The organism is Aureimonas sp. SA4125, from assembly GCF_019973775.1.
GTDB lineage: Bacteria > Pseudomonadota > Alphaproteobacteria > Rhizobiales > Rhizobiaceae > Plantimonas.
The window spans coordinates 110533-336136 of sequence record NZ_AP025032.1; the positions used below are offsets into that span (position 1 = coordinate 110533).

The following is a 225604-nucleotide window of genomic DNA, read 5'->3' on the forward strand; positions in this document are numbered from 1 at the left end:
GAGAAGTTCAATGCCAGCGTCGCCGAGCTGGAAGCCGCCATCGGCGGCGTCGCCGGGGGCGTGGCGACGCTGCGCACCGGTCTTGCCGAAATCTCCGTCGCCTCCAACGACCTCGCCCAGCGCACCGAGCAGCAGGCGGCGAGCCTCGAGGAGACGGTCGCGGCGCTGTCGGAAGTGACGACGGGCGTCAACCAGACGGCGGAGGGCGCAGCCCAGGCCCAGGTCGGCGCGACGGCGGCGCAGAAGAATGCCGAGAAGGGCGGCGAGATCGTCGCCAAGGCGGTCGCGGCGATGAGCCAGATCGAGCATTCCTCGGAGGAAATCGGCAAGATCATCGGCGTCATCGACGAGATCGCCTTCCAGACCAACCTTCTGGCCCTCAACGCCGGCGTCGAGGCGGCGCGGGCGGGCGAGGCGGGCCGCGGCTTTGCCGTCGTCGCGCAGGAAGTGCGCGGGCTCGCCCAGCGCTCGGCGGAAGCGGCCAAGGAGATCAAGGCGCTGATCTCGACCTCGTCGAAACAGGTCGGCGAGGGCGTCGAGCTGGTGACGGCGTCGGGCAAGTCGCTGGATGCCATCGTCACGCAGGTCGCGGAGATGTCGGCGGTGGTCGCCGAGATCGCCCGCAGCGCCAAGGAACAGGCGATCTCGCTGCGCGAGGTCTCGGGCGCGGCCGACCAGATGGACAAGGTCACGCAGCAGAACGCCGCAATGGTCGAGGAGGCGACGGCCGCGGCGCAGACGCTGTCGGACGAGACCGACGAGCTCGCCGCCATGGTCGAGCGCTTCACCACCCGGACCGGCCACGGCGGCAAGGCCGCCCCGGCGCGCAGCCAGCCGTCCCGGCCGGCCGCCGCCCGCCCGTCCGCCCGTCCGGTGACGCAGATGCGCACCACCGGCCAAGGCGGCGCCGCCCCGGCGGCCGAGGGCTGGGAGGAGTTCTGATCTCCTCGTTGCTCGCAAAGGGACGGCCGGCCGACACGCCGGCCGTCCCACCGATCCTTCAGGCTTGCCCGATCCCGCCTGCCAATCCCGCCAGGTCCTTCCCGCCAGACCGGCGGCTTGCCGCCGACCGCCTTCCCGAACGATAGTGCGCAGCGCCCCGCGCCATCCGGCGCTGCCATGATTTCCAGGACTTCGGGACACACGCCATGAAACTACAGGACAATGTCGCCGTCATCACCGGCGCCGGCTCCGGCATCGGCCGCGAGATCGCGCTGGCCTTCTGCCGCGAGGGCGCCAAGGTCGCGGTCTGCGACATCAACATGGACGGCGCGAACGCCACTGTGGCCGAGATCGAGGCGGCGGGCGGCGCGGCGATGGCCATCGCCATGGATGTCACCGACGAGGCGGCGGTCGATGCCGGCGTCGACAAGGCCTTCGCCCGTTTCGGGCGGATCGACACGATGATCTCGAACGCCGGGATCCAGATCGTCCATCCGATCGAAAAATTCCCCTATGCCGATTTCCGCAAGGTCATGGACATCCATGTCGGTGGCGGCTTTCTCCTGACCAAGGCCTGCGTCCGGTACATGTACCCGCAGAAATCCGGCGCGCTGATCTACATGGGCTCGGCCCACAGCCACGAGGCCTCGCCGCTGAAGAGCGCCTATGTCGCGGCCAAGCATGCGCTGCTCGGGCTCGGTCGCGTGATGGCCAAGGAGGGCGCCCGGCACGGCGTGCGCTCCAATCTGATCTGTCCCGGTTTCGTCAAGACGCCGCTGGTCGAGAAGCAGATCCCGGAACAAGCCAGGAGCCTTGGCATTTCCGAGGACGAGGTCGTCTCCCGGATCATGCTGGGCGATACCGTCGACCAGGAGTTCACCACCATCAAGGACGTCGCCGACGTGGCGGTGTTCCTCGCCGGCTTCGGCTCCAATGCCCTCACCGGACAGTCGATCCTCGTCAGCCACGGCTGGCATATGGCGTAACCCGCCCCTCAGGAGTTCTTCCATGGAAATCATTACCATCCAGCCGATCGTGGCCCTGATCGCCGGCATTCTGATCCTGGTGATGCCACGGCTTCTCAATATCGTCGTCGCGATCTACCTCATCTTCATCGGCATCACCGGCCTGATGGGATCGGACTTCCTGAACACGATCGGCTAGGACAGACCGAGATCGGAGCGCGTTTGGAGGGCAGACCATGGCGGCGACCCGGATCGTCATTCTCGGCGGCGGGGCCGGCGGGCTCGAACTCGCCAGCGCGCTGTCGAGCCGGCCGGAACTCGACGTCACCCTCGTCGACCGGGTCGGCGCCCATATCTGGAAACCGCGGCTGCACGAATTCGCCGCGGGCACCGTCACATCGACGCTCTCGGAAATCAGCTTCTACATGCTGGCGCAAATGCGCGGCTTCCGCTTCGAGCAGGGAAGTGTCGTCGGCATCGACCGGGCCGCAAGCGAGGTGCGCCTGGCGGCGCCCGACCTTCCCGGCACGGTCGGCTCCGAGCGGCGGATCGGCTATGACCGATGCGTCGTCGCCCTCGGCGGCATCACGGCCGACTTCGGCATTCCGGGCGTGCGCGAGCATGCCATCCGCCTCGATGCCAAGCTCGACGCCGACGCTTTTCGCGACCGTTTCGTCGCCCTCCTGATCAATGCCCGGCAGACGCGCGTTCCGGCCCGCGTCGTGATCGTCGGCTCCGGCGCCACAGGCACGGAACTCGCCGCGCATCTGCGTCTTGCCGAGACGGCGTTCTTCGACCGGCCGGAGACGACCGAGCAGCCGCGGCTTCTCGATCTCACCCTTTTGGAGGCGGCCCCGGAGGTGATGCCGGGGGCCGATGCCGAGTTGCGCGCCGGCGTCGTGCAGCGGCTCGCCGAGCTCGGCGTCACCGTGGTCACCAGCGCCAGGATCACCGCTGTCGAGCCGGGCGCCGTGCGGGCGGCATCGGGCGGGCATTGGCCCGCCGACCTGACGGTCTGGGCAGCGGGGCTTGTCGGCCTCCCCGTGCTGTCGATGCTCGCCGATTTCGAGATGGATCGCAAAGGGCGCATCGTCGTCGACGCCTTCCTGCGCAGTACGGTCGACCCGGCGGTCTATGCCCTTGGCGATGCCGCCAGCCTGACGCCGGATGGCGCGGCGCAACCGCTGCCGCCCACCGCCCAGATCGCCAGCCAGCAGGCGGCCTATCTCGCCTCCAGTCTCGCCGACCCCGTCGCCGCAAAGCCTTTTCGCTTCAAGGACAAGGGCAAGCTCGTCTCGCTCGGCGGAGCCGGGACCGTCGGGCTCGTCGGCTTCCACCGCAATGATTTCTTCGTCGACGGCCAGTTCGCCAAGGCCGCCTATCACGCCTTGCAGCGTCGTCATCAATGGCAGGTGCTGGGGCCGCTGCGTGGCTCCGTCGCCATCCTTGCCGACGTGATCTCGCCGACCAGGGGCCCGGCCCTGAAGCTGCACGGCTGAGCTCGGCCGCGACACGGCCGGCCGCATCGCACGAAAAAGGGCGGCGGGATGTCCCCACCGCCCTTTCTGGCGATCAGCTTAGATGGCCAGCACTCAGGCGGCCTGCTTCTTCTCCGCCCAGCCGGCCAGGACCTTGTCCAGCGTCATCGGATAGTCGCGCAGGCGCACGCCGGTGGCGTTGTAGATGGCATTGCTGATCGCCGCGCCGACGCCCGACAAGGCGAGCTCGCCGATGCCCTTGGAGGCGAGCGGGCTCGCCGCGAGATCGCGCTCCGGCAGGAAGACGACTTCGAGCTGCGGCACGTCGGCATTCACCGGTACGTGGTACTCCGCCAGGTCATGGTTGACGATGAGGCCGCTCCTCGGGTCGATCACCAATTCCTCGGTCAGAGCCGAGCCGATGCCGAAGATCTGGCCACCATAGCACTGTGACATCGCCGTCTTCTCGTTGAGGATGCGGCCCGCCGCCGCGACCGTCAGCAGGCGCCTGATGCGGGTCTCGCCCGTCACCGCATTGACCGCGACCTCGCAGAAATGTGCCCCGTAGCTTGCCTGGTGCGTCTCCTCGAAGGCCTTGCCCGGCTTGAAGTTGCCGATCACCTCGATCGGCTCCCCCGCGAGGAGGTCGACCAGCGACGTCTGACGATTGTCGCCGATGGCGGTACCGTCCTTCAGCGTCAAATGCTGGGCCTGGACGCCCATTTTCTCGGCGAGCGTGCCGATGATGCCCTCGCAGGCGGCGTAGACCGAGGAGCCCGAAGAACTGGCACCCCAGGAGCCACCCGAACCCGGCGCCGGCGGAAGGCTGGAGTCGCCGAGCCTGACGCTGACCCTGGCCAGCGGCAGGCCGAGCATTTCCGCGGCGATCTGCTGCAGGATCGTATAGGTGCCAGTGCCGATATCGGTCATGTCCGTTTCGACGAGCGCGCTGCCGTCGGCGGCCAGCGTGACGCGGGCGGAAGCCTTCTGCAGGAGGTTCTTGCGCGACGCCGCCGACATGCCCATGCCGATCAGCCATTCGCCCTCGCGGCGCGATCCCGGCACGCTCGAGCGGTCGGCCCAGGCGAAACGGCGGGCGCCCTCGTCCATGCATTCGACCAGCATGCGCGAGGAGAAGGGCAGTCCTTCCTGGGGATCGATCTGGGGTTCGTTGCGCTTGCGCAGCTCGATCGGATCGATGTCGAGCTTCTCCGCAAGCTCGTCCATGGCGTTCTCCAGCGCCAGCATGCCGACCGCCTCGCCCGGTGCCCGCATCGACGAGGACAGGACGATGTTGACGTCCGCGATGCGGTGGGTGATCAGCCGGTTTTCGCCGCCATAGAGGAAGACCGTGGAAATGCCGGCCGGTTCGAACACCTTGTCGCCCGGGGTGTTGCCGCCGAGGGTGTCGTGCGCGATGGCGGAGATGACGCCGTTCTCGTCGGCGCCGATCTGGATGCGCTGGATGGTGTCGGTGCGCCGCGACGTCGCCTGGTAGACCTGCTGGCGGGTCAGGGCGATCTTCACGGCGCGGCCGGTTTCCTTCGCGCCGAGCGCGGCGTAGACGGCCTCCGGGCCGATGCCGAGCTTGCCGCCGAAACCGCCGCCGATATAGGGATTCAGCATGCGGATGCGGGCCTTGTCGATGCCGAGGGCGGCGGCGAGCTGGCCGACATTCGTCTGCACCAGCTGATAGCAGCCATAGAGCGTCAGGTCGTCGCCGTCCCAGACCGCGACCGCGGCGTGCGGCTCCATCGCCGAATGGCTCTGGCTCGGCGTCGTATAGGTCAAATCGAGCTTGACCGGCGCCTTCGCGAACGCCCCGGCGAAGTCGCCCTTCTTGACGATCGAGGGCATCGTGCCCTCGCCCGGATCGTAGGGCGTCGCCTTGTCGCTCTCCAGCGAATAGACGCCTTCCGTCGGCGCGTATTCGACCTCGACGAGCTTCGCCGCAGCGCGGGCGATCTCGTAGCTTTCGGCGACGACCAGCGCGATCGGCTGGCCGAAATGGGTGACCTCGCCCTTGATCGAGGCCGGCTTCTTGTCGCCGGGATCGGCGGCGGCGCGCGGGCCGGTGTCGTCGGTGATGACCGTCAGGACCCCGGCCATCCCGAGCGCCTTCATCGTCTCGATGCGGGAGATCTTGCCTGCGCCGATGCCCGACGTCACGACATAGCCATAGGCCACGTCCTTGCCGTGCAGGTTCTCGTAGGCATAGGTCGCGCGGCCGGAGACCTTCAGCGGCCCCTCCATGCGGTCGACGCCCTTGCCGATGACCGCCTGGACGTTGCGGTCGAGCCGGGTCTCGCCGATCGGCGTGTCCATCTGGATGGTGTGTTCGGATCTCATGCCTGTGCTCCCGTCGCTTCGGCAAGAACCGCCGGCAAAGTGCGGCGCATCAGCTCGATCTTGAAATCGTTCTGGCCCTGACCGCGGGCGTCCGCGAGCAGCGTGTCGGCGGCCCGCGCGAAAAGCGCGTCGGACGGCGCCTGGCCGATCAGGAGGTTCTCGACCGCCGGGTCGCGCCACGGCATGTGCGCGACGCCGCCGAAGGCAAGGTTTGCCGCGGCGATCCTGCCGTCCTGCATCGTCACCACGGCGGCGACGGAAATCAGCGCGAAAGCGTAGGACGCGCGGTCGCGGACCTTGCGGTAGACATGCCTGCCGCCCGCCGGCTTCGGCAGATGCACCGCGACGATCAACTCGCCCGCCTCGAGATTGGTCTCGACATCCGGCGTATCGCCCGGCAGGCGGTAGAGATCGGCAAGGCCAAGCCGGCGCGAGGAACCGTCGGCCTTCACCGTCTCGACTTCGGCGCCGAGAGCGCGCATGGCCACCGCCATGTCGGACGGGTGCGTCGCGATGCAGTGCTCGCTGGCGCCCAGAATGGCGTGGATGCGGTTGAAGCCGCCGATGGCGTCGCAGCCCGAGCCGGGCTCGCGCTTGTTGCAGGCGGCGTTCGTCTCGTAGAAATAGCCGCAGCGCGTGCGCTGGAGAAAATTGCCGCCGGTGGTCGCCTTGTTGCGCAGCTGTCCGCTGGCACCGGCGAGCAGCGCGCGGCTGAGCACGGCATAGTCGCGGCGGATGGTGGCGTCGGCGGCAAGATCGCTGTTCGTCACCATGGCGCCGATGCGCAGGCCCGTCTCGGTCGGCGTGATGTCGCGAAGGTCGAGCCGGCTGATGTCGACGAGCTTTTGCGGCGTCTCGATCTGCAGCTTCATCAGGTCGAGGAGGTTGGTGCCACCGGCGATGAACTTTGTCCCGGCGATCGCGGCGGCCGCGGCCGCTGCCTGCGGCTCGCTGGCGCGGGCGTAGTCGAAGGATCTCATGCCGCGTCCTTTGTGGTGTTCTGCTGGCCGACCTCGCGAATGGCGTCGACGATGTTGGGATAGGCGGAGCAGCGGCAGATGTTCCCGCTCATCCGCTCGGAAATCTCGGCATCCGACAGGGCGGCGCCGCCCTCGAGGTCCGCCGTGACGTTGCTCGGCCAGTTGTCACCGACTTCGCCGAGCATGCCGACCGCCGACATGATCTGTCCGGGCGTGCAGTAGCCGCACTGGAAGCCGTCATGGGCGAGAAAGCTCTGCTGCATCGGATGCAGGTTGCCGGGCTCCCCGAGACCCTCGATCGTCGTGATCTCGTCGCCCTCGTGCATCACCGCCAGCGTCAGGCAGGAATTCACCCGGCGCCCGTTGACGAGAACGGTGCAGGCGCCGCACTGGCCGTGGTCGCAGCCCTTCTTCGTCCCGTTCATCGCCAGATGCTCGCGCAGGGCGTCCAGCAGCGACGTGCGCACGTCAAGATCGAGATCGTGTTCTTTTCCGTTGATCGTCAGTCTCGGCAAGACCGGTCTCCTTTGAACTGTTCCAGATTGCGAGAACGCAGGTGCAGCACGAAGGGTTCAACGGAAAAGCGCATCTGGGTCTGCAAAGCATGACGCGGGGCGTGTGGCGTGGCGGTCGCCGGGGGGCGCGACCCCGGGGGTGCTGCCGGGGCGAGTGTCTCCGCCGCCTCCCTCTCTTTACGGGCACCCAGACAACAGCTTCGTCATCCCTGGCTTGAACCCGGGATCCGTTCCAAACCGTTGAAGGATGAGGACCGATGCTGTCGTCCTGAACCGATCTGGCCGAAAATGGCGCCTCGGCATGGATCCCCGGGGCCAAGGCCCGGAGGATGACGATGATCTGGCGAGGCATCCCGCGTCCGTTGGTGCCGCCTGAAACCGCCGCATTCTCGTAAGGCTCGTCCTTCTCGGCCGCAGGCCGGGAACCCATGCCGAGACGCCGTCGCGGTCAAATCGGTGCATGGCGGGACGGTCCACCGCCCTCGATCGCGTTAGGCGATTTGGAATGGGCTCCGGGTCAAGCCCGTGATGACGAAGCTCTGAAGATACAGCCAGGCCGAGGCTGCTGTCGGTCGCAGTGCCGTTGCCCCGACCTCACCTTCCCCGCGCCGCGGCCGGCGACGCTTCAGAATTCGATCCCGCGCTGCGCCTTCACGCCGGAGCGGAACGGGTGCTTGATGGCTTCCATCTCGGTGACGAGATCGGCGAAGTCGATCAGCTCGTCCTTGGCGTTGCGACCGGTGATGACGACATGCTTCATCGCCGGCTTTTGCTTCAGGACCGCGATGATGTCGGCGACGTCGAGATAGTCGTAGCGCAGGACGATGTTGAGCTCGTCGAGGAGGACGAGATCGTGCTCCTCGTCGAGGATCAGCGCCGTGGCGCGTTCCCAGGCGGCCTTGGCGGCGGCGATGTCGCGCTGACGGTCCTGCGTCTCCCAGGTGAAGCCGTCCCCCATGGCCGACATCGAGACCTGGTCGGGAAAATGCTCGAGGATCTTGCGCTCCCCGGTCTCCCATTTGCCCTTCACGAACTGCACGACGCCGACCTTCATGCCGTTGCCGAGGGCCCGGAAGACGAGGCCGAAGGCGGCGGTCGACTTGCCCTTGCCCTTGCCGGTGTGGACGATGACGAGGCCTTTGACCTCGGTCTTGGTCGCCAGGATCTTGTCGCGCGCGGCCTTCTTCTTCTTCATCTTGTCGGCGTGGCGGGCGTCGAGTTCGGCCTCGGTGAGGCCGGTCAGCGCGGCGGATTTTTCGGCCATCAGGCGGGTGTCCTTTCCAAAGCGACGTCGAGGGCGATTCTCGCCGAATTCGAGCGCGGCGACCACAGGCCGCGCGTCACCGCCTCGGCGAGCTTGTCCTGCATCTCGCCGAAGGCGGCAGGATTGTTTTCCGCCATGAAGGCGCTGACCGCCGCATCGGCGACGAAGGCCTGGTAGACCGCGTCGAAATGATGGTCGCGCACCGCCCCGGTGGTGGCAGCGAAGGCGAAGAGATAGTCGACCGTGGCGGCGATCTCGAAGCCGCCCTTGTAGCCGTGGCGCATGACGCCGGCGATCCATTTCGGGTTGACGACGCGGGCCCGGACGACCCGGCCGATCTCCTCCTCGAGGGTGCGGATCACCGGCCGCTCGGGGCGCGAATGGTCGTTGTGGTAGACCGCGGGACGCACACCCGAGAGATGCTCCGCCGCCGCCGTCATGCCGCCCTCGAACTGGTAGTAGTCGTCGCTGTCGAGGAGATCGTGCTCGCGGTTGTCCTGATTCTGCACCACGGCCTCGATGCCGGACAGACGGGTTTCGAGGCCCGGCCGGTCGGCCTCGCCTTCCACATCGGCGCCATAGGCATAGGCGCCCCAGACGAGAAAGGCCTCGGCGAGATCGGCGCGCTCGGCCCAGCCCTTTTCGTCGATCAGCGCCTGCAGGCCGGCCCCGTAGGCACCGGGCTTCGAGCCGAAGATGCGAAAGCCAGCGCGCCGTGAAGCGTCCGCCGGGCTGGTGCCAGCCGCAAGGAGAGCGGCTTCCTCCGACCGCATCCGCGCCGCGATCGGATTGTCGTCTTCGTCCTCGTCGAGCGCCCCCACGGCGCGGATGGCGCGGTCGAACAGCGCGATCTGGTCGGGGAAGGCGTCGCGGAAGAAGCCGGAAATGCGCAAGGTGACGTCGACCCGGGGACGGCCGAGGAGGGCGGTGGACATGATCTCGAAGCCGGTGACGCGGGCGACGTCCCAGGTGGGCCTGACGCCGATCAGCGCGAGCGCCTGCGCGATGTCGTCGCCGCCGGTGCGCATGTTGGCGGTGCCCCAGGCGGTGAGGCCGATCGCGCCAGGCCAGTCGCCATGATCCTGCAGGTGGCGCAGCACCAGAAGCTCGGCTGATTTCTGCCCGAGCGTCCAGGCCGCCGGGGTCGGCACGGCGCGCGTGTCGACGGAAAAGAAGTTGCGCCCCGTCGGCAGCACTTCCGGCCGCCCGCGCGTCGGCGCACCGGAGGGACCGGGCGCGACGAAGCGGCCGTCCAGTCCAGCAAGGAGACCAGTCAGTTCCGACGCACCGCAGGCTTCGACCGACGGCCGCAGCCGCGCGTCGATCTCGGCCAGCACCGGGGCTGTGGACAACCAGTGGATATCTCCCTGCATCGCCCCCGAAACGAGCCCGGTGGCGAGGAGCTCCAGCCGCTCGACGGTGTCGCCGGTACTGCGCCAGGGATCCGAGGACAGGCTGTGGAGAAGCTGTGGACGCGGGCCGATCCAGGGCAAAGACATGTCGCAGTCGAGGGGGTCGAAGGGGTGGATGTCCGGCTGTGACGCCTTCGCAGCTCGAACACCGCCCAGCGAAGACCTGCCCGCCAACCCCAGATCCGCCGCGAGCGCCCGGTGCAGCGAAGCGTCGCGCGGCGCCATCCCGCGCGGCAGCCGCGCCAGCGCCACGACGAGATCGGTCAGCAGCCGCCCCTCGGGCGCGACGCCAAAGACGTGCAGCCCGTCTCGGATCTGCATTTCCTTGAGGTCGCAGAGATAGGCGTCGAGCTTTTCCAGGGCCGTGTCGTCTCCCTCGCCGGGCGAAATCCCGGCATCGGCGTCGAGGCCGATATCGGCCATGAGGTCGAGAATCTCACGCGTCAGCAGCGCCACCCGGCGCGGGTCGCTGCCGGCGGCCTGGTAGTATTCGTCGACGAGGGCTTCGAGATCGCGCAAGGGGCCGTAGGTCTCGGCGCGTGTCAGCGGCGGCGTCAGATGATCGATGATGACGGCGCTCGCCCGGCGCTTGGCCTGGCTGCCCTCGCCGGGATCGTTGACGATAAAGGGGTAGAGATGCGGCACCGGCCCAAGTACGGCCTCGGGAAAACATTCCTCCGACAGCGCCAGCGCCTTGCCCGGCAGCCATTCGAGGTTGCCGTGCTTGCCCATGTGGATCACCGCCTGCATGCCGAACTCCCGGCGCAGGAAGGCGTAGAGTGCGAGATAGTTGTGCGGCGGCACGAGGTCGGGGGAGTGGTAGGTCTCCTTCGGATCGATGTTGTAGCCGCGCGCCGGCTGCACGCCGACGACGAGATGGCCGAAGCGCATGACCGGCAAGGCGAAGCCATAAGCGGGGTCGACGAAGGGGTCGTCTTCGGGCGCGCCCCAGCGGTCGGTCACGGCGGCCTGGACTGCGGCGGGCAGGCCGGCGAAAAAGGCGCGGTAGGCTGTCAGCGACAGCGTCTCCCGGATTTTTCGGGCGCGCGTGCCGGCATTCGTCGGGCCGGCCATCAGGTGCTCGATCAGCGCATTGCCGTCCTCGGGAATGGCGTCGACGCGGTAACCGGCGGCAAGCATCGCGCGCATCACCTCGATCGTGCCGGCCGGGGTGTCCAGGCCGACGCCGTTGCCGAGGCGGCCGTCGCGGTTGGGATAGTTGGCGAGCAGCAGCGCCACGCGGCGTTCCGGCGCGGGGGTCGCCCGCAGCGTGGCCCAGGCGGCGGCGAGGTCCGCCACGAACCGGACCCGGTCCGGCACGGCGCGGTGCGCCACGATGTCGATTTCGCATGCCGCGTCCCACTCGCCCGCCGCCTTGAAGGCGATGGCGCGCGACAGCACCCGGCCGTCGACTTCCGGCAGCGCCACCTGCATCGCGAGGTCGCGCCCGGACAAGCCCTGGCTCGAGATCTCCCAGGCCTCCCGTCGTCCGCTCGACAGGATCGCCTGCAGCACCACGGCGCCGTGCTCCTCCAGCACCGTCGGCTTGCGGGCGCCGGTCGGGGACGAGACAGCAAAGCCGGTGAGGTTGATCACCACCGCCGGCTGCCGCCGCGCGAAGACCGCCCGGACGGTCTCGATCGAGACGGGATCCTTGAGGCTGGAGACGTAGACGGGGAGGGCGTCGAGCCCGGCCTTCTCCAGCGCCTCGCACAGAGCCTCGACAGGTTCCGTCTGGCCGCTCTGGACGAGGGCGCGGTAGAAGACGACGGCGGCGAGGGGGCGGGCGTGAGCCTCGGGAAAGGGCGAGGCCATACCCCCTTCTGGCTTGCCAGCCATCTCCCCCTCAAGGGGGGAGATCGGCCAGCCGCTGCCGTTCGTCCCCCTCGATCTCCCCCCTTGAGGAGGAGATGCCCGGCAGGGCGGAGGGGGGTGCGCATCCGAGCAGCCCGACCGATCCAACATCCCCGCCTTCAGCAGCGGCTGTGCCTCCGCCGGCCAGTTCCCCGCGCCGATCGCCGCCGCGCAGCCGCCGAGAAACTTTCCCGCATTTTCCGCGCCGCCTTCGACGAGGCAGCGCCAGAGAAACGCCCGCGCCTCCGCAGCGATCGTCGAGAAGCGGTCGAGACTGGAATCCGGGCGGTCATCGCCGGGCAGGGCGCAGATCTCGATCCCCTTGGTCTGTGCCAGCGCCAGCAGCGCCTCCAGCCCATAGGTCCAATAGGCCGCGCCGCCGAGGAGGCGGACGACGACGAGCTTCGCCCGGGCCAGCGTCTTTTCCGCGTAGAGATCGACCGACATCGGGTGGGCGAGTTGCAGCACGTTGGCGAGGCGCAAGGTCGGGGCATCCGCGCCCTGCCGACCTCTCGCCGCGGCCAGCGCCGCCAGCTCGGTATCGGCCGAGGAGAGAAAGACGATGTCGCCCGGCGACTGGCCGAGATCGATCGCTTCGCCGGCTTCCGCCACCGTCCCGCGCTGGGCGACGAGAAGATGCATCAGGCCGCCGCCGTCTCCGGCTTGAGCGTCAGCGCGGCGATCTCGCGGGCGATTGCCACCTCGTCGAGGCCGTCATGCAGGCCGATGACGACAAGGCGGGTCGCCCGCGCCTCGCTCTCGCGCCAGGGGCGGTCGAAATAGGTCTCGACGCGTCCGCCGACGGCCTGCACGACAAGCCGCATCGGCTTTCCCGGAACCGCGGCAAAGCCCTTGAGGCGCAGGATGTCGTGCCGCCCGATCAGCGTCTTCAGCGCTTCGGCGAAGGCCAGGGGATCGGCGACGGCGCCGCCGTCCGCGACAAAGCTCTCGAAGTCGTCGTGATCGTGCATCTCGCCGCCTTCATGCTCGATCTCGTGATGCGAGCGGCGCGCGGCGATGTGATCCTCGGTCGCCGAACCGAGGCCGAGCAGCACGTCGGCGGGCAGCTTGCCGCCCGAGGCCAGGATCGCTTTCACCGGCCGGTCGCCCGCCGCCGCCGCCACCGCGGCGCGCACCGCCTCCATCGCCTGGGCGTCGACGAGGTCGGACTTGTTGAGGACGACGAGGTCGGCGGCGCGGATCTGGTCCTCGAACAGCTCTTCCAGCGGATTGTCGTGGTCGAGGCTTTCGTCGGCGGCGCGCTGCGCGGCGATTCCGGCCTCGTCGTCGGCAAAGCGCCCGGCGGCTACCGCCGCCGCGTCGATCACGGTGATGACGCCGTCGACGGTGACGCGCGCCTTCACCTCGGGCCAGTTGAACGCGGCGACGAGCGGCTGCGGCAGTGCCAAGCCCGAGGTCTCGATGACGATATGGTCGAGTTTTCCGGGCCGCGCGAGAAGTTTGGCCATGGCGGGAAGAAAGTCGTCGGCGACGGTGCAGCAGATGCAGCCATTGGTCAGCTCGACGACGTCGTCCTCGCTGCAGGTCTCGATGCCGCAACCCTTCAGGAGATCGCCGTCGACGCCGAGGTCGCCGAACTCGTTGATGATGAGGGCGATGCGGCGCCCCCCGGCGTTTTCGAGAAGGTTGCGGATCAGCGTCGTCTTGCCGGCGCCGAGGAAGCCGGTGATGACGGTGGCGGGTATCTTGGAAGCGATCATGTCTATCCCTTGAGGGTCAGTGGCAGGCCGGCAGCGACGAAGGAGACGCGCGTGGCGACGGCCGCGATGGACTGGTGCAGCCGGCCGGCATGGTCGCGAAACGCCCGCGCCATGGCATTGTCCGGCACGATGCCGAGGCCGACTTCATTGGAAACGAGAACCACCGGACAGGGCAGGGGCCCGGCGAGAAGGGTGGCAAGGTCGTCCGACGCGGCAGGAATGTCGGCCCCGGCCAGCATCAGATTGGTGACCCAGAGGGTCAGGCAGTCGACGAGGATCGCACCGCCTTCGCGTGCGTGCTGCGAGATCGCCGCGCCGAGCGCGAGCGGCGCGTCGACCGTCGTCCAGATGTCTTGGCGGCGGTCACGGTGTTCCGCGATCCGCCGGCGCATCTCGCCGTCATGCGCCTCGGCCGTGGCGATATAGAAAGCCGGCCGGCCGGAGGCCTCGATCAGCCCTTCGGCGAACCGGCTCTTGCCCGAACGAGCCCCGCCGAGGACGAGGGTCACGCCGTCGGCAAGGGTTGTGCCGGCGATCATGCGGGGCGCGGATCGGCGAGGCTGGTGCGCCGCATGCGGTCGAAGGCATGGCCGGAGAACTGGCCGAGGAGGAGCCAGAAACCGGCCGTCGTGACGAGCGAGGCCACGGCGAATTCGGCCGCGAGCGTCGGCGGAACCGGGCTGGCGAGGTCCGCCGGATGCGGCGCGCCGACGAAATGCGGCAGCACCAGCGCGGCGATGCCCAGCGCCTGCATCCACGCCTCCCGGCGAAGGATCAAGGCATAGGCGGCGAAGGCGGCGAGGACGGCGGTGACGATCCACCAGAGCTGCCGTGCACCGAGATCGGCGACGGGCATGGCCGGCAGTTCCGGCGCAAGGCCGATCGCCGGGGCGAGGTGGATGACGGCAAAGCCGATGAGTCCCCAGAGTGCACCGGTCGCCGCCGTGATCGGCCGGTCGAGGACGAGGCTGGCGGCGGCCAGGATCAGCGCGAACCCTGCACCGGTCACGAGGTTGGCGAGGACGGTGCCGAGGAGCCGGCTTTCGACGAGGGGCCCGCCTTCGCCGGCGTCCCCCGCCGCGGTTGCGTGCGTGTGGACGAGGCGCACGGTCGCACCATCGTCCGGGGAAAGCGTCGCCGCCTCGGCCGGGGTGGTGAAACTGAGGCTGGCTGCGTGGTCATGCGCCGGGGCGCCGCCCCCCTCGAAGGTCTCGGCATGGAGGATGAGGGGAATGACCCGGGCATATTGCACCGGCGTGATCAGAAGACCGGCGAAAAGGCCGGCGGCCAGTGCGGCCAGAAACATGCGAACGATCATGGGACACCTTCATGGCTTCCGCGCGCCGCGTCGCATCGGGACAAACGGCGGCAACCGGCATGGGGCCGGCGGGAGAGCGATTGACTTCACCAGGGCAGAACGGTCGCCGCGAGGCTTGCCGTCAGGCCCGTTGCTTCAGACACTTCCGCCGCCCGATCCCGGAGGCGAGCGGTCGAAAGGCGTCAGTGGCAGGGAAATCCGAAGGCGTGGCGCATGTCGTGTGCGGTATCGTGCAGCGTCTGCGCATTGGCAAAGCCAGCGCCCCAGACGAAGAAGGCGCCGAGCACCAGCGCGAACAGGCCGGCACCGAGACGCGTGGCGGCGGGTATCGCGACGGGCGCGACGACAGAAGACGTATGCATGGACTCAACCTCCGTGAAGACCGCGAAATGCAGTCTTTTCTCAAGGGATGGCAGGTCTCCTGGCTCACGGGTCATCGGTCTTTTCCTGCCTTCCCAAGGCCCAGGGCCTCAGTGGCGTTTCCCTTCCGGCGTGCCGCCGGCAAAAGGTGGAAAGACCTCGCCGCTCTACAGTCGCGGGGTCGGCTGCGATACGGATCCCCTGATTGGGTCGGTCCTTCGCATTCCCTCTTAGCCCGAGGCGCAGCGCGCACCTCGTGACCATCCGCCGCGAAGGATAGACGGGTGCGGCGTCCTGTCAATCGAAATGCCGGCGATGCGGGCGGACAGGCGCACGACCGGAAGGCCGCCGACCCCTTCCGTCGCCCTTGATTCTGCCGGGCGAAAAGGTTCGACTTCACGGCGGCGGCGTCTATGTCACGAGCAAGATTCCTGGAGGCCCCCATGACGCATTCCCTTCTCGTCCCCGGCAACACCGCCCTCATCACCGGCGGCGCCGCCGGCATCGGCCTTGCCACAGCCACGCGCCTCGTCGCACTCGGGCTGAAGGTCTGCCTCGTCGACCGTGACGAGGCAAAGCTGGCGGACGCTGCCGCCACGCTGAAGGCGCTCTCCGGGGCGCAGGAGGACGGCGTGATCGCGGTGGCCGCCGACGTCGCCGACCGGGCGGCCATGGAGGCCGTCGCTGACATGATCTTCGAGCGCTGGGGGACGATCCACGTCCTGATGAACAATGCCGGCATTCAGCCCGGCAGCGGCATTCTCGGCCCCCGCGAGGCCTGGGACACGGTGCTTCAGGTCAATCTCGGCGGCGTCGTCAACGGCGTCCAGGTCTTCGTGCCCCGGATGATCGCGCGCGGAGAGGGCGGCGTGGTCATCAACACCGGCTCCAAGCAGGGCATCACGACGCCGCCGGGCGATCCGGCCTACAACGTCGCCAAGGCCGGGGTGAAGGTGTTGACGGAGGCGCTGCAGCACGAGTTCCGCAACATGGATGGCGGCCTTCTCTCGGCCCATCTCCTCATTCCCGGCTTCGTCTTCACCGGCCTCACCGCCGGCGACCGCACCGAAAAACCCGCGGGCGCCTGGACGCCGGAACAGACCGCCGACTTCATGCTGGAGAAGCTCGAGGCCGGCGATTTCTACATCCTCTGCCCGGACGGCGAGGTGACGCGCGCCATGGACGAAAAGCGCATCGCCTGGGCCGCCGGCGACATCACCGAAAACCGCCCGCCGCTGTCGCGCTGGCACACGGACTGGGCGGACAAGTTCAAGGCGTGGGCGAGGGGCTAGCGGGCGGCGATAGCCAGCAGCCTTTCCACATCCACCACCCGCTCCAGATCCGCAGCAATCTGGTCCAGCGCCGCCTCGATCTCCCCGCGGTCGTCGCGCAGCGCGCTCCGGTGACCGAGCCGCGCCAGAAAATTGTGGCGAAAGGCGTCGGCACCGAAGAAACCGTGCAGATAGGTGCCGAGCACTCTTCCATCGGCGCTGGTCGCGCCCGAGGCAAGGCCGTCGACGAGGACGACGGGCCTTGCGCAATCGGGCCCGAAGGTCTCGCCGAGATGGATCTCGTAGCCCTCGAGCGCCTCGCCGTCCGGAGTGGTCGCGGTGACGGCGCGCAGCACCTTTTCCGGCGCCATGACGGTCTCGACGTCGAGAAGGCCGAGACCTTCGGCCTCGCGCGCCTCGCCTTCGAGACCGAGCGGATCGCTGACGCGGCGCCCGAGCATCTGGTAGCCGCCGCACAGGCCGACGACATGCCCGCCCCGCGCCACGTGGCGCTGGAGATCGGCGTCCCAGCCATGGGCGCGAAAGCCTGCGAGATCGGCGATGGTCGACTTGGAGCCGGGGATCACGACGAGGGCGGCGTCGTCCGGCAGGCGCTCTCCCGGCCCGGCGAAGACGACGTCGAGGCCGGGCTCGGCCCGGAGCGGATCGAGGTCGTCGAAATTGGCGATGCGGCCGAGCACCGGCACGGCCACGACGAGCCGACCACTGCGCTCCTGGGAACCAGCTTGCGGCCGTGCGAGGCGCTCCAGCGCGACCGAATCTTCCGCCGGCAGCCGGGCGGCGGCGGCAAGATGGGGAATGACGCCGAGCGAGGGCCAGCCGGTGAACCGCGTCACGGCGGCGAGCCCCTCGTCGAACAGCGAGACGTCGCCGCGGAACTTGTTGATGACAAAGCCCGCGATCATCGCCCGGTCCTCTGGCGACAGGACGGCGTGGGTGCCGACCAGCGAGGCGATGACGCCGCCGCGGTCGATGTCGCCGACGAGGATCACCGGAACGTTCGCGGCGGTGGCAAAGCCCATATTGGCGATGTCGCCGGCTCTGAGGTTGATCTCGGCCGGCGAGCCCGCGCCCTCGACGATGACGAGGTCGGCGCCCTCGCCGACATGGGCAAAGCTCTCCAGCACGCGGGCGAGGAGCTGCGGCTTCAGCCGCTGGTAGTCGCGCCCCTTGGCCTCGCCGAAAACGCGGCCCTGGACGACAATCTGGCTGCCGGTCTCCGACTGCGGCTTCAGGAGGACCGGGTTCATGTGAACCGTCGGCGCGACGCCGCAGGCCAGCGCCTGCAGCCATTGCGCCCGGCCGATCTCACCCATGGAATCGCTGCCGGGGATTGCCGCGACGGCGGCGTTGTTCGACATGTTCTGCGGCTTGAAGGGCCGCACCTTGAGGCCGCGCCGGGTGAACAGGCGGCAGAGGCCGGCGACGAGCACGGTCTTGCCGACGTCCGAGCCCGTGCCCTGGAGCATGATGGCGGCGGGCATCGTCAGGAGAGCAGCAGCTTGGCGGCGAGCGCGAGGCACACGACGACGAGGAGCGGGCGGATCAGTCTGGCGCCGAAGCGCATGGCGAACATCGCGCCGAGGCGCGCCCCGGCGAACTGCGCGGCGCCCATGGCGAGGCCGAGCTTCCAGACGATCGCGCCGGAAAAGGCGAAGACGACGAAGCCGCCGACATTCGAGGCGAAGTTGAGGAGTTTCGTATGCGCCGTCGCCTTGAGGATGCCGTAGCCGGCCAGCGTGACGAAGGCGAGCATGAAGAAGGAGCCGGTGCCCGGTCCGAACAGCCCGTCATAGGCGCCGATCAGCGGTACCAGGAAACAGGCAAAGACCACGGGCGAAATCCGGCGCTCGGCGTCCCGGTCGGAAAGGCCGGGCTTCAGCGCGAAATAGAGCGCGATGGCGATGAGGAGGAAGGGCAGCAGCGTCTGCAGAACCCCGGTCGGCAGCACCATGGCGCCGAGCGCGCCGAGCACCGCGCCGGCAAAGGACAGAAGCGCCGTCGGCGCCAGTTTCCTCAGGTAGACATGGCCCTTGGCGGCATAGCTGATCGACGCCGAGCCCGAGCCGAACAGCGATTGCAGCTTGTTCGTGCCGAGCGCCGCCAGCGGATCGACCCCGCCGAGGAGAAGCGCCGGAATGGTGATCAACCCGCCGCCACCGGCAATGGCGTCGACGAAGCCGGCAGCGAAGGCGGCGAGCACGAGAAGGGCGAAGGTGGAGGCGAGCATTGCGGGCTTTCGGGGAAGCGATTCGCGGGAGGTGAAGCTATCGGCGGGACGCCGTTCGCAGCGCCACCTCTTGCACCGTCCTTTCCAATTAGTCATCCCGGGCTTGACCCGGGACCCATTCCACTTCGCCGAACATGATCGAAGGCGGAGGACATTCCCGATCCTGATCCGAGTTGGCGGTGACGGCGCTTGGGCCCGGGTCAAGCCCAGGATGAATAGTCTCATAGGCTTGAGGAGGTGTCACAGCCTGCTGAGCGCAAAGCACCGTCCTTTCCGATTCCTCGGGGCTTTGTCCCCGGGGACCCATTCCAAACCGCCGAACGCGATCGAGGGCGGTGGACCTTCCCGTCCTGATCCGATTTGGCAGTGACAGCGCCTCGGCATGGGTTCCGGGTCAAGCCCGGAATGACGAACCTGAGAGGATCGAGCATCGTGTCCAGCGTTTGGGTTGGGCGTCTCAGATTGTTATCGCCGCATTTGACCAAATCGCCGCCGTGCTGTTTACCTCGCCCAAACTGACGGTGCCCGCACGAGCGGGCTGAAAGCGATACCGGTGCGGCCGACCCAGAAGGGGGCCAAGACGGTGCTGTCGGAACGGCACGCCCCGGGCTTTCGTCCTGGCGTCTCCTCCGGCGTGCGACAAACGGAGGACGACATGCAGGCTCTGATGATGTGCGGCCATGGCAGCCGCGATGCCGGCGCGATGGAAGAATTCTCCGGCCTCGCCGCCAAGATGCGCGTCCGCCTGCCGGACTGGGCGATAGAATACGGCTATCTCGAATTTGCCAAGCCGATCATCCGCGAGGGGCTCGATGCGCTGCGCGCGCGGGGCGCGACCCAGGTGCTGGCGCTGCCGGGCATGCTGTTTGCGGCGGGCCACGCCAAGAACGACATCCCCTCCGTCCTCAACACCTATGCCGCCGCCAATGGTCTCGACATCACCTACGGGCGCGAGCTCGGCATCGATCCGAAGATGATCCGCGCCGCCGGCGCACGCATCCGCGAGGCATTGCGGACCACGGGCTGGCGCGACGGCGAGCCGCTGCACGACACGATGCTCGTCGTCGTCGGCCGCGGCGCCTCCGACCCGGACGCCAATTCCAACGTCTCCAAGGTCATGCGCATGCTCTGGGAGGGCCTCGGCTTCGGCTGGGGCGAGACGGCCTATTCCGGCGTCACCTTTCCGCTGGTCGAGCCCGGCCTCGAGCACGCCGCCAAGCTCGGCTACAAGAAGATCGTCGTCTTCCCGTATTTTCTCTTCACCGGCGTTTTGGTGCGGCGGATCTACGACCAGACGGACGCCGTCGCCGCCCGCCATCCCGAGATCGCCTTTCTCAAGGCTTCCTATCTCGGCGCCCACGACCTCGTCGTCGAAACCTTCGTCGACCGCCTGACGGAGATCCTCGAGGGCACGAACAACATGAACTGCCAGATGTGCAAGTACCGCGAGCAGGTGCTGGGCTTCGAGGCGGAAGTCGGCCTGCCGCAGGAAAGCCACCATCACCATGTCGAGGGCGTCGGCTCCTCGGCCGACTGCGCGCTCTGCGACACGGTCTGCACCGGCGCCTGCCGGGCCGTGAAGGTGGCGCCGACGTCAGTCCGCGCGCCGCAGCAATCCCAGGCCGTCCGCCCCGTGGAGGCGGCGCACGATCACGGCCACGATCACGGGCATTCCCATGATCATGACCACGCGCATCTGCACGACCATGAGCATGGTCACGCCCATTCGCACGATCACGCCCATGGACAGGCGGGCGGGCACGACGGTCATGGGGATGATAGTCATGGGCATGACCATGGAGACCCTTCCCATTCGGGCCACGGGCATTCCCACGACCATGCCGGCCACAGCCACGCCCATGGCGACCACGTGCACCATCCCTATCCCCATGCCGACCATCCGCTAGGCCCCCAGTCGATGGTGAAACCGATGGTAAGACCATGAGCCTGTTCGAACGCTATGCCATGGTCGAGTGGTCGGCCTCCAATTCGCCGGTCTCCGGCAAGGATTCGATCTGGATCGGCTGCGCCGAGCGCGATGGCGAGACCATCACCCTCCTCGAGAGCGTCAATCCGCGCACCCGCGACGAGGCGATGCACATCGTCGAGGGCCTGATCCGGGCGTCGATCGAGGAGGGCAAGCGGCTTCTCATCGGCTTCGACTTTCCCTTCGGCTACCCCCGCGGCGCGGCCGCCGCGATCGGCGGCAGAGCTGACTGGCAGGCGCTGTGGGCGGCGATTTCGGGGCTCGTTCGCGACCGGCCGGACAATGCTTCCAACCGTTTCGAGGTCGGCGGCAAGCTGAACCGCGAGGCGCTGGCGGACAACCCGATGTTCTGGGGACGACCGCCGCATCTCGTCATCGCGGGCCTCTCCGACAAGAAGCCCGATCCCTATCCGACAGCCCTGCCGGAAAAGCGCCTCTGCGAGAAACGGCTGCCGAAATCGCAGCCGGTGTGGAAGCTCGCCTTCGCCGGCAGCGTGGGCAGCCAGTCGCTGCTCGGCTTTTCCCGCCTGGAGGCGCTGCGCGGCGACGAGTCGCTCTCCGGCAAGATCGCCGTCTGGCCGTTCGAGACCGGCTTTGCCGACGATCTCTCCGCTCCTTGCGTCATCGCCGAGATCTACCCCTCGCTCTTCCCGGTCATGCTCGGCGATCGCACCTGCCTCGACCAGGCGCAGGTCGAGACGCTGGCCGAAGGTTTTGCCACCGCGGATGCGGAGGGAACGCTCGGCGCTTTTCTCGCCGGGCCCGAGGACCTCACGGCGGACGAGCGCGAGACAGTTCTGACCGAAGAAGGCTGGATCCTCGGCCTCGGCGGCCCGCAGGCCCCCTCGCCGGAGCTGCCGATGCCGGCGGTAGCGCGGCTGCCCGGCCTCGATTATCTCCGCGATCCCGCCGCCATCTATGCCGCGAGCTTTGCCGCCATCCAGGCCGAGGCGGACTTTTCCGCCATCGCCAAGGAAGCGCGCGATCTGGCCATCAGGCTGATCCACGCCTGCGGCATGACCGACCTTGCCGCCGACCTCGTCGTCTCTCCCGGCGCCGTCGCCGCCGGCCGGCGCGCCCTGCAGCAAGGCGCCAGAATCCTGTGTGATTCCGAAATGGTGGCGCATGGCATCATCCGGCGCACCCTGCCGGCGACGAACGAGATCATCTGCCGGCTGAACGATCCCGCCGTGGCGCCGCTCGCCGAGCGGCAGCGGACGACGCGCTCGGCCGCCCAGGTCGATCTCTGGGACGCGGACCTGCGCGGTGCCGTCGTCGCCATCGGCAACGCCCCGACGGCGCTGTTCCGCCTCCTGGAGCGGATCGATGCCGGCGCGCCAAAACCGGCGCTGATCATCGGCATGCCGGTCGGCTTCGTCGGCGCCGCCGAATCCAAGGCCGAGCTCGTCCGCGATTCGCGCGGCATCCCCTTCATCACCGTCACCGGACGGCGCGGCGGCAGCGCGCTCGCGGCCGCCGCCGTCAATGCCGTGGCCGCGGGCCTCGGCACCGGGTCATGACACCCTTCCTGACGGTCATCGGCGTCGGCGATGGCGGGCTCGCCACGCTGGCGCCCGAAGCGCGCAGGGCGCTGGAGGCGGCCGAGGTGATATTCGGCGGCGCGCGGCATCTGGCGATGCTGGCCGACTCCGATGAAGTGCCCTCCCGCAGCTCAGGAAACCCGGCCGGGCCGGGTGACGCCACAGGCGGCGATGCGACCGCGGTTCGGCGCCTTATCGCCTGGAAGAGCCCGTTTCGCGACTCGCTCGCGGATATCGCGGCCGAGCGCGCCCGGCGGGTCGCCATCCTTGCCAGCGGCGACCCGTCCTGGTTCGGCGTCGCCGGCACGCTATCGGCGAGCTACGGGCCGGACGAAATGCGCGTTCTGCCGTCGCCCTCGTCGTTCCAGCTCGCCGCCGCCCGCCTCGGCTGGCCGCTGGAATCCGTCGAATGCCTGACCGTGCACGGACGGCCTCTGGCCGCCGTGCAGCCCTTCATCCAGCCAGGCGCGCGGCTGCTGGTCTTGTCGGAAGGGGCGGCGACACCCGCGGCGCTCGCCGCGCTGTTGACCGATCGCGGTTATGCCGAAAGCCGAACGACCGTGCTCGAGCATCTCGGCGGTGCGGCCGAGCGCGTTCGGGCGACCACCGCCGGGAGCTTCGATCTCCACGACATCGCCGCGCTGAATCTCGTCGCCATCGACTGCGTCGCATCGCCGGGCGCCAGGCTGCTGCCGACCGTCCCCGGCCTTCCGGACGAGGCTTTTGCCCACGACGGCAAGATGACGAAGCGCGTCGCCCGGGCGCTGGCCATCGCCGCGCTCGCGCCTTTTCCCGGCGCCGTCCTCTGGGATGTCGGCGCCGGCAGCGGTTCGGTCGCGGTCGAGTTCATGCGCGCCGCGCATGGAACCCGGTCCGTCGCCTTCGAGCCGCTGGCCGAACGCCGCGCGCTGATCGCGATCAACGCCGAGACGCTCGGCACGCCGGGTCTCCAGATCGTCGAAGGCCGTGCGCCGGAAAGCCTCGACGCCGTTCCGGGCGCGCCGGATGCCGTCTTTATCGGCGGCGGCCTGTCGGAGGACGTGTTCGCGCCGGCGCTCGCCCGGCTGAAACCCGGCGGGCGCCTCGTCGCCCATGCGGTGACGCTGGAATCGGAGCGCCTGCTGATCGACCTGCATGCCGCCCATGGCGGCGAACTCCTGCGTCTTTCCGTCGACCGGGCCGAGAAGGTCGGGCCGTTCCGCGGCTGGCGGCCGGCCATGCCCGTGGTGCATTTCGCGATGACAAAGCCCCATGCTGTGACCGGTGGGCCCGGAGACGCGCCATGACCGGCACGCTGTATGGGCTCGGCGTCGGCCCCGGCGATCCCGAGCTGATCACGCTGAAGGCTTGGCGCATCCTGCGCGCCGCGCCGGTGATCGCCTTTCCCGCACCCGATACCGGTCCGAGCTTTGCCCGGGCGATCGTCGCCGGCCATCTGCCCGGCGGGCAGGAGGAGATCGCGATCGTCATCCCGATGCGGGTCGAGCGCTTTCCCGGCCAGGCGATCTACGACGACGCGGCTGCAAAGATCGCCGCGCGCCTCGATGCCGGCCAGGACGTCGTGGTGCTGTGCGAGGGAGATCCCTTTTTCTACGGCTCCTTCATGTATCTGTTCGAGCGCCTGTCGCCACTCTATCCCACCGAGATTGTCCCCGGCATCGCCTCGGTGACGGCCGCCGCAGCCGCGCTCGGCCGGCCGCTCGCCGCCCGCAACGACGTCCTGACGATTATTCCCGGACCGCTCGACGACGCTGCCATCGCCGCGCGCATCGCCGGCGCGGAAGGCTTTGCGATCATGAAGCTCGGCCGGCATTTTGCGCGCGTGAGGGCGCTCCTGGAAACGCTGGGGCTGACGGACGCCTGCGCCTATTGCGAACGCGTCTCGCTACCCGAACAGCGCGTCCTGCCATTGGCCGAAGCCGGCGGAGAGGCGCCGTACTTTTCCATGATCCTCGGCTATCGCGGCGCGGAGGCGGCGATCCGTGGCCGCTCAGTCGCGAGCCGGTCGGTCCCCTTTCCGGAAAGCTCCGCATGACCCCGGCGATCATCATCCTCTCGCCAGCCGCCTTGCCGCTGGCCGAGCGTATCCGCGACGCTCTCGGCGGCGAGATCCATGGGGCGAGCGCGAGGGTCGCGGCCGCAGACCTGCGCTTCGCCGAGGCCGGCCCGCATCTCAGGGCGCTCTTCACCGAGGGCCGGCCGGTCGTCGCGGTAATGGCGGCAGGCGCGGTGATCCGTCTTCTGGCACCGGTTCTCTCCGACAAATCAGCCGAACCGCCGGTGCTCGCCGTCGCGGACGACGGCTCGGTCGTCGTGCCGCTGCTCGGCGGCCATCACGGCGCCAACGATCTCGCCCGCCGGCTTGCCGGAGCGCTTGGCGCCGTGGCGGCGGTGACGACGGCCGGCGACCTGCGCTTCGGCGTCGCGCTGGACGCGCCGCCGCCGGGCTGGCGCCTCGACCCCGCTTGCGATGCCAAGGCGGTGATGGCTGAGCTCGTCGCTGGCGCCTCCGCGCGGCTCGACGGCCGGGCAGAGTGGCTTGAAACGTCGCGCCTGCCGCTGCCTTCGGCCGGTACGGACGCCGGGTCGGGCGCCGGCGATGACTCCGCTGCGACCGCCGTAACGCTGACCGTGACCGACCTCGCGCGGGCGCCCGAAAGCCTCGAACTCCTCTATCGCCCGGCGACGCTGGCGCTCGGCCTCGGCGCCGAGCGCCACGCACCCGCCGAAGAGGCGATTGCGCTGGCGACGAGCGTTCTGGCGGAAGCCGGCGTCTCGCCGCTCTCGCTCGCTGGCGTCTTCTCGCTCGACCTCAAGGCGGACGAGCCGGCCGTCCACGCCGTTGCCGCGCATTTCGGCGTACCGGCGCGCTTCTTCGATGCCGCTCGGCTGGAGGCTGAAGCGCCGCGCCTGAAGAACCCGTCGGACGTGGTCTTTGCCGAAACCGGCTGTCATGGCGTCGCGGAAGGCGCAGCCCTTGCCGCCACCGGGCCTTCGGGCGAACTCCTCGTCGCCAAGCGCAAGGGCGCCCGCACCACCGCGGCGCTGGCGCGGGCGCCGGTGCCGATCGGCATAACGGCCAAGGGCAGGGCGCGCGGCACGCTCTACGTCGTCGGCATCGGGCCGGGCGGGGCGGAGTGGCGCTCGCCGGAGGTCAGCCGGATGATCGCCGAGTCCACCGACCTCGTCGGCTATTCGCTTTATCTCGACCTCCTGGGGCCCCTCGCCGAGGGCAAGGCGCGGCACGATTTCGACCTCGGCGCCGAGGAAAAGCGGGTGCGCCACGCGATGGAACTGGCCGGCGAGGGCCGGACAGTTGCCCTCGTCTGTTCCGGCGACGCCGGCATCTACGCCATGGCGACGCTGGTCTTCGAACTCCTGGATTCGGACGGCATCGGCCCCGCGGCGCGGCGCATCGAGATCGCCGTCTCCCCCGGCATTTCGGCCCTCCAGGCCGCCGCTGCCCGCGCCGGCGCGCCGCTCGGCCACGATTTCTGCACCATCTCGCTGTCCGACCTTCTGACTCCCTGGCCCGACATCCAGCGCCGCATCACGGCAGCCGCGGAGGGCGACTTCGTCATCGCCTTCTACAACCCCGTGTCGAAACGCCGCCGGACCCAGCTCGCTTTCGCCAGGGACCGCCTGCTCGAACACCGCCCAGCCGACACGCCGGTGATCCTCGCCACCAATCTCGGCCGCGCCGGCGAGACGGTGCGCATCGTCGAGCTCGCCGCGCTCGACGTGGATGACGTCGACATGCTGACCGTGGTGATCGTCGGCTCGTCCGAGACGCGGGTTGTAACGACCGGCGACGGGCGACGCTGGGCGTTCACGCCGCGCGGCTATTCCGGCAAAGCGGGGACGGGGATGCGGCAGACTTCTTGATGGCAACACCGCCATATGCTATTTTTGACATATGGCAGCGTTGCTTTTGATCAATCGCAAGATCGTCCGCACCGACGGATCCATCATTCAGGTCCGGGTCTGGCAGCTGCCACAGCCATCGACGGAGCGGCCGCATGGGCTGAAGTATTCGTTGTTTTACGGTCGCGCGGGCCAGCGCCTGGTCGGGTACGACAACGAAACGGGGAAGGGCGATCACCGGCACTATGGTGACCGCGAGGAGGCTTATGTGTTCACGTCCCTGGAACGGCTGATCGATGATTTCGAGGTCGATGTGGAGAAGGAGTTGACGAAATGAGCGAAATTACCTTGCACGTCACCGATCGACACAGATTTTTCTCCGAGGTGCGGGAATTGGCGGCCGCGCTCGATCGCGGCGAGAGGACGCCCGCCGTGCCGCAGCTGCATTTCGAGCGGGCGGAAACCTTGTTGAGAGTGTTGACGCCCAACCGCTGGGTTCTGCTGCGCCAGTTGCGCAGATCCGGCCCCGGGTCGATCCGGGCTCTGGCCGCCAGCCTTGGGCGCGACTATCGCGGCGTCCATGCCGACGTGACCGCACTGCTGGACCTCGGCCTGATCCTGCGCGATGCCGCCGGCAAGGTCAGCGTGCCCTGGTCGCGCATCACTGCCGAGTTGACATTGGAAGATGCCGCATGACAGTCCACTTCATCGGCGCCGGCCCCGGCGCACCCGATCTCATCACCGTGCGCGGCCTCCGGCTGATCGAGGCCTGCCCGGTCTGTCTCTATGCCGGTTCGCTGGTGCCCGAAGCGGTGGTCGCCGCCGCCCCGGAGGGCGCGCGCGTGCTCGACACCGCGCCGATGACGCTCGACGAGATCATCGCCGAGATGGCGGCGGCGCATGACAAGGGCCTCGATGTCGCGCGCGTGCATTCCGGCGATCCCTCGCTCTATGGCGCGACGGCCGAGCAGATGCGAAGGCTCAAAGCCCTCGGCATTCCCTACGACGTGACGCCCGGCGTTCCGGCCTTCGCGGCGGCCGCGGCGGCGCTCGCGACCGAGCTGACCGTGCCGGAACTCTGCCAGACGGTGATCCTCACGCGCACGGCGATGAAGTCGTCGTCCATGCCCGCCGGCGAGGAACTCTCGACGCTCGGCCAGAGCGGCGCGACGCTCGCCATCCATCTGTCGATCCGCAACATTCCGCACATTCAGCGCGAACTGGAGCCGCTCGATAAATATGGACCGGACTGCCCTGCCATCATCGCCTACCGCGTCGGCTGGCCGGACGAGGCCTTCATTCACGGCACGCTCGCCGATATCCATGGCAAGGCACGCGCCGCCAAGCTGACGCGGACGGCGCTGATCTTCGTCGGCCGGGCGCTGGGGGCGACCGACTTCATCGATTCCAAACTCTACGATGCCGCGCAGGTGCACCTTCTCCGGCCGAAGCGGAAGGCCGGGGCGTGACCCGCTACGCGGCGAGCCAGTCCATCACCGCTGCGACATCTCCGACGATCGGCGGCGCGGGCGGCACGGCGCGCTGGATCATCACCACGGGCAGGCCGAGCCGCCGCGCCGCCTCGACCTTGGCATATGACGCGGCCCCGCCGGAGTTGCGGCAGACGAGATGGGTGACGCCGAGCCGGGTCAGGAGGGCCGCCTCGACCTGCCAGTCGGAATCCGGCTTACCAAGGATAACCTCGGCCGGAAAAGGCAGATCGTCCGACGCGTCGACCATGCGAAGGACGGGCGCAAGGTCTGGCCGGGCGGCAAAGGGCGCCAGATGCTGCCGCCCGAGCGCAAGGAACGGCCGCGCGCCCGCGGGAAGCGCGTCGCGGGCGGCGGCGAGGCAGTCCGCGGCGATCCAGCGGTCGCCCTCAATCGCCTCCCAGGCCGGACGGACCAGCGCGATCCGCGGCACGCCCGTCAGCGCGGCGGCTTTTTCCGCGTTCCTCGACATGCCGACGGCGAAGGGATGCGTCGCGTCGACAAGCCGCGTGACGCTTTCGGCGCAGACATATTCCGCCAGCCCCATCGACCCGCCAAAACCGCCGATGCGGCTTTCCCCGGGCGATGGCGCCAGCGCTTTCGTGCGCCCGGCGAGCGAAACGATGAGGCGGTCGGCGGGCCGCTCGAGCGCGATGCGCCGGGCGAGTGCGGCAGCTTCGGCGGTGCCGCCGAGGACCAGGATGGTCTCAGCCGGCACGGGCGATCACGCTCCCGGCGCGGTCGACGACGATCACCTCGGCGGCGATGTCGGCCCCCCGCAGCGTTGCCGTGATGGTTGCCAGCGCGGTTCGTGCGACCGCGTCGGCGAGATCGATGCCGCCGGCGGCGCAGAGGTCGAGCACGGCCTTCGCCGTATTGGCGCCGAGGATTTCAGGTCCGAGCGTCCTGGCGCGATCCGGGTCGAGGCTGGCGGCGAGGCCGTGCAGGAAGGCGAAATCCACCTGGCTGCGGCCGGAATGCAGGTCGAGCGAGCCGGCGGCGAGCTTCGTCAGCTTGGCAAAGCCGCCGGCAATGGTCAGCCGTGGCACCGGATGGACGCGCAGGTATTTGAGCAGGCCGCCGGCGAAGTCGCCCATGTCGAGGAAGGCGATCTCCGGCAGGCCGGGATAGAGTGCCCGCGCCGCGTCCTCGCTACTGGAGCCCGTGGCACCGACGACATGGCCGAGCGAGGCGCCGCGCGCGACGTCGATGCCGCGGTGGATCGAATGGATCCAGGCCGCGCAGGAGAAGGGGTGGACGATCCCCGTCGTGCCGAGGATCGACAGGCCGCCGACGATGCCGAGCCGCGGATTCCAGGTCTTCTGCGCCAGCGCTTCGCCTCCGGTCACGCCGATCTCGATCTCGATATCGGCGGAGCGGTCATGGGTAGCGCAGAGCGCCTCGACGACGGCGCGCATCAGGGCGCGCGGCACCGGATTGATCGCCGGCTCGCCGGGCGGGATCGGCAGGCCGACGAGGGTGACCATGCCCACCCCCTGACCGGCCTGGAAACGAATGCCGGAATCCGGCTTACCAAATCGGACCGTCGCGACGATCTCGGCGAGATGGGTGACGTCGGGATCGTCGCCGGCGTCCTTGATGATCGAGGCCATCGCCGTCTCGAGGCCGAGCGACTGACGGGCCAGGGCGAAGGCCGGCGTCTCGCCCTTCGGCAGGGTGATTTCGACGGGATCGGGAAAGTCGCCGGTGAGGAGCGCCGTCAGCGCCGCCTTCGTCGCGGCGGTGGCGCAGGCGCCCGTCGTCCAGCCGCGGCGCAGCGCCAGGGCGGGCGCGGCGCTGTCGTCTTTCGTCGGGCGGCGGTCGGATTCCATGCCTCGTCTATAGGGCGGCACCGCCCCGCGCGAAAGCCGGGGCGGTGCGCGATGGCGCCGCGCAGGGCGACAAGGGCGAGGGCGTCACGAACGCCGACGGCGCCGGCGCGGGCAGCACGCCTCCCGCGCCGGGAGGCGGCGGCGCGAAGGCCGCTGCCCCGGCGGGCGGCGGCAGAGCTTCGGCCGGCCGTTCCGGCGGGGCCTCCTGCGCCGATTGTAGGATGCAGGCGCGCATGGGCCTCTTGATCGCTGCGCCGTCCTCGGGGGCCGGCAAGACCAGCGTGACCCTCGGCCTGCTCCGGGCCTTTCGCCGTCGCGGCGTCGCCATGGCCTCGGCCAAGGCCGGCCCCGACTATATCGACCCGGCCTTCCACGCCGCGGCCGGGGGCCGGGCTTGCGTCAATCTCGACCCCTTCGCGATGCGGCCGGACCTGCTGCGGTCCCTGGCGGCGGCGGCGGTCGCTCCCGACGGCAGCGCGGACGACGGGGCGGCCTGCGGCGCAGCCGGCGCGGTGGCCGGTGCGGAGGGTCTGGTGGTCGAGGGCATGATGGGCCTCTTCGATGGCGCCGCCGACGGCACCGGATCCTCGGCCGATCTCGCCGCGCTTCTCGGGCTTTCCGTCGTGCTCGTGGTCGACTGCGCCAAGCAGTCGCATTCCGTCGCCGCCTTGCTGCGCGGCTTTCGCGATCATCGCGCCGACATGGCGCTCGCCGGCGTGATCTTGAACCGCGTCGGCAGCGCCCGGCACGCGGGCATGCTGGAGCAGGCGATCGCGCCGCTCGGCCTTCCCGTACTCGGCGTACTGCCGGCCGATCCGGGCCTCAGCCTGCCCGAGCGCCATCTCGGCCTCGTCCAGGCGATGGAACACGCCGATCTCGAGGGCTTTCTCGGCCGTGCCGCCGACTGGGTTTCGGCGGGTCTCGATCTCTCGGCGATCCGCGCTCTCGCCCGTCTCCGCGCGGCGGACGCGGCGGGCCCGTCGGTGCCGGTGCTCGCGCCTTTCGGCCAGCGCATCGCCATCGCGCGCGACGCGGCCTTCGCCTTCGCCTATCCGCATCTCGTTGGGGGATGGCGCGAGGCCGGGGCGTCGCTCTCCTTCTTCTCGCCGCTGGCCGACGAGGCCCCGGACGCCGATGCCGATGCGGTCTACCTGCCGGGCGGCTATCCCGAACTGCATGCCGGCAGGCTCGCCAGCGCGACGCGCTTTACCGCGGGCATCCGCGCCGCCGCCGTTCGTGGCGCCGCGGTCTATGGCGAGTGCGGCGGCTACATGGTTCTGGGCGAGGCGCTGGAGGACGCGCATGGGACGCGCCATGCCATGCTGGGCCTGCTGCCGCTGACGACGAGCTTTGCCACGCGCAGGCGCCATCTCGGCTACCGCCGGGCCGAGATGGCCGGCTTTCCCTGGGAGGGGGCGATCACGGCGCACGAGTTCCACTATGCCAGCATCGTCGGCGAAGGCGCTGCCGAACCGCTGCTGCGCGCCAGGGATGCCGCCGGCACGGATCTCGGCCTGATGGGGCTTCGGGTCGGCCGCGTCGGCGGCTCCTTCCTGCACGTGATCGACCGGGCATGAACGGTTTCGCGATGTCGGTAACGTTCCGATCTCCCTCCTTGAGGGGGAGATGGCCGGCAGGCCAGAGGGGGGTGAGCCAGCGCCAGGGTGGGCAGGCTGCCCCGGAGATGCAGCCCTCGCGCTCTGGAGGATTGGCGAGAGACAGCTGCAACGGCGCAGGAATCGGCAGATGCGGACGCCGCACCCCCCTCTGCCCTGCCGGGCATCTCCCCCTCAAGGAGGGAGATCGGCTGGATGGCGGCCGTCGTTCGTCGTTGGCGGTGCGGGATGCGGATCGCCTTGCGTGCCGAGAGACGTCGCCATGACCACCCATTTTCTCGCCCTTCTCCTCGGCACGCTCCTCGACCGGATCGTCGGCGATCCCGACTGGCTCTGGCGGCGCTTTCCGCATCCTGTCGTGTGGATCGGCCAGGCGATCGGCTGGATGGACCGGCGGTTCAACCGCGAAGACCTCTCCTTCGCCGCGCGGCGCCGCAACGGCATCGTTGCGATGCTGGTGCTGCTCGCCGGCGCGGTAGTGGCCGGCCTCGTGCTGCATGCCCTCTTCACCCGCCTTGGCGTGGCGGGAACAGTGCTCGAGGCCGTCGTCGTCGGCATCCTTCTGGCACAGAAGAGCATGGCCGAGCATGTCCGCCGGGTGGTCGAGGCGCTGTCGTCCGGCGGGCTCGCGGCGGGCCGCTCCGCGGTCTCGATGATCGTCGGACGCGATCCCGACCAGCTGGACGAGGCCGGCGTCTGCCGGGCGGCGATCGAGAGCCTTGCCGAAAACGCTTCCGACGGCATCGTCGCGCCCTGGCTATTCTATCTCGTCTTCGGCCTGCCGGGCCTTCTCGCCTACAAGGTGCTGAACACGGCGGACTCGATGATCGGCCATATGAGCGAGCGGCACCGCGCCTTCGGCCGGGCGGCGGCGCGGCTCGACGACCTGGCCAACCTCGTACCGGCACGGCTGAACGCTTTCGCCTTTGCGGCACTCGCCCCGACGCTGCCGGGTTCGCGTGGCTTCGCCTACGCCTGGGCCATCGCCCGCCGCGATGCCGGGCTGCACCGCTCGCCGAATGCAGGCTGGCCGGAGGCGGCGGCGGCGGCCGCGCTCGGCCTCGCCTTCGGTGGCCCGCGGCGCTACGGCGCGCTGGTGGTGGACGCGCCGCTGCTGCATGGCGAAGGACGCCTCGAGGCGACGCCCGCCGACATCGTCCGTTCGATCACGCTCCTGCGGCGACTGTCGAACCTCCTGATCGCCGTGGCGCTGCTGCTCTTCCTCCTCAGCCTGGCGTCCTGATTCCCCCGACCTTTCCGCGAAGGGGCATCGCAGGCTCCTCAACCGAGGGCGAGGGCGAGCCCGAGGAGCGCGGCGATCTCGGTGATCTGCTGCGCGGCGCCGACACAGTCGCCGGTCTGGCCGCCGAGCCGGCGGACGAGAAATTTCCGGAACTGGCCAAGGACGAGGAGCCCCGCGAGAAGCGGCAGCACGGCGCCCGCAAGCCCAGCGATGATCGCGCCGGCAATGACGAGCAGGGTGGCGCCGATGAAGGCGGCGATCCGGCCGGACCGGGCACTGGGCTGTCCGACGCGGGCGGCGACGCCGCTGTCCCTTGCACTGGGCAGGCTCGACCACAGCCAGGCCATGGCACCGCGGCTTGCGGCAGCGGCCGCCAGGAGCGCCAGCGCCGCCTGCCCCGTGCCGGTGGCGACGATATCGGCGAGAAGCGATGCGCGCAGCATGAGCGACAGGACGAGGGCCAGCGCGCCATAGGCGCCGATGCGGCTGTCCTTCATGATCTCCAGCGCTCGGTCCTTGGGATGATGCCCGCCAAGTCCGTCGGCGACGTCGGACAGGCCATCCTCGTGCAGCCCGCCGGTGACGGCGACGAGAAGCGCGATGGCGAGGATGGCGATGGTCGATGGCGACAGCCCGAACGCACCGAAAAGAAGCACGGCGAGAGCCGATGGCAAGGCCGCGACGAGGCCCGCCAAGGGAAAGGCGTGCGCGTCGCTCCCGAGCGGGTGAACGCCGGAAAAGGCGCGCGAGACCGGCGGCAGCCGGGTGAGGAAGGCGAGCGAGCGGAGCGTGGCGGCAAGGATGTCGGGCATGAGCCTGTGATAGCCCGCCGCCGGCCCATCGTCACGCGCGCCAATGCTCGCTGTCTCCCGCCGACGCATCGCAATGCCCCTGCGGCGATGCGTCGGCGGGCGAACTGTACAGGAGCGCACGCGCTCTCTAGAGAAAGGCCTTGTCCGCCAACCCGGCCCGTCCCGGGCGAAAGAGATCCCGATGTCCGCTACCGGCCTTCCCTTCGACGATATCCGCGCCCTCGTCCGGCAGATGCCGGGGCCCGACGTCGCCGCCGTGCGCGCCAAGCGCGAGCGCGAGGCGCAGCTGACCAAGCCCGCCGGCTCGCTCGGCCGGCTCGAGGAGATCTCCGAATGGCTGGCCGCCTGGCAGGGGCGCGCCCCGGCGGTGACGCGGCCGCTGGTGGCGATCTTCGCCGGCAATCACGGCGTGGCACAGAAGGGCGTCTCGGCCTTTCCGCCCGAGGTGACGATGCAGATGGTGACGAACTTCGCCGCCGGCGGGGCCGCGATCAACCAGATCTGCGCGGCCTACGATCTCGGCCTGAAGATCTTCGACCTGGCGCTGGAAGTGCCGACGGAGGATTTCTCGGAAACGGCGGCGATGGACGAGCGCACCTGCGCGGCGACCATGGCCTTCGGCATGGAATGCCTGATGGGCGAGCCCGACCTCCTGTGCATCGGCGAGATGGGCATCGGCAACACCACGGTCGCCGCCGCGATCTTCGCCGCCTTGTTCAAGGGCGAGACGGCCGACTGGGTCGGCCCCGGCACCGGCCACGGGCCGGAGGGCATGGCGCTGAAGACGCGGATCATCGACCAGGGCCTTGCGCTGCACGCCGCCCATCTCGGCGATCCGCTGGAGGTGCTGCGCCGGCTCGGCGGCCGCGAGATCGCGGCGATGGCCGGGGCGATCCTTGCCGCCCGCCTGCAGCGCGTACCGGTGATCGTCGACGGCTATGTCGCCACCGCCGCCGCCGCCATCCTCTGGTCGATCGACGCGCGGGCGCTCGACCATTGCCTCTTCGGCCATGTCTCGGCCGAGCCCGGCCATCTCGCCGCGCTTGAAGCCATGGACAAGGTGCCGCTTTTGGCGCTGGGCATGCGGCTCGGCGAAGGCACCGGCGCGGCGCTGGCCGCGGGCATCGTCAAGGCTGCGGCAGCCTGCCATTCGGATATGGCGACCTTCGCCGCGGCCGGCGTGTCCGACAGGCATTGAGGTGTCAAGCGTTTCGGGCGATTCTCCGAATTCGCCTGAAAACCCTCGGCCCTGGTTGACCGCCGGATAGCACGAGGAATCCGGACCCCATTTTTCGTCGGCGCCCCAGGCCCTCCGTCGTCCCGTCGGTCGGCAGATGGGCTCGGGATAGGCGGGCGGCAACCGTCCTCGTGCCGGGGGCGCAGGGCAAAGCCTTGAAAATGGGGTCGCATTTCGACCACTGGCGGCCGTTTCTCTCGATCCTGAGCGATCTTCGGCACAGTTTCTTCAGATTGTTGACGATAAATGGAGCGTCTGACAGCGGAAGGTCGAGTCCATGGCTAGCAGTTTCTCCAGACGGCGCGTCCTTTCGCTCGTCGCCGGTGCAACAGTGCTTACCGCTTCCATCAGGGCAGAGGCCGCACTGACGACCCCGAAGGCCGCGCCCGTGTTGAGGATCGGTGGCCACATCACCGAGCACAACGAAGGCGACGAGGCCGTCTTCGACATGGCCGGCCTCGAGGCCCTGGGGACGCGGAGCTTTGCCACTTCGACCCCCTGGACGGACGGCGTGGCGACCTGGGAGGGCGTTCTCCTCGCCGACCTGATGGATGCTGTCGGCGCGTCCGGCACGACGATCCGCGCCACAGCCCTCAACGACTACGTCGCCGACGTGCCGATGCGGGGCCTGCGCGAAGAGGGTGCCATCCTTGCGATGCGGCGCGACGGGCGGCCGATGCCCATCAGCAACAAGGGACCTCTCTTCATCCTCTATCCCTTCGACGACAATCGGGACCTGCAGCAGCAGTCCGTCTACATGCGCTGTGCCTGGCAAATCGCGCGGCTCGATATCCTGTGATGGACCGGGTGCGGGCGCTGGCGCGCACGGCAAGACGCGAATACCGCTGGGAACCGCTTCTCCTCGGAACGACGGCTGTCCTCGGCCTGTCCGCAGCGGCGCTGCTCTTCTTCAGCGCCCAGTACATGAAGCGCATCTCGATGTCCCCGGAGAACAACGTCATCTATGAGGTGATGACGACCTATCCGGAACTGACGCGTCTGCAGGCGACGGTCGCCACCCGCTTCCTACCCGGCAGCACCGTTTCCGACCAGGATGTGGCATTGCGTTTTGCCATCGTCGAGAATCGCATGCAGGTCCTCGGCACGGAGTCCTCGCGCCGGCTGCGCCAGGACGGCGCCGAGGCGTCGGTGCTGATCGAGCGGATGCGCAGCGCCGTCGCGTCCGTGGCCCCGCAGATGGCGGCGTTGCGGGACCCGGCCGATGCTGTGGCCGTCCTGAAGGTCTTCGAGCCCCTGAACGTCCATGCGACACGGCTGGCGGCGCTCACCACGTCGGCCGCGGCGACGCGGATCGCCGACAGCGAGCAGAAACTCATCGACATCTACTGGCTGTTGCTGGCGGAAATCCTCGGTCTTCTGACCTGCGGCGTCATCCTCATCGTACTCCTGCAGCGCACGCGCAAGAAGGCAGAGGACAGTGCCGCCAGCGATTTCCTGACAGGCCTGCCGAACCGGATGAGCTTCAACACGGTGCTGTCGGCCGAGTTCGACAAAGGTGAGCCGAAGGACACGCTGGCCGTGGTCATGTTCGACCTCGACCTCTTCAAGAACGTCAACGACACGCTGGGCCATGCGGCCGGTGACAGCCTGCTGCGTCTGGTCGCCGAGCGGCTGTCTCCGCTCCTGACGGATGCGTGCCTGTTTGCCCGCCTCAGCGGCGACGAGTTCGCCGCGATCTTCCGCTCGCCACAGGCCGAGGTGCTCTCCCAGGTCGCGGCACGCCAGCTTCGCCTTGCCTTTGCAGCGCCCTTCCAGATCGCCGAGACCCGCGTCCAGTGCTCGGCCAGCATCGGCATCGCCGTCTGCGGCGAAGACGACGTCACGCCCGAGGACCTCCTGAAGAACGCCGATCTGGCGCTCTATGCCGTCAAGGACGACCGCCGCGGCGACATCCGGATGTACCATCCCCAGATGAAGGAAGCCTACCTCGCGCGGCAGAACCTCTCCAAGGACCTGGAGATGGCGCTCTTCAAGGACGAATTCGAGCTGAACTTCCAGCCAGTCGTCTCGCTGGCGACCGGTCTCACCTGCAGTCTCGAGGCCCTCATCCGCTGGCGCCATCCGGTGCGGGGAATGGTATCGCCGGCAGACTTCATCCCGATCGCCGAGGAGTCGGCGATGATCCTGCCGATCGGTCGCTGGGTCATCGGCGAGGCCTGTGCGGCGGCATCCGGGTGGCCCGAGACCATCGGCATCGGCGTCAACCTCTCGGCCCGCCAGTTCGTCGATCCGGAGCTCGGCCCGTCGATCGTCGATGCCCTGAGCCGGCATGGCCTGGAGCCGAGCCGGCTGACGCTGGAGATCACCGAGACCGCGCTGATCCAGAACGACCACACGGTCGTCGGGATCCTGAATGCGCTGCGCGAGATCGGCGTCAAGATTTCACTCGACGATTTCGGCACGGGCTATGCCTCGCTGAGCTACCTCACGCGGTTTCCGTTCGACACGATCAAGATCGATCAGTCCTTCGTCCGGGGCTCGCCTCAGCATGGGAACAGCGGGACGATCGTCGAGGCGATCTGCGACCTGGCCGACAAGCTCGGCATGTCGACCGTTGCCGAGGGCATCGAGACAGAGCAGCAACTGGCCATGGTCCGCGCCGCCGGCTGCCGCTATGGCCAGGGCTATCTGTTTGCTCGCCCGATGACGGCGGCCCAATGCGCCGCGCGACTTTGCGCCGAGAGGCTGCGACACGTCTCGTCGGGCAAGACGCCCGGCAACGAGGGCCACGCCGCTCCCGGACTCTGCCGGTAACCCTGACATCGGGAAGGGGGTGGCGGCAGTCCCGTCGCGGCAATCGTGTCCGCCGGGGCCACGACACTGCTACCGGCGCGGCGCAGTTCAGATTTCGGGTTCGCGCGGCTGCTTGGGATAGGTGATGAAGAACGTCCACAGCGAGTAGATGAAGACGGCAAGGGTCAGAATCACCCAGAGCTGATCGCCGTGCCACAATTCCACACCGCACCAGATGCCTGTCACGACGACGATCGCGATGCGGCGCCAGAGCGGTCGGAAGAACGGGTGATCCTGGTTGCTGGTCATCGCGCGCCTTCTTTCTGTGTTGTCGGGAATTTATCTAAAGCCTCGATGGCCGGCGGGCCAGCCTGTCCCCGCGACAGGCGAAACGTCTCTCCAGCGTCGACCAAGCGCAGTCGCCGCACGCCAAGCCTTTGCCGGAGGCGGAGCGCTCCCTTCCTGAAGCGGGCTCTTCCCTTGATTTCGTGTCCGTTTCCCTGACAGTGCGGCGGGATATTCGAATGGGAGAGTGACATGGACGAGATCGGGCACTTCATCGACGGCGTGCGGGTGGCGGGAACCACCAGCCGCACCGCCGACATCTTCAATCCGGCGACCGGTCAGGTGACGGCGAAGCTCGCGCTGGCCGACGCGTCGCAACTGCAGCGGGCCGTCGATGCCGCCAAGGCGGCGCAGCCGGCCTGGGCCGCGACCAATCCGCAGCGGCGTGCGCGCGTCTTCATGAAGTTTGTCGCGCTCCTCAACGAGAACATGCAGGAACTGGCCGAAATGCTCTCGGCCGAGCATGGCAAGACGGTCGAGGATTCCAAAGGTGACATCGTCCGCGGTCTGGAGGTCTGCGAGTTCGTCATCGGCATCCCGCATCTGATGAAAAGCGAGTTCACCGAGGGCGCCGGCCCCGGCATCGACATGTATTCGATCCGCCAGCCGGTCGGCATCGGCGCCGGCATCACGCCGTTCAACTTTCCGGCGATGATCCCGATGTGGATGTTCGCCCCCGCGGTCGCCTGCGGCAACGCCTTCATCCTGAAGCCGTCGGAGCGAGACCCTTCGGTGCCGATGCGGCTGGCCGAACTGATGATGGAGGCGGGGCTGCCGAAGGGCATCCTGCAGGTCGTCAACGGCGACAAGGAGACCGTCGACAACATCCTGCAGCATCCGGACATCTCGGCGATCTCCTTCGTCGGTTCGACGCCGATCGCGGCGTACGTCTATGCCGAGGCGACGAAGAACGGCAAGCGCGCCCAGACCTTTGGCGGCGCCAAGAACCACATGATCATCATGCCCGACGCCGATCTCGACCAGGCCGTCGACGCCTTGATCGGCGCTGGCTACGGCTCGGCCGGCGAGCGCTGCATGGCGATCTCGGTGGCGGTGCCGGTCGGTGAAGAGACCGCCGACGCGCTGATCGCCAAGCTCATCCCGAAAGTCGAATCGCTGAAGATCGGTCCGGCGACGGATCTTTCGGCCGACTACGGCCCTGTTGTCACCAAGGCGGCGCAGCAGAAGATCCTCGGCCTGATCGAAAAGGGCGTCGAGGAAGGCGCCGAGTTGAAGGTCGATGGCCGCGGTTTCTCGATGCAGGGCTATGAAGACGGCTTCTTCGTCGGCTCCTGCCTGTTCGACCACGTCACCCCCGACATGGAGATCTACCGCCAAGAAATCTTCGGCCCGGTGCTCTCGGTCGTGCGCGCGAAAAACTACGAGGAGGCGATCGACCTGCCGATGCGCCATGAATACGGCAATGGCGTCGCCATCTACACCCGAGACGGCGATGCCGCGCGCGACTTTGCCAGCCGCATCAACATCGGCATGATCGGCATCAACGTGCCGATCCCGACGCCGCTCGCCTATCACTCCTTCGGCGGCTGGAAGCGCTCTTCCTTCGGCGACCTCAACCAGCACGGCCCGGACTCGATCAGGTTCTGGACGCGGGTGAAGACGGTGACCAGCCGTTGGCCTTCCGGCATCAAGGCCGGTGCGGAATTCTCGATGCCGGTGATGAAGTAGCCCGTCCCATGCCGGAAGTGAAAACGGGCGCCCGCGAGGGCGCCCGTTTTCACCCACAAGGTGGTTTGCCGCCCTTCGAGGGCAAGTCCAAGCCCTGAGCGTCGCGCGCCGTCGGGCCGATCGTCACCATCGCGCGGCGCGGCCTACACGTCGGACCGCACCGTCTGTGGGGGCAGGGCAGGTGATCTCTCGCCGCGCGCCGTGGAAAGCACCCCTGCAGCCGGTGACGTCCTTTGGACGGCGGCCTTGCGCCACCAGTCCAGGGCGTTGCCGAGCGCGAACAGGATCGCCAGACCCAGAGCGAGCAGCAAAGTGTCGAACCACGGCGACGGATCCCGGCCGATTCGGATGATCTGGCAGGCCAGCGAAAGCACAGTGCCGACGGCGAAGATCGGCAGCGAATGCCGTCCGATCACCGCCAGCGGGTTTTTCGGCGATATGGTGCTCAGCGGCGAAGAGCGGGGAGCCTGCGCGAACACGTAGACGACCGCCAGGAGATGCATGAGGCGGGGTAGGGTGACATAGGTCTTGTCGAAATCGCCTATCAGGAAGGGCAGGCCAAGCGGCTGGTCGAACCCCCAGAACTCGAATCGGACGCAGGCGAACGACACGAGGAGATAGAACAGGGCCGCTCCGTAGATCCACGGATTGTAGGCCACCGCATAGCCCCGCTGCCACTTCGCCAGCCCACAGTAGAGCCCGGCCGCGAACAGCACCTGCCAGGCGAGCGGGTTGAAGAACCAGCCACCCTCCTGCGGGTAGGTCGGTAGATCGAGACGCAGGACGCCTGTGACGATCCAGAAGGCGACCGAGAGCCCGAGCATCGCGCCGCGACCGAAAAGAGCCGCAACGAGCAGCATCACCGGCATCATCAGCAGGATCACCGAATACATCGGCAGGATGTTCACGTAGCCGATCTGGAGGCCGAGCGTGGCGATGCCGAGAAGTGCCTGGATCGGATTCGACATCAGCATCTCGATGCCGAGTTGCTGCATTAGGTTGCCATGACCGAAGGCGAGTGTTGCCCAGGCGAAGATGCCGATGGCGGCCATCGTCAGGGTGATGTGGACGAGATAGAGGACGCCCGCCCGGCGCACCGACTTCAGGCTGGCGACGAGCCGGCCGCCGGCCAGGAAGGGCTTTCCGTAGGCGAAGGCCGAGGCAAAGCCCGCCAGGAACACGAAGAGCTCGGCCGCGTCGGAGAAGCCGAAGTTACGGCTGGTGAAATTTTCCCAGAGGGTCCCCGGGACGTGGTTGACGAAGATCATCGCCAACGCGATTCCGCGATAGAAGTCGACGCGGTGATCGCGTCCGCCAGCGGAAATTTGGGTTGTTTGCAGGCTCATCGGTCGGTTTACCGGAATAAAGGGTCAGGCCGTCGGCGCGGCGAGGCTCGTGCTGTGCACCTGTACGGTGTCCGGAGCGTGGCCGACGAGGATGGGCTCCAGCCGACGCCGCCAGGCTTCCGATGCCTTGATGACAGGTTCCGGCGCCAGCTCGAAAGGCGTCGCGAACAGACCGTACTGCCGCGCGACGTCGCCGAGTTTCGGATGCCCTGAGAGGCTGATCAGGATCGGCGAGAGCATCAGCGGCACGGCGATCGGGCAGACCCAGAGAAAGAGGTTCGGCGAGTAGACGAAGGTCGAGACGAGGAGCGCTGTCCCCGCGATGACCATGTACCAGCTCGATTGGAACGCCTCGGAGAGCGGCAGGCTGCCGTCCTCGCGCTCGGTGGCGGGCCAGCCGCTGTCGGCGCCGACGAGGATTTCGGCGACGGCCTTCGACTGGAACATCATCATGATCGGCGCAAGGATGCTCGTCATGGCAAGTTCCGCCGTGGCGCCTGCCAGGACCTGGAGGGCGCCGCCGAACGAGCGGCGCCGACGCCCGAAGGCCGTGGAAAACGCGATCAGCGTCTTTGGCAGGAGAAGCAGCAGGAAGATGCCGAGGAGGAGGAGGAGCGCCTTGCCCGTTTCCGGCGTCGGGAAGACCGGGAAGAGGGAGTCGGCCGGAAAATAGTTCGGGTCGGCCGCAATGATCGGATCGAGCAGGCTGACGATCAGGAACATCAGCCAGATTGGCGAAGCCACATAAGCCATGATTCCGCAGACGAGCGCGATGCGGCTCCAGAGGTTCAGCTGCGGCGCCGCGATCAGACGACCGTGCTGAAGGTTGCCCTGACACCAGCGCCGGTCGCGCTTGGCATATTCGATGAGGTTCGAGGGCGCCTCCTCGTAGGAGCCCTCGAGATCCGGATCGAGGCGCACGCGATAGCCGCCCCGCGCGAGAAGCGCCGCCTCGACGAAGTCGTGGCTGAGGATATGGCCGCCGAAAGGTGCCTTGCCCGGCAGGGACGGAAGGCCGCAGCACGCGGCGAAGGCGCGGACGCGGATGATCGCGTTGTGTCCCCAGAACGGCCCCTCGCGGCCCTGAAGCGCGGCAATGCCGCGCGAGAAGACGGGTGAATAGATCGCGGCGGAAAACTGCAGCGCGCGGCCGAACAGGGTGCGGCGGCCGATGATGAGGGGCTGGGTCTGCAGGAGGCCGAGCTCGGGATCCGCGTCCATGCGGGCGACCATCTCAAGAATGGTCTGCGGCCGCATGAGGCTGTCGGCGTCGAGCACGAGCATGTAATCGTAGGCGCCACCGCTGGTGGTGACGAAGTCCGCCACGTTGCCGGCCTTGCGGCCGATATTCTTCGTGCGGTTGCGATAGTAGAGATGGCCGGCCACTTCGAGCTCGGCCGCCAGGACAAAGGTCGCCCGGCGTTCCGCCTCGACGAATTCGGCTTTGGTAGAGTCGCTGAGGATATGGAAGTCGAATGTTTCGAACCGATCGATGGCGCGCAACCCCTCCATCATTGCCGCGACTCGGGCAAAGACGGCTTGAGGATCCTCGTTGTAGACGGGGATGAGGATGGCTGTCCGCGACGCGCTCTGTGGCAGCAGGGTTATCGGCTTCGGCCGCTCCGAGCGTCCGGCGAGAATTCCGGTGACGGCGGTGTTGAAGCCCCAAGCGAGCCAGAGGCAGCAGATCGTCAAGAGGCTGACCTGCAGGACCTGAAGGCGGCTGGTTCCGCTGGCGGTTACGATGATCGCAAACAGAGCTCCCGCCAGAAGCGCCAGAAGCAGGGCGGCAAGGCTGAAGACGATGCGTTTGAGTCCGACCAATCAGATAACCCGCCTGAACATCATCGACCGCCCCGGGCCCATTCCCTCGGTCGTCTCAATCTGCAATCTGCACGAAACGCTCCGGTCCGCCCGGGAAAGGGCGGACTAGAGCGCCGCAACGTCAACCAAATCGATTCGTATCACCGTCCGAAAGAAACGAAGCGCAACCAGGACGAACTGCCTTGCACATCATTCGCGGGCGCCTCACGAAGAATAGCCTGTATCGGCATCGTCAGCGGCACTCTCGGGGCCGGCAGGACGAGACGCCGCATGAAGGCGACGGCCACGCGCCGCCCGTCCAGCGCAGCCTTCAGCACACCCGGCGCATGCTCGGGATTTCTGCCCTCGAAGCGCAGCCGCTCCGCAATGGCTTCAACCATGGCCTTGCTGCCGAGATCCGGCCGGCCGACAAGCATTCCGGGCGTGCTCGGCGATACGGTCGTCCGTGGGAGCGCCGTGATGGCGTCATCCGCAGAAAGACCGGGGCGTTCGCCCATTCGAATGGCCTCGCTCATCATATCGTACCCGTCCACTGATAGAGCCACGTTTCGCTTACAATGCGCTGCAGCATGGAAAGTTTCGCCCGAAGTTCCGCCGGGGCAGAATTCGTCTTCTCCAGTTCCATGGACAATCGCCAGCCGCCATCCGGCAAACGGTCGAGGGCGCTGTGGATCAGCCTGGCATTGTCAGGAACCTCGATGATGGAATCGAGCTGGGCACCGGCAGGCAGGTTGTTGATGGTTCCGCCGCTGAAATTGATGGCAAACCGCCGGGACGAGGCTGGCGCTTCGTCCGCCGGATTGCCGCCGACGCCGGTGAATGTGTCTTCCACCCAGGCGAGACCGCTCGGCGATTCCACGGACTGGCCCCAGCGCATGCGGTAGCGGAACTCGTACTGGCTTCCCGCCGCTGGCTGCATTTCGGGGACCCAGAAGGCGACGATGTTGTCGTTCGTCTCCGACCGGGTCGGGATCTCGACCAGTTCGATCATGCCGTTGCCCCAGTCTCCGAGCGGCTCGATCATCAGCGATGGGCGCAGCTCGAAGCGCGACTCGACATCCTCGTAGTGCGAGAAGTCGCGATCGCGCTGAAGCAGGCCAAAGGCCGTCGGCGAGACTTCCTTGAAGTAGGAGAGGGCGAGTTCCTCGGGATTGCGCAGGGGACGCCAGAGTCTCTCGCCGTTCTTGCGGTGGATCGCCAACCCGTCATTGTCGTGCACCTCCGGACGAAAATCGTCGCGGCCGCGCCGGTCGTTCTCGCCGAAGGTGAACATCGAGGTCAGCGGCGCGACGCCCAGCCGTTCGACGCTATTGCGGAAGGACAGCCGCGCCGTGACCTCGATCAGCGTCTGGGGACCCGGGGTCACCGTGAAGGCGTAGGCGCCGGTAAGGCTCGGGCTGTCGAGTTCGGCGAACAGGCGGATGGTGCCGCTGCCGGGCGTCGGCCGAACGATGTAGAAGGCACTGAAGCGCGGAAACTCCTCGGCGGTGGCGGTCGCCGTGTTGATCGCGAGGCCGCGTGCCGACAGACCGTAACGGTTGCCGGTTCCAAGCGCCCGGAAATAGCTGGCGCCGAGGAAGGTGACGAGTTCGTCGAAGACATCCGGTCGTTCGAGCGGGTAGTGCAGGCGAAAGCCCGCGACGCCGGAAAGCTCGATCCCCTGGAAGGCTGTCGGATCGAGCGGCGGTCGGTACTCGAAATCGGCGCCGGTGAAACCCTTCAGCTCGAAGCGCTTGCCGTCGCCGATGAAGATGCGCGTGGTCTCCCGCACCAGCCCGCCGGGATAGAAGGCCTGCAGCTGGAAATCGGAGGGATCGCCGGCAAAGAGCGCGCGATCGGGCCGGAAGCGGATGGCGCGATACTCGTCGTAGCTGAGATTGGCGAGGGCCTCGGGTAACTGCACCGCGCTGTCGTTGTAGGGCGTCGCGGCGCGATCGCGCATCATCTTCGAAAACGTCTCGAAATCGAAGTTCTCGACGACGCCGGGAACCGTTTCGGGCGCGACGGGCGCCGCAGGTTCGGAAGGGGGTGTCTGCGCGGCCGCGGGCCATCCAGCCGATGCCACGGCCATGGCAGCGGCACCGAGTTTCAGAGCAGCGCGTCGGGAATGCAGGAGTCTCTGTGTCACGTCTCAGGTTCTTCGCGTTGTGCGGCTGCTCACTGCCTTAGCATATGCACAATTGCATATACTGCATAGCAGCGTCAGGTGATTTGTCCCGCTTCCAGATGTCATGATCGAGCCTCATGACCAAAGCGTTGACAACGACGAACGGGATGCCGCTTTCTCACCTCAACCCGCTGTTTGAAGCCATAATATGGCCGGCTGCAGCGGTCGGGCGCGGCCTAGATCCGCGTGAACCGGTAGTGGCTGTCATGCCGGTAGGTCTCGCCGGGGCGAAGGCGCGTGGCGGGAAAGTTCGGTTGGTTCGGCGCGTCCGGCCAGCCCTGCGGCTCCAAAGCGATGGCGCCGTGGCGGCCGATGCCGCGACCATCGAGGCCGGGGATCGTGGCGTCGAATTTCGCGCCGTCATAGACCTGCAGCCCGGCCTCGCCGCTGGAAATCTCGAGCGCGACGCCGGCCTCCTCGCAAGACAGGCGGGCAATGGGGCGCGGCACTGTCTGTCGCCCTCCGTCGAGGCAGAAATTGTGATCCAGCATGGACGGGCCGTCGGCCAGCCTGCGGCCCATGCGGAAGTCGAACGGGGTGCCGGCGACCGCGGCGATCTCGCCGGTCGGGATCAATCCTGCATCGACGGGCAGGTAGGACGCGGCGGCGACGGTGAGATGGTGATCCTGCGTCGTCGGTTTGCCCGAGAGGTTGAAGTAGAGATGGGCGGTGAGGTTCATGACGCTCTCGCGCGAGACGCTGCCCTCATAGGCGATCTCGAGGATGCCGCCGTCCGCGAGGGCGAACGTCGCGGTGACATCGGCCCGTCCGGGATAGCCGTCCTCCCCCTCTGCGGCGGAAAGGGAAAGCACCGCTCGCGTCTCGGTCGCCTCGACCACCGACCAGTCGCGCGACCAGAAGCCCCCGACGCCGCCGTGGAGATGGTGTGGCGGCTCGTTGATGGAAAGGTCGTGGACCTCGTCCGCAACGATCAGGCGCCCGCTGGCGATCCGGTTGGCATGGCGGCCGATCGTGGCGCCGAGAAAGGGACGGTTGGCCGCACCGTAGACCGCCCGATCTTCGGCGCCGACGACGAGCGAATGGGGTACCCCCGGAATATGGAGGGAGCGGACGGAAGCGCCGGCGGTGAGGATTTCGACCGAGATCGAGTCCGACCGGAGCGTGATGATCTGGGGTTCGCTGTGCATAGCCGTGCTCCGTGCCGTCGCAGATGGGAGCACCTAGGCGATCCAGCGGCGCCGAGTCAAAACATCATGGACACGCCAAGGCATCCCCCGCCATCTCCTTACCGAAGCCGGCGCAGTTTGGTGGTCAGGAGTGCGTCGACCTGGATCAGGGCCCGCGTCAGCGAATCCGACTCGCGGGTGCTGAGCGCCGAGACGAGGTCGGCCTCGAGACGGCCCCAGATGCGCTTGACCTGGGCCTTCACCTCATCGCCGGTGGGGGTGAGCACGACCATCGTGCGTCGCCCGTCCTGGCGGTGGGCGCTGCGCTCGACCAGCCGCTTCTCGACGAGCCGATCCAGCATCTTCGACACCGTCGAGGGGCGAACGGCCAGAAGGTCGGCGAGCGCGGAGACGCTGACGGGAACGCCGAGCTCCAGGCGGTGCAGCAACTGGTCCTGCCCGGGATGCAGGTCGATCTCGGTCAGCATCAGCGTCAGGAAGGCGCGGGTCGACTTGGCGATCGACAGAAGGGTCGGCACCATCCGATCCCCGACGTCCCCGGAAAGAGTGAGCAGTCCGCCGCTGCCTGGCGTGTCCGAATGGCTTTGTCGATCAATCATCCCGAGCTTATCTCTCAGGCAATGACATCGTTTCCATTAACTAGGTTAAGGCAGCTAAGTTTCCCTGCCTGTCTTGTCGACATCGGCGCCGCGGCATCCCGGCCTGACCGTAAATTCTGCCACGGACGGCGGCGAGCGTAGCGTCTATGCGTCCTAGCCGGTAAGGAGTCCTGGACGCGATGCGGGCCTGGATGGAGAGACGGCGATGGCGGACATACGGGTGATCTGCGCAATCGGGCAGAGCGGCCAGCTCGGGCTGGACGGGGTCCTGCCCTGGGAGGGAAACCCGGAGCGGCCTTTCGTCGAGGATGTCGAGCGCTTTTTCGACGTGTCGCGCGGCCACGTCCTCATTGCCGGCCCGCGCACCGTCGCCTCGTTTCCCGCCTTCGTCGCCAGGGATCGCACGATCGTCGAGATCCGCTCGCACGAGGATCCGGAAGAGGTGCTCTCCCGCTTTGCCGATCGCGTCGTCTTCGTCGGCGGCGGGCCGAGGGTGTGGGATGTCTACGCGCCCTATGTCCGGCACTGGGACATCAACCGCATGCCCTATGACGGGCCGGCCGATACCTGGTTCGATCCGGCCTGGCTGCTGGCCGGCGGCGCCGGACGCCGCTGAGCGGGTCCGATCAGTCGAGGAGGAGGCGGGCGCCGAGGTCGCGCGGATCGGTGCCGCAGGCAGAACCGATCGCCTCGCACAGACCTTCCATCAGTCGCCGCACGGTTTCGGGCCTGTCGGCGGCTGCGGCCTTGCCGGAAAGGGTCGCCGGCGAGATCAGCCGCAGGCTGTTCGTCAGGAACAGGCCGTCGACCGCATCGAGTTTCTTGGAACTGATCGACTGTTCGAGCGGGCGCAGGCCGAAATTCTCGGCATTGTCGATGATCCAGCCGCGGATGATGCCGGGCAGGACGCCGTCCTTCAGGGGCGGGGTCAGGAGTTCGAAGCCGTCGACGACGAAGAGGTTGGCGAGCGCCGAGCAGGCCGCCATGCCCCTGGCGTTGAGGAACAGCACGTCGTCCGCGCCTTCTTCCTTCGCCTTCTGAAGCGCCAGAACCGCGTCGAGGTAGCCGAGCGCCTTCAGGCGCGACAGCGGCGAGGTCTCGTTGCGGCGCACGGTGCTCACCGCGCAGCGCAACGGCGAGAACATCAGCGCCGGCGCGAGCGGCGCGCTCGTGCCGAGCAGCATCGGTTTCGGTTCGGGCGGCAGGCCGAGACCCCGCGGCCCCGTCCCGCGCGTCACCGTCAGCCGGATCGACCCGGTCTGCTGGCGCTCCGCGAGGGCGGTCATCGCCGTCTCGATGGCCGAGCGGTCGAGCGGGATCTGCAGGACGGCGAGCGCCGCCACGAGCCGGTCGACATGCTTTTCGCCGAGGAACACGGTGCCGCCGACGACGAGCGCCGTGTCGAAGACGCCGTCGCCGAGGAGGAGGCCGCGATCGCCCGCGTCGACGGCGGCCGCCGCGTCGCGAAAGTCGCCGTCAAGCCAGACGGTCTGCATGCCAGCGCTCCGCAAGATCGAGAAAATTCCTGAACAGCGGCAGGCCGTGTTCGGTCAGCACCGATTCCGGGTGGAACTGGATGCCGTAGGTCGGATGCCGCTTATGACGCAGTGCCATGACCTCGCCCTCTTCCGAGCGGGCGTCGACGACGAGGTCCGCGGCCATCGCCGCCGTCTCGGTGACGATCAGCGAGTGGTAGCGCCCCGCCTGCATCGGGTTCGGCAGGCCGGCAAACAGCGCTAGGCCGTCATGTTCGAGGGTCGAGGCGCGGCCGTGCAAGGGCCGGAGTGCCCGCTCGACGGTTCCGCCGAACACCTCGCCGATGCACTGATGCCCGAGGCAGACGCCGAGCAGCGGTACCGTCCCGGACAGCCTTTCGACCACGTCGAGCGAGATCCCGGCCTCACCAGGCGTGCAGGGGCCGGGCGAGACGACGATGGCGTCCGGCCCGAGCGCCGCGATGCCGGCCAGATCGATCTCGTCGTTGCGCACGACATGGGTGCGCCCGCCGGCGCGTTCGAGATAGCGCGCGACGTTGAAGACGAAGGAATCGTAGTTGTCGATGACGAGAATCACGGCGTGTCCTCGAAGGCGGCGAAGACGCGCGACGCCTTGGCGAAGGTTTCCGCATATTCGGCCGCGGGCTCCGACAGGATGGTGATGCCGCCGCCGGCCTGGAGCGTCGCACGGCCGTTCTGCAGCGTCACGGTGCGGATGGCGATGTTGAGGTCGAGCGACCCGTCGAAGCCGAGATAGCCGATCGACCCGCAATAGACGCCGCGGGCGCGGTCCTCGATCTCGGTGATGATGTCCATGGCCCGAAGTTTTGGCGCGCCGGTGATCGAGCCGCCGGGAAAGGCGGCGGCGATGAGGTCGAGCCCGTCCATGCCCTCGCGAAGGGTCGCCGTCACCACCGAGACCAGGTGATGCACCGAGGCATAGGTTTCGAGGCCGCAGAGGACGGGCACCTCGACCGAATCGGGGGTTGCGACGCGGGCGAGATCGTTGCGCAGGAGATCGACGATCATGACGTTCTCGGCCCGGTCCTTCTCCGAGGCGAGAAGGGCGCCGGCCAGTGCGCGGTCCTCGTCCGGATCGGCCGAGCGCGGCGCCGTACCCTTGATCGGCCGCGTCTCGACGGCGGCCCCCGCGAGTTTCAGGAAGCGTTCGGGCGACGACGAGGCGACAGTAAGGCCGGGAAATTCGAGGTAGGCGGCAAAGGGCGCGGGATTGGCGGCGCGCAGCCGCTCGTAGAAGGCAAAGGCGTCGAAATTCTCGGGCAGCGATGCGGTGAACTGCTGGGCGATATTCGCCTGGTAGATGTCGCCGGCCAATATGTACTCGCGCACGCGCCCGATCGCCGCCTCGTAACCTTCGGCTGTGAAGTTCGAGGACCAGTCGAGGCGGGTCGCGGGGATGGTGATGCCCGTATCCTCCCGCGGCTTTGCGAGGGCGGCGAGAAAGGCCTCGGTCTGCCGTTCGGCGCGTTCTCGCCTTGCCTCGGTGCCGGTTTCAGGATGCCCCGACGACAGAATCATGGCCGTCTTCTCGGCGAGATCGACGGCAAGGATCGTGTCGTAGAAGTTCAGCCGCAATGACGGCTCGGCCGGATCGAAATCGCTGGGCCGTGCCAGGCGCTCCAGATGATGGGCGAAGTCATAGCCGACGACGCCGATGGCTCCGCCCTGGAACGGCGGCAAGCCTGCCGAGGGCACCAGGGGGAAGCGCGCCATGACGGCGCGCAGCGCATCCAAGGGCGGGCCGGCGAGGCGTTCGCCGGCAAAGCGGGCGCCTTCGGCATCGACGGTGAAGTCGGCAAAGGGCGCCGCCGCCACATAGGCATAGCGCCCAAGCCCGGAATGCGGCAAGGCGCTGTCGAGGAAGGCGAGGCCGCCAAGGCTCAAAAGCCGCCCTGCCGCTTCCGCCGGCTCGATGAAATCGATGCGTCTGTGCCCCATGGCCGGGATGTGAAGCATGTCTGATGCGCTCCGTCAAAATCGTCCTGCCGCCTCATCCGGGTGCGAGGCGACCTGTCGATCCGTGGCTTGTCTTTCCCATATGGGGTGGGCCGCCGGCATATCCCGGCCGATTGGGAAAGGCGACCATCATGACGCATGCCCATGTCCAGCGCCTCGCCGCTTGGATCGCCCGGCAGGGCCTTGCCGGTGCCAGCGAGACGGAACTCCTGGACGGTTTCTGCGCCGAGTGCACGGCGGCCGGCTTGCCCCTGTCGCGCGCCATGCTCGTCATCGACACGCTGCATCCGATCTACGAAGGCCGGGTCTTTCGCTGGCGCAACGACGGTGTCGCCGAGGAGCCGATGGTCGAATACGGCCGAACCGACACGGGCGCCGCCGCCGCCGACTGGCAGTCCAGCATCTTCTACCAGATGCTGGCATCGGGCGATGAAGAGCGGCGGGTGCGCATCGCGACGCAGGATCCCCATCCCTGGAAGCACCTCGCCGAGCTGAAGGAAGCCGGTCACGCCGATTACGTCGCCTTCGTCCACCGCTTTTCCGCCGAATCCAGCATCGGCGAAATGGACTGCCTCTATTCCTATTGGGTGACCCGCGATCCCGACGGCTTTGGCGAGGAGGGGCTAGCCGCCTTGCGCGCGCTTTTGCCGCCGCTGGCCCTCGCCGTCAAATGCGCCTCGCTCGCGCGGATCGCCGAGACCTTGGTCGAGGTCTATCTCGGCCGCGATGCCGGACGCCTCGTCCTCAAGGGCCGTATCGCGCGCGGTATCACCGAGACGATCCAGGCGGTGCTGTGGTTCTCGGACCTTCGCGACTTCACCACCATCGCCGACGCGGCCGAGCCCGGCGAGATCATTCCGCTCCTCAACGACTATGCCGACGCGGCGATCTCGGCGGTGCATGCGGCCGGCGGCGACGTGATGAAGCTCATCGGCGATGGGGTGCTGGCGATCTTCAAGGCCGAGGATCCGGCCGAGGCCTGCCGCTCGGCGCTGCGGGCCGAGGCGGACCTGCGCGGGCGCGTCGCGGCGCTCAACGCGCGGCGGACGGCGGAAGGGCGGCCGGTGACGACCGTCACCCTCGGCCTCCACATCGGTCCGGTCTCCTACGGCAATATCGGCAGCGACGACCGGCTCGACTTCACCGTCGTCGGCCCGGCCGTCAACGAGGTCAGCCGCATTTCCTCGATGTGCCGATCGGTCGACCGCGGCATCCTCGTCTCCTCCGACTTTCGCGCCGCCACCCCGGCCCCGGAAAGCGAAAACCTCGTCTCCGTCGGCCGCTATGCCCTGCGCGGCGTGGGCCGGGCGCAGGAACTCTTCACCCTCGACCCGGCGCACCTCTGACCGCAGCGGGCAACCCTGCCGAAAGACCGACGGTTTGACGCAAACTTCGTGGTCTATTGCTGCCGTCCTGTTGTATTGTTGCGCTGCACCCTGTCGCGTGACCGCCCGTTCCATTCGAAAGGCCGCTCTCCCCCATGGCAGACTACGATCTGATCGTCATCGGCAGCGGCCCCGCCGGCCGCCGTGCCGCGATCCAGGCGGCCAAGCTTGGCAAGGCCGTTCTCGTGGCGGAAAAGCACCGGCAGGTCGGCGGCGTCTCCGTACACACCGGCACGATCCCGTCGAAGACGATGCGCGAGACCGTCTTGAACCTCACCGGTTGGCGCGAGCGCGGCTTCTACGGCCGGTCTTACCGCGTCAAGAAGGACATCTCCGCCGCCGACCTCTTGAACCGCGGCGCCAAGACGCTGGAATACGAGGTCGACGTGCTTGAACACCAGTTCAGCCGCAACCACGTCCAGATCGTCTCGGGCGAGGCGAGTTTCCTCGGGCCGCACGACATCCAGATCCGCCGCGACGACGGCGACGTCGATCGGCACCGGGCCGCGCATGTCGTCATCGCCTGCGGCACGCGCCCTTTCCGGCCGGACTACATCCCGTTCAATGACAGGAATGTCTTCGACAGCGACGAGATCCTCGCCATCGAGACGCTGCCGCGCAGCCTGACGGTGATCGGCGCCGGGGTCATCGGCGTCGAATATGCCACGATCTTCTCGGCCCTCGACGTCGCCGTGACCCTCGTCGAGCCGCGCGCGACCTTTCTCGACTTCGTCGACAAGGAGTTGATCGAGGAGTTCGTGCACGAATTGCGCGACCACAACGTCTCGATCCGACTTGGATCGGAGGTCGTCTCGGTCAAGCTCGACGCGGCAGGCCGTCCGGTCTGCGAGATCGCCAGCGGCCGCAGCGTGACGAGCGACGTTCTCCTCTTCGCCGCCGGCCGGGTCGGCGAAACCGAAAAGCTGAACCTTGCCGCCGTCGGCATCACCTGCGACCACCGCGGCCGCATCCCGGTCAATGCCAAGACGCTGCAGACCGTCGTTCCGCACATCTACGCCGCCGGCGACGTCATCGGCTTCCCGAGCCTTGCCTCGACGTCGATGGAGCAGGGGCGGCTCGCCGCCTGCCACGCCTTTGGCCTCGAGCCGCCGGCGCCGCCGGAATTCTTTCCCTATGGCATCTACTCGGTACCGGAAATCTCGACCGTCGGCATGACCGAGGAGGAGGTCCTGAAGCGCGGCATCCCCTACGAATGCGGCATCGCGCGTTTCCGCGAGACCTCGCGCGGCCATATCATGGGGCTGAAGTCCGGGATGATGAAGATGATCTTCTCGAAGAAGACGCGGCGACTGCTCGGCGTCCACATCGTCGGCGAGGGCGCGACGGAACTCATCCACATCGGCCAGGCCGTGCTGAACCTGAAGGGCACCATCGACTACTTCATGGACAATACGTTCAACTATCCGACGCTGGCCGAGGCCTACAAGATCGCCAGCCTCGACGCGTGGAATCGCGCCTTCGCGCCGGTCGCAGCGCCGCCGCCGGTTCCGGTGCAGGCGGCGGCATCGTAAGCCCGTTCCGGGCGCTGCCGACGCACGGCGTGGGCAGCTGCGCGCCCTACTTGCCGGTGGGCGCCTTGATCTCGGGATAGGTCTTGCGCTTGCGCAGCGCCTCCTCGATCTCGTCCTGCTGGACCTGCTGCGAGCCTTGGTCCTGCAGGCGGTCCTCGTTGTCGGCCTGGTCCTGCTGGTTGTCGAATTCGTCCGTGGGAATGCGGCTCATCTTGGTTCTCCTGTTGCCTTTCCAGGAGATAGTGCGCGCGCCGCGCCGCGCCATCCCGTGACTTCCGCGCGCACCGCTCCATCTCCGCTGACAGGACGGATGGGCGCACCGGTTTCGTGAATGCGACATGAACGAAGCGCTCCGGGTTCATTCACGAAAGCAGGGCTAGATCTGCCCGTCGCATGGACCGGTGGCGTCGCTTGCACCCGGCAGGCGGGCACATGGCCATCGTCGCGGCGCGTCGTGCCGGCCCATCGCATGGAGATCTCGATGTTGAACCGACGCGCGCTGATGATGGTCCTCGGGGCCGCAGCGCTGCCACTGCGCCCGGCGCAGGCTGATCTCGCCAGGGCCAATCGCGGTGGCGCGCCGATGGCGTTTGGCGAGCCGCAGTCCTTCTCCTGGGAGGCACTCGTGGCGATGGCCGCGGCGGCCCATGCAGCGCCCTATGCACCGCGGCCCGATCCTGCGCCCGAAGCCCTTGCGCGCATCGGCTATTCGCAGCACGGAAGGATCCACCAGCCGGTTTCGGCCGGGCTGTTCGCAGGCGCCGGACGCGATGGCGTGGTGACCATGTTCCACCTCGGCGAGTTGTTCCGCCGACCGGTGCGGATCCACATGGTCGAGGGCGGCGAGGCCCGCGAGATCCTCTATCGCCGCGACTATTTCGCTTTCCCCGAAGGCAGCCCCGCCGCCGCCGTGCCGGACGACGTCGGCTTCGGCGGTTTTCGCGTGCACGAGCCGGAGCGCCGCCCGGGCCAGCCGGGCGACTGGCTGGCCTTTCTCGGCGCCTCCTATTTCCGCTCCTCCGGCGACCTGAAGCAGTACGGCATCTCCGCCCGGGGCCTTGCGCTGGAGACCGGCGCTTTCGACGGTGCCGACGAGGAATTCCCCGACTTCACCGATTTCTGGATCGAGGAGATGCGCGGCGGCGTGATGCGCATCCATGCGCTGCTGCAGGGACCGAGCGTCACCGGCGCCTACCGCTTCGACGTCACGCATTTTCCCGAGACCGTCATGGGCGTCACGTGCCGGCTCTTCCTGCGCCGCGACATCCAGCGCCTCGGCATCGCGCCGATGACCTCGATGTACTGGTATTCGCAGGAGACGCGCTGGGCCCAGGGCGATTTCAGGCCCGAGGTGCACGATTCCGACGGCCTCCTCATCCACGACCGCCGCGGCGGCGCGATCTGGCGCCCGCTGACCAATCCGCCAAAGCTCAGCTTCGCCTCCTTCCTCACCGAGCGCCCGACGGGCTTCGGCCTGATGCAGCGCGACCGCGACTATGGCAGCTACGAGGACGCCGTCGGCTTCGAGCGCCGGCCGAACCTCTGGGTCGTGCCGATCGAAGGCTTCGGCAAGGGCTCGGTGCAGCTCGTCGAGTTTCCGACGCAGTCCGAATATGCAGACAATGTCGTCGCCTTCTATGTTCCCGAAGCGCCGGCGCGCGCGGGCGACACGCTCGACTTCCGCTACCGGCTGCACTGGAGCGGCGCCGAGCCGCCCCGGCGACTGGCGAAGCTCGTCGCCCATCGCCTGGGACGCCCGCACCGCCACTTTCCCCCCGGCGTCAACCCGCAGCCGGACCGGCTGGAGCGCAAGATCGTCCTCGACTATTCCGGCCCGGAACTGGCGGGTCTCCGGCTGGCGCGCGACAATGTCGCGATCACGCTCAGCCACGGCACGGTGCACGAGATCAGGGTCGAGCGTGCGGTCGACGACGCGCTGGGCTGGCGGGTGGTCTTCGACGCCTTCACGACCACGCCCGATGTCTGCGAGGCGATCGTCAAGCTGACCGTGCATGGCGCGCCGCTCGCCGAGACTGTCGTCTTCCGCTTCGCCCCCGAGGACGGCCTCCCGTCGCTCTGACGATCGGGCGCCGACGGCTCGGCAGCGGCGACGCATCCTGCTATCTCTTGCGGTGATCGATGCCTTGGGAGAGACACGCCATGCTGAAGACAATCCATCCGCTGATCGGAAGCGAGCTTCTCGCCATCCTCGCCGAAATGGGCCATGGCGACGATCTCGTCATCGCCGACCGCAATTTTCCCGCCGAATCGGTCGCGGCGGCGACGGTCACCGGCCAGTGCGTGCATCTTGCCGGCGTCGACACGACGGAAGCCGCCCGCGCCATCCTCACCCTCCTGCCGCTCGACAGTTTCGTCGACGCTCCGGTGCGCCGCATGGCCGTCGTCGGCGAGCCGGAGTCGGTACTCGATGTTCACAGCGCGATGCAGGCGGTCGTCGACGCGGCCGAGGGCAAGGCCGTCACCATCGAGCCGGTCGAGCGCTTCGCCTTCTACGACGCCGCCCGCGACGCCTATGCCGTGGTGCAGACCAGCGAGGCCCGGCCCTATGGCTGCTTCATCTTCAAGAAGGGCGTGATCTTCGACTGAGGGGACCCGTGGGGCTCCAGTTCAGGCGACCGCGACAATCGTTGAATAGGGCGCACTTGTCATGGCATGATCACTCCATGAGCTGGGACAGCGATATCTCTCCGGAACTACGTGCCCGCGTTGACGCGATCGCCGCGCGTTCGGCACGATCCTTTGCCGAAGTCATCGAAGACGCGCTGCAGAACGGTCATTCGCTCCAATGGCAGGGGCATTTCCTCGACAAGGTGGCCGAAGGAATAGCGGCGGCTGACCGTGGCGACTTCGCCAGCCCCGACGAGGTGCAGAGGGTGCTGAACAAATTCCGGCCAGCATGATCGAGGTGGTCTGGACGACCGCGGCCGTCGAGCAAATTGACCAAATCCAAGGCTTCATCGCGCTCGACAGTCCCTGCAGCAGCTTACAGACTCGCGACCGCGGTTGTTCAGCGGTCCAGCGGGATGCTGTCACAAAATCCCTATAGTGGCCGGGTCGGCCGGACTCCCGGGACCCGTGAACTACCGGTAACGGGAACGCCTTACGTCGTGGTCTACCGGGTGGCTGAACGCGTGGAGATCCTGGCCGTTGTCCATGGCGCGCATACGTGGCCCGAAAGTTTTGGCGGCGCGTGATCCTCGGCGCCAGCAGCCACCCCGACGCCTATACCAGGCCCCAGACGAACTGCAGCGCCACCGCCATCAGGAACAGGCCGAAGCAGAGTTCGAGCTGGCGCTTCGTCAGCCGGTGCGCGAGCCGGGCGCCGAAAGGGGCGGCGAGGAGCGAGGAGGGGGCGCAGGCGAGCGCCGCCGTCAGGCTGATATAGCCGAGGCTGAAGGGCGGCAGGCGCGGATCGCCCCAGCCGACGACGGTGTAGGCGATCAGGCCGGGGATGGCGATGAGGACGCCGACGCCGGACGAGGTCGCCACCGCCTGGTGCATGGAGCGGCCATAGGCGCTCATGAAGGTGTTGTTGAGCACGCCGCCGCCGATCCCCATCAGCGAGGACAGGATGCCGATGACGAGCCCGGCGACGGAGCGACCGAACAGGCCGGGAAGATCGGTGCCGAGATGCAGCTGCAGCTTGCCGACGAGCATCTTCACGCCGAGGAGAAAGGCGATGCCGGCAAAGATCACCTTCAACTCGCTGGCCGAGGCGGCGGCGGCGATGAGCGCCCCGACGACGACGCCCGCCGGCACCGCGATCACCCATTCGCGCAGGAGCTTCATGTCGACGGCATCGTGCAGGCGGTGGGCGGCGAGCGAGCGCAGCGAGGTCGGCACGATGATGGCGAGCGAGGTGCCGATCGACAGGTGCATGGCGATCGCCGGGTCGACCTTCAGGCCGACGAAGGTGTGGTAGAGCACCGGCACGAAGATCGCCCCGCCGCCGACGCCGAAGAGGCCGGCAAGGAGGCCCGCCAGCCCTCCGGTGGCGACAAGGGTCAGCACGACCGGCGCCCAGGGGCTGAAATCGGGATAGGACATGTCCGCTCATAAATCATGGGCTCGGCCCCCGGCAAGCCCGGCCCGATTCGGAAGTTAAGCCTGCCTTGCGATCGGCGCCGGTTCCAGCAATGCCTGGGTGCCTCGTGGGAGACGGACAAGCGCAGAGCGCGGCCCGAGGCCGCGGTTCCCTGCCGCCAGAGCGAGGACGGCTGCCGCATCATCCGCTGGCCATGCAGCAAGTGACGCCGGGCACACCCGGCCGGAGAGGGCGGGAGCCCTGCGCCGCCATCGAACTGCGACGCAGGACCGCCGACGCCTCCGTTGGCCGGGTGGCGGTCCGGCTAGAAGTGCAGATGCACCTTGATTGCGCGACGGCGGTCGATGGCGAGCGAAAACGCTTCCTCCAGCCTGGAGACCGGCATGTCGGCCGACATCACCGGGCCGACGTCGATCCGGTCGTTGACGAGGAGATCGACGGCGAGGGAGAACTCGCCGGCGAAGCGGAAGGCGCCGACGAAGTCGATCTCGCGCGCCATCAGAAGGTTCACCGGGATCGGCACCTCGCCCGGCGGCAGCATGCCGAGCTGCACGATGCGGCCGCCCGGGCGGACCACGCGGATCAGCCCCGACAGGGCCTGCGCTGAGCCGGTCGCTTCGATGCCGATGTCGAAATGCCCCTTGTTCGCCTCAAACGCCGTCAGCCGCTCCGGCTCGGTTGCGACATTGATGGCGGTGTCGACGCCCGCTGCCAGGGCCAGCGCCAGCGGCTCGTCGACGAGGTCGGTGATGGTGATGGTCGCAGCGCCCGCATGCCGGGCGGCGATGGCGCAGAGCATGCCGATCGGTCCGGCGCCGGTGATCAGCACATGCTTGCCGAGCATCTCACCGGCCCGGCGCACCGCGTGCAGCGACACCGCCAGCGGCTCGGCCAGGGCGATCTTGCGCAAGGAGACTGTGTCCGGGACCTTGTGGCACTGGTCGGCGCGGCAGACGAAGGTTTCGGAGAAGGCGCCCTGCACATGCGGGAACACCGAGGCCGAGCCGAAGAAGCGCATGCTGCGGCAGAGATGGCTGCGGCCGCTGCGGCAATAGTCGCAGGAAAGGCACGGCCGGCTCGGATCGATGGCGACGCGGTCGCCCGGCGCGACGTTCGTCACGCCCGGCGTCACGCGTTCGACCGTGCCGGAAATCTCGTGGCCGAGCACCATCGGCTCGCGAACGGCGAAATCGCCGACGCGGCCCTTCGTCCAGTAGCTCATGTCAGAGCCGCAGATTCCCCCGGCACCGAAGCGCACCAGCACCTCGCCCGGGCCCGGCTCGCCCGCCGGGCGGTCCTCCAGCCGGAGGTCCTTGGCGCCGTAGATCATCACCGCCTGCATTTCTTCCACCCTGACTTGTTCGTGTGATGGGCTCTCGCCGGGAGCCCTTGCGCCGCGCCTCCGTCTGGCGGGCGCAGGTCTTGCTTCGCCATCGATAACTTGAAAGGGATGGTTTGCAAGCATGACCGCCCGGCGCTTCGTGTCGGCGGCGAACGGCAGCATCGGATTTCTGGGCCCGGCTCGCGTCCGGGCGATATCCAAAGGGGGAAATTTAGCATGGGCCTGAAACTCTTCGATCTCGGCGGCAAGATCGCGCTCGTCACGGGTTCCGGCCAGGGCATCGGCTTCTCTCTCGCCGAGGGCCTTGCCGCCGCCGGGGCGCATGTCGTCCTCAACGGCCGTGACGAAGCCAAGCTTGAGCGCGCGGCGGCGACATTGTCGGAGCGGGGCTTCGAGGTCTCCACCGCCGTCTTCGACGTCACCGATCCCGAGGCCGTCAATGCCGCCGTCGCCGGCATCGAGACGGGCGTCGGGCCGATCGACATCCTCGTCAACAATGCCGGCATCCAGCGCCGCGCGCCGCTTGAGGATTTTGCCGTCGAGACCTGGCGCGAGGTCATGCGAACGAATGTCGATTCGGTGTTCTTCGTCGGCCAGGCCGTCGCCCGCCACATGATCGCGCGCCGTCACGGCAAGATCATCAACATTGCAAGCCTCCAGAGCGAAGCGGCGCGGTATTCGATCGCGCCGTACACGGCCAGCAAGGGCGCGGTGAAGAACCTCACCAAGGGCATGTGCACCGACTGGGCGCGCCATGGCCTCCAGATCAACGCCATCGCCCCCGGCTATTTCGAGACGCCGCTGAACCAGGCGCTGATCGACGATCCCGCCTTCGACGCTTGGCTGAAGACCCGTACGCCCGCCGGTCGCTGGGGCAAGGTCGAGGAACTCCAGGGCGCCGCCATCTTCCTCGCCTCGAACGCCTCGAGCTTCGTCAACGGGCAGATCCTCTATGTCGACGGCGGCGTCCTTGCCACGCTCTGAGGCGGGAGACCGCGGCGAAGCGAGCGTGGCTTCGGGGACGGACAGGGCCGACAGGGCCGGCGACGCGGAAGGCGAGACAGGACAGGCCGGCAGGGCGGCAAATGCCGCCGGCGCGCGCCCGCCGCCGCCGCTGGTGCTGATGGGCGTTTCCGGCAGCGGCAAGACGACGCTCGGCGAGGCGCTGCGCGACCATCTCGGCTTCCGCTTCTTCGATGCCGACGGTTTTCACCCGCAAGAGAACGTCGCCAAGATGGCGGCCGGCATAGCGCTGGATGATGCCGACCGGGCGCCCTGGCTGGCGCGCCTCGCCGATCTCCTCGCCGAGGAGACGGCGAAAGGCGAGGCGGTGGCGCTCGCCTGCTCGGCGCTGCGCCGGCGCTACCGCGACCGGCTGCGGCAGGGCGCGCCGGACCTCGTCACCGTGCTGCTGGAGATCGACCGCGCCACCATCGAGGGACGGCTTGCCGGCCGCAAGGGCCACTACATGCCGCCGAGCCTCCTCGACAGCCAGCTGGCGACGCTGGAACAGCCGGACGCCGACGAGCGGGTCATCCGGGTGGATGCGCACCTGCCGGTGGAGGAGATGGTGGCGGTGATCGTCGGGGCGCTGGGGCTCGAAGCGCGGACCTGACCGAAACTGGCTCGTCTTTAGCCCTTGATGTCAGGTCGACTGTTCGTCGAGTTGATCAAGCCAGTGCTGGCAAATGGCGTTGGCTTCCACATATGCAGTCGCGGTGTTGTACGCACGCGCCGCAATCTCGTGCGATACCTACCGGGCGAATCCAAGGAGGGAGAACTCATGACTCGGAATTTTGAAGCCATGCTGGAAGCAGCGAAGAAGGTCGAGACCAGCCCACAGGATCGTGAGCAACAGCGCCGTAGTTTCGCCTACGGAAACACCGCCTACGAGAATGGCAACATCACGCGCGAGATGGTGGACCGTCAGGCGGAAGAGATGGCCGAGCGTCAGCGTGGCTGACGAGAATCGTCCTGAAAGGCACAGTCAGGCACTCGAACCGGAAATCATCAGAGATCCGATCAAGAAGGCGGAAGCGGAGGCCAGAAATGGCCTTCTCCAGTATGACTATGCTGTACAGGCGATCCATGAAGCGCTTGAGCGCGGCTCCTTCAAATTGCGGGTCTCCCTCATATTAAATCTTCAGCGAGAGGCGCTACAGGGCATAAGTGCCTATGCCGGCAATTTCAGGCCAGGAGCCGTAGAGATACGTGGGAGCAAGCACGAGCCTGCTGGGGCACATCTCGTCCCGGAGCTCGTCGAAGAAATGTGCGATTATGTAAACGATCATTGGAATGATGATCGAAATGCCCTTCACTTGGCTGCGTACGTCATGTGGCGTTTGAACTGGATTCATCCGTTTGCCGATGGAAATGGTCGGACGTCTCGTGTGTTGGCTTTTGTCCTTCTATGTAATCGCATAGGATTTGTGCTTCCCGGCGTGCCAACTTTCCCGGACCTGATTGTAGATCATCGAAGTGATTACGAAGACGCGCTGGATGCAGCGGATGCCGCATACAGGGACGGTAGCATTGACGTATCGAAAATGGAGACGCTGCTGGAAAGCTTAGTGGCCAAGCAGCTTGGAGACGTATTTGAGAAGGCGGGCGGAAAAATCTAGTTTTCGCATACTGCTCGAGGCGTAGGTTGAGACTGTGGCTTGTTCGCAGGGTCCTGTTCCAGGCGAGCGAATCATTTTGCTCGAGCTTACCCGCAATTCTCCCGCCCGCTCCTCACAAACTCGCCGCCGTCCGCGCCGCCTGATCGTAGTGCCCCGACAGCACCCGCAGCAGATGCGCGACGTTCGACATCGCGTCCGGCGAAACGCCGAGCTCGCGCGTGCCGGCGACGAGGATGGCTTCGCGCAGATCCCGGTAACGCTTGCACACCGCTTCGCCCTCGGGGGTGACCTGGATCAGCCGTTCCTTGCCCGACTTCTCGCGCTCGACGAGGCCCTTCGCCTCCAGCTTCCTGATGGCGTAGGTGGCCAGATGCGTGTCCTCGATGCCGAGGACGAGGCAGATGTCGGCAAGGCGTTTCGGCTTGCCGCGATGGGTGACGGTATGCAGGACCATGATCTCCGTCGGCGTCAGCCCGGCCTCGCCGGCGGCGGTCATGCAGCGCACCATCCAGCGCGCGAAGGCGTGGCTGGCGAGGATCATGCCGAACTCGACCTCCGACAGCGCCGGCACCGCCCCGTCGGCCAGATGCGCCGAGGAGACGATCGGCCCGAGGGGCGACGGGGTCGGCATCTGGCTGTTGTCTGTCGTCATCCTGTCCTCCGGAAGCATTCCTGCCAGCGCGTCAGGTCGGCAGGGCGCGGCCGCCTCGGCGACACCGCTCCCCGGCCCGGCGGAAAACCACCGGAGGATCGCGTGTCCGTCTCGCGCGCAGCACCGGGCGAAGACTCCCATGGAATTTGCACCGGGTCAAATACGCTGATAATCTGCGGGTAAATCATCGACGAAAAATCGAAGAGCGGAGTTCCAACCATGCAGCCAGCAGCGACAGGCGAGACATCCGGTGGGACCAACATGACGGCAGGGGCAATGCCCGGCCAGTGGGACTTCTGGATCGATCGCGGCGGCACCTTCACCGACATCATCGGCCGCTCGCCCGACGGCACGCTGACGCCGATGAAGCTGCTGTCGGAAAACCCCGGCGTCTACGACGACGCGGCGCTGCAGGGCATCCGCGAACTGCTCGGCCTTGAGGCCGGCGAGGCCTTCCCGCCCGGCCGCATCGGCACGGTGCGCATGGGCACGACGGTGGCGACGAACGCGCTCCTCGAGCGCAAGGGCGACCGGACGCTGCTTCTGATCACGCGGGGATTTCGCGATGCGCTGAAGATCGCCTACCAGGCCCGTCCCGACATCTTTGCCAAGGAGATCATCCTTCCCGAGCAGCTCTACGAGCGCGTCGCGGAGGCCAGCGAGCGGGTGCTGGCCGACGGCACGGTGGAGCTTGCCCTCGACGACAACGGCGTGCGCGAGGCGCTGGCCGCAGCAAGAGCCGACGGCATCGATTCCATCGCCATCGTCTTCATGCACGCCTGGCACTACCCGGCGCACGAACAGCGCGCCAAACGCCTCGCCGAGGTCGCCGGCTTCAGGCAGATTTCCGTCAGCCACGAGGTCTCGCCGCTGGTCAAGCTCGTCGGCCGCGGCGACACGACCGTGGTCGACGCCTATCTCACGCCGATTCTCTCGCGCTACGTCTCGCGCGTCGCCAAGGCCCTCGGCGCCAATGCCGGCGAGACGGACGCCCCCGCGCTGCAGTTCATGATGTCGTCGGGCGGCCTTACCGCCGCCGATCTCTTCCAGGGCAAGGACGCGATCCTGTCCGGTCCGGCCGGCGGCGTCGTCGGCATGGCCGAAACGGCCAAGCTCGCCGGCCACGCAAAGGTCATCGGCTTCGACATGGGCGGCACCTCGACCGACGTCACCCACTATGCCGGCGCCTATGAGCGGGTGCTGGATTCGGAAGTCGCGGGCGTGCGCATTCGAGCCCCGATGATGCGCATCCACACGGTCGCCGCCGGCGGCGGCTCGATCCTGCATCTCGACCAGGGACGCTTTCAGGTCGGCCCGGACTCGGCCGGCGCCAACCCCGGCCCCGCCGCCTACGGCAAGGGCGGTCCGCTCACCGTCACCGACGCCAATGTCATGGTCGGCAAGCTGAGGCCGGGCCTCTTTCCGGCCGTTTTCGGACCTGGGCGCGACCAGAGGCTCGACGCTGCCGTGGTCGAGGAGAAATTCGCAGCGCTGGCCGCCGAGATCGGCGATGGCCGCGACGGCCGGGAGGTGGCCGAGGGCTTCCTCACCATCGCCGTCGAGAACATGGCCAACGCCATCAAGAAGATCTCGGTGCAGCGCGGCTACGACGTCTCGCGCTATCTGCTGAACTCCTTCGGCGGCGCAGGCGGCCAGCATGCCTGCATGGTCGCCGACGCGCTGGCGATGGAGAGCGTGCTGATCCACCCGATGTCCGGCCTCCTGTCGGCCTACGGCATCGGTCTGTCCTCGCTGTTCTCGACGCGCAGCCAGGCGCTCGTCGCCCCGCTGGACGAGGTTTCCCGCGGCGCGATCGAAGGGCTGGCGGCCGACCTGTCGGCCGGCGTCACCGCGGAACTCGTCTCCCAGGGCGTCGCGGCGGAAAACCTCGCCTGCGACGTCATCCTGCAGCTGCGCTATGACGGCACCGACACGACGCTTCCGGTGCCCTTCGTCGGCGATCTCGGCGAGGCCAGGCGGCTGTTCGAGACCGGTCACAAGGCGCAGTTCGGCTTCGTCTACGAAAACCGCCCGATCGTCGTCGAAAACGTCTCGGTCGAGGCGGCCGAGCACCGCGCCGCGCCAACCGGCGCCGCCGAAACCGCCGTCGAACCCTATGATACTGTCAGCGAGAATGTCGTCTCGATCTTCACCGGCGGCGAGGCGCGCGACGCTGCCGTCTTCCACCGCGAGAACCTGGCCCTCGGCGCCCGCATCGCCGGGCCGGCGCTGATCGTCGAGCCGAACCAGACGATCGTCGTCGAACCCGGCTGGTCGGCCGCGATCACCGCGCTGAACGACGTCCTCCTCACCCGCACCGAGAAGAAGCTGCGGCATTCCGCGCTCGGCACCGGCAAGGCCGGCACGGGCGAGGGCGGCGCCGATCCGGTGCTGCTGGAGGTCTTCAACAACCTGTTCATGTCGATCGCCGAGCAGATGGGCGTGACGCTGCAGAACACCGCGTCCTCGGTGAACATCAAGGAACGGCTCGACTTCTCCTGCGCCGTCTTCGACGCGACCGGGGCGCTCGTCGCCAACGCGCCGCACATGCCGGTGCATCTGGGCTCTATGGACCGCTCGGTCGAGACGATCATCGCGCAGAACGAGGGCCGGATCCGCCCCGGCGACGTCTTCGCCCTCAACGCTCCCTATAATGGCGGCACGCACCTGCCCGACATCACCGTCGTCACCCCGGTGTTCGACGCGGCCGGCGAGGACCTCCTCTTCTACGTCGCCTCGCGCGGTCACCATGCCGATGTCGGCGGCATCGCGCCGGGCTCGATGACGCCGAGGGCGACGAAGGTCGACGAGGAGGGCGTCCTCATCGACAATCTGAAGCTCGTCGACGACGGCGTCTTCCAGGAGGCGGAACTGCGCCGCGTCCTCACCGAGCACCCCTATCCCGCGCGCAATCCCGAGCAGAACATCGCCGACCTCAAGGCGCAGATCGCCGCCAACGAGAAGGGCGTGGCCGAACTCGCCGCCATGGTCGGGTCCTTCGGCCTCGACACGGCGAGGGCCTATATGGGTTTTGTCCAGGACAATGCCGCCGAGGCCGTGCGCCTGCTCATCGACGGGCTGGAGGACTGTTCCTACGAATACCCGACCGATACCGGTCAGGTGATCAAGGTGGCGATCACCGTCGACCGGGCGAGACGCGAGGCGACGGTCGACTTCACCGGCACGTCGGCGATGATGGAGAACAACTTCAACGCCCCCGAGCCGGTGACGCGGGCGGCCGTCCTCTACGTCTTCCGCGTCATGGTGGAAAAGCCGATTCCGATGAATGCCGGCTGCCTCAGGCCGATCAAGATCGTCGTGCCCGAGGGCTCGATGCTGAAGCCGCGCTATCCCGCCGCCGTCGTCGCCGGCAATGTCGAGACCTCCCAGCACGTCACCAACGCCCTGTTCGGGGCCTTCGGTGCGCTGGCGAACGCGCAGGGGACGATGAACAACCTTACCTTCGGCAACAATCGCCATCAGTATTACGAGACGATCTGCTCCGGCTCGCCCGCAGGGCGCATGAACGACGGCCGCAGCTTTGCCGGCACTTCCGGCGTCCACGTGCACATGACGAATTCCCGGCTGACGGATCCCGAAATCCTTGAAATGCGCTATCCCGTCGTGCTCGAGGATTTCCACATCCGGACAGACACCGGCGGCGAGGGCGAACAGCGCGGCGGCGACGGCACCCGCCGCACCATCCGTTTCCTGGAGGAGATGGACTGCGCCATCCTCTCCTCCCACCGCACGCTGGCGCCCCGCGGCATCCACGGTGGCGGCGACGGCGCCATGGGCCGCACCGAGGTCCGCCGCAACGACGGCACGCTCGAACGCCTGGAGGCCTGCGACCAGACGGTCCTCCACTCCGGCGAGGCCGTGATCGTGACGACGCCGACATCGGGCGGCTTCGGCAGCGCGGAAGAGGGCGCGTGAGGGCGGGCGATTGTCATCGTCCGGCGACGCCGTGACATATTCGCTGGCTCAGGCTTCACGCGAACAAACAATACGGGATTGCCGGGCTTCGCACAGACCCGGCAAGAACGCCGATACAGCTGTCGCGCACATGCCTCGCCGGCACAAAGTGATCTTCACGGCTATCAAGCGATCGATGTCGGAATGGCGGAGAGAGCGGGATTCGAACCCGCGTTACGCTTTCACGTAAACACACTTTCCAGGCGTGCGCCTTCAACCACTCGGCCACCTCTCCATCCGGCGGCCCGATGGGACTGAACCCGTCGAGCAAGCGGCCTCGCCGGCTATCGAAGCCCAGACGAGTCGGTCGGCGCGGACCATAGTCAGAACCTGGCTGCGGTCAAGCGGCAAACAGGTGCGTGGCTGGGCGGAGTGTGGCGTTGAGCCCCAGCGCGGCGGCGGGCCTCCCGGCTCGCCGCGAAGGGGGGCTGCCGCAAGCCGGGAGTTTGGCCGCGGATCGGATGTCAAAGACGCCTGCCGAGCATCAGGCTCATCCAGGAGGGCCATCCGGATCACGCGGGAACAGCATCCGGACGGAAAGATCGGTACCGGGCCCCGCAATCTCCCTGCGTTCGCCGATCCAGAGTGCCGGTGCGCTTGTCGGCGGTGCCCGCCGATGCCATCTAGCGGCGACAGGGCGCGCGGTGCGCCGGACAGAGAAACGACGACGGGAAAGTGATGATCCGCTTTGTGTTGCGCGGCCTCGGTGCCATTCTTCTTGCTGCAGCGCTGGTCTATGCGGTGGCCGACATCGCACGCTCATTGGCCGACGAAGCGGTGGTGCTGACGCCGCTCTCGCAGGCGCTCACGGGCTTCGGCCTGCCGGCCGCCGTGCCGGAGGGGCCATCCCCGGTCGCGACCGATCTGATCGCGCGGGTTCTCGGCTGGCCCGTGTCGGTCATCTCCGGCGTGCTCGCTTTGCTGCTGCTGGCCGTCGGGCGCCCGGCACGGCGGCGTGCCGGGAAACTGTCGTCGTGATGCGGTCCCGGGGAGCAATCCGGTCCTCAGTCTGATCGCCCGGCGACGGCCCACCCATCCACGAGGACGATCGATGTATATTCTCGACATGTTCAACCGGAAGATGAAGCTGCCGTCCTCGGCCGAGACACTGCCGGGCCGTGACCAGCCGATGGCGACGGCGGATCGCCATTTCGTCAGCGGCCATTCGCTGAAGGGGCCGTTTCCCCAGGGGAGCGCCACAGCGCTCTTCGGGCTCGGCTGTTTCTGGGGCGCCGAGCGCCTGTTCTGGAGGACGAAAGGCGTCACCGTCACCGCGGCCGGCTATGCCGGCGGGACGACGCCGAACCCGACCTACCAGGAGGTCTGCACCGGCCAGACCGGCCATGCCGAGGTGGTGTTCGTCGCCTATGATCCCTTGGTGATCAGCTATGCCGCGCTTCTGAAGCTTTTTTTCGAGAGCCACGATCCGACGCAGGGCATGCGCCAGGGCGACGACATGGGCACGCAATACCGCTCCTGGCTGGGTGTCGCGGGCCCTTCCGAGCGTGCCGTGGCCGAAGCCGTCCGATCCGCCTATCAGGCCGCGCTGACGGCCGCGGGGCACCGCGGGAGGATCACGACCGAGATTGCCGACAACGCGCCCTTCTACTACGCCGATGCCGACCAGCAGCAGTATCTGGCGAAACACCCCGGCGGTCACTGCGGATCGGGCGGCACCGGCATCGCCTGCCCGCTCACTCTTGTGACCGCATCCTGAGCGCGAAAGCGGCAGGAGAGCGCGGCGACCGCAATCTGTGCAGGGCCACAGATTCCAGGTGCGGATTCAAGTGCGCCGTGCCAGTCTTTGCCGGCGTGGCCGGTCTGTCGGCCGACAAACCCCGGCGAGGCAGCGCGCGACCAGCGGGCGCCGGCCGCCGACGACCAAGGAGCCGAGACTGATGAAAGCCTTTGCGACGACCTTTCTGGCCGCGACCTTCCTGACCGGCCTTGCCGCATCCGCCGCCGAAATCAGCCCGGCGGTCGTCTACGATCTCGGCGGCAAGTTCGACAAGTCCTTCAACGAGAGCGCCTATGATGGCGCCGAGCGATACAAGAAGGATGCGGGCGCCGAATACCGCGACTTCGAGATCCAGAACGATTCGCAGCGCGAACAGGCGCTTCGCCGCTTCGCCCAGCGCGGCGCCTCGCCGATCGTCGGCGTCGGCTTCAGCCAGGCGGAGGCGATCAAGAAGGTCGCCACCGAATTCCCCGAGACCAAGTTCGTCATCATCGACGCCGTGGTCGATCTGCCGAACGTGCGCTCGGTGCTGTTCTCGGCCGAACAGGGCTCCTATCTCGTCGGCGTGCTCGCGGCGATGAAGTCCGGCACCGGCACGGTCGGCTTCGTCGGCGGCATGGACATCCCGCTCATTCGCACCTTTGCCTGCGGCTATGCCGGCGGCGTCAAGTCGGTGAAGCCCGACGCCAAGATCGTGGAGAATATGACCGGCACGACGGGCGCCGCCTGGAATGATCCGGTGCGCGGCGGCGAACTGGCCAAGGCGCAGATCGACCAGGGCGCGGACGTCATCTTCCACGCCGCGGGCGGCACCGGCATCGGCGTTCTGCAGGCGGCGGCCGACGCCGGCAAGTTCGGCATCGGCGTCGATTCCAACCAGAACGCCCTCCATCCCGGTCACGTCCTGACCTCGATGGTCAAGCGCGTCGACAACGCCGTCTACAAGGCCTTCGACGACGCGGCCAAGGACAAGTTCACCGCCGGCGCCGAGACGCTGGGCCTCGCCGAGGACGGTGTCGGCTACGCCGCCGACGCCAACAACGAGGCGCTGATCACGCCCGAGATGAAGGCCGCTGTCGAGAAGGCCAAGGCCGATATCGTCGCGGGCACCGTGAAGGTGCACGACTACAATTCGGATAGCGCCTGCCCCTACTGAGTTGGAGGCGAAGCGTGACGCCGACGCTGCTTCTTCTCCCCGGCGGGGAGAAGGTCGCGGCAGCGGAATGAGGGGCGGCGCAGCCGGGTTGCGGGTGAGGAAGACCTCTTGCTGAGGAGCGCGTTTTCCGGAGAGGGTGTTCGCCTTCGGCGCCCCTCATCGCCCTGCCGGGCGCTTCTCCCCGGTGGGGAGAAGAAGCACGTAGCCTCATCTTCAACGCATCGCGCCAGGGCGCTGCGTTCGTTCCACGCGCGCGTCAGTAATGCGGCGGCTTCGTCACCTCGGGAGCGGCGCCGTCGCCGGAAGCCTCGGCGCGGTCGAGCATCTGGCGCACCGCCTTCTGCAGGCGGTCGATCGCCAGCCATTGCTCGCGCACCATGTCGGAGAGCTCCTCGATGCTGCGCCCCTGGTGGGCGATCGTGCTTTCCAGCTGGTCGAGCCGATGGGCGTCGCTCATGGAAGGTCTCCTTCATTGTCCGTTCCGGCCGAACGGCCCGACGGCGGCGGCTCCGGCCGCCCGAGACGCCGCTGAAACCATGAAGCGCCAAGGTTTGTCGAGGGCGATCTCGCGCCGGTGCCCTGCAAGGGCACTGGTCATCGCCGAGGTGGCTGACTAAGGTCCGGCCGGGCAGGCAGCGTTGAGAGCATTGATGGCGGCGATCGAACTGATCGGGATCTCGAAGAGTTTCGGCGCGGTCCGGGCCAACCACGACATCCGACTGACGGTCGAGAAGGGCACGATCCACGGCATTGTCGGGGAGAACGGCGCCGGCAAGTCGACGCTGATGTCGATCCTCTACGGCTTCTACCAGGCCGATGCCGGCGAGATCCGCGTCGACGGAAAGAGGGTCGAGATCACCGACACCAATGCCGCGATCGCCGCCGGCATCGGCATGGTGCACCAGCACTTCATGCTCATCGACAATTTCACCGTGGTCGAAAACGTCATGCTCGGCGCCGAGCAGTCGGGCTTCCTCTCCGCCGGCATCGGCCGGGTGCGCAAGGAGCTGAAGCGGCTCGAGACCGAGCACGGGCTCGACGTCGATCCCGATGCCATCGTCGGCGAACTGCCGGTCGGCCTGCAGCAGCGCGTCGAGATCCTGAAGAGCCTCTACCGCCGTGCCGACATTCTCATCCTGGACGAGCCGACGGGCGTGCTCACCCCGGCCGAGGCGGACCAGCTGTTTTCCGTGCTGCGGCAGCTGCGCGACGAGGGGCGCACGATCATCCTCATCACCCACAAGCTGCGCGAGATCATGGCGGTCACCGACAGCGTCTCGGTCATGCGGCGCGGCGAGATCGTCGCCACGCGCCCCACCGCCGAGACGAGTGTCGGGGAACTGGCCGAGCTGATGGTTGGTCGCCGCGTCCTCCTCTCGGTCGATCGCCCCCCGGCCGCGCCCGGCGCCGCGCGCCTGGCGGTGCGCGACCTCACCGTGCGCGACGGCCGCGGCGTGGCGATGGCGAAGAACGTCTCCTTCGAGGTGAGGGCGGGCGAGATCGTCGGCATCGCCGGTGTCGCCGGCAATGGCCAGTCGGAGCTTCTGGAAGCCATATCCGGCATTCGCCGTGCCGAAAGCGGCCGCATAGATGTCGCCGGCCACCGGCTGGATCCGGCGAGCGGCGAGGGCGACCCGGCCTTCATGCGCCGCATTGGCCTTGCCCACGTCCCGGAAGACCGCCACCATATGGGGCTCGTGCTGGCGTTCGAGGAGTGCGAGAACGCCATGCTCGGCTACCATGGCGTCCGACGCTATGCCCGGGGCGGCCTGCTCGACATCGGCACGATGAGGCGCGACGCGCGACGCGGGATCGAGGCCTACGACATCCGCCCGCCCGACTGCCGGCTGAAGACGGCGAATTTTTCCGGCGGCAACCAGCAGAAGATCGTTCTGGCGCGCGAGATGGAGCGTGATCCGGCTGTGCTGCTGATCGGCCAGCCGACGCGCGGCGTCGACGTCGGGGCGATCGAGTTCATCCACCGCCGCATCGTCGCCATGCGCGATGCCGGCAAGGCAATTCTTCTTGTCTCGGTCGAGCTCGACGAGATCCGCGCGCTGTCGGACCGGATCCTCGTCATGTTCGACGGCCGCATCGTCGGCGAGCGGCCGAGCGGCGCCGACGAGGCCGAGCTCGGCCTGCTGATGGCGGGGGTCGAAAGCCATGCGAAAGCGGAGGTGGCATGAAGGACGCGCGAATTTCCCTGGTGACGCTCGCCGTCGACGATCTCGAGCGCGCCGCCGCCTTCTATGTCGCGCTCGGCTGGCAACGCACCAATGCCGGCAATGCGAACATCGTTTTCCTGCAGGGCGAGCGGATGGCGCTGTCGCTCTTCGGCCGCAAGGATCTGGCCAAGGATGTCGGGGTCTCGCTGGAGGGCAATGCGCCCTATCCGAACATCACCCTGGCGATCAACATGCCGAGTGAAACGGCCGTCGACCGCCTGTACGATATGGCCATGGAGGCCGGCGGGCGGGAGATCAAGCGGCCGGAGCCGGCCTTCTGGGGCGGCTATTCCGGCTATTTCGCCGATCCCGACGGCCACCTCTGGGAGCTCGCCTACAACCCCTTCGTCAAAATGACGAAGCGGGGCCATCTCGATCTCCTGCGCTCCGCGGCCAAGGACGGCGCGGCATGAGCCGTCCCTACGCCAAGCTGCCGCCTATCGTCGACTACGGCCTGATCCCGCTTCTCAACGTCCTCCTCGCCTTTGCGGTGGCCGGCATTGTCGTCGCCATCGTCGGGGAGTCGCCCGTGGAAGCCGCGACGCTCATGCTGCGCGGAGCCTTCGGCTATGGCGAAGGGATCGGCTTCACGCTCTACTATGCCACCAACTTCATCCTGACCGGTCTTGCCGTCGCCGTTGCCTTCCATGCCGGGCTGTTCAACATCGGCGGCGAGGGGCAGGCCTATCTCGGCGGCCTCGGGGTCGCGATCGTCGCGCTATCGCTCGGCGACGTCGCGCCCTGGTGGGTGACCTTGCCGGTGGCGGTCGTCTCGGCTGCCGCCTTCGGCGCGCTCTGGGCCTTCCTTCCGGCGATCCTGCAGGCGCGGCGCGGCGCCCACATCGTCATCACCACCATCATGTTCAACTTTATCGCCGCCAGCCTGATGAACTATCTGCTGGTCGGGCCGCTGAAGCTTGAGGGGTCGATGCAGCCGGCGACCCGCACCTTTGCCGAAGGCGGGCAGGCGCCGAAACTCGGTTCCCTGTTCGAAGCGCTCGGCCTCGACCTCGGCGGCGCGCCGCTGAACGTCACCTTCTTCGTCGCCCTTCTCGCCGCCGTCGGAGTCTGGGTGCTGATCTGGCGCACCCGCCTCGGCTACGAGCTGCGCACGCTCGGGCACTCGCCGCGGGCGGCGCGCTATGCCGGAATGAACGAGGTCCGGCTGATCGTCGTCGCCATGGCGATCTCCGGGGCGCTCGCCGGCATGATGGCGCTGAACCCTGTCATGGGCGACCAGGCCCGCCTGCAGATCGACTTTCCCGAGGGCGCCGGCTTCGTCGGCATCGCCGTCGCCCTGATGGGGCGCGGCCATCCCGCCGGCATCATCCCCGCCGCGCTCCTGTTCGGCGTGCTCTACCAGGGCGGGGCGGAACTTGCCTTCGACATGCCCGGCATCTCGCGTGACATGATCGTCATCATCCAGGGCCTCGTCATCCTCTTTGCCGGGGCGATGGAGAACATGATCCGGCCGGGCGTCGGCGCCTTCTACCACCGCATCGCGCTCAGGCCCGCCGCGCTGCCGGCTGCCAGGGAGACGCCGTGATGGATCTTTCCATGGCCATCAATATCGCCGATTCGGCGATCCGGCTGTCGACGCCGCTGCTTTTCGCCGCGCTCGCCGGCCTTTATTCCGAGCGTGCCGGCATCTTCGACATCGGGCTCGAGGGAAAGATGCTGATCTCGGCCTTCTTCTCGGCCGTCGGCGCCAGCATCACAGGCTCGGCGGTCCTCGGGCTCGGCTGCGGCATCCTCGCCGCCGTCTTCTTCTCGCTGGTGCACGGTCTTGCCTCCATCACCTATCGCGGCAACCAGATCGTCTCCGGCGTCGCGCTGAACTTCGTCGCCGCCGGTCTCACCGTGCTGCTCGGGCAGAACTGGTACGGCCAGGGCGGCCGCACGCCGGCCTTGACGGGCGCGGAGCGTTTCGGCGACGTGACGCTGCCGGGCGCATCGGCACTCGGCGAGGTGCTTTTCGTCGGACCGATCCTGCGCGACCTCGTCTCCGGCCAGAACGTCCTCGTCTATGTCGCCTTCCTGATGGTGCCGGTGACCTGGTTCGTGCTCTTCCGCACCCGCTTCGGCTTGCGCATGCGCGCCGTCGGCGAGAACCCGGCGGCGGTCGACACCGCCGGCATCTCCGTCGCCTGGCTGCGCTATCGCGCGGTGATCATCTGCGGCGTTCTCACCGGTTTTGCCGGCACCTATCTGGCGCTGGCGCAATCGGCCGGCTTCAACCGGGACATGAGCGCCGGCAAGGGCTATATCGCGCTCGCCGCGCTGATCTTCGCCAAGTGGCGGCCGGTGCCCTTGATGGGCGCCTGCCTCCTCTTCGGCTTCCTCGACACCGTGTCGATCCGCATCCAGGGCGTCCAACTGCCCTTCGTCGGCACGGTCTCGGTGCAGTTCGTCCAGGCGCTGCCCTATATCCTGACCGTGGTGCTCCTTGCCGGCTTCGTCGGCAAGGCGGTGCCGCCCAAGGCCGGCGGCGTGCCCTATGTGAAAGAACGATGAGCGTGCGCGTCGAGGGACTGCGCGCCGGCAAGGAAACTTCCCATGGCTGACGACCTTTTCGCGCTGGCGCGCTCGGCGATGCGCAAGGCGCATGCGCCCTATTCGAAATTTCCGGTGGGCGCGGCGATCCGCACCCATGACGGACGGATCTATGCCGGCTGCAATATCGAGGTTGTGAGCTTTCCCGAGGGCTGGTGCGCCGAGACGACGGCGATCGGCCACATGGTGATGGACGGTGGCGGCCGCATCGCCGAGGTCGCGGTGCTGGCCGAGAAGCTCGCGCTCTGCACGCCCTGCGGCGGCTGCCGACAGCGCATCGCCGAATTCGGCTCGCCCGAGACGAAGGTGCATCTGTGCGACGAGACCGGCGTGCGCGAGACGCTGCGCCTCGGCGACCTGTTTCCGCGTGGCTTTGCGGCGGAAAATCTCGGATGAGCGTCGATCTGAATCTTCTGAAAGATCGGCTCGGTGGCCGCAGCGCCCGCATCGCGATGATCCTCGGCTCCGGCCTCGGCGGTCTCGTCGACGAGGTCGAGGATGCCCTTCGCATTCCCTATGGCGATATCCCCGGCTTTCCCCGCAGCGGCGTCAGCGGGCATTCGGGCGAGTTCGTGTCGGGCCGGCTCGCCGGCGTCCCGGTCATCATCCTCTCCGGCCGCATCCACTTTTACGAACAGGGCGACGCCGCGGCGATGCGCCCGGCGCTGGAGGCGCTGAAGGCGCTCGGCGTGGAAATCCTCGTCCTGACCAATGCCGCGGGATCGACCCGGCAGAACCTTTCGCCGGGCTCGGTCTTGCTGATCGACGACCACATCAACTATTCCGGCCTGAATCCCCTGATCGGCGAGACCTCGGACGCGCGCTTCACCGGCATGACCGAAGCTTATGACGCGGGGCTGCGCGCCCATATGCGCGCGGCAGCTGAGCAAGCGGACGTGCCTCTGCCGGGCGGCGTCTACATGTGGTTCTCCGGCCCGTCCTTCGAGACGCCGGCCGAGGTGCGCATGGCGCGGCTTCTCGGCGCCGACGCCCTGGGCATGTCCACCGTGCCGGAGACGATCCTGGCCCGCTTTCTCGGCCTGAAGGTGGTGGCGGCCTCGGTGGTGACGAATTACGGTGCGGGAATGACCGGGGCGGAACTCTCGCATGCCGAGACCAAGGACGTCGCGCCCCAAGGTGGGGCGATCCTCGCCCGTATCCTGAAGGCGGCGCTGCCGCGCTTCTGAGCCAGTCCTGGCGCGGCTGCCTCCCGAGCCCGCCTACCGTTGTTGAAAGTGCTGAGATGACCGACCCTAGAGACGCCGCGCGTGCGCTGATCGCCTGCCTCGACCTGACCGACCTGAACGCGGACTGCACCGAGGCCGATGTCGCGGCCCTTTGCGAGCGCGCCGACACGCCGGCGGGACCCGTCGCGGCGATCTGCATCTGGCCGCGATTCGTCGCCGGCGCCCGTGCCGGCATCGCGCCCGGCATCCGCATCGCCACGGTCGTGAACTTTCCGCAGGGGTCGGACGATCCGGCACGGACCGCGCGCGATGCGGCTGCGGCGTTGGCGGGCGGCGCCGACGAGATCGACATGGTGATCGACTATCGCAGGCTTGCCGACGATCCAGCCTATGTCGAGAGACAGGTGCGCGCGGTGAAGGTGGCCGTCGGCCCGGCCGTCCTGAAGGCGATCCTGGAGACCGGCGAACTCCAGCAAGCTGACCTCATCGCCGAGGCGTCGCGGGCGGCACTGGCCGGCGGCGCGGATTTTCTGAAGACCTCGACCGGCAAGACCGCCCGGCACGCCAGCCTCGACGCGGCAAGGATCATGCTGGAGGCGATTGAAGCCGGCGGCGGCAGCGCCGGCTTCAAGGCCTCGGGCGGTATCAAGACCTTCGAGGACGCTCTCGCCTACCACGACCTCGCCGAAGAGATCTGCGGCGCCGGCTGGGCGACGCCCAACCGTTTCCGCATCGGCGCCTCGGGCGTTCTGGCCGATCTCCTGGCGGTCGCCGCCGGCACGCCCCGCGCCACCGCAAGGGGCGCCTACTGATGCTGCCGCAGGAATTCATCCGCGCCAAGCGCGACGGCGGCACGCTGGCCGCCGAGGACATCAAGGCCTTCATCGCCGGATTCGAGGGGGAGCGCGTCACCGAGGGTCAGGTGGCCGCCTTCGCCATGGCGGTGTTCTTCAACGGCATGGCGCCGGCCGAAACGGTGGCGCTGACCGAGGCGATGCGCGATTCCGGCGACACGCTCGACTGGTCCGGCCTCGATCGCCCGATCCTCGACAAGCACTCGACCGGCGGCGTCGGCGACAATGTCTCGCTGATGCTGGCCCCGATCGTCGCCGCCTGTGGCGGGGCGGTGCCGATGATCTCCGGCCGGGGTCTCGGCCATACCGGCGGCACGCTCGACAAGATGGAATCCATCCCCGGCTATTCCGTCACGCCCGACAACGCCTTGTTCCGAAAGACTGTCGCCGAGGTCGGCTGCGCAGTGATCGGCCAGACCGGTCGCCTCGCCCCGGCCGACGCGCGCTTCTACGGCATCCGCGACGTCACCGCGACGGTGGAGTCGATCCCGCTGATCACCGCCTCGATCCTGTCGAAGAAGCTCGCCGCCGGTCTCGGCGGCCTCGTGCTCGACGTCAAGGCCGGCTCTGGCGCCTTCATGGCGCGCGAGGAGGACGCCCGGGCGCTGGCAGCAAGCCTCGTCGCCGTCGCCAATGGGGCGGGGTTGAAGACCACGGCTCTCTTGACGGGAATGGACGAGCCGCTGGCGTCCGACGCCGGCAATGCGGTCGAGGTGCGCAATGCCGTCGATTTTCTTACAGGCACGCGGCGCGACGCGCGGCTCGCCGACGTCACCCTGGCGCTGGCCGCCGAGATGCTGGCGCTGGGCGGTCTCGCCACCGATGCCGCTGACGGACTGAGACAGGCCCACGCCGCCCTCGACGACGGCCGGGCGGCGGAAATCTTCGGCCGCATGGTTGCCGCCCTTGGTGGCCCCACGGATTTCGTCGCGCGCATGGATCACTATCTGCCGGCGGCAGACGTCGTGCGTCCTGTCCTGGCCGGCGAGGGCGGGTTCGTCACCGCCATCGACACCCGCCGCATCGGCCTTGCCGTCGTCGCCCTCGGCGGCGGGCGGACACGGCCGCAGGATCCTGTCGACCATGCCGTCGGCCTCACCGGGCTTGCCGGCCTCGGGCGGGCGATGGCACAGGGCGAGCCGCTCTGCTTCGTTCACGCCCGATCGGCGCAATCTGCGGAGATGGCGGCGGAGATGGTTCGCGCGGCCTACACCTTCGGCGAGACGGCACCGCAGACACGGCCAGCCGTCATCGATCGCTTCGGAAGAGGCTGAGCGACCCTATTCGACGAGGCTCAGGCGTCCGTCCTCGACATCGAAGCGTTTCAGCTTGGACAGAAAGCTCATGCCGAGAAGGGTCGTCGGCATGACATCGCCCTTGGTGACCAGCGCCTCGACATCGCGGACATCGACCTGGCCGATGGTCACGCGGTCGAGCGTCGCCAGTGCCACGGCGGTTTCGCCATTGGCCGTCTGAGCCTTGAAGCGGAAGGCGTCGGAACGGATCTGCAGGCCGAGCCGACGGGCCGTCGTCTCGCTCATCGACACATAAGTGGCTCCGGTATCGACGAGCACGGCGATCGGGCGGCCGTTCAGCCGGGCTTCCGTGCGAAAATGGCCGTCGCTGTCAGCCTGCAGTTGCGCCACGCGGCCGGCATAGGTCGGCGTCGTTGCCGCCTTGACCACGGCGGGCGCGGGATCCACTGCCTCGGCGTTCTGCGCGCTCGCCACCCTGTCCCGGTACTCCTGGAAGGCCGAGGGAAAGGCGAAGGCGATCGCCGAGGCACCGGCGGCCAGGATCAGGAATTTTTGGATCAAGGACCGCCCTCCGCGTTGGCAGATCCACCGGCGCGCGCGATGGACCTCGTGTCGGCGCAGCCTCGCATGCCAGCCTTAACGCGGGTCCGTCGACGCGCCGAAAGCCGGGGCCAATCGATCGGGACGGTTGATGCGGGGTTAAGCTATTTCGTCCCGTACATCCGGTCGCCCGCGTCGCCGAGGCCGGGAACGATATAGCCCTTCTCGTTCAGATGGCTGTCGATCGAGGCGGTGAAGATCGGGATGTCGGGATGGGCGGCGCGAAAGCGCTCGATGCCTTCGGGCGCGGCGAGAAGGCAGAGGAAGCGGATATTGGACGCACCGCGCTTCTTGAGCTGGTCCATCGCCGCGATGGCCGAATTGCCGGTCGCCAGCATCGGGTCGACGACGATCACCAGCCGGTTGACGAGATCCTCCGGCGCCTTGAAGTAGTATTCGACCGGCATCAGCGTCTCGTGATCGCGGTAGACGCCGATATGGGCGACGCGGGCGGCGGGCACGAGGTCGAGCATGCCCTCGAGGAGGCCGTTGCCGGCCCGCAAAATCGAGGCGAAGACGAGCTTCTTGCCCTCGAGAACAGGCGAATCCATTTCCACCAGCGGCGTCTCGATGCGCATGGTGGTGAGGTCGAGATTGCGCGTCACCTCATAGCAGAGGAGGGTTGAAATCTCCCGGAGAAGGCGGCGAAAGCTCGCCGTCGAGGTCTCCTTGTTGCGCATGATGGTCAGCTTGTGCTGGACCAGCGGGTGATCGATGACGGTGACGCCGTCCATGCGCAGAACCTTTCGCTCGAATCGTTGCCGACCCTAGATCGTGTCGGCCGGGAGGCCAAGAAGGGCAGCGGCGGCGAAGGCCGCCCGGGAGAAGAGTCCCCGTTTTTCTCTGCCGGCCGTATCAGGCACTTGAACGTGGGATCGGCGCGAGAAGGTCTAGAGGAAGCTCGTGCCGTGCTTTCCCGAGGGCAGGCCGAGATGGGCGGCGACGCTCTCGCCGATGTCGGCAAAGGTCTCGCGATGGCCGATGCCACGCGCAGCGATACCCGGTCCAAAGCCCAGCACCGGCACGTTCTCGCGGGTATGGTCGGTGCCCGGCCAGGTCGGATCGCAACCATGGTCGGCGGTGATGAGCGCGAGATCGCCCGGCCTCAGGGCCGCGAAGAGTTCGGGCAGGCGCCGGTCGAAGGCTTCGAGCGCCGCGGCATAGCCGGCGACGTCGCGGCGATGGCCGAAAGACGAATCGAAGTCGACGAAATTGGCGAAGACGAGATCACCGTCGCCGGCATCCCGGATCGCGCCGAGCATGGCGTCGAACAGCGCCATGTTGCCGTCGCCTTTCCGCACCTCGGAAATACCCTGGTGCGCAAAGATGTCGCCGATCTTTCCGATGGCGATGACCCTCCGCCCGGCCGCAACGGCGCGGTCGAGAAGGGTCGCCTCCGGCGGCAGGACGGAGTAGTCGCGCCGGTTGGCGGTACGCCTGAAGGACCCGGCGCTCTCGCCGAGAAAGGGCCGGGCGATGACGCGGCCGATGTTCAGCGGGTCGACATGCCGGCGCGCCGTCTCGCACAGGGCATAGAGCCGCTCCAGCCCGAAATGCGTCTCGTGCGCGGCGATCTGCAGCACGCTGTCGCCCGAGGTGTAGAAGATCGGTCTGCCCGAACGGATGCTCTCTTCGCCCAGATCGGCGATGATTTCGGTGCCCGAGGCGTGGCGGTCGCCGAGAATGCCCGGAATCTGGCTGTCGTCCATGATCCCGGCGATCAGGCTGGCGGGGAAGGTCGGGACGGTCTCGGGGAAGTATCCCCACTCGAAGCGCACCGGCACGCCGGCGATTTCCCAATGCCCGGACGGCGTATCCTTGCCCCGCGATACCTCGCCGGCCGAGCCCCAGAGCCCTGTCGGCTCTGCCGCGGCGCCAGCCTTGCCCGCGGCAGAGCCGAGGCCGAGCGCCTCCAGATGGGGAAGCGCAAGCCGTCCCTGGCGGCCGATATCGGCCTTGCCCGCCGCGCAGGCCGCCGCGATGTGGCCATAGGTGTCGGCGCTGGTGTCGCCAAACGCTGCCGCGTCGACGGCGCCGCCGATGCCGAACGAATCCATGACGATCAAGATGGCGCGGCGCATACTCTGTCCCCCCGTGCGTGCCGCGCGACGCGGGCCCCTCGTGGCCACATCTCAGGCGGCGCATCGAGGCTCGCAGATGGGGCGCTGGCAGAGATTTTCAAAGCGTCAGGGTGGAACAGCCGTTCGTGGGCGATGTGACGCTGGCGCCGATGCGCGGATCGAGATAGCTCGTCCCACCCATCTCCGTCAGGCTGGAGAGGCCATAGGCCGTCAGCGGAGTGTAGGGAAAGCGCGTCTCCGCCACGATGATGTAGCGGTCGCGCAGCGCCGCAAATTGCCCCGGAAGGGTGAAGGAGGCATTGGCTGCAAGCTTGGCCATACCGGTCGTCGGACAGGACCAGTGCACCTTGGCGACGCCCTGGTTGTCGATGTGAACGGAGGTCACGCGGATCATGAGACCGGTAGAGCTGTACGGCGCCAGCAGGGATTTCGCGATGTCATAGATGCCCTCGAAGTCGGTCTGGCTCAGCGTCTGGGCCTGGGCGACGAGGTCGTTGATGGTGCTCGCGGTATGCTCGACCTTGCGGTTGATGGTCACCGCCATCGAGATTTCCGATCCGCCGAGATAAAGGGCGAACAGGAAGGGGGCGATCAGCGCGAATTCCACCGCCCCGATGCCGGCCTGGCAGCGCCGGAGATCGCCCATTCGCGAGCGGAGCATGCGGACGCGCGCGACCAAGGCCATCAGAAGGGCTCCGTCCGGAAGGCTGCCATGGAATAGAGGAGGTGCGATCCGTCCGCCATGTCGGAGAGGTAGGCGCGCATCATGTCGGTGTGGATCGGCCACTTGTAGTAGACGCGCAGGGCGTTGATCGTCTCCGGCCCGCCGAGCTGGTACCCGAACCCGCTGGGATCGATGTCGCCGTTCTTGACCGGCGTCGGCTGGTTCAGCGCGCCGAAGTCCGGATAGACCTTGATGTCGACGTTGAGCTTGCTGCAGTCGAGGAGGAATTCGACGCCCTTGCAGATTTCCTTCTTGAAATCCTCCGCCGTCATGTTCGCCTTCTGCAACTCGCCGGTCCTGACCTTGCGCGCCACGCGGTCCACGGACTGGTCGAGCGTCAACTCGGCCAGGAACACGATGGAGGTCTCGATGATGGCGAAGATCGTCAGGAAGAAAGGGACGGCGAGGATGGCGAATTCGACGGCGGCCGACCCACGACGATCGCCGGCAAGCCGGAAAATCCGGCCGCGCCGATGCCCGCCGGACGGGCGTATGCCGCCGTCTTCGGTCGTGCTGTCGAAGCGAGGCATGCCGCCGGTCCTCCACGGTCGATGATCCAATCTCGAACCATGGAGAACATTCGTTGACAATTCGTTGCGTGGCCGCGGAACGCTATTTTTCCGGACCTGCCGAGATGGTCTGGCGGGTGTTGAACTGGCCGGCGGCATTGGCGAAGGCTTCCGACGTGTCGCCGATCGTCACGGTCGGCTCGCAGGTCGGAAGACAGGCGAAGGTGGTGCGCTCGGCCTGGCGGTAAATCCGGACGGTGCTTTTTTCGAAAGCGTGGACGGCGACTTCCTCGTCGAGGATGGAGGCCCCGTCGCCATCGAGAACGACGAGGTTGGTGATGCCGTAGGACCGGCCGGTCAGGACCAGCGTGCGGGAATCATGCACCGTGATGTCGACGATCGACGGATTGCCGATGATCACGCTCGCGGCCGGGCGATCGATCTTCAGGATGCGTGCATGGTCGACCGAGACCTGCAGACGCTCGTTGGCGAGGGCGCTTCCGCAGGCTGCGGCGGTGAGGATCGTTGCGATGATGGCGCGGTGTCTGAACATCGGGGAACGATCCGTCGTGGGATTTCTGCAAGGTCGAAACTAAGGCCGTTTCGGTGAATGAATCCTTAACCGACGCCATGTTTTTCACTAATCGTTCACTGCGTTGCTCGGACGTTCGGATGTGAACATTTTAACGGTGTTTCTTAAGCCGGTCGAAACAGGGTTCGGGTAGCTTCTGGACATCCGACCGACGGGGATTGCGTCGTCGGGATGTTTCCTCCTCTCTCGGATCTCAAGGAGTTCTCCATGACCAAGACCCTCAAGCGCTTCATCAACAACGAGTCCGGCGCGACCGCGATCGAATACGCTCTCATCGCCGGCATCATGGCCACCGCCCTGATCGCCGCCTTCACCGTCCTGTCGCCTGCCCTGCTCGATGCCTTCACGTCCATCGGCGAGACGATGCAGGTTCAGTAACTCTGAACTAAAGAGGGCGTTCGGTCAGTCCGACGCCCTCTTTTTTCTGTATGTGCAAACTGCTTAACGCCGTCTCTGGCGGGACAGTGCTGTTTTCCGGGCGATGTCATCAATCGCGTCGGTCCGGCGGCTATCCCTCGTTCCGGCGCCTTCTCGATCGTTCGACGACGCCGGCTCGGACGGCGATCGAGACCTAGTCTTGTCCGCCTCTTGCAGGGCTGCCCCATGATACCTGCCGTCATCCTCGTGGTTTTCCCTTTCGCGATGGCCTATGCGGCCTTCTCCGACCTCGTGTCGATGACGATCGCTAACCGCGTCTCGGTGGTTCTCGTCTTGGCCTTTACAGCCGTCGCCCTCGCGATCGGCATGCCGCTCGCCGATATCGCGCAGCATTTCGGCGTTGCCGCGATCTGTCTCGTCGTGACCTTCGGCTGCTTCGCCCTCGGCTGGATGGGCGGCGGCGACGCCAAGCTCATCGCGGCGACGGCTCTCTGGTTTGGTCCGACGACAGCTCTCGTTGAATATTTCCTCTGGGGTTCGGTTTTCGGAGGTATCCTGACCCTCGGACTTCTGGCCGTGCGCGGAACCATGGCGCCGGTCACCGGGGTCGATTTCTTCGACCACCTGCTCCAAAGCGATACCGGCATTCCCTATGGCATCGGTCTCGGGGCTGCCGGACTGTTTGTCTACAGTTCGTCCGACTGGGTCGCTCTGGCGGTCCGGGGCGTCGTCTGAAGCGCCGACCGTAACGACCAGGGAAGACCGTGGACCCGTCGAGCTTTGCCGACTGCCTGAAAAAGGGTTCCAACCCCGTAAGGAAAAGACGATGCGGCCTGTCCTCACGCGCTTTCGAAACGATCGCTTCGGTGCCACAGCCATAGAATACAGTCTGGTCGCGGCACTTGTCGCCACAGCACTGATCGCGGCCTTGGCGCTTCTGACTCCGGAGTTGAACGCGAGCATCACGAGTATCGCCGAATTGATCGGTGCCGTCTGAAGCTGCCGTTCCGTCCGATGTGTGATCGGACAGGTCACTCACGCAAAACCCCTTATCTCCCTTGCGCCTGTCTCTGCCCCGGAGCCCGATAGTTGTTCGCGACGCGAAAACGTCTCGTCGCGGTCGGCCGTGTGATCAGAGCCTGCTGTTGGAGAGCAGACGAACGCTACAAGCTGCCCGGGCGATGCTTGCGTCGCGGGGCTCGTCGGACCGCAAGACGAACGCCCCAGCGAAACTCAATGGAATACGACCAATTCGGACGCCGAGTAGGGGTTCGTTAACCATGCATTGACGATTCATCCTTCATAAAGCTTCAAGCCGGTCCGCGATCGCGGGCACTGTTTGAGGGTTGGAGATGAAGATAGCTCGCCTGGCCGTTCTCGGCGTCGCAGTCCTGGCCGCAGGCGGCGCCGGCTTTATCGCCCTGCTGATATCGGCGGAGAAGCCTGCCGAGCCGGTCATCATCACCGCCACGCCGGCCGAGCCGCCGATCAAGCTGACCGAAGTGCTCGTCACCGACAAGGACATCGGGATGGGAACTTCGGTCGATGGCGCCCTGTCCTGGCAAAAATGGCCGGAGGACGGCGTCAGCGACACGTTGATCCTGAAATCCGCCCGTCCCGATGCCATCGAGGCTCTGAAAGGATCGGTCGCCCGGCAGTCCTTCTTCGCCGGCGAACCGGTGCGCGACAGCAAGCTCATCAAGACCGATCGCGGCTTCATGTCGGCGATCCTGCCGGCCGGAAAACGCGCGCTCGCTCTGCAGATCTCGGCGGAGACCTCGGCCGGCGGCTTCATCCTGCCCAACGATCACGTCGACGTCATCATGACGCGCCGCAAGCAGAACGGCGAGCAGGCGACCGAGTTCGACACCGAGACGATCCTGCGCAACCTGCGTGTCCTGGCCATCGACCAGACGATCGAGGAGCAGAACGGTGCCAAGGTGGTTGTCGGCTCCACCGCCACGCTCGAGGTCGATCCCTCACAGGCCGAGGCGCTGACGGCGGCGCAACCCATGGCCGAACGCCTGGTCCTGTCCCTGCGCTCGCTGGAGGACTCCGTGCCCGGCTCGCCCGGTTACGCTGCGTTCCTTCTCGCCGGCGAGAAGTCCCCCACCAAGATCCGCATCGTCCGCTACGGCAAGACGAGCGACATCACGACCAAGAAGTGACGCGCGCCATGGCGATCCAGCTCCCTTCGCTCCCCAAAATCTTCGCCGCGCGGACCGCGCACTCGGTCGTCGCCTCGTGGCTCGCCGTGACGACGGCCATGGCGCCGCTGCTGGCGGCCCTGCCGGCGGAGGCAGCCTCCTCCTCCATCGTCCAGGTCAGCCGGGTCAACCAGGCGATCAGCCTCGGTCTCGACAAGTCCAAGGTGATCGACCTTCCTGTGGATGCGCATGACATCCTCGTCGCCAATCCGGCCGTCGCCGATGCCGTGACGCGCACCGCGCGCCGCATCTACATCTTCGGCAAGCAGGTCGGCCAGACGAACATCTTCGTCTTCGACGCCAGCGGCCGCGAGATCGCCGTCCTCGACCTGCGCATCGAGCGCGACGTCGCCGGCCTCGAAGGCTCGATCCGCAAATATATCAAGGATGCCGACGTCAAGGTCGAGATCCTCAACGACAACATCGTCCTGACCGGAACGGTGCAGACGCCGCAGGACGCCTCTCGCGCCGTGCAGCTGGCCAATATCTACCTGAGCGGCGGCGAGGCGACGACCGGCGCCTACATCAAGAGCGCCACCAGCGGGTCGGGCCCCCAGGGCGGCGACGTCAGCCAGGCCCAGGAAGACCGGCGCCAGAGCCAGATCGTCAACCTCCTGCAGATCCAGGGCGAAGACCAGGTGATGCTGAAGGTGACCGTCGCCGAGGTGCAGCGTTCGGTGATCAAGCAGCTGGGCTTCAACGGCACCGGCTCGTCTGTCATCGACGGCATCAGCGTCGGTTCGCTCGGAGACAATCCCTTCGCATTCGGCAAGGCAGTTTCGCAGTCGGCGATCGGCTTGGCGGGCTCGATTGGCAATGGCAGCATCGATGCGCAGCTCAATGCCATGGAGCAGGCTGGCGTGATGAAGACGCTAGCCGAGCCGAGCCTGACGGCGATCTCCGGCGAAAGCGCCAGCTTCAAGGTGGGCGGCGAGTTCACGGCGCCAGAGGGTCAGCAATACACTGCCGGCGAGCCGGCGCGGACCGAATTCAAGGGTTTTGATGGCAGTGGTCAGCCCGTCTACGAGACCATCCCCGCCACGCCGAGTTCCCGGCAGATCCAGACCAAGACCATAGACTACGGTATCGGGCTCGACTTCACGCCGGTCGTCTTGTCTCCCGGACGCATCAGCCTGAAGGTGCGGACGGCTGTTTCCGAGCCGACCTTCGAGACGCCTTTCCATGTTTCCGGCGGCAGAGATGGCGGCGTCGGCTCCGTCAGCATCCGCAAGCGCCTCGCCGACACCACCGTCGAGCTCCCTTCCGGCGGCTCCATGGTCATCGCGGGCCTCGTGCGCGACGAAACGCGCCAGGTCATCTCCGGCTATCCCGGCATCTCGAAGATCCCGATCCTCGGCACGCTGTTCCGCAGCCGCGATTTTCAACGCTACGAGACCGAGCTCGTCATCATCGTCACGCCCTATCTGGTGCGCCCGGTGGCCCGCAACGCACTGGCGCGGCCGGACGACGGGCTGAACTTCTCGGCCGATGGCGCCGCCAACTTCCTCGGCCGCGTCAACCGCGTCTATGGCGCGATGGACACCGATCTTCCTCCCGGCCGGTACCACGGCGTCGTCGGATACATCTACAAATGAGCGCTTCGAGGAGAGAACCCGTGTCCAGCCTTTCCCGGCGCGCGCCTGCGCCGCGAGCCGGCCGCCGTGCCGCCCTTGCCCTCGTCGCCTCGCTCGCCATCCTCGGCGGCTGCGCCGACCGTCACTCGATCGAGGTCGGCTCGATCCCCGACGACTACCGCACGCGCCACCCGATCGTCGTCGGCGAGGACGAGGAGGTGCTGGAAATTCCGGTCGTCTCCTCGGAAGTCCGCCTGCCGCCGGCCTCGCGCGACCGCGTCACCACCTTTGCCCAGCGCTTCCGGCGCTCCGGCTCGGCCGCCATCCGCGTGCTGTTGCCATCGGGCTCCGACAATTCCGCCGCCGCCGAGCTCGCCTCGCGCGACGTGGTCAAGGCCCTGCACAAGGAGGGCATCCGGTCCGACCGGATCCTGGTGCAGCCTTACCGCGCCCGCGGTTCCCGGGGGCCGGCGCCGATCCGCCTCTCCTTCGCCACCCTGACGGCCAAGACCGCTCCCTGCGGCCGCTGGCCCGAGGATCTCGGCGACACCCACGAGAACAAGAACTATTTCAACTTCGGCTGTGCCAGCCAGCAGAATCTCGCGGCCCAGATCGCCGATCCGCGCGACCTTCTGGGTCCCCGCGGCATCGACCCGATCGACGCCGAGCGCCGCACCACCATGCTCGGCGACTATCGCGAAGGCAACCGGACGAGCTCTCAGGCGCCCGTCACCGAATCAACCTACGACTGGTAGCCGGAGACAGGGTGATGAGCAGACTGTCCAGTGACTCCGAAAATGCCCAAATGAGCTTTGCCGGCGAACAATCCGCCGCGATGGACGCCGTCCGGCCCGTTCCGCGGATCTCGATCCAGGCATTCTGCGAGACCGACGGCGTCGCCAAGCCGATCGAGCGCGCAGCCGAGGACCGGCGGATGGCGAAGGCCCATGTCCGGGTCCACATGGGCGGCATCCGTGCCGCGACCGAGCACTATGCCAGCGCGCCGACGCCCAACCTCGTCATCCTGGAATCCAAGGCCCCGCCCGGCGAGCTGGTCGGCGAACTCGATGGTCTTGCCGAGGTCTGCGATCCCGGTTCCAAGGTGGTCGTCGTCGGCCACTACAACGATGTCGCGCTCTACCGCGAGCTGATCGGTCGCGGCATCTCGGAATACCTCGTCGCCCCGATCGCCATGTCCGACCTGATGGCGGTCATCGGACGCCTGTACATGGCCGACGATGCGCCGCCGATCGGTCGCACGCTCGCTTTCGTCGGCGCCAAGGGCGGCGTCGGTTCCTCGACGCTCGCCCACAACGTCGCCTGGTCGATCTCGCAGCTGTTTTCCAGCGACGTCGTCCTTGCCGATCTCGACCTTCCCTTCGGAACCGCCAACATCAACTTCGACCAGGATCCGGCCCAGGGGATCGCCGAGGCGATCTTCTCGGCCGACCGGCTGGACAGCGTCTTTCTCGACCGCCTCCTGTCGAAATGCGCCGACCACCTGTCGCTGCTCGCCGCCCCGTCGATCCTCGACCGGACCTACGACTTCGACATCGACGCCTTCACGGCCCTCATCGAGACGGCGCAGCGATCGACGCCGGTGGTGGCGCTGGACATACCGCACGGCTGGAGCGACTGGACGAAAAGCGTCCTCTCGCGCGCCGACGAGATCGTCATCTGCGCTACGCCGGACCTCGCCAACCTGCGCAATGCCAAGAACCTCGTCGATACGCTGACGCGGGCGCGGCCGAACGACAAGCCGCCGCATCTGGTGCTGAACCAGCTCAACATCCCCAAGCGCCCCGAGATCAGCCCGGAGGAATTCGCCGAGCCGCTCGGTCTCGATCCGATCGCCCTGATCGGCTTCGATCCCGCGGCCTTCGGAACGGCGGCCAACAACGGACGGATGATCGCCGAGGGCGACGTGAAGCACCCGGCCGTCGAGGCTTTCCAGCACATCGCCCATGTCCTGACGGGGCGGGGGGAAGCGAAGAAGGCGAAGCGGTCAGGCCTGTTCAGCCTGTTGAAGCGCAAGTGACGCCGTGGACCCGCCGTCAAGGCCGCCCCCGGCCTCGACAGGCGGAACGCGCCGCTCGGAAGAACTAGAGAGAGTTGGCCATGTTCGGAAAGCGCGCAAACGAGAGGGAGGTTCCGGCAAGGGTCGCCGAGCGCCCGCAGCCGACGCCGGCACCTGCGCCGGCCATCCGGTCGGAGATCCCGGAGCCCCGTGCCGCCGTCGTCGAGGCGCCGCCTTCGCCCCGCGTGCCGCGCGAGCGGACAGCCTCCTACTACGAGACGAAGACGCAGGTCTTCGCCGCGCTGATCGACACCATCGACCTGTCGCAACTCGCCCGCCTCGACGTCGAGAGCGCGCGCGAGGAAATCCGCGACATCGTCAACGACATCATCTCGATCAAGAATTTCGCGATGACCATCGCCGAGCAGGAGGATCTCCTCGGCGACATCTGCAACGACGTCCTCGGCTACGGCCCGCTCGAGCCGCTCCTGATGCGCGACGACATCGCCGACATCATGGTCAACGGTCCCCACCACACCTTCATCGAGGTCGCCGGCAAGGTGACCGAGACGAACGTCCGCTTCCGCGACAACCAGCAGCTTCTCAATATCTGCCAGCGCATCGTCAGCCAGGTCGGCCGGCGCGTCGACGAATCCTCGCCGATCTGCGACGCGCGCCTGCCTGACGGCAGCCGCGTCAACGTCATCGCGCCGCCGCTCGCCATCGACGGCGCCGTCCTGACCATCCGAAAATTCAAGAAGGACAAGCTGACCCTCGACCAGCTGGTGAAATTCGGCGCGATCTCGCCGGAGGGCGCGACGATCCTCCAGATCATCGGCCGCGTGCGCTGCAACGTCATCATCTCCGGCGGTACCGGTTCGGGCAAGACGACGCTCCTGAACTGCCTGACGCGCTATATCGACGAGGACGAGCGTATCATCACCTGCGAGGACACGGCGGAACTGCAGCTGCAACAGCCGCACGTCGTGCGTCTCGAAACCCGGCCGCCCAACATCGAGGGCGAGGGCGAGATCACGATGCGCGACCTGGTGAAGAACTGCCTGCGCATGCGGCCCGAACGCATCATCGTCGGCGAAGTCCGCGGACCGGAGGTCTTCGATCTCCTGCAGGCGATGAACACCGGCCATGACGGCTCGATGGGCACGATCCACTCCAACAGCCCGCGCGAATGCCTGAACCGCATGGAGTCGATGATCGCCATGGGCGGCTTCTCGCTGCCGGCAAAGACGGTGAAGGAGATCATCGTCGGCTCCGTCGACGTCATCGTCCAGGCGGCGCGCCTGCGCGACGGCTCGCGCCGGATCACGCACATCACCGAGGTGGTCGGCATGGAGGGCGACGTCATCACCACCCAGGACCTCTTCGTCTACGACATCATGGGCGAGGACGCGTCCGGCAAGCTTGTCGGCAAGCACCGCTCGACCGGCATCGGCCGGCCGGTGTTCTGGGACCGCGCCCGCTACTACAACGAGGAGCAGCGGCTGGCCCGGGCGCTCGACAGCTCCGAAGTCAAGAGCGTCTGAGGCGAATCCGATGTCGATCCTCGCGCTCACCCTCTTCGTCCTTCTCTCCACCGTGGCCGCCTCCGCGGTGGCCTACGCGTTCCTGCAGCCGCGCATTGCCGCGGAGAAGAACGCCGAGGCACGGCTGAACCAGTTCAAGAGAGCCGAGACTGACAGCACGTCGAAGCGGGTCGCACGCGACCGAATCCAGGAAGTCGCCAAACGCCGCAAGACCATCCAGAACTCGCTGCAGCAGATCGAGGACAAGCAGAAGGAGCGGTCCCAGCAGAACGCCAAGCCGAGCCTGCAGCGCCGGCTCGAACAAGCCGGACTGAAGATCTCGGAACGGCAGTACCTCATCATGAGCGTCTGCGCCGGACTCGTGCTGGGCCTTCTGGGTCTCCTTCTCCAGCCCTCGCTGATCGCGGCGCTCGGCATTGCCATCGTCGGCGGCCTCGGCCTGCCGCGCTGGACCCTCAATTATCTCCGCGGTCGCCGACAGAAGAAGTTCATCGCGGAGTTTCCCAATGCGGTCGATCTGATCGTGCGCGGTGTCAAGTCCGGCCTGCCTTTGAACGACACCTTCCGCATGATCGCCAGCGAGGCGGCCGAACCCGTACGCTCGGAGTTCCAGAAGATCGTCGAGGCCCAGCAGATGGGCATGACCGTCTCGGAATCGGTCGAGCGGCTGTACCAGAGCATTCCCTTGGCCGAGACCAACTTCTTCGCCATCGTCATCATGATCCAGAGCCAGGCGGGCGGAAACCTGTCCGAGGCTCTCGGCAACTTGTCGAGGGTCCTGCGTGACCGCAAGAAGATGAAGGCCAAGATTCAGGCGATGGCCATGGAGGCCAAGGCGTCGGGCGGCATCATCGGCGCGCTGCCGTTCATCGTCGCCGCGCTCGTCTATCTCACGACGCCCGATTACATCAGCCTCCTCTTCACCAACACGATCGGCAACATCATCCTCATCGTCGCCGGGTTCTGGATGACCATCGGCATCGTGGTGATGAAGAAGATGATCAACTTCGACTTCTAGGCTTGGCCGAAACGCGATTGGTCGCCCGACGCGGGGGCAGCCCCGGAACAACAACGGAACAGCGTCATGGACTCCATCCTCGCCGTCGTCGGCCTTTCCAGTTCGCAGGCGCTCGCCATCTTCGTCACCGTCGCGGTGTTCACGACGATGGTGACCGTCGCCATGCCGCTGCTGTCGGGCAACAATCTGAAGACGCGCATGAAGGCCGTGGCGCTCGAGCGCGAGGAGGTTCGCGCGCGAGAGCGGGCACGCCTGTCGATCGAGAAGGAGCGCGGGCGCAAGGGCTCCGTCCGGCAGGCGGATAACTCGGGTCTTGCCGCCGCCGTCGTCGAGAAATTCAATCTTCGCAAGGCGCTCGTCGACGACAACACGGTCGGCAAGCTGCGCATCGCCGGCTTTCGCGGCCAGCGGCCGCTGACTTTGTTCCTGTTCGCGCGCGTCACGCTGCCGCTGGTGATGCTGACGTTCGCGGTGATCTACATCTTCGGCATCGGCCTCATGGCCGAGCAGCCCATGATGCTGCGCGTCTGCATCTGCCTGATGATCGCCTATGTCGGCTTCTACATGCCGAACATCTACATTTCCAACAAGGCGGCGAACCGCAAGCAGTCGATCGGCCGGGCCTGGCCCGATGCCCTCGACCTCCTCCTCATCTGCGTGGAATCAGGCCTGTCGATCGAGGGCGCGTTCCGCCGCGTGTCGGACGAGATCGGCATCCAGTCGGTGCCGCTGGCCGAGGAACTGGTACTGGTCTGCGCCGAACTCTCCTATCTGACCGACCGCAAGACGGCCTACCAGAACCTGGCGTCGCGCACGGGGATCGAGGATGTCCGCGCCGTCTCGACCGCCCTCATCCAGGCAGAGAAATACGGCACGCCGCTCGGCCAGGCGCTGCGGACCCTCTCGCAGGAAAGCCGCGACATGCGCATGAACGCCGCGGAGAAGAAGGCGGCCGCCCTGCCGCCAAAGCTGACCGTGCCGATGATCGTGTTCTTCCTGCCGGTGCTGTTCGCCGTCATCATCGGCCCCGCCGTCATCCAGATCATGGCGGCGACGTAGAGCGCCGGGAAAAAGTGGCTCCGGTTTTTCACAATACCCGGCGCGGCAAGCTGAAACGCTAGGCTGAATTCAGCTCGAAGCGCCGCAAGCCCGCGCTGGCGGGGCCCTCAAGGTTCGGCCCGACTGGGGAAAGCCCCAAGGAAAGACGGCCGGAACCACGAGGGTCCGGCCGCCTAATGGAAGACCTTATCGTCGCCGCGACGCAGGCGGCGTCAGCCCTTCCTTTCGTCCTTGTCCTTCAGCATCGACCAGGTGTTCTGCTGCGCCAGCATGCCGCGGAGAAAGGCGACGTTCGCCTTGGCATCTTCCGGCGACAGCTCGGCGCTGGCGATCGTCTCGGCTTCCTGAAACCGTCCCTGCAGCCCGACGACCAGCGCGAGGTTCTGCCGGATGCGGCTGTCGGCACCCGGCCGGCCGGCCGCCTGGCGCAGGTAGCTTTCGGCAGACTTCAGGTCGTTGGCCAGAACGTAGGACATGCCGAGATTGGAGAGGATGGACGGCTCGCCCGGCTGGATCTCCAGCGCCTTGCGGTAGAGCGTGCGGGCCGCATCCGACTGGCCCATCTGGTCGAGGATCGCGCCCTCCGCCGAATAGAGCCGCCAGTCCGGCGAGTCGGGCGTCTGGGCGCGGCGCACGGTCTCCAGCGCCTTCGGCAGGTCGCCGGCGGCGGCCAGCGCCTTGCCGTAGGCGGCCAGCACGTCGCGGTCCTTCGGGTGGGCGATGGCCATCTGCTGCATGACGGCGAGCGACTGATCGTTGCGGCCGGCCATCTGCAGCGCCGAGGCATAGCCGAGGCCGACGGCCTTCACTTTCGGGTTCTTGTCGTAGGCCATGCCGTAAGTGGCGACGGCACCGTTCAGCTCGACCGCGGACATCCGGTCGAGGGGTTTTGCCATGCGCGGGGCGCCGATCGAGCCGGTCGTCATCTTCGATGTCGAGGCGCAGCCACCGACGCCGACCAGAAGCGCGATCGCCGCGGCAGCGAAGGCCTTGCGATAGATCGGCTGGCGGCCATTATGCGCTTGAACCATGCTGTCCCCTGTCTCATCTTGCCGCCGCCATCGCTGCGGCGGCCGGGTCGTCAGGGCAGGTTATTTTGTCAACCCTTCCCCGAGCTTGCCGGGAAAGGTCCGCATGAGGATTCCCCGACATGAGCACTCTTCTCTCCAGCGCCGGCGCCGGCTCCCGACCCGTGTGGGCAGCCAGCGCGGACAGCCTCGACGCACTGCCGCCGGAAGCGGCGCGCTGGGCCGCCGGCGTCCGTTTCAAGGCCGGTGCCGGCGAGGTGCTGCTCGTGCCCGGCGATGGCGGTACGATCGCCGGCGCAATCCTCGGGCTCGGCGCGGCTGTCCCGGCAGCGGACCGGGATCGGCTGTCGCTTCTGGCCGGAGCGCTGGCGTCGAGCCTTCCCGACGGCGACTGGCATCTCGCCGAAGGGCATGGCCTCGACGCTGACGCGGCGGGACTCGCCTTCCTCCTCGGCGGCTATCGGTTCGATCGATACCGCTCCAAGCCGGCGCCGTCGGCCGCGGTCCGGCTCTCGCCCGGCGAGGGCATCGACACGGGCTCGGCGGAAGCCATCGGCGCCGGGGCTTTTCTCGCCCGCGATCTCATCAACACCCCGGCCAACGACATGGGCCCCGACGCGATCGAGCGGGCGGCCCGGGTGCTCGCCGAGCGTTTCGGCGCCAGCATCGAGGTCGTCGCGGGCGACGACCTCCTCGCCCGCAATTTCCCGATGATCCACGCCGTCGGCAGGGCCAGCGCCATCGCGCCGCGGCTGATCGACCTGACGCATGGGCGCAGCGACGCGCCGAAGGTGACCCTCGTCGGCAAGGGCGTTTCCTTCGACACCGGTGGCCTCGACATCAAACCGGCCTCCGGCATGCTGCTGATGAAGAAGGACATGGGCGGGGCCGCGAACGTTCTCGGCCTGGCGCAGATCCTGATGACGCTGAAGCTCGATATCCGCCTGCGGGTGCTCGTGCCGGCCGTCGAGAACGCGATCTCGGGCTCTTCCTTCCGCCCGAGCGACATCCTGAGGAGCCGCAAGGGCAAGACGGTCGAGATCGGCAATACCGACGCGGAGGGGCGCCTGGTGCTTGCCGATGCGCTGGCGCTCGCCGACGAGGAGGCGCCGGAGATCCTGATCGACATGGCGACGCTGACGGGCGCCGCCCGCGTCGCCCTCGGCCCGGATCTGCCACCCTTCTTCACCGCCGACGAGACGCTCGCGGCAGAGCTCGCCGCGGCCTCGCTCGCCGTCTCCGATCCGATCTGGCGCCTGCCGCTGTGGCAACCCTATGCGAAGACGCTCTCGTCAAAGGTCGCCGACATCAACAACGTCACCCCCGACGGCTTTGCCGGCGCGATCACCGCCGCGCTCTTCCTTCAGGGCTTTGTCGAGAAGGCCAAGGCCTGGGCGCATTTCGACATCTATGGCTGGCGCCCGCAGTCTGGGCCGACCGGGCCTGTCGGCGGCGAGGCGCAGGCCATTCGCGCCATCCATCACGTGCTGAAGGGACGCTACCCCCACTTTGACGGGGCGGTCTAGCCCGACATGCGGGTATGCGCCAGCAGAGCCCGATCGCAGGACCGGAGATCGGGCTCTGCCGGCCGGTCGCGCCGCCTGCGCGCGAGCGAAACGGATCCGAAACGAAGTGCTGCTAGCGTCGCGCCATGGGCATCGATATCCGACCCGCACAGGCGCTCCGGCTGCTGCATCAGACGGCCCTCGAGGAGGCGCGCGCCGACGCGCCGGATCTGACCTTGCGCCAGACCGCAATCCTCCTCACCATCTATCTCGAGCCGCCGCCGCACACGGTGCGCGGCCTTGCCGCGCGATTGAACGTCACCAAGCCCGTCATCACGCGGGCGCTCGACACCATGGGCGGCTATGGTCTCGTCGAACGCCGGCGCGATCCCGCCGACAGGCGCAACGTCCTGATCAAGCGCACGGTCGCGGGCAGCCTGCATGTCTCGAAAATGGCCGACCGGCTGGTCGAAAAGGCCGGAGAACTCGCCCCATGACCCTCGACCCCCGCGTCAACGCCTTCCGCCCCGACCTTGCCGACCGCCGGCTCGAAGGAAAGGTCGAGTCCCGCCATTTCGTCGACGGTCGGCCGGAGCGCGTGACGGTGTCGGCGGCCGCCCTCCGGCGCGAACCACGCCCGGACGCAGCGCAGGAGACCGAAGCGCTCTTCGGCGAAAGCGTGCTGGTGTTCGAGACGACGGAGGAGGGCTGGGCCTGGGTGCAGCTCGATGCCGACGGCTATGTCGGCTGGATGGCGTCGGCGGCCCTCGGGCAGGCTGATTCCCCGACGCACCGCGTCGCGGTGCCGCGCACGCTGCTCTTCCCCGGTCCCGACATCAAGCTGCCGCCGCTGATGGGCCTGCCCATGGGGGCGCTGCTGACGGTGAGCGGCGAGGCCGAGGATCGCAATGCCCGCTATGACCTCACGACGCCCACCGGCGCCGTGGTGGCGCAGCATCTCGGCGCTCCCGGCGAACATGCGCCGGACTTCGTCGCTGTCGCCGAGCGCTTTCTCGGCGTCCCCTACCTCTGGGGCGGCAAGACGACGCTCGGCATCGACTGCTCGGGCCTCGTGCAGATGGCCCTCGCGATGGCCGGCATCGATGCGCCGCGCGACACCGACATGCAGGAGCGCGCGCTCGGCACCCGCCTTGCCGGCATCGAGCCTCTCCGGCGCGGCGACCTCGTCTTCTGGAAGGGGCATGTCGGCATCATGCTGGACGGGCAGATGCTGCTGCACGCCAATGCCCATCACATGATGACCGCGAGCGAGCCGCTCGCCGAAGCGATCGCCCGCACCGCCGCACGGGGCTCCGCCGTCACGAGCATTCGGCGTCTGGGGTCGTAGGCCGGCCTTGAACGACCGGCCGGTATTCGGAACGGCTCAGTAGCCGGCCTTCCGGTCGACGAGGTGCTGCAGAGGCTCGCCGCGCTCGAAGGCGTCGATCTGTGAGAGGATCTGCGGCACCAGCGCATCGGCGTTCGAGGTGGCGGCGGCATGCGGCGTGACGAAGACGCGCGGATGCTTCCACAGCCGGCTGGAGGCAGGCAGCGGCTCGGTCTCGAACACGTCGAGCGACGCCTCCATCAGCGTCTCGTCGTCGAGCGCCTTGAGGATCGCCGTCTCGACCTGCAGGCCGCCGCGTCCGGCATTGATCAGCACCGGACCGCCGATCGGCGTGCGCTGCTTCAGCCGCGAGAACAGGCCGGTGTCGAGAATCCCATGCGTTTCCGGCGTGATCGGCAGCAGGACGACGAGGATGTCGGTGCGGGCGAGGAAGGGATCGAGTCCCGAGGCCCCGTGAAAGCTGTCGACACCGGCGATGGTCTTTTGCGTTCGGGACCAGCCGACAATTCTAAAGCCCAGCATTCCGAGTTTCTCGGCGGCGTCGCGGCCAAGCTCGCCGAGGCCCATGATTCCGACCGTCAGCTCGCGCGCCGCCGGCTGCACGCGGTCGTGCCAGATTCCGGCCGCCTGCTGGGTACGATAGGCCATGCCACGGCGAAAATGGTCGAGCACCCGCCATACCACGTATTCGCTCATCCGCCCCGTCAGGTCGTCGGCCACGATCCGCACGATCGGGACGTCCGGCAGGTGCGTGTCGCGCAAGATGTGGTCGACGCCGGCGCCGATCGAGAAGATCGCCTTCAGGTTCGGCAGGCCGGCGAGGATGCCCGGCCTCTGCTTCCAGACGATGGCATAGTCCACCGAAGGATCGCTTCCACTGTTCGGCTCGAGGATCACCGGACGCCGCGGCGCCAGCCTGTGCAAGGCGTTGATCCAGTCGGTCGGCTGGAAGCCGGTGACGGAGAGGAGAATCGTCACGCTGTCGTTCCTTATGCGGCGGAGAAGCTCCGTTCGGCAGGGGATGGTCGCCCGCCGGGTTGCGGGAGCGCGGCGGGGTCAGGCCGGCACGCCATCCTTGTCCGCATTTTCTACGGCGATCGCAAGCGCCGTCGCTCGCGCGCGGCCCTTGCGGGCGAACCAGTGCGTGCAGGCGATGAGAAAGCCGTTCTCCACCCGGCCCTCGTCCACTGCCGCGATCAGCGCGTCGACGGGCGCGGCGATCGGCCTGATGTCTTCGTGCTCGGCGGCCAGGCCGGCGCTCGAAGCCAGTGCCGCGCTGTCGACGATGGCGAGGAAGACAAAGGCATATTCGTCGGTGAGGCCGGGCGAGGGCAGCATGCTAAAGCAGCGCTCGACGGCCCGCGCTGAAAGGCCCGTCTCCTCGGCCAGTTCGCGCATGGCGGCCGCTTCCGGCGTCTCGCCGTCGTCGACGAGCCCGGCCGGCAGTTCGAGCGCGGCCGCGTTTGCCGTCTTCAGCGCGGCACCGATGCGGAACTGCCGGATCACCACGATCTTGTCGAGGACGGGGTCGTAGGGGATGACGACGACCACCGACCCCGTGCTGATCAGCTCGCGCCGCATCGGCCCCACCTGCGTCTCGCCGTCGAGCGAGGCATGCGTCAGCGTCACCGCCTCGAACGGCCGAAAACCGTCGCAGAGTCGCTCGCGCCGCGTCAGCATGACATCGAGGGGCTGGTCGGCGAGGACGTCGCGGTAATGGTTGCCGGTCATGGCTGGATAATGTCCGTCGGAGCCGCGGCGATGTCGAAGGCGGCGGCCATCAGCGCCTTCGTGTAGTCGGTCTGCGGCCGCTCGAAGATCTCCACGGCGGGCCCGCGCTCCATGACAACGCCGTTGCGCATGACGATCACCTCGTTGGCCAGCGCCCTGACGACCTTCAGGTCGTGGCTGATGAAGAGATAGGCGAGGTCGTGCTTCTTCTGCAGGTCGCGCAGGAGGTCGACGACCTGCGCCTGCACGCTCATGTCGAGCGCCGAGGTCGGCTCGTCGAGCATCACGAAGCGCGGATTGAGCACCATGGCGCGGGCGATGGCGACGCGCTGGCGCTGGCCGCCGGAGAACTCGTGCGGGTAGCGAAAGCGCGTCGCGGGATCCAGCCCGACCTCGTTCAGCGCCGCCACGACGCGCGCGTCGCGCTCCTCGGCTCGCAGTGTCGGCTCGTGCACGGCGAGCCCCTCGGCGATGATGTCGGCGATGGTCATGCGCGGCGACAGCGAGCCGAACGGGTCCTGGAAGACGATCTGGATCTTTCGGCGCAGCGGCCGCATGGCGGCAAAGGATCGGGTGTCGATCGGCTCACCGTCGAAGCGGATGGCGCCCTTGGATGAGATCATGCGGGCGAGCGCGAGGCCGAGCGTGGTCTTGCCCGAGCCGGACTCGCCGACGACCCCGACGGTCTGGCCGGCGCGCAGCGTGATGTCGATGCCGTCCACTGCCTTGATGTAGTCGGTGGTGCGCCTGAGGAAGCCCGTCCGCACCGGAAACCACACCTTCAGGTTCTCCGCCTCCATCACCACCGGTGCGTTGAGATTGGCCGGCGGCGGCGATCCCTTCGGCTCGGCCGCCAGGAGATGGCGGGTGTAATGGTGCTGCGGGTTGGCGAAGATCTCCTCGGTCGGGCCGGTCTCGACGATCTTGCCGCGATACATCACGCAGACCCGGTCGGCGATCTTCCTGACGATGCCGAGGTCGTGGGTGATGAACAGCATCGCCATCTGGCGCTTCTGCTGCTGTACCTTCAGGAGTTCGAGGATCTGTGCCTGCACGGTGACGTCGAGCGCCGTCGTCGGCTCGTCGGCGATGAGGAGGTCCGGCTCGTTCGCGAGCGCCATGGCGATCATCACGCGTTGCCGCTGGCCGCCGGAGAGCTGATGCGGATAGGCGCCGAGGCGCTTTTCCGGATCGCGGATGCCGACTTGGTGGAGAAGCTCGAGCGTGCGCCGGTTCGCCTCCTTGTCGGAGACGCCGCGGTGGATCTTCAGGACCTCGCCGACCTGACGCTCGATCGTGTGCAGCGGATTCAGCGAGGACATCGGCTCCTGGAAGATCATCGAGATCTTGTTGCCGCGAACCTTTCGAAGGTCCGCCTCGTCGTCGTCGATAAGGTTCTCGCCGCGATAGTAGACCGCGCCACCGGGGTGGCTGGCGGTCGGATAGGGCAGGAGCTTCAGGATCGACAGCGCCGAGACCGACTTGCCCGAGCCGCTTTCGCCGACGAGCGCCAGCGTCTCGCCTTTGTCGATGTGGAAGGAGACGTCGTCGACGGCAAGGCTCGTGCGCCCATTCTGGTGGAAGGCGACCTTCAGGCCCTGCACGGAGAGGAGTGCCCCCTCCGCCAGTTCAGGGCGGGCCGGCGGCACGGGGCGGGCGGCGGCGACGGCCGGGGCCGGGGCGGCGGGCGGCGCGGATCGGCTCATGCTGTGGCTCCCAGCGGTCGGCTTGGATGGTCGTGACGGACGACCGGGCGATCGGCGACCGAGACGCCGGTCGCCGCATGCTCGGCCTTCCCACCATGATCATGACCGTGATCGCTATCATGGTCGTGACGGGGGTCGGAGGTGCCGTCTCCCGCGGCGTCGGCGCAGGCGTCATGCTCGATCTCGACGGTCACATGCGCGATGCCAAAACGCGCCGCCATTTCGCGCTTGATCGCGCGAATCGTGCCGGCGGCCTCGGTGCCATCCGCGATCCGGGCATGCAGAGTCGCGGCGCAGCGTTTGGGCGTGATCGCCCAGACATGCACATGGTGGATGTCGACGAGACCGGGGATGGACGCCCTCAGATGCGGCCCGACATCGGCGCTGTCGATGCCTTTCGGCGTGCCCTCGAGGAGGATGTGGCCGGAGTCGCGCACGAGGCCATAGGCGTTGCCGAGGATCAGAACGGCGACCAGAACCGACAGGATCGGATCGATCGGCATCCAGCCGGTGAAGAGGATCACCAGCGAGGCGGCGATGGCCGCGAGCGAGCCGAGGAGGTCGCCGGCGACGTGCAGCAGGGCGCCGCGCATGTTCATGTCGTCCTTGTCGCCGCCGTGGAGGACGAAGAAGGCCGCGACGTTGACGAAAAGCCCGCCGACCGCCACCGCCAGCATCGGCCCGCCGAGGATCTCGACCGGCTCGGATAGCCGTCGCCACGCCTCGAATCCGATGAACAGCGCGATGCCGAAGAGGACGAGCCCGTTGGAATAGGCGACGAGAATCTGGAACCGGTCGTAGCCATAGCTGCGCCTGGCATCCGCCGGCCGCCGCGCCAGGCGCATGGCGAACAGAGCGAGCGACAGGCCGGCGAAGTCGACGAACATGTGCCCGGCATCGGCGAGCAGCGCCAGCGAGCCCGAGATCAGGCCGCCGGCGATCTCCGCCAGCATGAACCCGCCGGTCAAAGCGGCGGCCCAGATCAGGCGCTTCTCGCTGGCATGGCCGGCGTGGTCGTGATCGGCGTGGGAAGAGCCGGGGGCATGGGAGTGGTCGGCATGGGGCACCTTGCGGTCAAACATGCGGCCAGCCCTCCAGCTTGTCGATATTCGGGTCATCGACCGAAATGCACCGAAGCCCCGGCGGAACTCGCAAGCGCTTGTCCGATGAAATCAAGACGCTGCACTTCTCCGAGAGTGCCGTCGCCACATGGATGCTGTCAGGAAGTTTGCCGTTCAGGGCAACGCGCAACTTTGCGCTTTCGCGAAGAATCGGCATATCGATTGGCCGGACGTCCAGGAGGCGATCTTCGTGCAAGAGTTCTTCGTAGAGCGCGATGAGCCAGTCCTGCTTCTCCTTCATGGGGCGGACCAGCACCTCTGCCAGAGTGATCTGGCTTGTGACGAGATGGCACATTCCCTTCTCCGACATCTCGAAGATGGAGCGGAGACTCTTATGCTGCTCCTCGACAAAGGCGATGATTGCGTTGGTATCGAGGTAGACACGGGGCGGCCTCAATCCCACTCGTCCCTGAGCGCACGGATGCGGGCCACTGCCTCTTCGGTCGTCGTTCCCAGGTGGCTCGCCGCGCCCCAATAGCGCAGATATCGCGGCTTTCTGTCGGCGGGTATCTCCTCGACGGTCACGCGCACGAGATCGTCTGCCCCGAAGGCGCCCCGCAGTCGCTCCGGCAATTCTCCGGCGGCGACGTCGTCGACAATGAACTTTCTCGCTTCGTTCATCCCACCCTCACCGAAAACTCTTCCTCGGATCGAACGCGTCGCGCACCGCCTCGCCGACGAAGACGAGCAGCGACAGCATCAGGGAGAGTACCACGAAACCGGAGATGCCGAGCCAGGGTGCCTGCAGGTTGTTCTTGCCCTGGGCGAGGAGTTCGCCGAGCGAGGGCGAGCCGGGGGGGAGGCCGAAGCCGAGGAAGTCGAGCGAGGTGAGGGTGGTGATCGAGCCGTTGAGGATGAAGGGCAGGAAGGTCAGCGTCGCCACCGTCGCATTCGGCAGCAAATGGCGGACCATGATCGTCCAGTCGCCGACTCCGAGCGCCCGCGCCGCCGTCACATATTCGAAGTTGCGCGCCCGCAAAAACTCCGCCCGGACGACGCCGACGAAGGCGACCCAGGAGAACAGGAGCATGATGCCGAGGAGAATCCAGAAGCCGGGTGGCAGGATCGCGGCGATGATGAGCAGCAGATAGAGCACCGGGATCGAGGTCCAGATCTCGATGAAGCGCTGGAACAAGAGGTCGACCCAGCCGCCGAAATAGCCCTGTACCGCGCCCGCCGCGACGCCGATGACGGCCGACAGGCCCGTCAGGATCAGTCCGAACAGCACGGAGATGCGAAAGCCGTAGATGAGGCGCGAGAGCACGTCGCGCGCCTGGTCGTCGGTGCCGAGCCAGTTCATGTTGCCGAAGGTGCAATTCGGGTCGTTCACCCCTTGCGGGTACTGCGCGCAGCGCTCTTCCTTCGAGAATGTCCAGGACGGGGCGGAGGGGGCCGGCGTCGGGATCTCGTTGTTGACGGTGCGATAGGAGTAGCGGATCGGCGGCCAGATCATCCAGCCATTGCCGCGGATCTCCTCCTGCACGAAGGGGTCGCGGTAGTCGGTCACCGGCAGGAAGCCACCGAAGACTTCCTCGGGATAGTCCTTGAAGATCGGGGCGTAGTACTCGCCCTTGTATTCGACCAGCAGCGGCTTGTCGTTGGCGACGAACTCGGCCCCGAGCGTGCCGAAGAACAGGAAGAGAAAGATCCAGAACGACCAGACGCCGCGGCGGTTGGCGCGGAAATTCTGCAGCCGGCGCTGGTTCAGCGGCGAAAGGCGGCTGCGCACGACCTGCGCGGAAGGCGCCATCTGCGCGGTGCCGGCGCTGTCGATCGCGGCGTCCTCGCGCGCCTCGACGGCCGAGGGGATGGACGAGGCGGCGCGCTCTTCGCGTGCATCGGCGGGCGGCTGGTTGTTGCGGGGCGTATCCATCTCAGACCTCCCGCTTCTCGAAATCGATGCGCGGATCGATCCAGGTGTAGGTGAGATCGGAGATCAGCGCGGTGACGAGGCCGATCAGCGAGAAGATGTAGAGCGTCGCAAACACCACGGGATAGTCGCGCTTGTAGATGGATTCAAAGCCCAGCAGCCCGAGCCCGTCGAGCGAGAAGATCGTCTCGATCAGAAGCGAGCCGGCGAAGAAGGCCGAGATGAAGGCGCCGGGAAAGCCGGCGACGATGATCAGCATGGCGTTGCGAAAGACGTGGCCGTAGAGGATCTTGTTTTCCGTCAGGCCCTTGGCCCGCGCCGTCGTCACATACTGCTTGCGGATCTCCTCCAGGAACGAGTTCTTGGTCAAGAGCGTCGTCGTGGCGAAGGCCGAGAGCGACAGCGCGATCAAAGGCAGCGTCAGATGCCAGAAATAGTCGGCGATCTTTTCCGGCCAGGACATCTGCGCCCAGTTGTCTGAAGTGAGACCGCGCAGCGGGAACAGGTCCCAGAACGAGCCGCCGGCGAACAGGACGATGAGGAGGATGGCGAAGAGGAAGCCGGGAATGGCGTAGGCGACGATGATGACGCCGGAGGTCCAGACGTCGAAGCTCGACCCGTCCTTCAGCGCCTTGCGGATGCCGAGCGGGATCGAGATGCCGTAGGACAGGAGCGTGATCCAGAGGCCGAGCGAGATCGACACCGGCATCTTCTCGACGATCAGGTCGAGCACCGAGACGGAGCGGAAATAGCTCTCGCCGAACTGGAAACGGCTGTAGTCCCAGATCATCTTGCCGAACCGCTCGAGCGGCGGCTTGTCGAAGCCGAACTGCTGTTCGAGCTTGGCGATAAAGGCGGGGTCGAGGCCCTGTGCACCGCGATAGCCGGAATTCTCCGAGCTGCTCTGCCCGCCGAAATCGCTCGTGCCGCCGCCGATGCGGTCGGCGCCGTTGCTGCCCTGGCCCTGCAGGTTGGCGATCACCTGCTCCACCGGCCCGCCGGGCGCGAACTGGATGACGGCAAAGGAAATCGCCATGATGCCGAGCAGCGTCGGGATCATCAGCAAGAGCCGTCGAAGGATGTAGGCGCCCATGAAAACTCGTCACCCTGGTTTGGCATCGGCGAAGGCGCAGATGCCATACGTCTATGCGCCGGCGATGGCCCTGGGACCAGAACGGCGTTCTAGGCCCGGCCGATGGCCTTTGCCCTGTCCACATCGAACCACCAGAGCGATTCGACGGGAAAGCCGTAGTCCGGCTTCTCCTTGAATCCGAACATGTCCCAGTATGCAACACGGCGCGCCCCGCCGTTGATGTTGGGAAGCCAGTCGAGACGCGCCCGGAGCACCCGGTCGAGGCAGCGCATGGCCGTCGTCATGTCGGCGCGTGTCGTCGCGGCTCCCACCTTGTCGATGAGGGCGTCGACACCCTTATCCGCCATTCCGGGAAAGTTGTAGGATCCGGGACTGTCGCGCGAGGAGCTGCCGAAGAAGAGGTCGAGGCCGGACTTCGTCTGTGTCGCGGTAAAGCCGAAAGCGGCGAGGATCATGTCGTAGTCGAAGTTCGACTGGCGGTCCTGGTACTGCGCCTCGTCGACCAGACGGAAGCTCGCATCGATCCCGAGCCGGCGCAGCGTGTCGAAGAATTTCCCGTAGACTCGGGACTGCTCCTGGCCGTTGATCATGAACTCCAGCCGGAAGACTTCGCCCTTCCCGTTCACGAGCCCGCCCGGACCCTGTTTCCAGCCCGCGGCGGCAAAAAGCTGCGAGGCCTCGCGCAGAAGCTTCCGGTCGCTGCCGCTGCCGTCGCTCACGGGCTGAACCCAGACCGGGCCGAACACCTCGTCCGGGATGCTGCCGCGCAAGGGCCCGAGGATCGCCAGCTCCTCGGGGGAGGGCGTGCCGGTCGCCTTGAAGTCGGAGCCCTCGAAGCAGGAGTCGGAATGGGTTCTGAGGCCAAAGAGAAGATTGGCGTTCGTCCATTCGAAGTCGAAGCAGAGGTTGATCGCTCGCCTGACCCGCACGTCCCGGAAGCGTTCGCGCCGCTGGTTCAGGGCCCAGCACTGGAAGCGCGGCAGCTTGTCCAGCGCGAACTCGGTCTTGACGACGCGCTTATCCTTGACGGCGGGAAAATCGTATTCGGTCGCCCAGCTGCGGGTCGTGAACTCCTCGCGAAAGTCGATCTCCCCCTTCTTGAAGGCTTCCAGCGCCGGCTGCCGATCGCGGAAGAAGTCGATGCGGATGGTCTGGAAATGATTGAGGCCGCGGGCGAAGGGCATGTCCTTCGCCCAGTAGTCCGCGCGCCTTTCGTATTCGATGAAGCGGCCGACGGAGAAGCGGCCGACGCTGTACAGCCCGCTGCCGGGAATCTCGGTGAGATCGGTGGTGTCGAAAACGCGGCCGTCGAAGAAGGCTTTCGGCACGATCGGGATGCCGAGCGCCCCGAGCGCGTCCTGCGGCGTCTGGCGGCCGGTGAAGACCAGCTTCACGGTAGCGGCATCCACCGCCACCACGTCGGCCACCGTTCGCAGCAGCGCCACCAGGGAGGGATGCCCCTTGTCCTTGATGGTCAGGTAGGAGAAGGCGACGTCCTCGGCGGTCACCGCGGCGCCAGTGGAGAAACGCGCTTCCGGCCGCAGGCGGAAGGTATAGGTGTTGCGGTCGTCCGAGATCGACAGGCTTTCGGCCAGCGCGCAGTAGAGGCTGTCCGGCTCGTCCAGCGACGAGGTCATCAGCGAGTCGTAGAGCTTTTCGATGCGCGGTGGGGCGTTGCCCCTGAGAACGAAGGTATTCAGCGTATCGAAGGTCTGTACCGACTGGTTGAAGAACCAGCTCGGCACGGAATAGCGGATCCGGCCGCCGTCCGGCGCATCGGGACTGGCATAGTCGAAGCCGGCATAATCCGGTCCGTATTTCAGCTCGCCGAAGGCGGAAAGGCCATGCAGGGGCGTTTGCGTCGGCACCGCGGCGAAGCTTGCGCGCGGCAGCATGGCGGCCACGCCGCTGCCGAGGACCAGTTGGCCGAAGCGGCGGCGGGAGAAGGCAGAGAGGGCGGTGCTCATTGGACCGTCGGCGCGGCCGCCGTCGGGGCGGTGCTGGCCGGCTTGATCCACCACGAGAAAACATCGAGACCGGTATAGGCTGGCTGCCGCTCGGGCATGCCGAACTTGTTCCAGTAGGCCAGCCAGTTGCCCTTCAGATGATATTGCGGAACCGCGTAGAAATTCCACAGGAGAACGCGGTCGAGGGCCCGTGTCGCCGCCACCAGCGTCTCGCGATCCCCGGCATAGATGATCTTGTCGATCAGGGCGTCGACGGCCGGGTTCTCGATGCCGGGCGAGTTCCGGCTGCCCGACCGCGTCGCGGCTTCCGAGCCCCAGAAATCGCGCTGCTCGTTACCGGGCGACAGCGACTGGGAAAAGACGTCGGTCGTCACGTCGAAATCGAAGCTTTCCGTCAGCGCGACATACTGGCTGGGGTCCACCACACGGATGTTCGTCTTGATGCCGAGGCGTCTCAACTGGATCGCGAAGGGCTCGATGACCCGGGTCGAGATGGGGTCGGGGGCCAGAAATTCGATCGAGAAGGGCTGCCCGGACTTGGGTTCGAGGAGGCTGGTCCCGCGAAGCTCGTATCCCGCCTCCTTCAAGAGGCCGAGGGACTGGCGCAGATAGGTTCTGTCGGCATTGGGCTGGCTGTAGTCCGGCAGGACGAAGGGTTCGGTGAAGACTTCCGGCGGAAGCTGATCCTTCAGGGGATTCAGCAGCGCCAGTTCCTCGGGGCTCGGAAGTCCCGTCGCGGCCAGCTCGCTGTTGCCGTAATAGGATGTCGTCCGCTCATAGAGACCGTAAAACAGCGTCCGGTTCATCTCGGAGAAATTATAGGCGAGCGTCAGCGCCTGGCGGACGCGGCGATCGCTGAATTTTTCCCGGCGGGTGTTGAGAACGAAGCCTTGAAAGGCCTGCACGCCGCCGTCCTCATAGGTCATCTTCACGACGTCCCCGCGGTCGACGGCCGGAAAGTTGTAGCCCTCGGACCATTTCTGCGCCCTGTTCTCCGCGCGATAGTCGTCGAGCCCGCCTTTCTTGAAGGCTTCCCAGGCGGAATCCTGATCGCGGAAATAGGTGTAGCGGAGGCGGTCGAAATTGTTGCGCCCGATGCGCAGCGGATGATTTTCGGCCCAGTAATCCTTGACCCGCGCCCAGACGATATTGTTGCCCGGAGCAAAGCTCTCGACCTTGTAAGGCCCCGACCCCAGCGGGGGTTCAAGGGTCGACTGGGTGATGTCGCGCGGCTTGCCGCTGGCATCCTTGTCCAACCAGAAATGCTTCGGCAGGACCGTGAGATCGCCCATGATGTTGGGGAGCTCGCGGTTGCCGACCTGGTCGAAGGTGAAGGTGACCTCCCGTTCGCCCGTCTTCTCCGCTTTCGTCACATTGCGGTAGTAGGCCGACCATTGCGGGTGAAGCTCCGTGAGGGTCTCGTAGCTCCACACCACGTCCTCCGGCGTGATCGGCACGCCGTCATGCCATCTGGCGGCCGGGTTCAGCCGGAAGGAGACGGAGGAGAAGTCGCTGGGAAACCGTATCGCCTCGGCGATCAGGCCGTGGCTGACGCCGGGCTCGTCCGTCGACTGCTCCATCAGCGTGTCGTAGTTGAGCCCGCCGCCGAAGTTGGCGAAACCGGCCGCCGGCGTCCCCGTGACCGTGAAGGGGTTGAAGCTGTCGAAAGTGCCGGGCGCGACCTTGTTGAGGTCGCCACCCTTCGGGGCCGCAGGGTTGACGTAGTCGTAGTGGGCAAACCCCGAGGGGTAGCGGGAGGGTTGAATGATGCCGGACGATGTCATCCAGTCGCCCTGAACCACGGCTGCAGGTGCGGCGGCGGTCGCTGCGGCCGCCGGTGCGGTGCCTGTCGCTGGAGATGCTCCCTGTTGCTGGTTCGCGGTCGCTGCCGGAACTGCTTCCTGTGTCCACGCCGGGAAGGTGGCGATCGGCGTGACAAGGCAGGCCAGAAGCAGGGCGTATCGCGGGGTCAACGGCAAGGGGATCTCCGGTCTGAGGGGCCAAGGGACGTTTGCGACCCTTTGTGGCCTTCGTTCGGCGCATTTGCGAGCATGACGAAAGTTTCATCGTCACGCCAGCCGTTGCACCCATACTGGCCGGCCGTTCCACGGACAGGCAAGGCCCACAGCCAGACAACAGCCAGACATCAGCGGCGCAGCGTCAGCCGACGCCTCGAACCCCGCCATAGAAAAAGGGCCCCGACGCGAATCGGGACCCTCGATCGATGCCGCGGTGACGGCGATGCTACTTGGTCGCGCCGGTCTCGTCGAAACTGGCGAGATAGGCGATGACGTTGGCGAGTTCCTCGGGCTTCTTCAGGCCGGGGAAGGCCATCTTGGTGCCGGGAACGAGGCCCTTCGGATTGGTCAGCCACTCCGTCATCAGTGCTTCGGTCCAGACCGGATTGGCACCGGCGAAGGCCTTCAGCGCGGGCGAGAAGTTGTAGCCTTCGACCCCCGCGACCGCCTCGCCGATGATGCCGTTCAGCTCGGGGCCGACCTTGTTGGCGGCGTTCGGGCCAACGGCGTGGCAGGCCTGGCACCGCTTGAAGACCGCGGCGCCCGCCTTGGCATCGCCCGCCGAAGCGGTCTGCACGGCGGCCGGCGCGGCCGGCGCGACAGCTGCGCCGTCTGCCGGTGCTGCGGCCGGTGCAGCCGCGGGGGCTGGTGCGGCAGGGGCCGCGGGTGCTGCCGGGGCGGCCGCAGCAGGTGCAGCCGGCGCCGCGGCAGGGGCAGCCGGAGCGGGCGCCGCGGCGGGAGCGGGGGCTGCCGGTGCTGGAGTAGCAGGTGCTGCCGCAGGAGCGGGCGCTGCAGAAGCTGCCTCGGCCGGAGCGGCGGCGGCAGCTTCTGCAGCCGGTGCTTCAGCCGGCGTCGCGGCAGCGGCTGCAGGATCGGCAGGCGCTGGCGGCGCTGCCGGATCGGCTGGCGGCGGCACGGCATCCGCGGTCGGCGCAGTGCCATCGGCGTCCGGTGCGGCTGCGGCGTCGGCAGGCGCGGCCGCAGCCGGGTCGGGCAGCGCGGCCGGGGTGGCGGCGAGCGTGCGCAGATAGGCGATGAGATCGGCGCGGCCCTGCGGATTCTTCAGGCCGGCATAGCCCATCGCGGTGCCCGGAACGTACTGCTTGGGCGCCTTGATGAAGTGATCGAGGTGGTCGTAGTCCCAGTTCACCGACCCGCCCTGCGAAAATTCCTTCATGGCGGCGGAGTAGGAGAAGTCGCCAACGGCGGCGATCGGGCGGTTCACGACGTCCCAGAGATGCGGGCCGACCTTGTTCGGGCCGCCTTCTTCGCCGCTGTGGCAGGCCTGGCACTTCTTGAACTCGGCCGCGCCCTTCTCGGGGTCGGCGGCGGCGAGCAGGGTCGCGACTGGCGGATCCTCGGCGGCCGCGGCAGGGGCCTCGCCGGCGGCGGGCGCCTCGGCGGCGACGATCGCATAGCCCGGCGTCTCCGGCACTTCGGAATGATAGATGCTGCTGGCCAGCAGGCTGCCACCGAAGACGACGAAGATCGTCCCCAGAATGGCGCCGAAGATCTTATTGGCCTCGAACGAATCCATGGACAGGACGGCTCCCGGGTCTGATGGGCCAGCATGTCGCGGCCGCTGTGGCACTTGCAGAAGCCGCGCGGAAACTGGGCTTTTGCGGATTGATGGCAACACCTATAGAAGGCGCGCGCAGGGCCACCTTTTGACACTGTGGTGGCGATCATTCAATCCGCTCCTTAGCAGGTTTCCAAGTTTCGCAGGACCCGATGTCGAACCTCATCCTGATCCCGGCCCGAATGGCCTCGACGCGCCTGCCCGGAAAGCCGCTCGCCGACATCGGCGGACTGCCGATGATCGTGCGCGTCGCCGAGCGCGCGACGGCCACCGGGCTCGGCCGCGTGGTCGTGGCGACCGACACCGGGGAGATCCTCGAATGCCTGCGTTCGCACGGTTTCGAGGCGGTGATGACGCGCGCCGAGCACCCCTCCGGCTCCGACCGGATCTTCGAAGCCCTGCAGACACTTGACCCGGACGGCGGCGTCGAGACGGTGATCAACCTGCAGGGCGACCTGCCGACGATCGAGCCCGAACTCGTCCGCCAGGTTCTGGCGCCCTTCGAGGATCCTCGCTGCGACATCGCGACGCTTGCCGCCGAGATCACCGAGGAAGACGAGCGAATCAACCCCAATGTCGTGAAGCTGGTCGGCTCGCCCCTCGGCCCGACACGGCTGCGGGCGCTCTACTTCACCCGGGCCACCGCGCCCTGGGGGGAGGGGCCGCTGTTCCACCATATCGGGCTCTACGCCTATCGGCGTACAGCGCTCGAACGTTTCGTGACGCTCCCGCCCTCGCCGCTGGAAAAGCGCGAAAAGCTCGAGCAGCTCAGGGCGCTGGAGGCGGGCATGCGCATCGACGCCGAGATCGTGACGGGGGTGCCGCTCGGGGTCGACGCGCCCGACGATCTGGAGAGGGCGCGGGCGATGTTCGGCACAGCCTCCGGGCAGGCGGTTCGATGAGCATGGCAGAACAGACAGAAGAGACGATGCAGATGAAGACCGCGGCGCCCTCGACCAACTGCATTTCCTTCCAGGGCGAAGCGGGTGCCAATTCCGATACCGCCTGCCGCAACATGTTCCCGGCCATGCAGCCGCTGCCATGCCCCTCCTTCGAGGACGCCTTTGCCGCCGTCACCCACGGCGAGGCGGATCTGGCCATGATCCCGATCGAGAACTCGATCGCCGGGCGCGTCGCAGACATTCACCATCTCCTGCCGATCTCGGGCCTGAAGATCGTCGGCGAGTATTTCCTGCCGATCCGTTTCCAGCTGATGGCACTGCCGGGCGTCGCGCTGTCGGAAATCAAGAGCGTCCACAGCCATATCCATGCGCTCGGCCAATGCCGCGCGATCATCCGGTCGAATGGCTGGAAGCCGGTCGTCGCCGGGGATACGGCGGGCGCGGCACGGATCGTGTCGGAGGCCGGCGACCGCTCCATGGCGGCGCTGGCGCCCCGCCTTGCCGCCGAACTCTACGGCCTCGACATCCTGAAGGAGAACGTCGAGGACGCCGAGGACAACATGACGCGCTTCGTCGTCCTGTCGCGTCATGGCGCGGGCGACGAGGCCCTCTGGGCGGAGCGCTCGGCCGACGCCGAGGCGGTCAGCCGGGACATGGTGACGACCTTCGTCTTCCGCGTGCGCAACATCCCCGCCGCGCTCTACAAGGCACTTGGCGGCTTTGCCACCAATGGCGTCAACATGACCAAGCTCGAGAGCTACCAGGTCGGCGGCAGCTTTTCGGCAACGCAGTTCTATGCCGACATCGAGGGCCACCCGCACGATCCCGCCGCCGCGCGCGCGCTGCACGAACTGAAGTTCTTCTCGGCGGCGATGGAGATTCTCGGCGTCTACAAGGGGGCCTCGGACCGCCAGCGGTTTCTGACGCCGGCGGAATAGCCGCCGACGGCCGCGAAGATCGTTACGGCAGTGTCTCGACAAAAGCCCTGACGAGATGATGGGCGATGGCAAAACTCTTCGGCGCCGTCAGGCCATCCGGATGCGTTTCGTCGAGCATCGCCTGCACCTCGTCGCGCTCGAACCACCGGCAGGCCTCCAGCTCCACCGTGTCGAAGACGATCTCCGTGCTCGTCGCCAGCGCCAGGCAACCGATCATCAGCGAGCCTGGAAACGGCCAGGGCTGCGAGGCGAAGTAGTCGACCGGCCCGACGCTGACGCCTGCCTCTTCCAGCGTCTCCCGGCGCACGGCGTCCTCCAGCGTTTCGCCGGGCTCGATGAAGCCGGCAAGGCACGACCACATCTTGTCGGGGAAGCGGGCGGAGCGGCCGAGGATGCAGCGGCCCTTGCCGTCGTGGATCAGCATGATCGAGACCGGGTCGGTCCGCGGAAAATGCACGTCGCCGCAGTTCGGACAGCGACGCCGATAGCCCGCCGCTTCCGCGAGCGTCACCGTTCCGCACCTGCCGCAAAAACGCGACCGCCGGTGCCAGGCGAGAAAATGCTCGGCCTGGCCGAGCTGCCCCTCGGTGTCTGAGTCGAGGAGCCCGCTCGTCGCCAGGGGACGCAAGGCAAGGCTGCGGACGCCTTCGGGGAGGGTTGCCGCGCGCATTGCCAGACGCGCGCTGCCGTCCGGCGTGTGACCGAGAAGCACGCTGTCGCCGTCGGCCTCGGCGTGCGCCAGCGCCGTCGCCACGTCGAAACCGGGATCGGCCATGCCATCGGCATCGCGAAACAGCCATTCGCCGTCGAGCGTCAGGTAGACCTTGGCGGCGGCGGCGGCGAGGGCTGTCGCCAGCGTCTCCTCGGTCCGGTTCTCGCCGTCGCGCGTCAGGAGATTGCCGGCAAATCCCATGGCAAGATCCTGCGGGCGCGGCAGGATCGGGTCGATGCGTGTCATTGGGCCAGGATCTTCTCGCGAAACAGGTCGACGAGACGCATGGCCTCGTCATCGGGATAGGGCTGCGCGGTGCCGACGCCCCAGGCCGGCCCTGGCCAGTTGGTGTCGCCCGGTTGGCGCGCAATGATATGGAGATGCAGCATCGGGACGACGTTGCCAAGCATGCCGATGTTCAGCTTCGCAGCCTTCAGCATGATTTTCATGCAGCCGGCAACGAGCGAAGTCTCGAAGGTCAGCATCGCCTGGTCGAGCGGCGTGAGGTCATGCATTTCGGTGATACCCGGTCGCTTCGGCACGAGGATCAGCCAGGGCCAGCGGCTGTCGTTCATGAGCCTGAGGTCGCAAAGGCCGAGCGCCATCACCGGTAGCGTGTCGCGTGCCAGTCGGGGATCGAGTGCGAAACCACGCATCGAAGAGATTTCCGTCAGAGAGATCGCCATCAAATCAAACTAGGCCGGCGCTTGCATTTTACAGGGGGGCAGGCGATATCACGATCGGGAGGTTGGTGGTGGACGAGTCACTCGCCAACCGGGTCAGGTCCGGAAGGAAGCAGCCCCAACGAGCCAGGCACGGGTCGCCGTGCCAGCCTCCCAACTTTTCCTCGCCGCGCGATCTTCGTCCAGGTCCCAATCCTGGCCTGACGAGTGCGGGCAGCGCCCTCATGCAGGGCGGAAAAGAATCGGCGCACCTCTGCTTTTTCTCATTGCCGCGCGCTTGGTTTCGCCACATGCCCCATCCGCCCCGTGCCGGTCGTTGTCGTGACACTCTCCGGGCCGATGCCGTCGTGCCGGAAGAACGCATGGCTTTTGCCACCGCGCGGACGCTTCAAAACCAGGGCGGCTTGTTCTAAGGTCGGCGTTGAACTCCGATCAACGCCGTTCCACATGCGCTTGCGGTACTCGAAGGGACGACGGCCGCCGATGAGCGATCAGGAAAACGTGATGAGCGGCGTCGGGCCGGGGCCGGCGGGCGAAGCCTATCGCGTCCTGGCGCGCAAATACCGGCCCGCGAGCTTTGACGATCTCATCGGCCAGGAGCCGATGGTGCGCACGCTCACCAATGCCTTCGAGACCGGCCGCATCGCCCAGGCCTGGATGCTGACGGGCGTGCGCGGCGTCGGCAAGACGACCACGGCCCGCATTCTTGCCCGCGCCCTGAATTACGAGACGGCCGAAATCCACGAGCCGACCATCCACATGCGCGCCCCCGGCATCCACGATCAGGCGATCATGGAGGGAAGGCATGTCGACGTCGTCGAGATGGATGCGGCCTCTCACACCGGCATCGACGACATCCGCGAAATCATCGCCCAGGTGCGCTACCGTCCGGTTTCGGCGCGCTACAAGGTGTACATCATCGACGAGGTGCACATGCTCTCCAACCAGGCCTTCAACGGCCTGTTGAAGACGCTGGAAGAGCCGCCGGAGCACGTCAAGTTCGTCTTCGCCACGACCGAGATCCGCAAAGTCCCGATCACCGTCCTGTCGCGCTGCCAGCGTTTCGACCTGCGCCGCGTCGACGCGGCGACGCTGATCCGCCATCTCGCCAAGGTCGCCGCGGCCGAAAACGTCGAGATCGACGAGGAAGCGCTGCGCCTTCTCGCCCGCGCTGCCGAGGGCTCGGTGCGTGACGCCCTGTCCCTGACCGACCAGGCGATCTCGCATGGCGCTGGCCGCGTGGAATCCGCGGCGGTGCGCGACATGCTGGGCCTTGCCGATCGCGGCCGGGTGATCGACCTTTTCGAGCATCTGATGCGCGGCGACGCCACCGCGGCTCTCGGCGAACTGCGCGACCAGTACAATGGCGGCGCCGACCCCCTCGTCGTCCTGTCGGATCTCGCCGATTTCACCCATCTCGTGACCTCGCTGCGCTTCGTGCCCGATTCGGCCGACGATGCGGCGCTGTCGCCGGCCGAATCGGCGCGTGGGCTCGAATTCTCGCAAAAGCTCTCGGTTCGGACGCTGTCGCAGGTCTGGCAGCTCTTGCTGAAGGCGATCGAGGAGACGCGCGCGGCCTCGACCCCCCGCCAGGCGGCGGAGATGGCGCTGATCCGCATCGCCTATGCCGCCGATCTCCCCGCCCCGTCCGATCTCGCCCGCCTGATCGTCGACGGCGGCGACGTTCCGCGCCTGGCACCGTCCTCGGCTCTGGCCGAGGGAACGGCGCGGGACGGCCAGGCCGCTGGCGTGACGCGCCAGCTTGCCGCGTCTTCCGCCCCGGATGTCGCCGCTCCGGCAGGCGCTCCTTTGACGGCGGCCATGCCGGCAATGCCCGCGGCGTCGGCGGCAACACTGGTGTCCAGAGAGCAGGCGTCCGCCCTGTCGGACGGTTCGGCGAGAGGCGGCATGGCGGCGCCCCAGCGCCTCGCCATCGCCGCCCGCGGCGATGCGCGAACCGCCCCACCCGCGGCGACGCCGCCGGCGGCCATGCCCGAGATCCGGACATTGGAGGGTCTCGTGGCGCTGGCCGAGGAAAAGCGCGATTCGCTGATGCAGGTCTCGCTTCGCCGCTATATACGACCCGTGAAGATCGAGCCGGGACGCATCGAGGTCGCCTTGACCGATGGCGCGCCCCGCACGCTCCCGGGCGATCTGCAGCGACGGCTCCTGGAATGGACGGGTCGGCGCTGGACGGTGACGATCTCCAGCGCCGAAGGCGGCCGCACGATCGAGGAGACGGTCGCGGCGCGTCGCGACGCCCTCGTCTCGGACGCCATCGCCGACCCCGAGGTCGCCGCGATCCTGCAGCAGTTTCCCGGCGCCAAGGTGATCGACGTCCGTCTGCGCGGCGAGGCGCTGGCGGCGGAGGCGGCGACGCTCACCCTTTCGCCGGCTGCGGGCGAAACCGATATCGTCGACGATGTACCCATCGAAACCGATGATGACGACGACGACCTCTAGGGAGAATACAAAGTCATGAAAGACATCATGGGCATGATGAAGCAGGCCAAGGCCATGCAGGAAAAGATGCAGGGTCTGCAGCAGGAGATCGCCGAGATCACCGCCACCGGCCAGTCCGGCGGGGGGCTTGTCGCGGTGACGCTGAACGGGCGCGGCGAGATGTCGGTCCTCAAGATCGATCCCTCGCTCGCCAAGCCCGACGAGGCCGAGATCCTGGAAGACCTCGTGATCGCCGCCCACAACGACGCCAAGTCGAAGCTGGAGGCGATCATCCAGGAAAAGACTCAGGAGCTGACCTCCGGCCTGCAGCTTCCCGCCGGCCTGAAACTGCCCTTCTGACCTCCGCCCGAAACGACTGAACCATGGCAAAACCCATCGCCGGTCCGGAGATCGAGCGGCTGATCCAGCTGCTCGCGAAGCTTCCGGGCCTCGGGCCGCGCTCGGCCCGGCGCGCCACGCTGCACCTCGTCAAGCGCAAGGAGCAGCTTCTCGGGCCGCTGGCGCAGGCGATGACGCAGGCGCTGGAGCGCGTGCTCATCTGCTCGGTCTGCGGCAATATCGATACGAGCGATCCCTGCACCGTCTGCTGCGATCCTTCGCGCGACCAGTCGCTCGTCGTCGTCGTCGAGGATGTCTCCGACCTCTGGGCGCTGGAGCGGGCGAAGGCGCTCAATGCCGGCTACCATGTGCTGGGCGGCGTCCTGTCGCCGCTCGACGGGGTCGGCCCGGACGATCTGACGATCCGGCAGCTGGTCGAGCGGGTCGCCAGGGGCGCGGTGCGCGAGGTGATCATCGCCGTCAACGCCACGGTCGAGGGGCAGACGACCGCGCATTACCTGACCGACCAGCTCGCCGAATTCGACGTCAGGATCACCCGCCTCGCCCACGGTGTTCCCGTCGGCGGCGAGCTCGACTATCTCGACGAGGGCACGCTGTCGGCCGCGATGCGGGCGCGCACCGCGTTCTGAGACGGCCTGCCTTCGGCTTGCCGTCTTCCCTGCACAGGTTTGCTGCCTCGGGGCGGCGATTTTCTGGCCCCAGCCCAATAAGCGACCAACCGGAGACGATGCCCGATGACCCTTGCTGCCCGGCTGGCCGCCTTCCTGACCCTTCTCCTGCTGGCCTTTCCGGCCGCGGCGCAGACCGGCGACATCGCCAAGGGGTTCCAGCGCTTTCTCGAAACCGACATCTGGCCAGCCGCCAAGTCGCGGGGCGTGCCGCGGCCAATCTTCGACGCTGCCTTCAAGGGCGTGAAGCCCAATCTGAAGCTCCCAGACCTGCAGCTTCCTGGCGACGCCGCGAAGGTCGAGGAGAACAACTACCAGGCCGAGTTCCAGAGCCCGTCGGCCTATTTCGGCGAATCGGCCGTCGCCAATCTTGCCGCCCGGGGCCGCGGTCTGCTGGCGACGCACCGCGCCGTTCTTTCCCGGATCGAGAAGGAGACGGGCGTTCCCGCCGCGATCATCGTCGCGATCTGGGGGCGCGAATCGGGCTTTGGTGCCGCCAAGATCCCGCACAACGCCTTCGAGGTGCTGGCCACCAAGGCTTATCTCGCGCGTCGCAAGGAGATGTTCCGGGGCGAGCTTCTGGCGGCCCTCGAGATCGTCGCCGACGGCCATCTGAAGGTGTCCGAGATGCGCTCGTCCTGGGCCGGTGCGCTCGGCCAGCCGCAGTTCATGCCGTCGAAATTCCTGGCCTATGCGGTCGACGCGGACGGCGACGGCCGCCGCGACATCTGGAATTCGGTGCCCGATACGCTCGCCTCGATCGGCCACTATCTGCAGAAGGCCGGCTGGGTCGCCGGCCGCGACTGGGGTTTCGAGGCGAATGTGCCGGACGCCATCTCCTGCGCCGTCGAAGGCCCCGACAAGGGCCGGCCGATCCGGGACTTCGTCGACGCCGGCGTGACTCGCGTCTCCGGCCGGGCCTTCCCGCCGGGAGAGCTGCGCGCCCCCGGCCATCTCCTGATGCCGGCCGGGCGCAACGGGCCCGCCTTTATCGCGACGCCGAATTTCTACACGCTGAAAGTCTACAACAATTCCGACCTTTACGCCCTCTTCATCGGCCATGTCGCCGACCGGATGGCCGGCGGCGGCGCTTTCAATGGGGATTGGGTGCGGGTCGATGGCATGACCCGCGGCGACGTCGCGCGGATGCAGGAAAAACTGGTGGTGCGCGGCTACGATGTCGGCGGCGCCGACGGCCTGCCAGGCTTCAAGACGCGGCGGTCGATCGGGGCCTTCGAAGCGAGTGCCGGCCTGCCGCCGACCTGCTGGCCGAGCCAGAGCCTGGCCGCCCGTCTGAAATGACGGCCGGACAGAACCAGGATCGCGCCGCCATCTCCGGTGTCAGCCGCCGAGGCAGAGGATCGGGAGCACCGACGCCGCGGCATCTGCAGTGGTGTCGGCAACGCTGGCGAAGTGCGTCGGCGCTGGCGCAGAGGCGAATGAGACGCCATTGGCTGCAAGAAAGCCTGTCACCGCATCGGGACGGATGGCGAAATTGATCGACTGCGGGATGTCTCCGGTGGCATCGGCGATCGCGACCGCATCGAGCTTGGCGGTGACGACGCCGACGACGCGGCCGGAGAGGTCGACGAGGGGGCCGCCGGAATTGCCGGGCTGGACGGCCGCGGAAATCTGCAGGTAGCGGGAGTCATTGGCGAGTCCGAGGAGGGACGAGACATTGCCGCGCGTTACGTTCAGGCTGTCGGCCAGGATGGAGCGCAGGGGAAAGCCGAGGGCAAGCACATCCTCGCCGAGCCGGGGCATTCCGGCGGCGATCGGCAGAGGCGAGCCCAGCTGCGCATCGATATGGAGCAATGCCAGATCGTTTTCCTTGTCGAGGATCACCGCATCGGCCGGACCGTAGTGACCGACCAGAACCTGGGCGCATGACCCTGCCACATGGGCATTTGTCAGGACCCAACCGTCGCGCGAGACCACAAATCCGGAGCCGGACGAGTCCATGTCACCGTCTCGCGGCGCATCGGTGCCGGCGGAAGAGGGCGCGGTGATATCGAAGAGGGCGGCGAAAGGATCCCTGCCGAACTCGCCGGAGGCATGCCCGGCAGCCTCCGTCATCGGCACCTCATCCACGCCGGCGACGAGGTGGCCGTAACCGGCTTCGTCAAATGGATCGAAGAGCTGCAGCGCGACGACCGTATAGGGCGTCATGGAAGCAGCGGCACGATCGTCGAAGGAGATGGCGATGCCGCGCAGGTCGGCACCGCGGCCGACAAAACGCAGGCTGTAGTGTCGTCCGCCATCATGGCCCGTGATGAGAAAGGATTCGTCCGACAATTCTGCAGTTGTGATGCTTCGTTCGCCGCCCGGACGCTTCAACACGTCGTAGAGCGCCGAGAGGCTGCCGCCCGCCTCGTCCATCCGAACGGCTTCGATCTCGATCGCGCGGTCAGGCGAGCGCCAGACACGACCGACCTCGGTCGGTCCTCCATCGCGAACCAATGCCAGTGGCAGACCGAGCCGCATGCCCGTCGTGCGGTCTTCCACCATCTGGTAGCCCGCCGCGGCCTGGGCCGAATCGCTTTCCGACACCAGGCGCTTCAGGAGTTGCTCGTCGATGACGCCGCTCGCCTCGAGGCCGTGCCGAGCCTGGAAGTACCGGATCGCCCTCAGACCGCCGGCATCAATGCTTCCGGTGAATGGCCCAGCGTAATCCCCGGTCCAGCCGAGACGAATCTGCATGCCCCGGCGAAAATCGACGTCGGTCTCTTCGTTGTACACCTGAGCGAGAGAAGCCGTATCCGCGACAGCGGTCGTCGCCACCGCGGCGGTCGCTCCGGGCGCCTCTTGGGCCGCCCATGACATCGAAATATGGCTTGCCGTTGAAACGGCCAGGGCAATCGAGAGTGCCCAGTATGCGCGGCGCATGACACTCTCCAAGGACGAGGTTCCGGCATCAAACGGACAGAATGCCTGATTCGATCCGCGCTTTATTCAGATTTCGGTAACGTCTCCGTGTCGTTGGCGACGGCCCTTCCAGAAAATGACCTTTTCAGCTCTGGATATTACTCCGCGACCTTACCAAAGGTCATCGAAGGCGATAGCGAACCTGGCGACGCATGGTGGTCGCCAAGCTCCACAGCCTCGATCCGTTCGCCGCGCTTCAGGAGCTTTTCGGTCGAGACAAGGATCTGGTCGACATCGCGGCCGGCCTGGGAAAAGTGGGTCTTCAACGCCGCGACCCGGGCGTCGAGGCGCCCGAGATCCTCGGTCAGGAGCCGCACCTCCTTCTGGATTTCGCCGGCTTCCTGGCGCATCCGCGTATCGCGCAGGATGGCCTGCACAACCTGGATCGAGAGCATCAGCAGTGACGGCGAGACGATCACCACGCGCGCGCGGTGTGCCTTCTGCACGATGTCGGCGAAATGCTCGTGCAACTCGCCGAAGATCGATTCCGATGGCACGAACAGAAAGGCGGTATCCTGCGTCTCGCCGGGCAGGAGATACTTTTCCGCGATCGCCTTCACATGGACATCCATGTCCCGGCGCAGGCGCTGCGCCGAAAACAGCCGGTGCGCCTCGTCCTCGGCTTCGCGGAAGGCGCTCCAGGACTCGAGCGGAAATTTCGCGTCGATGGCCAGCGATGGCGCGCCATTCGGCATGGTGATGAGGCAGTCCGGTCGCTTGCCGTTCGACAGCGTCGCCTGGAAGGAATAGGCGCCGGTGGGCAGCCCATCCATCACGATCGCCTCCATCCGCCCCTGGCCGAAGGCGCCGCGGGTCTGCTTGTTGGAGAGGATGTCCTGCAGCCGCACGACTTCGCCGGCGAGGTCGACGATCCGTCCCTGCGCCCGGTCGATCACGGCCAGCCGCTCGGCCAGACCCGACAAGCTTTCCTGCGTTTCCTTCGTCGTCGCGGCGATAGACTGGCCGACGCGCGACGACATGCCGTCGAGCCTTTCGGCGAGCGTGCGCGTCATGTCGCCCTGCCGGGCCGCGAAGATCTCCGCCATGCTCTGCATCCGGCCGTTGACCTCGGCCTGCGCCTGCAGGATCGCGTCCAGCCTTTCGGCCTCGTGGCCGGACCCGCGCCCGCGCCAGACAAGGCCCAGCGCCACCACCAACGCACCGGCTAGAAGCGTCGTGCCGAGGCCGACTGAGCGGCCGGCGACGGTGAAGAGGGGGACGTCCAAGAGAGTGAGGAGGGAGTCGAGGCTCATCTCGAGATGTTAGCGCGACCGGGTTCGAAAAGGAAGATCAAAACAAGAACAGTTGTGATGCCGGCACAGCGAGATTGACCGTCGCGCCCGCAGGCATTACGTCACGACGATGACGATCAAGCCGCTTATCATCCTGCCCGACCTGCTGCTGCGCAAGGTCTCCGCCCCCGTGGCGACGGTCGACGCCGCCGTCCGGCAACTTGCCGACGACATGCTGGAGACGATGTACGATGCGCCGGGCATCGGCCTTGCGGCGATCCAGGTCGGCGAGCCACTGCGCATGCTGACGATCGACCTTTCCGGCGAGGACGACGAGAAGGCGCCGCGCGTCTTCCTGAACCCGGAAATCCTCACCCGTTCCGACGCGCGGTCGGTCTACGAAGAGGGATGCCTGTCGATCCCGGACTACTATGCCGAGGTCGAGCGCCCGGCGACGGTGACGGTGCGTTTTCTCGGTCTCGACGGGAAAATTCACGAGGAAGAGGCGAGCGGGCTGCTGGCGACCTGCCTGCAGCACGAGATCGACCATCTCGACGGTGTCCTGTTCATCGACCACATCTCCAAGCTGAAGCGGGAGATGGTGGTGAAGAAGTTCACCAAGATCGCCCGCAGAGCCTGAGCGCGGGAGCGCGGCCATGGCGCTGAAAATCGTCTTCATGGGCACGCCGGCCTTTTCGGTGCCGACCCTTTCCGCCGTCGTCGCCGCAGGCCACCAAGTCGTGTGCGTCTATACCCAGCCGCCGCGCGCCGCCGGTCGCCGCGGCCTGACGCTGACGCCTTCGCCGGTGCAGGCCGAGGCCGAGCGCCTGGGCCTCGAGATCCGCTCGCCGCTGTCGCTGAGAGACCCGGCGGCGATCGATGCTCTGCGGGCGCTCGATGCCGATGTCGCGGTCGTCGTCGCCTATGGCCTATTGTTGCCGCAGGCAGCGCTCGACACTCCCCGGCATTTCTGTCTCAACGGTCACGCCTCGCTGCTGCCGCGCTGGCGCGGCGCTGCCCCGATCCAGCGGGCGATCGAGGCGGGGGATGCGACCACCGGCATGATGGTCATGCGTATGGAAGCCGGGCTCGACACCGGGCCGGTGGCGATCACGAGGGAAGTCGCGATCGGCGCGTCGGAGACGGCCGGCGAGTTGCAGGATCGTCTGTCGCAGATCTCGGCAAGCGCCATGGTGGAGGCGCTGGCGCAGCTTGAGGCCGGGAAGCTTGCCTTCGAGGACCAGGCGGACCTTGCCACCCGCACCGGCCGCACACCGATCTATGCGAAAAAGATCGACAAGGCCGAAGCGCACATCGACTTCGGCGGCGACGGTGCCGCGATCGCGCGCCGGATCAACGCCTTTTCGCCCTTCCCCGGCGCCTGGACGATGGTCGACTTCGGCACCGGCCCGGAGCGCGTGAAAATTCTGCGCGCCGTGGCGGCCGAGGGCAGGGGCGGGGCGGTTCCGGGCGAACTCCTCGACGACGCGTTCACCGTCGCTGCCGGCACGGGCGCGCTCAAGCTCCTCGACCTGCAGCGCGCCGGCGGCAAGCCGATGACGGCCGAGACGCTGCTGCGCGGTGCGCCGCTAGCCGCAGGCGCTGTAGTGAACGGCTTAAGGTGAAATGCCTGCTGCAGGATGGAAACTAGATTTTCAGCCCCTTGGCGATCAAGCTGAATGGACTGGCTAAGCTTGCCCGGATTTTCGCGATCGGCTCTGCCATACGAGTTGATCTGAACGAATACGCGTCCATCGCGCTCAAACGTTGTATAGCTCGCCTCAATCTCCGAATGGAGAGAATTCCGTTCCATTGGCAAGTGTCGAAAAGTTTTCACTAAAGCCACAGCAGCCTCCCTTGGAAAATGCCCCGATATAAACTGACGATTGAATATGACGGCAAGCGCTATGTCGGCTGGCAGCGCCAGAAGAACGGCTATTCCGTGCAGGAAGCCATCGAGACGGCGCTGAAGGGTTTCATCGGCGAGGACGTCACGATCTTCGGCGCCGGACGCACGGATGCGGGCGTTCACGCCGCCGGCCAGGTCGCGCATGTCGATTTCGCCAGGGAATGGGACACCGACACCGTGCGCGACGCGATGAACGCCTTCCTGCGCCAGGAGACGGTATCCATCCTCGCCGTCGAGCGCGTGGCGGAAGGGTTCGACGCGCGCTTTTCCGCCCGCAAGCGGCACTATCTCTACCGCATCTTCAACCGGCGGCCGCCGCCGGCGCTGCTCGCCGGCCAGGTCTGGTGGGTGTGGAAGCCGCTCGACATAAAGGCGATGAACGAATCCGCCCAGAGCCTCATCGGCACGCATGATTTCACCACCTTCCGTTCCACGCACTGCCAGGCGAAGAACCCGGTGCGCACGCTGGATCGGCTCGTCGTCTTCAAGGGACCCGGCCACGAGGTGCATATCGAGGCGTCGGCCCAGTCCTTCCTGCACAACCAGATCCGCTCGCTCGCCGGCTCGCTGAAGCTGATCGGCGAAAACCGCTGGACCACCGACGATCTCGTCGGGGCGCTGGAATCGCGCGACCGCAAGCGCTGCGGCCCCGTCGCCCCGCCGGACGGGCTGTCGCTGATGCAGGTCGACTACGCCGGCTGATCCCGGAGCCGGCCAGATCCCCTTCGGCGACACCCGCCTGGCCATCCCGAAATGCCGGGGCAGCCATGCGTAAACGCCGGCTTGGCTTCGTCGCGATCGGAGGCTACCCGTAGGCTCTTGTTCTGTGCGGTGCAGCAAGAGTGCAAGCGCCTGCACTTCTGCGGCCGCGCGGGGAAACGGCACCCGCGGTGTCGGCTGGCGCGACGCCGGCGAGCGGGCAGAGGATGCGCCAGTGACCCAGCTTCCGATCGACGACTGCGGGGCTCTTCTTGCCGCGGATGCCGACGCCCCGGCGCGCGCATGTCCCTCGAGCGGCCTCGTCGAACTGGCACTGGCCGTCGGCGGCTTTGCCATCGGCACCGGCGAGTTCGCCATCATGGGCCTGCTGCCAAACGTCGCCGCGGGGCTCGGCGTCACGACTCCGGTGGCCGGCCATGTCATCTCGGCCTATGCGCTCGGCGTCGTGGTCGGGGCGCCGGCCATCGCCATTCTCGCGGCCAAGATGACCCGGCGCTTTCTCCTGATCGGCCTGATGGCGCTCTTTGCGCTCGGCAATGCCGCGAGCGCGCTGGCGCCCGATTACGCCAGCCTGATGCTTTTCCGATTCCTGTCGGGCGTGCCGCACGGCGCCTATTTCGGTGTCGCGGCGCTGGTCGCGGCGTCCATGGTGCCGCACCACAAGCGCACCCAGGCGGTCGGCCGGGTGATGCTCGGCCTCACCGTCGCGACGCTCATCGGCACGCCGTTCGCCACCTTCGTCGGCCAGCATTTCGGGTGGCGCTCGCTGTTTGCCATCGTCGGCACGATCGGCGTCGTCACGGCCCTGCTCATCGCCGCCCTGCTGCCGCAGGACAGGGTGAAGGATGGCGCGAGCGCCCTGCGCGAACTCGGCGCCCTTCGCCGCCGCCAGGTCTGGCTGACCCTCGGCATCGCCGCCATCGGCTTCGGCGGCATGTTCTCGGTGTTCAGCTACATCGTCGCGACCGCCATGGATGTCGCCGGCATGGCCGAATCCTCCGCGCCGCTGATCATGGCTTGCTTCGGCACCGGCATGGTCGCCGGAAATCTCGTCGGCGCCTGGCTCGCGGATCGCTCGCTGATGGGGACGATCGGCGGCATGCTGGGGCTCAATACCGGGGTGCTCGTCGTCTTCGCGCTGACGGCGTCGAGCCCGTTCATGCTCTGCGCCTGCGTCTTCCTGATCGGCTGCGGCGTCGCCGTCGGGCCGGCGCTGCAGACGCGGCTGATGGACGTTGCCGGCGAAGCGCAGACGCTCGCCGCCGCCCTCAACCACTCCGCCTTCAACGTCGCCAATGCGCTCGGCGCCTGGTTCGGCGGCATGGCCATCGCCGCCGGCTACGGTTTCGCCTCGACCGGCTGGGTCGGCGCGGCGATGTCGGTCGGCGGCCTCGCCGTCTTCGCCCTGTCCTTTGCGGCCGAGCGGCGTACCGCGGCGGCCGCTGCATGAGCTTTCAGACGAGGCGGACGCCGGTCAGTTCCATGACGAGGCCGTAGGCGAAGTCGCCCGTGAAGAACGCCCATCAGGCGGTTTCGGGCTGAAGGTTTTGGCCTGTCGAGGCGATGAGAGTTGACCAGAGAATGGCCAGCCAAAGCGAGAGCCAGGCGAGGATCCGTCTGAAGTTGTAGCCGACGGCGGCGAGGACGGCGTTGGCGGCGTCGCCGATTGTGTGGGCGAGGTGGTTGCGGCCCATGCGGTGGTCTTCTTTCAGATGGCCGATGACGGGCTCGACGGCCGAGCGGCGGCGCATCTCGCGGCGGATCTGGTCGGTCATGCCGCGCTTCTGGCCCGCGGTGTAGACCTTGAAGCGGTGGCTCTGCGGGGCGTTGTGGCCCTTGTAGCCGGCGTCGGCGATGATCCGCGTCAGCGTCGCGCCGATCTGCGCCTCGATGGCGGGGATGACCGCGGCCAGCGTATGCCCGTCATAGGGCTTGCCCGGCAGGGCCGCGACGTGGGTGACGAACTGGCCGCCCTTGGAGCGCGTGAGCGTGGTGGCGACCGAGACCTTGACGCCGAACTCGTAAGGCCGGTGGGCTTTGCCCTTGCCGATGCATTCGACCTCGGGCGCATGCAGGCTGAACACCCTGAGGTCGGCATCCCTCGGCATGCCCCTGACGCGGTTGAGGTTCCGGTTGCCGGCATGGACCCGCCGAGCGAGCATGAGTTCCTGCGCGGTGGCCGCCTCGAGCTCGGCGTCGCCCTTGGCCTTGCGCACGATGTCGCGGATGACGCGGCCGAGATAGGTCCGCAAGGTCCGCAACGCCTTGCCAGCCCGCTTGAACTGCTTGGCATGGGCATAGCGCTGCTGCCGGATCAAGGCGATCTTGCCGAGCCGGGCGTAGGACTGGCGCAGATCGAGCCCCAGCGTCTTGGCCAGCCGCACCAGGCGCTCGCGGGCGCGGTGCATCAGCCTGGCATCGGTCGGATGCGCCACGGCTTTGGGCTGCACCGTCGTGTCGACCACCGCCTTGGTGAAGTCCGCGGGCTTGGCAGCGCCGGTGCGCAACGCCGTGGCGAGGCTCTCCTGCACCAGGGCGTTCAGCCTCTCCTCGCCCATCCGCTGGCGCCAGCGCGTCATCGACGAGCGGTCGAAGGGCAGCGCGTGGCGGAAGAATTCCTCGCCGCAGAAGAGCTGGAAGTAAGGGTTCTCCACCCAGCGATCGCACAGCGCCTCGTCGGAGAGATCGTGCATCGACTTCAGGATCGCCAGGCCCGCCATCAGCCGCGTCGGCAGAGGCGGCTGGCCCGGCCCATCCGAATAGACCGTGCCGAAGCGCTCCTCCAGAAACCGCCAGTCGATCACCCGGCCGAGCCTGGCCAGCGGGTGCCTCATGTCGACGATCTGGTCGAGCCGGGCTCGGAAAAGATCGCTCTGACCGCTGTCCCGACGCTCCCTCGGCCGCATCCCCTGGCTCCGTTTCCAGTTGCTCCAAAGCCATGGAATCACGCCTTCACGCCGCGCGCAATTTGCAAGTTTCCGCGCTCCACAGAGACAGAAACTGGCAAAAACGAGATCTTCCCGAAATCAAGAAATACTCGAAGATCAACGGGTTAGGGATACTTCACGGGCGACAGGCGAAGAGCGACAGCACCAGCATCAACAGCACGATCGCGACCGCCGCGAGAATGTCCCGGCCGAGCGCGCTGGAGGTCAGGCGTATGGTCAGCGCGATCGAGCCTAAGCCGGCGACGAGGCCGAGCCCCGCCATAATCTCCCCGTCGCCGGCCATGAGCCCGATCAGCCAGTAGGGCACGAGCGCCCAGGCGATCAGCGCCCCGCCCCAGTTCGTCGCGACGACGAGCGGCACGATCTTGCGCGAATAGCCGATGGGTCGGGCGACCAGCATCAGCACCACGACCGGCAGGATCCAGGCGAGGAAATCGGCCAGCGCATGGGCCGAATAAGCCAGCGCGGGCGAGGGCACGAGAAGCGCCACCGGACGCGGCAGTCTCTCGAACTGCACCCAGGACAGCGCCATTGGCGGCAGCGCCACCGGTATCGCGAAGAACGACCGCCAGAACCCGTCGGCCGACAGATCCAGTCGCCGCAGACCCTCGGCCCGGCCGAGCATCAGCTCCGCGGCACCCGTGAAGTAACGCAGGACTTCGTCCAGCGTCGGCGTTGCGTCAGGCGTGGGCGGCGAACCAACGGGCGATGAAGGCGTCATAGATTTCCGTCAGGGTCTCGAGATCGGAAAGGGCCACCCGCTCATTGGACATGTGCATGGTCTTGCCGACAAGCCCAAACTCGACCACCGGGCAATGATCCTTGAGGAAGCGGGCGTCGGAGGTGCCGCCGGAGGTCGACAGCGCCGGCACCCGCCCGGTGACCGACTGCACGGCTTCCGACAGCGCCTTGGTCAGCGCATCGTCGCGGGTCAGAAAGGCGTCGGACGGGTTTCCACGCCAGACCATCTCGAAGGCGAGCGGCGTGTCCCGCTCGCCGCGCCAGCGGCGGTTCTCGGCGGCGAGCGCCAGCCGCCGCTCGATCTCCGCGGAAAGGCTTGCGGCCGTCCATTCGTCGTTGAAGCGGATGTTGAAGGAAGCGCTCGCCCGGCCCGGAATGACGTTGGCGGAGAGATTGCCAAAAGTGTCGAGCGCGGTGATCTCGAGGTTCGAGGCCTGGAAGCGCGCATTGCCAGCGTCGAGCGGCTCGGCGAGCAGCGCATCCATCAGCGCCATGAGCCCGCGCACCGGATTGTCGGCGAGATGGGGATAGGCGACATGGCCCTGCACGCCGCGCACCGTGACGGTGCCAGAGAGCGAGCCGCGCCGGCCGATCTTGATCATGTCGCCGAGCGCCTGGGGATTGGTCGGCTCGCCGACGACACAGGCGTCGAAACGTTCGCCGCGCTCGGCTGCCCAGGCGAGGAGCTTTGCCGTGCCGTTGATCGCCGGACCCTCCTCGTCGCCGGTGATCAGCAGCGAGACCTGGCCCCACGGCAGGCCGCCGCGCGCCGTGTGGCGGCCGAGGGCGGCGACGAAGCAGGCGATGCCGCCCTTCATGTCCACCGCGCCGCGGCCGTAGAGCTCGCCATCCGCGATGACGCCGGCGAAGGGCGGATGCTTCCAGTCGCTCTCGTCGCCGGGAGGCACGACGTCCGTGTGGCCCGCGAAGACGAGATGCGGCCCGGTGGAGCCCGTCCTTGCGAAGAGATTCTCGATGTCCGCCGTACCGTCCTCGGCGAAGACGGGACGCGCGACGGCAAAGCCGAGCGGAACCAGCAGGGCCTCCAGAGTCGCCAGCGCCCCGGCGTCGGCGGGTGTGACCGAGGGGTAGCGGACGAGGCGCTGCAGGATGGCGGTGGGGTCGGTGAGGTCGGGGATGTCGTTCAGCATGATTTGGCTTTATCGCAAAAGCCTGGGGACTGCCACGCATGCAATAGTTGCCAAAAGGTTTCACTGGCGCACGGAACGTGATCTGTGTGGGGGAATGTGGCGGGTCGCCTTCCCGCTGCCATGTTTGCCGCCGAACGGAATGGACGATCTTTAATGTTCTCGGAGAAACTCATGCGATCAGCATCGGAAATGGTTTGGCAGGCGCTTCGCCGCGCACCCGCCACCCTTCGTCCCGTCGCCCTGATCGCTCTGGCCGCCCCGTTTGCCCTTTCCGCCTGCGTGTCGAACCAGCAGGGCACCAAGTCCGCCTCGCTGACGAACCCCGCGTCCCCCTCGTCGACTCCCGCCACCGACGCCTATGGATACGCGCCCGTGCGCATCTCGGCCTTTGCCGATGGCACGCGCGTTCCCGAACCGTCGCAGAAGCCCGATGCCGCCAGGCTCGCAGCGCTCGCCAATGGGACGGCGCCAGGAAAGACAGGTGCCGTTGCGCCGAGCGCGCCGCCCGCCGATGCGGTCGCAGCGCTGGCCGCGGACGTTGCCGAGCGCAAGGCGAGCACTGTCGCGCCCCAGCCTGCCGTGGTGACGAGCGAGGCCGTCACCCCTGAGGCCGTTGCGGTCAAGGCGGCAGGCTATGCCGCGGTCGAAAAGCCCTCCGCTGGTGCCCGCATCGCCGCCGCGGCCACCGCGCTCAATCCCGTGACGGCCGTTCCCGCCACCATCGCTGCCGTCGCCGACACCGCCGCCGCCGTGACGGTCGCCGCGGTCGAAACCACGACGAAGGCCGTGGATGTCGTGAGCCACCGCATCAACGATACCTTCAAAGGCACCGACACCATTACCGGCGACGCCGCGATCGACCGGATGATCGAGCGTGCCGCCGCCGACAACGGCATTCCGAGCGAACTCGCCTATGCCGTCGTGCGCGTCGAAAGCCACTACAATCCCAAGGCCAAGGGCAGCGGCGTCTACGGCCTTTCGCAGATCCAGCCGGCGACGGCGCGCGGCCTCGGCTTCGCCGGCAAGCCGAGTGATCTTTTCGATCCCCAGACGAATCTGCGCTATGGCATGAAATATCTTGCCGGCGCCTGGCAGAAGAGCGGCCACGACGTCTGCGGCGCGGCGATGAAATACAAGGGCGGCCACCGCACCACGAAGATGAGCCGCTCGGCCGCCGTCTACTGCGCCAACGTCAAGCGCCACATGGCGGCCATCGAGCGCCGCCGCGGATCGGCCAACCGCGGAACCCTCGTCGCCGCCGCCCAGCGTGATCAGCAGATCGCTCTCGCCTCCACCGCTCCGGTGGCCAAGACCGTCGCAGCGTCCGCCATTCCCGGCGTTTCGACCGCGCCGCTGGCTGTCGGCATGACCGTCGCGGCCGGCAATGCCGATCGCAGCCGCCGTGTCATCCAGCGCACGACGCCCGTCGCCGCCTCGCTCGGCCTGACCGACTGATCGGCCACGTCTTTCAAAAGCCGGTCTCGGTTGACGGCAGGAGAGGCGACCGAACGCCAACGGCTCCTGCGACCCGTCGAATCGCCGGTGACGGCGTGCCGCCGGCCCATCCTCAATGAGTTTTTCGCCTCAGCTGCGCAGCAGCTCGTTGATCGAGGTCTTCGACCGCGTGCGCTCGTCGACGCGCTTCACGATGACCGCGCAATAGAGGCCCGGGCCGGGCTCGTTGCCGATTGGCTTGCCGGGCATCGAGCCCGCCACCACCACGGAGTAGGGCGGCACTTCGCCGTAGAACACCTCGCCGGTGGCGCGATCGACGATCTTCGTCGACTGTCCGAGATAGACGCCCATGCCGAGCACCGAGCCCTCGCGCACGATGCAGCCTTCGACGACTTCCGAGCGCGCACCGATGAAGCAGTTGTCCTCGATGATCGTCGGCCCCGCCTGCATCGGCTCCAGCACGCCGCCGATGCCGACACCGCCCGACAGGTGGACATGCTTGCCGATCTGGGCGCAGGAGCCGACGCTCGCCCAGGTATCGACCATCGTGCCCTCGCCGACATAGGCGCCGAGATTGACGAAGGACGGCATCAGGACGACGTCGCGGGCGATAAAGGCGGAGCGGCGCGCGATGGCGCCGGGTACCGCACGAAAGCCCGCGGCCTTGAACTCGGCCTCGCCCCAGCCGGCCCATTTCGCCGGCACCTTGTCGAACCAGTGGGCGCCGTCGGGCCCGCCCGAGACCGGCGCCATCGGGTTCAGCCGGAAGGAAAGGAGCACCGCCTTCTTCAGCCACTGATGCACCGTCCAGGCCCCGTCCTCGCCGCGCGTGGCGACGCGTGCCTCGCCGCGGTCGAGGAGCGTCAGCGCGGTGTCGACGGCCTCGCGAACGGCGCCCGTGGTCTCGGTGGAGATCCCGTCGCGCGCCTCGAAGGCGGCTTCGATGGTACGCGCGAGGTCGTCATGGGCGGTCATCGGGCATGGCTCCGGTTGGCGGCAGTTCAACTTGTCGCTTCCGTCTAGTAGAAGGGCGAAAGAGGGTCAATTCACCCCGGCGGCGCGCGGCCCGGTCCGGCGGACGAGCCACGCAGGAAGGCCCGGGCGATATCGGGCCCCAGCGCCGGGGAACGGGCCATTGGAGTGAGCAGGCCGGAAATCGACGCGGCTACGGAGGCCGGGGTCTTCGGCAAGACAGGAATGGACATGACGGACGATACCGATCGGCGCGGCACCTGGGATCCCTTTCCGAGTTCGCGCCTCGACCAGGAACGGCAGGACGAGGTGCCGTCGACAGAGCAGACGCGCTCGCAGACCTATCGCCTCGCCTTCGACGACGAGGAATTCCTGACCAGCGCCTCGACGCGGGGCGTGCGCCTGCAACTCGAGCTGATGAAGGCCGAGAACGGCCTCGACGAGGCCGGCATCCTGTCGACCGTCGTCCTCTTCGGCGGGGCGCGCATCCCCGAGCCGGGCAAGGCGGCATGGGCCGGGCGCACGCCCGAGCAGAAGGCGCGGCTCGAAGCCAATTCGCACTATTACGAAACGGCCCGGCGCTTCGCGCGGCTCGCCTCGCTGCATTCGGCCGCCTCGCATGGCGGCAAGGAGTTCGTCATCGTCACCGGCGGCGGACCGGGCGTCATGGAAGCCGGCAATCGCGGGGCGGCCGATGTCGGCGGCGTGTCCGTCGCGCTGAACATCGTCCTGCCGCACGAGCAGGCGCCGAACCCCTACGCCACGCCCGAGCTCTGCTTCCGCTTCCACTACTTCGCCATTCGCAAGATGCATTTCCTGCTGCGGGCAAAAGCGATGGCGATCTTTCCCGGCGGCTTCGGCACGCTGGACGAACTGTTCGAGGCACTGACGCTCATCCAGACCCGGCGCATGGCGAGGATCCCCGTGGTTCTCTTCGGCAAGGAGTTCTGGAACCGGGTGCTGCACCTCGACGTGCTGGCCGGAGAGGGGCTGATCGCGCCGGACGATCTGAACCTCATCCAGTTCGCCGACACGGCGGAAGAGGGCTGGGAGATCATCCGCGGATTCTACGGATTCTAGATCTCCCCCGGGGCCCGCCGATCGCGAAACCCGTGCCTCGCCCGCTCGCCCGGCCCTTCCGCCTCGCCCCGCCGCGGAACTTCGGCGACGGCGCCGAGTTGGGCGCTAAAGCGGGATGGCTTTTCTTCGAATCGCCGTCCCGCTTGAGTTCTTTGTTTCCGCATGATCTCCGAAAGCCGGAAGCCACCTTTCGGGATCATGCGCTAAAGCAGCCCAGCGAAAGGCCGATCCGATGTCCGACACCGATTCCGATATGATGCGCCACCAGCAGGATCTCGACACGCCCCAGCACATCGACGAGCACGATGAGACGGCAGCGACTGACAAAGCGGACAGCGATCCCGCCAGCGCGGCGGCACGGGCGTCAGCCCTCGCCAACAAGACGCCGCATCAGGGCGGCGGCCAGGACGACGTTCTCGGACAGAACAAGCGGTCCAGCTACACCCAGGAAAACGAGGTCTTCGAGGACGGGCGAACCGACGCGAAGCCCTCGTCGGAAAAAACGCCGCCGCTGGCCTCCAAGGGCCGTTCGCTCCTCGGGAACTGACCTATCCGATCCGTGCCAGAAACGCCGCGAGATCGTCGGTGACGAAGTCGATATGGGCGCCCTCGCGGCCCTCGTGCTCCCAGGCGTCGCCGACGAGCTCCTCCATCGCCGGCGGCACGATCAGCACCGTGCGCATGCCGAGAAGCTTTGGAACTTCGAGATTGCGGGCGAGGTCCTCGAACATCGCCGCGCGCCGTCCGTCGATCTTGAACAGGCCGACGAACTTGTCATAGCTCGCCTGCGCCGGCTTCGGGTTGAGCCCGGCGGCGACGATGTCGAAGATGTCCTCGAAATCGTCGAGAATGCCGAGCTGGCGCGCCGTGCGCTCGGCATGACCGCGGTCGCCATTGGTGAAGATGAATTTTCGGCCGGGAAGGCGGCGGATTTCGGCGCCGAGCGCCGGGTCGGGGGCGACGCCGGAATAGTCGATGTCGTGGACGAATTCGAGAAAGGCGTCGGGGTCGACGGCGTGCTCGGTCATCAGCCCGCGCAATGTCGTGCCGTGATGGCGGTAGAGCCCTTTCTGGACGACGCGCGCCTCCTCCGCCGGCAGCCGCAGGAAATCCGACACGAAGGCCGTCATCCGCGCGTCGATCTGCGCGAAGAGGTTGGTGCGGCGGGGATATAGCGTGTTGTCGAGGTCGAACACCCAGTCGCGCACGTCGGCGAAATCGCCGGGCGTGGCGTCGGCGGTGTGGCGAAGGGAGGTGTCAGCGGTCATGGCATCCGGGGCATGTTCGAGAAACGCCCGGCGCTGCGGGTCCATCGCCCGGTATAGGCGTCCTGCCTCGGCCGGGCCTTGCGTGAAGGCCTTCGCCCTCCACGCTTCCTTAGCATCGCCGTCGCGGCCCTGCCAAATTGGGGCGGCGTCGCGGCGGCGGTGAACCTTGCTCGGACGAGGGCGGGCCGTGTCGCCGCGGGATCTCGAAGCCGCGCCTTACGGCACGATCAGCGTTCCCGCGCCGTGCTCCGTCAGGAGTTCGAGCAGGACGGCGTGGCGTGTCTTGCCGTTGAGGATGACGACGCCCTCGACGCCGCGGTCGAGCGCCTGGATGCAGGTCTCGACTTTCGGGATCATGCCGCCGGTGACCGTGCCGTCGCGGATGAGCGTCTTCGCCTCGGCGACGGAGAGCTCGCGGATCAGGGTGCCGGTCTTGTCGAGGACGCCCGGCACGTCGGTGAGGAAGAGGAGACGCGAGGCCTGCAGCGCGCCGGCGATGGCGCCGGCAAAAGTGTCGGCATTGATGTTGTAGGTGTGGCCGTCGCGGCCGGGGGCGACGGGGGCCAGCACCGGGATCATTTCCGAGCGGGCGAGGAGGTCGAGGAGCGTCCGGTCGACCTCGACCGGCTCGCCGACGAAGCCGAGATCGAGAACCCGCTCGATGTTGCTGTCGGGATCCATCACGGTCTTCTTGGCCTTTTCGGCGAAGACCATGTTGCCGTCCTTGCCGCAGAGGCCGATCGCCCACTCGCCCTCGGCATTGATGAGGGCGACGATCTCCTTGTTGATCGAACCGGCCAATACCATCTCGACGATCTCGACGGTGCGCTGGTCGGTGACGCGCAGGCCGTGCTCGAAACGCGACTCGATGCCCATCTTGGACAGCATCGCGCCGATCTGCGGGCCGCCGCCATGGACGACGATCGGGTTGATGCCGGACTGCTTCAGGAGCGCGATGTCGCGGGCGAACGTCTTGCCGAGGGCGACATTGCCCATGGCATGGCCGCCGTATTTCACCACCACCGTCTTGTTCTCGTAGGCCTGCATGAAGGGCAGGGCCTCGGCCAGAAGTGCCGCCTGCTGTTCGCCGTTGGTGGAATGGGCGTCCATGGCGGTGTCCTCGATCTCGGGGTAAACGGTTTCGCGACGAGCCTTTAGCGGTATTCGCCGGGGGCGGCAATCGCGCATGCAGCGGGGAATCGGCCCGAACTGGCGCAAGCGTGATCGGACAAAGGCCCGATGTGCGATCCTGCCGATGGCGGGTGAACGCCGCGGGCGGCATGATCGGACGCGCTCGCGCGTGCCGACGAAACTGGATGGAGATCCCCCATGCCTCGCTGTCCTCTTCCCGCTGCCAGCGCCTTACTTGCCGCGACGCTTGTCGCGGTCGCACCCGTCGCGGCCGACGAAGCGGGCTGGGCGGCACTGCAGGCCCCGGGAACCCATGCGCTGATCCGCCATGCAGCCGCGCCCGGTACGGGCGATCCCGCCGGCTTCCGGATCGGCGACTGCACGACGCAGCGCAATCTCGACGCGGCGGGCCGGGCGCAGGCGACGCGCATCGGCGCAGCCATTCGGGAACGGAGTGTCACAGTCGGCGCCGTCATCTCCAGCCAATGGTGCCGCGCCCGCGACACCGCCGACCTGCTCAACCTCGGGCCCGTCGAGACCGGGCCGTCGCTGAACTCCTTCTTCGACGATCGGGGCAAGGCCGATGCCGCGAGCCGCGAGACGATGCAGCACCTGTCGGCTCTCGGCGACCGCAAGGCCGTGCTCGTCACCCACCAGGTGAACATCACCGCGCTGACCGGAATCTATCCTTCATCGGGCGAGATCATCGTGGTCGCGCGCGGCTCCGACGGCGGCCTTGCCGTGCGTGGACGCATTCAGGCGGACTGAGGGAGGGGGACCGCGTCCATCGCCGTGGCAGCGCCGCCTGTCAGGCGGCAAGCGCCTGGACGTCCGCCAGCCGCGGACCAAAGTCGCCGGCCGGCAACACTGTGACACGCTCGAGCCCGAGCCAATCGGCCATCGACCGGAGTTCGGCAAGAAGGCTTGCCGCCGTCTCCGGCGGGGCATGCGGTTCGGCATGGGCCGAGAGGACGATCAGCGTGCCCGCCTTTCGGTCGGCCTTGAGATCGACCCGCGCGACCAGTCGGTCGCCGAGGAGGAAGGGCAGGACATAATAGCCGTGCACGCGCCTGTCCGCCGGCGTGTAGATCTCGATGCGATAGCGAAACCCGAACAGCCGCTCGGCCCGGGCGCGCTCGAACACCAGCGGATCGAAAGGCGACAAAAGCGCCTGCGCCGCGATCCGCCGCGGCCGGCGTGCCTCCGGGTCGAGGAAGGCCGGCTGCGACCAGCCCTCGACCGTCACCGGCAGAAGCGCGCCGGCTTCCACGAGATCGGCGAGGAGCGGTGGCGTCTCGCTGGCGGAAAGGCGGAAATAGTCGCGCAGGTCCGCGGTGGTGGCGACGCCCAGCGCCTTGGCCGAGGCAAGCAGCAGCGCGCGCTGCGCGTCGGCGGGGGAGGGCGTCGGCAACGCCATGATCGCCGGCGGGATCACCCGCTCCGTCAGGTCGTAGACGCGGGCGAAACTGCGCCGTGTCGCCGTGGTGATGCGGCCGGACCAGAATAGGAATTCGAGCGCCCGCTTGGTGTCGCTCCAGCCCCACCAGCCGCCGGCGCCGCGTGGCGCCTCGAAATCGCCGGAGGAGAGCGGTCCCTCCGCCGCGATCCGCTCCAGCACCGCTGCGATGGCCGGCGCCTGTTCGCGGCCAAAGATCGCAAGACCCTTGTAGATGCCCTCGCCCGCCGCCGCCCGCGCCATGCGCCAGCGCAGCAAGGGCTGGGTTTCGAGCGGCAGCAGCGACGCCTCGTGCGCCCAGTACTCGAACAGCTTTCGCGGCTTGCCCCAGGCCGCCCGCTCCAGCGCCTCCCGCGGATAAGGCCCGAGCCGCGAGAACAGCGGCATGTAGTGCGCCCGCGCCGACACGCTGACCGAATCGATCTGCAGGAGCCCCAGCCGGTTGATCGCCCGGTTCATCCGCCGCCAGTCGGCGACCTCGGGCCGCGCCTCGCCGAACCCTTGCGCGGCCAGCGCGATGCGCCGGGCCATGGCTGCGGAGATGTTTTCTGCTGTCACGCGGTCACGGCCCGAATCCTCTCCCTGATGCCAGCACCATGCGGCGACCCATCGAACGGATCAAGAACGGCCGCGCCGATGGCGGGCCGCTTGCCGGCTTTTCCCCATCCCTGCAGAGACCGTCAGCCCCGCCCCAGCGCCCGCTCGATCTCGTCGAGCGCCCCGGCATCTTCGATGGTCGCGGGCAGGTCGAAGGCATCCCGGTCGACGATCTTCTTCATGGTGCCGCGCAGGATCTTTCCCGAGCGCGTCTTCGGCAGGCGGTCGACGACGATCACCCGGCGGAAGGCGGCGACCGGACCGATGCGCTCGCGCACGAGGGCGACGACTTCGTCCTGGATGGCTTCGGCGGAGAGGCGGTTGGAGTTCTTGAGGACGACGAAGCCGCAGGGAAGTTCGCCCTTCAGCTCGTCGCGCATGCCGATGACGGCGCATTCGGCGACGGCCGGATGGGTCGAGACCGCCTCCTCCATCTCGCCCGTCGACAGCCGGTGCCCGGCGACGTTGATGACGTCGTCGGTGCGGCCCATGACGCAGAGGTAGCCGTCCTCGTCGATCAGGCCGGCGTCGGCGGTGGCGTAGTATCCGGGGAAGGTTTCGAGATAGGCCGCGCGGAAGCGATCGTCAGCGTTCCAGAGCGTCGGCAGTGCGCCGGGCGGCAGCGGCAGCCGGATGGCGATCGCGCCCATCGCGCCCCGCCCGAGCGGGATGCCGTCCTCGTCGAGGATCTGGATGTCGTAACCCGGCACCGCGACGCCGGGGCTGCCGTATTTCACGGGGAGAAGACCGAGGCCGGCCGGGTTGATGGCGATCGGCCAGCCGCTCTCGGTCTGCCACCAGTGGTCGATCACCGGCACGCCGAGGGCCCGCTCCGCCCAGCGGATGGTCTCGGTGTCGGCCCGCTCGCCGGCGAGAAACAGCGTGCGGAAGGCCGAGAGGTCGTGGCGCCCGGGCAGTTCGCCCTCGGGGTCCTCCTTGCGGATGCCACGGATCGCCGTCGGGGCGGTGAAGAGAGCCGCCACCTTGTGCTCGGCGATCAGCCGCCAGAATGTGCCGGCATCGGGCGTGCCGATCGGCTTGCCCTCGAAGAGCACGGCCGTGCATCCCTTCAGGAGCGGGCCGTAGACGATGTAGGAGTGGCCGACCACCCAGCCGACGTCCGAGGCCGCCCACCAGACCTCGCCGGCGCTCACGCCGAACAGCGCCTCCATCGACCAGAACAGCGCGACCATGTGGCCGCCATTGTCGCGCACGACGCCCTTGGGCTGGCCTGTCGTGCCGGAGGTATAGAGGATGTAGAGCGGATCGGTCGCCTTCACGGGCGTGCAGGGTACCGCACGCCCGGCCGCGATCTCGGCCATCGCCTTGTCGCGCAGTGCCGCCCAGTCGTGGTCGCGGCCCTCGGTCATGGCCGCCTCAAGCTGCGGCCGCTGCAGGATGATCGTCGCCTCCGGCTTGTGGCTAGCCAGCTCGATCGCCTTGTCGAGCAGCGGCTTGTAGGCGACGGTACGTCCCGGCTCGATGCCGCAGGAAGCCGATAGCACCGCCTTCGGCCGGCAGTCGTCGATGCGGGTGGCCAATTCGCGCGCGGCAAAGCCGCCGAAGACGACCGAATGGACGGCGCCGAGCCGCGCGCAGGCGAGCATGGCGATGGCGGCTTCGGGCACCATCGGCATGTAGATGATGACGCGGTCGCCCTTCTCGACGCCGAGATCCCCAAGGCTCGATGCCAGCGCCATGACCTCGCCGAGAAGCTCGCGGTAGCTCAGCCTGCGCTGGGTGCCGGTGACGGGCGAATCGTGGATGATCGCGGTCTGGTCGCCGCGTCCCGACGCCACGTGCCGGTCGAGGGCGTTGAAGCAGGTGTTGCAACTGGCGTCCGGAAACCAGCGGCCGTAGACGCCCGCATCCGCGTCGAAGGCTTTCGTCGGCGCATCGAGCCAGTCGATCGCCTTCGCCTGCGCCAGCCAGAAGCCTTCGGGATCGGCCTGCCACTCGGCATAGACGGCGTGGTAGCGGCTTTCCATGATGTCCCTCCCGACGGTCGCGGCCCCGGCCTCCCCACCGGTGGGACGCCCGGCGCCTGCGGCCGGTGCGTCCCTCGCGCGAACTTACGGGGGCCAATCTATTCGGCGGCGCCGGTCAAGGGAATGGCCTCTGGGCCGTGTCGTGCCACCGCTGGCTCGGGCTCGATGCGCCGGGATCACAGCGGCATTGCCCGTGTGCTGGTGGCCGATCAGGGCGTCTCGCCGTCAAAAGCAGTTACAAGAGCTTGACGGGAATCATTTTCCCGCGACCAGAGATTCGTCCCGGGCTTTTTCGGCGCGCGATTGCCCGCAGAAATGGCTTGCCGTTCAATTGTCCTTGGTTTCCGCCGGGGGACGGACATGGTCTGCAAGGGGGTGTCGCTTGTGCTCGCCATGCTGGTAGCGGCGATGCTGCCGGCAAAGGCCGTGGCCGGTGCCTGGACCCTGCCTGAAGGCTTTGGCCAGGTGATCGTCAGCGGCTACTGGGGCGAGGCGATGGAGGCTTACGGCAGCGACGGCGAGGCCGAAGCGATCCCGCTCTTCCAGAAGGCCGAGATCAACCTTTACGCCGAATACGGCGTGACGGACCGGCTGACCGCCATCCTGCGCAGCGAGGCCAAGACCTATGCCAGCGAGGAGGCGCCCTCCCTCGATGCCGCGCGCTTCGGACTTACGGGCGGCGGCGCCCGGCTCCTCGTCTGGGAGGGGGAAAGCGTCGTTCTCTCGGCCGAGATCGTCGGGCGTGTCGCGACGCCCTTCGATCGACGCGCCCGGGCCGAGGAGCGGGGCGGCGAGGTCGATCTTCGGCTGATGGCCGGCCAGAATTTCCAGATCGGCAGCTGGTCCGCCTATGCCGACATCCAGGGCGCCTACCGGATCGGCATCGAGGGTCGCGCGGACGCCTTCGTCATGGACCTTTCGCTCGGAGTCCGGCCGCAGCCGCGGCTGCTTCTCCTGGCGCAAAGCTTCAACGCGCTGGCGCTTTCGCGGGAAGGCGCACCCGTCGCCGAGCCGACCGAGCACAAGCTGCAACTGAGCGCCGTCTACGACATCAGCCCGCGCCTGTCGCTGCAGGCCGGCGGCGTCGCCACCGTGGCCGGTCGCGACGCGCTTCGGGAAACGGCCCTCCTGACCGCCGTCTGGCTGCGCTTCTGATCGCAGCCGGCTAGCGGAAAGCGGGGCCGCCGTGCGGATCGCGGTGTGCGTGCCGAACTCGATGGCGAATGCCGCGCCGACCGGCGATCGGGCCTGTCGAGGGGTCTGCTGCTGCCGGACGCCGCAGCGTTCAGAAGAAGATGTCCGCGTCGCCACTGTCCTGGCGCTCTTCCTCCGCCGGCACGTCCTTGAGGCGGTCGCGCAGGTCGCTGAGGCTGATCAGCGAGAGTGCCTGCGCGTCGTCCAGCACCATCTCCTCGGGAGCGGCCATGGCAAGACAGCCGGTGTAGTCCGAAAGGTTCGCCAGGATCTGCTGCATCAGATCGATGCCCTGGGTCGCCTTGACGTAGTCGGCATTGGCCAGATTGCTCGTGCCATCGTCGGCGAAGGCGAGGTGATGGAACTCGTCGGCGGCGTCCGCGAGTGCGTGCAGCTCGTAGGAAAGGCGCGTCAGGATGGCATTCACGGTGGGGCTGGACATCGGCGCTTCCGGGAGGCGAGTCGGTTCGGCGAGATCGTAGGACGGATCTGCGGCAAGGGATCTGAGGGAGTTGGACATCAAAAAAGCTCCAGATCGCCGACGGATTTCTGCTGGCGGGCGGGGGGAGGGGGCGGCAATACCGCCGACTTGTCGAGGAAGACCTGCCGGGCACGGCCGGAATGCGGCCAGTACTCGATCCGCCTTCCCTTGTCGCCGCCGACATCGCCCCGCGCTTCCTGGATGCCTTCGTTGCGCAGGAAGTTCCGCGCGAAGGCAGCGTTCTTCGCGCCGATATCGGAGAGGCCCTGGACGGTGCGTGCGCCTCCAAAGAGCTTCGCCTCGATCCGCTCGCGGCGGGCGCCGTTCTTCAAGAGACCGTTGATCAGAAGCTCCATCAGATAGAGCCCGTAGCTCTCGGCCCGGCTTTGTCCTTCGCCGCCGCCGGGCAGCAGGAAGTGGTTCATGCCGCCGACCCCCGCGACAGGGTCGCGCATGCAGGCGGCGACACAGGAGCCGAGGAGGGTGGTCAGGACGAGATCCTCGCCCGTGCCCCACTTGGCTTCGCCCTGGATGATGTTGAGGCGCCGACGCGCGATCGTTTCGCTCATGACTATTGCAGCTTTCCGACGACGGCTTCGATGGTCTTTTGCAGGACCGGGACGGAGACGGGTTTGACGAGGAAGTTGTTGACGCCGAGGGCGGCGGCTTTCTGGACCAGCTCGCGGTCGCCGCGGCCGGTGAGGATGATGAAGGGGGTCTTCTTGGTCGGCGGATAGGAGCGCACCGCCTTCAGGAGCTGCAGCCCGTCGAGCTTGGGCATGTTGAAGTCGGAGATGATGATGTGGCTCGGCGCGCTCATCAGCATTTTCAACGCCTCCTCGCCGTCGACGGCCATCGTGATCTGCGAAATCCCCAGCTGGTCGAGCGCATCGCGGATCAGCATCCGACTCGTGCGCTGATCGTCGACGATCAGGACTTTCAGTTGCGACTTGAAGGCCATACCTTCGTTCCTTCTCATATTCTCGAAGACCGGTTGCAGAGAGCAACCGGCCATATGCGGGGGTGCGCCAGTTCGCGGCGGACAGCGCTCACAGCCTCCCGTGACGTAATGGACCTGCCTTGCCCTCGCTGCTCGAAGGCGGCTGGCTTAACTAATCCGCGCTATTCAACACGAACTGGATTAACAAAATGTCTGCCATCGGCCTGGGAATTTTGCTATTACAGTATGTCGACAGTGGATCTGGCGTCAGCTGTAGAATACTAGTTTGTTCTAGTGAGAAATGAGCAGTGCAGATTCAGTCTTCTTGCAAAGACCACGTTCGGTTATCCGGTGGTGGCGCGGATGGGCACGGCCTGACGTCATGAAAAAATTTCGCGGGTGATGCCGTGGATCGGCACGCGCCGTTCCGCGCCGCCGAGTTCGTAGGCGACGCGCGGCATTCCGTAGACGAGGGAGGTCGCCTCGTCCTGGGCCATGGTCCTCGCGCCCTTCTCCCGCATTTCCAAGAGGCCCTGTGCCCCGTCCCGCCCCATGCCGGTGAGGATGGCGCCGGTCATGCGACCCGTGAAGTTCTGGGCAAGCGAGGAGAACAGCATGTCGACCGATGGTCGGTGGCCGTTGACCGGATCTTCCTGCGTGAGCTTCAGCCGCAGGCCTGCCTTGGTCGCGAGCGACATGTGCTGGGCGCCGGGCGCGATGTAGACCGTGCCGCGCTGGATCTCGACGCCGTTCTGGCCCTCGACCACCCTTGCCTTGCAGATCTTGTTGAGCCGCGCCGAGAACGACGACGTGAAGGCCGCGGGCAGATGCTGGACGATGAGGGTCGGCGGACAATCGGCGGGAAAGTCCGACAGGACCGTCATCAGCGCCTCGACGCCACCGGTGGAAGAGCCGATGCCGATGACGTCTGGCCAATTCGCGTTGCGAACGAGCGCCGCGCCGTTCGCCGTGGGCTGGGCCACTGCCGTCTGGCGCCGTCCGGATGCCATTCCGGCCTTGGCCTTGGCGGCTTCCTTGACCAGAGCGGGCAGGTGGTCAAGCGTATTGCCGGTGAGGCCACCCGGCTTGGAGACGCAGTCGAAGGCACCGGTCTCCAGCGCCTGCAGTGTCGCCGCGGCACCGGGCTGGGTGAGATTCGAGACCATGATCACCGGTGTCGGACGCAACCGCATGATCTTTTCGAGGAAGTCGAGGCCGTTCATGTTCGGCATCTCGATGTCGAGCGTGACGACGTCCGGGTCGAGTTCCTTCATCATGTCGCGCGCTTCCAGCGGATTGGCCGCCTCACCGACCACGTCGATGGCCGGGTCTCCCGACAGCGCGTGCTTCAGGAGCGCCCGCATGGTGCGCGAATCGTCGACGATGAGAACCCGCACCGGGCTCATTTCACCTCCCCCTCGAGGCGGCGATAGGCCGTCGTTCCCTCATAGGCGAGATATTGCGTGGCCGGGCCGGTCAGGCGTTCCGAATGACCCATGTAGAACCAGCCGCCGGGCTCGAGATAGCGGCAGTAGCGGTGCCAGATCTTCTCGCGCGTCGGCTGGTCGAAGTAGATCGTGACGTTGCGACAGAAAAGCGCCTGGAAGGTTCCCTGCATCGGCCAGTCGCCGATGAGGTTCAATTCGCGGAACGAGATCAGGTCGCGCATCGCGTCGGACACCTCGAAGGCGTCGCCGCCCTTGCCGCCCGGCGGCTTGAACCAGCGCTGCTTCAGGGCCTTCGGAACCGCTTCGAGTGTCGCCTCGTCGTAGACACCCGCACGGCCGAAGGCGATGACGTTCGGGTCGATGTCCGTTGCCAGGATCTTGATGTCGTGGTTCGGCGCGTCGGGCATCATCGACAGGAGCGTCAGCGCGATCGAATAGGGCTCGTGGCCGTTCGAGCAGCCGGCCGACCAGATCCGCACCCGCCCACCCTTCTTGGCGTCGGCGAGAAGCTGCGGCAACAGAACGGTCTTCAGATGCTCGAAATGGTGGTTTTCCCGGAAGAAATGCGTGACGTTGGTCGTCAGCGCGGCAAGCATGCTCATCCGCTCGCTGGCGCCCGCAGCGCCCTCGATGTGCGCGCAATACTCCTTGAAGCTTGCAAGGCCGAGTGCCCGAAGCCGCTTGGCCAGCCTCGAATAGACGAGATTGCTCTTTGACGGCGACAGGAGGATGCCGGAATCCGAGTGGAGGATCCTGGCGATCGTCGTGAAGTCGGAATCCGTCAGAAGGAATTCACCCGATCCGGTTCGGCCCTCTGCCTCGCGCTTGTCGGATTCGGGTCGTGCCATGGGAGTCGTGCCTTCTGTATCGCGGTTGCGTCATCCGGCAGGCGGGCTGCCGGACGGTCTGGGTACGCGGAACGAGCGGTGGATCAGGCCGCCATGTCGGTCTGCGGCAGGACGAAGTCGACGGCGATCATCGAGATCATCCGCCCCTCGAAGGCCATGACGCCGCGCACGAAGGTGCGCGCGAGTTCCGAGGCGATATCCGGTGTCGGCTGCAGCAGGTCGTCGGTGACCGTCAGAATGTCCGAGACGGCGTCAACGAGGAGGCCGACGAGCTGGCGATCGATGCGTACCACGATGACGACCGAGCGGGCCGTTGGCTGCGTTGGGCCGAAGCCTAGCCGGGCGGCGAGATCCACGATCGGCAGCACGGTGCCGCGAAGGTTGATTACGCCGACGACGAAGTTCGGCGCGTGCGGCAGCGGCGTCGCTGCAGCGAAGCCGCGGATTTCGCGCACGGCGATGATATCGACGCAGAATTCCTGCTCGCCGATCCGGAACGCGATCAGTTCGCGCATGCCGGCTTTCTCGTTGTCTTTGATATCGTTCATGACAGTTACTCCGCTGCCTGCAGGCTGTTGCCGAAATGGCTTTGTTCAAAGCGCGACGTGGCGGTCACGGCGTCGACGTCGAGGATGAGGGCGACCCGGCCGTCGCCCATGATGGTGGCCGCGGCCACGCCTTCGACGCGGCCGTAGTTCGCCTCGAGGCTCTTGATCACCACCTGGCGCTGGCCCTGGATGGCGTCGACGAGCAACGCCGAACGGCTGCCGTTTTCCGCCTCGACGAGGATCGCCACGCCCTTCATGGCGTCGGTCTGCTCGTGCCGGTAGCCGAGATGGGCCGCGACGTCGATGAGCGGCAGGAAGCTGTCGCGAACCTTGATCAGCCGCTCGTCGCTGCCGAAGCCACGCACTTCGCTCGCCTTCGGCTTCAGCGTCTCGATGATCGCCGTCAGCGGCACGACGAGGGTCTGCGTGCCGGCGGTGACGATCATGCCGTCGAGCACGGCCAGCGTCAGCGGCAGGCTCATGGTGAAGATCGAGCCTTCGCCGGGCTTGGAGGCGATGGAGACGCGGCCGCCGAGGGCCTGGATCGAGCGCTTGACCACGTCCATGCCGACGCCGCGGCCGGAGAGCTCGGAGACGACCTCCTTGGTCGAGAAGCCGGGCAGGAAGATCAGGTTGTCGGTCTCTTCGTCGGTGAGAGCCGCATCCGGGGCGATCAGTCCATTCTTGATGGCGATGTTGCGCACCACCGGGCGATTGATGCCGGCGCCGTCGTCCGAGATCTCGATGACGATGCGGCCGGAACGGTGCATGGCGGCGACGCGCACGGTGCCTTCCTCGGGCTTGCCCGCGGCACGCCGCACGTCCGGCGTCTCGACGCCGTGGTCGATGGCGTTGCGGATCATGTGCGTCAGCGGATCGGACAGCCGTTCGATGACGGTCTTGTCGACCTCGGTGCCTTCGCCCTCGGTGACGAGCCGCACCGACTTCTTCGTCGCGTCGGCGACCTCGCGCACCAGCCGCGGGAGGCGCTGGAAGACCGACTTCACCGGCTGCGCGCGGATCGCCATGACGCTGTCCTGGATCTCGCGGGTCAGCTGCTCCAGTTCGTCGAGGCCGACGGCGACGTCGGTGGCGCGGGTGAGGCCGGCCTGGGTCGCGCGCTGCGACAGCATGACCTGGTGGATGACGAGCTCGCCGACGAGGTCGATCAGCTTGTCGACACGCTCGAGGTCGACGCGGATGGTCGCGCCGGCCTGGGCGACGGGATCGGCGCTGGGAGCGGCAGCCGCGGCGGCGGGCTTGGGTGCCGCGGCCTTGGCCGGCACGGCCGGCTCGGCGGCTTGCTTCGCCGGCGCCGATGGCGACTTCTCGGTGACCGCCGGCTTGGCCGCGGCTTCGGCGGACGGAGGCGGCGCGGCCACGGGCATGGCGTCGGCCGGCTCGTCCGACAGGCCGGACTGCATGCGGGCCAGCAGTGCCGCGATCTCGGGATCGACACTTTCCTCCTCGGATTCCCCGGCGACGGCTTCGCCGCCGAGTGGCTCGATCGTCAGCTCGCAGTCGAAGGAAGCGAACTCGAAGATCTCGCGGATCGCGTCCTCGATCGGCGCCTCTGTGGCGACCTCGATGCTCCAGACCAGAAATGCGCCTTCCGGATCGAGATCGCCGAGGAGGGGGGTCTGCGAGGTATCGCAGAGGACCTGTCCGCCGCCGAGCGCCAGCACTTCGCGAATGAGGCGGGCGCTCTCATTGGCCTTGGCGTACATGTCGGGCTTCGGCTTGAAGGTGACGCGATAGCCGACCTGGGGCGCGAAGAATTCGTCGAGCTCGACGGCGACCGGGATGAAGTCGAGACCGTCCATTCCATCGCCGAACATGCCGGAGAAGGCGTCCTCCTCCTCGGCTTCCTCTTCCGCCACGTCTGCCGATGCGGCGACGGGAGCGGCCTTGCCACCCTTGGAGGCCGGGATGAGCGCCCGCAGTTCGTCGACGAGGACCTTGCTGCGCGCGGCATCGACTTCGCCGCCGTCGCGAGCGACCGTGATCAGATCGGCGAGGACGTCGGCCGAGCGGAGCATGATCCGGATGACATCGGGCGTCGCCTCGAGCCGGTTCGACCGGACCTCGTCGAGGGTCGTCTCGAAGATGTGGGCGAAATGCACGAGATCGTTGAGGTTGAAGGCGCCGGCGCCGCCCTTCACGGAGTGCACGGCCCGGAAGACGGCGTTCACCGTATCGGAATCGGCCTCGCCGTTCTCCATCGCCAGGAGACCGCTCTCCAGTTCACCCAGCTGTTCGACGCATTCCTCGAAGAATGTCGCCCTGATCTCTGCCATCGCGTCCATCGAAATCTCCTTGTCACTCTGGCGGCGGCGTTTCAGCGCGGCGCCTTCGGGCTTCTCGCCCGGCAGTTGTGCCGGGGAGCGCCCATTCTCTGTTCATTCGACGGCGACGACGGGTGTCAGGCGGCGACGCGCTTGATGGCGTCGACGAGCTTGACGGGGTCGAATGGCTTGACGATCCAGCCAGTGGCGCCTGCGCCGCGGGCTCTTGCCTTCTTCTCCGGGTCGCTCTCGGTGGAGAGGACGAGGATGGGGATGACGCGGCGGTTCACGTCGCTGCGCACTTCCTCGATGAACTGCAGGCCGTCCATGCGGGGCATGTTGACGTCGGTGATGATGACGTCGGGATAGGCCATGCCTTCGAGGACTTCGAGGCCATGCACGCCGTCCTCGGCCTGGACGACGATGAAGCCGGAATCCTGCAGCGCACGGCGCAGCATCTCGCGCATGGTGCGCGAGTCGTCGACGGTGAGAATGGTCTTGGTCATAGGGTGATCTCTTTCTCGATCAGGCTGTCGACGGAAAGGCCGAGGAGCTTGAGGCCGCTTTCGAAGCCGTCGGAGGGCTGGATGATGGAGAGCGGCGTCAGGTCCGCCTTCCAGGTGACGACGGCCGAGAGAAGGACCTGCAGGCATTGCCCGCCCAAGCGCTCGACCTTGGAGGCGTCGATGGCGATGGCCTCGCCGCGGGCGGCCAGAAAGCGCTCGGCGAGCGGCGCCGCCGCCGTCAGGTCGAGATGGGCCGGAAGGTCGATGACCAGGGCGTCCGTGGCGTCGTTCATCAGAATTCTTCCCAGCTGTCGGTGGATGCCTTCGGAGCCGCTCCGCCGTGTCCCGTCGTGCGCATCTGGGCGACGGGACGGGCGGCGACGGGGTCGTGATGGATGGCCCTGACGGGGGCGCGATGCGACGTCGCGGCGGCCCGGGTCTGGAAGCGGCCGATCAACCCTGCCAGGTCCTCGGTCTCGTCCGAAAGGTTCTGCGCGGCAGCCGTTGTCTCTTCCACCATCGCGGCGTTCTGCTGCGTGACCTTGTCCATCTGGTCGGCCGCGCCCGAGACCTCGCGGAGCGACACCGCCTGCTCCTTGGCGCTGCGGGCGATCTCGGCGACCACCGCCGACATCTCCGCGACCTGCGTGACGATCTCCTCCAGCGACTTGCCCGACGCCGTGACCAGCTCGACGCCCTCGCCGACCTGTTTCGACGAGGTCGAGATCAGCGCCTTGATCTCCTTGGCCGCTTCCGCCGAGCGCTGGGCGAGCCCGCGCACTTCCTGCGCGACGACGGCAAAGCCGCGGCCCGCCTCGCCCGCCCGCGCCGCCTCGACGCCGGCGTTGAGGGCCAGAAGGTTGGTCTGGAAGGCGATCTCGTCGATGACGCCGATGATCTTGCCGATTTCCTCCGAGGAATGCTCGATCTGGCTCATCGCCGCGACCGCCTTGGCGACGATCTCGCCGCCCTTCTCGGCATTCTTCTGCGCCGCCGTCGCGCCGACCTGGGCCTGGGCTGCGCCCTCCGCCGTCTGGTTGACGCCCGTCGTCACTTCCGACAGCGCCGCGACCGTCTCCTCGAGGCTCGCCGCCTGCTGCTCGGTGCGCTGGGCGAGGTCGTTGGAGGCGACGGTGATCTCGGTCAGGCCGGTGCGGATGGCGGTGATCGAATGAACCACCGATCCCATCGCGTCTTCCAGCTTGCCGACGCTGTCGTTGAACAGGCCGCGCAAGGCTTCGTAGTCGGAGGCGAAGGGCTTGTCCAAGCGGGCCAGAAGGTCACCGGCCGCCAGACGCTGGAAGCCGACCGCGACCTCGCTCATGAAGAACTCGTGCGCCCGAACGTATTCCTCGGAGGCCATTTCCGTCTGCTTGGCACGCATCTCGTCGGCGCGACGGGCCTCCTCCGCGGCAATGGCGAGGCGCTCACGGTCCATGGAAACCTGCTTCAGACCGTCGAAGGCTGACGCCATCTGGCCGACTTCGTCCTTGCGGCCGAGAGCCGGAACCTCGATCGTGGTGTCGCCGCCGGCGAGCCGCTGCATGGCGTTGCGCAGCATGATGACGGGCGAGGCGATGGCGCGGGTGAGAAGCAGCCCGAGGCCGGCGGCCGCGGCGATCAGCAGGGCCATGCTGACGAGGAGCACCGTCTGGGCGTTCTGATAGGCGGCATTCTGGGCTGCGGTCTCTCCTGCGATCCCTGCCCTTTCGTCGTCCTTTATCTTGTCCAGCCCTTCCTCGACCGGATCGATGTAGCTGGCGGCCGCGTCCGAGCTGAGAAGGGCGACAGCCTGCGGATAGGTCGCTTCGTCGCGGGCGAAGGCCACAGCAGGGTCGGCAATGTTGAGATGCCATGCGGCCAGGTCGGCTTCGATCTTGTCGAGAGCGGCCGTCAGTTCCGGTGTCATGACCGAGGTCTTGCGGACCTCACCCAGATGCTTTCCAAAGGTTGCGTAGTGCTTCTTCACTCGCTCGGAATAGTAGCTGTCCTTGGTGATGAGAAAGCCGCGCAGGGAGTTCTCCTGACGCGTCAGGGCGCCGCGTGCCTCCAGTGTTTCTGCGATGATCGTATTGTGTCCGTCCGTCACGAGCCGCGCTTCTTCGATCGTCAACATGTTGGCGCGGACGGCCACCCCCATCGTGGCTGCACCGATGATCATGATCGCGAACGCCGTTCCGATCTTCTTGGCAATGGAGATATCCGAAAATCGCATCTGCTGGCCTCAACACGTTCTGCTCAGAGGGAGTATGATAATCGGTGACGATTAACTATCATAAGTCCTGCTTAATTCTTTCTCAAAAACGATAACTCAAAATCCTGAAGCGATGATTACTCACTGATCTATTGTGGAGCGGGTCGCAGTTCTAATTGCTCATCTATAGGCGAGGTTGGTTGAGAAACCCTTGAGGTGGGGAGGGTGATTTCGGTGGTCGCGATCCGCGCATCCCTTTCGGCGCAGGGTGCGCGGGGCGACTGTCCACGACGGAGCTTGGTCCGACCTGATGTGTTGCGGCAGCGACAAGCGTCATCGGAAAAGGAGCGTTCCCTCCAGCGCTCCGGGAATTTTGCCGAAAACGCCGGAAACGCTGGCTCTCTCAGTTTGCCGCGCCGGATGTTTCGAGAAAGCGGATTTCACTTTTGCGCCCGGCGCTCCGGCGCGGGGCGGCGAGGTCGAAGACAAGGGTGTCGCGGAGCGGCGTTCAGCCGGGCTGCTGCCGTTCGTGGTCGATCACGGCCAGGAAGGCCTCGCCATAACGTTCGAGCTTGGCCTGGCCGATGCCGGGAAGGGCGATCATCGCCTCGAGGCTGCCGGGCGGTGTCAGCGACATGGCCCGGAGCGTGGCGTCCTGGAAGACGACATAGGGCGGCACGCCCTGCTCCTTGGCGATGCGCAGGCGCTCGGCCCTGAGCGCCTGGAACAGGCGCTGCGCGCCCTCCGGCATGTCGGCGGCGGCCGGCGAGGCGAAGCCCGACCGCCGCGTCTCGGTCGCCTTGCGCGGCCGATCCTTGCGCAAGGTGATCTGGCGCTCGCCGCGAAACACCGCGCGCGCGCCCTCACCGAGCTTCAGGGCGCCGTGCGCGGCGTGGTCGACGACGAGGAGACCGCTCGCCGTCAGCTGCCGCAGGATCGATTGCCAGACCTTGGCGTCGATGTCCTTGCCGGCGCCGAACACCGCCGGGCTTTCATGGCCGAAGCGCTGCACCTTTTCCGTCACCTTGCCGGTGAGGACGTCGACGACATGTCCGGCGCCGAAACGCTCGCCGGTGCGATAGACCGCAGCCATCGCCTTCACCGCCGCATCGGTGCCGTCGAAGGTCTCGACCGGCGAGCGGCAGGTGTCGCAATTGCCGCAGGCATGGTCGTAGGCCTCGCCGAAATAGGCAAGCAGCGCCCGGCGCCGGCAGTCCACCGTCTCGCAGAGGCCGAGGAGGGCGGTCAGCTTGCCGCGCTCGACGCGCTTGATCTCCTCCGGCGCCTGGCCGTCGTCGATCATCCGTCGCCGCTGCACCACGTCGCCCATGCCGTAGCTCATCCAGGCGGCGGCCGGCTGGCCGTCGCGGCCGGCGCGGCCCGTCTCCTGGTAGTAGGCTTCGATCGAGGAGGGCAGGTCGAGATGGGCGACATAGCGCACGTCCGGCTTGTCGATGCCCATGCCGAAAGCCACCGTCGCGACCAGGCAGAGATTGTCCTCCTTCAGGAAAGCGTCCTGGTGGGCGGCCCGCCGGCCGGCATCCATGCCGGCATGATAGGGCAGAGCGCGGATGCCCTGGGCCGACAGCCAGGTCGCGGTGTCGTCGACCTTGGCGCGCGACAGGCAATAGACGATGCCGCTGTCGCCCGCGTGCGCGGCGAGGAATTTCAGGAGCTGCTGGCGGGCATTGTCGCGCTCGACGATGGAATAGGAGATGTTCGGCCGGTCGAAGCTCGAGGAGAAGACGCGCGCCTCTCCCAGATCCAGCCGCTCGATGATGTCGGCGCGGGTCATCGGATCGGCGGTGGCGGTCAGGGCGATGCGCGGCACGCCCGGAAACAGCGCGCCGAGGCTGGCGAGCTCGCGGTAGTCCGGCCGGAAGTCGTGCCCCCACTGGCTGACGCAATGCGCCTCGTCGATGGCGATCAGCGCCACTTTCGCGTCCTGCAGCATGCGGCGGAAGCCGGGCGTCGACGCGCGCTCCGGCGCGACATAGAGAAGGTCAAGCGTGCCCGCGGCGATCTGGCGGCGGATATCGCTCGCCTCTTCCGGCGCGATCGAGGAGTTCAGCGCCGCGGCCGAGACGCCCGCCTGGCGCAAAGCCTCGACCTGGTCGCGCATCAAGGCGATCAGCGGCGAGACGATGATCGCGACACCCTGGCGGCAGAGCGCCGGCACCTGGTAGCAGGCCGACTTGCCCGCGCCCGTCGGAAACAGCACGACGGCATCGCCGCCGGCGGTGACATGGCGGACGACGTCTTCCTGCTGGCCCCGGAAGGACGCATGGCCGAAGACGTCCCGGAGGACGTCGGAAGGATCCTTCAGCGTGGTCCTGGCTCCTTGCTTCGGAAGGCGCGATCGCCGCCGGCCGTCGAGACTGGGCTTGCCCGCGGGATAGGGCAATCGAGTTCTGCCCGTCAACGCCTAGGCGCCGCCGACAGGTCACATGCCCGGACACCGGTAGCGCTTCCAGACGCGGAAGGCGTCACATTACGGCAACAGTGAGGCTCAGATACCATTGCAGCGCAGAACTTGACTCCAATTATCATAATAAAACGGCTAGGGATCCATCGATAGTCAGGAGCCTACCATGTCCGCTGCCGCCCGCCGCACCCAGACCCTGTTGCTGATATCCTGTGCCTTCGGGGCCTTGCTCGTCCCCGCCGTTGCCCAGGACGCCATCGTCCTCGATACGGTGACCCTGCAGGGCGGTGCGAGCGAGGGCACAGGCACCGACGGAACCCTGGCCGCCGACAGCAACCTTGGCGTGCCGAAGCAGAGCGTGTCGTCGACCAAGGGCGCCGGGTCCCGGCTCGAGAGCCCACAGCCGGTCTCGGTGATCGGGCAGGACCAGCTCGATCTCCGCAACGTCCAGTCCGTCGACGAGGCGACGCGTTACTCCTCTGGCGTCCAGGGCCAGAAGTTCGGCAACAACAACCGGCTGGACTGGTTCAACATCCGCGGCTTCCCGGCCAACGAGGACGGCCTGTATCTGGATGGCCTCGCCCTGTTCTCGACCGCGTTCGCGACCTGGCAAGTCGATCCGGTACTGCTCGAGCGCGTCGAGGTGCTGAAGGGCCCGGCCTCGGTGCTGTACGGCGGCAGCTCGCCGGGCGGTCTCGTCAACCTCATCGCCAAGCGCCCGACCAAGACGGCGCAAGGGTCGATCGAGGTCGGCATCAACGAATACGGTCAGGCCTATACCGCCCTCGACAGCAGTGGTCCGCTCGACGCCGAAGGCGTCTGGAGCTACCGGCTGAACACCAAGCTCTTCGGCGGCGACTACTATGCGGACGAAGGCGACGAGTTCCGCGGCCTGATCGCACCGACCTTCACCTGGGCGCCGGACGCGCAGACGAATTTCACCCTCTATGGCTCGTATCAGCGCGACGATTCCAACAACGTCCCGGGCTTCCTGCCCTATGAGGGAACGGTGCGCCCCGCATCCTACGGCAAGATCGACCGCAAGCTCTTCACGAGCGACACGACGGTCGACGAATTCACCCGCGACCAGGCGATGATCGGCTACGAGTTCGAGCACTCGTTCAACGAGACCTTCACGGTGCGCCAGAAGGCCCGCTACGCCCATCTCGAATCGACCTATGCGCTGGCCTACGGCAACGGCTACGTGACCCCGGGCGGCTCGGAACTCGCGCGCATCCACTTCCGCACCGACCCGGTGGCCGACACCGTCACCATCGACAACCAGGTCGAGGCGCTCTTCGCCACGGGCGCGGTCGACCACAAGGTGCTCGCCGGCCTCGACTACCGCTACTACAAACTCGACCAGAGCCAGGCGGTGTCGGCCTGGAACGGACCGGGAGGGCTCGGCACGGCGCTCGACCTGCTGAGCCCGGACTACGGCGTCGGCCAGCCGCCGCTCGGCGCGCCCTATATCGACAACACCCAGACGCTGAGCCAGACCGGTCTCTACATCCAGGACCAGATGACGGCCGACAAGCTCGTGGTGACGCTGAACGCGCGCTACGATTTCCTGAACACGGAACTCGACAACCGCCTCGGCACGGACGCCGACGAAGACGAGGGCGCCTTCAGTGGCCGGGCCGGCGTCGCCTATCTCTTCGACAACGGCATCACGCCCTATGCCACCTACTCCCGGTTCTTCACCCCGGTTCTCGGCCTCGACTCGGCCGGGACGCCTTTCGAGTCCGGTGACGGCGACCAGGTCGAGGCCGGCATCAAGTATCAGCCGACCGGCTTCGACGGCTTCTTCACCGCCTCGGTCTTCGACCTCACCCGCGGCAATGTGCTGACGAACGACGTCGCCGGCAACAATCCGTTCCAGCAGGTCCAGACCGGTGAAATCCGGTCGCAGGGTTTCGAGCTCGAGGGCACCGTGGGCCTCGGCAACGGCTTCAGCCTCCTGGCCGCCTATACCAATTTCGATCTCGAAGTGACGGAGTCCAGCGACGTCGACCTCGGCAAGGTGCCGGTGGCCATTCCCGAACAGTTCGCCTCGCTCTGGGTCGACTATGCCTTCCAGTCGGACGCCTTGACCGGTCTTCGCCTCGGCGGCGGCCTGCGCTGGAACGGTAGGAGCTATGCCGACAAGGCGAACACGCTGGAGGTGCCGGACTACACCGTCGTCGACGCCTCGATCTCCTACGAGAAGGACAACTGGAAGGGCCAGCTCAACGCTTCCAACCTCTTCGACAAGAAGGCCGTGGCCTCGTGCCAGGACGCCAATTCCTGCTTCTACGCCGATGCCCGTAAGGTCACTGCGAGCCTGACCTACTCCTGGTAGGCAGGCCATCACACATGCCGTCCGCCGCAAACCGCGGCGGGCGCATTCGTCTTCGCGCCTCCCCGGAGAGGCGGACGCGCATCAGGAAGCCTTACCCGCCACGAGGGCCTCGAGGTCGCGCAGGACATCGTCCATGTCGTGCGACTCCCCGGCGGCGATCTGCTCTCGTCCCCGGCGTATGGACAGAATATCCTCCCCTTCGCCGACGAGCTACGACCGGAGCGCCCGCACGATGACCCAGCTCCGGGTGCGATCACAGTCGTCTCAGGCTGTCGAGCCGTCAAAGCATCCGCCAGGCTTATGCGGATCTGCAGATGTCCTCGCGTCCGTCACTCCGCCGCGACGAGCGTGTCCTGCGCCGCGACGAGGCGGGCGTAGGCGCCGCCTCTGGCGAGAAGCGCTGTGTGTGAGCCCTCCTCGACGATGCGCCCGTCGGCGACGACGACGATGCGGTCGGCATGGCGGACGGTCGACAGGCGGTGGGCGATGATCAGCGTCGTGCGGCCGCGGGCCAGTTCCGCCAGCGAGGCCTGGATCGCGCGCTCGGTCTCGGTGTCGAGCGCGGAGGTCGCCTCGTCGAGAATCAGCACCGCCGGATCCTTCAGGAACATCCGGGCGATCGACAGGCGCTGCTTCTGTCCGCCGGACAGTTTCACGCCGCGCTCGCCGACGACCGTATCGATGCCGTCCGGCAGAGCCGCGATAGTGGCGGTGAGATGCGCCTTGTCGACGGCGGACCTGATCTCGGCCTCGCTGGCGCCGAGGCGGCCATAGGCGATGTTCTCGCGCACCGTGCCGCCGAAGAGGAACACGTCCTGCTGCACGACGCCGATTTCGGCGCGCAGCGAGGCCAGCTGGATATCGCGGATATCGATGCCGTCGACGAGGATCGCCCCCTCGGTCACGTCGTAGAAGCGCGGCACCAGCGAGCAGATCGTCGTCTTGCCCGCACCGGACGGGCCGACGAAGGCGACGGTCTCGCCGGACGCGACGGCAAAATCGATGCCCCGCAAGACCTCGCGTCCGCGCGCGTAGCTGAAATGCACGCCGCGAAAGGCGATGTCGCCGCGCACCGCGCCGAGGGCCACGGCGCCGGGGCGGTCGACGATGTCGGGCTCGGTGTCCAGGAACTCGGTGTAGCGGCGAAAGCCGGCGATCCCCTTGGGATAGGTCTCGAGCACCGCGGCGATCTTCTCGACCGGACGGAAGAAGACGTTGACGAGGAGGAGGAAGCCGATGAAGCCGCCGATCGACAGATCTCCGGCCATGACGAACCAGGTGCCGGCGACCATGACGATCACCTGCGTCAGGCGCATCGACAGGTAGTTCAGCGACTGGCTGGCGGTCATGATGCGGTAGGCATCGAGCTTGCGGGCGCGATAGTTCTGGTTGTTGACGGCGAACAGCGCCCGCTCGTGGTCCTCGTTGGCGAAGGATTTGACGACGCGGATGCCGCCGACATTCTCCTCGATCCGGGCGTTGAAGTCGCCGACCGAGCCGTAGATCGTATGCCAGGCCTGCGTCATCCGGTTGCCGTAGCGGGTCGTGACGAAGGTGCCGAAGGGCACGACGACGGCGGTGATGAGCGCCAGTTCGACATGTACCGTGACCATCAGCGCGAAGGCGCCGATGAAGGTCATGACGGCGATGAAGAGATCCTCCGGGCCATGATGGGCCACCTCGCCGATCTCTTCGAGATCCTTGGTCAGGCGGCCGACGAGGTGGCCGGTCTTCTGATTGTCGAAATAGCCGAAGGAGAGTTTCTGCAGATGGTCGAAGGCTCTGCGGCGCATCTCGGTCTCGATGTTGATCCCGAGCATGTGGCCCCAGTAGTTCACCACGCCCATCAACCCGGCATTCAAGACGTAGATCGCAAGGAGCCCGGCCGACGCGAGGAGAATCAGCGACCAGTCGTTGCCCGGCAGAAGGTCATCGACGAAGACCTTGACCGCGATGGGAAAGCCGAGCTCGAGGAGGCCGGCGAGAACGGCGCAGCCGAAGTCGAGCAGGAACAGGCCCCGCCAGGGGGTGTAATAGGAGAAGAAGCGGGCGAGCATGGGGTCGGTCCTGTCCTGGCCGCCCGTTGCGGACTGCCGTCCTGTCACTGACGCCTCAGGCGTCCGCGCGTGCCTCTTCGCCGGCTGCGCCCTTGCGCCAATAGGCGACGAGGTGGTGCCTGTCACGCGGCAGTTTCCATTCCGTCCGCACACGCTTGCGCAAACGCCGGAAATCGGTGAACTCGCAGCCCGCCCAGACATAGGTATCGGGCTCGAGGCCCTCGGCCCCGTCGAGGACGTCGGCAAGCCCCTTCGGGGCGCCCGGGCGGGGGGCCTCGCGGTGCAGCCATTCGATGCTGACGTCTGCGGCCGATCGCAGCGTCTGCTCCTCGTCCGGGCCGGCGACCTCGATCACGGCCCTTGCGCGCGCGCTCCTTGGCAGGGCTTCGAGGATGCGGGCGATGGCCGGCAGCGCGGTCTCGTCGCCGAGGAGGAGGAGCTGCTCCGCCTTCGGCATCCGTCCGCTCGGCCCGGTCATGCCGACGCGGTCGCCTGGCTTTGCCGTCATCGCGAAGCGCGAGCCCGGCGTCGTGTCGCCGTCATGACGCAGGATGTCGATCCAGACTTCGGCAGTTTCCAGGTCGACGTGGCGGATGGTGTAGATGCGGGCCGTGAGTTCGTCTTCGCCGACTGGCCAGATCGGGCAGCCGTCTTCGCCGAGCCAGGGCCAGACAGGCTGGCGCCCGGCGGGGGGAAAGATCAGCCGCACATGCAGCCCGTCGCTGGCGAAGCGCCCGAGGTCATCGCCGGTCAGGACCACCCTGCGCATGCGCGGCGTCACGTCCAAGGTGCGCACGACGCGCATTTCCCGAAAGAACGCCGGGGAGCGGCCATTGCCGTCCCCTTTCCAGGTGATGTCGAGCACTTCAGGCTCGGCAAAGGCACGGACATGGTAGACGATGCCCATCTTGACGTAGGACAGGCCCGTCTCGTCGTCGCCGACGGCTACGACCGTGAGCCGGTCGCCGAGGACCTCGACCTCCGCCGTGCCGTATTCGAAGGTGATCGTCGAGCGCGTCGCCGCGCGCTCGACCACGCAATGCTCGGTCATATGGTCGCAGAGTTTGTCGTGGACCGTCGCGGCGTCAGCCAGAAAGATCGTCGAGCGGGCCTTCAACATGCGATATTCCGTTACAGGGGCCCGGTCGACGACCGCGGCAGGCCTCTGCGCTATAATTCATGATGTAAATTGTCAAGTTTAGCCTTGGCTGAGGCGCGCAGGACGAGGACATCCGCCGCAATCGGCAGTTCACAGACGAATTCCGAGAGAGCACTACAGCGACTGCGGTATCGCAAACAGCGGCACCTTTGCGGATGGTCCAGAGTTGCACGCTACCGCGCCCGAACCGGAGCAGCTCTCATCCGATCGTGTTTCGGCCGGCCATGCCCAGCCATTTCAATCTCAAACGGCGCGCCAACCGAGCTGTCAGCGACGCGGGGGACCTGCGCGGCCGGGGCCGCTGGCCTGGGGATGCTGCGTCGTCGGCTGGCCGGGCATGCCGACGGCCGCCTCATCGGCCCCGAATTCATAGTCGTCGGCGCCGATGATATCGTTCAGCCGGCCCTTGCCGAGACCGATCGCCTTTTCGAGTGGCGGCGCGTTGGACCGTGTCTTGCCGGTATCGGTCATCCCAGGGCTCCTCCTCACAGTTTTCTGACTTTGGGCGGTTCAGCCGGACTGTTTGGGGCTGCTGCCCTCGGCCGCCTGCTGGGTCGACGTCGTCGGCCGGGCATTGCGTGCGCTGTTCCAACCTTCCATCCACTCGGCCCTGAGGGTCGAGCCGATCGGATAGCCACAGGCGGACATCGGTAGGTTACTGGTGAATGCCAAGTGACCCTGGTCTCGTGCATCGGTGCGCATGATCGTCTCCTCCGCAATATCTATGCAAAGGGCCGGCAGCTTCCATAAAGGATTGTCGGTGACCGAATTCGGGTTCGGCAATCCGGCCCTGTCACGAATCTGCAGCGGAATGGTCTGAAGTCAAGAAAAGTGGTGTCGCCGACGACGGCCGCTGCGACCAACATGCCGGGAAGACGCGAACGGCCCCGAGCGGGGCCGTCCTCAGTTCGGCGGGTCAAAGGATGTCAGATCGTCGCCGGCAGATGCGGCGAGCCGTAATAGTCGTCGACGCGGCGGCCATAGTCGCGGTCGTTCCAGTCGGGACGGCTGGCCGCGGCATAACGCGGCGCGCCTTCCAGCCGGTCGCGGTCGATATCGACGACATAGCCGCCCTTCGCCTCGTCGTAGTCGAGCTGATCCCACGGCAGTGGATGATACTCCTCGCCGATCCCGAGAAAGCCGCCAAACGACATGATGGCGTATTTCACGCGCCCGTCGCGTTTCCCGATGACGACGTCGTAGATCTCGCCGAGATGCTCGCCGGCGCGATTGTAGACATGCGTGTTGGTCACGCGGCTGGCTTCGATATTGCTGGGAGCGACCGTGTCGGACATTGTAACCTCCTGATTTCCCTTAATGGGTTCAGGAGTGTAACGGGCTCGCCCCCGGCAACGTTCCGGTTTGCCACCCGGCCTCGCCAAGAGATTTCCGCGGTGCCGCCCACGGCCTGCCCGGCCCGCCCCGCAGGCTCCGGCAAGTCAGGGCCTGCCTCAGCTGTCCTGGATGGCCGGCCACTGGTGGTGGAACGTGCCGTCCTTGTCCAGGCGGTGGAAAGTATGAGCGCCAAAAAGGTCGCGCTGTCCCTGGATGAGGTTGGCGGTACCGCGCGAGCGCCGGTAGTCATCGAAATAGGCGAGCGCGGCAGACAGCGCCGGGACCGGGATCCCGGCAAGCGCGGCCTTGGAAACGACCTGGCGCAACGCCGCCTGACCCCTGGCGACGCGTTCGACGAAACTCGGCGCCTGCAGGAGGTTCACGACCGTTCCGCCGGTCTCAAAGGCCTTTGCGATGTCGTCGAGGAAGCGCGAGCGGATGATGCAGCCGGCGCGCCAGATGCGGGCGATGTCGCCGAGCGGCAGGTTCCAGCCGAAGACGGTCGACGCCTCGGCCATGGTGGCATAGCCCTGCGCATAGGCGATGATCTTGGCGGTCTCGAGCGCATCTTCGAGTTCGGATAGGCCTGCGCTCTCGCCGGCAAAGCCCGAGGCCGCGGGCGCGACGTGCTTATAAAGGCCGGCGGCGCTCTGGCGCTCGGTCCGGCGGGAGGAAACGCCGCGCGCCGAGACGGCCGCCTCCAGCGTCGTCGCGCCGATGCCAAGCTTTTGCGCCTCGATCACGGCCCAGCGTCCCGTGCCTTTCTGCCCGGCTTCGTCGAGAATGACGTCGACCATCGGCCGGCCGGTGTCCGGGTCCGTCTCGGCGAGAACCGCGGCGGTGATCTCGATGAGGTAGGAGGACAGGCCGCGCGTGTTCCAGTCGGCGAAGATCGCGGCCATCGCGTCCGGTTTGAGGTCGAGGCCGTCGCGCAGGATGCCGTAGACTTCGGCGATCATCTGCATGTCGGCATATTCGATGCCGTTGTGAATGGTTTTCACGAAATGGCCGGCGCCGTCTGTCCCGAGCCATGCGACGCAGGGCTCGCCATGGTACTGGGCCGCCACCGGCTCGAGAATTGGCCGCAACTGCCGCCACACGCTTTCCTCGCCGCCGACCATGATCGAGGGTCCATGTCGCGCGCCGAGCTCGCCGCCGGAGACGCCCATGCCGACGAAGTGGATGCCCGAGCCCTCGACGCGCTTCGTGCGGCGTACGGTGTCGTTGAAATCGGCATTGCCGGCATCGATCATGATGTCGCCTGGCGACAGCAGAGGCATGACGAGGTCGATCTGCTCGTCCACCGGCGCGCCGGCATTGACCATGAACAGAACGACGCGCGGGCTCTTCAGGCCTGCGACGAAGTCCTCGATCGTCTCGGTCGGCAGAAGGTTGTCGGCGAGCGCCGCATTGTCCTCGCGCAGGTCGAAGGCCTTCTCCGTCGTGCGGTTGTGGAGGGCCACGGCAAAGCCTTCCTCGGCAATGTTCAGCGCCAGATTGGCGCCCATCGTGCCGAGACCGAGCACACCGATATCCGCCGGTTGGGAAGTCATGATCATCTCCTTGGGACATTCGCGGCGTCGTCGCACGCTGTCTTGGCCGTTCCGGCACATGCCCTCGCCGACGAGAGGGTCGTGCCCCGGATGACGGTCCGAGGACGACTGACGCCACGTATTAAGGCCGCCCGATACCCCCGGCAAGGCGGCTCGGGGGGCCGCTAGATCGTCACGCGCCAGACGAGGTCGCGGCTTTCGCCGGGAGCGAGATGCATGAGGCCGGGCTTGTCGGCGAAGTCCCCGTCCCAGCCGACCGGGCTTGCCATGCTCAACCATGGCTCGATGCACAGGAACGGCGCGCCTGTCGGCTTCGACCAGATGCCGAGATCGCGGTAGCCCTCCCAGTCGACGGTGATCGACCGGACGGTCTCACCCTCGGGTGATCGTGCTGAAAAGCGCACGGAGCGGCTGACGACGTCGGGCATGACCAGCGCGTCGCGGGCGAAGATGGCTTCGGCAAGGGGGAGGACACGGCCGTCGAAGGGCAGGGGCTTTGGCGCGCCCAGCAGCCCGCCCTCGACCGACAGCGCGACCCCGGTTTCCTCAGTCGCAAATTCCAGGACATGCGCTTCCTTGGCGATGCCGTCGACCAGCGGCCAGCGGAAGCCGGGATGGGCGCCGATGCCGCAGGGCAAAATCGTTTCGCCCGGATTGGAGACGCGCGCCGTGACCGAAAGGCTCGCGCCGCTGGCGACGTAGATCATGTCGAGGACGAAGGCGAAGGGATAGTGGCTTCGGCTCGCCGCGCTGTCGGTGAGCCTGAAGACGAGCCGATCCGGACCTTGCTCGACCAGCGCGAACGCACTGTCGCGAGCAAGGCCGTGCTGGTTCATGGTGTAGTCCTTGCCGGCATGATGCAGCGTGTCGCCGGCAAGCCGGCCGACGATCGGAAACAGCACGGGCGCATGCCGCGGCCATTCCGGTCCGGCCTGCCAAAGAAGCTCCGCGCCGGCCGCGTCCTTCAGGCTGACGAGTTCCGCCCCGTCGGCCGCGACGGTTGCGCCGATCCCGGCCGTTTCGATGGTGTAATGCTCGCTCATGCCGTTCCTCCCCCGGGGTGCCTCCCCTTTCACACGGGCCGAGCCCTCGGCGCAATCTCCTCGGCACGGCCGAGGATCGGAGCCTGGAGGACTGCCGGTCGACCGGCCAGACGCAGCTGCCGATCGCCGGCGACGACCGGGGCCTGATGCAGGTCCGCGGTGCGGCTCCGTTCGCCGCCTGGACCCTGCCAGACCATCGTCGCCAGGAAGAGGGCAACAAGCGTGGTCGACGGCGCCCGCGCCTTTTTCCACCGGCGATAGCCGACCGGCAGAAGCGCGATGACGCCAAGGAGTCCGAAAGCGACGAGAATCTCGGCGGACAGGAGGTCGTCGAGGCTCGAGATCGTGCCGAGCTCGCGGCCGAGATGGGCATAGATGAAGGTGCCGGGAATGATGCCGAGGAATGTCGCCGGAATGAAGGTCCTGAGACTGACGCCGAAGAGCGCGGGCAGAATGTTGATGAGGAAGAAAGGGAAGACAGGGACGACCCGCAGCACCAGAAGATACTCAAACGCATTGCCATGAATGTTCGCCGAGACCCGCTTGGCGAGCGGCCCGGCCTTCTCGCGCAGCGCGCCGCCGAAGGAAGAGCGCGCCACGAGAAAGATCCCCGTCGCCCCGATCGTCGCTGCGACCACCGTCAGCGTTCCCCCGAGAAGCGTCCCGAATAGGAAGCCGCCGAGAAGCGTCATGACCGAGGCGGCCGGAAGCGACAGCGCGACGATGAGGGCATAGGCTGCCATGAAGGCCGCCGCGGACAGAAGCGGTCGCGCCTCGACCATCGCGAGAAGTTCGGCGCGCCGCGCCTTCACGGCATCGATGCCGAGAAAATCCACGACGCCCGAAAAGAACGCCGTCAGCGTGACGGCGGCGACCAAAGCGAGAAGGATCCATCCGCGACGGGGCATGCAACGTCTTTCGATTGCGAGGGAAAGCGGCGGCGATCTCCGTCGGCGGTATATCGGTCTACCAGTTCGGCAGCCTGCGGAGGATCCTGACGAGGCGCCGCGTCCGTTCGCTGAAGAGAGCAGGACGATACCACTCGCTGGCGGCCTGCCGGGAGATTTCGGAAAAGGTCGGGTAGGGCAGGACGAGAGAGGTGAGATCGCGCAGCTTCATGTTCTTTTCGATCGCCAGGCACCAGAGACCGATCATCTCGCCAGCGCCTGGCGCGACGATGGAACAGCCGAGGATGCGGCCATTGGGAAGGGCGACCAGCTTCAGCATTCCCTCGCTGCGACCCTCCGCCACGGCGCGGTCGACGCTGCCCAGCGTCCGGATCAGGCTCCGGACGCCGTCACCGTGCCGCGCCTTCGCCTCGGCAAGCGTGAGGCCGACATGGGCAAGTTCCGGGTCGGTATAGGTCACCCAGGGGAGGGCGCGGTAATCCACCTTGGCCGGCAGGCGGAAGGCAAGGTTGCGGATCACGATGCCGGCATGGTCGCCGGCCACGTGAGTGAATTTTGGCGCGCCGGTGCAGTCGCCGATGGCGTAGACATGGCGGTTGCTCGTGCGCAGCCGGGAATTTGTTTCAATGCCCTTGTCCCCACGGGCAATGCCCGCCTGTTCGAGGCCCAGACCCTCGAGATTCACCCGACGGCCCGTGGCGACGAGAATGTGCGACCCCGTGATCGAGCGCGCCGCGCCGCCGGCCGAGATCTCGACGACATGTCGATCGGCATCGTGCCGGACCGACAGGATTTCGGCGGATTCCAGGATCTCGACGCCTTCGGCGCGAAGACTCTGCCGGAGCACGTCGACGAGTTCGGGCTCGTCCCTCGGAAGGATACGACCTCGCTGGACGACGGTGACGCGCGAGCCCAGGCGGCGATGGGCCTCGGCCATTTCGATGCCGATCGGCCCCCCACCGATGATGACGAGATGCTCAGGCACCGTCTCGACGTCGAAGAGGCTTTCGTTCGTCAGGATTTTCGTCGGGTCGAGCCCCGCGATCTCGGGGATCGCCGCGCTCGACCCGACGGCGACGACAAAGTCTCGCGCTTCGATCGTTTCTCCGGCAACCGTGATGCGGGACCTGTCGAGAAAACTTGCCCGCCCCCGGATGACACGCACGCCGAGGCCTTCAAATCGCTCGACGGAATCGTGCGGGGCAATGGTCGCGATCACGCCGCGGACATGTGCGTTGACGGTTTCCCGCTGCGCCTCGAGGTCGTGCGGGGGAACGATCGCGAGATGGGGATGACGATGGGCGTGCATCAGCCTCGCCGCCGCCAGAAACGCCTTCGATGGCACGCAGCCGGTGTTGAGACAGTCGCCGCCCATGCGCCCCGATTCGACCAGCACCGTCCGCAGCCCGAGCTGGGCAGCGCCGGCCGCTACAGAAAGTCCGGCTGATCCGGCGCCGACGACGCACAGATCGTACAACTCGCTCATCCCTCATCTCCCGGGGCGGACGGTGCCCCTACCGAACCCGCATAACTGGCCCGGCCGGCACCGGCGGCAGACGAAACATCGCCATTTCGAGCGGCTTGTCGAGGCCCCTCGATATCTCTGCCGTCATGAGGATAGGGAATCGCGTGCAGGCCTTCCCATCGCGTGGAACCGATGCTGTATGGGTGTCGATGCTCTCCGGGCCGCCGAAAATACGCGTATCGCCGAAGAAGCCTTCAGCCGCCGCCCCTCTTTGCGGGCCGCCCTTGACGGCCCTGAGTGGGCGCTCAGCCAGTATGATATCATGGCTGGAAGGCGTATCTCAGCGCCTCGCCGACCCCCGCTCCGCGTTCAGTTTTTCAGCGGCCACGCTCAGCGCTTTGCGAAATCATCGATTGATTTCAGGAGCGACGCGTTGAACTGCCCCGGGTTCTGGACCTGCGGCGAATGGCCGAGTTCCGGAAATGTCACTAAGGTCGCGCCTGGAATCGCGGCCGCGGCCTCGGCGCCCAGAACGGCATAGTTGCCGAGTTGCGCCTTGAGCTCGGCTGGCGCCCGGTTCTTGCCGATCGCCGTGTTGTCCTTCTCACCGATCAGAAGCGCCGTTGGAACAGTGAGCTGGCCGAATTCGTGGACGATTGGCTGGTTGAAGATCATGTCGGAGGTAAGGGCCTGGTGCCAGGCGACGATCTCGCCGCCGGGCCCGGCGTACATCGAGGCCAGCATGTCGACCCATACATCATATTCGGGCTCCCATTCGCCCGCGTAGTATGTCGTCTGCTGGTAGGCCTTCATCGACTCGGCGCTGCTTTGCTTTTCCTCGGCGAAGAGTTGGTCGATGGTGCTTTCTGGTACGCCCTTGGCGCGCCAGTCCTCGAGGCCGATCGGATTGACCAGCACGAGACCGCTCGTCTCGCTGCCGTACATCAGCGCATAACGAGCCGCGAGCATGCCGCCCATCGAATGGCCAACCACGATGGGCGAGGCGACCGTGAGCTTGGCGAGCAGCGCATGGGTGTTGGCGGCTAGCTGGTGAAAACCGTACTGGTAACCCATCGGCTTCGACGACTTGCAGAAGCCGATCTGATCGGGGGCGATCACGCGATATCCCGCGCCGGTCAGCGCCTCGATCTGAGACTTGAAGGTCGCACCGCAAAAATTCTTGCCGTGGAGAAGAACCGCGGTCTTGCCGCTCGGCGAGGCTGCGGCGACGTCCATGTAGGCCATCGTCACCGCCTGACCCTGTGAGACGAAGTCAAAGCGTTCGACCGGATACGGATATACGAAATCCGAGAGGAGGGCATCCGCCTTGGCGGTTCCGGCCGTCAGCCCCCAAGCAAGGGTGGCGAAGGCAAAGGCAAAGGCAAAGGCGGGCGACTTCATGATTTATTCCACTCCAGGCAGGGGGATGTCGGCGACTGCCGCGCGTCCATCGCACGCCGGACTTCACGCGCTAGAGGGCGTTAGCCCTCACTCGGCGTGCTGCGTCCAGCCGCGATCGCAGGGACGATTTGCTCCGCCACCAGACGATGCAGATCATCCTTATAGCCGGTACGGGCAGAAGGGCCGCTTTCATCAGAGGTGATGGCGACGGTAAGGGCGAGGTCGGGGATGACGTAGATCATCTGGCCGCCGTAGCCCCAACCGTAATGGCCGACATATCCGCCGAAATTCGCCTGGAACCAGCCGTAGCCATAAGCCTCGCCGGAGAACCGCGATCGGGTACGGGGCTCCCAGGATTCAGCAATCCAGTCCGTGGGGATGACCTGCGTGCCATCGGGGCTGCGACCGCCATTGCGATAGAGTTCGCCGAAGGCCAACAGCGAACGGGGCGTCATCGCCATCTGGTTCCCGCCGAGATAGATCCCCTGCGGGTCTTGCTCCCAGTCGGTGACCGTCACGCCTGCCGGCTTACCCAGCCATTCCCGGGAAAGTGCCAGCGTGCTCTTACCGCTCGCACGGGTGAGAATGGCCGAAAGCAGATGCGTCGAGCCGGTAGAGTAGAGCATCGAGCCGCCGGGATCATCGACAAAGGGTGCCGCGAGCGCAGCGCGCACCCAGTTGCGGCTGGAGATCCAGGAACCATAATTCGGCCCGGACGTCCGTTCGAGACCCGCCTGCATCGACAAGAGGTTGCCGATCGTCACCTGGGCGAGGCGCGGATCTGGATCAGCCGGAAGCTCGTCCTTCAACAGCGGAGCGATCTTTTGGTCGGTCCCGCTCAGCATGCCCTTGTCGATGGCGATCCCGACCAATGCCGAGACGATCGATTTGGAGGCCGACTTGATGTTCGCCGGCACCGTGGTGCGGTGACCGCGGTATCCCTCGGAAAGCAGAAGCTCGCCGCTGACCGACACCTGTAAGGTGTTCAGCGGCCGCAGTGCTTGCGCCGCTTGCGAGGTGCCGGCGAGAGCTGCACGCTTCTGCTCGACGCTTTCCTCAGCCGCTTTCGCCGTTAACGGAAAAGATCCGACAGCTGCGAGTGAAAAGCCAAGAGCCGTAGCGGCGGCGAGGGTGCGTAGGGGAATGCGGTATCTTTGCATCTGTCCCACATGTGACTGTGGCTAGCGAAAGGACACCGCTTTCACCCCTTGGTGATGGCGGGGCGGACAAACCGTGATCGCAAGCGCTCGATATCGTTCCGCCGTGCCGACGGAAGCGGAAGGGTTCGGGTTGCTCAGCGCTTCGAGTGAACCATCGTGTCCGTTCGGAATACCCACCGGACGATGATGAAGAACAGCGACACGAAGAAGATAGCCAGCAGGTCTCCGCCAGCATGTCCGAGATCACCGCAACGCCGATGCGGCTCGGGCACCTGCTCAGGGTCGGACGAAATTCCGTCAATGCAGAACTTGCGACAGGAACGCCTTCAACCTGTCGCTTCGAGGTGCTTCAAAGAAGCTGTCAGCGGTTCCCGACTCCACGATCTCCCCCTTGTCCATAAAGACGCAACGGTTCGCTACGCGACGGGCGAAGCCCATCTCGTGCGTCACGCAAATCATGGTGATCCCGTCATTGGCGAGATCCTCCATCACCAGCAAGACCTCCTTGATCATCTCTGGATCCAGCGACGACGTCGGTTCATCGAACAGCATGATCCGTGGCTCCATGCAGAGCGCCCGGGCGATCGCCACCCGCTGTTGCTGACCACCGGAGAGTTGGCTTGGATACTTGCCCGCCTGCTCACCAATTTGCACCCGGTCGAGATAGCGGCGGGCGAGGCGCTCGGCCGCTTCCAGGCTGGCGCCTCGGGTGAGACGCGGTGCCAGCATGCAGTTCTCGAGGATCGTCAGATGCGGAAACAGGTTGAACTGCTGGAAGACCATCCCGACCTCCAGGCGCACATCCTGCGTCTTGCTCGGAGAGCCGTCGAGTTCGATGCCGTTGACGACGATCTGTCCCGCATCGTGGGGCTCCAGGCGGTTGATGCATCGGATGAGCGTCGACTTGCCGGATCCCGACGGGCCGCAGACGACGATCTTCTCGCCGCGGATCACCTCGAGGTCAATGGCGTTCAGAGCGCGGAACTTTCCGTACCATTTGTCGACGCCCCTTATACTGACGGCGACGGAAGAGGCCGCGGGCTGAACGGTCTGAAGCGTCCCCACGGTCATAACGCATGCTCCTTGTGCGATGACAGCAGCGTACGTCCGGCCTTAAGCCAGCGGGATGGTCGGAGGCTGGAATGATCGGAGGCAAGATTTGTCTTAGCCGGCTTCTGATTACGACGGGCATCCTCTGCGGCGTGATGTCGGTTGAGGCGGATTTCGAGGCGACGGAAGCCAAAGCGGATCACGTTGATCAGGACCCAGTAGAAGGCGGCGACGGTCAACATTGGTGTGAACGGATCGTAGGTCATCTCGAACACCTCGTTCGCTACGGCTGTCAAGTCGACGATGGTGATGACGCCGATCACCGCCGTGCCCTTGGTCAGCATCACGATCTCGTTCTGATAGGCCTTGATCCCATAGCGCATCGCGAGCGGCAGCTGGATTTGGCGAAAGGTGTCCCTCGGAGAAATGCCGAGCGCGCTCGAGGCCTCACTAAGGCCGACCGGAACCGCCTGCAGGCTGCCGCGGACCACGTCCACCATGAAGGCTAGATGGTTGAGCGTCAGTCCGATGACCGCACAGGCAAAGGCGCTCCCGAAAATGAACCAGAACGGCCCCTCTCGCAGGGACTGGATCTGGCCGAAACCATAGTAGACGAGATAGAGCAGGATCAGCAGCGGTGCGCCACGAAAGAACATGACGAAAAATGCTGCCGGCCACGCCAAAACGCGTCTCGTCGACATCCTGGCAAGCGTGAGTGGGACGGAGAAGACAAGTCCGAGAGCGATGACGATCGCCGTAACCAGCATCGTGTTCCAAAGGCCATCAAGCATGGCGGGAAAGGAATCTTGGACGAGATCGAAATCAATCACGAGTGCGTTCATGATTTTGCTCCTGCCAGTCCACGGTTGAAGCGAGTTTCGATGCGGGATGCCAGCGGCATCGTCAGTGCGCTGAACAGGATGAAGAACAGCGATGCGGCGATGAAGAAGATGAAGGGCTCGTTGGTCGCGCCGGCCGCGATCTTGGCGTTAGCGACAAGATCGTTCAGTCCTGCGAGCGATACGAGCGGCGTGTCCTTCAGAACGATCAGCCAGATATTGACGAGGCCGGGAAAGGCGAGGCGCGTGACTTGCGGGAGGATGACGTGGCGCCAGGTCCGATATGGACTGAGGGACAGCGCCGCGCAGGCCTCGAACTGGCCGCGCGGCAGGTTGCGCACAGCGCCGTGGAGGAGTTCGGCGACATAGGCCGCGTACACAATGGTCAGCGCCGCGAGACCTGCTCCGAAAGGCGTGACGTCGAAGGAGCGCGACATGCCGAACAACCCGGTCAAGATCGCGCTCCCGCCGTAGTAGAGCAGGAAGATCACGAGCAGAGACGGTACACCCATGATGATCGAAGAATAGACGCGCCAGATGGATTGTATGACGACGTTCCGAGACAGCGTGATGATGCCGATGATCGTCCCCAGTAAGAATGCAAGCGAAAAACCCGCGAGGAAAAGCTGCAAAGTAACAACAGCGCCGTTCCCCATCTGGCGCGCATACCCCCAGAACTCCGAAGATGATATCTCCATGCCAGAACCCTTTCAGCCGTCACGGTGTCGAAGGCATGCGTTCAGTTGACCTTTGCTTCGCAGGCCGCATCCTCGGGAAGAATGGCGATGTCCATGTATTTCTTACGGATGGAAGTATAGGTACAGTCCGCCATGATCGACTTTATCGCCGTGTCCATCCGCGCCAGCAGAGCTTCTTCGCCTTTACGGACCACCCAGGATAACCCGCGCTCATTCTCGGGAACGGACGCCTCGCCGATCCAGTAGTCCTCGCCGACGATCTTGAAGGCCTTGCCTTCCGGTTTGCCGAGAAAATCGACGACGGCATTCAGCTTGGCCTCGAACGACATGTTGATGCGCCCGGCAATCATGTCGAGATGAATCTGGTCGGGATTGTCGTATAGGGAGTATTTTACCGCATCGCCGAAGATGTCCTCCGCTACTTTGATGTGTGCTCCACCGCGTTGCATCCCGATCGTCATGCCTTTGCCGGTAAGGCCTTCCTTGGTCAGCGTATATTCTCCTTCGGCAGGAACGAGAAAAACCATCGGATTGGCCACGATGCGGGTGCTGAAGAGCATCTTCTCCTTGCGCTCGGCCGTCGGGGTCACCTGCGAGACGAGGATGTCGAACTTACCCTGTAGCATCGACGGGATCAGCGCCTTGAAGTCCATGACGAGGATCTCGCACTCGGCTCCCATGCGCTTGCACATCTCGCGTGCAAGATCAGCCTCTATGCCCGTCAGATTACCGCTGGCGTCCACCATACTGAAGGGCGGATAGACGCCCTCGTTGCCGAGCTTCAGCGTTTCCGCGACGGCCGTGGACGCGATGGGAAGCAGGGCCGTCAGGCTCGCCAGCACGGCAAAGGCGAGGCCGGCGCGCCTCCGGCCGTTGGAGTGGCGCTCTGCCCCGGACGCCCCGGCGGAAAAGGACCTGCTATGCGTCGAGCGATTTTCCATGGACGTGGTTCCCGTTGGTTGGAGACAGGCAAAACGCGGCGCGAGCCCCATAGCCGGCGATGCTCGATCAGTTGGACGCGTCGACGCAGGCCGCCTCTGCGGCCAGGATGGTAATGTCCAGATACTCCTTGCGAATCTTGGTGTAGGTGCAGTCTTCGATGATCGCGGCCAAGGCGACGTTCATCCTCTCGACGATCGCCTCGTCGCCCTTGCGCACGGCCCAGCTGTACCCGCGCTTGTTCTCTGGAATGGATGGATCTCCGATCCAGTGATCACCGCCGGCGAGGAGATAATCCTTGCCATCCGGCTTGTTGATCAGTTCCAGCGTCCAGTTGATCTTTGAATCGAAGACGAGGTCGATACGACCGGCCAGCAGATCGAGGCGCATCTGGTCGGGATTGTCATAGAGAACGGGGGAGAACAGCCCCTCGAAATTCTTTTCGACATAAGGGATCGACGCGGCGCCCCGCTGGAGGCCGAGCTTCAGATTCTTGCCGGCGAGCCCCTCAGGGGTGAAGGTCAGGTCGCTGCCCTTGCGCACCACGAAGGTCGTGGGATTGTAGACGATCGGCGTGCTGTATGTCAGTTTTTCCAGGCGCTCCGGCGTCGGTGAAAGCTGGCTCGCAAGGATGTTGAACTTGCCCTGCAGGATCGACGGCACCAGAGCCTTGAAATCCATCACGACGAACTCGCATTCAACCTCCATCCGCTTACACATCTCGCGGGCTAGCGCCGGCTCGAAGCCCGTCAACTCTCCGTCGGAAGCCACGACGCTGAAGGGCGGATAGACCCCTTCATTGCCGAGCACGAGCGTTTCCGCCGCTGCAAGGCGCGGGATCAGAAGCAATGCTCCCATCAGCATGCTGGCGGCCGAGAGAGTGACTTTGGACAGTCTGGACATGAAGAGGCTCCTTATGCGTGAGAACGGGACGTCGGGTGGAGGCGCGGGACGCGGGCGCTAAAAATCCAGAAGATTGTCGCGCAGCTGCTCGTGCGCGTAGGCCTTGCGTGTCAGCCCGCGGTGCTGGAGCACCGGCACGAGGCCGTCGGTGATTGAGGCAACGGTGCGCCGATTGACGTTTGGCTGCTCGATCAGGAAGCCGTCGCCTCCGACCTCTTCCATCACCTCCGCCATCTGGCTGGCGATGCTGTCGGGAGTGCCGACCATGTCGACGCAGTAGCCGCTCGTCGTATGCTCGATGATCGCCTCACGGAGAGTCTTGCCGGATGAGCGGGCGAGGAACTGCGCAAGGCTCGACTGATGTCCATTGGTGGTGAGTTCCCCGATGGGGGCGTCGAGATCGCAGCCCGACAGGTCAAGATTGGTGCTCCAACCGAAGCGTGCGAGGCGCTGGTCGATGTTCCTTTCGGACGCGGCCCGACGCTCGGCGATGCGCTCGGCGGCCTCCGTCATCGTTTCCGTCACGATCGGCTGCACCAGGAACAGGACCTTGCAGTGCTTCGGGTCCCGTCCGATCGCAGCCATCTCGGCGTGAATGTCTTCGCGGTACTGTTTCATGGAGGCCACGCCCTTCGGTGCTGCCACGATCGTGTCGGCATAGCGGGCGGCGAAACCCTTGCCGCTTTTCGAGCCACCCGCCTGGGCGATGACGGGCTGACCCTGCGGCAGTGGGCCTGAATTTAAGGGTCCGCGCGAGGAGTAGTATTTTCCCTTGTAGTCGATCGTATGGACCTTGCCGTGATCGATCAGCACGCCGGTGTCGCGATCCCCGACGATCGCGCCAGGCTCCCATGATCCCCAGAGCCCCTGGCATATCTGCATGTACTCCTCAGCCATCACGTAGCGTTCGTCATGGTCCGCCAGTTGCTCCATGCCGAAGTTCTGGGCAGAGAGGTCCGAACTGCCCGTGACGACGTTCCAGCCGCCTCGCCCGAGCGAGATCTGATCGAGGGTGCCGACGATCCGTGAGGTGAGGTAAGGATGATAGGCAAAGGTCGACAGCGTCGGCACGATGCCCAGGCGCGTCGTAGCGGCTGCCATCAATGTGGCGACGACCGAAGGTTCCTGACGCGGCACGCTAATGCCGTTGGTGAGGAAAATCTCACGCGAATCCTGCCAGTTCTGCCCAATATAGATAGAGTCTTCTATGAGGATGTAGTCGAAGCAGGAGCGCTCCATTGCGCGGGCGAGGTCGAGATAGGCGCTTGGATACATCCAATCATGAGCGGTGTTTCCGGACCATTTGTCACCCCACCCACCAATGCTGGAGCCTTGAAGAAACCAACCGAGATGGAACATATTTGCTGGCATGAACCGCTTCCCCTTGAGCACAGCCTGTCTCCTTCGGTCCGGAGGAGGCTTGCTGCAGCACGACATGAGGAGCGTATCGGCGTTTTCCTTTGTTAAACATGGCGAAAGGACAAACTGAAATCCGGCTTTGCCGAACCTTGCAACGCATCTTATTGCAGCGCAGCGACGCCTTTTTGATCATTATTTGGCAGCGCAGCAGAGGCGTCGTACGCAGCCATCGGCCCTCCAAGCGGTCGCTCGTCAAGCGAAAGGTACCGTATAGCTAAATAATACCGCCAAGCGGATGACCTGACTCTGGCGTGATTTGCTTGGTATTCGCGGCGGTGATTTCCTTGTCCCGGACGGGATGAGGGAGAGGTTCCTGGCTCTGGAGATCAGCGACAGATATTCGGCAGGTGAGCTTCGGGCGATGGCCCGGCGGGAAAGGAACGGCCGTGTGGCGAGCCGGATGCTGGCGATCGCCAACGCGTTGGACGGGATGAGCCGAGCGGATGCTGCGCGGGCCGCCGGCATGGATCGGCAGACGTTCCGCGACTGGGTGGTTCGCTACGGCGCCGCAGGGATTGCCGGGCTGCATGATCGGCCCAAGGGCCATCCTGCGCCGCGGCTGACGGAGGGCGAGTTGGCGGCGCTGGCAAACATCATCTTCCGCGGCTCCGATCCCGAGAAGGACGGCATCTCGACCTGGACCTTGCCGGAACTGTGCCGCTGGATCGGGTCGCACTTCGGCAAGAGCCTGCACCCTGCCAGCCTGTCGCGTATCCTTCGTGAGAATGGCTTCTCGCGACAGAAAACGCGGCCAAGCCATCCCGCCAAAGATCCCAAAGCGCAGGAGCGCTTCAAAAAAAGGGGCTCCGCGAGGCCCTGAGGGCTGCTCGCCAGGCCCATCGCGACCAACGGATCGAGCTGTGGTTCCAGGATGAAGCCCGTGCCGGCCAGAAGGGCCGGCTCTGCCATCGCTGGTGGACCCGCGGTCAACGCCCGCCGGGGCGGTGCGACCAGCGCTTCGACTGGACCTAAATCTTCGGCGCCGTCGCGCCGGCGACGGGACAGTCCTTCGCGCTCGTCCTGCCCTTCGCTGACAAGGAGATGATGAACCTCTATCTGGCCGAGTTCGCCAAGACCATTGCCATCGACGTCCACGTCGTCATGGTCCTCGATGGCGCCGGCTGGCACGGCAAGGCGGCACTGAACGTGCCGGGCAACATCACCCTGGTCCCCTTGCCCGCCTACAGCCCCGAACTCAACCCGGTCGAACGCCTTTGGCTCTATCTCAAGGAGACTTGCCTCTCGCTGCGCGTCTTTCCCGACAAGGCCGCCATCATCGACGCCTGCTGCCAGGCATGGAACCGCGCCACCGAGAACTTCGAGCGCATCATCTCGCGCTGCAATTACCCATGGATCAAAGCGGTCAGTTCATAAGCTCGGCGGTATAAGTATTGGTTTGGATGACGTCTTGTCGGCCAGTTAAAGTCGCCGCTGGGCCCGCGCGAAAAACACCCCCCGGGATGTCAGGAAGGGTGCGCATCATTCGTGTGACTGGCACGATCGCCAGGGGCAAACAGACCCTCGCCGTCCCGCCGGCCGCTAGTCGGGCATCCGCAGGCCCTCAATCGTCTTACCGCGGAAGAAGACGAGCGGCTCGCCGTCCGGGCGGGATGTGGCGCCCACTACCCGCCCGATGACGATCGACACGCTGGCGTGCTGGACGACTTCCTCAACCATGCAGTCGAAGACGCCGAGCGCCTGACGGTACACCGGCGCACCGGTCACGAGCGTCGTCCATTCTCCGTCGACGAAGCGTGCCGCGCCCGACAATCCGGACTTGCCGCCAAAGGCGGTCGCGACGTGGCCGGCCGCCGAATCGAGGAAGTTCACCGCGAAATGGCCGCGCGATAGGACGCCGGCCAGCGCACTTGTCTTGCGGTCGATCGACACGAGCATCGTCGCCGGGTCCGCAGCCACATGCGCCGCAGATAGGCCGAGAAAGCCGGTCGGCCCCTCGTCGCTGTCGGCTGTCACGATCGTCATGCCGGTGACGCGGCTGCCGAGCGTTCGCCAGAATGTGCCCTGATCGATCGATGCCGGGGTCTGTGTTGCTGGAGCGATACCGATGTCGGTCATGGCGTTGCATCCTAAGAGTTCTGTTTCGACCTGTCAGCTGGCGCGGCAGCGGGAAGATTTGTCTCGTCGTGCGGGTCCTGTGTATGCGAGCGGCTGATCTCGGCGATGAGGCGGTAGGAGCGGATGCGATCGGAAAGCTCGTGCGTCGGCGTGACGATCACCATCTCATCCACACCAAGTTCCGCCTCGAGCGTCTGCAGCCGCCAGAACACCTGGTCGGCAGTGCCGGAGGCCGTGTGCTCGCGCAGAAGATCGAGCACCTCGCGCGGGGGTACGGCGGCTCCTTCCACCGTCTTCCCCTGCCTCGGCAGAGGTACTGTTCGTCCGCTGTCGCGCGCGAGCCGCCATAGGGCATAGGACAGAAAGAGGCGCTCCGCCTCGGCGGCGGTCGGGGCCGCCATTGCAAAGACGCAGAGCCCGAGAAGGGGTTCATTCAGAGTTGCCGACGGTGTGAAGTTGCCACGATAGGCGGCAACCGCCTTCTGAGCGTCGGAGCCGTCGCCGAAGAAGTATGCATGGCAGAAGGGCAGGCCGAGATAACCCGCAAGACGCGCCGAGTAGAGGCTTGATCCGACGATCCAGGGCTGCGGACCCGTCGGTCCGAGGGGCTGCGCGACGACGCCCGCGAAAACATGGTCGTCGCCGAGCGGCTGGCCAAGGGCCAAGGTGACGGCGTCGGCGACGTCGGTTGGAAAACTGTCCATCGTGGACATGGCGAAGGGATTGTCGATGGCGCCGGGCTTCAGGGCATAGGCTGTCTGTCGGTCTGCGCCGGGACCTCGACCCAGCCCAAGGTCTACGCGTCCCGGCGCCAGGGCCTCGAGCACGCGGAACTGCTCGGCAACCTTCAACGGCGCGTAATGCGGCAGCATCACGCCGGCGCTGCCGATGCGCATCGTGCTCGTCGCCATGGCCAGGGCTCCGAGCAACACCTCCGGGGCCGATCCGGCTATGGCGACATTCCCGTGATGCTCGGACACCCAGAAGCGCCTGTAGCCGAAATCCTCGCATTCACGCGCAAGCGCCACGGTATCGCGGATGGCCTGAGCCGCGCTCCGGCCCGCCGAGACAAGCGATTGATCGAGAACCGAGAGTCGCATCCTCATGATCGGAGCGTCCTACCGCTAGGCGACTTGATTCGAGCTTGTGCTTGCATGGGAAGAGGTATCGTCGCCGATGGCGCGACGATAGGCGACGAGATCGGCGATGGTTCCGATCTTCATGCCGTGGCGCCGGGCGAAAATTAGGAGGTCCGGCAGACGGGCCATGGTGCCGTCGTCGTTCATCACCTCGCAGATGACGCCGGAGGGGGCGTGCCCGGCGAGACGGGCGACGTCCACCGCCGCTTCCGTGTGGCCTCGCCGGACGAGCGTCCCCCCGTCGCGCGCGACAATCGGAAAGATGTGGCCTGGCATCACGAGGTCCGCCGGACCCGAGGCCTGGTCTATGGCGACGGCGATCGTACGGGCCCGATCCGGTGCCGAAATGCCCGTCGTCACGCCGATGCGCGCTTCAATGGAGACAGTGAACGCCGTCCCCATCGGGTCGGTAACGACAGGGGCCATCGGCGCCAGCGCCAGCGCCTCGGCACGTTCCCTCGTGATTGCGAGGCAAACCAGCCCGCAGGCATGGCGCGCCATGAAGTTGACGACCTCGGCCGTGGCGAAGCAGGCCGGAATGACAACGTCGCCCTCGTTCTCGCGATCCTCGTCATCGACGAGGATGAACATCCGGCCCTGCCGCGCCTCCTCGATGATCTCCGCCGTACTCGCGACGGGTCCAAGCGGTATTGTCTTTATCCGGCGGAATTCGGGGACCATGCTGTTCACGGAACTCTCCTGTCTCTCGTCGCGCGATGCGGGCCGGACGTATCCGTCTACTCTCAGGAGACGGCATGAAATTTTCGGTCGAAGTAGACGAGCGCCTCGCCTCCGGTGGCACCCTCGCCGCCGCATACCGCCAGTACCTCGCAGAAGAAGACGTCATGCGTGCCGATGGTGCTGACATTGGTGACGCGGCAGTCGAAGCTGACGATCGAGCCGGCCAGCACCGGTGCGCCTGTGACGAGTTCGGTCCAGCTCCCTCCGGCGAAGCGCTGCTTCATGTCCTTGTTGCCGCCCGCCCCGGCAAAGGTCATCGCCAAACCTTCCTGCGGGCCGGCGACGGTGTTGACGCAGAGAACGCCCGAGGTCGAGATCGCCTTGTGGGCTTGGACTGTGCGGTTGACGCAGACCAGAAGCGTCGGCGGGCTGTCCGTGACGCTCGATACCGCCGAGGCGGTGAAGCCGCACCATCCGTCCTCGCCGGTGCTGGTGATGATGTTCACGGCGGCGGCCAGCCTGGCCATGCCGTCCCGGTAAACTTGACGCTCGACCGGATGAAACGAAGTCGGGCCGGCATCGGGCGCCGCCGGCGGGGGGATGATCTCTGCTACTGCATGGGACATCGGGTACCTCGTTGTCGGATGGGTCGTCGCGTTTGCGTCGTTCGATCTGATGCTCGATCCTGGCTGGATATCGTGATCAGAATTCCCGCAGAGTCTCGCGCAGCGTCGGCTTTGTGTATTGGGTGCGCGTCAGGCCTCGGCGCTGCAGGGCCGGGACGAGCCCCTCGCAGATTTCGAGAATGTACTGACGGCTGATCGTCGTCGTGAACGGACGGGTTATGAGGAAACCGTCGCCGCCGACCGCTTCCATGATTTCCCCGAGGCGGTCCGCCACTTGATCGGGCGTTCCAACAAGTCCATCGATCCCGCGGGAGACCTGCTCCATGCAGATCTCCCGCAGTGTCTTGCCGCTGCCCCACTGCGCGAAGGCGTCGAGTGAGCCCTGCTCGCCGTTGGTGGTCAGGTGCGGCAGTTCGGCGTCGAGATCGAATTTCGAGAAGTCGATGTCGGTGATCGAACTGATCGAGGCGAGCACCTTCTCGATATAGCTCGGATGAGACGATATCCGCTTGAACTTGGCGTGGGCTTCCGCTTCGGTTTCCCCGAGCACTGGGGCGATGACGAAGAGCACCTTGATCTCGTCCGGATCGCGCCCGCCGGCTGCCGCCCTGGCGCGTACGTCGTCGCGGTAGGCCTTGATCCCATCGACACCAGAGGAGGGAGCGATGATGCTGTCTGCGGTCATCGCCGCGAACTGTCGCCCTCGCGGCGAGCCCCCGGCCTGCACGAAAGTCGGCCGGCCCTGCGGACCCGGCACGCAGTTCAGCGGCCCACGGCACTTGTAGTACTTGCCGACAAAGTTGATCGGCCGAACTTTGCGGTAGTCGGCGTAGGTATCGGTCTCCCTGTCGAGGACCACCGCATCCTTGTCCCAGCTGCCCCAGAGCTGCTTGCAGAGCTCGACATATTCGTCCGCCATGTCGTAGCGGTCCTGACGAGGCGGCAGCTCGTCCATGCCGAAATTCTGGGCTGCCAGGTTTTCGCCGCTGGTCACGATGTTCCAGCCGAAACGGCCTCCGGAGATGCTGTCGAGCGTCGCGCACAGACGGGCCAGCATGAAGGGCGGATAGGCCATCGTCGACATCGTCGCGACGACGCCCAGATGGCTCGTATTGGCCCCGATCAAAGCCGCCATTGGCGCCGGGTCCGCCTTTGGACCCATGATCGCATGCTTCAGATAAGCCTCCGTGCTGTCGCCGTAGGCCTCGGATATCATCAGCGTGTCTTCGAGCATGATGTAGTCGAAACAGGCCCGTTCCATCGCCTTGGCCATGTCGATGTAGAAGCCGCCGTCCCACGGATGGCCATCGGCACCGAAGGGATGGTTCCATTCGCTGACCGCGAAGTTCATGAACCATCCGAGATGGAAACGCTTCGGCATGTATGGGTCCTTCTCTCTCAGGCTTGTCGGCTTCCGCTCGTCATGAGGGTTCTAAAACTCGCGCAACGTCTCGCGCAGTGTCGGTCCGGTATATTCGGTACGTGTCAGGCCCCTGCGCTGTAGGGCAGGCACAAGCCCTTCGCAGACCTCGGTGACATACTGGCGGCTAACCTTCTGGAAGGGCGAACTGATGAGGAAGCCGTCGCCACCGACCGCCTCCATGACCTCGCCGAGCCGATCCGCAACCTGATCCGGGGTGCCGACGATGCCGTCGAGACCGCGAGTCGCGCGGTCGTTGACAAGCTGGCGCAGGGTCTTGCCACTACCCCATTGCGCGAAAGCATCGAGGGAGCCCTGCTCGCCGTTGGTGGTCATTCGCGGCAGCTCGGTGTCGAGATCGAACGTCGAGAAATCGATGTCTGTGACTGAGCTGATCGAAGCCAGCGTCTTCACCTGATACTCGGGAGAGGATGTGTATTCGTGGAGCTTGGCTTTGGCCGCCGCTTCGGTTTCCGCCAGAACCGGGGTGACGATGAAAAACACCTTCACCTCGTCCGGATCGCGCCCGCCGGCTTCGGCCCGCGCCCGAATGTCGTCGCGATACTCCTTCATCGCGGCGATACCGGATGCGGCGGCGATGATGCTGTCTGCGGTCATCGCCGCGAACTGTCGCCCTCGCGGCGAGCCCCCGGCCTGCACGAAAGTCGGCCGGCCCTGCGGACCCGGCACGCAGTTCAGCGGCCCACGGCACTTGTAGTACTTGCCGACAAAGTTGATCGGCCGAACTTTGCGGTAGTCGGCGTAGGTATCGGTCTCCCTGTCGAGGACCACCGCATCCTTGTCCCAGCTGCCCCAGAGCTGCTTGCAGAGCTCGACATATTCGTCCGCCATGTCGTAGCGGTCCTGACGAGGCGGCAGCTCGTCCATGCCGAAATTCTGGGCTGCCAGGTTTTCGCCGCTGGTCACGATGTTCCAGCCGAAACGGCCTCCGGAGATGCTGTCGAGCGTCGCGCACAGACGGGCCAGCATGAAGGGCGGATAGGCCATCGTCGACATCGTCGCGACGACGCCCAGATGCTTGGTCCGGCTCGCGATCAGCGCCGCAAGCGGCATTGGATCGCTTTTCGGTCCCATCAGCGCGTACTTCAGGTAGGCTTCCATGCTGTGGCCGTAGGCCTCGGATATCATCAGCGTGTCTTCGAGCATGATGTAGTCGAAACAGGCCCGCTCCATCGCCTTGGCCATATCGACGTAGAAGGAGCCGTCCCACGGCTTCCCCCCGCTGGAGAATGGGGCGTTCCAGTCGTCGACCGAGAAATTCATGAACCAGGCGAGGTGAAAGCTCTTCGACATTCCGGCTGGCTTCCTTGTGTACGGCAGACTTGTGTACGGCAGACTTCCGAAACCGGGCCGGTGTGGGTCACCGAAGCGGCATGCGACGACGTTAGCCGCAGTGCAGCATGGGCGACCATCGGCAAAGCTTGATGCTTTGATTGGGCAAGGAGGATGCTTTCCAGTCGAGCCCTACTGCAATTCGGCAATTGTTTTCGCCTCTTGGCGCAACACCCGCTGGCAGGCGGCTTGTTGTCGTCTGGGTGCTTTCAGCCTCAGCAGGAAATCATGGCGGGTGATGCGTGCAATGCATCATGCAGATCGGGACTGCACGTGGCGTAGGCACTTCTTCCTAGTTCGGCGACCACCGCCGGCGGCCCGGGTGGTCGCTGCTGCCAGTCATGCCCGCCAGTCATTCGTTTCTGTGCACAATCGGTCCGTCGGGGCCCGTAATGGCACGAGGTTTGCAGGGCGTGCGACGGAGCCGGTCAAACAAACAGAACTGGTGTGCAATGTCGAATTTGTCTCAAATTTACGACATCGACCTGAAGTTGTTGCGCTGCTTCTGCACAATTGTAGAGGAAGGTGGCTTCACGGCTGCTCAGGCAGCGTTGAATCTCTCCCAATCCATGCTGAGCGAGTATCTGAAATCGCTGGAAATCCGTCTCGGCGTAAGGTTGTGCCAGCGAGGCCCGAAGGGCTTCAAGCTGTATCATGAGGGCGAGGTCGTCTATCAGGCCGCCAAGGAACTGTTCGCCTCAGTCGAGAGCTTCAAGCAGCGCGCCTCCAATCTCAACGACAGTGCCGGACACGAGCTCATCATCGGCGTTCAGGACCATATCGTCGACAACCCGCAGTCGCGCATTGCTGAGGCGATCAGCCGCCTCGCCGAATACTATCCCAACGCGCGTTTCAAGCTGGAAATCATGCTGGGTTTCCAGATGACGGGCCGCGTGGCAGACGGCCTCATTCACGTCGGCATCGGTCTCACCGACGACCAGTTCAGCCAATTGTCCTTCGAGCCTCTCTTCGAGGAGGCGTCTGCAATCTATTGCGGTCGGACGCATCCGCTGTTTCACATTCGCGATTGCGATATTACGCGCCAGCAGATCGAAAACGCCGTCTATGCGAACCGCGGCCATCTCGAGCACTTCCACCCCGAGCGCATCCGCAATGCGGCCACCCGCGGCGACATCGGATACGGCGCCCATGCGCACATGACGCTCATTCTGTCTGGTCGCAATATCGGCTATCTGCCGGACCATGTGGCGGCGCCCCATGTCGAAAGCGGCCGACTACGGGTGTTGCGCCACGACCTCACCGGCAAGGTCCACGCCATCGCCGCGGTGACGGGACCGAGTTCGAGCGAGTTCAAATTGGCACGGCGCTTTGTCGACTGCCTCGTCGACATCCATATGGAGCACGAGCCGGTGGCTGGCGGACGAATGCAGATTGTCAGTTCATGACAGCATGATCACATCACGCTTGTTTCGAGCATCGTCGAGACGTTCGGGCGCGCTGCAAAATACGCCTTAAACCTCTTCTGGACCGAGCTTGCCGCGGCCGAAGGGGACCTCTTCTCGTGCATTTTGTCGGACGGTGTATATCGTCGAGCCCATGACGATCAATGCTCCGAGCATTGTGGAAATCTCCGGGACTTCGCTGAAAAGGAGGTAACCGACGAAGATGGCAATCAGCAGCCTGGTGAACTCGAGGGGAGCGAGGGCGGCAGCCTCCGCCACACGGAAAGCCATTGTGAAAAGATACTGCGCGACAGTGCCGATGGTGCCGATCACCAGGAGCAATAGCCATTCCTTCTGGCTTGGCCACTGCCACCACAGAAACGAAGGCACGGCGTAGGCCGCGCATAGGACGACGGACTGGTACAGCATGACGGTTTCAGTCGACTCGGTGCGCGCCATCAGGCGGATCGAAATGGTGACGCCACACAAGAGCATCGCGCTGAGAACCGCTATCAGAGCGTAGGCGTCCATCAGATCGCCAGTCGGCCTGAGCATAATGACGACGCCGACGAAGCCCACTATCGTCGCGGTCCAACTCCGCCAGCCGACTTTTTCCTTCAAAATAACGACGGCAGTGATGGTCATGAAGATGACTTGACTGAAGCCAAGTGCGGTCATATCGGCAAGGGGTAAATATAGAAGCGCGAGAAAGTATGTATACTGCGAGCCGAGACAAAAAAGACCCCGCCAAATGTGTTTTCCGAGATGATCGGTCCGGAAGGCACGTGACAGGTCATTGGCGAAGAGCGGCAGCAGCATCAGTGTCAGGATGACCTGGCGGATGAGCAGCGTCTGGGTGAGCGGCAACCCGTTTCCGATTTCCTTGACGGCAGCCATCATCACCGAGAACAGCGCGATCGAGACGATGAAGAGGATCGAGCCGCGCATGTTGTCGGGCACGGCGGTCCATCTCGCCTTGATACGGCGATGCGCGGCGGCAAAACGGTTCTTCGGCCGCTTGGCCAAGTGAAAGATGTGGCGACTGGCGACTGGCTCGCGGCCGGTCAGGATCGGCATCGCGGAGGCCGTCACAGTAGCGAGGTCTCCAGCGTCGAGGGGCTTCGTCCCGCCTTGGTCGGCGCTACCCTCGGCACAGTGGGCGGACGGGCCAGCGTGTCCGAGTCCGAGTTCGCTCATGCTGGATCGCGCCTGGTGACAAACGCATAGCGCCGGACGAGCACCAGTCCGATAATCCCTTGCACCGCCGCCAGACCGCACCAAACGTCGCGGGTGTCGAGGCCAACCAGAAAATGATAGGCGGCCCCGAGCGGAAAGCCGAAGCCCCAGTAAACGACGATAACCACCAGCATCGCGTATCGATTGTCGCCGAGGCCACGCAGCACCCCCATTCCCGTTCCGTAGAAGCCATCCGCGAAGATGAAGAGACAGGCGAAGAGCACTATGGAGTGCGATGCTGCGAGCGTGTCGGCGTTTCGAGGGTCTGTGATGTCGATGAAGAAGCCGATGAAGACGTTGGGAAATGCAACGACGATGAGAGCAGCGACAGCCATCGACACCGTGCCCATTGCGATGCCGACGAAGCCGGCGACGCGTGCGTCCGCAAACGTGCCCGCGCCATGCCGATAGCTGATGCGCATCGCCGCGGCATCGCCACATGAAACCGCCAGCGAGTAGGCGACCGTCCCGAAGTTGAGCGCTATCTGATGCGCGGCGAGCGCCGCTGCGCCGAACTGGCCGATGACGACCGTCGCGATGAGGAAGAAGATTCCGTCGACGCCCTGCATCGCGCCGATTGGAAGGCCTGACCGGATCATGTCGCGCAGCAGCGCAAGTTTGATCCGCGTGAAGGGAATAAGTGTGCCGCTCGGACCACTATGGATGGCGGCGAGCATGACCAGCGCCGTCAGCCATGTCGTGCCGACCAGAGCGATCGGGACTCCGAGGGAACCGAGCGCCGGAAAGCCACCAAACCCGGAGACGAGTGCGATCCCGGCACCAATGTAGATCACGAGCGTGAGAGGTGTCAGTGCATATAGAATCCATGCCATGCCAAGCGCTGGAAGCATGCTCCGCATGAGACCAAGCCGCAGAAGGTTGGCGGGCTCGGCCCAGCGCAGCACATCAAGAATCGCCTCGGCTTCGGTGACCACTTCGGGCGGCTGGCCGAGAACACGCAGAAGGCCTGGGGCGACACTCATCCAGGCAAAGGACAGGATCGACAGCGCCAGCGTCAGATACAGGCCGTTCCAGTAGAGCCCGGCGACACGCTCGGCATCCCGGGCGCCGTTCGCACCGGAGGCGACGACCCCGACCACAACGAGAATACCGGCCATGATGTTCGTGCTGACCGCCACGCGGATCGCCAGCCCCCCTGCGGCAAGCGAGTCGGCGCTAAGCCAGCCGAGGAGCAGCAGCGTCGTCGTCGTCACGGCGAAGTTTGACAGATGGCCCATAAGGATCGGCGCCGCCAGCAGTGTCGTCTTGGCAACATGCGCCGAGACGCTCTCGGTCGACGGACTATTGCCGTGCGTCTTCCAGTCGTCGTCGTGGCCGGCATCGGGACCATCGACGCAGTTTCCGACCCGTCCGCTTGCGGGAACCGTAGCGATATCCATTTTCTGAATGCCAAGTCCGGGCGCGGTGCGAGTTGTCGGCTCTTCACTGCGTCACTGTGTGGATCGGAAAGGGATCCTGCGCTGGAGCAAAGAAGGCGAAACTGCCGATCCGATGCCTGGCGCGGGCCAGATATGACTGCCTTGCCCTCGTGATAGATGCAGCGTTGTCGCATCGGCCATCACAAAAATTGAAAGCGCGGTTCGGCCACTTCCAATGTTGTAGAGTGATCGACCCCGTTACGGTCTCTCCGTTGGCGACGGCGGTTTTCGGCCGACGATCTCAATATCTGGACTCGCTGGAGCAGCCTGCAGCGGCGGCCAACGACGTCGCCGATGCCGCCACTATCCCCCCCCGAAATCAAGTAAGTAGCGTAATAACCGACAACCAAGAGGGGCCAGCAGATGCTTACCGACGTTCGAAAGATGTACATCCTCTTGTGCGGCTACGAGATCATCCGCAAGTCAGGCTGCGTACGCGGGGCTGATCCCGCCATTGTACTTACGGTGCCGATCTCGGCCTATCTGCTCGACACTGCATCGGGCTATGTCCTGGTCGATACGGGCCTCGACAGCGCGACGCTCGACGATTCGAGTGAAAGCCGCGCAGCGTATGTCAACGACACCTTTCCCGCCCGGCCCCTCGTGCTGCCAGAACACGAGATAACCGCCCAGTTGGCGGCCATCGGCGTCGGGCCTGGCGACATCAACGAGGTCATCATCACACATGCCCACGGAGACCATACCGGTAACCTGAAGCTCTTCCCCCATGCGCGCGTCACCCTGCAGCGCATAGAGTACGAATCAGCATTCGCCGAGCCGCGACGCAGCGAGCATTCCTTCGCCGACATCGCCTCGCCCGAGATCCGCTGGCATCTTGTCGAGGGCGACGTGACGATAATGCCGGGCCTCGAGCTCATCCTGACGCGCGGACACACGGCCGGGCATCAGTCCGTCGTCGTGACTTTGCCCGATAGTGGTGTGAAGGTCCTCGTCGCCGATGCGGCAGATCTCCTCGAGAATTTCGAACATGAAGTTCTCGGATCGAGCATGGACGACGAGGCTGCGCTTGCCAGTCTCCGCCGCCTGAAGCGCATCGTTGCCGAAACCTCGGGCGAACTGGTGCCCTTGCACGACCCTTCCTTTATCATCGCAGCGCGGCGGGCACCCCTGTTCTACGATTGATGAACCGGGGGAATTTTAGCGCGGCAGCGGGGTCAGGCGCGCAGGGAAGCATGCGCCACGTGGCGCAATTCGTCTATATCGCAAGCGATCCGATCGTCGCCCCGACTTTTGGTGGCATGGAAAATTCCGTCGAGATGGACGCTGATCGAGCGCGCCGAGCGCGCCGTGTCGACCTTTTTGAACCGACCACGAGATACCCTTCCGACTGCAATCTTCGAAGAGCGCCTGCTCCCGCTCGTAGAATGCGGCGATCACGGCGTCGGTCTCTGCGTCTCTGGCCGAAGATGCAGCATAATCGGCCATGATCTTCACCCAGTCGGCCAGCATGGGCGCCATCTCGACCAGCAAAGAGAGATAGGCGCCGATCTCCAGAAGCGGATCGGCAGCACTCGGGCCAAGCTCTGAAAGCCGACGGTCCAGCCGTTCGGCGACGAGGGCGATGCTGCGTCTGAACAGAACGTCCTTGCTGTCGAAATAGTAGATCAGGGCGACGTCGATGCTGCACCCTTTCGAAACATCGCGCATCGTGACGATGCTGTAGTGGCGCTCGGCGTCGAGCCGAAGCGCCTCCTCCAGTATCTGCTCGGCCCGCATGCCCGGCGCCAGGCGTCGTTGCCCGCCCGCTCTGGCATTCTCCCTGTTTTTGGCTGTCCGTGCGCCCGTGGAGGTCATTGCACAGTCACTGCACAATCAGTGCTCTTCACGCGCACACCGCTTAACGATATAAATGCTTTACTGGATCTATTGCAGTGCAAAATTTGTCCTGTCCAGACGATGGGAATGCAGTCATATTCACCAGGCGCTGAATGGCAGATCGCCGTTTTATCTCCTGGAGCTCGTGATGAACAGATACGCTCGCGTCACTTTTCTCGTGGCCTTGGCCGTCTCCCTGTCCGCCCTCTTTGGGCCGATCGCCTTGGCGCAAGAGAAGAAAAGCTTCAAGGTGGGGTATAGTCTCTATGTCGGCTTCATCCCCTTCGTATGGATGCAGCAGTCTGGCGTGATGAAGAAGTGGGCCGACAAATACGGTATCGACGTCGAACTCATTCTCGTCAACGACTATGTCGGCAGCGTAAATCAGCTGATTGCTGGTGAGCTTGACGCCGTTGGCGTCGCCGGGATGGACGCCTTGACCATGCCGGCGGCAGGCGGCGTCGACACGACCGTCTTCCTTATCACCGACTATTCCAACGGCAACGATGCTATCGTCTCCAAGACTGCCAAGTCGGTCGCGGAACTTGCCGAAAAGGAGGTCTTTCTCCTCCAGTACAGCGTCTCGCATTATCTCCTCAACCGTGCGCTGGTTCTCAACGACCTGCCCGGCGTCGGCGCCCTGACCACGACCAACATCTCCGACAGCGAGGTTTCCGCGGCCTTTCTCAGTCAACCGTCGCTGGAGCACGTCGTCAGTTGGAAGCCTATGGTCTCCGACATGCTGGCGGGCGCAAGCGGGTCCACGGTGGTATTCGACTCCTCGAAGATTCCCGGCGAGATCATGGATGTGTTTGTCGGCAAGACAGAAACGTTGCAAGCCAACCCGGAACTCGGCAAGGCGCTCACTGGCGCCTGGTACGAGACGCTGGCCGCCATGAACGCGGACGGGCCCGAGGGCAAGCAGGTGAGGACTGTGCTTGCCTCAGCCATGGGGACCGACCTTGCGGGGTTGAAGTCGCAGACCGACACGACGTTCTTTTTCAACACGCCGGCTGAAGCTGCCGCATTTCTCTCCAGCCCCAAGACAAAGGAAATATGGGACTATGTCCGCACCTTTTCCTTCGAGCAGGGCTTGTTCGGCCAAGGCGCGGCCAGCGTCGATGCTATCGGGATCGAGTTCGCCGACAAGTCCGTGCTCGGCGACGCTGCAAACATAAAGCTCCGCGTCGATGCCTCCTTCGCCGCGCTCGGCGCCGAAGGGAAACTCTGACGCCAGCAGGGCGGTCGACTAGAGGGGGGCCGAAGGCCGATGCGGCGGATCATCAACTACACGCCGAGCCCGGGCGCACGGGTTGTTCTCGGCACGCTCCCCATCGGCTTCGTTCTCCTCGCCTATGTTGTCGCCTCCGACGCGCGTCTCGCGGTAGACGCGGCCGACAAGCTTATGCCGAGCTTTTCCGGCATGGCGGCAGCGATGCAGAGGATGGTGGGTCAGGTCGATGTAGCCACCGGACAGATCCCCCTCTGGTACGACACATGGCAGAGCCTTGCCCGGCTCGGTGTGGGCCTAGGGATTTCCGCCACTATCGGGCTTCTCGCAGGCATCGCCATCGGCTTCATCCCATTCTTGCGCGCCCTGTTCGAGCCCCTCATCGCCATCCTTTCGCTGATACCGCCACTGGCAGTGTTGCCCATTTTGTTCATCGTTTTCGGGCTTGGGGAACTATCCAAGGCAGTTCTCATCATATTCGGCGTCGCGCCCTTCATCGTCCGCGACATCGTGCTCAAGGTCGGCCAGATTCCGCGCGAGCAGATCGTGAAGGCACAAACGCTGGGCGCATCCACTTGGCAGATGATCACGGGCGTCGTGCTGCCCCAGGTGCTTCCCCGGCTGATCGATTCAGTCCGTCTCTCTCTCGGCGGTGCCTGGCTTTTCGTCATAGCGGCGGAGGCGATCACGGCGAATGGCGGGTTGGGTTACCGGATTTTTCTCGTCAGGCGCTATCTCGCGATGGACGTGATCCTGCCTTACGTCGCCTGGATCACCCTCCTCGCCTTCGTCATGGACTATGCCTTGCGGAGCCTTTCGGCCCGGGCCTTCCCCTGGAACGGGCTCAAGGAGTCCTGACAATGGCGGAAATCCGGTTCGAGAATGTCTGGAAGGAATACGGCTCGACGATCGTGCTTGAAAACGTGGACATCCACGTCGCCGACCACGAGTTTGTCGTTCTCGTCGGCCCGAGCGGTATCGGCAAAACCACGATTTTGCGCATGTTGCTGTCGCAGGAGATGCCGACACGCGGGCGCATACTGATCGACGGTCTGCCCATTGCGGAAGAGCCCACCAACGACCGCGGAGTTGTCTTTCAGCGATATTCTGTCTTCCCGCACCGTACCGTTCTCGCCAATGTGACCAGCGGGCCGCAATGGGTGAAGGCGCCGTTTCTCGGCCGTCTCTTCGGCAGCGAGAGGCGAGAGTTGGAACGGGACGCGCGGGCTCTTCTCGATCGAGTTGGGCTCGGCGATTCGGCGCATCGGTATCCGCAGCAGCTGTCCGGCGGAATGCAGCAGCGCCTAGCGATCGCTCAAGCGCTCGCCGGTCGGCCGAAGGTTCTGCTTCTCGACGAACCATTCGGCGCGCTCGATCCGGGAACCCGCAAATCCATGCATGCCCTCGTAAGGGAACTCTGGGACGAACGGCTTATGACGATCGTGATGGTGACCCACGACATACCGGAGGCGTTTGATCTTGGCACTCGTGTGCTGGCCATCGACCGGCCGCGGCGCGACCCGCAGGCACCCGAGCGCTACGGCGCAACGGTCACCGGCGACTTCTGCGCCAAGGCGCGCATCGTCCGCGACAACGCCCGTTTCGAGGCTGTCCGCCGAGAAGCCCTCAGCCTCGAGGCGCAGCGCCTAGCCGCTGCGCCCATCCTCTCGGCCACACCGTAAAGGAGACCACGTTGACCGCCCGACGCTTCCACCTTGCTTGGTTCATGAACTTCACGCCAGACGAATGGCGCGAGCCCTTCGGACAGGGCGGTCTGCCGTGGGACGGGCAGTTCTACATTGAAATGGCGCGAACGCTGGAGCGGGCTTGCTTCGACTACATCATGATCGAGGATAAGCTGATGGTGCCGCAAACCTACGGCGGGTCCACCGAAGCGTCGCTGCGCAACGCGATGATGGTTCCCAAGCACGATCCCGCGCCGCTTGCTGTAGCCATGGGAATGGCGACGCAGAACCTTGGCATCGTTGCGACCATGTCGACCCTTGCTTATCCCCCCTTTCTGATGGCGCGCCTGTCCTCGACCATCGACAGCCTGACCCGTGGCCGCTTCGGCTGGAACATCGTGACAAGCGCAGAGGACCTCTCGGCTCAGAACTTCGGTTTGGACAAGCTCCCCCCGCGCGATGAGCGTTACGCGATGGCGGAAGAGTACATGGAGGTCATGGGAAAGCTCTTTGCCAGCTGGGAGCCCGACGCTGTTGTTCTCGACCGCGATGCGGGCGTCTATGCCGACCATACAAAGGTCAAGCCGATCGACCATGTCGGCAAGTACTTCAAGGTCCGCGGACCACTAAACACCGTGCCGTCGCCACAAGGGCGCCCGGTCTACGTCCAGGCCGGAGCCTCGCCCAAGGGCCGGGATTTCGCCGCGGCGCATGCAGACTCCATCATTTCCGTGGCGAGCGGCGTGGCCAGCATGAAGGCGTTTCGAGACGATATCCGCGCCCGCGTCGTCAAGGCCGGCCGCAATCCCGACGACGTGAAGATTCTCTTTTGCGTGACCCCGACCCTGGGCGAGACCGAGGACGAGGCTCGCGAGCGATACAGACGGATGCTCTCATCGTCGCATTTCATCACCGATACGCTGGCCTCGCTCTCGGCGATCACCGAGATTGACTTCGCCCGCTTCGACCTCGATGCCCCGCTACCGGAAAAGCTGGTGACGAATGGCGAATCCGGGACGCTCGACAAGTTCCAGCAATGGGGCTGCGGCAAGACTTTGCGCGAACTTGTGGTCGATGGCGGCGGGGGACTTGTATCGTCGGTCGAACTTGTGGGCACCCCGAGCGAGGTTGCCGAACGCATGGGCGAAGTGATGGCAGAGGTCGGCGGGGACGGCTTTCTGATCACCACGCCGGTCCTTCGCGTCAGTCGTCGGTATCTGGCCGAGATCGCTGATGGCCTCGTGCCCGCCCTCCAGAAGCGCGGTCTCGTGCGCACCGAATACAGGCACGTGCTCTTGCGCGATACGCTACGCGAGTTCTGACCGGGCTCGATTGTTGTCGTTTTGACCTGAGACTGGACTTGCTCCATCAAAATGGAGAGCGAGTCCGATGTTGCGCGGCCCGCCTCTCGAACTGAAGCGGGCTGAAGAAGTGAACCGCTGAATGGCGCCGGATGGGGTTGTTGAAGCCGTCGATGCATCGGCCGATCGCGGTGGTCGCCTCGGGCCGGCTCCGAAAGACGGTGCGCCATACGAGATCGGCTTTCAGAGTCTTGAAGAAGGTCTCGGCCACGGCATCATCAAAGCCGTTCCCCTTGGCCGACATCGAGATGCCGTGTCGACGCAGTTCGGCTTGTTAGTCCAGGGAGCAGTACTTGTATGGCGACAGCGTCAGCCAAAACGGGCGACGACGCAAATCTGTCTGGCGCGACAAAGTAAGTGGTGCGTCGGTCAGAGCAAAACCACGAAAACATGTATCATTAAAATTGTGAGATAATCGATAGATGGAAATTGTGCTTGGAGTCTCTCCGTTTTTTTGTCCGCCGTGTTCACTCTTGGAGGATTTACAGAATTTGTTTGCAAGTTGAGCAAGGGGAGTTGGTGCTTAGCCCTTGCCGAGGCGCAACACTGGCGTCCGTCAAGAATGCAAGCTGGCGGCAAATGTATAGGGGCAACGGGACGGACGGGGGGCATCCACCGGGGTCCCATTGCGCTTGTCCACGCGATCCGCATTATCGGCGACAAGGCGACGCTCGAACAGGTGGTTGCAGGTAGTGCGACTGGCGGTGCAGGTGTTCGCAGTTCTTTACCGGAATGGTAGAAATTTGGTGCGCCCGAAGGGATTCGAACCCCTGACCCCCAGATTCGTAGTCTGGTGCTCTATCCAGCTGAGCTACGGGCGCATCCGGCCGGGAGGGGCAAGCCCTCGGCGGCAGTGAGGGGGTACTAAAGGCTGGAATGGGGAATTGCAAGCCGATAAGTCGGTTGTCGCGGCATCGCGTCAAAAAGGCCTGTGGAGCGGTGCGCGGCATGGCCTCTTCTTCACCGGACCCATGCTCGTCACCGGACCAAGGAATCCGGGTCTTTTCGCCCGTCGGATGCGGTGGCCATGAAGACGCCTTGCGTCCCTTGGCGTCCTGCCCGCTGGCCGAGCCGAGCCGAGCCTTGCGGCGGCGAGAGTGGCGGAATGCCGAAGCGCGTCAGGAGCGTGCCCGAGCACCGTTCGCCGCGCTTTCGATAGTGGGCGAAAGGACTTGCCCGTCGCCCGACTGCCGGGCGGGCAGATGAATTTCGAAGCGCGCGCCTGATGCGGTGTTGCGGCAGAGCGCGATACGACCGCCATGCGCTTCGACGATCTCGGCGGCGATCGCAAGGCCGAGCCCGGTTCCCCCCGCCCGGGTGGAGCCGCGAAACGCCTCGAACAGGTGCTCGCGCGCCCGCATCGGCAGGCCGGGGCCGGTATCTTCGACGGCAATCAGCGTCTGGCCATCGGTCAGGCGACAGGCGCTCACGATGATTCGACGGACGACCGCCTGACTGTCCTCGCTCTCCAGCGCCTGGACCGCATTGCGGCAGAGATTGCTGAGCGCCCGAAAGAACTGCTCCGGGTCGACCTCGATCTCGCAGGTTTCGCCGACGTCGTTGATCAGCTCGATGTCGACTTGCGCGGTGACCGCCGCCGTCTCGAAAACCTCGGCGACCAGCCGATGCAGCCTGACCTTGCGACGGACCGGCGCGCTCTCCACGGCGCGTCCATAGGCCAGCACCGACTGCGTGTAGGCGAGGGCACGATCGAGGCTGCGGATCAGTTGGGGGGCAAAGCGCTGGACACGCGGATCCTCGAGGTCCGACAGCCGGTCCGAGACGATCTGCGCGGACGCCAGGACGTTGCGCAGGTCGTGGTTGATCTTGGAGACGGCGAGCCCGAGGTCGGCAAGATGGCGTTGCTCGCGCAGCGTCTGGGCGAGCGTCGTCTGCATGCCGGCCAGTTCGAGCTCGGCAAGGCCGATCTCGTCCGGTCGGCCGCTGGGCTTGATGATCTGCTCGGCATCCGCGGGATTTTCGCCGAACTGCTCCATCGATCGCGTCATCGCCAGAATCGGGCGAATCAGGAGGTAGCTGATCGCCAGATAGACGAGGAGGGCGGCAAAGAAGGCGATCACCAGCGACAGGAAGAAGATGTTGCGCGAGTACATCAGCATCGCCAGCCGCAACTGCTGCTCGGCGAACACCACCTCAGCGACCATCCCGGCCTCGCCGACAGGGCCGCGGACCCGCAGCATGCGTTCCTCGCCGAAAATCAGTGTGTCAAAGGCGCCTGCGACCAGGGACAGCCAGTCGCCGCTGCCCAGATCGACCTGCGCGTCCACCATGCCGAGCGTCTCGTCGCGCGCCAGAAGCCGCGACACCGTGCCGTTGGAGGTCGCGATCAGGCGGGCATCGAGCGCCTGAAGCAGATCGACCTGCTCCTGAGGTCCAAGCGCCGCCTCGCCGGCATTCCTGGCATGTTCGGCCGTCAACCCGGCGACGGCCGCCGTCTCGATCTTCTGGCGCAGCCATTCCTTGCGGTAGTTTGCGATCGATGGCACGAAGATCAGCACCTCGGCGAGCATCACCGCCAGGATCGTCAACCGCCACAGGCGCGCGGACAGCCGGTGCCGATAGGCGACGCCTGCCGAGCCCTCAGGCTTTTTGCGATGGGCCTGATCGGCCAGGGCAGCAATCCGTAACGGCACAGTGTTCCTTCGGCGGCATGACTCTCTGCTTAGCTGAAAGTCCTGCCCTGGTCCTCATACTACTTTTCCGATCGGGCCGCTTCCGAGGCCGATGTCGGGCCAGCGTCAGAAACGGCTCTGCCCATCAGCTAAGAGTGTTGTAAGCAAAATCAAACGTCGCGCCGGCTGCCCTCTCGCGGGGCGCGGGGGCAGTCACATTTCGGGGCTCCCTGATCCAGCCCGTCCAGCCCGCATCATGCAAGCGTGGCCATCTGGTCGGCGTTCGTGTCGCTTGCGAGCCACGCGATTGACTTTTGCCCGTGCCTGTATCAAGAAGCGCCATCCGAGCGGACGGCATTTCGCGCGAGTTTACGCGTGTGCGCCTCGACGCTCATTTCGAGTTCTCGGTTTCATCTTGCACGATAGAGGCCCGCGGCATGGCTGCGGGGATTGAACAATGAAGCGCACTTACCAGCCGAGCCGGCTCGTCCGCAAACGTCGTCATGGCTTCCGCTCCCGCATGGAGACGGTCGGTGGCCGCCGCGTGATCGCGTCCCGCCGGGCCAAGGGCCGCAAGCGCCTCTCCGCCTGATATCGGCCGGAACCATCGGCGATTTCGCTGCGGACGAGGCGACGGCGCGGCCTGTGGGCCGCATGCGCACGCGCGCCGAATTTCTGGCGGCCCGCCGGGGCCGCCGGCTCAACGGGCCGCTCTTCTTCATCGAGGCGCGCGATCGCCAGGATGGCGCCGAGGCAAGGCTGGGCCTGACCGTGACGCGCAAGGTCGGCAATGCCGTCGAGCGCAACCGCATCCGGCGCCGCCTGCGCGAGGCCGTGCGGTTGGAATGCGGGGCCGACATGGCCGAGGGGTTCGATTTCGTGGTCGTCGCTCGGCGCGATCTGCTCAGCGTCCCCTTCGCCATGTTGAAGAGCGAGCTTTCCCGGCGCTTTGCCCGGGCACGGCCGGATCGGCCGAAGCCCGGCGGCACTGCGGGCGGACACCCATCGGGGACTGATTGATGGAAAAGAACAAGAACTTCCTCATCGCCATGGCGCTGTCGATCGCCGTGCTGGTGGGCTGGCAGTTCCTCGTCGTCAGTCCGCGACTCGAGGCCCAGCGCCAGGCGCAGATCGCCGCGCAGCAGTCGGCGCAGGCCCAGAACCCGGGCTCTCTTCAGACGCCGCAGATTCCTGCTGGCTCGTCCCAGACCGACGTGGTGATCCCATCCGGCCGCGAAAGCATCGTTCCCTCCGGCAATGTCGCGCTCCCGGGCACAGCGACCATCGAGGCGGCGCTCGCGGAGACGCCGCGCATCGCCATCGACACGCCGACGCTCGTCGGCTCGATCAATCTGCGGGGCGCGCGGCTCGACGACCTCCGCTTCAAGAACTACCACGAGACCGTCGACGAATCCTCGCCGAACATCGTTCTTCTCTCGCCGGAGGCCACGGCCAACGCGTACTATGCCGAGTTCGGCTACGCCGGCCAGAATGCCGGAACGCTTCCCGGTCCGACGACCGTCTGGCAGGCGGAGGCCGGCGCGCGGCTGACTCCGACGACGCCGGTGACGCTAACCTTTACCAACGACAGCAATGTGACGTTCCGCCGCCAGGTGGCGATCGACCCGAACTACATGTTCACCATGACCGACACGGTGGAGAATGCAGGCACCGCGCCGGTCGCCGTCGCCCCCTATGGGCGCGTCGTGCGCTTCACCAAGCCGGAGATCGCCTCGGCCTGGGTCGTGTTCGAGGGTCTGCTCGGCGTTTTCGGCGAGGAGGGCGTGAACGAGGCGACCTTCTCGGCGATCGAGGACGAGGGACGCATTCAGCCGGCCAAGGTGTCGAGCGGCTGGCTCGGCATCACCGACAAGTATTGGGCGACCGCCCTGGTGCCGGAGGCGGGCAAGCCCTTCCAGTCGGAATTCCTCTATCAGGCGAGCGGGCGGCCGCAATATCACTCGTCCTATCTCGGCGACGCCGTCTCGGTGGCGCCCGGCCAGTCGACGCAGATTGTGTCGCGCACCTTTGCCGGCCCGAAGGTCGTCGACCTGATCGACGGCTACGAGGAGCAGGGCCAGATCGAGAAGTTCGGTCAGTTGATCGACTGGGGTTGGTTCTTCTTCATCACCCGGCCGCTCTTTCACGTGATCGACTGGCTCTTCCGCTTCACCGGCAATTTCGGCGCGGCCATCCTTCTCGTCACCGTTGCCCTCAAGGTGATCTTCTTCCCGCTCGCTTCCAAGTCGTACAAGTCGATGGCGAAGATGAAGGACGTCCAGCCGAAGATCCTCGAAATGCGCGAGCGCTACGCCGATGACAAGGCGAAGCAGCAGCAGATGATGATGGAGATCTACAAGACCGAGAAGATCAACCCGGCCGCCGGCTGCTGGCCGATGCTGGTGCAGATTCCGGTCTTCTTCGCGTTGTACAAGGTGCTCTACGTCACCATCGAAATGCGCCATGCGCCGTTCTTCGGCTGGATCCAGGACCTGGCGGCACCGGATCCGACCAGCATGTTCAATCTGTTCGGCCTCCTGCCCTACGAGGTTCCGATCTTCCTCGCCGTCGGCGTCTGGCCGCTGTTGATGGGCATCACCATGTTCATCCAGATGAAGCTCAATCCGACGCCGCCGGATCCGACGCAGAAGATGATCTTCACCTGGATGCCGGTGATCTTCACCTACATGATGCACACTTTCCCGTCAGGCCTCATCATCTACTGGACCTGGAACAATTTCCTGTCGATCATCCAGCAGTCGGTGATCATGAAGCGCAACGGCAGCAAGATCGAGTTGCTCGACAATCTGCGCGACATGTTCAAACGGAAGAACAAGGAAGCCTGACCGAGGCTTTCCACACGCTGCCGGGAGCCGGAAGCCTCGTTTTCCGGCTCTTTGCATGTGCAAGGTCGAGGAGATCGCCATGCCCGGACCCGATTCAGACGCTCTCCATCCTGTGCCGGCCCACAAGCGCATCGTCTTCCTGAAGCCGCTGATCCACAATCCCCTGATCGAGATCGGCGATTTCACCTATTACGACGATCCGGACGGCGCCGAGGGCTTCGAGCAACGCAACGTCCTCTATCACTACGACTTCATCGGCGATCGCCTCGTCATCGGGAGCTTCTGCGCGCTGGCGACCGGAACCCGATTCGTCATGAACGGCGCCAGCCATGCGGCGACGGGATTCTCGACCTTCCCCTTCAACATCTTCGGCCATGGCTGGGAAGACGGTTTCGACGCAGCGACGATCGCGGCCGGATTCAAGGGGGATACCGTCGTCGGCAGCGACGTCTGGATCGGCCGGGAGGCGATGATCATGCCGGGGGTCCGGATCGGCCATGGCGCCATCGTGGCGGCAGGTTCGGTGGTGACGAAGGACGTGCCGCCTTACGCGCTCGTGGCCGGCAATCCTGCAGAGGTGCGCCGGATGCGCTTCCCCGATAAGATCGTCGAACGTCTCCTGGCGGCCGCCTGGTGGGACTGGCCCCGAGACAAATTGATGCGCAATCTGAATGCGGTCCGCGGCGCCGATATCGACTTACTGGAGACGGCCCGATGACACAGACCCCCGACACCCCAGCAACCGACACGGGCCTTGCCGCCGCCGACGAGGCGCGGCTGTTCTTCGCCAAGCCCTGGGTCTTCATCCGCGGCGTGCCGGCAATGAAGTTCTTGCCGCCGGAAGGGCCGCCCGAAGTCGCCTTCGCCGGCCGCTCGAATGTCGGAAAATCCTCGCTGATCAACGCGCTGGTCGGACAGAAGGGCCTCGCCCGCACGTCCAACACGCCGGGCCGTACGCAGGAGCTCAACTACTTCGTGCCGGGCGGCTACAGCGGCGAGGGCCTCGACCTGCCGCCGCTCGCGCTCGTCGACATGCCGGGATACGGCTATGCCGAGGCGCCGAAGGAGCAGGTCGATGCCTGGACGCGGCTCGTCTTCGACTATCTGCGCGGCCGGGCGACGCTGAAGCGGGTCTTCCTCCTCATCGATTCCCGCCACGGGCTGAAGGCCAACGACCTCGAAGTCCTCAATCTGCTCGACAAGGCGGCGGTTTCCTACCAGATCGTCCTCACCAAGTCGGACAAGATCAGCCCGCTCGCCGTGCCGAAGCTGGCCGAGGCGACCGCCAGAGCGATCGTCAAGCGCGCGGCGGCCTTTCCCGAGATCATCACCACCTCGTCGGAAAAGGGCCTCGGCCTGTCCGAACTGAAGCAGGCGATCACCTTCTTCGCCGAGGATGCCGTCTGAGGCGGGCGTGCCGGACCGCATCATTGCGACGGCGCCCGCTCCCACGGTGCTCGAGCGTCAGACGCTTCGCGAACCGTAGCCCGACATGAACAGCGTGACGGCGCTGTCGACGGCCGCCTCGATCTCGGCCGGATCCGGGTCGGTGGCGACATGGTTGAAGAGCCTTGGCCGATAGAGCCCCGCCATCGACAGCTCGATGAACTGCACGGCGGCGCGGTGCGGGTCCGTGAGGGCGAGCGTGCCGGCTTCGCGGGCCGCCGACAGATAGGCCGCGAGAAGGCGGACGCCCCGCTCCGGCCCCTCCTCGTAGAAGGCACGCCCGACGTCCGGCATGCGCTCGGCCACCGCGATGACCGTCCGGCTGGCCCGCACCACCTGCGCGGTCGTCAGCTTGGTGACGAGGAGGATGCCGTAGGTCCTCAGCGTCTCGGCCGGATGCAGCGGATCGGTGAAGATCTGCTCGATCCTCTGGAAATAGCTCTCCCTCTCATCGGCGATGAGGGCGGTGAACAGCTCTTCCTTGCTGCGGAAATAGACGTAGAGCGTGCTCTTCGACACGCCGGCGGCGCGCGTCACGTCGCTCATGCTCGCGGTGTCGAAGCCGAGCGCCCCGAAAACCTCGCGGGCGCCGGCCATGATCTGCTCGCGCTTCTGCGGATCCTCGCCGGCACCGTGGCGAGAGCCTATCTCCCCGGCCCGCTGCCCGTCCCGCAGGACCGCCTTGTCCCGACCAGAAGGAAGGGGAGCCTTTTCGGAGGGTGGCGAGGAGGGACTGTTCATCACGATTGGCAACACTCGATAGCGATCGACGGGAGAATCTCTTTGGCATCTTGCAATGCGCCATGGAGGACGCTAGGTCAACATCGAACCGAACGGTTCGGTTCGATTGAGGGTTGCGACGATGCTGGATAGCGTAAGCAAGGGTCGGGAAGAAGCGAGCGCCCCAGGGACCGAAGCGGGGGACGCGGGATTCGCCGCGACCACGGCTCGAACGGCCGAAAAGCCCGCAGCGCCGAAGCCGGCGACGCCGGCAGCGCCCGTTGCTCCGGCACCCGCGGAAGCCGCGGCGACACCGCCCGTGGGCGCTGACGGAACCACGCGGAAGAAGCCCGGACGCAAGAAGTTCGTCCTCGCCGCCGCGCTCCTCGCCGCTCTCTCGGGTGGCGCCTATTTCGGCCACTTCTATTGGACCGAGGGACGGTTCCTCGTCAGCACGGATGACGCCTATGTCGGCGCCGACATGTCGATCGTCTCGCCGAAGATCACCGGCTATGTCGAGTCGGTGCCGGTCGAGGAGAACCAGGTCGTCCGCGCCGGCCAGCCGCTGGTCGTGATCGATGCCGGCGATTTCGAGCTGGCGCTCGAGACGGCCGAGGCGAAAATCGCGACCCAGCACGCCTCGATCGAACGCATCGCCGCGCAACGCGACGCCGCCGAAGCCCAGCTCGGCGAGGCCTCGGCCTCGCGGGCGGCGGTCGCGGTCGCCCTGGACAAGGCCGAACTCGACCTGTCGCGCGCCAGCGACCTCGTGAAGTCGGGCGCCGGCACCAAGGCCGGTCGCGACACCGCGCAGAGCACCCGCGACTCGGCCGCCGCCAACATTGCCGGTGCCGATGCCACGATCGCGGCGGCACGCGCCAACGTCGCCGTGCTCGACGCGCAGCGCAAGGAGGCCGAGCGCACCGTGCGCGAGCTCGAGATCGCCCGCGACCAGGCGAAGCGCGACCTGACCTTCACCACCATCAACGCCCCCTATGACGGCGTCGTCGGCAATCTCTCGGTCGAGCCCGGCGACCTCGTCTCGTCCGGCAAGCGCCTCGCCGCCGTCGTGCCCGTGAACAAGGCCTATATCGACGCGAACTTCAAGGAGACGCAGCTCGGCGACCTCGTTCCCGGCCAGAAGGTCCGCATCGAGCTCGACTCCGCGCCGGGCCAGGAGTTCGAGGGCACGATCACCAGCCTGTCGCCCGCCTCCGGCTCCGTGTTCTCGCTGCTGCCTTCGGACAATGCGACCGGCAACTTCACGAAGGTGGTGCAGCGCGTGCCCGTGCGCATCGCGATCGACGACGCGGAACGGTTCGCCGGTACCTTCCGGCCGGGTCTGTCGGCGGAAGTGGCGGTCGACATCCGCACCGTCCCCGTGACGACGGCCCAGCGCGTCGACCCATAAGGCCGGCCCGAAAGCAGGCCCACAGGCCGGCAAAGGCGGCGGGCGTCGCGTCCGTCGGGTGCCGAGCCGTCGCTATTGCGCGCCTCTGAGGGCGCGATCCTGTCTACCGGCTGAAGGCCAACGCCATGTCGTCCACCACCGCCTCTGCCAGCCTGCCGGCAGCCCCCGCCAGCGACGCCGTCCCCTTGCGCAAGATGCTGGCCTTCATCGCCATGGTCTTCGGCATGTTCATGGCGATTCTCGACATCCAGATCGTCTCGGCCTCGCTGTCGGAGATCCAGGCCGGCCTGTCCGCATCCTCGGACGAGATTCCCTGGGTCCAGACGGCCTACCTCATTGCCGAAGTGATCATGATTCCGCTGTCGGGCTTCCTCGGGCGGATGTTGTCGACGCGCGTGCTCTTCACCGTCTCGGCCGTCGGCTTCACCCTGGCATCGGCGCTGTGTGCGACGGCGACGAACATCGACCAGATGATCGTCTACCGCGCCATCCAGGGCTTTATCGGCGGCGGCATGATCCCGAGCGTCTTCGCGGCGGCCTATACCGTCTTCCCGCCGTCCAAGCGCTCCATCGTCTCGCCGATGATCGGCCTCGTGGCGACGCTCGCCCCGACCGTCGGGCCGACCGTCGGCGGCTATCTCAGCCATGCCTTCTCCTGGCACTGGCTGTTCCTCGTCAACGTGCCGCCCGGGATCATCGTCGCCATCGCGGTGTGGAACCTCGTCGATTTCGACGAGCCGGACCTGTCGCTGTTCTCGAAGTTCGACTGGTGGGGCCTCGCCGGCATGGCCTCCTTTCTCGGCTCGCTCGAATACGTGCTGGAAGAGGGGCCCTTGAACGACTGGTTCGAGGACACCACGATCACCATCGCCGCGGTCGTAATGGTGGTCGGCGCCGTGTTGTTCTTCTACCGCGCCTTCACCGCCAAGGAGCCGATCGTCGACCTCTCGGCCTTCGCCAACCGCAACTTCGCCTTCGGCTCGCTGTTCTCCTTCGTCATGGGCATCGGCCTCTATGGCCTCACCTATCTCTATCCGGTCTATCTCGCGCGCATCCGCGGCTATGATTCGCTGGCGATCGGCCAGACGATGTTCGTCTCGGGCCTCACCATGTTCTTCATGGCGCCGGTCTCCGGCATCCTGTCGGGCAAGATGGATCCGCGCATCATGATGGCCTTCGGCTTCTCGGCCTTTGCGCTCGGCACCTACATGATGACGGGCCTGACGCACGATTGGGATTTCTGGGACCTCTTCATCCCGCAGATCCTGCGCGGCATCGGGCTGATGATGGCGATGATCCCGATCAACAACATCGCGCTCGGAACACTCTCGCCGGCGAAGATGAAGGGCGGATCGGGCCTCTACAACCTGACGCGCAATCTCGGCGGCGCCGTGGGCCTTGCCATCATCAACACCCTCCTCACCAATCGCGAGGCGATGCACTACGAGCGGCTGGCCGAATCCGTGCGCTGGGGCCGGGGCGTCGTCGAGGACCGGATGGCCGACATGGCGGCATCGATGAACGCCCATGGCCTCGACGGAAGCCGGACGGCGATCAGCCAGATGGTCAGCATCGTCAACCGCGAAGCCCAGGTGATGTCGTTCGGCGACGTCTTCCTCTTCCTGACGATCCTATTCGCGGCGCTCGTTCTCCTGTCGGTGTTCATCCAGAAACCGGCCTCGGGCGTGAAGGTCGAGGCGCACTGACGGCAGAAGTTGATTATCCGCCCGGGGGCAGGAACCGCTGCCGGATCCGCGCCTCGATCCGCTCGCGCACGTCGCGATAGGCGTCGAGGATCTGCTCGCGGCTGCCGGTGACGACGGAGGGATCGGGCATCGGCCAGAACTCGACCGCGACCGCCTGCGACCCCGTCGCATCCAGCACCGTGTGGTGCGCTTCCGGCGCCATCGTCACGATCAGGTCGAAATAGCTGTCGGCAAGATCGGTGAACCCCTGCGGTCGCCGGTCGCCGAGGCTGAGCTGGCGTTCGGTGAGGACCGTGTCGACGAAGGGGTCGCGGTTGCCGCTTCTGACGCCCGCCGAGACGATGTAGGTCCCGCGCGGCAAGAGCGAGCGGGCGATCGCTTCGGCCATCGGAGAGCGGATGGCGTTCATGCCACACACGAACAGCACCGACGTGACCGGCGACTCGTCGGTGGGGCCGGTTGCGCCGGGGGGCGGGGCGGGGTCCTCGCTCATCCCCTGAGATCGACGAGAACGCGCGGCATGCCAGTGGCTGCGACCGCGAGGGAAAGGGGACAGGCGCCCGCCTCCATCGTCAGTTCCGCCAATGCAGGACGCAGATGAGGGTGAACAGCCGGCGGGCGGTGTCGAGGTCGAGGTCGATCTTGCCGGCGAGGCGTTCCCGAAGAGTTTCCGAGCCGTCGTTGTGGATGCCGCGCCGGCCCATGTCGATCGCCTCGATCTGCGAGGGCGTAGCCGAGCGGATCGCCTCGTAATAGCTGTCGCAGATCAGGAAATAGTCGCGGATGATGCGCTTCAGCGGCGTCAGCGACAGGATATGCGTGACGACGGCGGTGTCCGCCTCGTCACGGATGTCGAAGACGAGGCGCTTGTCGATCAAGGACAGTTTCAGACGGAAGCGGCCTTCAGGCAGACCGCTCGGCTGGAACCGGTTCTCCTCGATCAGGTCGAAGATCGCCACGGCCCGCTCGTGCTCGATGTCGGGCGTCGCCCGCCCGATGGTCTCGTCGAGATCGATCGCTATCAGCCGCGAGGAGCCTTGCGTCATCGCGTCCTCACAGGTTCAGGCGGATGGCGACGGAGCGGCCGTGCGCGTCGAGGCCTTCGACTCGCGCCAGCTCGATCGCCGCGGGCCCGAGAAGCCGCAGCTGGTCGACGCCGAGCTTCAGGATCGAGGTGCGCTTGACGAAATCCAGCACCGACAGGCCGGAAGAGAAACGCGCCGAGCGGGAAGTCGGCAGCACGTGGTTGGAGCCGCCGACATAGTCGCCGATGACTTCCGGCGTATGCCGCCCGAGAAAGACCGCCCCGGCATTGCGGATCCGCGCGAACAACGCTTCGGGATCCTCGACCGCCAGTTCCAGATGCTCGGCGGCGATGCGGTCGGCAAGGGGCGCAGATTGGGCGAGATCGCCGACGACGATCACCGCGCCGAAATCGCGCCAGCTCGCCGCGGCGGTCTCGCGCCGCGACAGGCGGGTGAGCTGCCGCTCGACCGCCGCTTCGACCGCGTCGGCAAAGCCCGCATCGTCGGTGATCAGGATCGATTGCGCCGCGGCATCGTGCTCGGCCTGCGCCAGGAGGTCGGCGGCGATCCAGTCGGGATCGTTGCCGCCATCGGCGATGACGAGGACTTCCGAGGGACCCGCGATCATGTCGATGCCGACGATACCGAAGACCCGGCGCTTGGCCGCGGCGACATAGGCATTGCCAGGCCCGACGATCTTCGCCACCGGCCGGATCGTCGCCGTGCCATAGGCAAGTGCCGCGATCGCCTGCGCGCCGCCGACGCGGTAGATCTCGTCGATGCCGGCGATGCGCGCGGCGGCCAGCACCAGGGGATTGAGTTCGCCCTTCTGCGCCGGCACCACCATGGCGATGCGCTCGACGCCGGCGACCTTGGCCGGCACGGCGTTCATCAGGACCGAAGAGGGATAGCTCGCGGCGCCGCCGGGAACATAGAGGCCGACCGATTCCACCGCCGTCCAGCGACTGCCGAGCTCGGCGCCGATGGCGTCGGTGTAACGGTCGTCGGCGGGGCGCTGGCGTTCGTGGTGGCTGGTGATGCGGCGATGCGCCAGTTCCAGCGCTTCGAGCGTCTGCCGGGCGGTCGCGCCGTAGGCGGCTTCGATCTCGTCGCGGCCGACGCGCAGGGTCTCCGGCGTCAGCGACAGGCCGTCGAACCGCCGCGTCAGGTCGATCAGCGCCGCGTCGCCGGACTGGCGAACCTTGCCGATGATGTCGCGCACGACGGCATCGACGTCGGCCGATACCTCCCGTTTGGTCGCCAGCAGCGCCTCGAAGCGGGCCTCGAAATCATCTGTGGCGGCATTCAGCCTGACCGGCACCAGCATTCTCCCAGCGGCATGTTCCGACACCTTCGGTGTCGTCAGCGCCGGAAGGGGGCGTGACGACTACCGCTTGTCCGGCTTGTCGTGATCGGGACGCGCTCCCGTCGACCAGGCCGGGCCGAGGTCGGCAAGACGCGCCTCGACGCATTCGACGTCGAGCCTTATCGCGGACCCGCCGGCAAACACAAGCTCGATCGATCCGGAGGGCAATTCGCCCGGGACGAAGCGCATGGCGAGCAGTGCCAGCACCTGGTCTTTCGCTGCCGAATCGACGCCGATCTTCTGGACGGTGGAAACCCGGGAGAAGCTGAGAACGGCCTGCCTTCGCTCGTATTCCCGGCGACGGAAAAGGCTGAAGCGCGAATGGCCCCCGGCCTTCTCCCAGACGAAGCGGTTCATCGCCAGGACGAACCGCTGCTCGCGCGGCAGGAACTGCAGGTCGTCGATCCTCAAAACCGCGTCCTGGCAGTGGGCCGAGAGGATGGCGAGATCGTCCGCGTCGACGGCGTCGAGGCGCAGGAGGTCCATGAGAAGCTTTCCGATCAGCGGTGGGGTCGACGCCGTGATCTAGGCCGCCGGCGACCCTTGCCAAGGCCGCAGGCTGTCATGGGCAGAGGTCACGGCGCAATGCGGAATTTCGCCAGCAGCCGCAAGCCGACGATCGCGATCCAGGTTACCATCCAGACCGGATCGGCGCGTTTGAACAGGTAGCTCTCCAGAAACGAATTCAGAAGGCAGAAGGCGAGCACCATCAGGAAGAAATCCGCCAGGCGGCCGTTTTCGGGCGAGGGGCGGCAGTTCAGGTAATCCTTGAACGGCAGGATCACGAGGAGGAGGCTTGCCGGCAGCAGCGCGGGCCACCCGAGCGCGATGGCGATGTCGAGATAGCCCGAATGCGAGTTGACGATCCCGCGCGGGTCCCAGGACAGCTCGAACGGCACCTCGGCGGACGTGATGTGTTCGCTCAGCCAGAACGATTCAAAGCCCCAGCCGGTCCATTGCTGCGCCTGCATCTGGTCGAGGGCGAAGCGCCAGAGGTCCATGCGCCCGGTAAAGGTCGTTCCCGGCAGGATCGCCTGCAGGATGCCGTCGAGAAACGGCGAGAGGACTGTTCCGATGGTCATCAGCGCCATCGAGACGATGGCGATGGACAGGATCAGGATCGGCAGCACCCGGCCGCCGAAGATGCGCGACCCGACGACGAGAAAGGCGACGATCGGCACCAGCGCGGCGGACGTCTTGGACCCGGTCGCATAGACGAAGACGCCGGCAAGGACGGCGATCAGCCAGCCCCAGCCGCGATCGCCGCTGCGGATGAGATAGACGCCGGCGAAGAACAGCGCCGCCATGATGGGGCCGGCGATGTTCTTGTGCGCGTAGATGCCGCGCCAGAGGCCCGCATGCTGCGGCTCGTCGCCGCCCGCCCCGTGGATGGCGACGTCCGGCAGCAGCACGACGCCGACATAGGACAGGCCGAGCACGGTCAGCGCGGCCATGGTCAGGACCAGCCTGAAGGCGCGCTCGTTGGGCGGCAGGCACACGACGGCCGTCGCCGCGACCATGGCAAGGAGCGAGAAGGCGACGGCCCGGAGCGCGGCGTCCGGCGTCGCCGACTGGGTGACGGAAAAGACCATCCACCCCGCCATCACGAGCCAGGTCGGTCGCAACAGGGCAAAGACGACGCGCTGGTTCGAGAACAGGGCGTGCGAGACTAGCGCCAGCAGGCCGAGGCCGCCGAAGCCGATCTGGTTGACGAGGTTGCCCGAGCTTGCCGTGCTGTCCGATTCGGCCACGAAGGGCGTGAAGGAAACGAGCAGCGCGACGAGGATCGCGGCCGCAATTCCTGACTGAACGGCTTGGACGGCCTGTTGCTGGGGCGACAGGTCAGTTCTGTTCGGGGCGGCGATACTGTTCATTGACCTTGCCGAATTCCGCCATCAGGCGGCCGATCGCGACGTGGATGGGATAGAGGCCGATCACCGGAGAGCTCGTCCTCAGAGCCAGCCGCAGAAAGCGCCAGGGCGACAAGGCCAGCATTGCAAGGCTCTTTGCCAGGATCCGCAACCGGCCGGCGGGACTTCCATCGGCCCGCCGCTCGATCAGCGTGGAAATCGCGCCATTGCGCAGTCCGCGGGCCTGGAGCCAGGAATACTCCGTCCGCCGCGCCGGCGTCGTCTCGAAGACTGCCGCTTCCTGGCACCAGGCGAAACGGAAGCCGCGGCGCTTGCAGCGGGCGTAGAAGTCGCTGTCGCCGCCACCGATGAAATTGAACGACAGGTCGAGGAAGGGGGGACCCATCGCCTCGAGTACCCGGCGCCGGATCAGGACATTGCCCGAGGAGTAGAGGATCGGCACGGTCCCGGTGCGGGAGTAGTGCGAGGTGAAGACCGGATGGCGGCCGTAGCTTTCGGTGGCGCCGCTCTCGAACACAGGGCGCTGCGGCGCCCCGACGAAATCGGCGCCTTCGGCTTCCGCCGTCGCCACCAGCCTGTCGATCCAGTCCTCGGCGGCCCATTCGTCGTCGTCGATGACGAGAAGGTATTCCATCGCCGGAAATCGCGCGAGGGCGGTGAGCCAGCCTGCATTGTAGGCGGCGCAGTTGCCGCGCTCGTGTGCGATCAGCACGATTCCGTCGAGCGTCCCGGCGGCAAGGATCGGGCCGGCCGCGGCAAGTCCCTCGCGCCCCTCGGCGTCGTTCTCCATGACGATCACCGCAAAGCGTCGCGTCGTCTTCTGGGCGGCGAGCGAGGCGAGGGTCTTCCTGAGATGATCGGGCCTGCGGAAGGTCGGCAGCGTCACCACGACGCGGTGCGGCGGTGGTTCGCCACCCGGCGCGAGGCAGGGCGAGACGGTTTCGATCGTGATGGACTCGTTCATTCCCGTTCCAGCCCCGATGACACTTCAGTCGCCCGTGCGCATTGCACCCTAAAATCATGAAGAGCGACTGAACGTCCCGAAATGCGCGTGCACGAAGACGTGTCGCGTTTTCCGGGCTCGCTTAGCGTATTTGAAACCCGCGTCTGGCATCTTCGGTGGCTGACATGGCCGTCTCGGTTGGAGCCGATGCATCTTCTCTTCATCAGTTCCCTTCTGCCGGACGGCGATGCCGCTTCCGGTTTCGAGCTCGCCAACCGGGCGATCGTCGATGAATATCGCCGCCAGGGTGTCCGGCTGACATTGGCCGGCTTTCGCCGCCCGGGCTCCCGTCCCGCCGGCGAGGACGAGATCGACCTCGGTGAAATGGCCATCGAAAACGCGGCCGTGGGCGGCCGACGCAAACTCGCCTGGCTGGCGCGCGCTTTTTCTGCCGGCCTGCCGGTCTCGGCGGCCAAGCTTGCCGTCCTCGATCCGACGGTCCTGCGCGCAAAACTCGCGCGGGCCGGCGAGGTCGACGGCTACGTCTTGAACTCGATCCAGATGCCGACCGCCTATCCCTTCCTCTCGGCGGAAAGACCCTCCATCTTCATTGCTCACAATGTCGAGCATCTCTCGGCCGAGGAAAATGCGAGAAATGCCCGCTCCCCGGCCGCGCGCTTCCTCTACCGCCGAGAGGCGCGCCTTCTGGCGGTCGCCGAGCGGCGCATCTGCCGCCGGGCCGCGGTGATCCACACGCTCAGCCGGGAGGACCAGCGTCTTCTCGGCCTGGCGCAAAATCCGAGCTGTCATCCGCTGGCGCTGTCGATCGGTCGGCCGACCCTTCCCGATGCGGGGTGCCGGACGCACGACATCGGCCTCATCGGTACCTGGAGTTGGGCGCCGAACCGGGTGGGCCTCGACTGGTTCGTCGAAAAGGTCGTGCCTCTCCTGCCGGACGATCTGCGGATAGCCATTGCCGGCCGCTTCGACGGCCCGCCACCCGCAGCTCCGGCCAATGTCCGCTTCGTCGGCCGTGTCGCCGACGCGCAGGCCTTCATCCAAGCCTCGCACGTCGTGGCCCTCGCGACGCGGGGCGGCACGGGCGTCCAGCTGAAGACGATCGAGACCTTCGAAGAGGGAATGCCGGCCGTGGCGACGCCGGGCGCGCTGCGCGGTGTCGATCACGTCCCCGAGAACGTTCGCGTCGCCGACGATTCGAAGGGCTTTGCCGCCGCCCTCGTGCAGATGGTGGCAGATGCGCAGGCCGGCAGGGTCCGGCGCGGCAACGGGTTTGCGTTCATGCTTGGACAGCGCCATGCGCTGTCGGCTGCGATCCGCCAGGGACTTGCCGACCTCACGCCCCTGCTCGCCCATGAGGCCGCGGGGCAGGCCCGCTCGGGCGCTCTGGCAGGCAGGATCGGCGACGCGGTGGTACCTCCCGGAGTGGCACGGGGATGACGGAACGGTTCGGCCACGTTTTTCCCCTGAGCCGCCTGTCGGTGCCGCACCTCGGGGACATCCGCCCGATCGGCGGCGTCGGCGTCACCCCGGCGCGGGGCGACGAGGTCGCGTGCCTCATCGCGGCGCGGCTTGATGCCGGCGTGTTCACCAAGGTCGCATTCGTGAACGCGCACTGCATCAATCTCGCCTTCGAACACGAAGAATACCGCAGCGCGCTCGCCGATTTCCTGGTCCTGCCGGACGGGGTCGGAATCGACATCGCCTCGCAACTGCTCTTCGGTCAGCCGTTTCCGGAAAATCTCAACGGGACCGATCTCGTCCCTTTCCTGCTGGCCCAGTTGCGGCCTGGACTTCGCATCGGCCTGATCGGCGCGCAGCCCGGCGTTGCCGAAGCCGCCGCGGCGGGATTTGCGGCAGAGGCTCCGCAGCATGTCTATCTGCCGATCTCGCATGGCTATTTCGCCGAAGGTGCGGAGACCGACGCCGTTCTGGCCAAGACCCGCGTCCTTCGACCGGACATCGTTCTGGTCGCTCTCGGGGTGCCGCGCCAGGAACTGTTCATCGCGCGGCACATGACGCGGCGGGAGACGACGGTCGCGATCGCCGTCGGTGCGCTGTTGGACTTCAAGGCGGGCAGGGTGCCGCGTGCTCCGCCGCTCGTCCGGCATTTGCGTGCCGAATGGGTCTTCCGCCTCTGCGCCGAGCCCAAGCGTCTCTGGAAGCGCTACATCGTCGGCAATCCGCGGTTCCTCGCGCATATCCTGCGCGAAAGGAGGCGGCGCTCGGCCGCCGATTCCCTCTGACCTCCTCAGCCGGAGCCCGTCCCCTGGAAACCGCCATCCTGCCCTCGGCCATCGTCACGGCCAGCTATCGCGGCGACTTCGAGCGCTGCAGGCTTCTGTGCGACAGCATCGATGCGCGCGTTGCCGGAATCACGCGGCATGTCATCCTGGTCGAGGCGGCCGACATGGCGCTGTTTCGCCCGCTTGCCGGGCCGCGGCGCGAGATCGTCTGCGAACGCGACCTCCTGCCGTTCTGGCTGAAACCCTTTCCCGACCCCTTGAGCCTTGGACGTCGCCGCATCTGGCTGTCGCCGAAGGGGCTTCCCCTGCGCGGCTGGCACGTGCAGCAGCTGCGCCGCATCGCCATGGCGGCCACCATGCCCGAAGCGGTGATGATCTCCTGCGATTCCGACATCGTCTTCGTCAAGCCGTTCGACGCCGCCAGCCTGCAGCAGGGCGGCGCCGTCGCGTTCCACCGCGTGGCCGACGCCTTTTCCGCCCTGCGCGAACCGGCGCTCGGCGAACATCGCGCCTGGTCGGCAAAGGCCGGGGCGCTTCTCGGCATCCCGCACGGCCAGGCGAGCGACACGGGCTATATCGCCACCCTCATCGCCTGGCGGACCGATACGGCGCGCCAGATGGTGGCGCGGATCGAGTCGGTCGGGCAGCGGCCCTATATGGCGAGCCTTGCCGCCACGCGGTGCCTGTCTGAATGCACCATATACGGCCGTTTCGTCGACGAGGTGGAAGGCCGCCCGGACCGCCATGCCCCCTCGCAGCGCAACCTCTGCCGAATCTACTGGAGCGGCGAGGCGATGACCGAGGCCGAGATCGAGGGCTTCGCCGCGACCATGGAGCCCGATCAGGTCGCGGTCGGCATCCAGTCCTTCACCGGCACCGGCACCGGGCTCATTCGCCGGGCTGCGGGGCTGGCCTGATCGTTTCGTCCGGTCGCTGCCGACCGTGCCAGTCGAACGCGGTATAGGATGCGACGGCCGAAACCATCCAGAGTCCGGCAAACAGGGCGTTCATCCCGGTGATCCAGGCGGTGCTGCCGTCATCGGCATGGCGAAGCAACAGGACGAGAAGCCCCGCCTTGATCATCCCGACGAGAGCCAGGATCAGCGCCCGCACCGTCGTCTTGCCGCGGGCGTAGAGAAGCTCGCTCTGGAACTCCACGAGGTTGCGGAAGGCCGGCACGAGGAGCGCCAACAGGACGAGCGGCGCGGCGTCGGCGACGTTGCGACCGAGGGCGTTCGGGAAGATCGCGAGGAACCCGCCGAGGAAGGCAAGGCCCGCGACAGAGACGGCCGCGATTCCCGCCTCCAGCGAGAGGCGAAAGCGCCAGGAAGAGAGCCACTGCGGCGCCTTCATCAGCTTCTGCACGACCATGGTGTTGAAGGCGCGGATGGGCATGGCGGTCAGGTCGACGAGACGCATCAGGATCGCGTACAGACCGGCGATATGCGGGCCGCCGATCGACAGGACCAGGAGCTTGTCGAGCTCGGACTGGAGATAGAAGATGATCTCGGCGCTGGCGACCGAGACGCTGTCGCGCCACTGTCCCCAGTAGAGCGCCGGCGCGAACCGCAGCCGCACCCGCGGATAGAAGAAGACGATCGCCGCAGCCATCGCCAGCGCGTTGGCGCCCATGTAGGCGATCGCCCAGGCGAGGAGCGAGTGATCGGAAAAGACGGCGAACGCCACCGCGGCTACCGCGCGGATGGCCGAGCCGAGGATGGCGAGGATGGCGGCCCGGCCGAAACGGCCAAGACCGTTGTTGACGATGCACACGACCTCCAGCACGCGCCAGCACAGGACCTCGGCGACGACCACGGCCGCGAAGGCAGCCATGCTCATCTCGCCGCTGAAGAAGGCGGCGTAGAAGCCGGCGGCCGCCAGCCCGACGACGGGGAGCGAGGCGAGGAGAGCGGCAAGGAACCCCGCGGTATAGGCACCGACCAGCCTCGGCCGGCCGGTCGCGACGCGGTAGAGCGGCGAGACGAACCCGAAGGCGGCGATCCGCGAGAGGACGACGCCCGTCGCCGACGCCGCGGCGAAAAGGCCGAAGTCGGACAGCGACAGGGCATTGGCGACCGAGACGAAATACCCGAGAGACAGGACGAGACGCCCGAGCGATCCCCCCATCAGATGCGCATAGGCCGTGACAAGGCCGATATTGCCTCTAAGCTTGGCTCGCAAAGCCTCGACCTGCAGCATCATCGGTCCTCGAGCGAGAAGAACATGGGTAGAGAAGACAGTCGCGGCGATCGCGGGCACTTCACGGGCAACCCAAAACAGGCGGCTCCGGGTCACAGTATAGGCGCGGCGCGATTAACGCGGCGTTCGCTGCTGCGCGCCGCCGCCGCAACGGCGGCCGTTGTGCCCTTCGGATCCGCCCATGCCGCGGGAAAGCCTGTCCCCTTCGGCGGCGCCATCCAGATCGAGTATCTCGACAGCGACCCCGCCTACGCCAAGGCTTTCCTCGATCATTGCGACATCATCATGCCGATGAACGAGCTGAAGTTCTCGAGCCTTCACCCGGCGCGCGAGGCGTTCAACTTCGCCCCCGCCGATCGCCTCGTCGACCTCGCGACGACGAACGGCCGGCGTTCGCGCGGCCATACGCATGTCTGGTGGAACGCGCTGCCCGCCTGGCTGCAGGCGATTACCGACCCGGCCGAGGCCGAGCGGGTGCTGGTCGAGCATATCGAGACGGTGATGGACCGGTATCGCGGCCGACTGGACAGCTGGGATGTCGTCAACGAGGTCATCGCACACGATCCGACGGAAGAAGGTGTCATGCGTGACAGCTACTGGATGCGGATTCTCGGCCCGCGCCACGTTCCCGTCGCCTTCGCCGCCGCGGCCCGCGCCGACCCTTCGGCGCGGCTGATCCTCAACGACTACGACCTCGAATTTGCCGGCGACCGCTACGATCGTCGACGCGCCATCGTCCTCGAAATGGTCCGGCAGCTGCAGGATGCCGGCATCCGTATCGATGGCGTCGGCATCCAGGGTCATCTCTACGCCGACCTGAAGATCGACATCCCGGCGCTTGCCCGTTTCGGCGAGGCGCTGAAATCCCTCGGTCTTTCGCTGCTGATCAGCGAACTTGACGTGATCGACTGGAACATCAGGGGTGGGCCCGACGAGCAGGATGCGGCGGCCCTGATCATCGTCGGCGATCTGCTCGAAGGGGTGTTCGCATCCGGCCGCCCCGAAGCCGTCATCACCTGGGGGATCACCGATCGCTACAGCTGGATTCCCGATGTCATGCCGCGTCGAGACGGCAAGCCGTCGCGACCCTTGCCCCTCGATGCGCAATACCGGCCCAAACCCTGGTTCGAAATGGTTCGCCGCCGGCTTGCCTGACGGACGCGCCGATCGCCTCACTGTGATCGGCACGACGTCCTGCAGCCATTAACAAGTTATTATCCATCGTATCGCATTGTCCTTCTCATAGCGTGATCGTTCGGTGCCATGTTCAATTCCGACGCAACAAGGGTGAGGGCTTTGGAGGCTGCGGGCGCGGAAACGCTACCAGCGGCTGGCGCCGGCGCGCCAGTGACCGAGGACCGTCGCCGGTCGTCTCGGGGACCGGTGATCGATCCGGTCTATGTCGCCAAGGCTGTCTGGAACTCCAAACTTCTGATCGTCGCCACGACGATCATCGGCATCGTCGCGGCAGTGAGCATCGCCGTGTCAACGCCGAAGCAATACACGGCGACGACGCAGATCCTGATGGACCCGCGCGATCTCAAGGTCGTCGCCAACGAGATCACGCCCAACGGCCTGCCGTCGGAGGGCACGCTGGCCCTGATCGAGAGCCAGACCTCGGTGATCATGTCGAGCAATGTCCTGTCGCGGGTCATCGCCATGGCGGGTCTCGAATCCGATCCGGAGTTCAACGGTGAATCGACGGACGGGCTGGCAGCCCTGCTGCCAGCCGGTCTGGCCCGTGTCTTCGGCGGTTCGAATGCCGCACAGGGTGGTCCCGAATATCAGACGCTCGATCGCCTCCGGCGGGCGCTCACCGTCGGGCGGGAAAGCAAGAGCTTCGTCATCAACCTCTCGGTCGAAACGAAGGATCCCGACAAGTCGGCCCGGCTCGCCAACATCATCTCGGACGTCTTCATCGCCGAGCAGGGCCGGGTGCAGTCCGACACGGCCCGCCGCGCCACCGACGCCCTGTCGTCTCGCCTTGCGGAGCTGCGCCAGAGCGTCGTGACGGCCGAGGGTGCCGTCGAGGACTACAAGAGCCGGAACGCCCTGATCGGCGTCGGCGGCAGGCTCGTCGACGACGAATACATCACCCGGATCAACGATCAGCTTGCGCGGGCCAGAGGCGATATCACCGCGCTCAGGGTCAAGGCCGATTCGATGCGGACGGCCAGCGTCGAGGACGTGGTGCGCGGCACGCTGCCGGAGGAGCTGGCTTCCGAGGCCCTGGTGCGCCTGCGCCAGACCTATGCCGATCTCGCGCAGCAGGAGGCAGTACTCGGGACCAAGCTTGGACCGCGCCATCCCCAGCGCATTGCGAGCGAAGGGGCGCTTGTCGCCTCCCGCCAGGCCATCGCCGGGGAACTGAAACGCATCGTCGCAGCTGCACAGACCGAACTGGCCCGCGCCGAAGCAACGGAACGCGACCTCACCCAGCAGATCGACGAGTTGAAGGACAAGCAGGTCACGACCAGCGGCGCCTTCGTCAAGCTGCGCGAACTGGAGCGCGAGGTCGACGCCTCCCGGGCGGTCTACGAGGCCTTCCTCCTCCGGGCGCGCGAGACCAGCGAGCAGGAAAGCCTGAACACGGCCAATGTCCGCGTGATCTCCGAAGCGACGCCGCCGCTCCTGCCCAGCAGCATGTCGCGCAAGACTGTGGTGCTCGCCGGCGGCATGCTGGGCTTCATCGCGGGAGTCGGCATCGCCGGGGCGCTGGCCATGCAGCGTCTCCTGCGTGCCGTCTTTGCCGATCGGCGGCGCAAGCGCACGGCACGATGGGGAGACGACAGCCCCCGGACACCCCCGGGCCCGACGGGAAGGGGCCCGGCATCGGACTTCGCACCCGGCGGCTCAGCCACGACGGGTGCATCGGCGGCAATCCCCGTCGTCTCCGCCATGCCCACGTTCCCCGACGAGGCGCTTCCGCCACCAGCTGCCGCCTCATCGGCATCGCAGGCCGCCGTCCCCCTCGCCGACGACCGCCCCGGGATGCCGGACGCGCGGAGCGAGAGCCCCGCTGTGAGCGCCGGGTATGACGCCGAGCCGATCCTGCCTCCCGGCGGCGCGGGAGAGGGCGGATCTTTCGACGATCCGCGCCGCGTCCCCATGACAGGATGGACGGACGGTGCCGACACTGCTGCGGAAAACGCAGCACGTTCCCCGGGACTGTCGGTTCCCGTGACAGAGGGTACGGCAACCCGCATCGGGGACCATGGGATGGGCATGGGGTTGACGCTTGCCGAGGTCGGCCGGGCCGCTTCCCCGGAAGTCCGCCACCGGGTCTCGCTGCGCGAAAGGGTTCGCGCCATCGCCGAATCGGATGCCTGCCAGCAGGAGCACCGGGACGCAGCCGTCCCGGCCCTGGATCCGGCGGTGGCAACGCTGCGCGACGACATACAGACCGTCAAGCAGGCGATTGCGGACATAAGGCGCCGTCGCGGTCTTTCGAGCGAGAAGTGATTTCTCGGACCCTTCCCTACGGACGAGGCGGTTCACTCTCGACCCCGTCAGACAGCTGACCCTGTCAGACAGCGCCCTCGGCCAGCTAAGAATGGCCCGCCGCGGCGTCATGCGCCTCTGAAAGTTCTCGGAGCCCCATCGAACCGGCCGCTGCGGCGCAAGAGGGTTCAGTCGGCAAGCACCCGTTGCGAGGGGAAGGCGATCTCGACCAACGTTCCTTCGCCGGGAGCCGAACTGATCGCAAAATTCGCCCGGTTGGCCTCGACCATGGCCTTGGTCAGCGGCAGGCCGAGCCCCGTTCCCTCTCCGCGTGTGGCGCCGGGCGGGTGTACCTGCTGGAAGGGCGTCAAGGCGATTTCGATCTCGTGCTCGGACATGCCGATACCCGAATCGCGGAATCGCAGCAGCACCTCGCCATCGGCGGTATAGGTCGTCGAGGCGATGATCTGGCCGCCCGCCGGGGTGAAGCGGATGGCGTTGGCGATGAGGTTCAGCGCGATCTGCCGCATCGTCCGGCGGTCGGCGACGACCGGCGGCACCGAGGAAGGCAGGTTCGAGCGGACGATCACGCGTTCGCGGTTTGCCTGCGGCTGCATCAGCGACACGACTTCTGAAATCACCTCGTTCAGCGACACCGCCTCGAAGGCGAGATCGAGCCTGCCCGCCTCGATCTTCGAGATGTCGAGGAGGTCGTTGACGAGGTCGAGCACGTGATGGCCCGAGCGCTTGATGTCGCCGAGATATTCTATGTAGCGCTCGTTGCCGATCGGCCCGAAGCACTCGGACGCCATGACGTCGGCAAAGCCGATGATGGCGTTCAGCGGCGTGCGCAATTCATGGCTGATATTGGCGAGGAACCGGCTCTTGTGAAGGCTCGCCGCCTCCGCCTGGCGGCGGGCGTTGACGAGGTCTTCCTCGATGCGTTTCCAGTGCGCGATGTCGCGAATGACGACGCACCAGCCGCGCTCGCCCGAGAGCCGGCCGATGGTGATGAAGAGCGGAATAGAGCCACCCTGGGCGACGCGCCCGACCACCTCGCGACCGTCGTTCAAGATGCCGGCGAGGCCGTCTTCCCGCAGCATGTCGAGATAGTCGAGCGTCGCCTTCTGGCTTTCCGGCGCAAACAGGCTGGAGAGATGCTGGCCCACGGAAACGTCCTCGCCGATGCCGAAGAGCGCATGCGCCGAGCCGTTCATCGCGCGGATGGTGCCGGCGGGATCGAGCAGCACGATCCCGTCCGTGGCGGTGTCGAGCACGGCCTGCAGCTCCTCGACCTGCTGTCGCAAGTCCGCGTCGGCGGGAGGCGAGGGGCGCTCGGGCGCCGTCACGGCGGCGATCTCGCGCGGCGATGGTGAAAACGACATCAACAGGCAGGAGCGGCCGCCAAACGTGACGCGCTGCATGTGGACGCGCACGTCCGAGATCTGGCCATTCGAGCGGCGGATGGCGAGTTCGCCTTGCCTGTTCGCTTCCGCAGGCTCGGCAAACAGCGCGTCGAGGCCGCCCGCCGCCTCCAGGATGCCGAGCGCCGCGTAGCCGGTGAGATCCTCGAACTCCCGGTTGGCATAGATGAGCGTCTCGTTCATCTGGACCAGCACGGGAAGCGGCAGGGTGGCGAAAATGGCCTCGAGCTCGGCCGCCACCGCCTGCGCAGTCGACTCGGAGCCGTCGCCTGCATCGTCGGTCGCTTCCGTCAGCTCATCCCGGACGTCGGCTGTGCCGGAAGGCGCATCTGCTTCAGTCACCACCCCGCCTGCATTTTCGGCAAGCTGAAAAGACGAAGATCCTCGCCCGTCCTCTGCGTCTGTTGGGACGTCGGTCTTTCCCGACCGATGGGAGAGGGCGTCCCTGTCGGGCGCTGCGGCATCCCCGGCATGGAGGGACTCGATCTCTGTTTCCGGCTCTCCGACAACCGACTCGTCTGGCTCGGCCGACGGGCTGACGGGTGCCGACTGGAGCGGCGTCTTCGCTTCGTCGCCGACGACGTCGAGCTCGGCCGGTGCCGGCAGGACATCGAGCGTGGTGGTCTCCGGCGGCGACGGCCTCGGGCGTTCGCGGCCAAGCGTCATGCCGATGGCGCGGAAGGCTGCCTCCTCGGCCAGGGACAGGCTGCCGTCGCGCGGGCGGCGCCTCTCTTCCAGTCGGATGACCTTCGGCGCGCCATCCTGCCGGCCATCGTCTGGCTGCGCGTCGCCGGTTTCGACAGGCGCGGGCGGTTCGACCCGCCGGCCGAAAGCTGCCGGCGAGGGCGCCTCGAAGGTCGTGAGGACGGGGCGGTCCTGCTGCCCTGAAGCTTCCTCGGCATCGCCGACGAGAATGGCGGGCTCATCGGGAATGGGCGGCGCGAAAGCGCTGACATCCGCAAGGATGAGGCCGATGCCGTCCGGGTCGGGAACCGATTCGTTCATGCGCACGATGCCGAAGCCGCGGAACCCGTCAAAACTGCGGTCGCGGGCGTAGACCGGTAGCGCCGCGAGGTCGACCGGGACCTTGCGATCGCTGGCCTCGACCGGCCAGAGGATGCTGCGGCCGGACCAGGTGTCGCGCCTCTCCAGCAGGCGCGAGATCTCGCCTGACAGGTCGAAGCCGAAAACGTCGGCGACCTCGCGAAAGCTGCGGCCGGCGACGTCCGCCGCGCGTGGCCCGACGGCCGCGGAAAATTCCGGGGTCAGGGAGCGGAACTTGCCGTCGCGATCGATCTGCCAGACGAAGCGGACCGGGGCGCCCGAAAAGCTCGGGGCAAAGCCCCGGCCGCCGAGGACGGGCTCGGCTGCTGCAGCGGGCAGGGCGTCGACGAGCGCAGCGTCGTCGTCTGCCGGATCGGACATGGTCAGATCTTCGTCGGCCACGCTCGACTCTTCACCCTCGCCCGAGACCGGATCGCCAGCCTCGCCAAACGGGCCGACGGTCGCCATTTCGACAGGACCGGGAGGCACGTCGTCCGGCGCATCGACCGCAAGGCTTTCGGGTTCATCCCTTTCGTCAGCCGTCGGGTACAGGTCCTCCTCGGCTGGCGCCTCGGCATCCTCGGTGGTGACCGCGTCGAGATCGCCGGCCCTTTCCGGCGCAATGTCCGGCACGACGACGGGCGCCTCACTCTCGACGGGTTGCGCGGTCTCGTCGCCGCCCCCGGCCCGGTCGTCGTTGGGACTGGCATCGTTGCCCGTGCCGATCTCTGCCGGCATCGGCTCGGAGGCACCCGGTTCCCGCGAGGGCGACGGCGTCTCGCTGTCCCCGGACGCTGACGGCTGCACGGCGACCGGCGCTCCCCAGAGAGACCTCAGGGGGCCTGCGCGGCGAATCGGATCTGCGCGCGCCTCGGGCAGGTCGGCGGCAAAGGGACGCGGCTGTTCAGGCGCGCCCTCGTCCGGCATTTCCGGCTCGATCGGGGTGGTTGCGTCGATGGTCGTGCCTCCCTCTGCCACATCGGCAGAAAGCGTCGCGTCACCCTCGGGTTCAGGCTTTCCCTCTTTCACCGGCAGGGTAGCAACGGGACTGCCCCAGGCCGAACGTCGCCGTGACGGGACGAGCGGCGTGGCTGCCGGCGCGAAACCGGGAGCGACCGCAGGGGGCGCGGCATCCTGTGTCTCGGCATCGCGCAACTCTGCCGGCGCTGCCGACTTCATCGCCTCCGGATCAATAGAGGGCGCGGTTTCCCGAGCCTCCTCGACCGAGGCTTCGGCGCTGGAAGAGGCCGGGTCCAAGGGGATCGTCGGGCCTTGAGCCTTGCTACCCTCTGGCGGCGACGGCGCATCCGCCGGACGCCAGGCGGGAGCAAGCCCGTCGGGCATGCCGCGGCTGTGCCAGCGCCGAACGATCGCACTCATGCTGGTGGCTGCCGGCGTTTCGGCGGACCCAGCCGCGATTTCGGCGGAGGCCGAACCGCCTGTCACGCCTTCCGAAACCGGGACCTCGCTCGCAGGAGCAGCCGCGGCGACCGGGGAGGCGTCCTCCGCCGCAGGGGCCTCGTGATCCGTCGCAGACGCCCACGACGACGTCGGCGGAAGCCGCTGCACGAGGACCAGACCTTCCGCCACCCTGGCCAAAGCGAGGCGGCCTTCGCTGCGGCTTTGCTGCGGCACGCCCGAAGCAATCAGGGCGGCGATCTCGGCGGCAAGGTCGGCGTCGCCTTCGGGCGCCGCGACGCCAGCCACCAGCGCACCGTCGCTGCCGTGGATGGCGGCGTGTTTGAGGCCGCTTTCGGCCAGCAGCCTTTCCGCCAGGGCTGCCACCGGCTGCGCCACCTTGCGCGGGGCCGCTGCCGCGAGGACGACGATCGTCATTCCCTCGGCGGTCTCGATGCGCTTCAGGTCGGCGACCAGGGGTTGGGCGGCAAGCCCCGTGGCCGGGCGCAGCAGCAATCGTGCCTCGCCGCGCGTTTCGATCAGCCGTGCCGTCGCCTTGATCTGTCGGCTCAGCCCGGATTTCGGTTCCAGAGGAGAGCCATCGCCGGAAAGGCCCAGCAGCGCGTGTCCCGCCTTGTTGGACCAGAGGACCTCGTCAAGCGTCACCGGCAACACGACAAGCCCATCGCCGGCCTCGTTGGCGCCGCGAAATTCCCCCAGCGTCATGATGTCGAGCGGTGAGAATCCTCTCGAAATGCTCATAGGGACCGATCCGATACAGAGGGACCAACCCTTTCCCGGGGTGGCGAGTGCTTAACGTCTCCTTAATAAGGCTCCGCGTCGGACATATCCAGAACCTTCGGCCCCGCTGCGGGGGCGGCTCGGAAAAGGGTTAACGGGAACGGCAAGGTCACTCGCTCCGCGGGTGATTATGTTGCATTGCACAATGGAATTTGCTATGGGATTGAGCAGGCGAACTGAGCGGTCGAGCGCCACGCGATAGACGACGGAGAAGTAACAAAAGACCGCAGGGAGATACGAAATGTCCAACACGAACACGAACAAGACGACTGAATCGATCAAGGCCGCCGCGGCCGAAGCCAAGAGCGGCGCCGAGGACATGATGGCCGGCGGGCAGAAAGCGACCCAGGACATGATGAACAGTGCGCAGAAGGCGACCCAGGACATGATGACCAGCGCGCAGTCGATGATGGGCATGGACCCCAGCAAGGTCACCGAGACTTTCCGCGCCCTGACGCAGAAGTCGATGGAGCAGTCGAAGGAAGCCTATTCCAGGATGAAGACGGCCGCCGACGAGGCGACCCGCGCGCTCGAGACGACGATGGAGCACGCCCATCAGGGTTCGCTGCAGCTGTCGAAGAAGGCGATCGACGCCATGCGCGGCAACGCCGAGTCTGCCTTCTCGCATCTGGAGAAGCTGATGGGCGCGAAATCCTTCGCCGAGGTCATCGAGATGCAGACCGGCTATGTCCGCAAGCAGATCGAGACCGCGACGGACCAGTCCAAGGACATGCAGGCGCTGTCGCAGTCGGTCGCGCAGGACATGATGAAGCCCGGCCGCGACGCCTTCCAGAAGGCCACCGACGCCGCCAAGCTCTGATCCCGGCGCATCCGCGCCGCTCGAAACGCCCATGAACAGCCCGAGCCGCGCCGGAAGGTCCGGCTCGGGCCTTTCGGCGGTTGGGCCGCCGGGTCCGGTTCGTTGGGTCCCGCCCTTCCGGCGGGCCGGTCCAGGAAGGCCTGGCCGCCGGAGCGCGCCTCAAATCGTCTCCCCCGCGCTTTATCCTTGCGCGGGAGGCCGAAAGAATTTATCTCCTCGCCTGGGCGCTCGCTGCGCCCCGCATGCGGTTGTAGCTCAGTTGGTTAGAGCGTTGGATTGTGGCTCCAGAGGTCGGCGGTTCGAACCCGCCCAACCGTACCATTAACTCACCAATAGTTTAGCGATGTGGTCCTTCGTCTCAGACGGCTTGACGCCGGACCGGGATGTGCACGCCGGCCGCGTTTACTCCTCCGCTAACGACGTCGGCATAGGCAAGCCGGATCGCTCCCCATGCCTATGTAGGGGGCAGCTGCCACAAGGCAGCGATGCCATCGCAAGTCGTCCTGGGTGAACCCTGCATCGCGCCTTCTCCATGCATCCAAACTCCCCAGCATACGTTGACCCGGCGAGACGGACCGTCGTTTTGACGGCCGCCATGTCGGCCGGGCCTTTTTTGAGGCTCGGCCCAATTCGGAGAAGAATGATGCAGATTCCCAAGGGAGCCACCGTTGCCGTCCTCGACGGCCAGAAGCTCAGCCTGTTCCACAACACCGGCGACGAGGCCAATCCGTCGCTGCAGGCGTCGCCGGTGCCGGCGATCAATACCGACAACAAGAGCGGTGGCGTCGGTCATCCCAGCAGTTCGGCCAATCCGGCCGACAGCCAGCAGGACGAAGACGGCTTTGCCGCCGGCATCGCCGATCTCCTGAACAAGCGTGCCATCGAAGGCAAGATGAAGGATCTCATCGTCGTCGCCGCGCCGCGCGCGCTGGGCGAACTTCGCAAGCACTATCACCAGAAGCTCAAGGACGTGCTTATCGGCGAATTGTCCAAGGATCTGACCGGGCATTCGAGCGACGACATCCAGAAGGCGATCGCCGCCGCCTGACGCGTCGAATTCGGAAAGACCGGGCGACCCGATCGGTACGGTCGGTCGCCCGTTTGCCCTCGGTGGTCGACAGCGCAAGAACGGCCGGCACGCCGGCACGTGATGCTGCGCCCGGGTCGCGCACTCCCTTGATGGTCCGGCGCGGCCAGGAAAGCCCCTTGCAGGGATGAGCTTCCGGGCCGTGGCTATCCGCGTCGGATGTGGCGAAGTTCCGGGTCGCGCCTGTGCCACCGCTCCCCCAATCCTAGAACAGTTTTCCCTGACCCTCTGCGACCGCCCGCACCCGAGCCGCCCGCCTCGGTTTCGGTGCCGCCGCAAAATCTCCCGGCGCCCCGTCCACGGCGAGCGCGGCGCGTCGCTCGTCGCCGAAGAACTCGACGGCGAAGGCCATGCCGGGCTGCAGGCCCTCCGCCCGCGTGATCGGCACGTCGTCGGCGCCGCGGATGATGGCATAGCCGCGCTGCAGGATCTTGCGCGGGTCGAGGCTGGCGGCGACGCGGGTCGCGGCGGACAGCGCCTGGCGGCGGCGGTCCTGGCGGGTGGCGAACGCCTGCTCGAAGCGTGCGGCAAGCCCGTCGAGCCGATGGCGGGCGTTCTGGCTGCGCGCCGCGATGACGTGCGGTCGCAGATCCGACTGCAGCCGCTCGAAGCGCTGGCGGCGGCGGGAGACGAGGCCCTCGAAAGCGTGCGCGGCCTGGCTGTCGGCATGGCGGAGATCGGCGCGCTTTTCGCGCAGCAGCGCGTCGAGGCTGCCGGGCGACAGGCGCGAGCCGACATCGCCATAGGCGCGGCGCTTTTCGCCGACGGCCATGGCGAGGCATCGGCGTATCGCCGTCGCCGCCTCGTCGAGCCGGCGACGCGGGAGGGCCAAGAGCATGTCGGGTGTCGGCAGCGCGCGCGCTGCGGCGAAGACGTGGCGGCGGTTCTCCGCCAGCCGGCGCGACACGGCGTTGCCGTGGCGGGCGTGGAGGGCGGCAAGCGTCGCCAGGAGATCGGCGCGCACCGGCACCGCCATTTCCGCCGCTCCCGTCGGGGTGGGTGCCCTGATGTCGGCGACGTGGTCGAGCAGTGACCAGTCGGTCTCGTGGCCGACCGCCGAGATCAGCGGGATGTCGGAGGCCGCCGCGGCCCGCACCACGGCTTCGTCGTTGAAGCCCCAGAGATCTTCGAGACTGCCGCCGCCGCGCGCGACGATGATCACGTCCGGCCGCGGCATGCCGTTCGAACCGTCGAGCGCGTTGAAGCCGGCAATGCCCGCCGCGACTTCCGCCGCCGAGGTCTCGCCCTGCACCCGCACCGGCCAGACCAGGAGATGCACGGGAAAGCGGTCGGCGATGCGGTGGTGGATGTCGCGGATGACGGCGCCGGTCGGCGACGTCACCACGCCGATGACGCGGGGCATGTAGGGCAGGAGCTGCTTGCGCTCGGGCGCGAAGAGCCCTTCGGCCTCCAGCCTCAGGCGTCGCTCGTTGAGGAGCGCCATCAGCGCGCCCGCGCCCGCCGGCTCGATCTGCTCGATGACGATCTGATATTTCGAAGAGCCGGGAAAGGTCGTCAGCTTGCCGGTGGCGATGACCTCCAGCCCCTCCTCGGGCTTGAAGGCGAGCTTGGCAAAGGCGGTGCGCCAGATCACCGCTTCGAGGCGAGCGCGGTCGTCCTTCAGGCTGAAATAGGCGTGGCCGGAAGAGTGCGGCCCGCGATAGCCCGATATCTCGCCGCGAACCCGGACATGGTCGAACGCCTCCTCGACCGTGCGCTTCAGCGCGCCGGAGAGTTCCGAGACCGAATATTCGGCAAGATTGGAGGCGGGTTCGGCGATGCTCATAGGGTCCACTCTGACGATCCGCGCAGCGCCGGGTCAAGCGACCCGGCGGGACGGGAGGGGGCGTTGCGACCTACCAGCCCGCGGCGACCATGCCCGGCATGGTTTTCGGCGCCCGCAGCGCGCGACCTTCCTGGAGGCGGTTCAGCGCCGGTTCGACGACCGTCGGCGTCAGGTTCTGCAGGCTGTCGCGGATATGGGCGATGAGCGCGTTGACCACGGGGCGGTCGGAGTTCTTCGCCCGCATGATGCTGATCTCGGCGTCGTCCAGCTGCGGAAAGCCGTCGGCCTCGCCCAGCACCCGCATGCCCGAGCGCAGCGCGCATTCCGGCAGAACGCTGACCGCGAGCCCCGCCAGCACGGCTGACGAAACGATGGTCGCCGACCAGGAGGTGAAGAGGATGCGGTGCGGCCGGCCGACCGCGTTCAGCCCATCGATGCAGAGCTTGCGCCAGTGGCAGTCGTTGCGGCCGATGGCCAGCGGCAGGACCGGCTCGAGATGCACCGAATGCGAGGCCGATGTGACGAAATGCAGGGGCTCGCGCCGGATGATCTCGGACGCCATCGTGCGCGATGGACAGACGAGGGCGACATCGAGCTGGCCCTTCTCGACATGGTCGACAAGGCTCGTCGTCGTCTCGCAGGCGATCTGCAGCTCGACGCGCGGATTGGAGCGCGAGAAGCGCGCCATGATCTCGGGCAGCAGACGCTCGGCATAGTCGTCCGGCAGGCCGATGCGCACGAAGCCCTCGATCGTATCCTCGTCGAAGGCCGACAGCGTTTCCTGGCTCAGCGCCAGCATCTGGCGGGCATAGGTCAGGAGCCGCGCGCCTTCGTCGCTGAGCTTCGTCGCCCGGCCTGCCCTCTCGAACAGAGAGACGCCAAGCCGCTCCTCCAGCCTTCGCATCTGCATCGAGACGGCCGACTGGGTCTTGAACACCTCGTCGGCCGCGCGCGTGAAACTGCCGGAATCGACGATCGCGACGAATGTCCGCAACTGGTCCAGGTCGAGGGGGGAGGCCATGGGTTATCCATCATTCAGACTGATGCATGATATAACCAACATTCGTTGGCCTGATCAATCTGCCGCGATTATATTTCTGTTGTCAGACAAAGACGGCCTCTGTTTCCGCCGCCGGCAATGACTGCCGGAAGCGACGATGGCGGAGCTTTGTCCGATGCCCGACACCGGCTCAGATCTTGGAGATATAGCCATGACGCTCTTTCCGCGCACCCTGTTGGAGGGTCGGCGCGCCCGGATACCCTCGCCCGCCACCCTGTTTGCCGGAGCAGCCGCCATGTTCCGCAGCTTTCGCAATCGCCGCTCCGCGCGCAGGCTCGCCGACATGCCGGACTACCTCCTGAACGACATCGGCCTCCGGCGCGACGACGTGCACGAGGCGCTGAACCGCGGCTGGCGGGAAGACCCGACCTTCCAGCTCGCCATCAAGGCATCGAGGCGCCGTCGCGGCCTATGAGAGCGCCTGTCTCTCCCTCCCGAAACTGAACGGCCCGCCATGTGCGGGCCGTTCTCGTTGGACGCTCTGGAAAAGATGCGGTGTGTCGGGCCGCGAGGGTTGCCGATGACCCATGCCAGCGCTCGGCGCCGACGGTCATCTGGACGTCAGAACGACGTTCCCTCACCCTCGTCGCTCACTTTGTCGGTGCGCATCGCCAGGACCTTGTCGATGCGGCGACCATCGAGATCGACGACCTCGAAGCGCCATTCACCCCATTCGAAACTCTCGCCGACGCCCGGTATGTGGCCGAATTCCTCCAGGACGAAGCCCGCCAGCGTCTCGTAATCGCGGTCCTTCGGCAGTCTCAGCCAGTCGATCGCCCGCTCGACGTCGTCGATCGGCATGCCGCCATCGAGAAGCCAGGAGCCGTCGCCGCGCTTCACGACGCTGTATTCGTCGTGCTGCCCCTCCGGCAGCGATCCGGCGATCGCCACCAGAATGTCGGTGGGGGTGACGATGCCTTCGAACGAGCCGTATTCGTCGAGGACGATCGCCATGTGGAGGTTCACCGCGCGGAAGCGGTCGAGCAGCTTCAGGACCGGCATGGTCTCGTTGACGAAGAGCGGATCGCGCACGGCCTTGCCGATGTCGAGGACGCCGCCGTCGCGCTGCTGTTCCAGAAGATCCTTGGCCTGGACGACGCCGATGATGTCCTCGGCGTCGCTGCCCATCACGGGAAAACGCGAATGGCCGGAGGAGTGGATCTCGTCGAGGATATCCGACGGGCTGTCGGAGACGGAGAGCCAGACGGTGTCGGGCCGTGGGACCATGATCGAGCGCACGGACCGGTCGGCGATGCGAAGGACGCCTTCCAGCATTTCGCGCTCCTTCTCCTCGAACACGCCGGTCTGCGTGCCCTCGGCAATCATCGCCTTCACGTCCTCTTCCGTCACCATGCTGGAATCCTCGGCGCTCGCGCCGACAAGGCGCGAGACCGCCATGGTCGACATCCTGAGCAGCCAGACGATCGGGGCGCCGACAGTGGCAAGGCCCTGCATGATCGGGGCGACGGCCACCGCGATCGATTCGGCCCGCGTCAGGGCGAAGCGCTTGGGAACCAGCTCGCCGAAGATGAGCGAGAGATAGGTGATGATGACGACGACGATGACGAAAGCCGTCGTATCGGCCGACGAGCCGAGCGAGGGCTCGAGCAGCACCGCCAGGGGCTCGGCGAAGACGGAGCCGCCATAGGCGCCGGCGAAGATGCCGACGAGCGTGATGCCTACCTGGACGGTCGAGAGAAAGCCGGTCGGATCCTCGACGAGGCGCAAGGCACGCGCGGCGCTGCGGCTGCCGTCGTCGGCCAGCTGCTGCAGGCGCGAGCGCTTGGCCGAGACCATGGCCAGCTCCGACATCGCGAAGAACCCGTTCAGAAGAATCAGGAAGAGGATGATCAACGCGTTGATCAGAAGCATTTCACCACCGGTCGCATGCCGTTCCCGGCCTTCCACGTCGTTCGAGATAGGACTCCGCCGCGATAAGCCAACCGCTGGAGGTCATCTTGCCCAGAAAGTCCTCCGTTTTCCGGTTTGGCCGAAGCCTTGCCAGTCCCGGTGCCACCCTGGCCAGGAGAAGAGGGGGTCGTTTCGTCAGCCCGCTTCGGTCGCGTCTTTGTAGCGCTCGAAGAGGCTCGCCATCTCTCTGGCATATTCCTCCTGGAATTTCTGCCCCGAGGCCAAGAGATCGTCGACCAAGTTGTCCGGAGGCACCGCGTCGTCAGGACGGGACGCATGCGAAGCGCTCTTCGCCTGCTCTGGCCGAGGCGCTGCGGGAGCCGCTTCCGGCGCTCGCGGTGGAGGGGCATCGTGGACGCCCTGCATGCCTTTCGACAGGGCGTCGAACATCGCGGCAAAGGGCAGCATCGGATTGTAGGCCTGCGGCGCAGCGTCGGCGGCGGCCGCGCCGCGCGGCGGTTCGGGCGAGGGGGCCGGCGGCTGCGGCATCCACGGCAGCCCGGTCTTCATCGTCTCGCCGAACGCGGTCGCCATACCCGCCGGCGACCAGGTCTCGGCGGCACTGCGCGCCGCGCTGCGGTCCGAGGGCTGCGTCATCGCTTCGACGGCGTTCGCCCCGCGGCGCATCATCTCCGCCGTGGCGCTGCCATAGTCGCCCGTGGCAAGGCCCTGCGGCTGGCTGCGGGCGATTCCGGCGAGGGTCGAGCGCATCATCGCCTCCATGGTGAGCATCGCCAGGCCCGGCATCATCTGCTGCATGGTCGCCGGCGCGATGCCGGCAAACATCGAGGCCTGCCGGGCGATGGCGCCCGTCAGCGCCTCGGAGCCGAAGATCGCCTGCATGAAGGCTTCGGCCGGCTCTGCCCGGGGCAGCCCCGACGCCGCGCCGGCGGGCGCCATCGCCATGAAGGATTTGCCGAGCTCGCTCCAGCCGGCAGGGCTCTCCATGGCGCGCTGCAGACCGATCGCGAAGGCCGGCTGCATTGCCTCCTGCGCTTTCTGCAACTCGGCCTGGCTCAGGCGAAACTGCGCGGCAAGGGTTTCGGCCAGGAGTTTCGGCTCGCCCATCGTCAGCCAGTCGTCGAAACCTGCCATCGCGCTCTCCCGATCTCCCCGTCCGTTGCAGCGGACAAGAGGGTCCACCGGCCGGCAAGGCCAGCATGACCGGCTTTGCCTCCCCTGCCAAGCGGTGCGCCTTGTCCGGCGGGCTCAGTAGGTGAGGTGCTTGAACACCCGCTTCATGTCTTCCTGCCATTCCTCGCGGTAGAGCCGGACGAGTTCCTCGGCCGACGTCGTGCCCCGTGCGGTGACCTCGACGAGCGGCGCGAGGAAGACGCTCTCGTCACTGCCTTCGTCGTTCAGCCGGTTGCGGCGCTTCAGTCCGTCTTGGGCGATGGCAAGGCTCTCGCGGGCGAGATCGAGGACCGTGCCGCCGCGGAAGGGCGTGGCAAAACCGGTCTTCGGCACTTCCGCCCGAAGTCTCGAGACCTCCTCGAAGCTCCAGTCGCGCGTCATGGCCTCCGCGGCGTCGAGCGCCTCGGCATCGTAGAGAAGGCCGACCCAGTAAGCGGGCAGGGCGCAGATCCGGCGCCAGGGCCCGCCATCGGCGCCGCGCATCTCCAGGAACGTCTTCAGGCGGACATCGGGGAAGAGTGTCGACAGATGGTTGGTCCAGTCGCCGAGATTGGCCTCGGGATCGGACACGCGGCCCTTGAAGGCGCCGTCGAGGAACTGGCGGAAGGTGATGTCGGTCGCGTCGTTGTAGTGCCCGTCGCGCATGACGAAATACATCGGCACGTCGAGCGCCCATTCGGCATAGTCGGCATAGGTGAAGCCCGGCTCGAAGACGAAGGGCAGGAGGCCCGAACGCTGGTTGTCGACATCCGACCAGACGTCGCAGCGCCAGGAGACGAGGCCGTTCGGTTTGCCCTCCGTGAAGGGCGAATTGGCAAACAGCGCCGAGGCGACCGGCTGCAGCCGCATGCCGACCTGCATCTTGCGGCGCATGTCCGTCTCCGAGGCGAAGTCGAGATTCACCTGGATGGTGGTCGTCCGGTACATCATGTCGAGGCCGCGCGTGCCGACCTTCGGCATGTAGTTGCGCATGATGTCGTAGCGCGATTTGGGCATGATTGGCGTTTCCGCCAGCGTCCAGACCGGGCTGGAGCCCAGGCCGAGGAACTCGATGCCGAGCCCCTTGGCCACCTGGCGCACGTCGGCGAGATGCTTGTTCGATTCGCGGCAGGTGTCGTGGAGGGTCTTCACCGGCGCGCCGGACAGCTCGAACTGGCCGCCGGGCTCGAGCGAGATCGCGCCGCTGCCATTGCTGCCGGCAAGACCGATGAGCTTGCCGTCGTCGATGATGGCTTCCCAGCCCGACAGCGCCTGCATGCCCGACAGCAGCGCCTCGATGCCGCGCTCGCCCTCGTAGGGGACGGGCGAGAGATCCTCGAGATAGAAGCCGAACTTCTCGTGCTCGGTGCCGATCCGGAAGGATTCCTCCGGCTTTTCCCCGCTTCTGAGATGGCCGACGAGATCGTCCATCGAGGCGATCGGGGTCAGATCGGTGGTGTCGCGCGCCATGGTCTGTCCCTGCAAGTCACTGGCGGTCGCAATTCCCGACCGATCGGTTCGAATGCTTCTTTCCCCGGCTCTCTGAATTTTTTCGCCGCCCCACGCAAGACAAATCCGCTGAACGCCGCCGTCGCCGGGACGACCCAATCGCGTCAGCCGCCGGCGCGCCAATCGCCCACCGCCGCCTGCACCACCGCCAGCGCGGCGACGGCCGCGGTATCGGCCCGCAGGATCCGCGGCCCGAGCGAGATCGGCGTCACGAAGTCGCAAGCCTGCAGCAGGGCGCGCTCCTCGGCCGAAAATCCGCCCTCCGGACCGATCAGGAGCGACACCGGGCGGCGAGGCTCGGCGCGCAGGGCGTCGATCGGGCTCGCCTCGTTTGCGCGTTCGTCGCAGAACACGAGCCGCCGCGCCGGGTCGAAGTCTCTGAGGAGGTCGGCAAGGCGGATCATCTCGCGGCAGTCGGGGATGGAGAGGATGCCGCACTGCTCGGCCGCCTCGAGGGCGTTGGCCTCCATGCGGGCACGGTTCAGCCGCGGCGCCTGGACATGCTGCATCATCACCGGTTGCAGGACGCCGGCGCCCATTTCCACCGCCTTCTGCACCATGTAGTCGAGTCGCGCCGACTTCAGCGGTGCGAAGAGGTAGTGCAGGCTCGAAGGGGGCGTCTGTGCGCGGACGCGGCGTTCGGGAACGAGAAGAAGCCGCTTCTTCGCTTCCCGGTGCAGCCGCGCCCGCCATTCGCCGTCGCGGCCGTTGAACAGGAGCACCGCGTCGGTCTCGCCGAGCCGCATGACGTTGAGGAGGTAGTTCAGCTGGTCGGCGCTGGCTTCCACCGCGATGGCCTCGGCCAAGTCCGCGCTTACGAACAGGCGAGGGCTCTTGAAATCGTGATCGGGCAAGGCGCGCTCCTGGCATGTCTGGACCCGAGCGGGGGCTCGATCCGGGCAAGATGTGATGGATCCGGCCGGGGCGGGCAAGGCGGCGGCGGTCGTCGGTTGCCGGACGGCGCCGAAACGCTGCCATCAAGCGTCAGGCCGGGCGCTGAAACGCCTGTCGTTCCGCTTCGCAGGCATCCCGGCAGATGCAGCCTTCCATGTGGTCGTTGACGAAGCCCATCGACTGCATGAAGGCGTAGACCGTGGTCGGGCCGACGAAGCTGAAGCCTCTTGCCTTCAGCGCCTTGGAAAGGCGGCTGGAGGCGGGTGTCACGGGATTTGACCTGAGATAGTCCCCGTCCACCCGGAGGGGGCGTTCGCTTTCCGGCGGTTCGAAGGACCAGAGGAAGGCGGCGAAGGGCTCGCCACGATCGCGCATGGCCTGGACGCGGCGCGCATTCCCGATGGCCGACAGGATTTTCGCGCGGTGTCGCACGATGCCGGCGTCGAGGACGAGGCGCTCGACATCGGCGTCGTCGAAGGCGGCGACGCGATCGACATCGAAGCCGGCAAAGCCCGTACGAAACGC

Annotated in this window: 207 protein-coding genes, 3 tRNA genes, 1 other RNA gene, 1 pseudogene and 1 riboswitch (2 of these 213 running past the window's edge); of the genes and pseudogenes, 96 read left to right on the forward strand and 116 right to left on the reverse strand. The window is 66.5% G+C overall.

The features are described 5' to 3' along the window. From Sa4125_RS00560 to Sa4125_RS00575, 4 genes are all read left to right on the forward strand, one after another. Positions 1-942: the final stretch of a methyl-accepting chemotaxis protein gene (locus tag Sa4125_RS00560; protein ID WP_224002567.1), read on the forward strand. It extends 1278 nt beyond the left edge of the window; the window shows 942 of its 2220 coding nt (coding positions 1279-2220); its start codon lies off the left edge, out of view; its stop codon occupies positions 940-942. 206 nt (positions 943-1148) lie between these two features. Further along, entirely contained in the window at positions 1149-1928 is a 780-nt protein-coding gene (locus Sa4125_RS00565) for a 3-hydroxybutyrate dehydrogenase (protein WP_224002569.1), read from the forward strand. A gap of 22 nt (positions 1929-1950) precedes the next feature. After that, the gene (locus Sa4125_RS00570) at positions 1951-2106 is read left to right on the forward strand and encodes a DUF3096 domain-containing protein (RefSeq protein ID WP_224002571.1); all 156 of its coding nucleotides are present in this window, start codon (positions 1951-1953) and stop codon (positions 2104-2106) included. 37 nt (positions 2107-2143) lie between these two features. After that, complete coding sequence (locus tag Sa4125_RS00575; protein ID WP_224002573.1) at positions 2144-3406, forward strand: FAD-dependent oxidoreductase; 1263 nt, start codon at positions 2144-2146, stop codon at positions 3404-3406. 93 nt (positions 3407-3499) lie between these two features. Here the strand turns inward: Sa4125_RS00575 and Sa4125_RS00580 are convergent, their stop codons facing one another. From Sa4125_RS00580 to Sa4125_RS00620, 9 genes are all read right to left on the reverse strand, one after another. Continuing rightward, complete coding sequence (locus Sa4125_RS00580) at positions 3500-5734, reverse strand: xanthine dehydrogenase family protein molybdopterin-binding subunit (protein ID WP_224002581.1); 2235 nt, start codon at positions 5732-5734, stop codon at positions 3500-3502. Next, a complete protein-coding gene (locus Sa4125_RS00585; protein WP_224002583.1) occupies positions 5731-6714 on the reverse strand; it encodes a xanthine dehydrogenase family protein subunit M in 984 nt (327 codons plus the stop codon). Before Sa4125_RS00585 ends, Sa4125_RS00580 begins: the two co-directional genes overlap by 4 nt. Further along, the gene (locus Sa4125_RS00590; protein ID WP_224002585.1) at positions 6711-7229 is read right to left on the reverse strand and encodes a 2Fe-2S iron-sulfur cluster-binding protein; all 519 of its coding nucleotides are present in this window, start codon (positions 7227-7229) and stop codon (positions 6711-6713) included. Before Sa4125_RS00590 ends, Sa4125_RS00585 begins: the two co-directional genes overlap by 4 nt. Positions 7230-7854: 625 nt before the next feature. Next, on the reverse strand, positions 7855-8493 hold the full coding sequence (gene cobO, locus Sa4125_RS00595; RefSeq protein WP_224002587.1) for a cob(I)yrinic acid a,c-diamide adenosyltransferase: 639 nt from the start codon (positions 8491-8493) through the stop codon (positions 7855-7857). Next, complete coding sequence (cobN, locus tag Sa4125_RS00600) at positions 8493-12401, reverse strand: cobaltochelatase subunit CobN (RefSeq protein ID WP_224002589.1); 3909 nt, start codon at positions 12399-12401, stop codon at positions 8493-8495. Before cobN ends, cobO begins: the two co-directional genes overlap by 1 nt. Next, positions 12401-13480 carry a cobalamin biosynthesis protein CobW gene (cobW, locus tag Sa4125_RS00605; protein ID WP_224002591.1) on the reverse strand — a complete coding sequence of 360 codons (1080 nt, stop codon included), beginning with the start codon at positions 13478-13480 and terminating at the stop codon, positions 12401-12403. The genes cobN and cobW overlap by 1 nt, the downstream gene beginning before the upstream one ends. A gap of 2 nt (positions 13481-13482) precedes the next feature. Further along, entirely contained in the window at positions 13483-14019 is a 537-nt protein-coding gene (gene cobU, locus Sa4125_RS00610; RefSeq protein WP_224002593.1) for a bifunctional adenosylcobinamide kinase/adenosylcobinamide-phosphate guanylyltransferase, read from the reverse strand. Continuing rightward, positions 14016-14798, reverse strand: a complete 783-nt coding sequence (locus Sa4125_RS00615) for a CbtA family protein (RefSeq protein WP_224002595.1) — start codon at positions 14796-14798, stop codon at positions 14016-14018. Before Sa4125_RS00615 ends, cobU begins: the two co-directional genes overlap by 4 nt. A 182-nt stretch (positions 14799-14980) precedes the next feature. Next, positions 14981-15160 (reverse strand): CbtB-domain containing protein, encoded by a 180-nt coding sequence (locus tag Sa4125_RS00620; RefSeq protein ID WP_224002597.1) that lies wholly within the window; start codon positions 15158-15160, stop codon positions 14981-14983. Between the two features lie 31 nt (positions 15161-15191). Beyond that, positions 15192-15438, reverse strand: a riboswitch (cobalamin riboswitch). Between the two features lie 163 nt (positions 15439-15601). Here Sa4125_RS00620 and Sa4125_RS00625 point away from each other — a divergent pair. Then, the gene (locus Sa4125_RS00625; protein WP_224002599.1) at positions 15602-16450 is read left to right on the forward strand and encodes an SDR family NAD(P)-dependent oxidoreductase; all 849 of its coding nucleotides are present in this window, start codon (positions 15602-15604) and stop codon (positions 16448-16450) included. On the opposite strand, the gene Sa4125_RS00630 is transcribed toward Sa4125_RS00625, so the two are convergent. Then, positions 16447-17934: a cobyric acid synthase gene (locus Sa4125_RS00630; protein ID WP_224002601.1), complete on the reverse strand. Its 1488-nt coding sequence runs from the start codon at positions 17932-17934 to the stop codon at positions 16447-16449. The two genes, Sa4125_RS00625 and Sa4125_RS00630, sit on opposite strands and share 4 nt — an antisense overlap. Before the next feature lie 2 nt (positions 17935-17936). Beyond that, the gene (locus Sa4125_RS00635) at positions 17937-18680 is read right to left on the reverse strand and encodes a TSUP family transporter (RefSeq protein ID WP_224002610.1); all 744 of its coding nucleotides are present in this window, start codon (positions 18678-18680) and stop codon (positions 17937-17939) included. 655 nt (positions 18681-19335) lie between these two features. Here Sa4125_RS00635 and Sa4125_RS00640 point away from each other — a divergent pair. The 8 genes from Sa4125_RS00640 to cobM all read left to right on the forward strand — a co-directional run bounded on the left by Sa4125_RS00640 (position 19336) and on the right by cobM (position 27541). Further along, positions 19336-20625 carry a sirohydrochlorin chelatase gene (locus tag Sa4125_RS00640; protein WP_224002612.1) on the forward strand — a complete coding sequence of 430 codons (1290 nt, stop codon included), beginning with the start codon at positions 19336-19338 and terminating at the stop codon, positions 20623-20625. A 902-nt stretch (positions 20626-21527) separates the two neighbouring features. Then, positions 21528-22187: a precorrin-8X methylmutase gene (locus Sa4125_RS00645; RefSeq protein ID WP_224007386.1), complete on the forward strand. Its 660-nt coding sequence runs from the start codon at positions 21528-21530 to the stop codon at positions 22185-22187. Then, positions 22184-23494 (forward strand): precorrin-6y C5,15-methyltransferase (decarboxylating) subunit CbiE, encoded by a 1311-nt coding sequence (cbiE, locus tag Sa4125_RS00650; protein ID WP_224002614.1) that lies wholly within the window; start codon positions 22184-22186, stop codon positions 23492-23494. The genes Sa4125_RS00645 and cbiE overlap by 4 nt, the downstream gene beginning before the upstream one ends. Continuing rightward, a complete protein-coding gene (gene cobI, locus Sa4125_RS00655; protein WP_224002616.1) occupies positions 23491-24243 on the forward strand; it encodes a precorrin-2 C(20)-methyltransferase in 753 nt (250 codons plus the stop codon). Before cbiE ends, cobI begins: the two co-directional genes overlap by 4 nt. After that, positions 24240-26093, forward strand: coding sequence for a precorrin-3B C(17)-methyltransferase (gene cobJ, locus Sa4125_RS00660; RefSeq protein WP_224002618.1), 1854 nt, complete (start codon positions 24240-24242; stop codon positions 26091-26093). Before cobI ends, cobJ begins: the two co-directional genes overlap by 4 nt. A 31-nt stretch (positions 26094-26124) precedes the next feature. After that, positions 26125-26409 carry a DUF6516 family protein gene (locus Sa4125_RS00665; protein ID WP_224002620.1) on the forward strand — a complete coding sequence of 95 codons (285 nt, stop codon included), beginning with the start codon at positions 26125-26127 and terminating at the stop codon, positions 26407-26409. Beyond that, positions 26406-26768: a hypothetical protein gene (locus tag Sa4125_RS00670; protein ID WP_224002622.1), complete on the forward strand. Its 363-nt coding sequence runs from the start codon at positions 26406-26408 to the stop codon at positions 26766-26768. Before Sa4125_RS00665 ends, Sa4125_RS00670 begins: the two co-directional genes overlap by 4 nt. Next, a complete protein-coding gene (gene cobM / locus Sa4125_RS00675; RefSeq protein WP_224002624.1) occupies positions 26765-27541 on the forward strand; it encodes a precorrin-4 C(11)-methyltransferase in 777 nt (258 codons plus the stop codon). Before Sa4125_RS00670 ends, cobM begins: the two co-directional genes overlap by 4 nt. A gap of 4 nt (positions 27542-27545) precedes the next feature. Here the strand turns inward: cobM and Sa4125_RS00680 are convergent, their stop codons facing one another. Beyond that, on the reverse strand, positions 27546-28280 hold the full coding sequence (locus Sa4125_RS00680; protein WP_224002631.1) for a cobalt-precorrin-6A reductase: 735 nt from the start codon (positions 28278-28280) through the stop codon (positions 27546-27548). Beyond that, positions 28270-29394 (reverse strand): cobalt-precorrin-5B (C(1))-methyltransferase, encoded by a 1125-nt coding sequence (locus tag Sa4125_RS00685; protein WP_224002633.1) that lies wholly within the window; start codon positions 29392-29394, stop codon positions 28270-28272. Before Sa4125_RS00685 ends, Sa4125_RS00680 begins: the two co-directional genes overlap by 11 nt. A 233-nt stretch (positions 29395-29627) precedes the next feature. Here Sa4125_RS00685 and Sa4125_RS00690 point away from each other — a divergent pair, with 233 nt between their 5' ends. Both Sa4125_RS00690 and cbiB read left to right on the forward strand, forming a co-directional pair. After that, positions 29628-30971, forward strand: coding sequence for a cobyrinate a,c-diamide synthase (locus Sa4125_RS00690; protein ID WP_224007388.1), 1344 nt, complete (start codon positions 29628-29630; stop codon positions 30969-30971). 301 nt (positions 30972-31272) lie between these two features. Continuing rightward, the gene (gene cbiB, locus Sa4125_RS00695; protein ID WP_224002643.1) at positions 31273-32253 is read left to right on the forward strand and encodes an adenosylcobinamide-phosphate synthase CbiB; all 981 of its coding nucleotides are present in this window, start codon (positions 31273-31275) and stop codon (positions 32251-32253) included. A 38-nt stretch (positions 32254-32291) separates the two neighbouring features. On the opposite strand, the gene cobS is transcribed toward cbiB, so the two are convergent. Continuing rightward, the gene (gene cobS, locus Sa4125_RS00700) at positions 32292-33065 is read right to left on the reverse strand and encodes an adenosylcobinamide-GDP ribazoletransferase (protein WP_224002646.1); all 774 of its coding nucleotides are present in this window, start codon (positions 33063-33065) and stop codon (positions 32292-32294) included. 181 nt (positions 33066-33246) lie between these two features. On the opposite strand from cobS, the gene cobT reads away from it, so the two are divergent. The 3 genes from cobT to Sa4125_RS00715 all read left to right on the forward strand — a co-directional run bounded on the left by cobT (position 33247) and on the right by Sa4125_RS00715 (position 37077). Further along, on the forward strand, positions 33247-34263 hold the full coding sequence (gene cobT, locus Sa4125_RS00705; protein ID WP_224002648.1) for a nicotinate-nucleotide--dimethylbenzimidazole phosphoribosyltransferase: 1017 nt from the start codon (positions 33247-33249) through the stop codon (positions 34261-34263). 316 nt (positions 34264-34579) lie between these two features. Further along, positions 34580-35101, forward strand: coding sequence for a molybdopterin-dependent oxidoreductase (locus tag Sa4125_RS00710; RefSeq protein WP_224002650.1), 522 nt, complete (start codon positions 34580-34582; stop codon positions 35099-35101). Beyond that, positions 35101-37077, forward strand: a complete 1977-nt coding sequence (locus tag Sa4125_RS00715; RefSeq protein ID WP_224002652.1) for a bifunctional diguanylate cyclase/phosphodiesterase — start codon at positions 35101-35103, stop codon at positions 37075-37077. Before Sa4125_RS00710 ends, Sa4125_RS00715 begins: the two co-directional genes overlap by 1 nt. Positions 37078-37164: 87 nt before the next feature. On the opposite strand, the gene Sa4125_RS00720 is transcribed toward Sa4125_RS00715, so the two are convergent. Next, complete coding sequence (locus tag Sa4125_RS00720) at positions 37165-37365, reverse strand: DUF3329 domain-containing protein (protein WP_224002654.1); 201 nt, start codon at positions 37363-37365, stop codon at positions 37165-37167. 228 nt (positions 37366-37593) lie between these two features. Between Sa4125_RS00720 and Sa4125_RS00725 the strand changes: the two genes are divergently transcribed. Next, the gene (locus Sa4125_RS00725) at positions 37594-39090 is read left to right on the forward strand and encodes a CoA-acylating methylmalonate-semialdehyde dehydrogenase (RefSeq protein ID WP_224002656.1); all 1497 of its coding nucleotides are present in this window, start codon (positions 37594-37596) and stop codon (positions 39088-39090) included. A gap of 143 nt (positions 39091-39233) precedes the next feature. On the opposite strand, the gene Sa4125_RS00730 is transcribed toward Sa4125_RS00725, so the two are convergent. The 6 genes from Sa4125_RS00730 to Sa4125_RS00755 all read right to left on the reverse strand — a co-directional run bounded on the left by Sa4125_RS00730 (position 39234) and on the right by Sa4125_RS00755 (position 46174). Then, positions 39234-40436 (reverse strand): OpgC domain-containing protein, encoded by a 1203-nt coding sequence (locus Sa4125_RS00730; protein ID WP_224002658.1) that lies wholly within the window; start codon positions 40434-40436, stop codon positions 39234-39236. 24 nt (positions 40437-40460) lie between these two features. Beyond that, entirely contained in the window at positions 40461-42260 is a 1800-nt protein-coding gene (gene mdoH / locus Sa4125_RS00735) for a glucans biosynthesis glucosyltransferase MdoH (protein ID WP_224002660.1), read from the reverse strand. A 140-nt stretch (positions 42261-42400) separates the two neighbouring features. Then, the gene (locus Sa4125_RS00740) at positions 42401-42775 is read right to left on the reverse strand and encodes a hypothetical protein (RefSeq protein ID WP_224002662.1); all 375 of its coding nucleotides are present in this window, start codon (positions 42773-42775) and stop codon (positions 42401-42403) included. Continuing rightward, entirely contained in the window at positions 42775-44388 is a 1614-nt protein-coding gene (locus Sa4125_RS00745; protein ID WP_224002664.1) for a glucan biosynthesis protein G, read from the reverse strand. Before Sa4125_RS00745 ends, Sa4125_RS00740 begins: the two co-directional genes overlap by 1 nt. Before the next feature lie 215 nt (positions 44389-44603). Beyond that, positions 44604-45575, reverse strand: a complete 972-nt coding sequence (locus Sa4125_RS00750) for an aldose epimerase family protein (RefSeq protein ID WP_224002666.1) — start codon at positions 45573-45575, stop codon at positions 44604-44606. A gap of 98 nt (positions 45576-45673) precedes the next feature. Continuing rightward, a complete protein-coding gene (locus tag Sa4125_RS00755) occupies positions 45674-46174 on the reverse strand; it encodes a MarR family winged helix-turn-helix transcriptional regulator (protein WP_224002668.1) in 501 nt (166 codons plus the stop codon). A gap of 205 nt (positions 46175-46379) precedes the next feature. On the opposite strand from Sa4125_RS00755, the gene Sa4125_RS00760 reads away from it, so the two are divergent. Next, on the forward strand, positions 46380-46790 hold the full coding sequence (locus Sa4125_RS00760; protein ID WP_224002670.1) for a dihydrofolate reductase: 411 nt from the start codon (positions 46380-46382) through the stop codon (positions 46788-46790). Positions 46791-46800: 10 nt separating this feature from the next. Here the strand turns inward: Sa4125_RS00760 and Sa4125_RS00765 are convergent, their stop codons facing one another. Genes Sa4125_RS00765 through pabB form a run of 3 tightly spaced genes read right to left on the reverse strand, consistent with a single transcriptional unit; the run spans position 46801 to position 49647 of the window. Then, entirely contained in the window at positions 46801-47670 is an 870-nt protein-coding gene (locus Sa4125_RS00765) for an aminotransferase class IV (RefSeq protein ID WP_224002672.1), read from the reverse strand. After that, a complete protein-coding gene (locus Sa4125_RS00770) occupies positions 47651-48247 on the reverse strand; it encodes an aminodeoxychorismate/anthranilate synthase component II (protein ID WP_224002679.1) in 597 nt (198 codons plus the stop codon). The genes Sa4125_RS00765 and Sa4125_RS00770 overlap by 20 nt, the downstream gene beginning before the upstream one ends. After that, on the reverse strand, positions 48244-49647 hold the full coding sequence (pabB, locus tag Sa4125_RS00775; RefSeq protein WP_224002681.1) for an aminodeoxychorismate synthase component I: 1404 nt from the start codon (positions 49645-49647) through the stop codon (positions 48244-48246). The genes Sa4125_RS00770 and pabB overlap by 4 nt, the downstream gene beginning before the upstream one ends. A gap of 131 nt (positions 49648-49778) precedes the next feature. Here pabB and Sa4125_RS00780 point away from each other — a divergent pair, with 131 nt between their 5' ends. Continuing rightward, positions 49779-50993 carry an adenylate/guanylate cyclase domain-containing protein gene (locus tag Sa4125_RS00780; protein WP_224002683.1) on the forward strand — a complete coding sequence of 405 codons (1215 nt, stop codon included), beginning with the start codon at positions 49779-49781 and terminating at the stop codon, positions 50991-50993. A gap of 134 nt (positions 50994-51127) precedes the next feature. Next, on the forward strand, positions 51128-52564 hold the full coding sequence (gene sthA, locus Sa4125_RS00785) for a Si-specific NAD(P)(+) transhydrogenase (RefSeq protein WP_224002686.1): 1437 nt from the start codon (positions 51128-51130) through the stop codon (positions 52562-52564). 46 nt (positions 52565-52610) lie between these two features. Here sthA and Sa4125_RS00790 read toward each other — a convergent pair whose 3' ends face one another. Next, on the reverse strand, positions 52611-52775 hold the full coding sequence (locus Sa4125_RS00790) for a hypothetical protein (protein WP_224002688.1): 165 nt from the start codon (positions 52773-52775) through the stop codon (positions 52611-52613). Between the two features lie 270 nt (positions 52776-53045). Here Sa4125_RS00790 and Sa4125_RS00795 point away from each other — a divergent pair, with 270 nt between their 5' ends. From Sa4125_RS00795 to Sa4125_RS00810, 4 genes are all read left to right on the forward strand, one after another. Further along, positions 53046-54644 (forward strand): glucan biosynthesis protein, encoded by a 1599-nt coding sequence (locus tag Sa4125_RS00795; protein WP_224002696.1) that lies wholly within the window; start codon positions 53046-53048, stop codon positions 54642-54644. A gap of 80 nt (positions 54645-54724) precedes the next feature. Beyond that, positions 54725-55171, forward strand: a complete 447-nt coding sequence (locus Sa4125_RS00800) for an RbsD/FucU domain-containing protein (RefSeq protein WP_224002698.1) — start codon at positions 54725-54727, stop codon at positions 55169-55171. Between the two features lie 77 nt (positions 55172-55248). Further along, positions 55249-55485, forward strand: coding sequence for a transcriptional regulator (locus tag Sa4125_RS00805; protein WP_224002700.1), 237 nt, complete (start codon positions 55249-55251; stop codon positions 55483-55485). 123 nt (positions 55486-55608) lie between these two features. Continuing rightward, entirely contained in the window at positions 55609-55779 is a 171-nt protein-coding gene (locus Sa4125_RS00810; RefSeq protein ID WP_267461352.1) for a type II toxin-antitoxin system RelE/ParE family toxin, read from the forward strand. Between the two features lie 28 nt (positions 55780-55807). On the opposite strand, the gene Sa4125_RS00815 is transcribed toward Sa4125_RS00810, so the two are convergent. Further along, on the reverse strand, positions 55808-56632 hold the full coding sequence (locus Sa4125_RS00815; protein WP_224002711.1) for a sulfite exporter TauE/SafE family protein: 825 nt from the start codon (positions 56630-56632) through the stop codon (positions 55808-55810). A 302-nt stretch (positions 56633-56934) separates the two neighbouring features. After that, positions 56935-57972 (reverse strand): L-idonate 5-dehydrogenase, encoded by a 1038-nt coding sequence (locus Sa4125_RS00820; protein ID WP_224002713.1) that lies wholly within the window; start codon positions 57970-57972, stop codon positions 56935-56937. Positions 57973-58188: 216 nt separating this feature from the next. Here Sa4125_RS00820 and Sa4125_RS00825 point away from each other — a divergent pair, with 216 nt between their 5' ends. From Sa4125_RS00825 to Sa4125_RS00840, 4 genes are all read left to right on the forward strand, one after another. After that, a complete protein-coding gene (locus Sa4125_RS00825) occupies positions 58189-58956 on the forward strand; it encodes an SDR family oxidoreductase (protein ID WP_224002715.1) in 768 nt (255 codons plus the stop codon). A gap of 25 nt (positions 58957-58981) precedes the next feature. Next, complete coding sequence (locus tag Sa4125_RS00830) at positions 58982-59587, forward strand: gluconokinase (protein ID WP_224002717.1); 606 nt, start codon at positions 58982-58984, stop codon at positions 59585-59587. A 168-nt stretch (positions 59588-59755) separates the two neighbouring features. Next, positions 59756-59935, forward strand: a complete 180-nt coding sequence (locus tag Sa4125_RS00835; protein WP_224002719.1) for a hypothetical protein — start codon at positions 59756-59758, stop codon at positions 59933-59935. Next, positions 59928-60593: a Fic family protein gene (locus Sa4125_RS00840; RefSeq protein WP_224002721.1), complete on the forward strand. Its 666-nt coding sequence runs from the start codon at positions 59928-59930 to the stop codon at positions 60591-60593. Before Sa4125_RS00835 ends, Sa4125_RS00840 begins: the two co-directional genes overlap by 8 nt. A 112-nt stretch (positions 60594-60705) precedes the next feature. Here the strand turns inward: Sa4125_RS00840 and Sa4125_RS00845 are convergent, their stop codons facing one another. Next, complete coding sequence (locus Sa4125_RS00845) at positions 60706-61245, reverse strand: winged helix DNA-binding protein (RefSeq protein WP_224002723.1); 540 nt, start codon at positions 61243-61245, stop codon at positions 60706-60708. 276 nt (positions 61246-61521) lie between these two features. Here Sa4125_RS00845 and Sa4125_RS00850 point away from each other — a divergent pair, with 276 nt between their 5' ends. Then, complete coding sequence (locus Sa4125_RS00850; protein ID WP_224007390.1) at positions 61522-65181, forward strand: hydantoinase B/oxoprolinase family protein; 3660 nt, start codon at positions 61522-61524, stop codon at positions 65179-65181. 184 nt (positions 65182-65365) lie between these two features. On the opposite strand, the gene Sa4125_RS00855 is transcribed toward Sa4125_RS00850, so the two are convergent. After that, a tRNA-Ser gene (locus Sa4125_RS00855) sits at positions 65366-65455 on the reverse strand. Between the two features lie 443 nt (positions 65456-65898). On the opposite strand from Sa4125_RS00855, the gene Sa4125_RS00860 reads away from it, so the two are divergent. From Sa4125_RS00860 to Sa4125_RS00870, 3 genes are all read left to right on the forward strand, one after another. Further along, positions 65899-66198 (forward strand): hypothetical protein, encoded by a 300-nt coding sequence (locus Sa4125_RS00860; protein ID WP_224002725.1) that lies wholly within the window; start codon positions 65899-65901, stop codon positions 66196-66198. Positions 66199-66271: 73 nt separating this feature from the next. After that, positions 66272-66937 carry a peptide-methionine (S)-S-oxide reductase MsrA gene (gene msrA, locus Sa4125_RS00865; RefSeq protein WP_224002727.1) on the forward strand — a complete coding sequence of 222 codons (666 nt, stop codon included), beginning with the start codon at positions 66272-66274 and terminating at the stop codon, positions 66935-66937. A gap of 181 nt (positions 66938-67118) precedes the next feature. Continuing rightward, a complete protein-coding gene (locus Sa4125_RS00870; protein ID WP_224002729.1) occupies positions 67119-68114 on the forward strand; it encodes a BMP family ABC transporter substrate-binding protein in 996 nt (331 codons plus the stop codon). A gap of 256 nt (positions 68115-68370) precedes the next feature. On the opposite strand, the gene Sa4125_RS00875 is transcribed toward Sa4125_RS00870, so the two are convergent. Beyond that, positions 68371-68571: a SlyX family protein gene (locus Sa4125_RS00875; RefSeq protein WP_224002731.1), complete on the reverse strand. Its 201-nt coding sequence runs from the start codon at positions 68569-68571 to the stop codon at positions 68371-68373. 193 nt (positions 68572-68764) lie between these two features. On the opposite strand from Sa4125_RS00875, the gene Sa4125_RS00880 reads away from it, so the two are divergent. The 8 genes from Sa4125_RS00880 to deoA are packed head-to-tail and all read left to right on the forward strand — an operon-like array spanning position 68765 to position 76207. Continuing rightward, the gene (locus Sa4125_RS00880) at positions 68765-70300 is read left to right on the forward strand and encodes an ABC transporter ATP-binding protein (protein ID WP_224002733.1); all 1536 of its coding nucleotides are present in this window, start codon (positions 68765-68767) and stop codon (positions 70298-70300) included. Then, on the forward strand, positions 70297-70752 hold the full coding sequence (locus Sa4125_RS00885) for a VOC family protein (RefSeq protein ID WP_224002735.1): 456 nt from the start codon (positions 70297-70299) through the stop codon (positions 70750-70752). The genes Sa4125_RS00880 and Sa4125_RS00885 overlap by 4 nt, the downstream gene beginning before the upstream one ends. Continuing rightward, positions 70749-71885 carry an ABC transporter permease gene (locus Sa4125_RS00890; protein WP_224002737.1) on the forward strand — a complete coding sequence of 379 codons (1137 nt, stop codon included), beginning with the start codon at positions 70749-70751 and terminating at the stop codon, positions 71883-71885. Before Sa4125_RS00885 ends, Sa4125_RS00890 begins: the two co-directional genes overlap by 4 nt. Beyond that, positions 71885-72853: an ABC transporter permease gene (locus Sa4125_RS00895; RefSeq protein ID WP_224002739.1), complete on the forward strand. Its 969-nt coding sequence runs from the start codon at positions 71885-71887 to the stop codon at positions 72851-72853. Before Sa4125_RS00890 ends, Sa4125_RS00895 begins: the two co-directional genes overlap by 1 nt. 42 nt (positions 72854-72895) lie before the next feature. After that, positions 72896-73288 (forward strand): cytidine deaminase, encoded by a 393-nt coding sequence (locus Sa4125_RS00900; RefSeq protein ID WP_224002741.1) that lies wholly within the window; start codon positions 72896-72898, stop codon positions 73286-73288. Next, the gene (locus Sa4125_RS00905; protein ID WP_224002743.1) at positions 73285-74079 is read left to right on the forward strand and encodes a purine-nucleoside phosphorylase; all 795 of its coding nucleotides are present in this window, start codon (positions 73285-73287) and stop codon (positions 74077-74079) included. Before Sa4125_RS00900 ends, Sa4125_RS00905 begins: the two co-directional genes overlap by 4 nt. A 56-nt stretch (positions 74080-74135) precedes the next feature. Next, entirely contained in the window at positions 74136-74891 is a 756-nt protein-coding gene (deoC, locus tag Sa4125_RS00910; protein WP_224002745.1) for a deoxyribose-phosphate aldolase, read from the forward strand. Further along, positions 74891-76207: a thymidine phosphorylase gene (gene deoA, locus Sa4125_RS00915; protein ID WP_224002747.1), complete on the forward strand. Its 1317-nt coding sequence runs from the start codon at positions 74891-74893 to the stop codon at positions 76205-76207. The genes deoC and deoA overlap by 1 nt, the downstream gene beginning before the upstream one ends. A gap of 6 nt (positions 76208-76213) precedes the next feature. Here the strand turns inward: deoA and Sa4125_RS00920 are convergent, their stop codons facing one another. The 6 genes from Sa4125_RS00920 to Sa4125_RS00945 all read right to left on the reverse strand — a co-directional run bounded on the left by Sa4125_RS00920 (position 76214) and on the right by Sa4125_RS00945 (position 80656). Continuing rightward, positions 76214-76750 carry a TIGR02281 family clan AA aspartic protease gene (locus Sa4125_RS00920; protein ID WP_224002749.1) on the reverse strand — a complete coding sequence of 179 codons (537 nt, stop codon included), beginning with the start codon at positions 76748-76750 and terminating at the stop codon, positions 76214-76216. Positions 76751-76893: 143 nt separating this feature from the next. Further along, the gene (gene upp, locus Sa4125_RS00925; protein ID WP_224002751.1) at positions 76894-77523 is read right to left on the reverse strand and encodes a uracil phosphoribosyltransferase; all 630 of its coding nucleotides are present in this window, start codon (positions 77521-77523) and stop codon (positions 76894-76896) included. Positions 77524-77679: 156 nt separating this feature from the next. Then, positions 77680-78870 carry a phosphopentomutase gene (locus Sa4125_RS00930; protein ID WP_224002753.1) on the reverse strand — a complete coding sequence of 397 codons (1191 nt, stop codon included), beginning with the start codon at positions 78868-78870 and terminating at the stop codon, positions 77680-77682. 97 nt (positions 78871-78967) lie between these two features. Further along, on the reverse strand, positions 78968-79555 hold the full coding sequence (locus Sa4125_RS00935; RefSeq protein WP_224002756.1) for a TadE/TadG family type IV pilus assembly protein: 588 nt from the start codon (positions 79553-79555) through the stop codon (positions 78968-78970). Beyond that, a complete protein-coding gene (locus Sa4125_RS00940; RefSeq protein WP_224002758.1) occupies positions 79555-80124 on the reverse strand; it encodes a TadE/TadG family type IV pilus assembly protein in 570 nt (189 codons plus the stop codon). Before Sa4125_RS00940 ends, Sa4125_RS00935 begins: the two co-directional genes overlap by 1 nt. A gap of 82 nt (positions 80125-80206) precedes the next feature. Beyond that, on the reverse strand, positions 80207-80656 hold the full coding sequence (locus Sa4125_RS00945) for a pilus assembly protein N-terminal domain-containing protein (protein ID WP_224002760.1): 450 nt from the start codon (positions 80654-80656) through the stop codon (positions 80207-80209). A gap of 246 nt (positions 80657-80902) precedes the next feature. On the opposite strand from Sa4125_RS00945, the gene Sa4125_RS00950 reads away from it, so the two are divergent. The 10 genes from Sa4125_RS00950 to Sa4125_RS00995 all read left to right on the forward strand — a co-directional run bounded on the left by Sa4125_RS00950 (position 80903) and on the right by Sa4125_RS00995 (position 90492). After that, positions 80903-81073, forward strand: coding sequence for a Flp family type IVb pilin (locus Sa4125_RS00950; RefSeq protein ID WP_224002762.1), 171 nt, complete (start codon positions 80903-80905; stop codon positions 81071-81073). Between the two features lie 225 nt (positions 81074-81298). Next, positions 81299-81808, forward strand: a complete 510-nt coding sequence (locus tag Sa4125_RS00955; RefSeq protein WP_224002764.1) for a prepilin peptidase — start codon at positions 81299-81301, stop codon at positions 81806-81808. Positions 81809-81899: 91 nt separating this feature from the next. Beyond that, on the forward strand, positions 81900-82070 hold the full coding sequence (locus Sa4125_RS00960) for a Flp family type IVb pilin (RefSeq protein WP_224002766.1): 171 nt from the start codon (positions 81900-81902) through the stop codon (positions 82068-82070). A 355-nt stretch (positions 82071-82425) separates the two neighbouring features. Then, positions 82426-83241 carry a Flp pilus assembly protein CpaB gene (gene cpaB / locus Sa4125_RS00965; protein ID WP_224002768.1) on the forward strand — a complete coding sequence of 272 codons (816 nt, stop codon included), beginning with the start codon at positions 82426-82428 and terminating at the stop codon, positions 83239-83241. Between the two features lie 98 nt (positions 83242-83339). Continuing rightward, complete coding sequence (locus tag Sa4125_RS00970; protein ID WP_224007393.1) at positions 83340-84875, forward strand: type II and III secretion system protein family protein; 1536 nt, start codon at positions 83340-83342, stop codon at positions 84873-84875. Between the two features lie 20 nt (positions 84876-84895). Next, positions 84896-85609: a CpaD family pilus assembly protein gene (locus tag Sa4125_RS00975; RefSeq protein WP_224002770.1), complete on the forward strand. Its 714-nt coding sequence runs from the start codon at positions 84896-84898 to the stop codon at positions 85607-85609. A gap of 14 nt (positions 85610-85623) precedes the next feature. Continuing rightward, positions 85624-86892: a CpaE family protein gene (locus Sa4125_RS00980; RefSeq protein ID WP_224002772.1), complete on the forward strand. Its 1269-nt coding sequence runs from the start codon at positions 85624-85626 to the stop codon at positions 86890-86892. Positions 86893-86972: 80 nt separating this feature from the next. Beyond that, the gene (locus tag Sa4125_RS00985; RefSeq protein WP_224002774.1) at positions 86973-88415 is read left to right on the forward strand and encodes a CpaF family protein; all 1443 of its coding nucleotides are present in this window, start codon (positions 86973-86975) and stop codon (positions 88413-88415) included. Positions 88416-88425: 10 nt separating this feature from the next. Continuing rightward, positions 88426-89433: a type II secretion system F family protein gene (locus tag Sa4125_RS00990; protein ID WP_224002776.1), complete on the forward strand. Its 1008-nt coding sequence runs from the start codon at positions 88426-88428 to the stop codon at positions 89431-89433. Positions 89434-89499: 66 nt separating this feature from the next. After that, the gene (locus Sa4125_RS00995; protein ID WP_224002785.1) at positions 89500-90492 is read left to right on the forward strand and encodes a type II secretion system F family protein; all 993 of its coding nucleotides are present in this window, start codon (positions 89500-89502) and stop codon (positions 90490-90492) included. 212 nt (positions 90493-90704) lie between these two features. On the opposite strand, the gene Sa4125_RS01000 is transcribed toward Sa4125_RS00995, so the two are convergent. Next, positions 90705-91523, reverse strand: a complete 819-nt coding sequence (locus Sa4125_RS01000) for a tetratricopeptide repeat protein (protein ID WP_224002787.1) — start codon at positions 91521-91523, stop codon at positions 90705-90707. Positions 91524-91642: 119 nt separating this feature from the next. Between Sa4125_RS01000 and Sa4125_RS01005 the strand changes: the two genes are divergently transcribed. The 3 genes from Sa4125_RS01005 to Sa4125_RS01015 all read left to right on the forward strand — a co-directional run bounded on the left by Sa4125_RS01005 (position 91643) and on the right by Sa4125_RS01015 (position 94373). Then, entirely contained in the window at positions 91643-93046 is a 1404-nt protein-coding gene (locus Sa4125_RS01005; RefSeq protein ID WP_224002789.1) for a leucyl aminopeptidase family protein, read from the forward strand. Between the two features lie 125 nt (positions 93047-93171). Beyond that, on the forward strand, positions 93172-93522 hold the full coding sequence (locus Sa4125_RS01010; RefSeq protein WP_224002791.1) for a MarR family transcriptional regulator: 351 nt from the start codon (positions 93172-93174) through the stop codon (positions 93520-93522). Beyond that, entirely contained in the window at positions 93519-94373 is an 855-nt protein-coding gene (locus Sa4125_RS01015) for a C40 family peptidase (RefSeq protein ID WP_224002792.1), read from the forward strand. The genes Sa4125_RS01010 and Sa4125_RS01015 overlap by 4 nt, the downstream gene beginning before the upstream one ends. Positions 94374-94409: 36 nt before the next feature. On the opposite strand, the gene Sa4125_RS01020 is transcribed toward Sa4125_RS01015, so the two are convergent. From Sa4125_RS01020 to Sa4125_RS24290, 11 genes are all read right to left on the reverse strand, one after another. Then, positions 94410-95351 carry a glyoxylate/hydroxypyruvate reductase A gene (locus Sa4125_RS01020; RefSeq protein ID WP_224002794.1) on the reverse strand — a complete coding sequence of 314 codons (942 nt, stop codon included), beginning with the start codon at positions 95349-95351 and terminating at the stop codon, positions 94410-94412. A gap of 78 nt (positions 95352-95429) precedes the next feature. After that, entirely contained in the window at positions 95430-96104 is a 675-nt protein-coding gene (locus tag Sa4125_RS01025) for an NUDIX hydrolase (RefSeq protein ID WP_275967459.1), read from the reverse strand. Continuing rightward, the gene (locus tag Sa4125_RS01030) at positions 96101-97732 is read right to left on the reverse strand and encodes an ABC transporter ATP-binding protein (protein ID WP_224007400.1); all 1632 of its coding nucleotides are present in this window, start codon (positions 97730-97732) and stop codon (positions 96101-96103) included. The genes Sa4125_RS01025 and Sa4125_RS01030 overlap by 4 nt, the downstream gene beginning before the upstream one ends. 74 nt (positions 97733-97806) lie before the next feature. Beyond that, positions 97807-98892, reverse strand: coding sequence for a cation diffusion facilitator family transporter (locus Sa4125_RS01035; RefSeq protein ID WP_224002796.1), 1086 nt, complete (start codon positions 98890-98892; stop codon positions 97807-97809). Continuing rightward, entirely contained in the window at positions 98885-99328 is a 444-nt protein-coding gene (locus Sa4125_RS01040) for a type II toxin-antitoxin system VapC family toxin (protein WP_224002798.1), read from the reverse strand. The genes Sa4125_RS01035 and Sa4125_RS01040 overlap by 8 nt, the downstream gene beginning before the upstream one ends. Further along, positions 99325-99552, reverse strand: coding sequence for a hypothetical protein (locus Sa4125_RS01045; protein ID WP_224002800.1), 228 nt, complete (start codon positions 99550-99552; stop codon positions 99325-99327). Before Sa4125_RS01045 ends, Sa4125_RS01040 begins: the two co-directional genes overlap by 4 nt. Positions 99553-99559: 7 nt before the next feature. Then, positions 99560-100681 (reverse strand): ABC transporter permease, encoded by a 1122-nt coding sequence (locus tag Sa4125_RS01050; protein ID WP_224007402.1) that lies wholly within the window; start codon positions 100679-100681, stop codon positions 99560-99562. 124 nt (positions 100682-100805) lie between these two features. Next, positions 100806-101894, reverse strand: a complete 1089-nt coding sequence (locus Sa4125_RS01055) for a microcin C ABC transporter permease YejB (RefSeq protein ID WP_224002802.1) — start codon at positions 101892-101894, stop codon at positions 100806-100808. Positions 101895-101983: 89 nt separating this feature from the next. Then, entirely contained in the window at positions 101984-103861 is a 1878-nt protein-coding gene (locus Sa4125_RS01060) for an extracellular solute-binding protein (RefSeq protein ID WP_224002804.1), read from the reverse strand. Continuing rightward, entirely contained in the window at positions 103858-105840 is a 1983-nt protein-coding gene (locus tag Sa4125_RS01065) for an extracellular solute-binding protein (RefSeq protein WP_224002807.1), read from the reverse strand. Before Sa4125_RS01065 ends, Sa4125_RS01060 begins: the two co-directional genes overlap by 4 nt. 265 nt (positions 105841-106105) lie before the next feature. Continuing rightward, positions 106106-107416: a cytochrome c family protein gene (locus Sa4125_RS24290; RefSeq protein WP_345944307.1), complete on the reverse strand. Its 1311-nt coding sequence runs from the start codon at positions 107414-107416 to the stop codon at positions 106106-106108. 194 nt (positions 107417-107610) lie between these two features. On the opposite strand from Sa4125_RS24290, the gene Sa4125_RS01080 reads away from it, so the two are divergent. Then, positions 107611-108360, forward strand: a complete 750-nt coding sequence (locus Sa4125_RS01080) for a 3-deoxy-manno-octulosonate cytidylyltransferase (RefSeq protein ID WP_224002809.1) — start codon at positions 107611-107613, stop codon at positions 108358-108360. 32 nt (positions 108361-108392) lie between these two features. Then, complete coding sequence (locus Sa4125_RS01085; protein ID WP_224007409.1) at positions 108393-109298, forward strand: prephenate dehydratase; 906 nt, start codon at positions 108393-108395, stop codon at positions 109296-109298. 22 nt (positions 109299-109320) lie between these two features. Here the strand turns inward: Sa4125_RS01085 and nudC are convergent, their stop codons facing one another. Next, positions 109321-110256, reverse strand: coding sequence for an NAD(+) diphosphatase (nudC, locus tag Sa4125_RS01090; RefSeq protein ID WP_224002810.1), 936 nt, complete (start codon positions 110254-110256; stop codon positions 109321-109323). Beyond that, positions 110253-110666, reverse strand: a complete 414-nt coding sequence (locus tag Sa4125_RS01095; protein WP_224002812.1) for an HIT family protein — start codon at positions 110664-110666, stop codon at positions 110253-110255. The genes nudC and Sa4125_RS01095 overlap by 4 nt, the downstream gene beginning before the upstream one ends. A gap of 87 nt (positions 110667-110753) precedes the next feature. Between Sa4125_RS01095 and ffs the strand changes: the two genes are divergently transcribed. The 5 genes from ffs to Sa4125_RS01120 all read left to right on the forward strand — a co-directional run bounded on the left by ffs (position 110754) and on the right by Sa4125_RS01120 (position 115465). After that, positions 110754-110850, forward strand: an RNA gene (gene ffs / locus Sa4125_RS01100) — signal recognition particle sRNA small type. A 326-nt stretch (positions 110851-111176) separates the two neighbouring features. Continuing rightward, on the forward strand, positions 111177-113156 hold the full coding sequence (locus Sa4125_RS01105; protein WP_224002814.1) for a DNA polymerase III subunit gamma/tau: 1980 nt from the start codon (positions 111177-111179) through the stop codon (positions 113154-113156). 15 nt (positions 113157-113171) lie between these two features. Continuing rightward, positions 113172-113495, forward strand: coding sequence for a YbaB/EbfC family nucleoid-associated protein (locus Sa4125_RS01110; RefSeq protein WP_224002816.1), 324 nt, complete (start codon positions 113172-113174; stop codon positions 113493-113495). A 23-nt stretch (positions 113496-113518) separates the two neighbouring features. Next, positions 113519-114124 (forward strand): recombination mediator RecR, encoded by a 606-nt coding sequence (recR, locus tag Sa4125_RS01115; protein ID WP_224002818.1) that lies wholly within the window; start codon positions 113519-113521, stop codon positions 114122-114124. A gap of 105 nt (positions 114125-114229) precedes the next feature. Further along, positions 114230-115465 (forward strand): lytic murein transglycosylase, encoded by a 1236-nt coding sequence (locus Sa4125_RS01120; protein ID WP_224002820.1) that lies wholly within the window; start codon positions 114230-114232, stop codon positions 115463-115465. Between the two features lie 39 nt (positions 115466-115504). On the opposite strand, the gene Sa4125_RS01125 is transcribed toward Sa4125_RS01120, so the two are convergent. Together Sa4125_RS01125 and rmuC are read right to left on the reverse strand one after the other, a co-directional pair. After that, on the reverse strand, positions 115505-116944 hold the full coding sequence (locus tag Sa4125_RS01125; protein ID WP_224002822.1) for a serine protease: 1440 nt from the start codon (positions 116942-116944) through the stop codon (positions 115505-115507). Between the two features lie 242 nt (positions 116945-117186). Continuing rightward, positions 117187-118341, reverse strand: coding sequence for a DNA recombination protein RmuC (gene rmuC, locus Sa4125_RS01130; RefSeq protein WP_224002824.1), 1155 nt, complete (start codon positions 118339-118341; stop codon positions 117187-117189). Between the two features lie 109 nt (positions 118342-118450). Here rmuC and def point away from each other — a divergent pair, with 109 nt between their 5' ends. The 4 genes from def (at position 118451) to Sa4125_RS01150 (ending at position 122399) form a co-directional block, all read left to right on the forward strand. After that, positions 118451-118960 (forward strand): peptide deformylase, encoded by a 510-nt coding sequence (def, locus tag Sa4125_RS01135; RefSeq protein ID WP_224002826.1) that lies wholly within the window; start codon positions 118451-118453, stop codon positions 118958-118960. Positions 118961-118976: 16 nt separating this feature from the next. Further along, positions 118977-119945, forward strand: coding sequence for a methionyl-tRNA formyltransferase (gene fmt / locus Sa4125_RS01140; RefSeq protein WP_224002828.1), 969 nt, complete (start codon positions 118977-118979; stop codon positions 119943-119945). A gap of 239 nt (positions 119946-120184) precedes the next feature. After that, on the forward strand, positions 120185-120931 hold the full coding sequence (gene truA / locus Sa4125_RS01145) for a tRNA pseudouridine(38-40) synthase TruA (protein WP_224002830.1): 747 nt from the start codon (positions 120185-120187) through the stop codon (positions 120929-120931). A 325-nt stretch (positions 120932-121256) separates the two neighbouring features. Further along, positions 121257-122399 (forward strand): MFS transporter, encoded by a 1143-nt coding sequence (locus tag Sa4125_RS01150; RefSeq protein ID WP_224007412.1) that lies wholly within the window; start codon positions 121257-121259, stop codon positions 122397-122399. A gap of 73 nt (positions 122400-122472) precedes the next feature. On the opposite strand, the gene Sa4125_RS01155 is transcribed toward Sa4125_RS01150, so the two are convergent. The 3 genes from Sa4125_RS01155 to dapE all read right to left on the reverse strand — a co-directional run bounded on the left by Sa4125_RS01155 (position 122473) and on the right by dapE (position 125789). After that, positions 122473-123855, reverse strand: a complete 1383-nt coding sequence (locus Sa4125_RS01155; RefSeq protein ID WP_223998784.1) for an IS5 family transposase — start codon at positions 123853-123855, stop codon at positions 122473-122475. Between the two features lie 157 nt (positions 123856-124012). Continuing rightward, positions 124013-124618 carry a hypothetical protein gene (locus Sa4125_RS01160; protein WP_224002832.1) on the reverse strand — a complete coding sequence of 202 codons (606 nt, stop codon included), beginning with the start codon at positions 124616-124618 and terminating at the stop codon, positions 124013-124015. Continuing rightward, entirely contained in the window at positions 124578-125789 is a 1212-nt protein-coding gene (dapE, locus tag Sa4125_RS01165; protein WP_224002833.1) for a succinyl-diaminopimelate desuccinylase, read from the reverse strand. Before dapE ends, Sa4125_RS01160 begins: the two co-directional genes overlap by 41 nt. A 171-nt stretch (positions 125790-125960) precedes the next feature. Here dapE and Sa4125_RS01170 point away from each other — a divergent pair, with 171 nt between their 5' ends. Further along, positions 125961-127244, forward strand: a complete 1284-nt coding sequence (locus Sa4125_RS01170; protein WP_224002835.1) for a transglycosylase SLT domain-containing protein — start codon at positions 125961-125963, stop codon at positions 127242-127244. 129 nt (positions 127245-127373) lie between these two features. Here Sa4125_RS01170 and dapD read toward each other — a convergent pair whose 3' ends face one another. Continuing rightward, positions 127374-128219 (reverse strand): 2,3,4,5-tetrahydropyridine-2,6-dicarboxylate N-succinyltransferase, encoded by an 846-nt coding sequence (dapD, locus tag Sa4125_RS01175; protein ID WP_224002837.1) that lies wholly within the window; start codon positions 128217-128219, stop codon positions 127374-127376. A 228-nt stretch (positions 128220-128447) separates the two neighbouring features. Here dapD and Sa4125_RS01180 point away from each other — a divergent pair, with 228 nt between their 5' ends. Then, positions 128448-129296, forward strand: coding sequence for an LOG family protein (locus Sa4125_RS01180; RefSeq protein ID WP_224002839.1), 849 nt, complete (start codon positions 128448-128450; stop codon positions 129294-129296). A 232-nt stretch (positions 129297-129528) separates the two neighbouring features. Next, entirely contained in the window at positions 129529-129843 is a 315-nt protein-coding gene (locus Sa4125_RS01185; protein ID WP_224002841.1) for a hypothetical protein, read from the forward strand. Between the two features lies 1 nt (position 129844). Here the strand turns inward: Sa4125_RS01185 and Sa4125_RS01190 are convergent, their stop codons facing one another. After that, the gene (locus Sa4125_RS01190) at positions 129845-130564 is read right to left on the reverse strand and encodes a pyrimidine 5'-nucleotidase (RefSeq protein ID WP_224002850.1); all 720 of its coding nucleotides are present in this window, start codon (positions 130562-130564) and stop codon (positions 129845-129847) included. 216 nt (positions 130565-130780) lie between these two features. Further along, positions 130781-131674: an acetylglutamate kinase gene (gene argB / locus Sa4125_RS01195; protein ID WP_224002852.1), complete on the reverse strand. Its 894-nt coding sequence runs from the start codon at positions 131672-131674 to the stop codon at positions 130781-130783. A 219-nt stretch (positions 131675-131893) separates the two neighbouring features. On the opposite strand from argB, the gene Sa4125_RS01200 reads away from it, so the two are divergent. Continuing rightward, on the forward strand, positions 131894-132463 hold the full coding sequence (locus Sa4125_RS01200) for a histidine phosphatase family protein (protein WP_224002854.1): 570 nt from the start codon (positions 131894-131896) through the stop codon (positions 132461-132463). 40 nt (positions 132464-132503) lie between these two features. On the opposite strand, the gene Sa4125_RS01205 is transcribed toward Sa4125_RS01200, so the two are convergent. After that, positions 132504-133682, reverse strand: a complete 1179-nt coding sequence (locus Sa4125_RS01205) for a winged helix-turn-helix domain-containing protein (protein WP_224007416.1) — start codon at positions 133680-133682, stop codon at positions 132504-132506. Positions 133683-133831: 149 nt separating this feature from the next. After that, a complete protein-coding gene (locus Sa4125_RS01210; RefSeq protein ID WP_224002856.1) occupies positions 133832-135736 on the reverse strand; it encodes a propionyl-CoA synthetase in 1905 nt (634 codons plus the stop codon). A gap of 360 nt (positions 135737-136096) precedes the next feature. Here Sa4125_RS01210 and Sa4125_RS01215 point away from each other — a divergent pair, with 360 nt between their 5' ends. After that, entirely contained in the window at positions 136097-136891 is a 795-nt protein-coding gene (locus Sa4125_RS01215; RefSeq protein ID WP_224002858.1) for a hypothetical protein, read from the forward strand. A gap of 130 nt (positions 136892-137021) precedes the next feature. Here the strand turns inward: Sa4125_RS01215 and Sa4125_RS01220 are convergent, their stop codons facing one another. The 11 genes from Sa4125_RS01220 to recQ form a co-directional block, all read right to left on the reverse strand. Further along, entirely contained in the window at positions 137022-137372 is a 351-nt protein-coding gene (locus Sa4125_RS01220; protein ID WP_224002860.1) for a hypothetical protein, read from the reverse strand. Between the two features lie 77 nt (positions 137373-137449). After that, the gene (locus Sa4125_RS01225) at positions 137450-137980 is read right to left on the reverse strand and encodes a chemotaxis protein CheD (protein WP_224002862.1); all 531 of its coding nucleotides are present in this window, start codon (positions 137978-137980) and stop codon (positions 137450-137452) included. A 2-nt stretch (positions 137981-137982) separates the two neighbouring features. Further along, entirely contained in the window at positions 137983-138372 is a 390-nt protein-coding gene (locus Sa4125_RS01230; protein WP_224000347.1) for a response regulator, read from the reverse strand. Between the two features lie 359 nt (positions 138373-138731). Further along, positions 138732-139757 (reverse strand): chemotaxis response regulator protein-glutamate methylesterase, encoded by a 1026-nt coding sequence (locus Sa4125_RS01235; protein ID WP_224002864.1) that lies wholly within the window; start codon positions 139755-139757, stop codon positions 138732-138734. Further along, positions 139754-140647, reverse strand: coding sequence for a protein-glutamate O-methyltransferase (locus Sa4125_RS01240; RefSeq protein WP_224002871.1), 894 nt, complete (start codon positions 140645-140647; stop codon positions 139754-139756). Before Sa4125_RS01240 ends, Sa4125_RS01235 begins: the two co-directional genes overlap by 4 nt. Positions 140648-140730: 83 nt before the next feature. Next, the gene (locus Sa4125_RS01245) at positions 140731-141195 is read right to left on the reverse strand and encodes a chemotaxis protein CheW (protein ID WP_188849065.1); all 465 of its coding nucleotides are present in this window, start codon (positions 141193-141195) and stop codon (positions 140731-140733) included. Positions 141196-141200: 5 nt separating this feature from the next. Beyond that, positions 141201-143501, reverse strand: coding sequence for a chemotaxis protein CheA (locus Sa4125_RS01250; RefSeq protein ID WP_224002873.1), 2301 nt, complete (start codon positions 143499-143501; stop codon positions 141201-141203). A 116-nt stretch (positions 143502-143617) separates the two neighbouring features. Continuing rightward, positions 143618-143986, reverse strand: a complete 369-nt coding sequence (locus tag Sa4125_RS01255; RefSeq protein ID WP_224000346.1) for a response regulator — start codon at positions 143984-143986, stop codon at positions 143618-143620. Next, positions 143983-144279, reverse strand: coding sequence for an STAS domain-containing protein (locus Sa4125_RS01260; RefSeq protein ID WP_224000345.1), 297 nt, complete (start codon positions 144277-144279; stop codon positions 143983-143985). Before Sa4125_RS01260 ends, Sa4125_RS01255 begins: the two co-directional genes overlap by 4 nt. Beyond that, positions 144279-146201 (reverse strand): methyl-accepting chemotaxis protein, encoded by a 1923-nt coding sequence (locus tag Sa4125_RS01265; RefSeq protein ID WP_224002875.1) that lies wholly within the window; start codon positions 146199-146201, stop codon positions 144279-144281. Before Sa4125_RS01265 ends, Sa4125_RS01260 begins: the two co-directional genes overlap by 1 nt. A gap of 487 nt (positions 146202-146688) precedes the next feature. Then, positions 146689-148506, reverse strand: a complete 1818-nt coding sequence (recQ, locus tag Sa4125_RS01270) for a DNA helicase RecQ (RefSeq protein ID WP_224007419.1) — start codon at positions 148504-148506, stop codon at positions 146689-146691. 265 nt (positions 148507-148771) lie between these two features. Here recQ and Sa4125_RS01275 point away from each other — a divergent pair, with 265 nt between their 5' ends. Continuing rightward, entirely contained in the window at positions 148772-150946 is a 2175-nt protein-coding gene (locus tag Sa4125_RS01275; RefSeq protein WP_224002877.1) for a TonB-dependent siderophore receptor, read from the forward strand. Between the two features lie 329 nt (positions 150947-151275). On the opposite strand, the gene Sa4125_RS01280 is transcribed toward Sa4125_RS01275, so the two are convergent. From Sa4125_RS01280 to Sa4125_RS01360, 17 genes are all read right to left on the reverse strand, one after another. Then, a complete protein-coding gene (locus Sa4125_RS01280; protein WP_224002879.1) occupies positions 151276-153003 on the reverse strand; it encodes an ABC transporter ATP-binding protein in 1728 nt (575 codons plus the stop codon). A gap of 55 nt (positions 153004-153058) precedes the next feature. Continuing rightward, the gene (locus tag Sa4125_RS01285) at positions 153059-154123 is read right to left on the reverse strand and encodes a siderophore-interacting protein (protein ID WP_224002881.1); all 1065 of its coding nucleotides are present in this window, start codon (positions 154121-154123) and stop codon (positions 153059-153061) included. 306 nt (positions 154124-154429) lie between these two features. Continuing rightward, on the reverse strand, positions 154430-154633 hold the full coding sequence (locus tag Sa4125_RS01290) for a hypothetical protein (protein ID WP_224002884.1): 204 nt from the start codon (positions 154631-154633) through the stop codon (positions 154430-154432). Positions 154634-154672: 39 nt separating this feature from the next. Further along, on the reverse strand, positions 154673-154864 hold the full coding sequence (locus Sa4125_RS01295; protein WP_224002886.1) for an Rmf/CrpP family protein: 192 nt from the start codon (positions 154862-154864) through the stop codon (positions 154673-154675). A 224-nt stretch (positions 154865-155088) separates the two neighbouring features. After that, positions 155089-155457, reverse strand: a complete 369-nt coding sequence (locus Sa4125_RS01300) for a PRC-barrel domain-containing protein (protein ID WP_224002888.1) — start codon at positions 155455-155457, stop codon at positions 155089-155091. Positions 155458-155613: 156 nt separating this feature from the next. Beyond that, positions 155614-157050: an NADP-dependent phosphogluconate dehydrogenase gene (gene gndA, locus Sa4125_RS01305; protein WP_224002890.1), complete on the reverse strand. Its 1437-nt coding sequence runs from the start codon at positions 157048-157050 to the stop codon at positions 155614-155616. A 164-nt stretch (positions 157051-157214) separates the two neighbouring features. Beyond that, positions 157215-158093 (reverse strand): aldose 1-epimerase family protein, encoded by an 879-nt coding sequence (locus Sa4125_RS01310; RefSeq protein WP_224002892.1) that lies wholly within the window; start codon positions 158091-158093, stop codon positions 157215-157217. Between the two features lie 29 nt (positions 158094-158122). Further along, positions 158123-159001: a TVP38/TMEM64 family protein gene (locus Sa4125_RS01315; protein WP_224002894.1), complete on the reverse strand. Its 879-nt coding sequence runs from the start codon at positions 158999-159001 to the stop codon at positions 158123-158125. Positions 159002-159059: 58 nt separating this feature from the next. Then, entirely contained in the window at positions 159060-160487 is a 1428-nt protein-coding gene (locus Sa4125_RS01320; RefSeq protein WP_224002896.1) for an FAD-dependent oxidoreductase, read from the reverse strand. A 369-nt stretch (positions 160488-160856) separates the two neighbouring features. Next, on the reverse strand, positions 160857-161867 hold the full coding sequence (locus Sa4125_RS01325; RefSeq protein ID WP_224002898.1) for an alpha/beta hydrolase: 1011 nt from the start codon (positions 161865-161867) through the stop codon (positions 160857-160859). 80 nt (positions 161868-161947) lie between these two features. After that, positions 161948-163027 (reverse strand): serine hydrolase, encoded by a 1080-nt coding sequence (locus tag Sa4125_RS01330; RefSeq protein ID WP_224002900.1) that lies wholly within the window; start codon positions 163025-163027, stop codon positions 161948-161950. Between the two features lie 297 nt (positions 163028-163324). Then, the gene (locus tag Sa4125_RS01335) at positions 163325-164098 is read right to left on the reverse strand and encodes an amino acid ABC transporter ATP-binding protein (protein ID WP_224002902.1); all 774 of its coding nucleotides are present in this window, start codon (positions 164096-164098) and stop codon (positions 163325-163327) included. After that, positions 164095-164919, reverse strand: a complete 825-nt coding sequence (locus Sa4125_RS01340) for an ABC transporter permease subunit (RefSeq protein ID WP_224002904.1) — start codon at positions 164917-164919, stop codon at positions 164095-164097. Before Sa4125_RS01340 ends, Sa4125_RS01335 begins: the two co-directional genes overlap by 4 nt. Further along, positions 164916-165614, reverse strand: a complete 699-nt coding sequence (locus tag Sa4125_RS01345; protein ID WP_224002906.1) for an ABC transporter permease subunit — start codon at positions 165612-165614, stop codon at positions 164916-164918. The genes Sa4125_RS01340 and Sa4125_RS01345 overlap by 4 nt, the downstream gene beginning before the upstream one ends. A 41-nt stretch (positions 165615-165655) precedes the next feature. Then, positions 165656-166555, reverse strand: coding sequence for a transporter substrate-binding domain-containing protein (locus Sa4125_RS01350; protein WP_224002908.1), 900 nt, complete (start codon positions 166553-166555; stop codon positions 165656-165658). A gap of 67 nt (positions 166556-166622) precedes the next feature. Then, positions 166623-167456, reverse strand: coding sequence for a transporter substrate-binding domain-containing protein (locus Sa4125_RS01355; protein ID WP_224002910.1), 834 nt, complete (start codon positions 167454-167456; stop codon positions 166623-166625). Positions 167457-167513: 57 nt separating this feature from the next. Beyond that, entirely contained in the window at positions 167514-168848 is a 1335-nt protein-coding gene (locus Sa4125_RS01360) for an NtaA/DmoA family FMN-dependent monooxygenase (RefSeq protein WP_224002913.1), read from the reverse strand. Positions 168849-169236: 388 nt separating this feature from the next. Between Sa4125_RS01360 and Sa4125_RS01365 the strand changes: the two genes are divergently transcribed. Next, positions 169237-169695, forward strand: a complete 459-nt coding sequence (locus Sa4125_RS01365; RefSeq protein ID WP_345944308.1) for an IS630 family transposase — start codon at positions 169237-169239, stop codon at positions 169693-169695. A gap of 152 nt (positions 169696-169847) precedes the next feature. Continuing rightward, complete coding sequence (locus Sa4125_RS01370; RefSeq protein WP_224007421.1) at positions 169848-170249, forward strand: transposase; 402 nt, start codon at positions 169848-169850, stop codon at positions 170247-170249. Positions 170250-170414: 165 nt separating this feature from the next. Here the strand turns inward: Sa4125_RS01370 and Sa4125_RS01375 are convergent, their stop codons facing one another. The 6 genes from Sa4125_RS01375 to Sa4125_RS01400 all read right to left on the reverse strand — a co-directional run bounded on the left by Sa4125_RS01375 (position 170415) and on the right by Sa4125_RS01400 (position 176131). Beyond that, positions 170415-170951 (reverse strand): flavin reductase family protein, encoded by a 537-nt coding sequence (locus Sa4125_RS01375; protein WP_224002917.1) that lies wholly within the window; start codon positions 170949-170951, stop codon positions 170415-170417. Positions 170952-170962: 11 nt separating this feature from the next. Beyond that, positions 170963-172057 (reverse strand): LLM class flavin-dependent oxidoreductase, encoded by a 1095-nt coding sequence (locus Sa4125_RS01380; protein WP_224002920.1) that lies wholly within the window; start codon positions 172055-172057, stop codon positions 170963-170965. An 18-nt stretch (positions 172058-172075) separates the two neighbouring features. Beyond that, on the reverse strand, positions 172076-172771 hold the full coding sequence (ribB, locus tag Sa4125_RS01385) for a 3,4-dihydroxy-2-butanone-4-phosphate synthase (RefSeq protein WP_224007424.1): 696 nt from the start codon (positions 172769-172771) through the stop codon (positions 172076-172078). 62 nt (positions 172772-172833) lie between these two features. Then, positions 172834-173397, reverse strand: a complete 564-nt coding sequence (locus Sa4125_RS01390) for a flavin reductase (RefSeq protein WP_224002922.1) — start codon at positions 173395-173397, stop codon at positions 172834-172836. Positions 173398-173473: 76 nt separating this feature from the next. Further along, on the reverse strand, positions 173474-174778 hold the full coding sequence (locus Sa4125_RS01395) for an NtaA/DmoA family FMN-dependent monooxygenase (RefSeq protein WP_224002924.1): 1305 nt from the start codon (positions 174776-174778) through the stop codon (positions 173474-173476). Positions 174779-174829: 51 nt separating this feature from the next. Beyond that, complete coding sequence (locus tag Sa4125_RS01400) at positions 174830-176131, reverse strand: NtaA/DmoA family FMN-dependent monooxygenase (RefSeq protein WP_224002926.1); 1302 nt, start codon at positions 176129-176131, stop codon at positions 174830-174832. Between the two features lie 491 nt (positions 176132-176622). On the opposite strand from Sa4125_RS01400, the gene Sa4125_RS01405 reads away from it, so the two are divergent. Then, a complete protein-coding gene (locus Sa4125_RS01405) occupies positions 176623-177576 on the forward strand; it encodes a LysR family transcriptional regulator (RefSeq protein WP_224002928.1) in 954 nt (317 codons plus the stop codon). Between the two features lie 66 nt (positions 177577-177642). Here the strand turns inward: Sa4125_RS01405 and Sa4125_RS01410 are convergent, their stop codons facing one another. Then, positions 177643-178650 (reverse strand): DMT family transporter, encoded by a 1008-nt coding sequence (locus Sa4125_RS01410; protein WP_224002930.1) that lies wholly within the window; start codon positions 178648-178650, stop codon positions 177643-177645. A 116-nt stretch (positions 178651-178766) separates the two neighbouring features. After that, positions 178767-180209, reverse strand: coding sequence for an MATE family efflux transporter (locus Sa4125_RS01415; protein WP_224002932.1), 1443 nt, complete (start codon positions 180207-180209; stop codon positions 178767-178769). A gap of 402 nt (positions 180210-180611) precedes the next feature. On the opposite strand from Sa4125_RS01415, the gene Sa4125_RS01420 reads away from it, so the two are divergent. Beyond that, complete coding sequence (locus Sa4125_RS01420; RefSeq protein ID WP_224002934.1) at positions 180612-181391, forward strand: N-acyl homoserine lactonase family protein; 780 nt, start codon at positions 180612-180614, stop codon at positions 181389-181391. Positions 181392-181406: 15 nt separating this feature from the next. Here Sa4125_RS01420 and Sa4125_RS01425 read toward each other — a convergent pair whose 3' ends face one another. After that, a complete protein-coding gene (locus Sa4125_RS01425) occupies positions 181407-182063 on the reverse strand; it encodes a TetR/AcrR family transcriptional regulator (protein ID WP_224002936.1) in 657 nt (218 codons plus the stop codon). A gap of 169 nt (positions 182064-182232) precedes the next feature. Between Sa4125_RS01425 and Sa4125_RS01430 the strand changes: the two genes are divergently transcribed. Genes Sa4125_RS01430 through Sa4125_RS01445 form a run of 4 tightly spaced genes read left to right on the forward strand, consistent with a single transcriptional unit; the run spans position 182233 to position 186322 of the window. After that, entirely contained in the window at positions 182233-183315 is a 1083-nt protein-coding gene (locus tag Sa4125_RS01430; RefSeq protein WP_224002938.1) for a putative urea ABC transporter substrate-binding protein, read from the forward strand. A gap of 39 nt (positions 183316-183354) precedes the next feature. Continuing rightward, positions 183355-184173 (forward strand): ABC transporter permease, encoded by an 819-nt coding sequence (locus tag Sa4125_RS01435; protein WP_224002940.1) that lies wholly within the window; start codon positions 183355-183357, stop codon positions 184171-184173. Positions 184174-184175: 2 nt separating this feature from the next. Beyond that, entirely contained in the window at positions 184176-184997 is an 822-nt protein-coding gene (locus tag Sa4125_RS01440; protein WP_224002942.1) for an ABC transporter ATP-binding protein, read from the forward strand. A gap of 11 nt (positions 184998-185008) precedes the next feature. Next, positions 185009-186322: an NtaA/DmoA family FMN-dependent monooxygenase gene (locus Sa4125_RS01445; protein WP_224002945.1), complete on the forward strand. Its 1314-nt coding sequence runs from the start codon at positions 185009-185011 to the stop codon at positions 186320-186322. A gap of 46 nt (positions 186323-186368) precedes the next feature. On the opposite strand, the pseudogene Sa4125_RS01450 reads toward Sa4125_RS01445, so the two are convergent. The 3 genes and pseudogenes from Sa4125_RS01450 to Sa4125_RS01460 all read right to left on the reverse strand — a co-directional run. Further along, a pseudogene (locus Sa4125_RS01450) lies at positions 186369-186656 on the reverse strand (IS3 family transposase); the annotation flags it as partial. Between the two features lie 449 nt (positions 186657-187105). Further along, positions 187106-187182, reverse strand: a tRNA-Arg gene (locus Sa4125_RS01455). 297 nt (positions 187183-187479) lie between these two features. Further along, positions 187480-189015, reverse strand: a complete 1536-nt coding sequence (locus Sa4125_RS01460) for a HAMP domain-containing sensor histidine kinase (RefSeq protein WP_224002947.1) — start codon at positions 189013-189015, stop codon at positions 187480-187482. Between the two features lie 436 nt (positions 189016-189451). Here Sa4125_RS01460 and rpmH point away from each other — a divergent pair, with 436 nt between their 5' ends. The 5 genes from rpmH (at position 189452) to yihA (ending at position 193247) form a co-directional block, all read left to right on the forward strand. Continuing rightward, positions 189452-189586, forward strand: coding sequence for a 50S ribosomal protein L34 (gene rpmH / locus Sa4125_RS01465; RefSeq protein WP_188849089.1), 135 nt, complete (start codon positions 189452-189454; stop codon positions 189584-189586). A 62-nt stretch (positions 189587-189648) separates the two neighbouring features. Next, positions 189649-190014 carry a ribonuclease P protein component gene (gene rnpA, locus Sa4125_RS01470; protein WP_224002949.1) on the forward strand — a complete coding sequence of 122 codons (366 nt, stop codon included), beginning with the start codon at positions 189649-189651 and terminating at the stop codon, positions 190012-190014. After that, entirely contained in the window at positions 190014-191840 is a 1827-nt protein-coding gene (yidC, locus tag Sa4125_RS01475; protein WP_224002952.1) for a membrane protein insertase YidC, read from the forward strand. The genes rnpA and yidC overlap by 1 nt, the downstream gene beginning before the upstream one ends. A gap of 79 nt (positions 191841-191919) precedes the next feature. Continuing rightward, positions 191920-192558, forward strand: a complete 639-nt coding sequence (locus Sa4125_RS01480; RefSeq protein ID WP_224002954.1) for a CatB-related O-acetyltransferase — start codon at positions 191920-191922, stop codon at positions 192556-192558. Continuing rightward, positions 192555-193247, forward strand: coding sequence for a ribosome biogenesis GTP-binding protein YihA/YsxC (yihA, locus tag Sa4125_RS01485; RefSeq protein ID WP_224002956.1), 693 nt, complete (start codon positions 192555-192557; stop codon positions 193245-193247). Before Sa4125_RS01480 ends, yihA begins: the two co-directional genes overlap by 4 nt. A gap of 57 nt (positions 193248-193304) precedes the next feature. On the opposite strand, the gene Sa4125_RS01490 is transcribed toward yihA, so the two are convergent. Further along, a complete protein-coding gene (locus Sa4125_RS01490) occupies positions 193305-194027 on the reverse strand; it encodes a TetR/AcrR family transcriptional regulator (protein ID WP_224002958.1) in 723 nt (240 codons plus the stop codon). 298 nt (positions 194028-194325) lie between these two features. Here Sa4125_RS01490 and Sa4125_RS01495 point away from each other — a divergent pair, with 298 nt between their 5' ends. Together Sa4125_RS01495 and Sa4125_RS01500 are read left to right on the forward strand one after the other, a co-directional pair. Next, positions 194326-195417, forward strand: a complete 1092-nt coding sequence (locus Sa4125_RS01495) for an HlyD family secretion protein (protein ID WP_224002960.1) — start codon at positions 194326-194328, stop codon at positions 195415-195417. Positions 195418-195542: 125 nt separating this feature from the next. Next, a complete protein-coding gene (locus Sa4125_RS01500) occupies positions 195543-197123 on the forward strand; it encodes a DHA2 family efflux MFS transporter permease subunit (protein ID WP_224002963.1) in 1581 nt (526 codons plus the stop codon). A 13-nt stretch (positions 197124-197136) separates the two neighbouring features. Here the strand turns inward: Sa4125_RS01500 and Sa4125_RS01505 are convergent, their stop codons facing one another. The 6 genes from Sa4125_RS01505 to Sa4125_RS01530 all read right to left on the reverse strand — a co-directional run bounded on the left by Sa4125_RS01505 (position 197137) and on the right by Sa4125_RS01530 (position 202349). After that, positions 197137-197616 (reverse strand): low molecular weight phosphatase family protein, encoded by a 480-nt coding sequence (locus Sa4125_RS01505; RefSeq protein WP_224002965.1) that lies wholly within the window; start codon positions 197614-197616, stop codon positions 197137-197139. 79 nt (positions 197617-197695) lie between these two features. Next, positions 197696-198169: a UPF0262 family protein gene (locus Sa4125_RS01510; protein WP_224002967.1), complete on the reverse strand. Its 474-nt coding sequence runs from the start codon at positions 198167-198169 to the stop codon at positions 197696-197698. Positions 198170-198176: 7 nt separating this feature from the next. Next, on the reverse strand, positions 198177-199475 hold the full coding sequence (gene hisD / locus Sa4125_RS01515; protein ID WP_224007425.1) for a histidinol dehydrogenase: 1299 nt from the start codon (positions 199473-199475) through the stop codon (positions 198177-198179). A gap of 60 nt (positions 199476-199535) precedes the next feature. Then, positions 199536-200000, reverse strand: a complete 465-nt coding sequence (locus Sa4125_RS01520) for a DUF2948 family protein (protein ID WP_224002969.1) — start codon at positions 199998-200000, stop codon at positions 199536-199538. Positions 200001-200089: 89 nt separating this feature from the next. After that, entirely contained in the window at positions 200090-201388 is a 1299-nt protein-coding gene (locus Sa4125_RS01525) for an O-antigen ligase (protein ID WP_224002971.1), read from the reverse strand. Then, positions 201357-202349, reverse strand: coding sequence for a glycosyltransferase (locus Sa4125_RS01530; protein ID WP_224002973.1), 993 nt, complete (start codon positions 202347-202349; stop codon positions 201357-201359). Before Sa4125_RS01530 ends, Sa4125_RS01525 begins: the two co-directional genes overlap by 32 nt. Before the next feature lie 186 nt (positions 202350-202535). Here Sa4125_RS01530 and Sa4125_RS01535 point away from each other — a divergent pair, with 186 nt between their 5' ends. From Sa4125_RS01535 to Sa4125_RS01545, 3 genes are read left to right on the forward strand one after another with little or no spacing between them, the layout of a single operon-like run. Then, positions 202536-203786 (forward strand): glycosyltransferase family 4 protein, encoded by a 1251-nt coding sequence (locus tag Sa4125_RS01535; RefSeq protein ID WP_224002975.1) that lies wholly within the window; start codon positions 202536-202538, stop codon positions 203784-203786. Further along, the gene (locus tag Sa4125_RS01540; protein ID WP_224002977.1) at positions 203783-204592 is read left to right on the forward strand and encodes a WecB/TagA/CpsF family glycosyltransferase; all 810 of its coding nucleotides are present in this window, start codon (positions 203783-203785) and stop codon (positions 204590-204592) included. Before Sa4125_RS01535 ends, Sa4125_RS01540 begins: the two co-directional genes overlap by 4 nt. 38 nt (positions 204593-204630) lie before the next feature. Next, entirely contained in the window at positions 204631-205509 is an 879-nt protein-coding gene (locus tag Sa4125_RS01545) for a DUF6492 family protein (RefSeq protein WP_224007426.1), read from the forward strand. On the opposite strand, the gene Sa4125_RS01550 is transcribed toward Sa4125_RS01545, so the two are convergent. After that, complete coding sequence (locus Sa4125_RS01550) at positions 205481-206791, reverse strand: lipopolysaccharide biosynthesis protein (protein ID WP_224002979.1); 1311 nt, start codon at positions 206789-206791, stop codon at positions 205481-205483. The two genes, Sa4125_RS01545 and Sa4125_RS01550, sit on opposite strands and share 29 nt — an antisense overlap. Before the next feature lie 24 nt (positions 206792-206815). Here Sa4125_RS01550 and Sa4125_RS01555 point away from each other — a divergent pair, with 24 nt between their 5' ends. Together Sa4125_RS01555 and Sa4125_RS01560 are read left to right on the forward strand one after the other, a co-directional pair. After that, positions 206816-207946 carry an endo-1,4-beta-xylanase gene (locus Sa4125_RS01555; RefSeq protein ID WP_224002981.1) on the forward strand — a complete coding sequence of 377 codons (1131 nt, stop codon included), beginning with the start codon at positions 206816-206818 and terminating at the stop codon, positions 207944-207946. A gap of 192 nt (positions 207947-208138) precedes the next feature. Further along, positions 208139-210253, forward strand: a complete 2115-nt coding sequence (locus tag Sa4125_RS01560; RefSeq protein WP_224002983.1) for a GumC family protein — start codon at positions 208139-208141, stop codon at positions 210251-210253. 167 nt (positions 210254-210420) lie between these two features. Here Sa4125_RS01560 and Sa4125_RS01565 read toward each other — a convergent pair whose 3' ends face one another. Beyond that, a complete protein-coding gene (locus tag Sa4125_RS01565; protein ID WP_224002985.1) occupies positions 210421-214860 on the reverse strand; it encodes a histidine kinase dimerization/phospho-acceptor domain-containing protein in 4440 nt (1479 codons plus the stop codon). Between the two features lie 280 nt (positions 214861-215140). Between Sa4125_RS01565 and Sa4125_RS01570 the strand changes: the two genes are divergently transcribed. The 3 genes from Sa4125_RS01570 (at position 215141) to Sa4125_RS01580 (ending at position 216767) form a co-directional block, all read left to right on the forward strand. Continuing rightward, positions 215141-215719, forward strand: a complete 579-nt coding sequence (locus tag Sa4125_RS01570; RefSeq protein ID WP_224002986.1) for a phasin — start codon at positions 215141-215143, stop codon at positions 215717-215719. Between the two features lie 244 nt (positions 215720-215963). After that, positions 215964-216040: transfer RNA gene (locus Sa4125_RS01575), tRNA-His, on the forward strand. Positions 216041-216362: 322 nt separating this feature from the next. Next, positions 216363-216767 (forward strand): host attachment protein, encoded by a 405-nt coding sequence (locus tag Sa4125_RS01580; RefSeq protein ID WP_224002993.1) that lies wholly within the window; start codon positions 216363-216365, stop codon positions 216765-216767. Positions 216768-217011: 244 nt separating this feature from the next. Here Sa4125_RS01580 and xseA read toward each other — a convergent pair whose 3' ends face one another. Together xseA and Sa4125_RS01590 are read right to left on the reverse strand one after the other, a co-directional pair. Beyond that, on the reverse strand, positions 217012-218592 hold the full coding sequence (gene xseA, locus Sa4125_RS01585; RefSeq protein ID WP_224002995.1) for an exodeoxyribonuclease VII large subunit: 1581 nt from the start codon (positions 218590-218592) through the stop codon (positions 217012-217014). A gap of 70 nt (positions 218593-218662) precedes the next feature. After that, positions 218663-219613, reverse strand: a complete 951-nt coding sequence (locus tag Sa4125_RS01590; protein ID WP_224002997.1) for a LysR substrate-binding domain-containing protein — start codon at positions 219611-219613, stop codon at positions 218663-218665. Between the two features lie 190 nt (positions 219614-219803). Here Sa4125_RS01590 and Sa4125_RS01595 point away from each other — a divergent pair, with 190 nt between their 5' ends. Beyond that, a complete protein-coding gene (locus Sa4125_RS01595; protein ID WP_224002999.1) occupies positions 219804-220067 on the forward strand; it encodes a DUF1127 domain-containing protein in 264 nt (87 codons plus the stop codon). A gap of 146 nt (positions 220068-220213) precedes the next feature. On the opposite strand, the gene Sa4125_RS01600 is transcribed toward Sa4125_RS01595, so the two are convergent. The 5 genes from Sa4125_RS01600 to Sa4125_RS01620 form a co-directional block, all read right to left on the reverse strand. After that, on the reverse strand, positions 220214-221524 hold the full coding sequence (locus Sa4125_RS01600; protein ID WP_224003001.1) for a hemolysin family protein: 1311 nt from the start codon (positions 221522-221524) through the stop codon (positions 220214-220216). 174 nt (positions 221525-221698) lie between these two features. Next, a complete protein-coding gene (locus Sa4125_RS01605; RefSeq protein ID WP_224003003.1) occupies positions 221699-222658 on the reverse strand; it encodes a hypothetical protein in 960 nt (319 codons plus the stop codon). A 114-nt stretch (positions 222659-222772) separates the two neighbouring features. Then, positions 222773-224146 (reverse strand): glutamate--cysteine ligase, encoded by a 1374-nt coding sequence (locus Sa4125_RS01610; protein WP_224003006.1) that lies wholly within the window; start codon positions 224144-224146, stop codon positions 222773-222775. A gap of 143 nt (positions 224147-224289) precedes the next feature. Beyond that, positions 224290-225039 carry a 16S rRNA (uracil(1498)-N(3))-methyltransferase gene (locus Sa4125_RS01615; RefSeq protein WP_224003008.1) on the reverse strand — a complete coding sequence of 250 codons (750 nt, stop codon included), beginning with the start codon at positions 225037-225039 and terminating at the stop codon, positions 224290-224292. 130 nt (positions 225040-225169) lie between these two features. Continuing rightward, positions 225170-225604: the 3' portion of a DNA-3-methyladenine glycosylase I gene (locus Sa4125_RS01620; RefSeq protein ID WP_224003017.1), read on the reverse strand. Its footprint extends 219 nt past the window's final position; the window shows 435 of its 654 coding nt (coding positions 220-654); its start codon lies off the right edge, out of view; the stop codon is at positions 225170-225172.

What these genes read in the sequence shown, in the direction of transcription:
- Sa4125_RS01315 (WP_224002894.1), bottom strand. Translation starts at nt 159,001, where the DNA reads ATGCCCCGTCGCGGATGGATCCTTCTCGCTTTGGTCGCCGCCGTCACG.
- cbiB (WP_224002643.1), top strand. Translation starts at nt 31,273, where the DNA reads ATGACCACCCATTTTCTCGCCCTTCTCCTCGGCACGCTCCTCGACCGG.
- recR (WP_224002818.1), top strand. Translation starts at nt 113,519, where the DNA reads ATGGCAAAACCCATCGCCGGTCCGGAGATCGAGCGGCTGATCCAGCTG.
- Sa4125_RS01235 (WP_224002864.1), bottom strand. Translation starts at nt 139,757, where the DNA reads ATGAGCCCGGTGCGGGTTCTCATCGTCGACGATTCGCGCACCATGCGG.
- deoC (WP_224002745.1), top strand. Translation starts at nt 74,136, where the DNA reads ATGACCGACCCTAGAGACGCCGCGCGTGCGCTGATCGCCTGCCTCGAC.
- Sa4125_RS00800 (WP_224002698.1), top strand. Translation starts at nt 54,725, where the DNA reads ATGCTGAAGACAATCCATCCGCTGATCGGAAGCGAGCTTCTCGCCATC.
- Sa4125_RS00825 (WP_224002715.1), top strand. Translation starts at nt 58,189, where the DNA reads ATGGGCCTGAAACTCTTCGATCTCGGCGGCAAGATCGCGCTCGTCACG.
- Sa4125_RS01170 (WP_224002835.1), top strand. Translation starts at nt 125,961, where the DNA reads ATGCGATCAGCATCGGAAATGGTTTGGCAGGCGCTTCGCCGCGCACCC.
- rpmH (WP_188849089.1), top strand. Translation starts at nt 189,452, where the DNA reads ATGAAGCGCACTTACCAGCCGAGCCGGCTCGTCCGCAAACGTCGTCAT.
- Sa4125_RS01395 (WP_224002924.1), bottom strand. Translation starts at nt 174,778, where the DNA reads ATGCCGAAGCGTTTCCATCTCGGATGGTTCATGAACTTCGCGGTCAGC.
- Sa4125_RS01380 (WP_224002920.1), bottom strand. Translation starts at nt 172,057, where the DNA reads ATGAGGATGCGACTCTCGGTTCTCGATCAATCGCTTGTCTCGGCGGGC.
- Sa4125_RS01080 (WP_224002809.1), top strand. Translation starts at nt 107,611, where the DNA reads ATGTCGAACCTCATCCTGATCCCGGCCCGAATGGCCTCGACGCGCCTG.
- Sa4125_RS01420 (WP_224002934.1), top strand. Translation starts at nt 180,612, where the DNA reads ATGCTTACCGACGTTCGAAAGATGTACATCCTCTTGTGCGGCTACGAG.
- Sa4125_RS01220 (WP_224002860.1), bottom strand. Translation starts at nt 137,372, where the DNA reads ATGTCCAGCCCCACCGTGAATGCCATCCTGACGCGCCTTTCCTACGAG.
- Sa4125_RS01250 (WP_224002873.1), bottom strand. Translation starts at nt 143,501, where the DNA reads ATGGACGCGATGGCAGAGATCAGGGCGACATTCTTCGAGGAATGCGTC.
- Sa4125_RS01050 (WP_224007402.1), bottom strand. Translation starts at nt 100,681, where the DNA reads ATGGCGCCTTCCGCGCAGGTCGTGCGCAGCCGCCTTTCGCCGCTGAAC.
- Sa4125_RS01255 (WP_224000346.1), bottom strand. Translation starts at nt 143,986, where the DNA reads ATGACCAAGACCATTCTCACCGTCGACGACTCGCGCACCATGCGCGAG.
- Sa4125_RS00730 (WP_224002658.1), bottom strand. Translation starts at nt 40,436, where the DNA reads ATGAGCCTGCAAACAACCCAAATTTCCGCTGGCGGACGCGATCACCGC.
- yihA (WP_224002956.1), top strand. Translation starts at nt 192,555, where the DNA reads ATGACACAGACCCCCGACACCCCAGCAACCGACACGGGCCTTGCCGCC.
- Sa4125_RS00665 (WP_224002620.1), top strand. Translation starts at nt 26,125, where the DNA reads ATGGCAGCGTTGCTTTTGATCAATCGCAAGATCGTCCGCACCGACGGA.
- Sa4125_RS00725 (WP_224002656.1), top strand. Translation starts at nt 37,594, where the DNA reads ATGGACGAGATCGGGCACTTCATCGACGGCGTGCGGGTGGCGGGAACC.
- Sa4125_RS00955 (WP_224002764.1), top strand. Translation starts at nt 81,299, where the DNA reads ATGATACCTGCCGTCATCCTCGTGGTTTTCCCTTTCGCGATGGCCTAT.
- Sa4125_RS00750 (WP_224002666.1), bottom strand. Translation starts at nt 45,575, where the DNA reads ATGCACAGCGAACCCCAGATCATCACGCTCCGGTCGGACTCGATCTCG.
- Sa4125_RS00740 (WP_224002662.1), bottom strand. Translation starts at nt 42,775, where the DNA reads ATGAGCGAGGCCATTCGAATGGGCGAACGCCCCGGTCTTTCTGCGGAT.
- Sa4125_RS01525 (WP_224002971.1), bottom strand. Translation starts at nt 201,388, where the DNA reads ATGAACAGTATCGCCGCCCCGAACAGAACTGACCTGTCGCCCCAGCAA.
- Sa4125_RS00845 (WP_224002723.1), bottom strand. Translation starts at nt 61,245, where the DNA reads ATGACGACAGACAACAGCCAGATGCCGACCCCGTCGCCCCTCGGGCCG.
- Sa4125_RS00950 (WP_224002762.1), top strand. Translation starts at nt 80,903, where the DNA reads ATGACCAAGACCCTCAAGCGCTTCATCAACAACGAGTCCGGCGCGACC.
- Sa4125_RS01265 (WP_224002875.1), bottom strand. Translation starts at nt 146,201, where the DNA reads ATGCGATTTTCGGATATCTCCATTGCCAAGAAGATCGGAACGGCGTTC.
- Sa4125_RS00710 (WP_224002650.1), top strand. Translation starts at nt 34,580, where the DNA reads ATGGCTAGCAGTTTCTCCAGACGGCGCGTCCTTTCGCTCGTCGCCGGT.
- cbiE (WP_224002614.1), top strand. Translation starts at nt 22,184, where the DNA reads ATGACACCCTTCCTGACGGTCATCGGCGTCGGCGATGGCGGGCTCGCC.
- rmuC (WP_224002824.1), bottom strand. Translation starts at nt 118,341, where the DNA reads ATGAGCCTCGACTCCCTCCTCACTCTCTTGGACGTCCCCCTCTTCACC.
- Sa4125_RS01260 (WP_224000345.1), bottom strand. Translation starts at nt 144,279, where the DNA reads ATGAACGACGCCACGGACGCCCTGGTCATCGACCTTCCGGCCCATCTC.
- cobI (WP_224002616.1), top strand. Translation starts at nt 23,491, where the DNA reads ATGACCGGCACGCTGTATGGGCTCGGCGTCGGCCCCGGCGATCCCGAG.
- Sa4125_RS01430 (WP_224002938.1), top strand. Translation starts at nt 182,233, where the DNA reads ATGAACAGATACGCTCGCGTCACTTTTCTCGTGGCCTTGGCCGTCTCC.
- Sa4125_RS01550 (WP_224002979.1), bottom strand. Translation starts at nt 206,791, where the DNA reads ATGCTGCAGGTCGAGGCTTTGCGAGCCAAGCTTAGAGGCAATATCGGC.
- Sa4125_RS01520 (WP_224002969.1), bottom strand. Translation starts at nt 200,000, where the DNA reads ATGGACCTCCTGCGCCTCGACGCCGTCGACGCGGACGATCTCGCCATC.
- Sa4125_RS00585 (WP_224002583.1), bottom strand. Translation starts at nt 6,714, where the DNA reads ATGAGATCCTTCGACTACGCCCGCGCCAGCGAGCCGCAGGCAGCGGCC.
- Sa4125_RS01605 (WP_224003003.1), bottom strand. Translation starts at nt 222,658, where the DNA reads ATGGCAGGTTTCGACGACTGGCTGACGATGGGCGAGCCGAAACTCCTG.
- Sa4125_RS01300 (WP_224002888.1), bottom strand. Translation starts at nt 155,457, where the DNA reads ATGTCCGACACGGTCGCTCCCAGCAATATCGAAGCCAGCCGCGTGACC.
- Sa4125_RS01210 (WP_224002856.1), bottom strand. Translation starts at nt 135,736, where the DNA reads ATGGAAAGCCGCTACCACGCCGTCTATGCCGAGTGGCAGGCCGATCCC.
- Sa4125_RS01580 (WP_224002993.1), top strand. Translation starts at nt 216,363, where the DNA reads ATGCAGATTCCCAAGGGAGCCACCGTTGCCGTCCTCGACGGCCAGAAG.
- Sa4125_RS01015 (WP_224002792.1), top strand. Translation starts at nt 93,519, where the DNA reads ATGACCCTCGACCCCCGCGTCAACGCCTTCCGCCCCGACCTTGCCGAC.
- upp (WP_224002751.1), bottom strand. Translation starts at nt 77,523, where the DNA reads ATGGACGGCGTCACCGTCATCGATCACCCGCTGGTCCAGCACAAGCTG.
- Sa4125_RS01095 (WP_224002812.1), bottom strand. Translation starts at nt 110,666, where the DNA reads ATGCGTGGTTTCGCACTCGATCCCCGACTGGCACGCGACACGCTACCG.
- Sa4125_RS01025 (WP_275967459.1), bottom strand. Translation starts at nt 96,104, where the DNA reads ATGACCGGCAACCATTACCGCGACGTCCTCGCCGACCAGCCCCTCGAT.
- Sa4125_RS01595 (WP_224002999.1), top strand. Translation starts at nt 219,804, where the DNA reads ATGACGCTCTTTCCGCGCACCCTGTTGGAGGGTCGGCGCGCCCGGATA.
- Sa4125_RS00935 (WP_224002756.1), bottom strand. Translation starts at nt 79,555, where the DNA reads ATGGCCTTGGTCGCGCGCGTCCGCATGCTCCGCTCGCGAATGGGCGAT.
- Sa4125_RS00995 (WP_224002785.1), top strand. Translation starts at nt 89,500, where the DNA reads ATGGACTCCATCCTCGCCGTCGTCGGCCTTTCCAGTTCGCAGGCGCTC.
- Sa4125_RS00685 (WP_224002633.1), bottom strand. Translation starts at nt 29,394, where the DNA reads ATGGAATCCGACCGCCGCCCGACGAAAGACGACAGCGCCGCGCCCGCC.
- Sa4125_RS01540 (WP_224002977.1), top strand. Translation starts at nt 203,783, where the DNA reads ATGACGGAACGGTTCGGCCACGTTTTTCCCCTGAGCCGCCTGTCGGTG.
- nudC (WP_224002810.1), bottom strand. Translation starts at nt 110,256, where the DNA reads ATGACACGCATCGACCCGATCCTGCCGCGCCCGCAGGATCTTGCCATG.
- Sa4125_RS01435 (WP_224002940.1), top strand. Translation starts at nt 183,355, where the DNA reads ATGCGGCGGATCATCAACTACACGCCGAGCCCGGGCGCACGGGTTGTT.
- Sa4125_RS01005 (WP_224002789.1), top strand. Translation starts at nt 91,643, where the DNA reads ATGAGCACTCTTCTCTCCAGCGCCGGCGCCGGCTCCCGACCCGTGTGG.
- Sa4125_RS01295 (WP_224002886.1), bottom strand. Translation starts at nt 154,864, where the DNA reads ATGCGCACCGATGCACGAGACCAGGGTCACTTGGCATTCACCAGTAAC.
- Sa4125_RS01355 (WP_224002910.1), bottom strand. Translation starts at nt 167,456, where the DNA reads ATGTCCAGACTGTCCAAAGTCACTCTCTCGGCCGCCAGCATGCTGATG.
- Sa4125_RS01565 (WP_224002985.1), bottom strand. Translation starts at nt 214,860, where the DNA reads ATGAGCATTTCGAGAGGATTCTCACCGCTCGACATCATGACGCTGGGG.
- Sa4125_RS01510 (WP_224002967.1), bottom strand. Translation starts at nt 198,169, where the DNA reads ATGACGCAAGGCTCCTCGCGGCTGATAGCGATCGATCTCGACGAGACC.
- Sa4125_RS01440 (WP_224002942.1), top strand. Translation starts at nt 184,176, where the DNA reads ATGGCGGAAATCCGGTTCGAGAATGTCTGGAAGGAATACGGCTCGACG.
- Sa4125_RS01480 (WP_224002954.1), top strand. Translation starts at nt 191,920, where the DNA reads ATGCCCGGACCCGATTCAGACGCTCTCCATCCTGTGCCGGCCCACAAG.
- argB (WP_224002852.1), bottom strand. Translation starts at nt 131,674, where the DNA reads ATGGACGCCCATTCCACCAACGGCGAACAGCAGGCGGCACTTCTGGCC.
- Sa4125_RS01535 (WP_224002975.1), top strand. Translation starts at nt 202,536, where the DNA reads ATGCATCTTCTCTTCATCAGTTCCCTTCTGCCGGACGGCGATGCCGCT.
- Sa4125_RS01610 (WP_224003006.1), bottom strand. Translation starts at nt 224,146, where the DNA reads ATGGCGCGCGACACCACCGATCTGACCCCGATCGCCTCGATGGACGAT.
- Sa4125_RS00805 (WP_224002700.1), top strand. Translation starts at nt 55,249, where the DNA reads ATGAGCTGGGACAGCGATATCTCTCCGGAACTACGTGCCCGCGTTGAC.
- Sa4125_RS00645 (WP_224007386.1), top strand. Translation starts at nt 21,528, where the DNA reads ATGCCGGCGGTAGCGCGGCTGCCCGGCCTCGATTATCTCCGCGATCCC.
- Sa4125_RS01000 (WP_224002787.1), bottom strand. Translation starts at nt 91,523, where the DNA reads ATGGTTCAAGCGCATAATGGCCGCCAGCCGATCTATCGCAAGGCCTTC.
- Sa4125_RS01285 (WP_224002881.1), bottom strand. Translation starts at nt 154,123, where the DNA reads ATGTTGAAGGCCCGCTCGACGATCTTTCTGGCTGACGCCGCGACGGTC.
- Sa4125_RS01350 (WP_224002908.1), bottom strand. Translation starts at nt 166,555, where the DNA reads ATGGAAAATCGCTCGACGCATAGCAGGTCCTTTTCCGCCGGGGCGTCC.
- sthA (WP_224002686.1), top strand. Translation starts at nt 51,128, where the DNA reads ATGGCAGACTACGATCTGATCGTCATCGGCAGCGGCCCCGCCGGCCGC.
- Sa4125_RS00985 (WP_224002774.1), top strand. Translation starts at nt 86,973, where the DNA reads ATGTTCGGAAAGCGCGCAAACGAGAGGGAGGTTCCGGCAAGGGTCGCC.
- Sa4125_RS00880 (WP_224002733.1), top strand. Translation starts at nt 68,765, where the DNA reads ATGGCGGCGATCGAACTGATCGGGATCTCGAAGAGTTTCGGCGCGGTC.
- cobW (WP_224002591.1), bottom strand. Translation starts at nt 13,480, where the DNA reads ATGATCGCTTCCAAGATACCCGCCACCGTCATCACCGGCTTCCTCGGC.
- Sa4125_RS00760 (WP_224002670.1), top strand. Translation starts at nt 46,380, where the DNA reads ATGGCGGACATACGGGTGATCTGCGCAATCGGGCAGAGCGGCCAGCTC.
- Sa4125_RS00815 (WP_224002711.1), bottom strand. Translation starts at nt 56,632, where the DNA reads ATGTCCTATCCCGATTTCAGCCCCTGGGCGCCGGTCGTGCTGACCCTT.
- Sa4125_RS00715 (WP_224002652.1), top strand. Translation starts at nt 35,101, where the DNA reads ATGGACCGGGTGCGGGCGCTGGCGCGCACGGCAAGACGCGAATACCGC.
- Sa4125_RS00630 (WP_224002601.1), bottom strand. Translation starts at nt 17,934, where the DNA reads ATGCCCGCCGCCATCATGCTCCAGGGCACGGGCTCGGACGTCGGCAAG.
- Sa4125_RS01365 (WP_345944308.1), top strand. Translation starts at nt 169,237, where the DNA reads ATGGCCCGGCGGGAAAGGAACGGCCGTGTGGCGAGCCGGATGCTGGCG.
- Sa4125_RS01035 (WP_224002796.1), bottom strand. Translation starts at nt 98,892, where the DNA reads ATGTTTGACCGCAAGGTGCCCCATGCCGACCACTCCCATGCCCCCGGC.
- Sa4125_RS01335 (WP_224002902.1), bottom strand. Translation starts at nt 164,098, where the DNA reads ATGACCGTGGGGACGCTTCAGACCGTTCAGCCCGCGGCCTCTTCCGTC.
- Sa4125_RS01490 (WP_224002958.1), bottom strand. Translation starts at nt 194,027, where the DNA reads ATGAACAGTCCCTCCTCGCCACCCTCCGAAAAGGCTCCCCTTCCTTCT.
- Sa4125_RS01110 (WP_224002816.1), top strand. Translation starts at nt 113,172, where the DNA reads ATGAAAGACATCATGGGCATGATGAAGCAGGCCAAGGCCATGCAGGAA.
- Sa4125_RS01400 (WP_224002926.1), bottom strand. Translation starts at nt 176,131, where the DNA reads ATGTCGAAGAGCTTTCACCTCGCCTGGTTCATGAATTTCTCGGTCGAC.
- Sa4125_RS00885 (WP_224002735.1), top strand. Translation starts at nt 70,297, where the DNA reads ATGAAGGACGCGCGAATTTCCCTGGTGACGCTCGCCGTCGACGATCTC.
- Sa4125_RS00835 (WP_224002719.1), top strand. Translation starts at nt 59,756, where the DNA reads ATGACTCGGAATTTTGAAGCCATGCTGGAAGCAGCGAAGAAGGTCGAG.
- dapD (WP_224002837.1), bottom strand. Translation starts at nt 128,219, where the DNA reads ATGACCGCCCATGACGACCTCGCGCGTACCATCGAAGCCGCCTTCGAG.
- Sa4125_RS01180 (WP_224002839.1), top strand. Translation starts at nt 128,448, where the DNA reads ATGACGGACGATACCGATCGGCGCGGCACCTGGGATCCCTTTCCGAGT.
- Sa4125_RS01200 (WP_224002854.1), top strand. Translation starts at nt 131,894, where the DNA reads ATGCCTCGCTGTCCTCTTCCCGCTGCCAGCGCCTTACTTGCCGCGACG.
- Sa4125_RS01500 (WP_224002963.1), top strand. Translation starts at nt 195,543, where the DNA reads ATGTCGTCCACCACCGCCTCTGCCAGCCTGCCGGCAGCCCCCGCCAGC.
- Sa4125_RS00690 (WP_224007388.1), top strand. Translation starts at nt 29,628, where the DNA reads ATGGGCCTCTTGATCGCTGCGCCGTCCTCGGGGGCCGGCAAGACCAGC.
- Sa4125_RS00570 (WP_224002571.1), top strand. Translation starts at nt 1,951, where the DNA reads ATGGAAATCATTACCATCCAGCCGATCGTGGCCCTGATCGCCGGCATT.
- Sa4125_RS00905 (WP_224002743.1), top strand. Translation starts at nt 73,285, where the DNA reads ATGAGCGTCGATCTGAATCTTCTGAAAGATCGGCTCGGTGGCCGCAGC.
- Sa4125_RS01120 (WP_224002820.1), top strand. Translation starts at nt 114,230, where the DNA reads ATGACCCTTGCTGCCCGGCTGGCCGCCTTCCTGACCCTTCTCCTGCTG.
- Sa4125_RS01320 (WP_224002896.1), bottom strand. Translation starts at nt 160,487, where the DNA reads ATGAGCGAGTTGTACGATCTGTGCGTCGTCGGCGCCGGATCAGCCGGA.
- Sa4125_RS01340 (WP_224002904.1), bottom strand. Translation starts at nt 164,919, where the DNA reads ATGAACGCACTCGTGATTGATTTCGATCTCGTCCAAGATTCCTTTCCC.
- pabB (WP_224002681.1), bottom strand. Translation starts at nt 49,647, where the DNA reads ATGCTTCACATCCCGGCCATGGGGCACAGACGCATCGATTTCATCGAG.
- Sa4125_RS01505 (WP_224002965.1), bottom strand. Translation starts at nt 197,616, where the DNA reads ATGAGCGAGGACCCCGCCCCGCCCCCCGGCGCAACCGGCCCCACCGAC.
- Sa4125_RS00615 (WP_224002595.1), bottom strand. Translation starts at nt 14,798, where the DNA reads ATGATCGTTCGCATGTTTCTGGCCGCACTGGCCGCCGGCCTTTTCGCC.
- Sa4125_RS01410 (WP_224002930.1), bottom strand. Translation starts at nt 178,650, where the DNA reads ATGCCGATCCTGACCGGCCGCGAGCCAGTCGCCAGTCGCCACATCTTT.
- Sa4125_RS01055 (WP_224002802.1), bottom strand. Translation starts at nt 101,894, where the DNA reads ATGGGCGCCTACATCCTTCGACGGCTCTTGCTGATGATCCCGACGCTG.
- Sa4125_RS01570 (WP_224002986.1), top strand. Translation starts at nt 215,141, where the DNA reads ATGTCCAACACGAACACGAACAAGACGACTGAATCGATCAAGGCCGCC.
- truA (WP_224002830.1), top strand. Translation starts at nt 120,185, where the DNA reads ATGCCCCGATATAAACTGACGATTGAATATGACGGCAAGCGCTATGTC.
- cobJ (WP_224002618.1), top strand. Translation starts at nt 24,240, where the DNA reads ATGACCCCGGCGATCATCATCCTCTCGCCAGCCGCCTTGCCGCTGGCC.
- Sa4125_RS01045 (WP_224002800.1), bottom strand. Translation starts at nt 99,552, where the DNA reads ATGAACGAAGCGAGAAAGTTCATTGTCGACGACGTCGCCGCCGGAGAA.
- Sa4125_RS00895 (WP_224002739.1), top strand. Translation starts at nt 71,885, where the DNA reads ATGGATCTTTCCATGGCCATCAATATCGCCGATTCGGCGATCCGGCTG.
- Sa4125_RS00820 (WP_224002713.1), bottom strand. Translation starts at nt 57,972, where the DNA reads ATGCAGGCGGTGATGATCTACGGCGCCAAGGACCTCCGGCTGGAGGAC.
- Sa4125_RS00810 (WP_267461352.1), top strand. Translation starts at nt 55,609, where the DNA reads ATGCTGTCACAAAATCCCTATAGTGGCCGGGTCGGCCGGACTCCCGGG.
- Sa4125_RS00930 (WP_224002753.1), bottom strand. Translation starts at nt 78,870, where the DNA reads ATGCGCCGCGCCATCTTGATCGTCATGGATTCGTTCGGCATCGGCGGC.
- Sa4125_RS01280 (WP_224002879.1), bottom strand. Translation starts at nt 153,003, where the DNA reads ATGCTCGCCCGCTTCTTCTCCTATTACACCCCCTGGCGGGGCCTGTTC.
- ribB (WP_224007424.1), bottom strand. Translation starts at nt 172,771, where the DNA reads ATGGTCCCCGAATTCCGCCGGATAAAGACAATACCGCTTGGACCCGTC.
- cobU (WP_224002593.1), bottom strand. Translation starts at nt 14,019, where the DNA reads ATGATCGCCGGCACAACCCTTGCCGACGGCGTGACCCTCGTCCTCGGC.
- Sa4125_RS01425 (WP_224002936.1), bottom strand. Translation starts at nt 182,063, where the DNA reads ATGACCTCCACGGGCGCACGGACAGCCAAAAACAGGGAGAATGCCAGA.
- cobM (WP_224002624.1), top strand. Translation starts at nt 26,765, where the DNA reads ATGACAGTCCACTTCATCGGCGCCGGCCCCGGCGCACCCGATCTCATC.
- Sa4125_RS01310 (WP_224002892.1), bottom strand. Translation starts at nt 158,093, where the DNA reads ATGAGCGAGCATTACACCATCGAAACGGCCGGGATCGGCGCAACCGTC.
- Sa4125_RS01275 (WP_224002877.1), top strand. Translation starts at nt 148,772, where the DNA reads ATGTCCGCTGCCGCCCGCCGCACCCAGACCCTGTTGCTGATATCCTGT.
- Sa4125_RS01205 (WP_224007416.1), bottom strand. Translation starts at nt 133,682, where the DNA reads ATGGCCCGGCGCATCGCGCTGGCCGCGCAAGGGTTCGGCGAGGCGCGG.
- Sa4125_RS01160 (WP_224002832.1), bottom strand. Translation starts at nt 124,618, where the DNA reads ATGACGCCTTCATCGCCCGTTGGTTCGCCGCCCACGCCTGACGCAACG.
- Sa4125_RS01060 (WP_224002804.1), bottom strand. Translation starts at nt 103,861, where the DNA reads ATGAGCACCGCCCTCTCTGCCTTCTCCCGCCGCCGCTTCGGCCAACTG.
- Sa4125_RS01325 (WP_224002898.1), bottom strand. Translation starts at nt 161,867, where the DNA reads ATGAAGTCGCCCGCCTTTGCCTTTGCCTTTGCCTTCGCCACCCTTGCT.
- Sa4125_RS01345 (WP_224002906.1), bottom strand. Translation starts at nt 165,614, where the DNA reads ATGGAGATATCATCTTCGGAGTTCTGGGGGTATGCGCGCCAGATGGGG.
- Sa4125_RS00620 (WP_224002597.1), bottom strand. Translation starts at nt 15,160, where the DNA reads ATGCATACGTCTTCTGTCGTCGCGCCCGTCGCGATACCCGCCGCCACG.
- deoA (WP_224002747.1), top strand. Translation starts at nt 74,891, where the DNA reads ATGCTGCCGCAGGAATTCATCCGCGCCAAGCGCGACGGCGGCACGCTG.
- Sa4125_RS00890 (WP_224002737.1), top strand. Translation starts at nt 70,749, where the DNA reads ATGAGCCGTCCCTACGCCAAGCTGCCGCCTATCGTCGACTACGGCCTG.
- Sa4125_RS00635 (WP_224002610.1), bottom strand. Translation starts at nt 18,680, where the DNA reads ATGCTCGCCTCCACCTTCGCCCTTCTCGTGCTCGCCGCCTTCGCTGCC.
- Sa4125_RS01415 (WP_224002932.1), bottom strand. Translation starts at nt 180,209, where the DNA reads ATGGATATCGCTACGGTTCCCGCAAGCGGACGGGTCGGAAACTGCGTC.
- yidC (WP_224002952.1), top strand. Translation starts at nt 190,014, where the DNA reads ATGGAAAAGAACAAGAACTTCCTCATCGCCATGGCGCTGTCGATCGCC.
- Sa4125_RS00625 (WP_224002599.1), top strand. Translation starts at nt 15,602, where the DNA reads ATGACGCATTCCCTTCTCGTCCCCGGCAACACCGCCCTCATCACCGGC.
- Sa4125_RS01155 (WP_223998784.1), bottom strand. Translation starts at nt 123,855, where the DNA reads ATGCGGCCGAGGGAGCGTCGGGACAGCGGTCAGAGCGATCTTTTCCGA.
- Sa4125_RS01215 (WP_224002858.1), top strand. Translation starts at nt 136,097, where the DNA reads ATGGTCTGCAAGGGGGTGTCGCTTGTGCTCGCCATGCTGGTAGCGGCG.
- Sa4125_RS00945 (WP_224002760.1), bottom strand. Translation starts at nt 80,656, where the DNA reads ATGTTCAGACACCGCGCCATCATCGCAACGATCCTCACCGCCGCAGCC.
- Sa4125_RS00720 (WP_224002654.1), bottom strand. Translation starts at nt 37,365, where the DNA reads ATGACCAGCAACCAGGATCACCCGTTCTTCCGACCGCTCTGGCGCCGC.
- hisD (WP_224007425.1), bottom strand. Translation starts at nt 199,475, where the DNA reads ATGCTGGTGCCGGTCAGGCTGAATGCCGCCACAGATGATTTCGAGGCC.
- Sa4125_RS01010 (WP_224002791.1), top strand. Translation starts at nt 93,172, where the DNA reads ATGGGCATCGATATCCGACCCGCACAGGCGCTCCGGCTGCTGCATCAG.
- Sa4125_RS01290 (WP_224002884.1), bottom strand. Translation starts at nt 154,633, where the DNA reads ATGACCGATACCGGCAAGACACGGTCCAACGCGCCGCCACTCGAAAAG.
- Sa4125_RS00900 (WP_224002741.1), top strand. Translation starts at nt 72,896, where the DNA reads ATGGCTGACGACCTTTTCGCGCTGGCGCGCTCGGCGATGCGCAAGGCG.
- Sa4125_RS00765 (WP_224002672.1), bottom strand. Translation starts at nt 47,670, where the DNA reads ATGCAGACCGTCTGGCTTGACGGCGACTTTCGCGACGCGGCGGCCGCC.
- cobO (WP_224002587.1), bottom strand. Translation starts at nt 8,493, where the DNA reads ATGGCCGAAAAATCCGCCGCGCTGACCGGCCTCACCGAGGCCGAACTC.
- Sa4125_RS01190 (WP_224002850.1), bottom strand. Translation starts at nt 130,564, where the DNA reads ATGACCGCTGACACCTCCCTTCGCCACACCGCCGACGCCACGCCCGGC.
- Sa4125_RS01240 (WP_224002871.1), bottom strand. Translation starts at nt 140,647, where the DNA reads ATGGCACGACCCGAATCCGACAAGCGCGAGGCAGAGGGCCGAACCGGA.
- Sa4125_RS00990 (WP_224002776.1), top strand. Translation starts at nt 88,426, where the DNA reads ATGTCGATCCTCGCGCTCACCCTCTTCGTCCTTCTCTCCACCGTGGCC.
- Sa4125_RS00580 (WP_224002581.1), bottom strand. Translation starts at nt 5,734, where the DNA reads ATGAGATCCGAACACACCATCCAGATGGACACGCCGATCGGCGAGACC.
- msrA (WP_224002727.1), top strand. Translation starts at nt 66,272, where the DNA reads ATGTATATTCTCGACATGTTCAACCGGAAGATGAAGCTGCCGTCCTCG.
- Sa4125_RS00875 (WP_224002731.1), bottom strand. Translation starts at nt 68,571, where the DNA reads ATGAGCGACGCCCATCGGCTCGACCAGCTGGAAAGCACGATCGCCCAC.
- Sa4125_RS00755 (WP_224002668.1), bottom strand. Translation starts at nt 46,174, where the DNA reads ATGATTGATCGACAAAGCCATTCGGACACGCCAGGCAGCGGCGGACTG.
- rnpA (WP_224002949.1), top strand. Translation starts at nt 189,649, where the DNA reads ATGCGCACGCGCGCCGAATTTCTGGCGGCCCGCCGGGGCCGCCGGCTC.
- Sa4125_RS00565 (WP_224002569.1), top strand. Translation starts at nt 1,149, where the DNA reads ATGAAACTACAGGACAATGTCGCCGTCATCACCGGCGCCGGCTCCGGC.
- fmt (WP_224002828.1), top strand. Translation starts at nt 118,977, where the DNA reads ATGGCGCTGAAAATCGTCTTCATGGGCACGCCGGCCTTTTCGGTGCCG.
- cobN (WP_224002589.1), bottom strand. Translation starts at nt 12,401, where the DNA reads ATGCATCTTCTCGTCGCCCAGCGCGGGACGGTGGCGGAAGCCGGCGAA.
- Sa4125_RS00670 (WP_224002622.1), top strand. Translation starts at nt 26,406, where the DNA reads ATGAGCGAAATTACCTTGCACGTCACCGATCGACACAGATTTTTCTCC.
- Sa4125_RS00860 (WP_224002725.1), top strand. Translation starts at nt 65,899, where the DNA reads ATGATCCGCTTTGTGTTGCGCGGCCTCGGTGCCATTCTTCTTGCTGCA.
- cobT (WP_224002648.1), top strand. Translation starts at nt 33,247, where the DNA reads ATGTCCGCTACCGGCCTTCCCTTCGACGATATCCGCGCCCTCGTCCGG.
- Sa4125_RS00940 (WP_224002758.1), bottom strand. Translation starts at nt 80,124, where the DNA reads ATGCCTCGCTTCGACAGCACGACCGAAGACGGCGGCATACGCCCGTCC.
- cpaB (WP_224002768.1), top strand. Translation starts at nt 82,426, where the DNA reads ATGAAGATAGCTCGCCTGGCCGTTCTCGGCGTCGCAGTCCTGGCCGCA.
- Sa4125_RS00640 (WP_224002612.1), top strand. Translation starts at nt 19,336, where the DNA reads ATGCAGGCTCTGATGATGTGCGGCCATGGCAGCCGCGATGCCGGCGCG.
- Sa4125_RS01390 (WP_224002922.1), bottom strand. Translation starts at nt 173,397, where the DNA reads ATGTCCCATGCAGTAGCAGAGATCATCCCCCCGCCGGCGGCGCCCGAT.
- Sa4125_RS01600 (WP_224003001.1), bottom strand. Translation starts at nt 221,524, where the DNA reads ATGCTTCTGATCAACGCGTTGATCATCCTCTTCCTGATTCTTCTGAAC.
- Sa4125_RS00790 (WP_224002688.1), bottom strand. Translation starts at nt 52,775, where the DNA reads ATGAGCCGCATTCCCACGGACGAATTCGACAACCAGCAGGACCAGGCC.
- cobS (WP_224002646.1), bottom strand. Translation starts at nt 33,065, where the DNA reads ATGCCCGACATCCTTGCCGCCACGCTCCGCTCGCTCGCCTTCCTCACC.
- def (WP_224002826.1), top strand. Translation starts at nt 118,451, where the DNA reads ATGACGATCAAGCCGCTTATCATCCTGCCCGACCTGCTGCTGCGCAAG.
- Sa4125_RS01105 (WP_224002814.1), top strand. Translation starts at nt 111,177, where the DNA reads ATGAGCGATCAGGAAAACGTGATGAGCGGCGTCGGGCCGGGGCCGGCG.
- Sa4125_RS00795 (WP_224002696.1), top strand. Translation starts at nt 53,046, where the DNA reads ATGTTGAACCGACGCGCGCTGATGATGGTCCTCGGGGCCGCAGCGCTG.
- Sa4125_RS01225 (WP_224002862.1), bottom strand. Translation starts at nt 137,980, where the DNA reads ATGAGCGAAACGATCGCGCGTCGGCGCCTCAACATCATCCAGGGCGAA.
- Sa4125_RS00780 (WP_224002683.1), top strand. Translation starts at nt 49,779, where the DNA reads ATGACGCATGCCCATGTCCAGCGCCTCGCCGCTTGGATCGCCCGGCAG.
- Sa4125_RS01185 (WP_224002841.1), top strand. Translation starts at nt 129,529, where the DNA reads ATGTCCGACACCGATTCCGATATGATGCGCCACCAGCAGGATCTCGAC.
- Sa4125_RS01405 (WP_224002928.1), top strand. Translation starts at nt 176,623, where the DNA reads ATGTCGAATTTGTCTCAAATTTACGACATCGACCTGAAGTTGTTGCGC.
- Sa4125_RS01245 (WP_188849065.1), bottom strand. Translation starts at nt 141,195, where the DNA reads ATGAACGATATCAAAGACAACGAGAAAGCCGGCATGCGCGAACTGATC.
- Sa4125_RS01085 (WP_224007409.1), top strand. Translation starts at nt 108,393, where the DNA reads ATGAAGACCGCGGCGCCCTCGACCAACTGCATTTCCTTCCAGGGCGAA.
- dapE (WP_224002833.1), bottom strand. Translation starts at nt 125,789, where the DNA reads ATGCTGAACGACATCCCCGACCTCACCGACCCCACCGCCATCCTGCAG.
- Sa4125_RS01530 (WP_224002973.1), bottom strand. Translation starts at nt 202,349, where the DNA reads ATGAACGAGTCCATCACGATCGAAACCGTCTCGCCCTGCCTCGCGCCG.
- xseA (WP_224002995.1), bottom strand. Translation starts at nt 218,592, where the DNA reads ATGAGCATCGCCGAACCCGCCTCCAATCTTGCCGAATATTCGGTCTCG.
- Sa4125_RS01330 (WP_224002900.1), bottom strand. Translation starts at nt 163,027, where the DNA reads ATGCAAAGATACCGCATTCCCCTACGCACCCTCGCCGCCGCTACGGCT.
- Sa4125_RS00850 (WP_224007390.1), top strand. Translation starts at nt 61,522, where the DNA reads ATGCCCGGCCAGTGGGACTTCTGGATCGATCGCGGCGGCACCTTCACC.
- Sa4125_RS00960 (WP_224002766.1), top strand. Translation starts at nt 81,900, where the DNA reads ATGCGGCCTGTCCTCACGCGCTTTCGAAACGATCGCTTCGGTGCCACA.
- Sa4125_RS01590 (WP_224002997.1), bottom strand. Translation starts at nt 219,613, where the DNA reads ATGGCCTCCCCCCTCGACCTGGACCAGTTGCGGACATTCGTCGCGATC.
- Sa4125_RS00980 (WP_224002772.1), top strand. Translation starts at nt 85,624, where the DNA reads ATGAGCAGACTGTCCAGTGACTCCGAAAATGCCCAAATGAGCTTTGCC.
- Sa4125_RS01375 (WP_224002917.1), bottom strand. Translation starts at nt 170,951, where the DNA reads ATGACCGACATCGGTATCGCTCCAGCAACACAGACCCCGGCATCGATC.
- Sa4125_RS00575 (WP_224002573.1), top strand. Translation starts at nt 2,144, where the DNA reads ATGGCGGCGACCCGGATCGTCATTCTCGGCGGCGGGGCCGGCGGGCTC.
- Sa4125_RS00970 (WP_224007393.1), top strand. Translation starts at nt 83,340, where the DNA reads ATGGCGCCGCTGCTGGCGGCCCTGCCGGCGGAGGCAGCCTCCTCCTCC.
- Sa4125_RS01230 (WP_224000347.1), bottom strand. Translation starts at nt 138,372, where the DNA reads ATGGCCTTCAAGTCGCAACTGAAAGTCCTGATCGTCGACGATCAGCGC.
- Sa4125_RS00870 (WP_224002729.1), top strand. Translation starts at nt 67,119, where the DNA reads ATGAAAGCCTTTGCGACGACCTTTCTGGCCGCGACCTTCCTGACCGGC.
- Sa4125_RS01555 (WP_224002981.1), top strand. Translation starts at nt 206,816, where the DNA reads ATGGGTAGAGAAGACAGTCGCGGCGATCGCGGGCACTTCACGGGCAAC.
- gndA (WP_224002890.1), bottom strand. Translation starts at nt 157,050, where the DNA reads ATGACTTCCCAACCGGCGGATATCGGTGTGCTCGGTCTCGGCACGATG.
- Sa4125_RS24290 (WP_345944307.1), bottom strand. Translation starts at nt 107,416, where the DNA reads ATGGATTCGTTCGAGGCCAATAAGATCTTCGGCGCCATTCTGGGGACG.